The organism is Candidatus Liberibacter africanus PTSAPSY, from assembly GCF_001021085.1.
Lineage (GTDB): Bacteria > Pseudomonadota > Alphaproteobacteria > Rhizobiales > Rhizobiaceae > Liberibacter > Liberibacter africanus.
In genome coordinates, this window is record NZ_CP004021.1 from 580,001 (window position 1) to 810,686 (window position 230,686).

The following is a 230,686-nucleotide window of genomic DNA, read 5'->3' on the forward strand; positions in this document are numbered from 1 at the left end:
ATATAGCAGAACGATTGCATTCTTTGCGCTTGCAAGCTCAAGAAATAATACAAACTATGCCCAATATACGAAATGCCGTAGTTACGCTCACAGGCAATAAAAATCCCGACCAAGGCATAAAGAAAATAATACACACTAAATCAAATGTTAAGTCATTCATAGCTGTCGCTTCCGGTAAAGGAGGTGTTGGAAAATCAACTACTGCTGTTAATATCGCCTGTGCATTGAAAAGTAAAGGTTACAATGTTGCTATACTTGATGCAGATATTTATGGTCCATCCGTACCAAAACTTTTGAAGTTGTCTGGAAAAGCGGAAATATCAAAAAAAAAACCTTAAAACCTATGGAAAATAGGGGTGCGTTTTGTCATATATCTCTATAATCCTTTTGATATCAACATTCGTATAGATTTGTGTTGTTGAAAGTTTGGCATGGCCTAAAATACTTTGAATAGATCTCAAGTCTCCTCCATTAGAAAGAAGATGCGTCGCAAAAGAATGACGTAAGGTATGGGGAGTCGTGCTTAAGTTTTTTCTTATATCACATAAAATATTATGGGACTAAAAGTGTTCCAGAACCGTTTTTAGTCAGTATTTCCATGAGAATAGAATGTTTCTTTGTTCCATCAAGAATAGCAATGCTCTTTACACCATTTTCAATAGCTTTAATTGATGTTTCAATTTTAGGAATCATTCCTCCAGAAATAGTGCCGTCTTTAATGAGAAAACGAGCTTCCTCGATAGATAATTTACTGATTAATTTTTTATTTTTATCAAGAACTCCAGGAAACGTTTGTCAGGAATAGAAAGACGTATAGCATTTAATTTTCCTGCTATAGCTCCAGCAAAAGTATCAGCATTTACATTATAAGTAGCTCCATCATATCCAGGTGCTATAGGAGCTATCACGGGTATAATTTTTGATTTTGTTAAAATATCAAGAATAGTGCGATTCACTTCTGTTATTTTACCAACAAAACCTAAGTCTATTTTTTTATTAGTATTTGATGATGAATCCAATAAAGGAAGATATTTTTCAGCGAACACCATATTGCTATCTTTTCCGCATATACCGATAGCTTGAGCACCACTTTGATTGATTAAAGAAACAATATTTTTATTAATTGATCCTGCAAGAACCATTTCAACAACTTCTGCTGTTTTTTGATCTGTAATACGTAAACCATTCTTAAATTTGGATTTTATACCCATTTTTTCAAGAACTGCTCCTATTTGTGGACCACCTCCATGGACAATAATAGGTGTAATATTTGATTTTTGTAACAGAGCAATATCGGTAGCAAAATTATTACTTAGATCCGCACAATCCATTACATGTCCTCCATATTTGATGACAATGGTTTTATTCTCATAAAAATGTACGAATGGAATTGCTTGTTCTAAAATATTCGCTTGAAATTGATATATTTTTTCCGTCATTAATAAACACTCTGTTATCATTAATTATCATTATAAAGGTAAAGCAAGTTTTTATAAAAAGATATCGTTAAAAGATAAATAAATAGATGTTTATTTAGAAAATAATGTTATTTTCAAGTATTTATTATTTCAAGAATCGCCTTTCGCAATTCTTCTATCCCGTCTCTTTTAACGATAGAGGTGGAGATTACTTCTGGATGTGCTGCAGGGTGATTGCGTAGCAAGGATTTTGTTTTTTCCAACGTTTCTTGTTTTATGAGAGGAGAAATTTTGTCAATCTTTGTAAGAATTACTTGATAAGATACCGCTTTTTTGTCTAAAAAAGAAAAAACATCATGGTCTATTGGTTTTATTCCATGACGACAATCAATCAATAGATATACACATCTTAAGGTTGATCTATTAGATAGATATCTAATAATTAACTCTCCCCAAGAATCAACATTTTTTTTAGGTGCTCGAGCATAACCATATCCTGGCATATCAACTAAGACCATTGCTGGAAGATTATCTTTTATACCAAAATAATTATTTGGGACAAAAAAATTTAGATGCTGAGTACGTCCTGGTGCATTAGATGTTCTTGCTAAGTTTTTTCGATTAACTAAAATATTAATTAAGGATGATTTCCCAACATTTGAACGCCCAGAAAAAGCTATTTCAGGAGGGCCTTCTTCTGGTAAAAGTTCTATTTTTGGAATTCCTTTCAGAAACATCCACAGCGGTTTTGTAAATATTTTTTGATTTATCAATAGTTTTATCCATAATAATAAATTATTTCACAGGAAGACAGTAAAATAAAAATTATATTTATTAAGAATCAGAGGATTTCGAAAATATAGAACGTAATCTATCCATCAGGCCAATTTCGGCACCGTGCATTTTCATGATAATGATTTGTTGAATGATTGATATAACATTGCTCCAAGACCAGTATATAATCAGGCCAGCAGGAAAAGAAGATAAGACAAAAGCAAGCAGTAATGGCATCCATTTTATCACCATCGCCTGTCCTTTATCTGTAGGAGGTGGGCTCAATTGCATTTGAATAAACATAGATAGACTCATTATTATAGGCCATATGCCAAGGTGCAAGAATCCAGGAAGATGAAACGGTAATACTCCAAATAATGTAAAAACATTAGTTGGATCAGGCGCAGCGAGATCTTGAATCCATCCTAAAAAAGGAGCATGTCTCATTTCTAGAGATATAGAAATAACCTTATAAATAGCAAAGAATACAGGTATTTGAAGCAATATAGGCCAACATCCTGCTAGAGGGTTAACGTTATTTGCTTTGTATAATTCGAGTATTGATTTCTGTAATACTTGAGGAGGGGATTCTTTTAATTTTTCCCGTAATTCATCTATTTTTGGTTGAATGTTTTTCATATTAGCCGTAGAAACGTATTGCTTTTTTGCTAATGGAAAGAACATAAGTTTGACAAAAACTGTTGTCAGCATAATTGCAATTCCAAAATTTCCTACAAGATTATAAAAATAACTCATAAGCATAGACATGGGTTTTGTGATAAAATAAAATATGCCCCAGTCAATAAGCATTTCAAATTGTGGTATTTCCCATGTTTTTTCGTAATAATGAAGTGTAGAAAGTTTTTTAGCTCCTACAAATAGAAAATTAGTCGTTACTTTTGACTTTCCAGGAAGAATAGTAATTTCATCAGCTGTAAAATTTGCTTGGTAACGAGCGTGTCCATCAGGAAAATACTTAAATTGGCTCTGAAAAGATGTATCTTTAGATGGAATGAAAATAGATGCCCAATACTTATCGGATATTCCAAGCCAACTGTTAGATTTGTGATAATTAGAAGCGCTAGATTTTTCAATTTCGGAATATTTACCCTCTACAAGGGATTTGTTTTCTAAAATAGCTATAAATCCTTCTTGTACTCCTAAGGTATTGGTTTCTTTTCCTAGTTTGTAACGTACCATTCTTCCATATGGAGAGAGGACAACGTTAAGATTGCTATTATTTGTAATTGTATCCACTATTTTGAAGAGATAGTGTTCGTCTAAGGATATAACACGTTCAAATAGAATATTTTGTGCGTTTCTGAAAGATAATTTTATTGGAGTAGAAGGTGTGAGAGTTTTTTCAGATACCGCGCTCCAAACAGTATTCTCATTTGGTAATTCTACGTTGTTAGCTTTGGAAATATAATCCAATTGGGAAAAATAGGCATTTTTTGTATTTGATGGACTGAAAATGGTGACGATTGGGCTATCATTTGAAACATTTACTCGGTAGTTTCGCAAACTAAGATCATCAAATTGAGAGCCTTTTAGGTTAATTGATCCGACAAGATCATCGTTTTTAATTTCAATTCGAGGAGATCTGGATAAGGATTGCGCATGATCATCCATAGGAATGGCTGTATTAAGGGTATCAATTTGATCTGATTTTTTAATCTCTTGGGCATTTTTTTGCGCATTATTAATCTCCGCGATGCGGGGATAAACGTAAAAGGTTTGCCAAGCGTATAAAATGGCAACAGACAGAGCTATAGCCAAAAAATAGTTCCAATTTCTTTCCATCACGGTTTCCTAAAGAAATTTTTTCCTGAATAATATGCGTGCTTGTTGTGAAGAACACGTTTAACGAAATGGTTGCAAAGTTCTTTAAAAGGGGCAAAAAGAGCACTTCTTTTAGCAATTAAGACATAATCATGCCCATATTGTAAAATACTCTCTGATTCATAAATCCGAACAACTTCTTTCAATCGACGACGTATCCGATTGCGTTCAACTGCGCACCCCTGTTTTTTTGTGACAGTAAAACCTATGCGTGGTGACAAGCAGGGATTACGGTTGTTAAGTACTCCTAAAGAAAAAAAAGGACCATTGCGGAATTCTCCTTTTTTCACGAGGGTAAATTGCTTACGTTTTTTAAGTGTACAAATGTTGTTCATCTACAATTTTTAAGAATCACAGTTATTTTTTGACATGATAGCCAAGATCTCTAAGCAGATAAGCGTTTGCGTCCTTTGGATCTTCGACGATTAAGTGTTTTTATGCCATTGCGTGTAGACATGCGGGTAAGAAATCCACAACGTCTTTTTCTTACAATATTAGAAGGATTATACGTACGTTTCATTTTATCAACAACCCAAAGGGCCCTTCACGATTAATATACCACAGAACTTTCCACTGTAAATAAGAAATCCTCTGAAGTCAATTCAGTGTTTTGATTTCATTTGAATAGATATTTATGACTTTTGTATTTACAACAGATTAGATATTGTAAAATATGATATGTATTTTTTTATCAATGTTAGGTAGATCTCTAATCAATAATAGAAATGTTTTTAAGGAAGATAGATAGGGATAGAAGATGGAAAAAGGAGTTCTACCAGATAAAGCAATAGCTGCGTTAATTGAGAGTGGAAATATTCTTTCTGATTGTCCAGTAGATAAAGATCAGATTCAGCCTGCTAGTTTAGATTTGCGTCTTTCTTCAAAAGCATATCGAGTTAGTGCAAGTTTTTTGCCGAATGGAGAAGACCTTGTTTTAGATAAAATAGAGCGCTTTAAATTACACGAAATAGATCTTTCAAGAGGTGCGGTATTAGAAGCAAATTGCGTATATATAGTTCCATTGATGGAGCGCTTAGATCTTAAAAAAGGTATTTTTGCTTATGCTAACCCTAAAAGCTCTATTGGGAGAATAGATGTATTTGCTCGATTGATCGTCGATAGATGTCAAAAGTTTGATAGAATTCCTGCAAATTATAATGGGCCTCTTTATTTAGAAATTTCTCCGAGTAGTTTTCCTGTTTTTGTAAGGGCTGGCTCTCGTTTATCGCAAATTAGATTGGTGGATGAACAGAGATTTTGTTCTTCAAAGGAATTAAGGGAAATTCATAAAGACACCCCTTTGGTTCGAGGTGGATTATTGAATTTTTCAGAAGAAGGTATAGCATTGTCCATTGATCTTAAAGGAGAAAAAGATGGAAAGGGCGTGGTAGGATACAAGAGTAAGCGTCATACAACGAGGATAGATATTGACTCACAAAAAAAATACGAGATACGGGATTTCTGGGATCCTCTGTATGCTGAAAATGGGTCTAGCCTGGTTTTAGACCCTAATGAATTTTATATTTTTGCTTCACGAGAATTTTTGCAAATTCCACCTTTTCTAGCAGCTGAGATGAGTCCATACGATCCCTTGATAGGAGAATTTAGGGTTCATTATGCGGGGTTTTTTGATCCTGGATTTGGATATTCATTACAAAAGGATACAGGTACAGGTGCAAAGGCTGTTTTGGAAGTGCGTTCGTATCTCCCATTTGTTTTAGAACATGGTCAAATTATTGGGCGACTTAAGTATGAGCGTATGATGGAAGAGCCAGAAAATATTTATGGGGTAGAAAGGGGTTCTAATTATCAATTACAAGGATTAAAATTATCGAAGCATTTTCAAGATATTTAGGTAATTTCGTGATCATAATTTTTTATCGTTTTTTGATAACAAGAAGTAGGATTTATGGTAGAAAAATATCTATACATGATACGCTCAATGTTTGTGTCTACCACAACGGCAAATTGATTGAATGCAATGGCGACTATAGCAAGATACTGGATAGCCTTATATGCTAGGAAGTTTTTTTTAATATTTTAATTTTATTGAGGGGAAATTCCTCCATATTTTTGTAATATAATATTGGCACATTTTTTGATATTTCTTGCTCTTGTATATTATCTAATCCCTGCTCATGCAGATAAAATTTCCTCATTTTTAGTAGGGGGGGCAAAATTTTGTGGGACGTTTTTGCATAATTTTTTTTAAAATAGGGCTCTGCCGTTGTAACGGTTATTTGTTGTAACATTGTTTCGGGAATCCATATCCTATAAGGGATAGTTAGAATAGATCCCTTGGTTTTTAAAAAAGATCTCCAGGGAAGTGTACGGTGATTAGTATCGTGCCAATTGAGAATTTTGGATTGAATCATATATTCAGATGGAAGTATGTTTTATTGAACTCTATTTAATTTATGCATTAAGAATGTTGCTAAAGCATAATAATAGCTTTCATCAAATTGAAAAAATGGTAAAATGACATTACCTTTATTTAAGCAGGATCTTTTGTCTTTAACGGTGATATTTAAGGTGTCTACCCATAATAGAGACTTTCTGGATTGGTTTATGCAATGTTGTTATGTGAGAGGGGTTGGTTTAAATGATGATGCACTTTTCTAAAGTCATTGATGGTTTGCTTGACCCTTTTTTACATCGTAGAGCAGGAATTAGTATGTCTCTTATCAATGCGTGGAGTGAAATTGTAGGCAGGGATGTTGCCAAGTGTTGTAGGCCGGAAAAAATAATTTGGCAAAATAGAAACCCCGTTGAAAAAAAAGGTGTTTTAAACGATGTTGGTGGCACTTTAATTATTGCGTGTAAGGGCTCGCATGTTGTTTTTTTGATGCATGATCAATCGAAAATCATTCGGAATGTGAATGTTTTTTTTGGATTTTGTGCTATTAGAAGAGTTCGTTTTCTTCAAAGATCTATGGCTGTTGCAATTCGAGATACTTCTACTCCCCCTCCTGTTCCTGGAAAAGATGATTGTGAAAAAATTGACAAAATGACTGAGAAAATTAAGGATGAACCATTAAAACAGGCGTTAGTTCGCTTTGGTCGTGCTGTAGTTGGATGTTCCTATTGTAGTGGATAGGTATTAAATAGTTCATTGATATACACTAATACATTATACAAAGTACGTTCTGATGGAAAATAAATATTCAAATGGGAGTCAAAAGAATGATTAGTAAAACTAAAATAGGAGTTTGTGGAGGTATAGCGCTACTTTTCGCAACATCTTTCTTTTTGTATTTTCGTAAAGAAACCCCTCCTTTGAAGGAGTTGCCAGATCCCTATGGTATAGTAGATTTCCGTGCCTTGCTAGCAGCTTCTCCAAGAACTATGAAAGAAATGTCAATTGGACAAAAAGATGCGCCAGTTACAATGATTGAATATTATTCAATAACATGTTTTCATTGTGCAGAATTTCATAATGAAAAGTTCAGATTAATAGAAGATAAATACATAAAAACTGGTAAGTTACGGTATATCTTACGAGAATTTCCATTGGATTCTGTTTCTATGGCTGCATTTATGTTGGCGCGATGTGCAGAGAATCGTGTTCAAAATGGGTATTGGAATTTTGTATCCTTGCTATTTAACAAGCAGAATGATTGGATAAATTCGAAAAATTATCAAGATTCCTTGTTGAATATGGCTAAGTTTGCTGGTTTTTCTAAACAGGATTTTGATATGTGTTTGAAGGATCAAAGTATTTTAGATGACATTAAAGCCGGGAAAAAACGCGCTTCTGAGGATTTTTCAATTCATTCTACTCCTGCCTTTTTCCTTCAGGGAAATCTGTATTTGGGTGATATGCCGTGGGATATTTTCTCTAAAGTAATTGATAGAGAGATTCAGGATAATACAAGGAAGTAAAACTTTATTTCTTGTTTTCCGAATGCCCAATTTTTCGGTAAATAATTTTTTAGAGATGATAATTTAATGAGCAATTTATTTTTATTGTTTAGATATATATTTAGTATGACGATTTTTTGTGTAACGGGATTTAGATGTGTTTGTACAAAAGGTAGATCGGGCGTATGAAAAATATAGATGGGTACTTTCTTTCTGGTGTGTTGCTCTATTTTGCCACATTTGAAGGATTTATGGTCGGAATATTGAAATGCCTAAAAAAGTGATGATCGTAGAAGATAATGAGTTAAATATGAAGCTTTTTAGAGATTTGATTGAGACGTCTGGGTATACGTCTATTCAGACAAGAAATGGAATGGAGGCGCTAGATCTTGCCCGTCAGTACAAGCCTGATATTATTATAATGGACATACAGCTTCCAGAGATATCTGGATTAGAGATTACAAAAAAAATAAAAGAAGATCCTGAACTACAGAGAATCCCTGTGATAGCGGTAACAGCTTTTGCGATGAAGGGCGATGAGGAAAGGATCCGCAAGGGCGGATGTGAGGCGTATATTTCTAAGCCGATTTCTCTGTCTATTTTTATGGAAACGATTAAAAAGTATATAGGAGAAGCTTGATAATTAATATGTAGAGATGTTACTTATGAAATATAAAAAATGTTTTTTATTTCCAATATGTTATTAATATCCTTATTTGAAAGATAGGATTTAGAATAATATTTTTTATTCGCTTTCATTTGCTGATTCGAAAGATATCATTTTTGGTGGTTTGGATAAAACAGGATATTTATCACACGAAATGAGAGGGAAGAATTCCTCCTGTCTTGTCGTTCAATCAAAGATAATTTTTTTCAAAGGTGTTAGGTGTTCTAAAATAATTTCCAGATGACGTATACACAAATATTGCAATATTGTGTGATACTGAGCAATGCTGACAAAGTTGAAAGAGATATACTTCTTATAATCAAATCTCCATTACGAGCTATTCCCTGATTGTGGATAATTCCTAAAAATTTTTCTCAATTAACATAATACAAAGTCTATCGAATAAGTTTATTAAGAATATTGTTTGTAAGAAGACAAAATCACCTTATTTCTAAGAAGATACGGGATCGCTATAAATGAGAAGGAAAATCAATATAATCTCTTTTTGGATTCGAGATTACGATAACCAATTATTGATTTTAAGTCATTCCCATGTATTTGGGGAATAATGCCGTATTACCATGCATTTGGTTCGAAAAACACTAATCAAATGGCAATACTATAAATTGCAGATGATGCGACTTTGAGTTTTTACTTTATCTTGCTTTCTTTAAATTGTACATGTTTTCTGATGACGGGATCGTATTTGCTTTTGACCATTTTTCCAGACATAGTACGGGAGTTCTTTTTTGTAACATAAAAAGATCCAGTTTCTGCGGATGATATAAGTTTAATTTTTATAGTTGCTGCTTTTGCCATTTTTTGTTCCAGAACATTTCGCTTTACAATATACCACTAATACATAGTAAAAAATCGATAGTAAACCCGTATAACAGTGAAAGGAAAATCTACGATTCGTTCTTAGTAAAGTCAAGAAGAATTCTCGTTTTTAAGATGAATGACTATTCGATGAATAATATAGAAAATATTACAACTATATGGTATACGATTGGGGATATGTTGTTTTATATAGGATCTGATGCAAGAAGAGGTCTGCTTTCGATTCTTAATTGGCGATCTTCTTGGCTAGATGAGGATTGTTATGATTACTTATTTTAAGTCCATTGTTTTTTTTATTTCAAGTATAATGCTTTCTGGTTTTGATTTTATCGTCATGAATCCTTATGGGGATATCGCTTTGCAACAAGCAAGACTTATTCGTATAGCGGTTGTCTTGATGTTGTTGATAGTTGTTCCGGTTTTTTTTGCCATCTTGTTTTTTGCATGGCGATATCGCAATTGTAGCAAGACAGCGCGTTATGATCCTAAATGGTATCATTCTAATTTATTGGAATTTTTCATTTGGGTTGTCCCATTGGTTATTATAGTTTGTTTGGCTACAATCACATGGAATTCGACTCATCTTCTAGATCCTTATGCCCCCTTACAGAGAATCAGCGATGGCAAGCCTATCGAAAAGAATAGCAAGCCTCTCATCATAGAAGTCGTGGCTTTGGATTGGAAGTGGCTTTTTTTATTCCCAGAGTGGAATATTGCGACAATCAATGAATTAGTTGTTCCGATTGATCGTCATTTGGAATTTAGGATTACGGCTTCTTCTGTTATGAATTCTTTTTATATCCCCGGTTTGGCTGGACAGATTTATGCTATGGCTGGCATGGAAACCAAATTGCATGCAGTTATGAATAAAGAAGGGGTATATAATGGTTTTTCTGCTAATTATTCGGGAAGAGGTTTTTCTCAAATGCGGTTTAAATTTTACGGAAAATCAGCCAAGGGGTTCGAAGATTGGATTGCAAGAGTAAAGAGTCAAGGAGTAGCGCTTGATCGCAAAAGATACCTTCTGTTAGAAAAGCCTTCAGAACATGATCCAGTACTTTATTTTTCTTCTGTAGAGAGGGGGATATATCATGCTATCCTTAATTTTTGTGTTACCCCAGGTAAAATATGTATGGATGAAATGATGCGTATTGATTCTATGGGTGGGGGAGGCATAAAAGGTGTCAGTCGTCAATCTCTTGTACATGATGAAGGTTACAGATGGCAGTAAAAACAAAATATAAAATTGAAAAGAACAACCAATTCAACTGTGATCAATATATTGTCAAAAGGACGTCTGTATCCTGATTTTTATATTTTAGGTAATTGACGTTTATTGTGTAAGGAAGAAAGTATATGCTACAAAATATTGATTTCTTTAAGGTTATATTTGGACGTCTCACACTTGATTCTATCCCATATAATATCCCCATAGTATTAGGTACATTTTTTGTTGTGGCTTTGATAGGCATAGCTGTTGTTTGTGCCATTACGTATTATCGTCTTTGGGGGTATTTGTGGACAGAGTGGTTTACAAGTGTTGATCATAAAAAGATAGGTATTATGTATATAATCCTATCGTTGATAATGCTTTTCCGAGGTTTTGCTGATGCCATTATGATGCGTCTTCAACAAGCTATGGCTTCCGGAGGAGGGGCGGGGTATCTAGATGCGCATCACTATGATCAAATATTTACAGCGCATGGTGTGATTATGATTTTTTTCATGGCGATGCCCATGATTACTGGTCTTATGAATTTCGTAGTTCCGTTACAAATAGGAGCTAGAGACGTTTCTTTTCCCTTTTTAAATAATTTGTCTTTTTGGATGACTGCGGCAGGTGCGGTGATCATAATGTTCTCGTTATTCATAGGAGAATTTTCTTCTGTAGGTTGGTTAGCTTATCCTCCATTATCTGGGATAGCTTATTCTCCAGGGGTTGGAGTTGATTATTATATTTGGGGTCTTCAAATTGCAGGGATTGGAACAACTTTATCTGGAATTAATTTAGTCGTAACTATTATAAAAATGCGCTGTCCAGGAATGACAATGATGAAAATGCCAATATTCGTTTGGACAGCTTTTTGTTCTAATATCATGATTGTAGCGTCCTTCCCTATTTTAACAGCCACTCTTTTCTTGTTAACTCTTGATCGTTATATAGGGACCAATTTCTTCACCAATCATCTTGGTGGGAATCCGATGCTATATATTAATTGTATTTGGTTCTGGGGACATCCAGAGGTTTATATACTTGTATTGCCTGCTTTTGGTGTTTTTTCTGAAGTTGTTGCGACTTTTTCTCGTAAGAGACTTTTTGGATATAATTCCATGGTTTATGCTACGTTAGCTATAACGATTTTATCGTTTACCGTTTGGTTGCATCATTTCTTTACCATGGGTTCTGGCGCTAATGTAAACGCTTTTTTTGGAATAATGACAATGATTATTGCGGTGCCTACAGGAGCTAAAATTTTTAATTGGCTATTCACGATGCGTTTGGGGAAAGTGCATTTTGAAGTTCCAATGATGTGGACTTTGGGTTTTATGGTGACTTTCTTGTTAGGGGGAATGTCGGGGGTTTTGCTTTCTGTCCCTCCGGCGGATTTTACGTTGCACAATTCATTATTTCTAGTTGCTCACTTTCATAATACTATAATTGGAGGTGTTGTTTTTGGTGTGCTTGCGGGTGTTGTTTATTGGTTTCCTAAAGCTTTTGGTTATCGACTAGATCCTTTTTGGGGAAAGGTTTCTTTTTGGTGCTGGTTGATTGGTTTTTATCTTGCTTTTATGCCGCTTTATATCCTTGGGCTAAAAGGGGTGACTCGTCGTTTGAGTCAATATGAAGATACCACTTTGCAAATTTACTATGTTATAGCTTTCTTGGGGGCTATTTTGATAGGAGTAGGAATACTGTCTTTTGTTTTATCATTTATTGTCTCTTTTTTAAATAGATCTAAATTGCAGTGTACAAGTGGAGATACTTGGAATGGTCGCACTTTAGAATGGTCTATTCCATCTCCCGCACCGCATTATAATTTTGCTTTTATTCCTATAGTCCATAAAATAGATGCTTGGGAAGATATGAAGAATCGCGGGTATTGTCGTCCAATCGATGGGTTTATGCCGATTCACATGCCAAAAAACACTTCTACGGGAATTATTTTATCAGCATTAAGCGTTGTCTTTTCTTTTGCAATGGTATGGTATATGTGGTGGCTAGTGATTGTTTCTTTTATATCAATTGTTTCCTATACGATTTTGCATACATTTAATTATAATCATGGATACGAAATTTCTGCGAAAGACGTGGCATCTTCGGAAGAAGATTATATAAAAATTAACATGCAACAAATCAAGGAGCATTGTTAAATGAGAGAACTAACAAGTGATAAATCTTCAAATTTTCCGCTTTTTTACGTAAAAGATAAACAAGAAAATTGCGCTGACCATCATGATGGTACGTATCTAGGTTTCTGGATATATCTAATGAGTGATTGTTTAATTTTTGCGGTTTTTTTTGTAATATATGCGGTTCTAGGAAAAAATTATGCTGCAGGTCCAGCGCAGATAGATATTTTTGATATTAGCAGCATTTTTATTTCAACTATCGCCCTGTTGTTATCATCATTATCTTGTAGCTTTGCGACTTTAGTTGCTAAACAGTCTAATAAAGCAGTTGGTTGGTTGTTGATTACGGCATTTTTTGGAATTATTTTTATTATAATGGAGGTCCACGAATTTGTGCATTTGATTTCTATAGGAGCGGTGCCACAGCGTTCTGCTTTTCTATCGTCTTTCTTTGCATTGGTTGGCCTTCATGGATTGCATGTATTTTTTGGCCTTGTTTGGCTTTTTGTACTAGTTGTTCAGATTTTAAATAAAGGTCTTTTCCCGGATAATAGGCGCCGTTTGATGTGTTTTTCGATGTTCTGGCATTTCCTGGATTTAATCTGGATATGTGTTTTTTCTTTTGTATACCTTATGGGTGTCGTTTGATTTGTGGGATATAGAGAAGGAGTAATATAAATATGATAAGGTTTACGGTGTAAAAATGCATCATTTTGGAACAAGAAAACAATGTTTAACGGGATTCGTATTATCTTTAATGTTGACTGCCATTCCTTTTGGAATAGTAAAAAATGTTTTGTCAGTAGATAAAAATATGATTTTTTTAATAATTGTTCTATGTGCTCTTGCACAAATAATAGTTCAATTAGTTTTTTTTCTACACATGAATACGAAACTCGAAGATGGATGGAATGTTATGGCAATGATTTTTACTATTATCATCGTTGCTATTTGTTTTATTGGTTCAATCTGGGTAATGTATCATCTTAATAGTAACATGATGCCAATGGGTGATGATATGCGTAGTATTCACCAACAAAGAAATGGGTAATCTTTGTAATGTTATGCCTATTCCCTATTGTGTTAAGAATGTTTTTTTAATTGGTGACTCGCTTCATGATTACCGAATCAAGCGTATTTCTATATCTCTTCAAAAGGGAATATACATGCAATAATATTTTTTGATTGAATTTCACTTTTGTTAAATGGTTATGTTTTTCCCAAATTGGACATTTTTTAGTTGTTACGTTAATTTTTATGTGGTAATTGGGGATATCCTCTCTTTTTTTTGTAGATAGTGTAATCATAAGCATAAGAGGGAATTTTTTGCTTTTATATAGCTTAAAATCTATCAATTGTTGTTAATATAGGATTTTCTATAATAATATGCCTAAAGAAGAAACTCTTGAATTTTCCGGTATTGTATCTGAATTATTGCCAAATGCTAACTTCCGAGTAAAGTTGATTGTAAATGATGGTGAGTATTCTGCTGATAACAAGTCGTCCTCTCAAGTAGGATCTGAGTTGTCAAAATCAGATTCTGAGCTTATAGCTGATTCGATATCTTGTCTTGAGAATTCGGCTGTTATTGCCTATACTGCGGGCCGTATGCGTAAGCATAGGATTCGTATTTCAATTGGAGATAGGGTAAAATTAGAGATGAATCCATACGATATGACACGAGCTCGTATTACATATCGTTTTAAAGATTGAGGATAATTTGTTTTTCCTACTAGGTCTCCTTTTTAAATTTTTGTGCGGAGTATTAGGTATTTCAAATAAAAGGCGCTGTCATGAGAAGGTAATCGGTCTTTTTAATGGATTATAGTTGCGATTATAGGTAAAAAGGTGATAACCCTTGCAAACATTAGATTTTGGACCATTAAAGTCTATTTGTCCTGAGTGTAAAAAGAAATCTATGGATGATTTTTATCCTTTTTGCTCTATGAAGTGTCGTTCAATTGACCTTTCACGTTGGCTTTCTGACGGATATATAATTATGGGAAGAGAAGAAGAAGAATCTGAGGAAAATATAAAGGATATTTCATAGTTATGTGTTATAAAATATTTTCTCGTTGTAATGGTGTTGTTAGGCTAGTATAATTTAGATTGACATATAAAAGTTTAGAAGATTAATTTTTACTTTAATGCCCAGATAGCTCAGTTTGGTAGAGCAATGGACTGAAAATCCATGTGTCGCTGGTTCAAATCCTGCTCTGGGCACCATTAATAAAAATTTATTTAATTATATTTTTTAAAATATAAATATTATAATGGAAAGGTTATTGTTGGTTGATTGATAGTCCATAGATATATTGAAAACCTATATGCCTTTAAGAGACGGAATTTCATTGATATTTCCAAAAAAAATCAATAATAACACGATAAATATCTTAAAAAAGATAAAAACAGTCAACCTCGTAATAATACAAGATTACTTTAGAGAATAGAATATCCTAAGAATTACTTTTTTTTCAACAAAATATTTTAGATAATTAAAATTATTTTACTGCTTTTCTAGTTTTATAAAAACATCATCACATTTGCGAAAAGCATAAATACACATGTAGACAAGATACTTTTTTATCCCTTTTCAAAAGATAGTTTTTATGATTCCTGTTTAAGTGATTCGTTTTTTTAATATTTGCATATTTTATGATTCACAGCGTTGAAGTAATGATGTTTAAGATATTGCACGGTGGATACTTTCAAAAAACATTGCTGAATTTGTAGAAAATTTATTAAAAAATATGTAATACAATCAGATAGATGTTTCTGCGTTCTATCGATAAAGCGATTCTATTTGAGATCCGGTGCAAGTTTGTTGTGTAGATATGCGGTATGATATTGTTTCTTCGAAGCAATTCTTTGGGAAGTAGTTTTGAAAAATAATTTTTTGATTTTGATGCTGTTTATTTCACTAATGGTATCTCCATCTTTTGCAGTGGAGACGGTTCAGATTTCTTCTGAAGATAATGTTTTAGATTTGACTTATGTAACGGAAATTTATGCCTCTCAGGGAGAGGACATTCAGGTATCTACGGCAGCAGATATAGACGGTATAAGTAAACGCATTGAAGTTAGTTCCTCGAGTATTCACCATCGTGGGGATTGGGCTGTCTTTGCATTGGCAAACACATCTGATAGTCAGCTTGAGCGTTTAATTGTTGTTCCCCATTATCGTCTTGTAGGATCACATTTTTTTTTGCCAGATCTTGGATCTCGGAGAATTATTTCCATTACGCCTTCAGAAGGATTTTCGTTAGATCGTGTGCCTAATGCTGATTCAGATGTATTTCGCATCACTATTAATCCTAGGTCTATTGTTACTTTTATTATGGAGATAAGTTCTCCAAATTTGCCTAAAATCTATCTTTGGAAACCAAATGCTTATAAAGATACAGTCAATTCTTTTACATTATATCAAGGGATAATAATCGGTATTGCGGGTCTCTTAGCAGTTTTATTGACTACGTTTTATATGGTTAATAAAAGTTTTATTCTCATTCCTACCTTTGCAATGGCATGGATTGTTTTTGGATATATTTGTATTGATTTTGGTTTTCTTTCTAAACTTATCCACTCGCCATCAGGAGATCTGATAATTTGGCGAGCTTGTTCTGAAATAGCATTATCTTTTGTTTTTCTTGTTTTCCTTTTTATGTATCTTCAGATGAATAGATGGTACGCTAAAGAACGATACATTACGTTTTATGGTATTGTATGTTTAGCAATATTGTTACTTATGTCTTTCTATTATCCAAGGATAACGGCAGGTATTGCGCGCGTTTCTTTTGCAGCTATTTTTTTATATTACACATACTATATTGTGTGTTTTGGAATTAGAGGATATGAGCGCGCTATTTCATTGATTCCAGTATGGATTCTCATGGTTATATGGTCCATTGGATCATGGATGGCTATAACCAAGAGATTAGATAATGATGTTATACAGCCCGCTCTTGTCGGAGGATTAGTATTGATTGTGATACTAATAGGTTTTGCTGTTATTCAGCATGTCCTGATAAGAAAAAAAAAATCTCTAGGTATTTTTTCAGATGTAGAACATCAGTCTTTGGCGGTATTAGGATCAGGTGATATTGTATGGGATTGGAATGTAATATGCGATAAGGTGACAACTACACCAGATATTGCTGCCATATTGGGCCTATCTTCTGGTTCCATGCATGGGGCGGTACGTAATTGGTTGCCGCATGTACATGTAGACGATAGAGATAATTTTCGAATGGTATTGGATAGCTTTGTGGAGTATCGACAAGGAAGATTGCAGTATGAATTTAGAGTGCGTGCAGCAGATAATCAATTCCATTGGATGATTCTTCGTATTCGTCCTATATTAAATTCTGATGGTGATATTTTACGTTGTGTTGGAATTATAACTGATATAACTGAACAAAAAAAATCGATAGAAGGAATTCTATATAATGCCTTTCAGGATAATATGACTGGTATACCGAATAGACTGTCTTTTCTAAATTGTCTCACAACAATTCTTAATTTATCGGTAGAGGATGATAGATTACGTCCTACTATTATGGTCGTCGATATTGATAATTATAAGCACATTAATGACGTATTAGGTATGGCAATTGGCGATGATATTCTTGTTTCTTTAGCTAGGAGAATGCGTGAATTACTAAAATCGTCGGATATACTTGCACGTCTTTCTGGAAATCGATTTGGTATTATTCTTATATCTGAAAAGAATGCTATAAAAATAGCGGATTTTGCCAAGGCCTTAAGCACAGCCATATCTAAGCCGATTCATATCCTCAATCGCGAAATTATTGTTACGGCATCAATTGGGTTTAAAAGTTGGACAAGCCCTAAAATTACCTCAGGTGAAATGCTAAAAGAAGCTGAATTGGCTATGTATCATGCAAAGCATAGAGGGGGAAATCATATAGAGTCATTTCGAGAATCTTTTAAATCTTTTCATACGGATAAATTGACAATGAAAGAGGATTTATGTTTTGCAATAGAAAATTCTGAGCTGTATCTTGTTTATGTCCCTATAGTACGCCTAATAGATGAGGAAATTGTGGGGCTTGAAGCGCTTGTACAATGGGATCATCCTAAATTAGGTAATATTCCTTCTTCTGAATTTAGATTGATTGCTGAAGAGCTATGTATGATCAAAGCGATAAATTTGTTTATGTTAGAACGTATTTCAACGGATATTATAAATTGGTGTGACCAAGCAACGATGCCACCAATTTTTATATTGATTAACATTGGTAGTAAAGATCTTTTGGATAATGAGTTATGTGAAGATATCCAAGCTTTGATTTCCAAGACACAGTGTTCTCCTAGTAGTATTAAGCTATCATTTTCTGAGTCTATTGTGATGGATAATCCTGAAAAGAGTCGCCTGTTATTTGCTAAGCTACAAAAAATAGGGATTGGTTTAACTCTGGATGATTTTGGAACGAAATGTTCATTATTATCGTATCTCAGCTATATTCCATTTGATACTATAAAAATTAATGGGTCTTTAATGACTGGTTCTACAGCAAAGCGGATTGCTATGTTACGTTCGCTTATGTCAATGGCAAAAAACTTAGATACTAAAATAATCGCAAAAGACATTTATGGAGAGATAGATATAAAAGAGCTTACTAAGATGGGATGTGATTATATCCAAGGTGATCGCATTACTACGCCTTTAAGATTTAATCCTATATTGAAATTGCTGAAAGAGAGACTCCCTCTAGTCAAAAACATGTAAGTCCATGATCAAAATATTTTCCGTATTTTAAAATGATGTGTTTTGCCTTTTTAATTTTTATCATCGAAGGGTTTCAGGCTTTGTATCGTATTATCACGATTTAATTTTATTTGTTCTATTCTATTCTCTGCGGAACAAAGTAGGGATTCACAATGTAATTTTAGAGCTTCACCGCGTTCATAAATAGAGATGGACTCATCTAATGTTACATCGCCGCGTTCAAGTTTTACGATGATGTTTTCAAGTTCGGATACCGCTTCTTCGAAAGGCATCTTGGAAAGATTGTCTTTATTTATTGCATCACTCATAATTAGTTACTCCATGATTTTATTATTTTCCATAATGGATTTTAATATATTTGCTTATTTAAAGATACGCAAAAAATGTATTTGTACTTTTATAAATCACTTGAGTTGAAATCTCAAAATATTTAGAGAGGAATAATAATCAATGATTAAAAAGCATTAGGGAGATGTCGTGGTAATCGCCACGGGGCTACTGCAATGATGTCATATTGATATGAAAGCAATTGATAATTAGTCTGTTGTGCTATCCAAATTTTACTAGCTGCACGGATACGTTTGCAGTTTTTATTTGAGACAGCAAAAATAGCATTTTGAAAATTTTTTCTTGCTTTGACTTCTACAAAAATAACAAAATTATTACGACGTGCAATGATGTCAATTTCTCCACAGCGATTGCGATAACGTAAAGCTATAATTTTCCATCCTTTTATCATTAAAAATATAGCAGAGAGCACTTCAGCAAAAAAACCATATCTTAATGCTTGGCGACGCTTGTGTGACATTTGTAATTTTCTTACTAAAATATAATTCTCGAATGTATAAACAATCAAATTAATACTTGAATTTTTATGACCAAGTAAAATTAATAGTTTATGATCATCTGTATCTCATACGAGCAGTATGAACAAGATAGCATTTTTCTAAATTATAGATACTTATAATCTCAAGAAAATTTTGACAAATTATTGCTCGAAAGTAACAATTGTATCCCGAAAGTAACAATTGTATTACGTGAATACTAGAGCACAAGCATCAAAGAAGATAGTGATTATCGATGTATGATCTTGGGTCATTTCACACGCAAGCTTTGTATAATTCTTTGCGTACTAAAGAACGTAATGTATCGATAGAATGTAATTGTTTATGTTGTTCGAAATACCAAAATTTCCAACCGTTACAAGCTTCTAAACCACTTACTTTAGCGCCAACACGATGAATTGAGCCTGCTTCAATTCCAGAGGCTACAGTCCCATCAGCACGTACAATCGCATTGATATTACGTTGAGCATTGGTCAGAATTTGTCCCGGTTTCAGTAATCCTCTTTCTATAAGAAGATGAAAAGCAACACGTGGTTCATCTTTCTTTCCTTTTAGTACAGTCAATTCAACATCTTCTAAAGGTTGAACAGATGCGATGCGTTTGGTCGCAATATCAATATAATCCTGTTCCATTTCGATGCCTATAAAGGATCTTTTAAGTTTTTTTGCAACAGCGCCTGTTGTTCCAGATCCAAAAAAAGGATCTAAGATCAGATCGCCGGTTTTTGTAGAAGAGAGGATGATACGTGATAAGAGAAATTCAGGTTTTTGGGTATTGTGCAATTTTTCGCCATCTTTATTGCGCAAACGTTCTGATCCAGAACAAATGGGGAAAAGCCAGTCAGAACGCATTTGAACATCTTCATTGGCCGCTTTTAAAGCGTCGTAATTAAATGTGTAACCCTTTGATTTTGGAGAAGGTGATGCCCAAATAAGAGTTTCATGTGCATTTTGGAAACGACGACCTCTAAAATTGGGCATCGGATTAGATTTTCTCCATATAATATCATTCAATATCCAGAAATTGAGATTCTGTAACATTGATCCAATACGGAAAATATTATGGTATGACCCTATAACCCACAATGTTCCATTAGTTTTTAAAACACGCCGACAAGCTAAAAGCCATGCTCGTGTAAAAGCATCATAAGCTTCAAAAGAAGAAAATTTATCCCAAGAATCAGTTACAGCATTAACGATAGAATTATCAGGTCGATGTAATGTTTGATTTAGCTGGAGATTATAAGGAGGATCTGCGAAAATAAGATCAATGGATTTAGCGGGTAATTTTTCCAATACCGATATACTATTTCCTTTGAGTATTTTATCTTTCCAATAACAAATGGGATTTGTATTTTCATCTGTAGTAAGATATTTCTTCTTGTTCATGCAAAGAATACTTTTAATTTGGGGGTTAATGCTTTTTAATCTTGCCTAACATGGTTACTGAAGTTAGTTGATAAAGTATTAAATTAATTTATTTTTAGTAAATTTTATGTGATCAGAGTTTAATATTCTTTTAATTTATCGGTGGAATATCGTTAAAATATTGGAGTTAGTACGATATCTTGAGTGAGATTTACTTGTTTGTTTAATTGATTTATGAGCAGGCAATTTACTTGTACAGTTAAATGAAATATTAATAATTATATCGAAATACTTTTTTAATATCAGTATTGCATAACGATATATTGAGGATGAATGAGTTGCGCTTTGTTATACGTTAACGGAAGACTGTTTGCATCGTTGTAGAAGTTCGTTACTTTTTGGAAAAATATAGTGTTTGGTATTTTATGAAGTATATCTCCACCCGTAATGTTGATTTGAATCTTGGTTTCTGCGATGCAATTCTTTCTGGATTATCAGAGGATGGAGGATTATACGTTCCCAAAGAGATTCCTCATTTTTCAGAAAAATATATCAAGGACTTACGAGGCTGTAGTTACCAAGAAATTGCGTTTTTTATTTTTCGTCGTTTTATTGGGGAAGAAATTAGTTCTAGTAAACTACAGGAAATAGTGCACAGAGCATACAGTTGTTTCCGAAATTCAGCAGTTACACCGTTGGTCAAATTAAATGCAAACGAGTTCTTGTTGGAGTTATTCCATGGACCGACATTATCATTCAAAGATATAGCAATGCAATTACTCGCAGAATTGCTAGAGCATATTTTAGAAGAAAGAGATAGACATATAACAATAGTAGGTGCAACTTCTGGAGATACAGGGGCTGCCGCTATCAAAGCTTTTGCGGGTAAAAAAAGAATTAGTATGTACATTCTTTTCCCAAAAGGAAAAATTTCTCTCGTTCAGCAGAGGCAGATGACGACGTCAAAAGCATCTAATATTAACGTTATAGCTATCGAAGGTAGTTTTGATGATTGTCAAAAAATAGTTAAAAGTTTATTTGCGGATGTTTTTTTCCGTGATTCAGTAAATTTATCAGGAATTAACTCCATAAATTGGGCGCGTATTATGGCGCAAATTGTGTATTATTTTTCTTCGGCAGTTTCGCTAGGGAGTCCAGATCGTAAAATTTCTTTTAGTGTTCCAACCGGTAATTTCGGGGATATTTTTGCAGGATATATGGCAAAAATAATGGGACTTCCGATTGAAAGGTTAATTATAGCGACCAATGAAAATGATACACTTGTGCGTATGTTGGATACAGGTATATACAAACCAGAAAAAGTAAAGGAAACCACATCGCCTGCGATGGATATACAAATATCTTCTAATTTTGAAAGACTATTGTTCGAAATTAGTAAGAGGAATTCCCTGCTTGTCAAAGAGGCCTTTGATTCCCTTGAAAGCAAAAAGTACTTTCAAATTGATCCAGAAAATTTACGAGAAATATCCCGTGTTTTCTATGCTAAAAAATCTTCGATGAAAGATGTCGATTCTGTTATTAACTCTGTTTTAAAGCAGTTTAACTATCTTGTTGATCCTCATACCGCTGTTGGTATTCATGCTGCATTTGCATGTAGGAAGACTATTTCAACACCAATAGTAACACTTGCTACAGCGCATCCTTCAAAATTTCCAGATTTTGTTAAAAAGGCTTCGGGTATAGTTCCAGATTGTCCTATATCTATGGAACATATTATGGAAAGAACTGAAAGTTTTATCGTAATGAACAAGGATATAGGTAAAATTAAAGAGTTTATTAAAAAAAAAGCGGAGATTGAAATTGAACCTTAGAATTAGCAAAACTTCTTCCGGAATTACCGTTATAACCGAGGTAATTCCATATGTTAAAAGTGCGTTTGTAGGAATAAATATAAGCTCTGGTTCTCGCCATGAAAGAAAAGAAGAGCATGGGATGGCTCATTTCCTAGAGCATATGTTGTTCAGAGGAACGACTAAACGTACATCAAAAGAAATTGTAGAAGAGATTGAAAATGTGGGAGGAGATATCAATGCGTATACGTCGGTTGAACATACTTCTTATCATGCCCGGGTTTTAGAAGAGGATGTTCCTTTAGCGCTTGATATTATCGGAGATATGATAAGTAATTCTGTCTTTAATCCTTCTGACATAGCTCGTGAGAAAAATATTGTTTTAGAAGAAATTGGCATGTCTGAAGATAATCCGTGGAGTTTCCTTTATGATCGTTTTTTAGAAGTTTCTTGGAAAGACCAAATTATAGGAAGGTCAATTTTAGGGAAACCAGACACTGTTTCATCTTTCACATCAGAGCATATAGTTTCCTATATATCTCGTAATTATACAGCAGATCGCATGTACATAGTATGTGTTGGAGCGGTTGACCATGAATCTTGTGTGTCTCAAGTAGAGAAGTGTTTTAATGTATTACCGATGGACAAAACAAGAGAAAAATTGAAGAAAGCAGTATATACTGGTGGAGAATATATTCAACACAGAGATCTTGCAGAAGAACATATGGTTTTAGGATTCAATGGATGTGCATATCAATCTTCTGATTTTTACACAACGAAGATATTAGCGTCAATTCTTGGAGGTGGAATGTCTTCAAGGCTTTTTCAAGAAGTTAGAGAAAAACGTGGGTTGTGCTATTCGATATCAGCACATCATAACAATTTTTCTGATAATGGCGTTTTTTGTATTACTACAGCTACATCAAAAGAAAACGTTATGGAGTTAACATCTGCCATTGTTGAAGTATTACAGTCTTTACTAAAAAATATAGAACAAAAAGAAATAACTAATACATGCGCTAAAATACGTGCACAGTTAATAATGAATCAAGAAGATTCCGATTTTCGCGCGTCAGAAATTTCCAAACAGACGATGTTCCGTGGTAACGTTCTGTGCAACGAAGAAATAATGGACACAATATTAGCTATTACTTGCTCAGATATTATTAGGGTAGCAAAACGAATATTTAGTAGTATGCCGACGCTTGCAATTTTAGGATCGCCCATGGATCGTTCCCCGACTACTGCTGAATTAATGCATATATTTAAAAATATATAGCTTTAGCAGTTCTCTATAGGAATGAAGAAAATGAATAATCATGCTATAAATTGATTGTTAAAAAGATAGCTTAATATCCAAAGCTCTAGCTTTAAAAAACAAATGTAGATCTAATTAAAGCAGGAGATAACAACAAAGAAGAAACAAGCAATGCTATTGCTAACATTATAGAGGCATACCATCCTCTAGGAGTTATGCGTTTGATAAAATTCCATCTTTGTGTAGTGGATTTTTCGGTGTAAGTTGTTTTTTTAAGCATATCATTTCGCATAATTGATGCTGACGCCGCACGCCTTGCGGCAGAGATGTAATCAGGAATTTTATTGTCATCTTCTAATATTCCATGTTGTATCAAAGATACTCTTTCCAAGATCTGTTGTATATCATTAGTAATATTTAATTCTTTTTCTTTATCACACCCTGGATCGTTCTGTTCAGAGATGCCATGTAGTCCATTCTGCGTGCTATCTAAAGAATTATTTAAAGAAAAAGTTGGAGATTGCGTATCTTGTATAAATGATTGAGTTGAAAGTTTATCTGATTGTATTCCATTTTGGTTTGTTCCCGAAATTTTATCAAATTTCTTTACATGAAATGGATCTTGAAAGGATGCGGTAGATTCCTCTGGCCCATGATAGTCTGGAGATAGAGAAGAAGATATAGATGGATTCTGTGCTTCTATAGGATTTTCCAATTTTTGGAAAATTTTCACAAGCATGTCATAGAGTGTAGTAAAATTCTTGATTGTCTGTTCTGCATATACCTTTTGGATCTCTTTACAGTATTCCTGCATATTATTTTTTATAATTTGTTCTATATTTTGATTGCGATCGATAGAATTTAACATTGATCGAGCTGTTTTATAGGCAGTTTTAACTATATAGTCTTCTAGGCGGAAAACATGTTGATCAAATTCTTGAGATGTTTTCTGATCTTTTGAATTATTTGCTATAAGATCTTTGATATGAGAAATCTGACCCTCTAAATTACGTATAATAGTCTGGGATTCAGGGGTGTTTTGCTTTTTTTCTAGTTTTAGTATGATATTTTTAACATGAGCTTCCAAATTTTTGAGACGTTGATCTAATATTTCAACAGATTCTAATTTTTGTTTAGTAGGTTTTTTCTGATCTAAAACGTCTTTATGTATATTTTGAACTTTTGAACCAATATTATCTAAGCGATCTTCAAACTTTCTAACAAATTTTTTGGTATAATATTCTGTATATTTACCATTGTTTTCAACGGAGTTTTTAATTTCAGAAAGCTTTGTATCAAGCGACAATACTTCTTTCGTGGATATTTTTTCATTTAAGAGCTTCAGCAATGATAAAAGGTTGTGGGTATTATTCACGATAGACAACAGTTTTTGATCAACTGTAGGATTCGTGGATTCACTATTTTTTTTATCAAAAGTGCTTTGTATAACGTTCATTTGACATGAGAGAGTATTGATTTTTTCATGTAGATTTTGCAAATCCAACTTTTTAAAGTATTGGAGAGCATCTTCCCAGTTGTTTTTTACATTTTTTAGGGAATAATCTTTTGCAATATTTTCCATATTGGACAGTAATTTTTCAAGATGAAAATGAGATCTTTTCATTCCAGACGTAGACATAATTCGGCATAATTCAGCTATACTCTTTGATAGTTTAGCCATGTCAGAATAAAAAACATCTAAATCATTATCTTGGCTTATGACACCACTAGGGGGATGTGATTTTGAGGTGCTTTGCGGCACAAGAATGTCTTGTGTTTTTTTGTTTTTAATTTTTTGTGGGACATCATCATGTTTGGAAACATGTTGCTCCAAAAAATCAAATAATTTCTTACTATCATCATTTTCAGTATCACTAGTAGCGTTTTTTTGAGAAGAGCAATCTAAATTTAGATCACTTACTTCTGTATTACTTCCAGAATTCTCTTTTAGTGAAGACCATAAAAGATAAATTTTATCGCGTTTTTCTTTACTTAAAGATCTGTGTTTTTCTTCATTTAAAGTTTTTTTAATCCAATTTTTAACAAGTTGAACATCTGTCAGATTTGAGGTGTTCTCTAATCCTAATTTTTTAGATACCGTATCATTGAAATGTATTTTTTTGGATTGGAATACGCTCATCGTATTTTGTTTACTCTTAAATAATATTCGATGATAGTTATAACACGACTAATATACATTGTTGATCATCTCTCAGTCATAGTTAAAAAGTAGTTAATTTATGAAATATTTTTTTTAAATGATTATTTTTTCAAAGGGAATATTCATATTATTTTTATGTTAGTTTATCATTCATCTCGATGATATAAAGGCAACATCTTTTGTTAATTTGCAGTAGTATTAACTACACTAGCTTAAGATTGATTGTAACTTAAAAAGAAAGTATATTTCAATAATTTTAAGGAGTTATCGTTACTAAATGGGGATAATCTTTGATATTACTTAATTAACACTAAAGATTGTGAATAATAATTGTTATACAATAGCAAAAGTTATGTTTCAGGTTGTCGGTCTTTAGGGGGCTATATTTAACAATACCCAACGTTTATCTAATCTAGCGGGCATCTTATGCGTTCTATATGCTTGTAGGCATGGCAATGATATTATATCCGCAATCTACGTAATGAATTTCTCCTGTGACGCCATTAGATAGATGAGAGAGTAAATAAAGGGCAGAGTTGCCTATATCATCAAGTGATACTGAATTTTTAAGAGGGGAGTGCTCTTGACTCCAAGAAGCGATATCACGTCCATTGGAGATGCTGGCACCTGCCAAAGTGCGTACTGGTCCAGCAGAAATAGCATTAACTCGTATTTTCATAGATCCATAATCACATGCTAAATATTTAACGGAAGACTCAAGGGCAGCTTTAGCAACTCCCATGACATTGTAATTAGGAACTACCCTCGTAGATCCTCCATAAGTAAGCGTCACTAGGGATCCTCCGGAAGGCATTAATTTTGCTGCACGTTTTGCAATTTCAGTAAAAGAAAAGCAAGATATCAACATAGTCCGGACAAAATTATCACGGCTAGTATTGGAATAAGGTCCTTTCAGCTCACTCTTATCAGAAAAACCTATAGAGTGTACGACGAAATCTAATGATCCCCAGCGTTCTTCAATTTGTTTAAATAGCAAATCTACGGATGATGTATCTTCTACATTACAAGGAATAGTAAAGTCAGAATCTAACATTAGCGCAAGAGGTGCTAGTCTTTTCCCTATAGGAGCTCCTTGATAAGAAAAAGCAAGCTGTGCTCCTGCAGAATGCAGCACTTTGGCTATTCCCCATGCTATGGAATGATTGTTTGCAATTCCCATGATTAAACCACGTTTCCCTTTGAGAATTTCATTCATTCGGAGCTATCCTTTATATCGTTGAAAGACGAGGGTTGCATTTGTTCCGCCAAATCCAAAAGAATTAGATAAAACGGTATCAATCTTTGCATTATCAATGCGTTTTCGAACTATTGGGACACCTGCAAATTCAGGATCAATCTCTTCAATATTTTTACTTTCGCCAATGAACTTTTCTTGCATCATTATTAAGGAATATATTGCTTCTTGTGCTCCCGCTGCTCCCAACGAATGCCCAGTTAGAGACTTGGTTGATTGTATGTACGGAATATTATCTTTAAATACCTCTCTAATAGCTTCTATTTCTTTTGTATCTCCTATCAAAGTGGAAGTTCCATGAGTATTAATATAATCAACAGAGCCATTCACAGATTTTAAAGCTTGACGCATGCAACGCACAGCACCTTCTCCAGAAGGAGACACCATATCATAACCATCACACGTGCTACCATAGCCAGATAATTCAGCATAAATTTTTGCGCCACGAGCTTTGGCTCGTTCCATCTCTTCCATAACTATGATTGCTCCTCCGCCAGATATTACGAATCCATCACGTTTAGAGTCATATGGTCTGGAAGCAACGCAGGGATCATTATTGAAATTTGACGACATTGCGCCCATTGCATCAAAAAGGTTAGACATCGTCCAATCAAGGTCTTCTTGTCCCCCTGCGAACATTATATCCTGTTTCCCAGATTGGATTAATTCTGCAGCATTTCCGATACAATGTGCAGAAGTAGAGCAAGCTGAAGAGATTGAATAGCTGGTTCCACGGATCTTAAACCAAGTTGACAAAGCAGCAGATGCCGTAGATGACATTGCCTTAGGCACTGCAAACGGACCTATACGTCGAGTACTTTTATGTTCCTCGGTAATATAAGCAGAATCAACAATACATTTAGTAGAAGGGCCGCCTGATCCAGCGATTAATCCTGTTCGTTCATTGGTTATTTCGGAAGGTTGTAAGCCAGAATCAGAAATGGCCTGTTGCATAGCGATATGCCCCCACATTCCTCCCTGTGATAGAAAACGTATAGCTTTTCGATCAATTAATTCTTTGGCATCAAGACGAGGTTTCCCCCATACTTGGCAACGAAAACCAAATTTCGAAAAATCTTCTGAGAAAGTGATGCCAGATTTAGCTTCTCGCAGCGCGATAGCCACTTCAGAAACATTGTTTCCAATGGAAGATACAATCCCCATCCCTGTAACTGCTACCCGTTTCATAATAAAGACCTCTTCCTTATCATTTTCACTAAATTACGTCATCATTGACAGTAAGGCAAACGCGTAAATCTTCCGCTTTATAGATTTCTTTACCATCAACTTTTACCCATCCATCGGCAGATCCAAGAATAACTTGCCGTCGTATGAGTCTTTTGAAATCTACTCCGTATTCAATTAGTTTACAATCAGGTGTAACCATACCTCTAAATTTTATATTAGAAACGGATATAGCCCTTCCTTTGCCGAGTTCTCCTAACCATCCAAGAAAAAATCCTGTAAGCTGCCATAAAGCATCTAATCCAAGGCATCCGGGCATGACAGGATCATTTTTAAAATGGCATTTGAAGAACCATAAGTTTGGATCAACGTCCATTTCAGCGCGCACTAATCCTTGATTATAATTGCCTCCAGTTTCAGATATTTGTGTTATACGATTGAACATTAACATTGGAGGTGTAGGGAGTTGCGCATTTCCTTCTCCAAACATTTTTCCTTCGCCGCAGCTAAGGATTTCTTCGTAACTATAGCTAGATTTTCTATTTTCCATGATAAAACACTTACCTAAATTGCTCTTTCCCCTCAGGGGTTAGGGGGATCTAAATTTTGATCAACAAAGCGCGTATTGTTAAAATTTTTTATTCAATTAAGATTAGTATGTTGTACGTTATATCCTACTTTTTCCTAACAAGTTTGTATTTCTTCAATAAGCTAAAGCTTCGGCTAACTCAACAGAAAATATTTTTTCTCAGATCTGTTGTGTACAGTTACGGATATACGATCCGTCTTTGAATTGCAACGAGATGCAGTGGTTTTTTTGGTTGAGAAAGTATATGCTACGCATGCTGTCCTATAATTATAAGCATAAACCCAGTGTAAATTTACAAAGATGTCTTTTCAATTGAGTCGTATTTCGGGCTTTTAGGCATAAACTTATAGTTTTAGAATAAAGAAAAAATCCTATTTTTCAACTACATAACCTATTTTTCAACTACATAAAAGGGACATTGTGATTCAATTGAATGGTGGAGCTAAGCGGGATCGAACCGCTGACCTCTTGCATGCCATGCAAGCGCTCTTCCGACTGAGCTATAGCCCCTTTTGGCGCGCAGGCTATAAGATATAACTAGAACACCTCTGGGAAAAGACATATGAAAAAGCTTGTTCTTCGTTGCGCGCAATAAATTGAGAAATCTATAACGTCATAATCTGACGATTACGTTAAGCTGTCCTTAATGGTGTTAATTTGATTCTATATCTTCAGAGATGTCTATGGTATCAATGTCGACTATATCAGAATCGGAATCAGTATCGCTATCATTCGGCTCAAGAAAATCATCATCTTCTTCAAGATCGATTTCTTGTACATATTCCATATCAAGATCGCCATTGTCTTCTGTGTCGATTGTATTTGTATCTTCCTTAGATGAAGTATGTTTTACCTCTGTTTCTTCGTCAAGATTGCAAACCTCTTCTGCTACTACGGGAGTGGCAGGTGTTTCAAAATACGAGAGAGGCCAAGAATTGTTTGAATAAGGGGATACAATGACCTTTTTATTTAAATCATAAAACCGTTTTCCCGTATCGGGACAAGTTCTCTTGATTCCAAGCTCTGGTTTTGCCAAAATATAAGATCCTCAATGTTAATAGCTATTCCGAGTATAGAGTTATATTATAAATATTAAAAGAAAGCAAGAATTGCGTTTTTACAAAAATATCTTGTTACTTTTGGAATTGTAATTTAAGAGATGTTCTCATATTTCTTTCCTGAGATTGAGTCAAGTGGAACATTATGCCATTTTTTTGCAAAAAAAATCCGACGGAATCATCACAGTCTGTTGGTCTTCGAGGTATTATTGATATCCCAGGGGATAGATGTCTTTCGCATTTTTCGATGATATTAGGGGGTATCGCTTCAGGAAGAACTCAGATTAGAGGATTGCTTGAAAGTGATGATGTGCTCAATACAATGAGGATGATGAACTATTTAGGGGCGCATTTTACAAAAAAAAATAGTGAATGGATTGTGGATGGTGTTGGCAATGGATGTTTATTATCTCCCAAATATCCATTGAATTTCAAGAATTTCGACATGGGATATGAGCTCATGATGGGCCTTGTTGGTGTATATGACTTTGAAACTTTTTTTAAAGGAGGGAGAAAGGTTTCACAAGAGATAATCGAATATATTTTAACTCCTTTGCGTCAGATGGGGGTTCAAGTAATTCCTCACAGAGAAGGTTGCTTTTCAGTAGCTTTGCGCGGCCCAAGAACGCCCAATCCAATTTCGTATATATCTCCTTTGGCTTTACCACAAGTGAAATCAGCTGTTTTATTAGCAGGGCTTAATACTCCGGGTATAACCGAGGTTGTTGAGCCTGTGAAGACGCAGAATCATATGGAAATTCTCCTCAGGGAATTTGGGGTTGATTTAATGATCAACTCTAATACAAGCGAAGATTATTCAGTGAAAATAAAAGGAAGAGGAAGTATTTCAGGGTGTAATTTAAAAATACCGGGAGATCCTTCTTTGGCTTTATTTCCATTAGCCGCTGCTTTGTTGATTCCCGAATCTGATATAAAAATTTTAAATGTATTAATTAATCCATTGCGTATTGGATCAATTAATATCTTGCAAGAAATGGGGGCTGATATTAATTTTTCGAATCATCGCATTGAAAATGGTGAAAATGTTGCTGATATTCAAGTTCGCTTTTCCAACCTCAAAGGAATTACAATATCTGAGGATCGTGTGTCGTTTGCAATAGATGAATATCCTATTTTATTGGTGATTTCTGCTTTTGCTGAAGGGAAAACGATTATGAAGGGATTGGGGAAATTAATGAGATCAAAGCAATTTTCTTCGCTCCTTGAGTGCTTTAAAATTAACAATGTTCAATATGAAAAAGGCGAAGATTATTTAGTTGTTATGGGTATGCCTAAGGGAAAAGGGTTGGGATCTAGCGCGGGGCATGTGGTGCGATCTAATTTTGATTGTATAACTATGAGTTTTCTTATTATGGGACTTGCATCAGAACATTCGATTTTCGTTGATGATTGTAGTGATACGTCTGCCATTTTCCCAAATTTTATAAATTTAATGCAGGGACTGGGTGCTAGAATCGAATGGATAGATTAGAGCTAAGCAATAATGTGATTATTGCCGTTGATGGCACTGCTGCTGCAGGCAAAGGAGTGCTGTCTCGTTTTATTTCGCTTGAATATGGGTTTCATTATCTTGAAACTGGGTTAATTTATCGAGCTGTTGCGAAAAAAATTTTAGATGCTGGAATATCGTTGAATGATGCGGGGGCGGCAACAAAAATAGCGCAGAACATTGTTTTATCTGATTTGGATAAAAAACAACTTTCATCGCATGCTATTGCTAATGCGGCTTCGGACTTAGCTTCACTGGCATCTGTTCGTGATGCATTAATTAATTTTCAAAGGTCTTTTGCTCAGAAAAATCCGGGGGTAATTCTCGATGGAAGGGATATAGGGACTAATGTTTGTCCCAATGCTCAGGTAAAATTTTATGTAACAGCTTCTTTAGAAGTACGGGCACGGAGGCGTTATAATGAAATGATTTCCAATGGAGAAAAAATTAATTATACAAAGGTTCTTGAGGATTTACGAAAACGTGATAATCAAGATAAAAATCGGAATTATTGCCCGCTTATACGAGATAAAGACGCTTATTTTTTTGATACATCAGAGATGAATATAATTGCTATGTGTAAAGTTGCGAAAGGACTTATTGACACAAGGCTTTGCAACGGGTAAAAGTCGTTATCCTTTTTTTTCTTTTTTCTATTAGATGCTATTAATTTTTCTTGTGATCTGATATGAAGAATATTAAGAAAGATAGGTTGCAGTTTTTTTATTTCTATTAATGGAGTATCGATGTCTTTTACCAGTCCGTCCCGCGATGATTTTGCCACACTTCTTGAGGAGAGCTTTTCTAAGAAGGATCTTGCTGAGAATTGTGTAACTAAGGGTACGGTTGTAGCTCTAGAGAAAGATGTTGTAGTTGTCGATGTTGGGCTAAAATTTGAGGGGCGTATCCCTTTAAGAGAGTTCATGGGGAAAGGTCAGGAAGTTCCCGTAAAAGTTGGCGATGAAGTAGAAGTTTATGTTGAACGTACCGAGAATTCTTTTGGTGAGGCTGTCTTTTCGCGAGATAAAGCGTTGCGCGAAGGAGTATGGGAGAAGATAGAAGCGAAGTTTGCGGCGGGCGAGAGAATCGAAGGAGTGATATTCAATCAGGTTAAAGGCGGTTTGACGGTTGATCTTAACGGAGAAATTGCGTTCTTGCCTAGATCGCAGATAGATATGCGTCCTGTAAGGGATGTTACGCCTCTTATGCATGAGCCACAGCTTTTTGAAATTTTAAAGATGGATAAAAGACGTGGTAATATCGTTGTTTCACGCCGTGCTGTTTTGGAAGAATCTCGTGCTGAGCAACGTTCTGAAATAGTGCAGAAGCTTGAAGAAGGGCAGATTATTGAGGGTATAGTCAAGAATATTACGGATTACGGTGCATTTGTAGATTTGTGCGGCGTTGATGGTTTGTTGCATGTTACTGATATAGCATGGCATCGTATTCAGCACCCTTCAAAAGTTTTGAGCATAGGCCAACAAGTTAAAGTAAAGATCATACGGATAAATCAGGAGACGCATCGGATATCTCTTGGAATGAAACAACTAGAGAAAAATCCTTGGGACGATATCAAGGATCGTTACGTTGAAGAAAGTAAAGTTACGGGTACTGTTACAAACATTACAGATTATGGAGCATTCATTGAATTAGAGGCTGGTATTGAGGGATTAGCTCATATTTCTGAAATATCATGGACGAAGAAGAATATTCATCCTAGTAAGATTCTTTCTGTTGGACAGCAGGTTGAGGTTGTTATTTTAGAGGTTAATCCTGTTAGAAAAAGAATTTCTCTTGGATTAAAACAAGCGCTTGTGAATCCTTGGGAAGCGTTCTCTAAGAGTCATCCGGTTGGCACAGAGGTTGAAGGTGAAATTAAGAATAAGACTGAGTTTGGATTATTTATTGGTCTGGATGATAACTTAGATGGGATGGTGCATCTTTCTGATCTTGATTGGAATCGTCCAGGAGAAAAAGTGATCGGAGAGTATGCTAAAGGAGATGTGGTTAAAGCTGTTGTTCTAGATGTTGATATTGAGAAAGAGCGTATATCTTTAGGCATAAAACAACTTAATGGCTCTGCTCCAGACATTGTCGATTCTATGAGTAATTTGCGCAAGAATACAGTCGTATCGTGTGAAGTGATCGCCGTTAATGAAGGTGGTATAGAAGTTTCACTTATTGATTACAAGGGTGTTGATTCCTTTATACGTCGTTCTGATTTATCAAGAGATCGTGTAGATCAAGATACAGGTCGTTTTTCCAAAGGACAAATAGTAGATGCTCGTGTCGTAAATGTTTCTAAGAAAGACGGTAAAGTATCTTTATCTATAAAAGCTTTGGAAATAGCGGAAGAAAAGGGTGCTATTGCGCAGTTCGGCTCTTCAGATTCAGGCGCTTCGCTCGGTGATATATTAGGAATGGCCTTTAAAAATCGTGGTAATAATTCCGATGATTCCCAGGAAGATTAATGGGATTTTTCTTCGCACAGTCTTGTGTTGATTAAAATTTTTGTGGATTGTAACGGTGATATTTTTCGATGTATGAATTTAGGTCTCTTCAACAATAGGACAGATGGCCGAGTGGTCTAAGGCGCACGCCTGGAACGCGTGTATATGTGAAAGCGTATCGAGGGTTCGAATCCCTCTCTGTCCGCCATTGAATGATTTAAGTTACTACTAAATTAAAGTCATGAATGATTAGTTGCTTGTAAATCGTATAATATTACTTTTAACACATAAGTTTTTGCTATTTGAGCAGCTTTATGGGCAGTTTTTGCATATCTTCACCTTATATAGAATTTTGGTATATCTTTTTTTCGATATTTCCATAAATACTGTTGTAAGAATTAGCTATAACTGTTTATCTTTCTTTGTAATTTGTAATTTGTAATTTGTAATTTATCAGAATCATGATTCGTTTTTATTTTGCTTATTACAAGCGATTTTAGATAGATTAAAGAATAAGGATATAAGCGTTTTCCCTTGTTTTGGATAACAAATGGATATGATATTTTTTCTTCCTATTCGCGAATCAGATTTTCATAATGTTAGGGAAAACATTCATTTTAAGGATAATCTTGTCCTTTATTGCATTTATTCTGATGTTGATGCAGATGCATTGTCATTCTCATGCAGTTTGATTATGTCGCTTCTTTTACGAGAAACAGTGGTTGTTCTTTTATTTGAATAGTTCTGTATAGCGTTTAATTTCGGCGTTGTCCCCTGTTGTTTTATCTGGATCATCAGATAATTTGACGACATTTTTATTATTTGCCATTGTGACTTTGCACACAATTTGCAATTTTTCTATTTGTAAATTTTTATCAGGCATACAATCAAAATCATTTGTGAGATTTGTTCCCCATCCAAAGATCATTTGAACACGGTTTTCGAAGTGTTTATAAATATTAATGATTGAATTAACATCAAGATTGTCTGAGAAAACCAAGAGTTTATTTTGTGGATTACAATTCATCTTTTTCCACCAAGAAATGATTTTTTCTCCTCCCTCAATGGGAGATGCACTGTCATGACGAAATCCTTTCCATTTTGCTATCCAAGAAGGAGCGTGTTCTAAGAAGAAATCAGTCCCGAAAGAGTCAGGTAATGCTATAAGTAAATTGTCGTCATACAATTTATTCCATTGTTGCATCATTTGATAAGGAGCATTTTGGGTTTCTATATCTGTTGGGGCAATTGCGCTGGCTACCATAGGTAGTTCATGTGCACTAGTCCCAATGGCATTTATCTTATAATTCATTGCAAGCATAGTATTAGATGTGCCAAGAAATGAATCTTTCATACCTTCTTGTAAAGATTCTATGCACCATTTTTGCCATATGAGAGAGTGCCGTCGACGTGTTCCAAAATCAGCTATCTTCAATCCAGGACAATTTTTTAACTTTATAATCTTAGATAAAAGTTTGTCTTTTGCTTGGGCGTACATTCGATCTATAGAAAAAGGATTCATTGAGCGAATAGTTGCGCGTGCATAAAGTGTGTTTATTATAATTAAGGAAGGAATTTCCCATAAAGTAACATCTTTCCATAATCCATGAAACTCAAGAATATAATGTCCTTTTTTATGTGAAAGATCATATTCTGGCAGTTGAAAATTAGAAAGCCATGATAGAAATTTCGGTTCAAAAATTTGTTTTTTACCATAAAAAATATTATCAGTAAGCCATATTTTCTCTTTTTCGGTTATTCGTAAAGAGCGAGCATGATCCAATTGATCGCGTAACTCAGATTCGTCTATTTTATCTGATAAGTACAATTTTGGTTGGCGGTTAATTAGTGAAAATGTAACATTAATATTTGGATAGAACTTCCAAATTAATTGTAACATAAGCAATTTATAAAAATCTGTATCCAGCAAGCTATTGATTATAGGATTGTACTTTGATAAATATTCTTTCATAGGAGTGTTCCTCTTTTTAAGAAAGAGTTTGTTTTATTATCACGGTGTATCATTTCACACTAGATAGCTCATTAGAATTGTATTTGTTATTTGTTATTTGTTATTTGTTATTTGTTGCTTGATTCGTATTGTTGACTAGCAACTATAGGTACGACCAGTATCGTTTTATCAATAAGTAATTTATTAAAATAAATTGATGGATTATATTTTTTCAGATGATATAATCGCATTAAATTATTAGGATATTATGGATAAATGCTAGGTTTATAATGGATATCACTGTTGAGCGTTCTGATATACTTGAAAATTTAGGTCATGCTTGTAGGATTATCGAGCGCAAGAGTACTATACCTGTCTCTTGTCATGTTTCTCTGCAGGCAGATAATGGTCTTTTGAAGATGAAAGCCAGTGGCCCTGAAATTGAAATTACAGCAACAATACCTGCTAGCATTCATATTTCTGGTTTTACCACTGTTTCTGCGCATCTTTTGTATGAAATCGTGCGTAAGATGCCAGATGGTTCGCATATTTCTTTTTCTAAGAGTGATAAAAATGAAACGCAATTATTAGTTAGATCTGGAAGTTCAGAATTTTACTTGCAATCTTACTTAGAATCAGAATTATCGAGCCAAGAAGAAGAAGAATATGTGTATTCTTTTGATATTGTGTCCGATGTCTTAAAAAATCTTATAGATAATACACATTTTGCTATGGCCACTGAAGAAATTAGATATTACTTAAATGGTATTTTTTTTCATATTAATGAAGAGGATATGACGTTATGCGCTGTGGCAACGGATGGGCATCGTTTGGCAGTATCGAAGGTCGTCATTGAAGATAAAATTGTGAAGATGCCGAGTATTATTGTTCCTCGTAAGGCGGTAGGTGAAATCCAAAGGATTCTTTCTGCCAAAAATTTGACTGTGAAAGTTAGTATTTCTGAATCACGCATTCATCTAGATATAGGTTCTCTTTCCATGAATATAAGGCTGATAGATGGAGAATTCCCTAATTATCAGAATGTCATCCCCCATAATAATGATAAAGAATTACGAGTTAATTGTAGTAATTTGAGACAAGCTGTTGATCGCGTGTCGACAATATCGTCTGTGCGGAGTCAAGCGGTCAAATTATCTCTATCTTCTGATAAATTATGTATGACGGTTGATAATCCTGATATGGGAAAAGCAATAGAGAATATGAATGTAAATTATAATAGTTGTCCTATGGATATTTGTTTTAATTATAAATATTTATTGGAAATAATTAATAATATTTCAGACGAGGAGGTTGTTTTTCAATTAGATAGTTCTAATTCTTCTGCGTTTATAAAAGGCATGCAGACAACTAATGCCTTTTATGTTTTGATGCCTATGAGGATATAGTGAGTAAAATTTAAAATAGATGCGACAAATAATATACGGTATGGATTGTAATTTTCGGGTTATGAATTATCTTATCCTTGATTGAATATGTTTTGTACGTTAGATGGAAACTCTAGATTAATAAAACTAGATTAATAAATAAGACATTGGTGAATAGGTCTTTGAGTAAATGAATACTGCGTTAAGTATTAAAGATTTCGCAAGAATGAATCATCTTATCGTTGGACTTGATCTTCCAACGATAAAGGACGCGGAAAGAATCGTATCAGTTTTAGGTGATACGGTGACCTTTTATAAAATAGGATATCATTTAGCTTTTGCAGGAGGATTAGAATTAGCGCGTGATTTAGTTTCAGATGGCAAAAATATTTTTTTGGATATGAAATTATTTGATATACAAAGTTCTGTAGTCGCGGCTATTGAGCATATAGCAAACATGGGGATTACGATGTTAACAGTACACGCATATCCTCAAATTATGCGCATAGCTGCGGATGTTGCTCGTGATAGAGGTATTTGCTTGCTTGCTGTGACTGTGTTAACTTCAATGGATGATTCTGATCTCAGAGAATCTGGTTATGAAAAGAATATATCTACCATGGTGAGAATGCGTGCAGTCCAAGCAAGTGAGATGGGAATGGGAGGCGTAGTATGTTCTCCTCAAGAAGCTCAGATGGTACGAAAAGTAGTAGGCAATAATATGGTGGTTGTGACTCCAGGTATTAGGATGTTAGGTAGTGCGACAGATGGTCAAAAAAGATTTGCAACTCCAGAAACAGCATTAAAATATGGTGCTTCCCATATAGTTGTTTCTCGTCCTATTGTTAAGGCTTCGAACCCGTTATTTGTAGCTCAACAATTTCAGCGAGCTATTAGTATGGCTTTGTCATAGTATGTTAGGGTTATAGTTGGATTTTTTGAGAATAATTTTTATTTGCAAAAATCGGATTATAATTTATAATTGGCGTTGTGTTTGGTTTATGTGGTGTGAATTTAAAGTATTTCTTTGCTTAGATTGGAGATTAAGGTCGTTAGGTGATGGGTGCTTTAAGAATATTGTTCTTTATTTTGTTCTATTAGAGGTATTTCTTTTTTAAGGAGTCAAAATGTCTGATATTGGTAATTATCAAAGAGTTGTAAATTCGAAAGGTAGATTTGATACTACTGTTGATGAGGGTTTACGTTTGTATATGATTAAGGTTTACAACCTTATGGCTTTAGGACTTATCATCACAGGTGTTATGGCATTTTTGATTAGTAGTTTTGCAACTACTTTAGACCCAGCGGAATCAGTTGCACGTTTCCATGGTCTTATGTTGACGAGATTTGGAGTTATGATGTGTCAATCCCCATTATCTTGGATAATTATGTTTGCGCCTTTGGGAGCAGTTCTTTTTATACAGTTGCGGTTGAATTCTTTAAGTAGTTCAGCACTGATGACATCCTTTCTTGTTTATTCTGCTCTCGTTGGGTTGTCTCTTTCCTATATATTTTTGATTTATACAAGTAAAAGTATTGTACAAACGTTTTTTATTACTTCTGCTTCTTTTGGTTGTTTATCTCTTTATGGTTATACAACAAAAAGGGATTTAGGTCCTATTGGATCTTTCCTCATAATGGGGCTTTTTGGAATTTGTTTAATAGGTTTAGTTAATATTTTTATGCGTTCTTCTTCAGTTGAATTGGCTTTAAGTGTTCTTGGTTTATTCATTTTCTCTGGTCTTACAGCCTATGATACCCAGAGGATCAAAGAAGGTTATTCAGAACATTGTGGTGCGAGTTATTTAGAGCGTCAATCTGTGATGGGAGCTTTGGTCCTTTATATGGATTTCATCAATATTTTCCTTTATCTCCTTAAGTTCACGGGAGGTAAAAGAGATTAGCATAAAATAAGTTGCTAAATGAAAAGCGACCTAAGATTCATAGGTCGCTTTTTTATTATCTCGCTAAATCAATAATTTATAGGTTTATAAATTTAAATGAAATTTAATGATGTTGTGATTGAAAAGATAAGTAATCCGATTTAATTTTTTTTTAGCGTATTCAAGTGTGATATTTTTAATTTTTATGTTCCTTTTAAATATTCTACGATAGAGGTGTGAATAGATGTCTCAATCCTTAAACAGTTTTAATTGTCGTTCTATACTATCAGTTGGAGGGATTGATTATGTTTATTATAGTTTGCCGAAAGCTGAAGCTAATGGATTGCAGGGGATATCTCGTCTTCCATGCTCAATGAAGATTTTGCTTGAAAATTTACTGAGATTTGAAGATGGTTGTACTGTTACTAAAGAACAAATTCATGCATTTGTAAAATGGTTAGACAACAAAGGAACTATTGATAATGAAGTTTCCTATCGTTTTGCTCGTGTATTAATGCAAGATTTTACAGGCGTTCCTGCTTTAGTTGATTTGGCTGCTATGCGTGACGCAATTCGTGTTTTAGGGGGGGATCCTCAAAATATTAATCCTCTTGTTCCTGTTGATCTTGTTATAGATCACTCTCTTATAGTGGATCATTTTGGAAGTAAAGATTCTATAAATCGTAATAAAGATTTAGAATATCAGCGTAATGAAGAGCGTTATCGTTTTTTAAAATGGGGACAGAAATCTTTTAAGAATTTTCGAGTTGTTCCTCCTGGCACTGGTATTTGTCATCAGATCAACCTTGAATATCTTGGTCAATCAGTTTGGGTTAAAGAGGAAAAAGGAGAGAATATAGCGTATCCCGATACCTGTGTTGGTACTGATAGTCATACTACTATGATTAATGCGTTGGGTGTTTTGGGTTGGGGAGTAGGCGGAATTGAGGCTGAGGCCACAATGCTGGGATGTCCTATTTCAATGCTACTTCCAGAAGTAGTTGGTTTTGAGATAACTGGTCATCTTAAAGAAGGGGTTACAGCAACTGATCTTGTGTTGACGATTGTGCAAATATTGCGCAAAGAAGGTGTTGTGTCAAAATTTATTGAGTTTTTTGGTGCTGGACTTGAAAACATGGTGCTCGCAGATCGTGCTACTATAGCAAATATGGCGCCAGAATATGGTGCTACATGTGGGTTTTTCCCAGTGGATCAGGTAACAATTGATTATTTAAAGTTATCGGGACGCTCTGGAAATCGTGTTTCCCTTGTAGAAGAATATACTAAAGCTCAAGGTATGTGGAGTGGAAACATCGATTATGAAAAAGTTGTATTTACAAAGAGAATGAAATTGGATTTAGGAGATGTTTATCCTTCTGTCGCGGGTCCTAGGCGTCCAGAATCCCGGATTTGTCTGGGTGACGTTCCTTCCAATTTTTTAAGTGCTATGGATCAATATTATAAAAAATATGATAGATTAGACGAAAAATATCCTGTTAAAGGATGCGATTTTTATTTAAAACATGGAGATATAGCTATTGCTTCTATAACTTCTTGTACAAATACTTTTAATCCATCTGTCATGATTGGAGCAGGTTTATTGGCTCGCAATGCGGTTCGTGCAGGCTTGAAATCTAAGCCATGGATTAAAACCTCTTGTGCTCCAGGGTCGCAAGTTGCATATGAGTATCTCGTCCAAGCAGGGCTTACAAAATATTTAGATGCATTAGGATTTAATCTTATCGGTTTTGGATGTACAACGTGTATTGGAAATTCTGGATCATTGAATAAAGAAATTTCCGAAGTTATCAATCAAAATAAATTAGTAGTAGCTGGAGTATTATCTGGAAATCGTAATTTTGAAGGTCGTATTTCTCCAGATGTGGAGGCAAATTATCTTTTATCACCTCCTTTAGTAGTTGCTTATGCTCTTGCAGGGAGTGTAAGGAAGAATCTCACGAAAGATCCGATAGGGGAAGATCAAGAAGGTAAACTAGTATATCTAAAAGATATTTGGCCGACAGATAGTGAGATTCAAAGTTTTGTTAATAAGTATGTGACGTGTGATCTATATAAGAAGAAATATTCTGATGTATTTAAGGGTGACCGGAATTGGTGGGATATTCAAGTGCCCGAAAGTGAAACTTATATGTGGGATGAAGAATCAACTTACGTGCGTAATCCGCCTTATTTTGAAAAAATTAGTGATAATGTTCAAGAAATTTCAGATATCTGTGGAGCTCGAATTTTATGTTTGCTGGGAGATAAAATAACGACGGATCATATTTCTCCGGCTGGATCTATTTCGTTAGATTCTTCTGCTGCGAATTATTTGCGTCAACGAGGTGTTAAAGAAAGAGATTTTAATCAGTTTGGCACGCGGCGAGGCAATCATGAAGTCATGATGCGAGGTACTTTTTCTAACATCCGGATTCGCAATTATATGCTAGGCAGTGAAGGGAGGCAGGGAGGTTATACAATCCATTATCCTTCTAAAGAAGAATTATTTATTTACGATGCTGCGATGAGATATAAGGCGGATAAAGTGCCTTTAGTGGTATTCGCTGGCGTTGAATATGGTAATGGTTCTTCACGTGATTGGGCTGCTAAAGGTACTAATTTATTAGGCGTGCAATCTGTAATTGCGGAATCTTTTGAACGTATACACCGATCAAATTTGATAGGCATGGGAATAATTCCATTTGCTTTCGAAAAAGGATTGTCTTGGAAAAGTTTGAACATTAAAGGTGATGAAATCATCAACATCAGAAACTTAAAAACAATTTCTCCTCGACAAGAATGTACTTTAGAAATTTACAATTCCGATGGTAGCTCTAAGTTTATTCCTATTATTTGCTGTATTGATACTCTTGATGAGGTTAATTATCTTAAAAATGGTGGTATTTTGCAGACAGTTTTGAGAAGTATTTCTTGATCAAGACCATTTTTTGAAAATATTATTTTATTAATTATGATAGTTCTCGATAGATGGAATATGACATATTCAAAATATTTCTTTTTTAGTAGTAAGTTTAATAAAATATAGATATATAAATATTTTTTTATGCGATTTATTATTATATGGATATTATTTTTTTATTATAGGATCTTTTCTACCTCGCATTTGTATTTTAAATCGTACTATAAGTGATCCAATATTTTCTTATTGAATATCATGGAGATCAGGGTACTTTTTAGTATTATTTTATAAAAGTCATTGTCTTAATAAACATCTGAATAATCATTACAAAATAAACTTCTAGAACTATCACATAACTTTTCTAATTATTCTTCAAAAGTGATGATGCGAGATAATTTTTTGATATTTATAAAAAACACGAATTGTATGTGCATATTCCACGGTTTACTGAAAACAAGTGAAATATTTTTAAAGTACTATTTATTACAATAATAAATCATTTACGATTTATCAAGTACATAGGATCAAAAATATTAAACTTTTATTTGAAATATATTAAGGATCTGCTTGGAGGAGATCATGAACAGATGTAGCTAATTGTTTTAGAGAAAACGGTTTTGATAAAAAGCTAAATTTAGCATCTTTAGGTAAATTCTTGGAAAATGCATCTTCTGCATATCCTGAAATAAAGATAAATTTTAAACTAGGATATTTTTTTCTCAATTCGCGAAGTAGTGTAGGGCCATCCATCTCAGGCATCACTACATCAGAAACAACAATATCAATGCGACCTTGCAGTTCTTCTACAATCTTCAGCGCATCTGTTCCAGAGCACGCTTCGTAAACGGTATATCCGCGTGTTTCTAACATTCTTTTGCTACCACGTCGTACAGAATCTTCATCCTCGACAAGCAAGACTATAGCTGAGTTTCCTGTTAGATCAGCAGGTTTTTCTTGTGGTATAACAGCTATATCATGGGAATGAGAGGTTTCTTGAATATTCTCTTTAACATGTCGTGGTAAAAATATGCGGAATATAGTCCCTTTCCCCACTTCAGATTCTGGTAATATATATCCTCCAGATTGCCGTATTATTCCATACACCACTGAAAGTCCCAGTCCGGTTCCTTTACCTACTTCTTTAGTTGTAAAGAATGGTTCAAATATTTTTTCCATAACATCAGGAGGCATTCCTATTCCGGTATCTTCTACTTCTATTAATACCATGTCTTTTGTTGGAAGATCCGAATAATTAAAGGTATGTATTTCTGTCGATGGGATATTGCGGGTGCGTACAATTAAAGATCCACTTTCTTTAAGCATTATAGCATGATGAGCATTGACGCATAGGTTGACTAATACTTGTTCAAATTGAGATAAGTCGGTTTTAACATCCCATAAATCACGTTCATAATCTACAGTGAATTTTACTTGTGGGGGCTCGGAAATCAATTTTTGAATCATCATACGTAAATTACCGATCACCTCAGTAAGGTTGAGCACTGTAAGTTTCATAGTTTGTTTTCTAGAAAAAGCAAGCAGTTGCCGCACTAATATTGCAGCACGGTTGGCATTATGTTTTATCGCCATAAGATCGGCAAAGCGAGCATCAGAAGAGCGTGATTGTAATAACAAATGATCAGAAGATAAAAGAATTGCGGTGAGCACATTATTAAAATCATGTGCTATTCCCCCTGCTAATGTACCAACAGCATTTAATTTTTGAGTTTGCGCCATACGAGCTTCTAGGGCTTTTTGTTCTGTTATCTCGACGGTATACAGAATAGCTTGTTCTTCAGGAGCTTCTGTACTACGGTCAAGTGTGGCATTTATATAAAAGCGAAAGTGGCGATTTTCATCTTTAGGATGAGGAGAATCAATGGGGGGAATATCACTTTTTTGATCATTTGCATCAGCAAGGGCGGAGATAATCTTGCGTTTTTCATTTTTATGAACGATAGAAAAGACATCATCAGATGTGCCGTCGCTTTTTATAGCATTGGGAAAAATCTTAAGAAAATACGCGTTAGTGCGTAAAATTCTTCCTTTTCGATCAATAGAAGCAATAGCCATAGGTATATTGTTAAAAAAGCGGTTAAAACGCATATTTGCTATTGTTTCAGATGAATCGCTAGAATCACAGTTTTTGCGAGACACAACAACGGTGCGACTTTCTCCAGGCTTTCCATCGCAGGAAGCTAAAATACGGTGTACAAGTTTTACAGGAATACCATGACCATTATCTGCTCTACGTAGATCTAGATCTAATGTCACGGTTTTTTGATGATTCATTTCTGTGCGGATGGCTTTAATAAGGGCTAGTCCTTCTCCTGCTATAATATCTCCTAGAGACATTGATCTTGAGGTGAATGTAGTAAGATCAATGCCAATCCATTCTGCAAGGGTAGCATTAATATACAAAATTTTCCCTTGATGATCAGTTGACATAAATCCAACAGGAGAATGATCAAGATAATCGATAGCATTTTGTAATTCTCGAAAAAATATTTCTTGTTCTTTGCGTTCGGAGGTAATATCGGTTATACGCCATGCATATAGAAACTTTTCTTTATGTAGTTCAATGGATAGGATGCGTGCTTTAAGGCGATACCAATGTGGTCCAGAACCTTGAAAATTGTTGTTTAGTGGCTGCATTAAACGAAATTCTTCACTTCCTTCTCGATGCACGCGCAATCTATTGATAAGCCGATAAAGTGCTTCGCTAGCTTCTTGATTGCGGGCGAGAAGGCTCTCTAATGTTTTAATTCTTTTATTCCAAACAACATTAGTAAGTTTATTATATGCATTATTTGCATATATTACGTTTCCACGTTCATTTGTAATGAGTATCCCTTCTGGTTCACTATCCATAAAGGCCGTTTCAAGAGGAATAGTTGGTTTTATTGCCATATCAATTGAGCTAATTACGAGCAGTAATAATAATAATACGCCAATGATAACAAGAAGGCTCAATAACCCGAAGATCATGCTGTTATCGAGAGAATCTCTTAAAATAATGAATATTATGGATAGAAATAAGAAAATAACACTCAAAAACATTATAGGCATGTTTATGATTGAATAGCGTATATAATTGGCAAAAGGAAATGCATTATCGAATTGTCGCATCTTGCTACTCATATCACCAGCCTGACAATGCTCTATTATTGTAAAATTTCATATTTAATATCGCTGGAAGAAAGGTTGGAAAAACCTTTCTTCTACAATTATATTTATATGTGATACAGGTTCTTTCCATTTTTTCGTAGTATACTTTAATGTTTTAGATGTATATCACAGATACTTATTTAATCCTGCCTCTATCTTGTATTACGCCATAATTAAATGTTTTATCCTTTGTTCAGGGAACATTCAACTAAAAGATATAAAATTTAGTACAAAAACTTTAGATTGTTAGATATTGTAAATCAACAGAATGTTAACATGGATAAATCGGATCTAACAATTTTTAATTTTGTAATAGAAATAAATTTTTGAATCACTAATTAAATTATTGATAGGTATATTTTTCTTTGGGTTAATTTTTCGTTATTAACAACAATCCATATTCAAAATTGAATATGGATTGTTTATTTTTATTTTAGATAATAATTATAGCTTAAAGATGTTGCTTTGTCTGGAGAAAGTATTCCAGATATTTTTAGTCCAAATTCTTTAAATGCTGGACCTGCAATTTCCGCAGGTTTTTTTAGGTTAGCGCTATGCGTAGCAGTAAACTCTACTGTTCCGTTTTTTAACATATTAGCAACATAACGGGACGCGGCATTGCTCGATCCATGAAATTTAAATTCAGGTATTGAAGCCGTTAAGTGTATTATGGATTCAGAGAAAATAGATTGAGTTGCATAACTGCTAATAAGTTGAAGTTTTTGATAACTATTAGGAAATAAAGAAATCAACTTTTTTACTGCTTTCGAGGAATTGTCTCTTGCTAATTCTTTTCCGTTAATAATATATGAAGAGCGGGGGAGATCAATTAAAAATTGATGATCGAGATTTTTCGCAGGGAGAGATTTGAATGATTTAAATAGTACTTCATCAGATAATGGAACCATTTTAAAATTCTTGTCAGCTGAATTCAATGTCCTCCATTTTACGCCTGATTTCTCGCCTGCAAAAGGAATTTTTTGATCAATTTTTTTTGTAGAATGCGTTATTTTTTTTGTAATTTTATTGATAGTTTTCTTCCCGCTTAGATAGATATTATCCAGTTTAGACTCTGATTTTGCTACGCTTATTTTTGCGCTATTCTTCGACGGCAATAATGTTTTCGTTTCAGAAGGTAATGCGTTGGCACCCACATTTCTTTTTGATACAGCGATTGATTCTTCTGTAATCGTAGTGTTGCTTATAGATATAGTAGCGGTTGTGGCGCTAGTTTCTCCTGCTTTGGCAACGGACGCAGCACTAGTTTCTCCTGCTTTAGCCGCAGTTACAATGCTAGATTCTCCTGCTTTAGCGACAGTTGCAATGCTAGCTTCTCCTGCTCTAGCGGCAGTTGCAATGCTAGCTTCTCCTGCTCTAACTGCAGTTACAACTCCAGCTTCTCCTATTCTAGCAGCAATGCTGCCTCCACGGATTAAGCCATATGTGGCTTTTATGCCATACCCGACAAAAGGTATTAGCAGGGTGGCATCGCTTATAATGCCGAATATACCCCATCCATAATTACCTTTTTTAAATTCTTGAATAGTTCCATAAACAGGAATTTAAATTCTTGAATAGTTCCATAAACAGGAATCATGGATATTGCTGCTTCTTTTGTACACTCTTTCGCTTTTTCCAAAAAAGTTTTTTGTTGGACAGAATCTGGTGAGGAATTTTCTGTTTGTGGAAGTATTCCTTGCTTCTGTGTAGCGTTAGTAGGATTTTCTGTTTTTGGATAATTTCCAAGTGGGTAATTGTTATTAGTCTCTGAAACAAGCATAGTAATAATTCCTTTAAATATAAAATAATTTTAAATAAATTATATTTACATTATAAAAGAATTTTAAACTATATATTTTTATAAGTATAGTTTATATATTGTATATATGATATTTACTTTTTGTAAATATATAGTATTACTTTCTTGGGACAAAGAAGTAATTCGCTCGTATTATAAATATATAATATGGTAATAATACATTTGTTATTTTGCTTTAAATATCCATTTTTATTTTAATCATCAAGTTACATAAGATGAAAAACAAAATTCCATAGAATTTTTGTGAAAGAAGTACAGGGGAAAATTTATGATATTCTTGAAGATATTGTATAGCTTAGATCCCTCACTATGGTAATAGCGAAGGATCGTATTCTCTTTCAACGGAGTACTGCCGATAGCAATTGAATATTTTAACTTTTAGGATATCCCAATTCATGCAACGAAAGTGCATCACGAGCAGATACGTCTGGATATGATGGATCCAACCCAACATCTTTGGTAATGCGCCATGATCGGGCACATTTTTCCCCTTCTGCTTTAGAGCATTGGACACTAATATTTGGAATGTCAGGAAGGCTAAATGCATCAGTAGGGCCTTGATCATGAATGATTGTTGTGCCCGAGGTTATGCATATTTCAGCAATATCTATCCCTTCGAGGCTAGATATAAGAGATGAATCAGTGATGTATATAGTGGGGGATGTTTCTAAAGGTGATCCAATATTTTTTGATTTTCTTTCTATTTCTAAAGCGCTTATAACCACTTTACGTAATAGTAGGATTTTCCCCCACTTTTGAGAAAGTTGAACATTCTGCCATTCCATCGGTATTACAGGAAAGTTTTCAAGATGTACTGAGACGGCGTTTAAATCTAGGGAAAGCCATGCTTCTTCTGCTGTAAATGGCAAGATAGGAGCGATCCAAAGTATCAGGCATTTACATAACTTTCGTATCACCGCAATACTGGATAGGCGTTTTAAACTAGAAGGAGGATCGCAATAAAGCACATCCTTGCGGATATCAAAATAAAAAGCAGAAAGCTCTATATTAGAAAAATTGATAAGGTGACGAATGACTGCCTTAAAGTTAAAGGTATTATAAGATTCGCGTATGGTTTTATCAAGTTCGGTTATGCGATGCAACATAAACTGTTCGAGTAAAGGCATGCTAGCAAGGGATGGTTCCTCATCTGTATCGTGTGCAAGCATTCCAAGCATCCAGCGAATTGTATTGCGTACCTTTCGGTATGCATCAACATTGGTTTGAATGATATTTTTCCCGAGGCGCTGATCATCATGATAATCAGAATTTACAGCCCAAAATCGTAATATGTCAGCGCCTGATTCTGAAATTATTTCTTCAGGAAACATGACATTGCCTTTTGACTTTGACATTTTTTCGCCATTTTCGTCGACAGAAAAGCCGTGGGTAATGAGTGATGAAAAAGGTGAAGATCCACGTGTCGCACAGCTCTCCAATAATGAGTGCTGAAACCATCCCCGATGTTGATCTGATCCTTCCAAATATACGTCCGCTGGCCACGATAATTTCGGATTTTTTTCAAGAACCATGGCATGTGTGCAGGCAGAATCAAACCATACATCTAAGATATCTTTTGATTGTATCCAAGGTTCGCTAGCTCTTTCCCCGAGGAATAAATCGCGCATATTTTCATCAAACCATACATCTGATCCACGATCTTTAAAGGTTTTTATAATCCGCTCGTTGACAGATTTATCTAAAAGGATTTCACCTTTCTCATTATAAAACAAACAAATAGGGACTCCCCAATGTCTCTGTCGTGATAGTAGCCAATCAGGTCGTTTTTCAATCATAGACCGCAAACGGTTTTTCCCTGTACATGGGAAAAACTGTATTTTTTCTATTTCTGAAAGTGCACGAGAACGGAGGGTCGTTCCATCTTCAAAATTTTTATCCATGTGCATAAACCATTGAGATATAGTTCTGAATATTATAGGTTTTTTTGATCTCCACGAATGAGGATATGAATGTCTTATAATACTGCGGTTGAGGAGTGCGCGAGAATTGATCAAGGCGCGAATGATTTCTTCATTCGCATTTCCCTGTGCTCCCGTATCATCTAAAACACGTGCTCCGTCAAATCCTGGGGCTTCTTTTGTATAAAATCCATTTTCATCCACAGGAGAAGGGATTCTTGTATTTATCGAGCGATCTTGAAGCATTTTTTTTGCTTTATTCCATGCGGAAAAATCTTCAACTCCATGACTAGGAGCAACATGGACAAATCCTGTCCCAGAATTGTTGCTAACGTATTCAGCATCAATGATAGGCACTGGGAAAGTATAGCCTAGTTTTTCTAATGGATGTGAGCAAATGATTTGAGATAAATCTTTAGCTTTTACATCGCAAACTAATTCAATCTGTACATGAATTTGATCTGCTATTTTCTGCGCAAGATTCTTAGAAAAAACCAGGTTATTTCCCGTGTCAAAAGTCTGTTGTTTGTTGGAGGAGATTACTCTATAGAGTCCATATTGATGGTTTGAAGAAAACGCAATAGCTCTATTGCCTGGGATTGTCCATGGTGTTGTCGTCCATATCACAACTTGTGCTTCACGTAAATAATCAGCGGATGATTTTATAGGAAACCCTACTACGATAGAATCACTATCCACGTCATGATATTCAATTTCGGCTTCTGCTAGGGTTGTCTGTTCTACGATTGACCACATAATCGGCTTGATTCCACGATATATTTGATTGGATTCAGCGATTTTTAGAATTTCAAATGCTATTTGCGCTTCAGCTTCTTTGGTCATGGTAGTATAAGGGTTTTTGAAATCTCCTATGACACCTAATCGTTCAAACTCTTTTGATTGAATTTCAATCCAAGCGTTGGCAGAATCGCGACATGCTTGGCGGAACTCATTCACGGGAATTTCTTCCTTGCGTTTCCCTTTTTCGAGGTACTCATTTTCTACTTTCCACTCAATGGGGAGTCCATGGCAATCCCATCCTGGGACGAAGGAAGCATTAAAATCTCTCATTTGAAATGAGCGCACTGTTACGTCTTTTAAAATCTTATTTAACGCGTGTCCTATGTGAATATGTCCATTAGCATAAGGAGGCCCATCGTGTAATGTAAAATTTTTACGACCGACTCTACTTTCACGTAGTTTGTCGAACAAGTTGATTTTTTGCCAATAAGCGAGTAATTCTTGCTCTTTCTGGGGCAATGTTGCTTTCATAGGGAAATTGGTTTTAGGTAAGTACAACGTGCTGGAATAATTTTTTTTTGATTCAGTATTCATTATTTTTTTATCCCTTTTCATCAAGGATTAATACTACAATACCTAAAACAAGTTATGGTATTGAATATCTTTATAATTTTGTGGATTATTAATGTAGATGATCCAAGCTAGACTAGAGTGGATTTACTGCTTTTATTAGATGTAAGTATATTCATATTTTTCTTACAATCTATGGAAGATTCTATCTCTAATGTGGAATAAAAAAACTTATTGGCTTGCCCATAATATTTTAGCGATCCACTCTATATCTGACATATCAATGGTATCTACAGGATAATAGCAATTCAAAGACATAAGATCTATTGATCTGCCTCTTCTATTTATCAATACTTTTGCAGCTATATCACCAACACGAGGCTTTATCAATATTCTATCACCACAATTTACTTGCATGGTAGCATTAAGAATTAATATATCTCCTTTCCTATACAAAGGCAACATACTAGTATCTTGTATTTGAATCGCATAGATCCCATTGTGTGGAGATCTAATTTCCGGAATACCCACAGTGTTCCATTTTCCCCCAGCGGGAAATCCTCCGCTATCAAAAAAGCCACTTGATCCATTTGATGGAAAATTTAAGAGAGGAATTTCTTTTTCATGTTCATTAGTATTTGCATCACTAGAAAATGGTAGATCAAGAAATTGGAAAATTGTTTCGTTAGTAGCTTCTAGTATCTTAAAAATAGATTCTGTTGAAGGCCATCGGCTACGCCCACCAAGGCTTAATCGTTTGGATTTATTAAAGGAAGTCGGATCCAATCCTGCTTTTCGAGCAAGACCTGAGGGAGTAAGGTGATGGCGTTTAGCCATCCGATCTATCGCTTCCCATATCTTTTCGTGTGAAAACGTTGTCATGATGATATATAATCGATGAACAAAATATTCGTACAGAACAATCGGGTCATTAAAAGTATCTTTTCCATGATGATGAAACTTGGGATTTATAGTATCTTTGAATAAAGAGTACAATTCAGAGGATAGAAATGTGCAAACATTGTATTCAATAATCCTAAATATAGTAATTGAAAGAACTGGGCTAGTTAATCGAAGAGAGCATACTTTTGTAACAAATGAAAAATTTGATTTGTTAATGTATTAATATTTATACTGCTGAATATCAATGCGATTTCGAGATAATATTTCTTTCAAATAGCATTTTCAATGCTTTCTTCTTTAATATTTTTGAGCATTTTTCATTCTACTATAAAATAGACGCTTATGATATATGAATTTTTATATCTTGTTTCCAAAAAAGTATGAGAAAATTATAATGTTTTGATAAGTAGAAAATTCATAAGTTACGGGACAGGGATAAAGATGATGAAAAATACTCTGTATTGTTGACATCTATTCGTAAATTCTGCGATATCTTGAAATACGATGAACAAATTAATGTATAGCATAGGTGTTTTTTAGATGCTGCGTGGTTTTTCTATTTTTGTATTTTTTGGGGTTATGATTCTTTTGTCAAGTAATTCTTTTGCTGGGTTCCGAGTTTGTAATGGCACGAAAAATTTGATCGGTGTTGCTATAGGATATCCTTCTGAAAATGGTGGATGGGTTACAAATGGATGGTGGCATATTCCTGGGAATGCTTGTGAGACTATTGTAAAAGGTGTTTTGGATTCGCGATACTATTATTTATATGCCGAGGGAGTAGCGCATGGTGAACGGTGGCTTGGAAATGTTCAAATGTGTGTAGGACAAGATGAATTTAATATTGTGGGTATCAAAGATTGTTATGCACGTGGTTATTTGAGAGTCGGTTTCACCGAATATGATACAGGACAACATGAAAATTGGACAGTGCAACTAACTGATCCTTCAGAATAAGGAGATAGAGATGCCAATTCTCCGTAGAATTAAAATAATTTCCACATTAGGACCGTCTTCTTTTTCAGCAGATGTAATTAGTCGTTTGCATGAAGAAGGGACAGATGTATTCCGCATCAATATGAGTCATACGAGTCATGAGAAGATGCGGGAGCTTATAAAAAAGATTCGGGCAGTAGAGTCGAAGTCGCAACGTCCTATTGGTATTTTAATAGATTTACAGGGCCCTAAATTTCGTATTGGAGAATTTGAGGGTTCTAGAGCTTCTTTAAAAGAGGGGCAGGTTTTCACTTTAGATAATAAAAATGCTCTTGGAAATTCTGAACGTGTTACTTTTCCATATCCAGAGACCTTTGAATCTATCAAAATAGGTGATCGATTGCTGATTGATGATGGAAAAGTAAAGCTATGTGTGCAAGAAAGAACCTCAGATTATATAAGATGTAAAGTAATTGCGGGAACTGCTATCTCTGACCGCAAGGGCATTTCATTCCCAGATACTTTCTTAAAAACTCAGGCTTTGACTCAAAAAGATAGAGAAGATCTTCATGCAGCACTGCAAACTTCTGAAGTAGATTGGATAGCTCTTTCTTTTATTCAATCTGCCGATGATTTGGTGGAGATTAGAAATATTCTTTCTAATAAGAAAATAGGTTTGATGTCAAAGATAGAGAAACCTCGTGCTATTGAATGTGCTGCGGAAATCATTAAGCTATCAGATGCAGTTATGGTCGCACGTGGAGATCTTGGGGTAGAAATGGCGCTGGAATTAATTCCAGGCATCCAGAAGAAACTAATTCGGATTGCTCGAAAATTAGGAAAGCCAGTTGTGATAGCGACTCAGATGCTTGAATCGATGGTAACATCTCCCGTTCCAACGCGTGCGGAGGTTTCTGATGTGGCCACTGCTGTATTTGAAGAGGCTGATGCCATTATGTTGTCAGCAGAAACGGCTTCGGGATCTTATCCTGTTGATTCTGTAAAGACAATGTCATTGGTTGCGTCTTCTGCTGAAAGAGATCCAAGTTGGCAGGAAATGAGATCTCTTTGTCGTATTGAGCCTAATAAAACAGGGGCGGATGTTATATCTTCAGCTGCACGTCAAATAGCAGAAACGTTACGTTTATCTGCTATTGTTTGTTATACCGCTTCTGGAGATACTGGGTTACGAGCTGCACGTGAACGTCCAAAACAGGAGATAATAGCGTTGTCTCCAGTTATTCAGACGGCACGCAGATTATCTCTTGTATGGGGAATTCATTGTGTAGTCACTGAAGATGCTTCTGATCTTGATGATATGGTTAATCGTGCTTGCCGTATTGTCGTAGAACAAGGATTCGGGGATCCAGGGGATCGTATAATAATTTCTGCAGGATTACCTTTAGGAACGCCGGGTTCAACTAATATGTTGCGCATTGTTTATATAGGGGCGGATGGACTAAGCGGTACGTAAATTTTTCTGAGACATTGCAATCAGTATTCAAAAATGAATACTTGCTTATTCTTTAGAAAGAATATCGTATATTTCCCCCTTGCTGTATTGTCGTAGAACAAGGATTCAGGGGGCCAGGGGATCGTGTAATCATTTCTGCAGGATTACCTTTAGGAACGCCGAGTTCAACTAATATGTTGCGCATTGTTTATATAGAGGCGGATGGACTAAGCGGTACGTAAATTTTTCTGAGACATCGCAATCAGTATTCAAAAATGAATACTTGCTTATTTTTTAGAAATAATATCGTATATTTCCCCTATTGCAGTAGCTTCTTTGGTAAGTTGAAAGTGTTTAACAGCGCGTTCTCTTCCTCTGTTACCGGTATCGGACATTATTTTTTCTGAATTCATAAAGTGTAAAACTGCTTTTTCAAGTGCATGGACATCTCCAGCTGGGAAGATAATGCCAGCCTTCTCATTTTCTGGATCTAATAATTCCGAGAATACACCCACATTAGCTGCTACCACTGGAATGCCACTTGCCATGGCTTCTAAAGCAGTTAATCCAAATCCTTCATGCAATTGTGGGGCTATAAAAATATTCAATGCACGATACCAATCATCTATAGAATACTTTTCATCTATAAATAGTATACGTTTTTCTAATCCAGCTTTCTGTATGCTCTTTTGGATTTTTCTTTTGAAAAAATAATGTTTAAAAGTTGTTTTCCCGACAACCACAGCTATCCACTCTGGATGAGAAGGGAGTATATTTATCATACAATTAACGAATAATTCCGTTCCTTTGATTTTACGGATACGTCCAAAACAACCAATGATCTTTTTATGTTCTGGCATTTTGACATGGCGTCGCGCTTCTTTTTTATCGCTAGTAGGATAAAATCGTTCTGTATTAATACCATGCATGATGATAGTGTTGGGACGTTTGATAAAGAGAGCTGATTTTTTGCTGGTAGTGATAACTGCGTCCATGCGAGAAATGAGGTATCGACTCCATTTCGTATGATTCCGTTGCGAAGATGAAGTGAATATAAGCTTTAAAGGCATTTTTAAAACATCACGCATTAGAACGCCTACTAGCATTTCATTATTACGACGTGCATGCCAAATACGATTATTTTTATTTCTTGGCTTTTCCCAACAAGATAGAAGAGATAATATGCCAATACTAATGATTTTATTGGGTAAAAAATACCCAAAAACAACCAAGCGTTGTCCAAGTTTACGTTGTTCTGGACAAAGAGCAAATATGGTTGAAGTAACGCCTGAATGTCTTATTTTAAGATTTGGAGCAATAATATCAATTTCTCTCATATCAACCAATTGATGCGAAGATTGTATTTGACTTTTATCAGACCCATAAAACTTTAAGAATTTCATAATTCTTTTGTCCCCCAGGAGCATTAACTGAAATGGTGTCTCCTAATTCTTTCCCAATGAGAGCTCTCGCAATTGGAGATGATATTGAGACGAGGCCAGATTTTACATCGGCTTCTTGGTCTCCAACAATTTGATAGTTCTTTTGATCTCCTGAATCTTCATCTACAAGATATACAGTAGCTCCAAATGCAATTTTAGATCCAGACATTTGCGAAATATCGATTACTTCTGCGCATGTTGTGATGTTTTCAAGATCTACTATTCTCCTTTCATTTAAGTTTTGTAATTCCTTAGATGCTTGATACTCTGCATTTTCTGAAAGGTCTCCATATGCACGAGCCTCTGATATAGCTTTGATAATCCTAGGACGTTCTTCTTGTTGTCTCCAACGTAATTCTTTTTGAATTTTATCAAAACCCTGAGATGTTATAGGAATTTTATTTACCATGGTTACGCATCCTTGCAATTAAAATGTCGCTTATAATAAAAGGGACATATGGGACTTTTCATACTAAAAATTTCCTATTTTTTCTTATAAGAAATAACGTGCGAAACGACATTTTATATTATTTTCAGTGAAAAGTACAATTTATGATTAATATTATAATTGGTTTAACGATAGCTTTGCAAACTGTAAACTTCAAGACTTCCTGCTTTGAGCGCTTGAATCGCTTGAGATACTGCTTCTGCTCCCGCAATAGTCGTATAATAAGGTATTTTCCTAATCAAAGTTGATCTTCGTAATGATTTGGAATCTTCAATAGCCTTTTTCCCTTCAGTGGTATTAATCACTAAGTGTACTTGGCGATTGCTGATCACATCTTCAATATGTGGTCTTCCTTCTAAGACTTTATTGATTTTTTGTGTCGTTAAGCCATTGGACTCCAAAAATCGTGCTGTTCCTTCAGTTGCCATGATTTTAAAGCCCATATTCTTAAATTTTTGTATGATGGGCACAATGCGTTTTTTGTCTGCATCGCGAACAGAAACAAAAACAGTTCCTTCATGAGGAAGGTCAACTCCAGCTCCTAGTTGTGATTTTGCAAACGCTAGAGGAAAATCTTTATCCATTCCTATTACTTCTCCGGTTGAGCGCATCTCAGGGCCAAGTAGGATGTCAACTCCTAGAAATTTATTGAAAGGAAAAACAGATTCTTTTACGGCGAAGTGTTTAATTTTGGATAGATCAGGTCTCTTTCCATAAGCTTCTATAGAAGATTCAAGGCTTTCGCCTGCTATAATACGGGCAGCGACTTTTGCAACAGGGAATCCAATCGTTTTTGCAACAAAAGGTACTGTACGCGATGCTCTGGGATTAACTTCTAGAATGTAAATTATTCCATCTTTAATTGCATATTGGATATTAATTAATCCTACAACATTTAGTGCGCGAGCTAAATCTTTAGTCTGAGAACGTAATTCCTCCTTGAGATTTTCTGAGAGCGAGCGAGGTGGCAATGAACAAGCGGAATCGCCAGAATGAATTCCGGCTTCTTCGATATGCTCCATAATTCCTACTATAATAACTTGGTCGTTTTGGCATAAAGCATCTACGTCGACTTCTATAGCATCGGATAAATAGCTGTCAAATAACAGAGGATGTTTTCCTAATAAGGTATTAATCTGTCCTGTCTTGTCATTTGGATACTGCCGTTTAATTTCTTCTGAAACGAGCTCTGGAAGAGTGTCAAGAAGGTAATCCTGCAACATACTTTCAGAGTATATAATTTGCATAGCGCGACCACCTAAAACATAGGACGGGCGAATTAAAAAGGGAAATCCAATTTCATTTGCGATCAATCGTGCCTGTTCTACGGAGTGAGAAATGCCATTTTTAGGCTGATTCAGTCCTAATTTTATTAATAATTTTTGAAAACGATCACGATCTTCAGCGAGATCTATAGAATCAGGTTGTGTTCCGAGAATAGGAATTTGATTCTTTTCAAGGATTTTAGCGAGTTTTAACGGTGTCTGCCCTCCAAATTGTACTATTACGCCTATTAACTGACCTTTTTGTTTTTCTACACGTAAAATTTCAAGAACATCTTCTTCGGTCAGGGATTCAAAATACAATTTTTCTGCAACATCATAATCTGTTGATACAGTTTCAGGGTTGCAGTTGACCATTATTGTTTCAAATCCTGCTTCGTTTAAAGAGAAAGCAGCGTGACAACAACAATAGTCAAATTCAATCCCCTGTCCAATGCGATTAGGGCCCCCTCCAAGAATAACAATTTTCTTTCTATCAGAGACCTTATCTTCAGATACCATTTGATCAATAAAATTTGTTTCATAAGTAGAGTACATGTAAGAGGTGGGAGATGAAAATTCTCCAGCACAAGTATCGATGCACTTGAAGACGGGATGTACATTCAATTTATTCCGTATTTTTCGTATTTCGTAAGTAGGAATACCGGATAAGATTGATAATCTAGCATCAGAAAATCCCATGGCCTTGATAGCATGAAGATTCTGAAAATCTTGTGGAAGACCATGTTCACAAATACGATGTTCCATATCAACAATCATCTTGATTTGTTGAATGAACCAAGGGTCGATACTACAACTTTGGTGTGTCTCTTCTACGCTCATTCCTAAGCGTAATGCTTGTGCTACCATACGCAATCTATCTGGGCAAGGTATGTTGATAGCAGCACGAATTACATCTTGATCTTTTGCAGATTCCATTGAAGGTATATGAATTTCATCTAACCCAGTAAGGCCAGTTTCGAGACCGCGTAACGCTTTTTGTAAAGATTCTGCAAAACTACGGCCTATTGCCATTACTTCTCCAACGGATTTCATGGAAGTTGTTAAGGTCGTGTCTGAACCAGGGAATTTTTCAAAGGCAAATCGTGGAATTTTTGTGACGATATAGTCGATTGATGGCTCAAAAGCGGCAGAGGTTTTCCCTCCCGTAATGTCATTGCTAAGTTCATCTAAAGTATAACCAACAGCTAGTTTTGCTGCAATTTTTGCAATTGGAAAGCCTGTGGCTTTAGATGCTAAGGCGGATGAACGTGATACTCTTGGGTTCATTTCAATTACGACCATTTGTCCATTTTTTGGATTTACGGCAAATTGTACATTTGCTCCTCCAGTCTCCACGCCGATTTCTTTTAGTACTGCAATTGCAGCATTGCGCATTGATTGATACTCTTTATCCGTTAAAGTCATAGCAGGTGCAACTGTGATTGAATCTCCAGTATGAACGCCCATAGGATCAATATTTTCGATTGAACAAACAACGATACAATTATCGTTTGTATCGCGGATCATTTCAAACTCGTATTCTTTCCAGCCTAAGACGGATTCTTCTATTAATACCTCAGTAGTGGGAGAAGCACGAAGGCCATTTTCAACGATTTCAAAGAATTCTGATTGATTATAGGCTATGCCACCTCCTGTTCCTCCAAGGGTAAAAGATGGACGGACAATAATGGGGAGACCAATTTCATCAAGAGCTTGCACAGCGACAGCCATCGCATGGCAAATATATCGATTTTTTCTATCGTTTTCTTCCAAATTCCACTTTATTTCTAGGGCGTATAATGCAGCATCAAGTTCTTCTTTTGAAAGGTTTTTCTTTAGATTATCTCGTTCTTCTTCGTGCATTTTACGATCATGATCTTTGATATCTGTAGCATTTGCAAGAATGGATTTTGGAGTTGTAAGCGAAATATTTTGCATTGCTTTGCGGAAAAGAGCTCTGTCTTCAGCTTTGTCTATGGTATCTGGTTTGGCGCCAATCATTTCAACGCCATAACGATCAAGCACTCCCATGCGTTTTAATGAAAGTGCCGTATTAAGGGCTGTTTGTCCTCCCGTTGTTGGTAGGATTGCGTCAGGACGTTCCTTCTCTATAATTTTTGTCACAACTTCTGGTGTGATCGGTTCGGTGTAGGTAGCGTCTGCCAGATCTGGATCTGTCATAATAGTAGCGGGATTGGAGTTTATGAGGATAACTCTGTATCCTTCTTCTTTAAGTGCTCTACAAGCTTGAGTTCCAGAATAGTCAAATTCACACGCTTGTCCGATTATAATTGGGCCTGCCCCGATGATAAGAATTGATTTCAGATCTTGACGTTTCGGCATTTTATTTATCCTATACAATTCATGTGGTTTTTTGTATATATTTTGCGATTCTGATTGGAACTAAGTAGTCTTTTATTACATGAGATGTGATCTGTAAGCAACTTTAATTGATCGCTATGTTTATGATAGAAAGATAAATAGATGAACGTGGTTAGATAATCAGGTAGAGATTTCTCGTTGAGATTATTGTCGTGCATCAAAAACTTTAAATACAGATTGGAAAATCTATAGCTATGTTTCAGTTTTAAAACAAGTTTACTAGATTTTGTAAAATATAGTTATTATTCAATTTTAATGGGTTAGATGTGTTGTATTGTTTAATTTTTGCCCGCAAGCATGACGAAAACGCAATACCGCTTCCTTTGTTCCGTACTCTAAAGCGGTTGATGTAAATGCATGGCCTACCGAAATTTCAGAAATATATGGAATTGCTTTTATTAAATTTGGTATATTTTGTATTGTGAGATCATGTCCTGCATTAATTTTCAAATGCATTTCCTGTGCAATGCGAGCTGTGGTAATTAGATGTTTTAGCAAAACACTTTCTTGTTGAGGATCATTATAGCATGCTCCATAGGGGCCGGTGTAGAGTTCAATGCGATCAGCTCCTGTTAATTTAGCTGCTTGGATACACTTTTCTTCTCCATTTCCATCAGCGAAGAGAGATACTCTAGATCCTATGTCATGTAACTCAGCAACAGCTTCCGTGAGAATTTTCTGATTTTTTATAAAATCCCATCCATGATCAGAGGTCAGTTGGTGAGGATCGTCTGGGACAAGAGTAACTTGTTCAGGTTTATAATTCTTGCATAAATTGAGGAATATCTCTGTAGGATATCCTTCAAGGTTTAATTCTGCATTTGGAAATTCTTCATCAATCAATCGGCGAATTTCAGGCAAATCTTTATAACGAATATGACGTTGATCTGGGCGCGGATGTACTGTCAATCCAGAGGATCCAGATTGCAGAGCTATCCTACCAATATGTACTAAGCTTGGCCATGGGAGATTGCGACGATTGCGAAGCATAGCTACTGCATTAAGATTAATAGATATATTGGTAGACATTTTTAAATATCCAGAATTATGCGATTAGGGAAAACATAACAATAATTAACTTCTGCCACAGAACATTTTATTAATTTATTAATTTTTTTAATAAAATAATAGACAGACATTTTTAATTGGAAAGTTATTAAAGATCATTCAGGTACTAGACAGATTTTTGATGCTCTGATAGAGTCGTCTAAAAAAAATCTTGAGTAGTATTTTATTTTATTACCTTTGGGTAATTTTTCAGAAGAAGAGAGATATCTATAGTGTTTGTACTTGTGCGTGACAATAATGTTGAGCAGGCTCTGCGTGTTTTAAAAAAGAAAATGCAAGGAGAAGGGGTATTGCGTGAAGTGAAAATGCGTGATCACTATGAAAAACCTTCTCAGAAGCGTGTAAGGTTGAAAGCTGAGGCGATTCGTCGGGGTAGGAAATTAGTACGTAAGCAAGCTCAGCGTGAATGTTCTGGCGCATCTAGATTTCGAAAGCATAAATGACAGTTCTTTAATTAGTAAGAGGGAGAACGTTCATTGTATCTTCTTAATTGGATTATTGATAAGTACGGCTATAGATTAAAAAGATTGGCACGTTGTTTTATTAGGTCTTTTTTGGTATTTAATCTAGCACTATCAGCGGAAGGGTGTTTGTCTCCATTCCAAATCAGCAACAGGCGCGTGAACATTGCGTCTCTTACTTCCGTAGTTCAAACTAATCCTAGAGATCCTGAGGTATACAATGTACGAGGGGTTGTTTATGGGGGAAATGGAGATTTTCAGAAAGCACTGCTAGATTTCCAAAGTGCTTTGGATTTGAACCCCCGTTATTACAAAGCGTATGCAAATCGTGCTCTGATTCGATATAAAATGGGGGATATCTCGGGGGCGATAAGAGATTATGATGCTGCTTTAAAAATCAATCCAGATTATGATATAGCTTATATAGGACGCGGTGAAATTTATCGTGATGAGAAATATAGTGATTTGCAAAAAGCATTTGTCGATTTTGATCATGCGATAAAGTTAAAAACCTCTGATGGGCGTGCATGGTATGGCCGTGGCCTTGTATATCAAATGCGTGGAGAGCATGAGAGAGCAATTGAAGACTTTTCTAAGGCAATATATCTATCTCATACAGTCGCAGATTATTACAATGGGCGTGGTATTTCTTATATGGCCGTAAAGAATTATGAAAGTGCTTTAGATGATTTTGAATTCGCTATTCACCTTGATGCTAAAAAAGCTAGATTTTGGTTCAATGCAGGAATGGTATATGAAATGCAGAATTCTGATGTGAATGCAATCAATTGTTATAAACATGCATTATCGATTGATTCGAATTATTATAAAGCGAAAGATCGAATTTTGGGGATTCGTAAAAAAGAAGATTTGATTCCCAGATAGTGGATTTGATGAGTAAAAGATTTTAAATAACGATATTTTTTTTAGAACCTTTTTAATGACATATATGCTAAAAATATTCGGGATAATCTATATTTATTTCTTTTGATGGCTTTTTATATGCATTTATTCGGTAATATTTATTGTGCGTATATGTGCGTATTCTGGTGAATATTAGGTTTTTCCCATGCCTATTACTTCCATGCCTATTACTAAGTACAATTTCCTATTTTCTTTGGGGATGTATTCGACAAGATACATTGATTTCTATGTTTTACTTTACATGTATCGTAATTTATAAATTATAGCGTCAAAAGTATTTGTATTGATTCTGAGTAGTGCCTATTTTGATATTATGGAATATTTGAGTTAGATATCCTTAAATTATATTTATTTTTGGTAATGATATGAATTAAGACTTATAAAGTTACTTTTTGCGTTTCAAAGTATTTTTGGCAGAATTTGTCGTAATAAGGGATTTTTTGTTGTTTATTAGGGTTATTTTTTCAAACTTCATAAAGTGGGGTTTTTTATTCTTTGCTTCTTGCATTTGGGTTTTATAGTTCGCAATTTCTCTTTGTGTAGAACATACTTCGTCTGAAATATCAGGGACTTCATTAGATAAGTTTTGTTTGTCAAAGTTCTTTGCTATATAGTTTATTTTCTTTTTGTCGGTTTTAGTGGAAAATCCTACGGATAGCAGTTCTTCAGATATTTTATTGCGTGTATCCCGATCTATAGCTCCTAAAATAACTGCAATTAGCGATCTATTCCCTTGAATAGCCGAAGTAACAATGTTGAATCCAGAAGCACATGTAAAACCGGTTTTCATTCCATCTGCCCCTTGGAATATGCCGACTGCCCAATTGGTATTAGGATATTTTTTCCCTTTTATTTCGAGGCCTTTTATTTGAAAATAATATGCATATTGAGAAAAATCAGTTTTTATTCTCCAAGATAATATGCTCATATCACGTGCTGTTGTATAATGATCATATTGTACTGCTCCATGAGTATTCATAAAATGAGTTGAAGATAATCCCAATTGTTCAGCATAAGCATTCATATGTTTTACAAAATTTTCTTCTGTTTTACACAGAGATTCAGCTATTGCGGTGGCAATATCATTTGCTGATTTTACGATGAGAAGCTTTAAGGCATTATCAAGGGTCATAACACTTCCTTGTCCAAAGGTACTATTTGCAGGAGGGTGTTTGGATGCATTTTTGCTAATAGTTATGGGTGTTTCCAAAGTGATTTTTTTTCCTTCGAGAAAAGAGAAAATAACATAAGCGGTCATTAACTTTGTTAGGGATGCAGGATTCCAAGGGTGGTCAGGATAGTTTTCTGCTATTACATGACCAGTATTGCTATCTATTAATGTATAATAAGGAAGGTTATTCATTCCTGCGATATACTGGGAGGGGAAAATGCTATTTAATAAAACTGCTGTAGCTATGTTTACAAGAAAGTATCTTATAACCGAATCCTTCTTGATCATGTTTTTATTAATCCTTTTATGGAATTTTATATTATGTGGTGTTTATTAGTGCTATCTAATTATCAATATAGTCCATAATCTATATTACAAAAATAAAAAAGTAGTGTTTGTCGTATACTTTGATAGTAATAAATAAATTCAATAGACATAATTTTATAGTTCTTTTTTTGCCCAATATTCAGTACGAGATCCTCGTATATTTTCAAAGTTTACTTCATTTTCCTTTGTCAAAAAGTCAGACAATCCTTTGATAATGCGTTTTGGTAGGGATGCCCCTTCGTATATCATGGCCGAATAAAGTTGGATGAGATTTGCTCCTGCCATTATTTTCTCAAGAGCATCTTTCGTAGAAGATATTCCTCCAGTTCCAATTATAGCTGTTTTAGGGCCAATACGCTGTCTTATTTTTGCAAGGATTATAGTGGATTTTTGAAAAAGAGGAGGGCCAGATAATCCTCCACCTTTTTCTTGGAGGTGTGAATCTTGCAATCCTTTGCGATCGAGTGTGGTATTGGAGACAACAATTCCTTCTACTTTATGAGAAATAACTGCGCTAGCGATATCGTCTAACTCTTTTTCTGATAGATCAGGTGATATTTTCAGAAAGATAGGAACGGATTTACCTGTTTTTATTTTTTCTTCTTTTCTGGCTTGCATAACATGGGTAAGCAACATTTCAATATTTTGCTTTTTTTGCATATCGCGTAAACCTGGTGTATTAGGGGATGAAATATTAATAGTGAAATAAGAGGCAATTGTAGAAAAAAGACGGATACCAGAGACATAATCTAGAATAAAGTTTTTGCTATCTTTATTGGCTCCGAGATTTATTCCAATAGGGAAGGTGGGCTTTATTGTAGAAAGACGTGAAAATACAGCATGGTACCCTTCGTTATTGAAACCGAGTTTGTTGATTATAGCTCGATCCTTAGCTAATCGAAAAACTCTTGGACATTGATTGCCCTTTTGGGGATTAGGAGTAATGGTTCCGATTTCTACAAAGCCAAATCCAAGTTTAAATAATTCTATGGGAACTTCAGCGTTTTTATCATATCCTGCCGCCATTCCTAAAGGATTGGGGAATGATATGTTGGCAACTTTTGTATTGAGGCGGAAGTCATTTTGTAGAGGGAAAAATGATAAAATCCCTGATTTTAACGCAATAATTGATAAACGATGCGCTATCTCAGGGTCTACATTTAATAAACCTCGTAGTGCTAATTTATGAATGACGCTAAGCAAGGTTGAATTTATCCTATAAAAATATAAATCATAGAAAGGGTGGATATGACTTTTATTGAGGTTATGAAAGGAATCACTTTATATCAAAACACCATAATAGAATTGCTTTTTGCGTATGAAGACGATTTTCCGCTTCATCAAAAACTACTGATTGATGTCCGTCTAAAACTTCAGTTGTAACTTCTTTTCCCCGACGTGCAGGTAGACAGTGCATAAATAATGCATCAGGGTGAGCTTCAGACATGAGGGCAGAGTTGACCTGAAATGGCAGAAAGACATGTTCTTCTCTGGCTTTAAACTCTTGGTTCATCGATATCCATGTATCTGTTAACACACAATGAGAGCCTTTGATTGCCTGTAAAGCGTCATGGGACGATACAACAGAAGCCCCTTGATTTGTTGCCCAATTCAAGTATTTGCTTTGAGGCTCTGATCCTATAGGGGTCGCTATATTTAGGTGGTAGTTAAAGCGTACGGCTCCTTCTATGAGGGAATGTAGTATATTGTTCCCATCTCCGACCCAAGAAAAAGTTTTTCCTTTTACTGATCCACGATGTTCTTCAAATGTCATAACATCAGCTATAATTTGACAAGGATGAGTATCGTCAGTTAAAGCGTTGATTACTGGTACAGTTGCATTTTCTTCTAATTCCAGAAGGCGTGAATGGTCAGTTGTGCGCATTACAATCGCATCTACATACCGAGAAAGAACTTTTGCTGTATCTGCGATGGTTTCGGCATTTCCAAGTTGCATTTCTGAGCCTGACAAAAAGATTGTTTCTCCCCCGAGATGTTTCATTGCGACCTCAAAAGAAACGCGGGTACGCGTGGATGGTTTCTCGAAAATCATCGCCAACACTTTTCCAGACAAAGGTTGGTTTTTAGAGGGGTTATCCGAAGAATTTTTGATTTTTTTTGCGTTTTCTACGATTAAGGAAAGATCTGATGATGAGATATTTGATAAGTCTGTAAAGTGTTTCAGATAAGTCATTATATGGAAAATCCTCTTGTTGAATCGTTGTTAGACCTATGATCATAGCCCGTTGATATATTTTATTGGCGTGATAGCTTGAAAGCAGCGCGTTCTATGCGATCTAACCCATCGTTAATTTCCTTTGTAGTGACTATCAGAGGTGGGAGGATGCGTACCACATTATTGCTCGCTGGAGCGGTCAAAAGACACTCGTCTCTGAATTTTTCTGCGAGTATTGCGGGTGGAAATACAGTTTCCAATCCTATTAATAGCCCTTGTCCTCGCACATCTAAAAAAATATTGGGGAAACGATTTTTAATTGCAATTAAGCCGTTAAATAATATTTTAGAAGTATTCATTACGTTTTCAAGAAAGCCATCGGATTTGATGATATCGAGAACTTTTTCTCCTAATACCATTGCTAATATATTTCCTCCATATGTAGATCCATGAGAGCCCTTATTCATACAAGAGGATGCTTTTTCTGTTGCCAAGCATGCTCCAAGAGGAAAGCCTCCGCCCATTCCTTTAGCAATTGCCATAATGTCAGGTGTGATATTAGTCCATTCATAAGCGAATAATTTGCCGGTACGCCCATATCCTGTTTGCACTTCGTCAAATATGAGCAAGGCATCAATATCATCGCAAATTTTACGTAGTTCTTGTAAAAACTCTGGAGGTGCTTTTTGAGCGCCGTTTTCGCCCTGGATTGGCTCTATTAAAATAGCAGCAGTGTCATCGCTAATTTGATTTTTAAGAGATTGGAGATCGCAAAATTTAGCTTGATTAAATCCTTCTATTTTTGGTCCAAATCCTTCTAAATATTGTGATTTACCTCCTGCAGATATTGTTGCTAAGGTGCGTCCGTGAAAAGCCCCTTCAAATGTAATGATGCGAAACTTATTAGTTTTACCTTTCGTATAATGATAGCGACGTGCTGTTTTAATGGCGCACTCTACTGATTCAGTGCCTGAATTAGTAAAAAAAACCTTGTCGGCAAAAGTACTGCGTGTTAGATGATTGGCAAAAATATCTTGCTGTGTTGATTGATAGAGGTTAGAAACATGCCATAGTTTTTCAGATTGTGATTTAAGTGTCTTGACTAATTCTGGATGTGAATGACCAAGAGAATTGACTGCAATGCCAGATGCAAAATCTAAAAAAGGAGTTTTATTTTCAGAAAAGAGCCACGCGCCTTCTCCTTTTTCAAAACGAATATTTGCGCGATCATAAGTGTTAAATAAATGACTATTTTTATTCATTCGATTATTCCTATTGATGAGGCACTTAAAAATTAGGAATAGATGATTCCTAATTTAAGATATTATCTCTTGGGATCAAGGGTAGTAAATCATACTTTTGGTGAAAAGAAAATTGCAGAATAGGACTCTTATCCAAATATGTTAAGAGGAATAAATTTCAGTTATTAATAGGTATATTATTTTAATTCACAACCTTTTTTCTACTTGTTGACGCTTACATAAGATCGGAATAAGGTTTAAAGTCAATAAATAGTTATCAGATGATTCGTTGAGCATTTGTTCTTTCTAGCTAGTTTGGTGCTAGAAATTTGAGAAGGTGGATAGATCAATGGTCTGGACTGATGAAAGAATTGATAAACTTAAGAAATTTTGGTCAGAAGGGTTAAGTGCTAGCCAAATTGCTGTGCAATTAGGAGGCGTGACCCGTAATGCTGTTATTGGCAAATTGCATAGATTATTGTTGCCCAGCCGCGTTAAAGTGAATGAAAATAAGCAATCTGGAAATGATCGGAAGAATAGAGCTCTAGAGTATAATTCTTCTAAGATGAGACAAGATTCTGATGTTGGTGTTAGTGCGCCTGTTCTCAAAGAGCGGATTCCGAATTCAGCTCCTAAACGAAAAGCAAAGCCTGTCTCAGAAAAAGATAATGCGATTACTTCCGGGGTTGTGTTGCCTATGTCGCGTTGTCTAAGATTAATGGAGCTAACGGAAAATACTTGTAAATGGCCTTTAGGAGATCCTTTTGGAAAAGATTTTTCTTTTTGTGGAAGTGATGTACACAATGATTCTCCATATTGTGATTATCATAAAAAGCTTGCATACCAACAAGTGCATGATCGTCGTAAAATCCAAGCAAATTCGCAGTAAATTTAATGACACATAATCCAAATGGATTTAGTTATAAGTCAGAAGGATGACAAACTATTGTTTTGCAGAGATAATTATTGTACTCTGTAGGGATAATTTGACGTTAATGGCTTATAATTACTAATTACGAATTTTTTGATATTTGATAGGTGATTATGTTTATACAAACTGAGGATACTCCTAATCCTGAAACTCTTAAATTTATTCCAGGACAAGTGGTTCTTGAGCATGGTACGATCCATTTTTATAATGCAAAAGAGGCTGAGATATCTCCTTTGGCATCGCGAATTTTTTCTATTCCAGGGATTAAGTCTGTTTATTTAGGATATGATTTTATCACGGTTGCGAAAGATAAGTATGATTGGGAACATCTTAAGCCTCCTGTTTTGGGTATGATTATGGAGCATTTTATTTCAGGACATCCGATTATTGATGGTGGAGAATTAGGAGAGGTAGAATCAGATGGCATGGAGGATGGAGATTTTATAGAAAGTGACCGCGCTATTGTTCAAAGAATAAAGGAGGTTTTGGATAATCGTGTGCGTCCTGCTGTAGCTCGAGATGGAGGGGATATAGTTTTTAAAGGATATCGAGATGGAATTGTATTTCTAAGGATGATGGGGGCTTGTTCAGGATGTCCTTCTGCTAGCGAAACGTTAAAACATGGCGTAGTAAACCTTTTGAATCATTTCGTTCCTGAGGTAAAAGATATTCGTGCAGTTTAGAAATAGGTGTGTTTTGTGATAGTTTTAGCGCTAGACACGACAGGCGGGAACTGTTCTGTCGCTGTTTATGATAGTAATGTCGGTTGTATTTTAGGATCTTATTTTAAGCATTTAGGACGTGGTCATGCCGAACACTTGATGCCAGCGATAGATTATGTGTTAAAGGATTCTCACTTAGATATTTCTCAGATTGATCGTGTTGTTACCGCATTGGGCCCGGGGTCTTTTACCGGGGTGCGAGTGTCTATAGCTGTGGCACGGGGAATTTCTTTGGTTTTAGGAAAGCCAGCTTTGGGGGTGGGGAATATAGAAGTTTTAGCATATTCGCATCTTGCCACTCATGATGGGCCTATAATGGTTTTGATTAGTCTCTTGCGCCAGAGAATTTATTGTCAGAAATTTTCTTCAGAGGGTATTTCTTTATCTTCCCCTGTTATCCTTGATTATGAGCAAGCGCGTTTTGAGGTTGATAGTTTTGAAGGGGGAATAGTAGGTTCTGGATTAGCTGCTATAAGAGGAATTGAAAGTGAGGGGGATCATCTCCCTATGGATGTTTTGTCACAATTGGGACTTTCGAGAACTTGTGTTTCTCCTTCTCCTATTTACGTATAAGTTCCATATGCTTTTCTTTAGCGGGATGTATTTTTTAGTATTTTAAAACAGAAATTTAAGGTAAGGATGAGTTATTGGTGACGTCTTGGAATGAGGACTGATTTAATGTTTTTTATCAAATGGAGAAGATATTTTCCTTTGATAGTATTGTGGGGATGTTACTGATAAGTGATGATTTCGGTTTATTTATCAAACTAATAGGTGTTATCGGATGGTTTTGCAGGTTGTCAATCAGGGTGTTTCTCCACAAAAATTTTTTGTTAAGAATTATGGTTGTCAAATGAATGTGTATGATTCTTTGCGTATAGAGGATATATTTTTTTCTAAAGGATATGAGAAAGCCGATTGTATAGATGACGCTAATCTTATTGTTTTGAACACGTGTCATATAAGAGAAAGGGCAGCTGAAAAAGTTTATTCATCTTTAGGAAGAATACGTAATTTAAAAGCCTCTCAGACAAAAGAAGGAAGAGATACAATAGTTATAGTGGCAGGATGTGTGGCTCAAGCTGAAGGAGAAGAGATTTTGCGACGTTCTCCTGTAGTCAATGTAGTTGTTGGTCCACAAAAGTATTATCGTTTGCCAGAGTTATTAGAGCACGCTAGATTGGGGAAAAGAGTCGTAGATACTGATTATTCTATAGAAGACAAATTTGAGCGTCTTTCTGTCGTTGATGGTGGTTATCAGCGGAAGCGAGGAGTTGCGGCTTTTCTCACAATACAAGAAGGTTGTGATAAGTTTTGTACATTTTGTGTTGTTCCATATACTCGTGGAGCTGAGATTTCGCGATCATTATCTCAGGTCGTTGATGAAGCTCGCAAACTTGTAGACAATGGTGTTCGTGAAATCACTTTATTAGGGCAAAATGTTAATGCTTGGCGTGGAAAAGGCTTGAATGGCCAGAGGTGTGCTTTTAGTGATTTGCTTTATTCTCTTTCTGACATCAAGGGTTTGATAAGATTAAGATATACAACTAGTCATCCACGGGATATGAGCGATTGTTTAATCAAAGCGCATGGTGATTTAGATATTCTTATGCCGTATCTGCATTTGCCGGTGCAATCTGGTTCAGATAGAATATTAAAATCTATGAATAGACGGCATACAGTGGATGAATATCGGCAAATAATTGACAGGATTAGGTCTATACGTGCAAAAATAGCAATTTCAAGTGATTTTATTGTTGGATTCCCTGGAGAGACCGATGATGACTTTGCTGCGACTATGGATCTAGTTGATGAAATAGGTTATTCGCAGGCTTATTCATTTAAATATTCACCTCGTCCCGGGACTCCTGGTTCAAATATGTTAGGGCAGATAGAAGAGAATATCAAAACAGAGAGGTTATTGTGCCTTCAAGAGAAACTTCGTGAACAACAAGTTTCTTTTAATAATGCTTGTGTCGGTCAAATAGTAGAAGTTCTAATAGAAAAAAAGGGAAGAGAAAAGGGGCAATTAGTGGGAAGATCTCCATGGTTGCAATCTGTGGTTTTTGATTCAAGAAATCATAAAATTGGAGATGTTATTAAAGTTCGTATCACGGATGTTAAAATTAGTACTTTATATGGTGAGTTATTAGTTAAAGATTAAAAAATATCGCTCTATGTATGAGATTGTTCCTGACTAATGGAGTCTTATGATATCATGCGTAGAATGATTTCATAAGATAATATAGGTATGGTAATTTCTCTTTTTTAAGAAAAACGTTTTTTCTCATATGAGGCAGAAAAGGTAATGGCTTGATATTTATGTTATGTATTCATTTTTAGATTTTTTATCGGGAATTATTGTTGTTTTGTTGCGATATCTAGGGAAAGGATTTGTTTTTTGTTCATAAAAAAAATAAATCGTTCTAAGTTAGATCTGCAAATAGCTGTGGAAAGTGAACTATGGAGTGATAATGTTTATTTGTATACGTTGTGTGAGGTAGTTTTTACCAAGGCAATTTCTTTTTTAATATCTAAGAGATGTTTAGGAAAAGAAGATGTAATTGAAATATCACTTGTGTTCACTGATTCTCGTCGTAGTAAAGAACTTAATCGGGAATATATTGGGATAGATAAGCCAACTAATGTGCTGTCTTTTCCATTATCTGCTGAATATTCGCATTTAATGTTAGGAGATATTATTCTTGCTTATGAGGTGATAAAATTAGAATCTAATGTGTTAGAAAAAAAATTCGAAGATCATTTAGTACATTTGATGGTGCACGGTTTTTTGCATCTTTTAGGCTATGATCATGTTAGTGATGATGATGCGTGTTTAATGGAAGGGTTAGAGCGATCTATTTTGGGAAATCTTGGTATAGATGATCCTTACGAGATGGATTAAGTTATAAAAAACTTTGAACTATGGGCGACTTTAAAATAAATTCATCTGAATGTCCGAAAGAAAAGAGTGGAGATATAGATTTATCAGATTCTGTATCGAGGATGTCTTTTATTGATTTTTGTAAAAATTGCATGGTGTCATTGTGTAAAACATTGAAGAAACTTATGGGGTTAGGATGTCATAGGGACATTAGATCTTTATGGATAGATGAAAATTTAGACAGCATGTTTTCTGAGACAGAAAAAGAGATTTTTAATAATGTTTTACGTTTTCGTGAAATGCGAGTTGGCGATATCATGGTTCCGCGTATTGCTATTGATGCAGTAGAAGATAAAGCGACGATTCGTGAAGTAATGATGTGGTTTGAGAAGTATGGCCGGTCATGGATGCTAGTGTATAAGAATAGTTTAGATAACCCAAGGGGAATGATTCATATACGTGATTTAATACCGTATGTCGCGCGGATTCATAATATTAATTGGGATACGAAGCTATTTGAATCAAACTTAATAAAAGATATTCTTTTTATACCATCTTCAATGTTGGTATCCGAACTATTAAGAAAAATTAAAGAAAGCGGAATACGTATAGCTCTAGTAATCGATGAGCATGGTGGTACAGATGGTCTTGTATCTTATGGAGATATAATATCTTCTTTAATAGGATATTTGACGTTTGATCACCAAAAATCGATGGTTTCAGCTGTATCTGATAATACTTTTATAGTCGATGCTCGAGCTGATTTAGAAGAATTGGCTAAGATTATAGGTGCTGATTGGGATTTGCTTACTAAAGAGCAGGATGTTGATAGTTTAGGAGGGCTTATTTTTTCAGTTTTAGATCGTATACCAGCAAAGGGTGAAGTTATTTTAGAAATTCCTGGATTTGAGATTGTAGTTATAGAGGCAGATGTTCGTTGTGTCCGTTATGTTCGTATTCGGCGTCTTCTTGAAAATTAATCTGGGGAGCATTTTATGCTCTACGTATTTTAGGTGATTTTAGACAAATATTTGAATGTGCAATTGATGCAAAGGAGATCTTTAAATTGGGTAATATAGCTGGAAAGGTGATGCTTTTATCGGGAATAAGGCGATATTTTCTTGCAATATTAGCTGGTGTTATAGGAAGTTTTTCTATGCTACCAAGCGATTTATTTTTTGCTTCTTTTGTATCTTTTACATTGTTAATATGGTTGTTAGATGGAATTTCGTCGACCCAAGGCATGAAAAGACTTGGGTCGTCTTTTTTTTTAGGATGGCTATTTGGTGTCGGATATTTTTTAATAGGATTCTGCTGGATAAGAGAAGGCATAATAGAGAAGATCAATCCCTTACTCTCTTTTTTGAGGGGAGGGATGTTTTTTATGATTATTCCTTTTATTCTAGCTATATTTTATGGACTGGCTACTTCTATAGCGTCGTTATTATGGTCTACAGGTGTGGGACGTATATGCATTTTTGCATGCGCTGTTGGATTTTGTGAATGGTTACGTAGTTACCTTGGGATGGGAGTATGGAATGCTATAGGATATGCTGCCATGCCTATACCTGTAATGATGCAGTCTGTGCATTGGATAGGGTTGTTTGGAATGAATGCATTGAGCGTTTTTTGTTTTGCATCTCCTGCATTATTTGGGACATGTAAGGATGTAAAAATAGGGATGGCTCTATCTAGTATTCTTTTGATTTCGCATGTCACATATGGCTTTTGGAGATTAACAGGAGATACGGAATCCTCGTTGAATTTTGAAAAAACATCTCCAGTTATACGCGTAGTACAGCCTGGCATCAATTCGGAAATAAAAGAGGATTATGCAAATATTTTAGAGCGATATTTATCTATAACAGCATTGCCAGTATCTGTAGGAGAAGTCGAGCCCTCTATTATTATTTGGGCAGGATTGCCTTTCCCTTTCTCAATTGTAGATCAACCAGATATACTAAAGCGTGTATCAGGTGTTCTTAAGAAAAAACAATTGTTGATTTTCGGTTCTATGCACAGAGAATTGTTGAATGGAAAAGGTTATTTTCATAAATCAGTTTATGTTATAGACAGCAAAGGTAAAATTTTAGCCACTTCAAATGCAAAACACTTAATCCCGTTTTCTGAATCTTTGCCTTATAGAAATATTTTTAAGAAACTTCACTATGATGTTTCTATGTTTCCATTCAATGTTTCTTCTTATGACGAATCTTCGTTATTAAGAGTATCTGAAGAATTGATATTATCCCCGCTTTTCTTTTCAGATGTATTATTTTATCAAGACGTTGACAATGAATTAGAAACCGCTCATGCGATCCTAAACGTAACGGATCATTCTGGCTTTATAAATGATAATAGTTTTAGATATGCACAAGTTCGAGCTGTAGAAATTGGATTGCCATTAATTCGTGTTACGAACAATGGAGTTTCTGCTTTTCTTGATGAAAAAGGTCGAATTATCTCATCGATGCATTTTGATAGGAGTGGGTCTATTGACATGCAGTTCCAACCTAAAGTAAGAAATAGTCTATATTCTAAATTTCAAATAGTATCTTTTTGGATTATTGAATTCGTTTTACTAATTGTATCTGTTATAGCTTGGATATAAGAGTGATTAATTAGATTGATACCTATGCGATAATTCAATGTTATATTTTTACGTATATTAAATAATTATTTTTTTAAAATATATTTTATAGTCAAGGTTATAGTTTTATGATTGGAAAGAAAAAATACCCTAATCCGGTTGATATTAGTGTTGGTAAGCGCGTTCGGTTATTAGGAATGAGCCAAGGGAAGCTTGGTGATAGTTTGGGAATAACATTTCAGTAAGTACAAATATAGCTTAGATATAAGAGTGATTAATTAGGTTGATACCTATGCGATAATTCAATGTTATATTTTTACATATATTTAAGTAATTTTTTAAAAAATATATTTTATAGTCAAGGTTATAGTTTTATGATTGGAAATAAAAAACACCCTAACCCGGTTGATATTAGTGTTGGTAAGCGCATTCGGTTGCGTAGGATGGTATTAGGAATGAGCCAAGGGAAGCTTGGTGATAGTTTGGGAATAACATTTCAGCAAGTACAAAAGTATGAAAAAGGCGTGAATCGGGTATGTGCTAGTCGTCTGTTGCATATTTCTGAAGTTTTGAAGAGCCCTGTTACTTTTTTCTTGGGCATCGAATCTAAGACTAATTCTGATACACAATCTGAAGAAAACGATGTTATGGACTTTATTTTTAGTTCTGATGGGCTGCAGTTGAATCGATATTTTGTTAAAATAAGCGATACTAAAGTTCGGCAAAAAATCATAGAATTAGTAAAATCTATGGTGTCATCAGAAAATGAATGTGAACATATGACAGAATAATGTATATTAAAACAGTATACGGATTAGTGTAGACAATGTTCGAGTATTACTTTAGGATCTAAGGGGGTATATTTAGTATGGTTATTTAAAAGGTGGAACATGAGTACAGATTTTCTTTTTACAAGCGAGTCCGTTTCGGAGGGGCATCCTGATAAAATATGTGATCGTATATCTGATGAGATTGTAGATTTTGTATATCGTGAGGCTATCGAAAATAAAGTAGACGTAAATAGTGTCCGTGTTGCATGTGAAGTGCTTGTTACAAAAAATAGGGTAATAGTTGCAGGGGAGGTTCGTCTTCCTCAAAGTCTATTGAGAGCAGATTCTGTAACAGGTAAATATGTCGTAGATAAAGAAAAATTTGAAAAAGTTGTACGATCGGTCATTAGATTTATCGGGTATGAACAAGAAGGCTTCCACTGGGAAACAGTGGAAATAGAAATATTGTTGCATCCCCAATCCGTTGAGATTGCAAGCGGAGTAGATCATGCTAGTGACGATTATAGTAATTTAGGTGCTGGTGATCAGGGCATTATGTTCGGATATGCTTGTCGAGAAACAGTGGATTTTATGCCTGCGCCGATTTATTACGCTCATCGGATTCTTCGTATTCTCGCAGATGCTCGTAAGAATGATATTGGTGATATATCTAAGTTAGGCCCTGATTCTAAGAGTCAAATTACTATCCGGTATGTAGACAATAAGGTATGTGAGGTTAAATCAATTGTTTTATCTACACAACATTTTGATCCTACGTGGGATAGGGATAAGGTGCGTTCAGTCGTAGAGCCTTATATCTTTAAAGCTTTAGAGGGTATAAAAATATCTCCTGATTGTAATTGGTATATAAATCCTGCAGGGAAATTCGTTATAGGGGGGCCATGTAGTGATGCAGGTTTAACGGGTAGGAAAATTATTGTAGATACTTATGGGGGAGCTGCTCCGCATGGAGGGGGAGCTTTTTCTGGCAAGGATGTTACAAAGGTTGACCGTGCGGCTGCTTATGCAGCACGATACTTGGCTAAAAATATTGTTGCTGCGGGTTTAGCGGATTGTTGTACTATACAGCTTTCGTATGCCATCGGTATATCAAAACCATTATCAATTTTTGTTAATCTTCATAATTCTGGAAAGGTCAGTGAGGTTTGTGTTTCTAATGCAATTAGTAAAGTAATGGACCTTTCTGTTTCAGGGATACGAGATCATCTTAATCTCAGTCGTCCTATATACGCTAAAACCTCTTCTTATGGTCATTTTGGACGTAGCACAACTCAAGACGGTTTTTTCCCTTGGGAAGAATTAAATTTAGTCAAGCCTTTGAAACAAGCGATTGGTTTTTGAATAATTGAAAAATTATCTGCAAAATATTATTCCTATTGGTGGTTGATAATACGAACATATAAATGAGTTATTCTTAATAACAGAATTTTTCTAGATTTTTCATTTTATGTTCGTATTTCATTTAGTTAATATTCTTATTTTTTTTAATGATATTATCAAATGGAATCCATATTCTATAGATGAAATATTTTTGTTTTATATCGCAAGCGCTATGGGTTATTTTATTTTTAAAATGATTTTAATATTTACATTTTGTATGCGTGGAAGATCGATAAAATAAATTTGATTTCCGCATTAAGGATGCAAGAGAAGATTATATTATTTTTTAATATACGGATTTTTAGATGATTGAAAACGTATTCTAATTGGAATTCCTGATAAAGAAAAATTAGCACGTAATTTATTTATTAAATATCTTTTATAAGATTCGGGTATTTTACTGGGGAAATTACAAAATACCAGAAAAGAAGGAGGAGATGATTGTATCTGTGTAATATATTTTAAACGGTTATAACGATGTATGATCGTTGGAGGAGGATTTTGCAATTGGGTTTCTTCCAACCAAGAATTCAATCTGCTAGTTGTAATATGAGTTTTCCATAATTTATTTATATCCAATACATTTTCCATAAGATCATCGAGACCTTCTCCTGTATATCCAGAAATAGTGTTTATGCGAATATTGCCGACTTGTGGTAAATTTTTTAAGGATTTTTCGCGTAAATCTTGTAATAGTTCTACTGTATTACTAACTATATCCCATTTATTAAAAGCAAGTACAGCTGCATGTCCTGTATTAATAACGGAATCAACTATACGCAAGTCTTGTTTTTCAAAAGGTATGTTAGCATCTAAAAGAACAATTGTTGTTTCACAAGTTCGTACAGACTGCATGCTTTTTTTTACTGTTTTTTTTTCGATTTGTTCGGTAATACGGGATGGTTTTCTCATTCCTGCTGTATCGAATATTTCTATTGGGTGATTTTTCCAATTCCAACTTGTGGCAACTGAATCGCGGGTAATCCCAGATTGAGATCCTGTTATAAGGCGGTTATATCCAAGCAATCGATTGATAAGAGTTGATTTTCCAACGTTGGGTCTTCCTATTACTGCGATGCGTAAAGGTTTAGAACAATTATCTCCTTTGGTGATGGATTCGGTTTTTTTTGTATCATTTTCTGCAGGATTAAGCTGATAATTAGGATACTTATTTGCAAAAACTTTTAAAATAATACTGCATAATTCGGATATTCCGAGATCATGCTCAGCAGAAATTTTTACAATGTTTTTAAAGCCAAAAGAATAGATATCATAAAATTTTTCTTGAGAGATACGTGTGTCCATCTTATTGGATACTACAATAATGGGAATATTCTTTTTGCGCAACAAATTCGCTATGCTATGATCATAAGGAGAGACGCCTTTTTTAGAATCGATTAAAAAAAGGACTAAATTAGCTTCATCAATTGCAAACTCTGTTTGACCATTAGTTTTCTGGGAAATGTAGTGATTTTTTCTATCTTCTATTCCAGCAGTGTCGATAACATTAAATTTAAATCCATTGATTATCGCTTTTCCATACAAACGATCACGCGTTATCCCGGGATTGTTTCCAACAAGAGCCATTTTCTTTTTAATAAGTCGATTAAAAAGTGTTGATTTCCCTACATTAGGAGATCCAACAATGGCAATTGTATAGATCATGAATATATCACTTCAGTATCTTTTTATCTTCTTGTTCGGAAGTAGCGGTAATATTTGCAAGAATTATTTGACTGCGATTTACAATTCCAGTGGGTGCATTTTTATCTTTAACTATTTCTTCAAAAATACTCTTTGCCAGGCTAATATTACCAGATTTCAATGCAGCTATTCCAAGCACTTCGTTGGCAGCCTGGTGCATTGGGTTAGAAGGGTTTTTTAATTTTTGTAATATCTTTGAAATCTCGTTATATGGCATAGTGTCGACTAGTATCCATGCTGCATGGATAGTGGCTGTATAACGGATAACAGTGGGAGATGATTCGTCATTCGCGATCTTTAAAAATCTTTCAGCTGCATTTTTTTTATCACCATTGGCTTCCAATATCAATGTGATATACATGTTGGCTAAAGGAGAAAAATGTTTGTCTTTTAGAGATACTATTTTTTCGAAGGAAGCGCGAGCATCATCTAACTTATTGTTATCAAAAAAATCAACAGCTTGAGCAAATTGTTCTCTTGTAATATTTTCCTCCTGATCAGCTGAGCTGTTATTGAATAGGCAAAACCATATTGCTAAAGAACAGGTAATAAAAATAACGAGTAAAGCTATTGGTTTATAACAACATTTCCCCATCGAATGTTTCCCTCTACAGGAACTCGCATCGTTATTAGGTTCCATTATATTCTCCTAAGTTATGTCGATCTATCACAAAAGCACCAGCATATTATAAAAGATACTCATGCAGTATTCAAATCAAAACAGAAATATGCGGGTATTAATTTTCAGTAACGTTCATTTTTTATTTGAAAAACTAACTTTTTACATATCCTTTAAAAGATGAAATTGACTTGAGGGTGTGAAAATTATATCTGTTCATACGGCAACGATTCACTAAGTTAGACTGTTGGCAATCTATCGATAATAAGGCTGTATAGTTAAATAATCAAGAAATAATTTCTATTTGTTTATGAGGCTATCGATCATTAAAAGGAATCAACTTTATGACTGTAACAATTCCGTGGACAATTAAAAAACCTACTGCAGTTTTGGTTCTTCAAGATGGTAGTGTTATTGAAGGCATGGGATGTGGGGCAACAGGTTCTATTCAATCTGAAATTTGTTTCAATACATCTTTTACCGGATATCAGGAGATTTTAACAGATCCGTCTTATTTAGGGCAAATAGTTAATTTTACTTTCCCTCATATTGGGAACGTGGGCGTGAATGAGGAAGATTTCGAATCTATCTCTGAAAAGAATTTTAAGGGGGCGGCAGGTCTTATTATCAAATCTGAGATTACCGATCCCTCCAATTATCGTTCGAATATGCATTTTGATGCTTGGTTAAAATCTTGTGGAATTATTGGCTTATCGGGAGTAGATACAAGGGCTTTGACAGTTTGGATACGTGATAATGGGGTGTCTAATTCGGTTATTGCCCATCATCCAGATGCTGATTTTGATCTTGAAGCCCTTAGAGAGCGTGCGAAGAATTGGGGTGGTTTAAAAGGTTCTGAATTAGCAAAGCATGTTACAATATCTCAAAAAAGAGATTGGTCGGAAAATGTTTGGAAGTGGGGGAAAGAGGCTTGTCCCTTAAAATCAAGTGATGTTAAACATCATGTTGTTTGCATTGATTATGGTATTAAAAGAAATATCTTAAGAATTTTATCTTCCTTAAATTGTAGAGTGACGATAATGAGAGCAGATTCTTCATATGAAGATATTATATCTCTACAACCAGATGGAATTTTGCTTTCTAATGGCCCCGGAGATCCTGTCGCAACTTCTATTTATTCTACTCCTATTATTTGTAAGCTTGTAGATTCAGGGATACCTATTTTTGGAATATGTTTGGGGCATCAGTTATTGGGATTAGCTCTTGGCGCTAAAACTGTCAAAATGTATCATGGACATCATGGCGTAAATCATCCTGTAAAAAATCTTATGAATGGAAAAGTGGAAATAGTATCTATGAATCACGGTTTTGCAATAGATGCTAGTACCTTACCAGCGGGACTTGAAGAAACTCATATTTCTTTATTTGATAGTAGTAATTGTGGTTTGCGCTTTGTTGATCGCCCGGTTTTCTCTGTTCAATATCATCCTGAATCTTCTCCAGGTCCGCAAGATAGTTATTATCTTTTTTCTTCTTTTTTGGATTTTATGTGCAAGAAAAAATAATTGTATTGATATAGTTCTAGATGCTTAAATGTAACAAAAACAAAAAATAAATTATATGATTTAGGTGATAAAATTATTTTTTAATGAAGAGTTTTCGCGCTATATGTGTAAAAGAATGATATTCTTTTTTTAAATTGTTATATGAAGAGTAATTGCTTTTAGGCAATTTTTTATTTGCTGAAGTATTGTAAAAATTGTATTACAGTCTATAGGTAGAATTTTGTTTAACAGATATTATTGATTGTCATGATCTTAAAGAGATATCTAGAATTATGAGGGTTTTAGTATATTATGCACCGTTATCGCACACATACCTGTGGGGATCTTGGGGTTTCTGATGTTGGCTCCTTTGTTCGTCTTTCGGGATGGGTACATCGTGTACGTCCCCACGGAGGGATTATTTTTCTAGATATTCGTGATCATTATGGTATTACGCAAATAGTCGTTAATCCGGATTGTTCTTTTTTTGATATTGCGAAATCTGTGCGTAGCGAATGGGTTTTACGTATTGATGGATTGGTTATGGCCAGAAGTGAAGATACCGTTAATGCTAATATTATAACTGGTCAGATAGAATTATTTGCAAGAGAAATAGAGGTTCTTTCTGTTGCAGAGGAAGTTCCTCTCCCGGTGTTTGGAGAGAGAGAATATCCTGAAACGATTCGTTTTAAATATCGTTTCCTTGATTTACGTCGAGATACTTTGCATAAGAATATTGTAAAGAGATCTCATATTATTGCGTCTATGCGACGTCGGATGACTGCAGAGAGCTTTATTGAGTATGCTACTCCTATTTTGACCGCATCCTCTCCAGAAGGGGCGAGAGATTTTCTTGTTCCGAGTAGAGTAAATAAAGGTCGTTTTTATGCTCTTCCTCAAGCGCCGCAACAGTATAAGCAGTTGTTGATGGCGTCTGGATTTGATCGTTATTTTCAGATTGCACCTTGTTTTCGAGATGAAGATCCTAGGGCTGATAGGCTTCCGGGGGAATTTTATCAGCTTGATGTGGAAATGAGTTTTGTAGAGCAAGAAGATATCTTGAATACTATGGAAAATGTTGTACGTGGTCTTTTCGAAGAGTTTTCTGGGGAAAATACTCTGAACAATAATTTCCCGAGGATTAGCTATGATGATGCTATTCGTAAATATGGTACAGATAAACCTGATTTGCGTAATCCTATCGTTATGAGTAATGTTACGGAATACTTTGTCAATTCTGATTTTCAGATGTTTTCTAAGATGTTATCTGCTAATCCGGGGTATGAAGTATGGGCAATTCCTGCTAAAAAAGCTGGGAAACGCGCTTTTTGTGATAGGATGAATGAGTGGGCAAAGTCACAAAAGCAACCTGGTCTTGCTTATATTTTTTGGCGTTTGGATGAAAATGGTAATGTAAGAGGGGCAGGTCCTGTTGCAAAGAATCTAAATATTGAAAAAACAGAGTCTATGCGTGTGTTCCTTGATATGCAAGATGGAGATGCATGTTTCTTGATTGCAGGAGATCCTTTAAAATTTCGTGGGTTTGCTGCGGATTCTCGCAATTACATTGCACAAGAACTAGCAATAATTGATTATAACCGTTTTGAATTATGTTGGATTGTAAATTTCCCTTTCTATGAGTGGAATGAAGAAGAGAAGAAAATAGATTTTGCTCACAATCCATTTTCCATGCCTCAAGGAGGGATAGAAGCTCTTAAAGGAGATGATCTTTTATCTGTTAAAGCGTTTCAATATGATTTAGTTTGCAATGGCTTTGAAATTGCTTCAGGAGGAATTCGCAATCATATGTTTGATACGATGATTCAGGCTTTTTCTAATGTTGGAATAAGCAAAGAGACTGTTGAAAGTCGTTTTGGAGGATTATATCGTGCGTTTCAATGTGGAATGCCTCCACATGGAGGGATGGCTGCGGGGATTGATCGTATAGTGATGCTTCTCTTAAAGGCGGAGAGTGTGCGAGATGTATCCTTATTCCCGATGAACCAAAGTTTTTGCGATCTTCTTATGGGGTCTCCATCAGATGCAACCGCTAAGCAGTTGCGTGAATTGGGATTGCGTATAGTAGAAGATCCTAACAAAAACCTTAAATAATATTACCGGGTAATTTTGCCTTCTCCTATTTGATATTTTGAAAATTGCTCAGTGCCATTTCTCTCCTTCATGTGGTCTAAGTTATATGATTTGGGATAGAAAAATTTTATCCTCAAAGTGAAAAACCACTATTTTATACTAGTAAGTTAAGTACAGATGAAGTGGCTTTTCTCAAGAACAATCAGGAATTTAAAGCTATGAGGAGCTTGATGTAGGAGCGGTGATTGTAGCTATCGTAAAATTCAGATGTGACACAGGTGAAATATTTTCAGGAAGGATTATATCTTTCATGTGAATGCTATCGCCAATCTTCAGGCCATCAAGATCAACTGTGATTGAATCAGGAATCATATTCGCTGGGCAAAGTAAGGAGGCTTCATGGCAAATTATATTCAGGTTTCCTCCTTGTTTTAGTCCGACTGATTTATTTTCATTAATAAAACGAACGGGAACATGCACAGAAACAATAGAGTCTTCGGATACCCGTAAAAAATCCATATGGATAAGGGTATCACTCACAGGATTAAGCTGATATTCTTTTGGAATGACTTGGATTGCTTCTTTCCCAATGTTAAGAGTGAGTACATTTGTCATAAAATTTTTTCTATGTAGCTTCTGGGATATGTCTTTTATTGATAATGCAATTGGTTGAGGATCGGACTTATTGCCATAGATGATGGCAGGGATCTGACCGTTTCTACGCAATAAACGAGAGCTTCCTTTGCCAAAATTTTCACGAATTACCGCGTTCATTTTGCATTCTTCTTGATCCATGAATCCTTACTTTCTTTACAATACAGTCTGCTTTATCATATCAAATATCACAATATCGGAAATTTACATACTTCCTATTAGAAGATATTTTTAGCTATCAAATGCCTTATAGTACGATGGCCTTTCAAAATCAACGATGTAATGTCTTTTTTATTTGCATGCTATTTGTGCTAATTTACTTAACTTGATTTTTCTATATTTAGCTAAACAAGAGCATAAAGTTAAACAAGCCACATTCTATATCTTGTTAACAAAAAGCAATAGAAAAGACACGGCAAAATTATAATTATTTATGAAAGGAGCAATAACATTAATTAAAAATACTAAGCTGCTTTAACTTGATCCTCGCTGGTTGATTTTTCTGTTTTAGAGCTTTTCGAAGAAAGGTTAATTTCAATGAGATTAATAGCTTCTGGCTCAGATATACTGTTTACAGCGGCTACTTCTCTAACCATGCGATTGAGAGCAGACTCATATAATTGGCGCTCAGAATATGATTTTTCGGGCTGGCTATCTGTCCGGTATAGGTCACGAACAACTTCTGCAATAGCGATTAGATCCCCGGAGTTAATTTTAGCATCGTACTCTTGTGCACGACGAGACCACATTGCACGTTTGACTCTAGCTTTCCCGCGTACCAGTTTTAGTGCTCTTTCTACAAAGTGTGCTTCTGATAGCTTTCGCATACCAATATTAATTGCTTTTTCTACTGGAACTTTAAGGCACATTTTATCCTTATCAAATGCAATCACAAAAAATTCCAGCTTCATGCCAGCTACTTCTTGTTCTTTTATCTCTGTGATGGTTCCCACTCCATGGGCAGGATAAACAATGTTTTCTCCAGTTTTAAATCCCTGGCGCATCGCATCTCTTTTTTTTTGGACTGTCATTAAACCCCCTTATTCATATTCATACACAAAAAATATTCAACAAGGATTAACGAGCTATAAAAAAAACAATAACCTGATTAAGGATGTCTTTAGATATGCTCGACAATCCATCGTGAATCTAATGACTGATGCCATTATTTTTTTTCAATTAAACACACCCCATAAGAATCAGAAAAATCTTACGCATATTATAAAAGATCTGAAGATGCGGCCATTATATCAGAAAATATATCCTAATCAAGAATTAACTTTTCTCAATATACAAAATAATGTACGAATAGTTAAATTTTTTGATTTTACTTGATGGTGGCAGTTGATTTTCCAGGGTTAGGAGAGAAATACTTTTCGTATTTTTGGGGGATTCCATCCATTTCTGTTGCGTTAGGGAGACTTTCTTTTTTCTCTGTGATATTGGGCCATTGAGTAGAATACTCTGAATTTATTTTTAACCACATTTCTATCCCCGGTTCGGTATCAGACTTAATAGCATTGACGGGGCATTCAGGTTCGCATACTCCACAATCTATACACTCATCTGGATGGATTACTAAGAAATTTTCTCCTTCGTAGAAACAGTCAACTGGGCAAACTTCTACGCAATCTGTATGTTTACACGAGATGCAATTTTCAGTGACGACGTATGTCATATATTGCCTTTCTATGGATTTAAATTTTTTGTGACAATTAAGCTGATTCTTAAATAAAAGAATAATGAGGGTACCATAATTATAAAAAATTTATGTCGTTTTGTTACCGATAAAATAAGGGATGTTGCATTTTTTTGAGTTTAAAAGTATATATATTCATGGTTTATGTCTTGAGGATTTAAATCTTATTATAATTTTGAATACTTTCCTAAGCATGATTTCTGTGAAGTTTATTTTTTGTTTCAAGCATTTAAGGGGGGTTAAATTGGATGACATACGTTTTTTTTGTATTGTCGTCTAATACTTATTAGTTTATCACGATGTTTTTTGGTTGGATATACGATTATTACGTATGGATTGGTCTTGCTACTCTGATAGCTCTTGAGCTTGTTCTTGGAGTAGACAATCTTATATTTATTACTCTATTAACGGAGAAGTTGCCTCTTGCGCAAAGGGGAAAGGCACTGGTATTTGGTCTGAGCTTTGCGATGATATCTCGGATTGCTATTCTTGCGTCTATATCTTATTGGATAGGGATATTCCAAACGCCGTTGTTTTTTTTTAGAGAGTTATCGTTTTCTGGACGTGATATTATATTGATTTTTGGTGGTTTTTTTTTGTTATTCAAGGGGACCATAGAGCTACATGAAAGATTAGAAGGAGATGGATTTGACAAAAAACATAAATTTGTCAGCCCAGTTTCTTGGCAGATAATTGTTTTACAAATCGTTGTTCTAGATTTTATTTTTTCGCTAGATAGCGTAGTGACTGCGATCGGTATAGTACAAGATTTTTCTGTCATGGCTATTGCTGTAGTTGTATCTGCGTTAATGATGATGGCAGTATCTAAGCCAATGATAAATTATATTTCACGACATACTACTGTCGTTATACTTTGTCTTGGTTTTTTGTTGATGATTGGTTTCTTGCTCATTATAGAGGGATTGCATTTTGATATCCCTAAAGGATACCTTTACGCTTCTATCGGTTTTTCTGGTATTATTGAATTTTTTAATCAGTTAGCGAAACGCAATCGTGAACGTCTTATGTCTACTTCACGTTTGAGGGCGCGTACTGCTGATGCTGTGTTGCGTTTATTGGGAGGGAACCCTAGGCAATCGCAATGTATCAATCCTCATTCTGATAATTTTGCATTGTCACAAAATAAAAAACATATCATATCAGATCAGGAAAAAGATATGGTTCAAAGTGTTTTAACTCTTGCAGATCGCCCAGCAAAGTCCATCATGACACCTCGTACGGATATTGTATGGCTTGATGTAAATTGTCTTGATGAGGATTGTCAAGGGAAAGTCCTTGAATTAGGGCATTCACGATTCCCGATTGCTAAAGGAAGTTTGGATAATTTTATTGGAATAGTGTCTGCACGCAATTTATTGAGAGATTTTCTTGAAGAGGGTCCTATAGATTTGAAAAGGTCTATTAGAAAACCATTGGTTGTTCATGAAAATATCAGTGTTTTGAAATTAATGGAGCGTTTGCGTAAGTCTTCGCAAACGTTCGTGATGGTTTTAGATGAATATGGTGTTTTAGAAGGTATGATCACACCTGCTAATATTTTGGAAGCTATTGCAGGAGATTTCCCAGATGAAGATGATAAAAAACTTGATATTACCGTAGGAGAAGATGGTTCTTTGACGGTTGATGGTTGGATTGATGTACGATATGCATCAAAATTATTTGGTGTTGATTTAGTAGATCAAGACGATCGATATTCTACATTAGCTGGATTCATTCTTTGGAAGCTTGGGCACTTACCTCAAGAAAAAGAGGTTTTCATGGAAATGAATCTCAAATTTGAAATTATACGACTAGAAGGTCACAATATTGATCGTGTAAAAATTAGTGGGCTGCAAAAATTAGATGGTTGAATTGAAATAAATTCTTACTAATATTTTCCATTATATTTATATATGAATCAATCTTGATATTAAATAATTTCCGAAATTAATTTTGTCTAAATTACGCTTTTAAGTAGCTAAATTACTTGGTGTATGTATTGGGGTTCAGGAACAAATGAAAGGCTATGATGCGCGAGAGAAAAAAACAAGCAAAGTTCTCATTATTGATTTTGGAAGTCAATTCACTCAATTGATTGCACGACGTGTACGTGAAAATAAAGTTTATTGCGAAGTAATAGCATTTAAAAATGCTCTTACTTATTTCAGAGAGCAAAAGCCTCAAGCTATTATTTTATCGGGGAGTCCAGCTTCATCGTTGGATATCGGTAGTCCTCAGATTCCGCAAGAAATTTTAGAATCAAACATTCCTTTGTTGGGCATTTGTTACGGACAACAAATTATATGCAACTCTCTGGGAGGAAAGACAAAAAATTCTCAGAATCGAGAGTTTGGTCGTGCTTTTATTGAAATACAAAAAGACTGTTCACTGTTAAGAGGAATGTGGAAGAAAGGTTCTAAACAACAGGTTTGGATGAGTCATGGTGATCAAGTAGAGCGTATGCCAAAAGGATTTGAGGTAATCGCATCATCGGATAGTACGCCGTTTGCTTTTATCGCAGATGAGAAAAGGAAATATTATGCTGTACAGTTTCATCCAGAAGTTATCCACACAGAAAACGGATCTCAGTTAATAGCTAATTTTGTGCATCACGTTGCTGATATCAAAAATGATTGGATTATGTCTTCTTATCGCAAGGATATGGTATCGCGTATTAAAAAACAAGTGGGGGATGGACGTGTAATTTGTGCTGTGTCAGGAGGAGTTGATTCTACTGTAGCTGCTTGTCTTATTTATGAAGCAATTGGAGAAAATCTTACATGTGTACTCGTTGACCATGGGTTTATGCGTAAAAACGAAGTAGATCATATCTCTGGTTTATTCAAAGCTTACCCGAATCTTTCTTTGAGAATTATAGATTCTTCAGAGATGTTTATAAAAAAATTAAAAAATATTATTGATCCAGAAGTTAAAAGGAAAATTATAGGAAAATTATTTATAGAGGTTTTTGAGGAAGAGGCAAAAAAAATAGGTGGTGTTCAATTTCTTGGACAAGGAACTTTATATCCAGATGTTATTGAAAGTATTTCTTTTTTTGGAGGTCCTTCATCTGTTATTAAATCACATCATAATGTAGGCGGATTGCCTGAACGCATGAATATGCAACTTGTGGAACCACTAAAAGAGCTTTTTAAAGATGAGGTGCGCCTTCTTGGAAAAGAGTTAGGATTGCCTGATATTTTTATAGGACGTCATCCGTGTCCAGGGCCAGGGCTTGCTATTCGTTGTATTGGAGAGGTTACAAAGGAAAAGATAAAAATTTTGCGTGAATCTGATGATATCTATCTTGAGGAGATTCGTAAGGCGGGTATTTATCATAATATTTGGCAAGCGTTTACTGTTTTGCTGCCTGTCCAAACGGTAGGAGTTATGGGGGATGAGCGTACATATGAATATGTGTGTTCTTTGAGAGCGGTAACCTCAATAGATGGTATGACAGCTGATTTTTATCATCACGATATGAAGTTTTTGAGTCAAGTTTCTACAAGAATAGTAAATGAAGTGAAGGGGATTAATAGAGTTGTATATGATATTACCTCCAAACCGCCTGCAACTATTGAATGGGAATAATCTATCATTTCAGCGATGGTAGATCCATAGTAATGATCTAGTCTATTACGTAATAAATATAATAACCATGGGTAATAATAATCTATATACGATCGTTATTAATGGGCTAAGACATTTGAAATTACTGGATTCTAAAATAGTATCTTTTAATTACGGTCATATAGTTTATGTGGAAGAAAAATAATCTCTATTAAAGTTCCCTTCGTGGGGATGGAAGAAACATAAAATTTCCCCATATTAGCATCTACCATCGCTTTAGCAAGAGGTAGTCCTAAACCAGTTCCTTCTCCTCGTATCTGTTGAGAATTAGGTATTTGTCCAAAAGGTTCTAGAGCTTGTTCTAATTCGTAATTTGACATTCCTACCCCAGTATCTCTAACGCGTAAAACAACCTCTTCTTTTCTTGTATATGTAGTAGAAATGATTATTTGTCCTCCTGAAGGAGTAAAACGAATCGCGTTTGATAATATGTTAAGCGCTATTTGTTTTACGGAACGTAGGTCAGCAAATATTTGAGGAATATTGTCGGAAAAAGAAGTTCGTATGAGAATACGTTTTTCATTCGCATATAGTTGTACCAAAGAAATGATTTCAGAAACTGTTTCGTTTAAAGACACCGATTCAAAGTGCAAGTTCATTTTACCAGATTCAATTTTTGATATGTCAAGGAGATCATTGACAATGTCAAGAACAAGGTTTCCTGATCTATCTATGTAATTAGCATATTCTATATAACGGGGGCTTCCCAATGGTCCAAATTTTTGATTTTTGATAACTTCAGAAAAACCGATGATAGCAGTTAGAGGAGTACGAATTTCATGGCTCACACGTGCTAGGAAATCACTTTTATGCAAACTTTCTGTTTTTGCTTTCTTGATAGCATGGGACAAATCATTTTCCTCGGATATATCGTGTATTATGAGAGAATAGCAATTAGAGAAAGGAAGTTTTTTGATTATGATGCGAATCGATAGAATGTTTCCTTCCCTGGTGCGACCAATGGTTGTTTTTTCTAGTATTTGTTCTTGATTAAGTGACAAAATATCAACAAGATAATGGTGCATAACATTTTGAGTATTGTTCTCGAAAAACATTGTAAATGGTTTTTTGAGCATATCTTCTGTAGGGTAGTCAAACAACTTGCTTATTTTGCGATTAGTAGAAATAATTAGCCCATCTTCATTGATAATGGCAACACCATCAGAAGTTGCTTCCAAGATGGAGAATAATTGCACTGCTTCAATTTCCATTTTGTGCATATTTGGGTTATTTGTCTCTTCATGAGATACATTTTCTGAAAAAGTATTATTTATTTCAAGGGGCACAAAAGTCATAGCAAGTGAATTTTCTCCATTCCATTGAATAGTGTGTAAATGAGCTGATACAGCGATGCGCGTTCCATCAGACCGACATAACATGACTGATCCTGCTGTATTATTTTTTGATAATTTTTGAGCGTTCAATAACGTAGATAAGCCTCCGGATTTTTCGATATCTGCGATGCTTTTATATTTTGTGAGAAGGAGGAAAGAGGAATTCGCGTAGAATAGGTTGCCATATGAATATACACAAAAAGGGATCGGGCATTTTTCAATGGTTTCCGGTACTATATTTTCTCCCTCGGCAAAATATTCAGATAAAGATGGGTGGTTACAGTGAAATAAATTTTCAGATTTTTGGTTATTGTTTTTAGGTGTGTTGAAATGTTTTTTATTTATATACTGATTTAAATTAATAGTATGGAAATTTTCTTGATTAAAGATGCGGTTTTCCTCATCCTTGAACAAAGGATATTTCGTAATTTTTAAAGCATCATCTTTGTCATAATAGTGTTGAGGAGGAAATGATACTTTGTTTTTCTTGCTAAGATGGATTTGAGAAGATGATTTAGATAAGAGGTCAAAACATTCTTGTCCGACAAAAGAAAGATCCTTTTTGACCTCGCTGGAGGAAGATAATTTTTCCTCTAAGATTTTTCCCAATGCATGTGAATCTTTTGATACTCGATTCACGTGAACAATCCCAAATCCTTTGAAGCCAGTAAATTCTCGATCTCGTGAGTATATTGGTAGAGCGGCGAGATCAATGGGGACATGTAGCTCTGTTCCTTCTATAGGCCATATAGTGTTCTTGCCGTACCAAGTATTTTGTTTTTGTAAAAGATCAACAATATGATTATCAGGATCAATTCTAAGTATATGATTAATATCACATAAACGCACACCTATCATTTTAAAAGTATAAGGTCCAATAGCTTTGGATAGCTCTTCTGAAATTTCTCTTATATATCCGGAGGCATCTAGTTTCCATGTAAACCGTACTGTACGAGGCATTGAATCAAATACAAACGCGTTTGTTGAACCCGGATTTTTATTATTGTCATGTAATAGTACATTTCCTAAGTCTCTTCTTTGGTTTGTAAAATTTGATTTTTCTAAAGAATCATGACAGGGGTTGGTTTTTTTTGAGCTTTTTACTGCACGATCATCTTTCGTGTTATCTTTACAGTTGCTTATAATATTTTTAGAATCCGATATAATAGAATCAATACTCATTTTTTGAACCTTTGGTACTTTCTAGTGTAGATTAGAAATTTTTTAGTTCGAATGGCACTCAGATGATTTTTTTAGCATTATCTCCCAAGAGAGATATCCAAAAAATCATTTATGCCTTTTTGTTGTGGGGGAGGTTTACAATATGATATTGTAAAAAAATTGTAACTTCCTTGCTTCATAATGGGCAATAGGGTTGTCAATGTTTTTTTACAGTATGATGTTGCTATATGTAAAACTTGTAAAGTATTTCTAGATGTACACGTGTTTTTGTTTTCTAAAACAAGTAGATGATTTGGTTTTTTATATGTGATAATGGGAAATATTATAAACATAAGCACCCTTTTTTCTATTCGATCCCTAAATTGTGAGCAAGAAAGGGAATGCTTTGTAAAGATTATTCTATAAAGAAATTGATTCAAATTTTTGATGTGATAGACCATCCCATGGTGGGAAACCGTAATATATTCCAATAATTTTGTACAAAGGCATAGTTTTGATAACAATAGAGTTTTGCCTTGTATCAAATTTTTGTATATATGTGCAATTTTGTCCTTATTGGGATATTGCGTTATCAACATTTTGTGTCCAGTGTATGCTAAATTGTAACAAGGGATTGACGCTTGCGAAACATCTGTCTAAGAATACTGAACTGGTTTATGATCTGGAAGTATAAATTTGTATTCATTAACGTTAATTTATTATTAAGGTTAATATTGCGATTGCAAGGGTTTGTCTTGTTTTTTAGGGGAATGAGAGTATAGGTTATAAAAATCAAATCTTTTTTTTAAAAGAGGATGATTGTCAGATTAATGCGGTTGTAGCTCAGTTGGTTAGAGCGCAGGTTTGTGGCACCTGAGGTCGGTGGTTCGAATCCACTCAACCGTACCAGATTCATTCGTTGAATCGATAATATTTTTTACTTGTGATTAGTTAGTTTTGCACGTTACGATTACGTCTGTTGTGTGTAATTTTAATTCGCTTGAGTGATGGTAACCATATATACTGCATATTTTGTTGAATTGCTGTGGTTTGCAATATCTAGAAATATAAGATTATGGAAACCGCGTCAGGGATAGATTCCCAATAAATTAAGTATTCTTTTTCTGCGATGTATAAAGATTATTTAAATGTGTTTCATTGTTTGGTGCTATTCTCGGAGAAAGCAATCAATAGCTATAGGGTTTTACGGTTTAGTTTGATTCGATATAAATATTAGTTTTCGTCTTTTTTGTTTACCAACAATTCAAGTTTGACAAGTTGTTTTTCTATTTTTTTTAATCGCTTGTCAATTGATGTTATCTCCTTGCGAAGATGAGATGTTGCACTCTGAATGTTTTCGATTTCTTCTGCGCGCACGACTCCCATTGAGTTTAAGGTTTTTTGAATTTTTACTTGAGTGAAAGTTTCTGCTTCTTTGGATATGTCCTTGATTGCATCGGATGCACATTCAGCTAAACGAAAAGCTTGCTCGAAAATTTGGTTTGATTTAAATGACATGATATTGTCCTGTACGATAAATAAATAATCAAGAAAATCATATAATATTATACTTCTCATCACAAGGTAGCAGTTTTATTATGTTAAAATGTGATTTTTCAGTTTAAAAATGTATTTTTGGGGATGATTTTTTAGAATAAGTAAAGAGTAATAAATGGGAGAAAAATACATGCTCTGGTCAGCTTTAACATATCCGAATATTAATCCTATAGCAATGTCAATAGGCCCCTTTTCCATTCGTTGGTATGGATTAGCTTACTTAATAGGAATGTTATTTAGTATTTGGTATATAAGATATTTATTGGATAAGCCTTCGTTATGGACAGAGAAGCAAAATAGCGAGAATCTTGTTTATAAGAGCGGAGATTGCCAAGAGAGCTGTTTTTTTTGGTTGGCGATAAGTATGATTGTCGGCGGACGTATTATATATGTTGTTTTTTATAACTGGCAGCTATTTTGGAATTCCCCATCACATATCTTTTATATTTGGGAAGGAGGAATGTCTTTCCATGGTGGATTAATAGGTATTTTTACATCACTTTTTGTATTATCTCGTATTTATCGGTTTTCTTTTTTGGGTTTCTTAGATCTTATAGCATCTTCTGCGCCAGTCGGAATATTTTTAGGGCGTATTGCTAATTTCATCAATGGTGAATTATGGGGAAGAGTTTCTGATGTTCCGTGGGCTATGATTTTCCCTCATGGGGGCGATTTGCCACGTCATCCGAGTCAGTTGTATGAAGCGATTGCTGAGGGATTGGTGATTTTCTTGATTATGCAGTTGATGGTTTATCGTGGTTCTTTCAAAAAGCCGGGAATGACAGCTGGTGCTTTTGCGATTTGCTATGCTGTTATGAGGTTTTTTATGGAATTTTTTCGCGAACCAGACTATCAAATAGGATATTTATTTGGTGGCTGGATGACAATGGGAATGGTCTTATCAATCTTGCCTCTCATTGGTGGGGCGGTTTTTTTGTTTCAATCTTTGCGAGCAAAATAGAGAGATTCCTTTGGCAGATGGATTGATTAAAAAAATAGCTAATCTCATTAAAAGAGATGGTCCAATGACTGTTGACCAATATTTTGCATTGTGTCTTTCGGACCATGAGTTTGGCTATTACAAAACATGTAGTAATCCTTTTGGTTCTTTGGGTGACTTTGTTACTTCTCCAGAAATAAGTCAGATTTTTGGGGAGATGTTAGCAATATTTCTGATTTGTGCTTGGGAGAAGCATGGATTTCCAAAGTGTGTCAGATTAATAGAGCTGGGGCCAGGTAAAGGCACAATGATGGTGGATATTCTGCGTGTTATTTGCAAATTAAGGCCTGATTTTTTTTCGGCTCTATCGGTTTATATGGTCGAAAATAGTGAAAACCTTACCTTGATTCAAAAGGAACAGCTTTCATCTTATAAAGATAAGATAAGTTGGTGTGTATGTCTTGCTGATGTTCCCCGAGGATTTACTTTTCTTGTGGCAAATGAATTTTTTGATAGTTTACCAATCAAACAATTTGTTATGACAGAAAATGGCATTCGTGAACGTATGATTGATATAGATTGTCATGGTTCTCTTTTTTTTAGTGTAGGGAATGACTCAGCGGAGTTAGATTTTATTTCGTGTAGCGATTATTGTGTCGGGACGATATTTGAAACTTCTCCATATCGAGACCATGAGATGTGGTCTATTTCTAATAGGTTGGCACGTGATGGCGGAACGGTGATAATTATAGATTATGGTCATTTACATTCTGGTGCAGGTGATACATTGCAAGCGGTGCAGGAACATCGTTATGTTTCTCCGTTAATAAATTCAGGCAAATCGGATCTTAGTAGTCATGTTGATTTTCAACGATTATCTTCTATTGCTGTTCTGCATAAGTTATATGTAAATGGGTTGATGACCCAGGGAAGATTTTTGGATGGACTTGGAATTTGGCAAAGAGCATTCTCTCTCATGAAGAGAGCAACGAGAAAAGATATGCTATTAGATTCGGTTAGACGTTTAGTGGGCACACCTTCCGATAAAAAAAGTATGGGAGAATTATTTAAGATTTTAGCAGTGTCTCGTGGAGAAATAGAGTTATCGCCTTTTGTGAATCACAATTGTCTTTAAGAATTTTTATTAGCACGTAATTTGGTTTTTTAAAGAATCAATCAAGCATTGTTGTTTTTAAATGAGCTAGATGTTTTTATATGTTGTGCATTTTTAATTTTTTTTGCAGAAATCAGGATTTTTTCCACTATTAGGTCGATTTATATACTATTTCCTTGATTGGACGAGAAATATGTATATGACTGTTGGTAGAGGCTTGATCAATTATGTAATGAAAATTGATTGTAAGAGGTCGTTTCACGATTTAAATAGGGTGTATCCCGTATGAAAATTTTTTCAGGAAATTCTAATAGGAATCTTACGCAGGAAATTTGTGATTATTTAGATATTTCTCCGGGGCAAGCTTCTGTTACGTACTTTTCTGATAGGGAAGTGTTCGTTGAAATTAAAGAAAATGTGCGAGGAGAAGATGTTTTCATAGTTCAATCTACTTCTTGTCCTGCTAATGATCATTTAATGGAATTGCTTATTATGATCGATGCGATACGTCGATCTTCAGCAAAGCGTATTACAGCAGTAATTCCTTATTTTGGATACTGTCGTCAAGATCGCAAGCCAAGTCCTCGGACGCCTATATCTGCTAAATTAGTAGCTAATTTGATTACAAAAGCTGGCGTTGATCGTGTTATGACGTTGGATTTGCATGCAGGACAAGTCCAAGGATTCTTTGATATTCCAGCTGATAATCTATATGCATTGCCAATTTTAAACCGTGATATTCAAAAATGTAATGATATCTCAAATCTTATGGTTGTTTCTCCTGATGTTGGAGGGGTGGTGAGGGCTCGTTTGCTTGCTAAAAGATTGGGATGTTTATTGGCTATTGTTGATAAAAGAAGGGATCATCCAGGACAGATTGAAGTTATGAATATTATAGGAAAGGTAAAAGGAAAAGATTGTATTCTAATTGATGATATCGTTGATACTGGAGGAACGCTTTGTGGTGCTGCTGATGCTTTATATGCTCAGGGAACTTCAAGTGTGACAGCTTATATTACGCATGGTGTATTGTCGGGTTCTTCTATTAAGCGGATAGAAGCATCAAAAATGAAAGAGTTGGTGATTACCAATTCCATACAGCCTACAGCTTTGGTCGAATCTTCTTCTAAAATACGTATTCTGAGTATTGCTAATTTACTTGGAGAGGCTATCAGCCGAACTTTCGAAGAGCGGTCTGTCTCTAGTTTGTTTGATTAAATATTTGGGATCACGGAAGAATTGGATGTTGTTTTCATAGATAATAGTTCTAAAAATCTACAGATATTCCGTTTTTTTCCCAATCGCCAAATCGAGTAGGATCTAGTCTATTTCCTCCTCCTATTTCTATTGGAAGTTTTGCATTTTGGTTTGTGGTAGATCTGCGCTGTTTGGCTTCTTCTAGAGCACGTTTCGCAATAGAAGAAAGAGGTTTAGTAGGTGTTGTTTTTGTAGAATTCATAGAAACGTTCTTTCGATGTGCGGTCTGTGAGGTATCAACTGCATTGTATAACATCTATAATTTAATTATATACGTCGTACGATCAATCATATACCATAATATAAAGGTAATAGATATGTTTTTTTGATCATGTTATAGATTGATAGGTATATCAGTTATGTTTATTTATATTAGCTGTTTGTTCTTTGCGTATTGGGGAAATGTTGTTTTTGATACAATGAAAACTTGAGAAAAACGTGGTATTTATGGGTTGCTTGTATTGTTGAAATCTGGAATGAATGCACGATTGGTGTCGTCTCATTTATTGTCTTGTGTGATGAATAGGCGTATTTCTTTGGATTATCTATTAGATTTAGCGCATGGAGATAATTCGTTTCGTCGTCTTTCACATAGAGATCAGATGTTAGTACGCTCTATTGTAATGACAACATTGCGTTTTTTGCCTCGTATTGATGCTGTTATTGACTTTGTTGTTTCATCTTCTTTGCCAAAGAAAAAAAAATCTTTAAAGCAATTATTGCGTCTTTCGATTGCTCAAATTCTTTATTTGGATGTTGCGGATTATGCTGTTGTCGATTTGGCGGTAGAGCAAGCTAAGTGTGATAAAGAAAATCGTTATTTTGCGAAGCTAGTCAATTTCATCTTGCGGCGAATATCTAGGGAAAAAATAGAGTTATTAGAACATGTTTCAGGGATATCCTGCATTCCGCTATGGTTTAAAGAGCGTTTAGAAAATTTCTATGGAAAGGAAAAAACTCTGGACATTTCTGAATCGTATATTTCTCCTTCTTACATTGATTTAAGGGTAAAATGCGATATTGAAGAATGGGTTCATAAGCTCAATGCTGTTATGTTGCCCACTGGAGGAATACGTCTCAAGGAGTTTAAGGGATCTGTTTCATCCCTTCCTGGATTTGCGGAAGGTGTTTGGTGGGTACAGGATGCTTCGTCTTCAATTCCTGTTCAATTATTTGGAGAAATAAATAACCTCTCTGTTCTTGATTTATGCGCTGCTCCTGGAGGAAAAACAGCACAGCTTATTATATCTGGAGCAAAAGTAACTGCTCTTGATATTTCAAAAAAGCGATTAGAAAAGTTACGAAATAATCTTGATAGATTGTGTTTATGTGCCGACATCATTGAAGCCGATGCTTTCGATTATTATCCTCAAAAATTATTTGATGCTGTCCTCGTAGATGCTCCTTGTTCGTCTACGGGTACAATAAGACGTAATCCAGACGTATTGTGGACAAGAGATACCAGTGATATAGTAAGGTTAGCACTTTTACAGGAAAGGCTTCTTTTACGTGGGATAACTTTTGTTAAACCTGGTGAAATGGTTGTTTTTTCTAATTGTTCTTTAGATAAACAAGATAGTGAAGAAGTTATTCAAAAAGTTCTTCAATCTTCTCCGATTCCGATTGAACTTGTCCCTTTAAAAACTGATTATTTGGAAAATATAAATCTAGGAACAGCGATTTCTGCTGAAGGATGGATTCGTATCACCCCAGATATGTTGGGGGACATTGATGGTGCGCCGTCAGGAATAAATGGTTTTTTTGCAGTGGCGTTACGACGGTTAACATAACCAGTCAAAGAATTATATTGGTTTCTTGCTGATTATTGTGAAATAGTGGTTTATATATATAATAAGAAAAAATATTTCCCCAGAAATTGATATTGTATTGATGAATATACGAATTAATTGATGGTTTTTTTAAAATTTTTATATCAAATAGGGGATGAGATGGATTGTTCTCATAGAAAAGATAGTTGTCCTGATGAAGTTTCGGTCAAAACTGCGTTAATATCTGTCCACAATAAAACGGGGATTGTTGAATTTGCTAGGAGGTTGCTTTCATGGGGAATTCGAATCATATCAACAGGTGGCACTTGTCAATTGTTAGAAGAGGCTAATATTCCTGTTGTTAATGTTGCTGATGTTACCAAATTTCCTGAAATAATGGGTGGTCGGGTCAAGACTCTGCATCCCAAAATATATGGGGGTATTTTAGGAGTTCGTGATAATCCACAGCATATGATGGATATGCGGGATCATGGGATGGGGGCGATTGATCTCGTGGTAGCTAATTTATACCCGTTTGAAGAATCTTGTTATAAAAAAGACGATTACTGTGCTATAGTAGAAAATATTGATATTGGTGGTCCGTCTATGATCAGAGCTGCGGCTAAGAATCATGACTATGTTACCGTTTTGACGAATCCAAGGGACTATTCGTTATTTCTTGATGAAATGGATTCAAATAATGGTAAGGTATTGCGTGGCTTTCGAAAGAAAATGGCGCAACAAGCTTTTTCGAGGACTGCTTCGTATGATACTGCAATTTGTCAATGGTTATCAAATTCAGATGATGAAGTATTCCCTGATTATCTCAATATAACAGCTGTTAAAAAGCAGGAGATGCGTTATGGAGAAAACCCGCATCAGAAAGCAGCTCTATACTCTACTGGTGAGCAAACATGTGGAATAGTTGGTGCGCAATTAGTGCAAGGAAAGCAACTTTCGTATAATAATATCAATGACCTTGATGCTGCATTTGAACTTGTGTCAGAATTTAATTCACAAGATTGCGCCGCTTGCGTGATAGTAAAGCATATGAATCCATGTGGCGTAGCAATTTCTGATACGCTTGTTGAAGCGTATCGTCAAGCATTAGCATGTGATACAACTTCTGCATACGGAGGCATTGTTGCATTTAATCGGGAAGTAGATCAAGAAGTGGCACGAGAAGTAATAAAAATTTTTACTGAGGCTATTATTGCTCCAAAAATTTCTCAGGAAGCTGGCGTTGTTATTTCTGAAAAACCGAAAATGCGATTTTTAAAGACGTCTGGCTTGCTTGATCCTTATAGTGGAAGTGTCGTATTAAGGAAGGTTGCCGGCGGTCTTCTTTTGCAAACACGTGATAATATGATGGGTGATCAGGAATTACATGTAGTCACTAAAAGAAGTCCAACTGATCAGGAATTAAGTGACATGAAATTTGCTTTTAAGGTAGTAAAACATGTCAAATCCAATGCCGTTGTTTACGCTAAAGAGGGACGTACTGTTGGGATTGGTTCTGGGCAAACTAGTAGAGTCGATGCAACCCGTTTCGCGGCAATAAAAGCTCATAATCTTTCCACTCAAATAGGTGTTCAATCTGTGACGAGAGGTTCGGTTATTGCTTCAGAAGCATTTTATCCTTTCCCCGATGGTGTGCTGGAAGCAGTTAAAGCAGGCGTAACTGCGATTATACAACCTGGGGGATCTATGCGAGATTCGGAGGTTGTTGCAGCCGCAGATCAACATGATATAGCAATGGTCTTTACAGGTGTAAGACACTTTCGCCATTAGTATTTTTTTATGAGGAAATAAATTCTAATTAGTTATTTCGGATTGCAGATAAATTCGTTGCTTTTAGGATCTAGAATCCACAATTCTCCTGAGATAATGTTAAACCAAGCTCCGTGGATTTTAAGTATATTTTCTTGTTCTAATTTTTTAACAAAAGGGAATTGTCGTATATTTTTTAAGGAATTGCGGATTGAGAGTTGTTCTAGAGCAGTTTGTTTTTCGATAGGATTATTTGCTACTATTTCTTTAATAAGAGGGCGTACGATGCCTATCCATTTTTCGATAAAGTCTCCATTAGATAAAGGGGGGTCGTTTGGATTTAAGGCAGCTTGTATTCCCCCGCAACGGCCATGTCCCATGATTACTATATGTTCTACGTTAAGTCCTTGAACCGCAAACTCAATTGCAGCAGAAGTTGCGTGATGGTGTCCATCTGGTTCATAAGGTGGCACAACATTTGCAACGTTGCGTACTACGAACAGTTCTCCTGGCTTAGCGTTGAATATTGTTTCAGGTGCAACACGTGAATCACAACAGGAGATAATCATTATTTTAGGTTTTTGTTGGTTTGCAAGTTTTTGAAACAATTCTTTATCGTACTGATTTTCAATGAATTCACGATGACGTTTAATTAGGATATTTGGAAATTCACTCATATGGTATATCCTTTTTTTTATTTTACTAAAAAATCAAGCGAGATATTGTATATTGATAAAGACAACGATTATCTTATTAAATAGTATATTGCCATAAAATAAAATGATTAAAAATTGAGAGTGAATTAAGTTTTGATCAATATGATTAAAATGATTCGTTTGAATTAAAGAATATTGTATATACTTATTAAGATTATATAGCTTGAAAAATCTTCATAATATTAATTGTGGATGTGTTTCTTGATTATAGGAAATGATGGTTAAAGGATAATTGCAGTGCTTGTGAGAGAGTTAAAACGAAACAAAATCATCGACGAAGTCGATGCAGCAATAGATGTTTTAGGGTTGCCAGCATTCAATGCTGCCACGATTTTTGGAAAAGCCAGTATCGATGATCTTGAGAAGTATACACCACAAATGCTTGCTCTTACCTCTAATATTGCCCATGATATTTTTATGGGTTGGCACAATTCTAGTGCATATTGTATAGACATAAGGGGGGTCGAAGGTATTACCCCTTCGGGGATGTCTACTAGCATTATTACGGTTATTGTAGATGACATTCCTTTCTTATACCAATCTATTATAGGGGAAATAGTAGCGAATCGTCGCAATCTAACGATGGCGATTCATCCAGTTTTTACAAAATATCAAGATGGCAGTTGGCAGTTATATTCTCCTGATAGTTCTGACATTATACAACAAAAAATTAGCTTAATACAAATTCACTGTCCTCAGGTTACGGTAAAAGAAGCTGAAGAGATTAAAAAACAACTGATTTTTATTATTGAACAACTCAAGTTAGTTTCGCAAGACTCACAGGCAATGCTTGCATCTCTTAATAAGATACAACAATCTTTTTCTGATTTAAAGAATATTAAGAATAATTCTCAGGAGTATATAGTTGAATCTTTGACTTTTCTCAATTGGTTAAAAGAAGATAATTTCCAATTTATGGGTATGCGGTATCATTCTCTTATAGCGGGACAAGAAAAAATAAAATTAGATCATGGTATTGCATTAGGATTAGGGGTTTTGAGGGATCCTGATATTTCCATTTTGAGTTTTGATCAAGGTGATACGCGTGTAACACCGGAAATATGTCATTTTGTAGAAGGGCATGATTTCGTTATTATTACTAAGTCCGATATCATATCTGTTATATATCGTCGCGCATGTATGGACTATATCGGGATTAGACATTTCGACGAAAATGGAAATGTTATTGGAGAATTACATGTTGTTGGATTTTTCACGCATTTAGTATATTCGCAGAGAGCTTCCAAGATTCCATTATTGCGCGAGAAAATTGTTAAGGTTCAAAATTTACTTAATTTTCATCCTAACAGTCACTCAAGTCGTATGTTGCAGAATACGTTGGAATTCTATCCAAGAGATGAGTTTTTTCAAATTGATCCAATTCTTTTAGCTTCTTTCTGTGAACAAATCATTGATATTATGGATAGACCGTGTACACGCGTTCTTCCTCGAATTGATCGTTTTAATCGATTTATTTCATTACTTATTTATATACCACGGGAATATTATGATTCTTTCGTCCGTGAAAAGATTGGCAATTACTTGTCCGAAGTTTATGTGGGTCGTGTATCAGCTTATTATTCTAGTGTTCTTGAAGAAGGATTAGTAAGGATTCATTTTGTGATAGGGCGTTCAGTTGGAGAAATGATTAATCTATCTAAAGAATCTCTTGAAGAAGGCGTTCGTTCTATTGTTGCGTGTTGGGAAGAGAGATTTTACAAAAGCGCTGGCAATGGAGTTCCCCGCTTTATTTTTTCCCAGACGTTTCAAGATGTCTTTTCTCCTGAAAAAGCAGTAGAAAATTTATGCTATATCAAAAATTGTGCTGAAGGAAAAGAGCAGTTATGTATATGCTTTTCAAGCAAGGACAATGGTGATGTGCAGATCAGGATTTTCCATGCTAATGGTCCTTTTTCGTTATCAAAACGTGTGCCGCTTCTTGAAAATCTAGGTTTTACGGTCATAAGTGAGGATACATTTGAAATCAAGATGTTGACTAATGATGAAGAGCATCTTGTAGTCTTGTATCAGATGGATTTAAAGGCTGCTACTGGGCAATTTGATCTTTCAAATCGTATAGATGCTCTTGTAGAGGCTTTTAAATATATTTTCCAAGATAGAGTCGACAACGATTCTTTCAATCATTTAATTATGCTGACGGATTTACGTGTATATGAGATAAGTGTTTTACGTTCCTATGCTCGGTATCTCCGCCAGGCGGCTGTTACATGGTCACAAGACTTGATTGCGTATATTTTAAGTAAAAATCCTGCAATTAGTCAGTTACTTTTTAGTCTTTTTCGAAATCGTTTTGATCCAATTTTATCCGAGCAGGAGAGAGAGAAATCCACTAATGAAATTTTAAAAGAGATAGATTCTGCTTTATTAAAAGTTCCTAGTTTAGATGATGATACTGTATTGCGTCTTTATGTTAACTTAATTCTAGGTACCTTGCGTACTAATTACTTCCAAAAACATCAAGGTGATGTTCCGCTCGTATTTAAATTTGATTCTTCTAAAATCAATAGTATTGGGACAGATGAACTGCATAGGGAGATTTTTGTATATGGTGTTGAGGTTGAAGGTGTTCATTTAAGATATGGGAAAATAGCGCGGGGTGGTTTACGCTGGTCTGATAGGGCTGCAGATTATCGTACAGAAGTTCTCGGGTTGGTGAGGGCGCAAAAAGTTAAGAATGCGGTCATTGTTCCTGTAGGTGCCAAAGGGGGTTTTTATCCTAAAAGATTGCCATCTGAAGGATCTAGAAATGAAGTGATTAAAATAGGTAGTGACGCTTATAAGACCTATGTTCGTGCGTTGCTGTCTATAACTGATAACTTTGAAGGGAAAGAGATTGTTAATCCAGATAATACTGTTTGTATAGATGGGTACGATCCTTATTTTGTTGTTGCCGCAGATAAGGGAACGGCAACTTTTTCAGATACGGCAAATAGCTTAGCTCAAGAAACAAAATTTTGGTTAGATGATGCTTTTGCTTCTGGTGGATCAATGGGTTATGATCATAAAAAAATGGGCATTACGGCACGTGGCGCTTGGGAAACGGTAAAGAGGCATTTTCGTGAGATGGATATCGATATCCAATCTATGCCTTTTACTGTGGCAGGTGTTGGCGATATGTCAGGAGATGTATTTGGAAATGGCATGCTTTTATCTAGAAATATTAAGCTTGTCGCTGCCTTTGATCGTAGTGATATATTTATTGACCCAGATCCAGATTTGGAAACCACTTTTGATGAACGTAAGAGGCTTTTTGATTCTCCGTCTTCAAGTTGGCAGGATTTTGATAGAAAAGTCTTGTCTAAGGGTGGAATGATTATTTCGCGAAGAGAGAAAGCGGTGCAGTTGAATCCAGAAGCTGCTGCTGTCATAGGGATATCGAAAAAAATAGCTACGCCTTCTGAAATAGTGTCAGCAATTTTGATGGCTCCCGTTGATCTTTTATGGTTCGGAGGTATTGGAACTTATGTTTGTGCACCTAAAGAAAATAATGCTGATATAGGGGATAAAGCGAACAATCTTGTGCGTGTAACTGCTGATAAAGTGCGGGCAAAGGTTATAGGAGAAGGAGCTAATCTTGGGCTTACGCAGCAAGCTCGGATTGTTTATGCGTTAAATGGCGGACGTATTAATTCTGATTCTATTGATAATTCAGGTGGAGTTAATTGTTCTGATTTAGAAGTAAATATAAAGATTGCCTTAGCTTCAGCTATGCGTGATGGAAGGCTTACTTTAAAGGATCGTAATAAGCTGTTAATCTCAATGACTTCTGAAGTAGTTGAGCTTGTTTTGCGTAATAACTATTTACAATCGTTAGCTATTTCGTTGGAATCACGTAAAAGTATGGCGATGATGTGGAATTTTGCGCAGTTGATGAAGTTTTTGGAGAAGGAAGGGTCTCTGAATAGAGAAGTCGAACATTTATCAAGTGTTACGTCTTTCGAAGAGCGTGTTCGAGATGAGATTCCTTTTAGTCGTCCTGAAATTGGTATTTTACTTTCGTATGCTAAGTTGAAATTATCGGAGCAATTATTGGAATCTAATCTCATAGATGATCCATTTTTCTCTAATTTATTGTTGAGTTATTTCCCGCGACAATTGAGTCAACTGTATCCTAAAGATGTTATGAATCATCAGCTACGTAGAGCGATTATTGCAACAGTTCTAGCTAATGGAATTATCAATAAAGGTGGTTCTTGTTTTGTTGTGAGCCTAGTTAAGGAAACCAGTTCCTCCATCGAAGATGTTGTGCGTTCCGCTATCATAGCAGATGCTGGATATGAATTAGAATCCCTTTGGAAAGAAGTGGATAAGTTAGATAACCAGATTAGTGGAGAGCTCCAGAATAAGATATATGAAGAGATTAGGTTGATTTTTATTAATCTTACACGTCTTCTTATCAAAAATGGAAAGTTTATTGGAGACATTGGTAATGCAGTCAAGCGTATTGTAACGGCATTTCATCAATTGAATAGTTTGTTGCAGAAAAAGATACCTGCAGAATGGTCAGAACGCTTTAATAATAGGGTGATGAATCTCACAAACAAAGGTTTCCCAGTAGATCTTGCGAACAAGATTGTTCGTATGCAATTTTTAATGGTAGTTCCGGATTTAATTGATATATCAGAAACTTGTGATACGAGTTTATTGGTAGTTCTAGATATGTGGTCAGCTATTTCGGAAGGATTAGGAGTTGATAGATTACTATCTGTTGCTAATAATGTTAAGGTAGATGATCATTATGAGGGTCTTGCATTGTCGGCGGGTTTGGATTGGATGTATTCTGCGCGACGTGAGATGATTGCAAAAGCCATTACTACTAGCAGTTCTGTTGACACTATTATGCGAAATGAGAAATGGAAGGAAGTCAAAGATCAAGTTTTTGACATTCTTTCTTCCGAAGACGAAGTAACTGTTGCACATATAACAGTAGCAACGCATCTTTTGTCTGGTTTTCTTTTAAAAATATAATTAAGATATAATAAGTAAGTCAACAATTTCTCATCGATGTTTCAGTTATTTAAACCGCAAAGATTATTCGTTTATTGCATATTATTTTTAGAATTTTTTGTTTTTTAGGTACATATTGCCTGTGTTTTATGCGTACTTTTCCTCAAGATATACATTAAACAAACATCTTGCATATGGTGTTAGTGGGATAATCCTGTCTGAATAAAAATGATGGATGCATTGATATATATATGGAGTTATGATTTTTAATAACTGCTTTGTAATATATGATTATGAAACATTTGGCAAAAATCCTGCATTGGATCGTCCTGCGCAGTTTGCTGGTGTGCGCGTTGATCACCAATGGGAAAAGATAGAGAGTAAAGAATCATTTTTTTGCAAACCTACTGATGATTATTTGGTGGATCCAGAATCAGTGTTGATTACGGGAATTACGCCACAAAAAGCATTGCGTGATGGTATTTTAGAAGCTGAGTTTGCTCAGCGCATTCATCAATTTTTTAGTGAACCTAATACTTGTATTGTGGGTTACAACAATATTCGATTTGATGATGAATATAGTCGTAATATTTTCTATCGTAATTTTTATGACCCATATGGTTGGAGTTGGAAAAATGGAAATTCTCGATGGGATTTATTGGATGTTATACGTGCCATTCATGATTTTTCTCCGGCGGGTATTAAATGGCCTTGTAGAAATGATGGTGCTCCTAGTTTTAAGCTTCAAGATTTGGTGCTTGCAAATGGCATTGAATATGTAAATGCACATGATGCAGAGGCAGATGTTTATGCTACTCTTGCGCTTGCTAAATTAGTACGTCGCAAAAAGCCTAAATTATTTCAGTATTTGTATGATCATCGTGATAAAAATATTCTGAGAAAATTGGTTGACATTCAGAACATGGTTCCATTAGTACATGTTTCAGGGATGTTTGGAAATCTTTTGGGAAATACTGCCTTGATTGCCCCTATAGCATGGCACCCTAATTATAAGGATCAATTAATCAGCTGTAACTTAAGTGGTGATATGAGAGTATTCCAGAATTATGATAGCGATAATCTGGCAAAAAAATTATTTACAAGCCGTGATAAATCAAATAGTTCAGTTTCTATTCCTATCAAATTAGTACATCTTAATAGATGTCCGATTCTTGTTTCTGTGGATTATTTCAGTGAAAAACATTTTAAGCGTTGGGGTATTGATTATAATCGCTGTTTAGACAATTTAGAATTATTGCGGCAACAAACTGATCTGCGAGATAAAGTCAGGTCGATATTTTCCACACCTTTTTCAACATCGCAAGACGTAGATGCTCAATTATACGATGGTTTTTTTGGAGATAAAGACCGAGCAATAATGAATCGTATCCTAGACACTAAACCAAGAGAATTATCGACATTAGATGTTCAATTTATGGATCAGCGATTACATGAATTATTCTTTCGCTATAAAGCTCGTAATTACCCCGATACATTAAATAATCAAGAGAAAAAAAAATGGTTAAAGCATCGTAAAAATATTTTTACTCAGTCTCGAATTGAAGAGTATAAACATAAAATACATGATCTCAAGATCATATATAAAGGAGATGGACAAAAAGAACAATTGATGAGCTCGTTGTTAGAATACCTCCAATGGATTATTTCAAAGGATTAAATATTGATGTATGTTACTGGAAGGATATAATTTTAAAAAGTGATAAGTTGATGCCGATAATAGGGTAAAAAATCAATTTTTTGTAATTAGATGAAAGAAGATGTGTTAGGGTAGGATTAATTATTATGGGGGCAAGTATTAGATTGTAATCTTTTGATGAAAATCTTCAGGGTGTATTATTGACATACTAGAACATGATATTTACTTTAGGATTGGTATGATGATTATTAAAATTTTTATCGTATAATTGAGATGATTGTTTTGTGTCAGAAAAAGAATAAAACACTTGATTGTTCGGTGAAATATTAGCATATCTTTTTGATGGAGAGGTGGCCGAGTGGTTGAAGGCGCACCCCTGCTAAGGGTGTATATGGAAACGTATCGAGGGTTCGAATCCCTTCCTCTCCTCCAGGAATGAAACCTTCATGTATTTTTGCTTCTACAGGAATAATTTTATCCTTTGACCTAATTTTGTATACGTTGAGTCCATGGTATTATGTGTCGAAGGCTATTTTCAGGTTATAGGATAACCGTTGCTTAAGTAAAAGATGAACTGTTTTTGATTATCTTGCGCGTTTAATAGGATATTTGTTCGTGTAGACTTTAAACGGTGAATACATTTGATGTGATAAACGATACTTTTAATGACTATGGTAGTTAAGATCTTCTAATCATAATAGCTAAAACCAAAGAGGTGGGTGCGATTGCCAAACATTTTTGGGCCATTATTATGGCTATTACCACGACTGTAGTGACTATTGTGTATCACTTTCAAGTTATCAAAGAGTGGTTTAAATCGTGATACAGTCTTTATATCGCCGGAGGGAATTTAGGTTTTTACTCCGCTTTATCCCATACGTGTTTGAAACAGTAACGGAACATGTCAAGTCCAAGAAATCAATAAAACATGATAGAATGAGGATTGAATTGGCGAAAATCAATGCCAAGAGCCTAATTGCTGTTGAAGGTATTAAAGCTGACAAGCCAGTAAGATTAGCAAGGATTAAGGGGTACAACCACAAAAGTGGTGTTAAGTGGATAGATGGCTTTAACGCTCTTGTTCGACTTTTAACAACTTTGTTTTGGATTATGGATTATCCGTTATTGGTAATTTATTTAGTGAAAGAGAACTTCATTATTCAAAGTCCTCTTGCTGTCCTTACTCTACTCTTTTTGAACAAGAGATAATAGCTTGTATCCTTTTCTTCTGGTACACCGATAAAATAGTGCAAAAAAGGGGCTAATAAAAGCTCCCATTTCTGCATTACCTTTTTATTTACTTTTACTAGGAATTTTTAACACCATCACCTGCTGTATTTGTTTGGGTAGTACTATTACCTTCTGTAGTTTTATCTGCAGGATTTTCTTTATCTTCTGTAGTTTTATCTGCAGGATTTTCTTTATCTTCTGTAGTTTTATCTGCAGGATCTTTATTTTCTTCTGCAGCGTTAATTACATTATTCTCAGAATTCTTAACAATTTCTTTTACCCCCTCAAGTAATTTCTTATTAGGATCTTCCGCTTTTTTGCATGAAGTTAACCCACCAGCAATTACTAGAGCAGGTCAAATAGTTATATATTTCAATTTTGTCATTATTCGATTCCTATGTACTAATACAATAAAAAAATTGTAATAAATTGTACTAATATATTTACGGTTGTGTCAATACATTAATAGTGCAGAAGAGCCTGGGTAGCTAATCATCTTATAAATAAATATATTTTTCTCTATTCTCACGTCGGATTTTAGGTGTGAATGATAGGCGCAAAAAGCATCGTATTATCAGATATTTAAATGCTAGCGATATATATGGTAAATTGTTAGCTTGTAGGTGTGATTGATCGGGTAAAAAATAGATTTAGATCTTCTTTTTTTAAGCATACATCTGTTCAAGCGGATTAAGATCTATTCGTTCTTGTATCGGATTGTTGCAATTAGATAGTTGATTGTTCTTTGTTCGGTTCTTTTTAGAAAGAGCTGTTTTTCATTGCCTCATCTGCGATTTCAAGATTAGAGTAAACACTTTGGATATCGTCATCTTCTTCAAGGCTGTCAATCATTTTTATGATAGACTTTACTTTATCTGCATTTGATATTCGTATAAAATTTAAGGGTTTCCATATAACGTTGATGCTCTGTGCTTCACCTATTTTTTCTTCTAATTTATTAGAAGTCGATCCTATATCGTGAAAATCACAGTAAAAGATGTACTCTTGATTTTCTAGTATTACTTCGGAAGCATCCGCTTCAATGGCCGCATCCATGGCTGTATTATAATCTCCAATTGTTGAGTGGTAAATAATTTCTCCGACTTGTTCAAAGAAGCGGGTTGCAGATCCTGTAGACCCAAGAGAGCCATTGGCTTTAGTAAAAATAGATCGTATGTTAGATGCTGTACGATTGCGATTATCAGTTAAGGCCTCAATAATGATAGCAACGCCTTCAGGTCCATATCCTTCGTATCGAATATTAGTATAATTATCTAGATCGTCGCTCCCGGCTTTTTTAATGGCACGGTCGATGTTTTCTTTGGGCATTGATTGATTTTTAGCATTTTGAATAGCTAATCTTAGGCGTGGATTTTCTAATGGATTTTGTCCAGACAATTTAGCTGATACTGTTATTTCACGAGATAACTTAGAAAATATTTTTGATCGGAGAGCGTCTTTTCGTTCTTTGCGATGCATAATGTTTTTGAATTGAGAATGTCCAGCCATCAATATAATCCCTTTTTAGCCGTTTAGTTATTAAGTATGGGATGAATATTATTTGATTTATTTTTTGCTATGTCCAAAAGTTTGGACGTATTTCCTGCAGTCTAGGGCCAATGCGTATAGGGCAAATTTTTGTAGTAAGCCCAGTTACATTGGAAATATCAGCACAAATGCCACATAATGTTGAGGGTCCATTTGCAACCACAAAACGATTACGTGGAATTTGTGTGACAAAACGATTAATAGGCTCTTCTTTATCCAAGCCAATGGATGAATTATAGTCTCCACACATTCCGAGATCGGATATATAACCAGTTCCTCCATCAAGAATCTGTGCGTCGGCAGTAGGAATGTGTGTGTGAGTGCCCACTACAAGGCTAGCACGACCATCGACAAAATGTGCAAAACATTGTTTTTCACTCGTTGTTTCGGCATGAAAATCAAAAACTATAACATCTGCTTGTTCTTTTAAGGGGCACGTTTCTAAAATTTTATCAGAGGTTTTAAATGGGTCATCCAATAGAGGATTCATAAAAACTCTTCCCATGATATTAGCGACTAAGATATTTGCTCCATTTTTAGTTTGATACAATCCTGATCCATTCCCTGGAGTGTCAAGAGGATAATTTGCCGGTCGTAGTAATTGAGGGTGACGTTGAGAAAATACAAGTGCCTCTTTTTTATCCCAAGTATGGTTTCCTGTGGTTACTACATCTATTCCAATTTCCATCATTTCAAAAAATATTTTTTCTGTAATGCCAAAGCCGCCAGCGCTGTTTTCTCCATTAGCTATTACGAAATCAAGTTTAAAATCTTTAATTAAGCGTGGTAGTGTTTCGTATACAATTGATCTACCTGTTTTCCCAACTATGTCACCAAGGAATAAAAGTCTCATGCTTTCTCCGTATACTCCGCACTAAATTGATGAAATCTACTTTCTGTCAAGATTGCATGTAGACGGATATCGGTAGATTCCGCTCTAATGCATGGGGTTTCCTGAATATTGAATGCAACGCCCACGAGATAAGAATTTTTCCCTTCAAGTCGTGCACCAGCTATAGCACGATCATAATATCCTCTTCCATATCCTATACGATTTCCCTGAGAATCAAACGCAAGGAGTGGCATTAGTATGATATCAGGATTAATTTCACGATAATATGATGGTGGTGATAGAGTGCCAAAGGACGATTTTACAAGATTTTTGGGATTTTCATATTGGCGAAAAACCATTTTATTCCCCGTAATTGCTGGGAGACAAAACGAGAATTCCCTGTCCTTTATTTTGTCGATTAGGATATTTACATTAACTTCTGAGTGAATAGGATAAAAAAATGCGATTTTCATGCCTTTTTTAAACGGAATTTCTTTCGCGCCGATATTAGCTAGAGCGACGCTTTTCTCGTGACGGGATTCGTAAGAAAGATTATCGCGCATGGTTTTTTTTTCTTTGCGGATCAAGTTCTTCTGTTCTTGTAAGGTCATGTAACATCCTTATTGATACATGGCTATTATTTTAGATAACAAAAAATGTAGATTTTCATCGTTTTTTCTATCAAGATAAACGATTTGGATGAGAAGTTAAAGTATCTGGATGAATATTTTGTTATATGAGAAAAACTGTTTAGTTTATATAATATAGTAAATTATACCTTATTCACATGATGCGATTAGCACTTCATTGATTTGAGTTTTTTAAATGTTTCCCTATTTCAAATATTGCAAAAAATAGCAGGGCATATTTCAGTGAATAAGTTTAAGGGCATTAATCATCTTGGTAATAATTACATTATTTTTTTGCTGTTTTTATTGAGCAAAGTATTTTATTGAGTTAGTGTGGATTTTGAATATTCAGTGAAGCGAGAGAGGTATATCTTTTCTCATATCAGTGATTGGATAGTTGAACAGTTTCAAGAGATCAAAGTATTTCATCATGGAGAAATGTTGTATTGATAAAGTATGATTATGACTATAAAAGGATGGCAAATGCTGTTAGATTCTTATCAATAGATGCTATAGAGAATGTCAATTCTGGACATCCTGGTTTGCCGATGGGAATGGCAGATGTTATCACTGTTCTTTTTACAGAATTTATGACTTTTGATCCTAAACATCCGTTTTGGCCAAATCGGGATCGTTTTGTTTTGTCAGCAGGGCATGGATCTATACTATACTACTCTTTACTCTATCTTCTAGGTTATCAAGATATAACAATTGATGATATAAAAAGATTTCGAACAATTGGCTCTAAAGCAGCAGGTCATCCCGAATATGGTTTTTTTTCTGGTGTCGAAGCAACGACTGGTCCTTTGGGGCAAGGAATTGCCAATGCTGTTGGGATGGCTATTGCAGAGCGTAAATTAAGGGATGAATTTGGTGGTTTGTTAATCGATCATCACACCTATGTATTGGTTGGTGATGGTTGTTTAATGGAAGGTATAAGCCAAGAAGCAATTTCGTTAGCAGGACATCTTGGATTAAGTAAATTAATTGTGCTTTGGGATAATAATGGTATTTCGATAGATGGTTCTATTTCTTTTGCAGACTCTACGGATCAACATGCTAGATTTCGTGCTTCTGGATGGAATACGATTTCTGTTAATGGACATGATCATCAAGCTGTAATATCTGCTCTTAGAGAATCTCAGAAATCCGACAAACCAACGATGATTGCTTGTGAAACAATTATTGGTTTTGGATCTCCTGGTAAAGCAGGGACAAATAAAGTACATGGCTCTGCGTTGGGCCCAGAAGAAACAAAAGCTACTCGTAAAGCATTGAATTGGGATTTAGATCCCTTTTGTATTCCTGATGATATAATGCAAAAATGGCGCTTAGCCGGATTACGTTCTTCTAAATCAAGAGAAGATTGGCAAGGACGATTTTATTCCGTTGATCGTAGTGTTCAGAAAGAGTTTGAACGACGATTTTCAGATGAACTCCCTGATTGTTTTGATAATACCTTTATGAATTTGAAGAAAAAAATTGAACATTCTAAGCCTGCAATTGCTACTAGAAAATCTTCTGAACTTGTTTTAGAGGAGGTGAATGATTGTTTGCCAGAACTCATAGGAGGATCAGCAGATCTTACTGGTTCTAATGGCACGAAAACTAGTCAAATGAAATCCATTTCGAGTAGTGATTTTTCAGGCCGTTATTTGCATTATGGTATTCGTGAGCACGCAATGGCTGCTATGATGAATGGGATAGCATTGCACAAGGGATTGATCCCATATTCAGGAACATTCATGGTATTTTCTGATTATAGTCGTCCTGCAATAAGATTAGCATCTTTGATGGGGATTAGGGTAATTCATGTTTTGACGCATGATTCTATAGGGGTAGGAGAAGATGGTCCTACACATCAACCTGTAGAACATTTAGCAGCATTAAGAGCTATTCCTAATCTTTTAGTCTTTAGACCCGCAGATTCAGTAGAGACACTGGAATGTTGGCAAAAAGCTCTTAAGGAAAAGAGTCGTCCATCTGTGATATCGTTGTCCAGACAAAATTTGCCGTTTCTTCGTGAAAAATCTGAAGAAGAAAATTTATGTTCTTTCGGGGCGTATAACTATATAAATTGTCCTAATGCACAGGTTACCATTTTTTCTTCAGGTTCTGAATTAAAAATTGCCGCAGAAGCATGTAAATTATTGTCAAATCGTAATATTTCTACTCGTGTGGTATCAGTTTCTTGTTTTGAATTGTTTTTTGAGCAATCAGATAGGTATCGTGAGCAGATTATAGGATCATCTCCGATTAAGATCGCAGTTGAGGCAGGCATACGTCAAGGGTGGGATGCTTTTATCGGATCTGATGGTTTTTTCGTTGGGATGAAGGGTTTTGGAGCATCAGGATCTTGTGATATGCTTTATCAACATTTTGGCATCGATGCTGTCACAATTGTTGATATAGTAGAAAAAAAAATATCAAGGTAATTTTTTAATTTTTCTAGATGTTTCTTTATATTATGGGGAAGGGAAGAATGGTTCGTAAAGTTGCTATAAATGGTTTTGGTCGTATTGGACGATGTATTCTTCGTTCCGCAGTTGAATCAGGACGAGATGATATTAGGATTACGGCGATTAATGATCTTAATCCTATAGAGAAGATTGCTCATTTGTTGCGATATGATTCGGTGCATGGAAGATTTCCAAGAGAGGTAAAAGTTATAGGTGATGTCATAGATGTTGGTTTAGGGCCTATAAAGGTAACTAACATTCGTGATCCACATGATTTACCATGGGATGATGTTGATGTGGCTATGGAGTGTACTGGTTTTTTTGTAACTAAAGATCAAGCTTCTATACATTTATCGAATGGTTCTAAGCGTGTTTTGGTATCTGCGCCATGTAAAGGAATAGAAAAAACTATTGTTTATGGTGTAAATCACCAATCATTAAATAAAGATGATTTTGTTGTTTCAAACGCTTCTTGTACCACTAATTGTTTAGTGCCACTGGTTCATGTTATAGATAAAAAATTTGGGATTGAAAAAGGTTATATGACGACTGTTCATTCCTATACAGGTGATCAGCATATTTTAGATGCAGGACATAGTGATCTTTATCGTGCACGATCAGCAGCTATATCAATGATCCCCACATCTACTGGCGCGGCTAAAGCGGTAGAGTTAGTTTTGCCAAATCTTAAAGGTAAGTTAGATGGTTCATCTATTCGAGTTCCTACGCCTAATGTATCTCTAGTGGATTTAACATGTGTAGTAAGTCGTAGTGTGAGTGTTGATGAAATTAATGTAGCGATGAAATCTTTCTCCGAAGGAGAGTTAAAAAATATTTTAGGCTATGTTTCTCAGCCATTGGTGTCTATAGATTTTAATCATACTACCTATTCATCTATATTTGCTGCTGATCAGACGAAGGTGGTTTCTAATAATCTTCTTCGTGTTATGTCTTGGTACGATAATGAATGGGGTTTTTCTAATCGCATGTTGGATACATCGTCTGTAATGGCGAATCTTTCGTAGAAGGTAGTTGTTATCGGAGTTATACTTTTTGTATTTAAAAGAAAGATATGGGAGGATTATGTTCTATCGCCTCAGTGATTATGTGGATTCGGTTTTGAGTGGAAAGGTAGAATGATGATTCGTCTTAGAACCATGGATGATCTTGGGGATATAAGGGGACTTTGTTGTTTATTACGTGTTGATTGGAATGTTCCATTTATAGGATCAAAGGTTGCAGATACTACGCGTATCGAGCGTGTAATCCCTACGATTCTTGAGCTTATAGAAAAGAAAGCAAAAATTGTTATTCTTTCTCATTTAGGGCGTCCGCGGAATAAATTAGATCAAGAGTTTTCTTTATCTCGCGTGATTTCTACAGCAGAATCAATCCTTAATAAAAAGATACTTTTTGTGCAGGATTGCATAGGTACTTCATTATCTCAATCAATTGCTTCTCTATCAGAAGGAAGTATTATTCTTGCAGAAAATGTTCGTTTTTATTCAGAAGAGGAGAAAAATGATCCTGATTTTGTCAGGATGTTATCCCGAAATGGAGATTTTTACATAAACGATGCTTTTTCTGTTTCTCACAGAGCGCATGCTTCTGTTGAAGGTCTCTCTCGTGTATTGCCTTCATATATTGGGCGTGCCATGCAAAAAGAGTTGAGCACACTAGAGAATTGTTTTACTACGTGTTGCAAGCCTTTAACAGCAATTATTGGGGGGTCGAAGGTTTCTACCAAGATTACTTTGCTCAGTAATCTTGTAAAAAAAGTTAACAAGCTAGTGATTGGCGGTGGCATGGCTAATAGCTTTTTAGCGGCAGAAGGTATAGGAGTTGGAAAATCATTGTGTCAAAATGATTTTTCTGAAAATGTGCATCAGATAATGTGTGAAGCGAAGAAATGTGGTTGTGAAATTATTATTCCACAAGATGTTGTCGTCGCTAAAGAATTGAAAGAAGGAATTGCCACACAAGTTGTTCCCACGGAATATGTTCCGCCAGATTCTATGATCTTAGATATTGGGTTTAAAACGGTAGAATATATTAAACACGTTATTGCTCAATCCAGAACTGTAATATGGAATGGTCCTCTTGGTGTTTTTGAAACAAAACCATTCGATTTGGCTACTATTGAGATAGCGCGCTATGTAGCTAAACTAACCAAAGAAGGCAGCATTATTTCTATTGCAGGGGGAGGAGACACTATAGCTGCGCTTGCTCATGCAGGAATTTCCCAGGAATTAACATATGTTTCTACAGCTGGAGGGGCATTTTTTGAATGGTTAGAAGGGAAGGATTTGCCTGGGATCTCTGTATTGTCTTGTAATAATTAGAGGTTTACCAGTGAAAAAAATAATTGTTTGGTATTTAAAAAATACACAAGTTGCCATTGAATAATTATTGTATTTCAACGGATGAGCTATTTTAAAAAATATTTTTATGGAGATAATGGGAGATGATAGAAGATCTTGAAAGTAATGTTGCTAAGATAGTTCAAGAGGGAAAAGGGATTCTTGCTGCGGATGAGTCTAATGCTACGATACAAAAACGTTTTAATGCAATAAATTTGGAATCTACAGAAAATTCAAGACGTGATTATCGAGAAATGCTATTCCGAGCAAAAGATGCTATGCAATATATTTCTAGTATCCTTCTTTATGAAGAAACGCTTTATCAGAATGCGCAAGATGGGACGCCATTTGTAGATCTTATTTCTTCTTCTGGTGTATTAGTTGGGATTAAAGTTGATCGTGGATTAAGATCTTTTCCTTTATATCCAGAAGAGTCTATTACTATTGGTTTAGATGATCTAGATACAAGATTACAAAAATATAAAGATTCTGAAGCCAAAGTTGCTAAGTGGCGAGTTGTTTTATCTGTTTCAGATGTGCTGCCGAGTATAGCTGTTGTTAAAGCCAACATGCACATACTAGCGCGCTACGCGGCTCTTTGTCAGAGTGCTGGCATTGTTCCTATAGTTGAGCCTGAAGTTCTTATGGATGGAGATCATACGATTGAACGTTGTGCTGAAGTTACAGAATTTGTATTACGCACATTATTTAATGAATTATATGCTATGAGGGTTCGTTTTGAGGGATTGGTTTTGAAATCAAATATGATCCTTCCAGGGAAAGATGCTCCTCAAGTATCAGATGAAGAGATTGCGATTAAAAATATACAAATATTTAAACGTGTAGTTCCATGTTCTGTTCAGGGTATAGCTTTTCTTTCTGGGGGACAGTCTGAACAAGATGCTACCGCGCGCTTGTCGGCAATGAATTCTATCGGAAATCATCCTTGGAAATTAAGTTTTTCCTATGGTCGTGCTTTGCAGGAATCAGCATTACGTGTATGGAATGGCAAAAAAGATAATGTAGTCGTTGCACAACGCACTTTATCCCATCGTGCTTGTATGAACAGTTTAGCAACAAGAGGATGTTGGCAAAGACATCTGGAGAATAATAATTGTCAATAATTTTGGAAAAAACATAAAAATCTATTTCAAAATAGTACAAATTGGTTTTCTATTGCGGAAGGGCTCTTTTGCTTTTTGTGTCCATTATGAGTTTTATTCTAAATCTTGAGTGAATATTTGCTCTTTTTGGAATTGGCGGATTTGGGAAATTTTAGATAAGGATTGATCTATGTCTAATCGTATTTCGGGTTCAATTAGTTTTATAAATAGAACGGTTTCTTCTATTCGATTAAAAGTTCTTTATGAAGAGAGTGTTCACCTTATAGAAGAGACTTCTTTGTATTTTGACCGAGAAGGAAAGGTACTATCTAAGACGTTGCCTCCTGTTGTTGTAAATCTATATACTTCCGAATCTATTCTTTTAACAACGCGTTTAATGCAAATGGTTTCTTGGTTATTGTTACAGCGTGCGTTGGAAGATGGTGATATGAGCCTTGAACAGGTCATCTCAGAAAAAGATAAAATTAAATTTGATTATTCTCATTTAGATTATACTGTTACTGGGTGGAACGATCTTCCATGCTTTTTTAGAAATCTGGTAGAACGCTCTTTACAATTGCAAAAGCGGATAGTGTTGTTAGATCAAGAAATTTATAATACAAATCTCAATGATCTATCGTTGTATCGATCGAATCACGTTCAAACGCAGATGAAATTACTGGAAGCATGTTTTGAAAATTTTTAAGCACTGCTTAAATATTATTTACTTTGGGATCAATAAAGTTATTGGGATCTTAATTTAGTATATCGGGATCATATTTCTTCATTGGTTTTATGATTCATGTTTATTCAGAAGTTAAAATAAATAACATTAGAAGTAATAGAGGAGATTAGTAGAATTTTTAAAAATTTAAGATAGGTGGATAGATATTGTGATTTATTGCTACATGGAATTATAAATTGCGTATAGATGACTTTCATTAAATACTCTTCTTATTGGGTACAATTTTTTATTTTTTTGAAAAATTGCTATATTTTTGGGATGCTCTCCTTGTAATTTTTTTCGTATCGCTTTAAAAAAGATATACATACTATAAGCGCCCGTAGCTCAGCTGGATAGAGTACCAGACTACGAATCTGGGGGTCAGGAGTTCGAATCTCTTCGGGCGCACCAAGCATACGTAAAATAAATAACTAACTCCACATGCTATTAAGTGCGAAAAATTAATAGTAAATTACTTATAATCCGTTTTAATTTGGAATTTTTGTACGCTATTTTTTAGTTTTGACTTCTCTTGATAGGTACTATGTCCATTAAAATATTTTTATGTTCTATCAAGCTATTATTGAAATTTTTTTTCGAGGCATTTGATTTGTGTCTTTCAGCTATATGTTTATTAGAATCTTAAAGGATTTTTTAGAAACTGATTTAGTCTTTAGATGTTGGTATTTTGCTCTATTTTTTTCTTTCGAATATCTGTAGAGCTTATTATATGATGTTTATCATGAATAAATATCCAAGAGGGTGGAGGTGTGTTGCATAATCTGTGACTGAGTGATTCATCAAGTCGAGCATGTTCAAATGTTTTGGCCATTGGAGATGATATGTAGTTAAATGTGACATCAAGTCTATCAATTATTGCGACAGGAACTGTCATAACAATTTTTTTCCAGTGATGCCAGTGGTGGAAACTTTTTATATTATCTGCTCCCATAATCCAGATAAAATTGACATGTTTATTATGTTTTTTAACTTCAAGTATTGTATGGAATGTTTCTTTTTGATTAAAAGATTCCTCAAAAGCAGTAATACGGATACGTGGATTTTTGATAAGTGATTTGCTTAAAGCGATGCGTTTTTCCAAAGAAGAGGGGATGTTATAATGTTTTATAGGATTATATGGAGTAATTATCCACCATAATTGATCTAAATTGAGTTTTTTAAGAGCGATATTGGCGATTTCTATATGTCCGTAGTGTGGGGGATTAAAGTTTCCACCAAATAGACCTATATTCATACCACTTTCAACTTTTGGCATGCGCATAATATCTTGCAAATGTTTAGATTGTTGCATCGCTATGACTCTAATTTTATAGATTGATTATGTGTAAAAAATATTTTAGTAGAAAAATTGTTTTTTATTGGTAAATAAATTAGGCAATGAGCATTTAAAAAAATATTTCGATCAATTATCTTATGTTAATTATACCTTGTCTTTAGAATATATCTTCTCCTCTTATAGAAATAATTTTCTTATGAAGACATTCCAATATCTTTGGTATTCCATGTCCTGTCATAGATGAAAATTCAAGTGGAATCTGCCCGCATACAGTGGTCAGTTCATTCTTTTTTCTATCGAGAGTTTCTTTATCTACTGTATCTATTTGAGAAAGTCCTACTATTTCTATTTTTTGTTGTAATTGGCTATTATAAGCGGATAGTTCATCTGATACACATTGATATGCTTCTTGAACATTCTCTTCAAGTACAGAGATGATATGGAACAGGATGTAAGTGCGTTCAGTATGTTTTAGGAAACGATCTCCAATACCTGCTCCTTGATGGGCATTTTTAATTATTCCAGGGATATCAGCTAATATTAATTCTTCATACCCTGCTTTTACTATTCCTAAGTTAGGATATAAAGTGGTAAATGGATAGTCGGCAATTTTAGGCTTTGCTCTTGTCACTGAGGCTAAAAAAGTAGATTTACCTGCGTTAGGAAGGCCAATGATACCAACATCAGCAATCAACTTTAATTTAAGACAAATGATCTTTCCATGTCCAGGAATGCCAGGATTAGCATAATAAGGTGTTTGATTAGTGGATGATTTAAAATGAAGATTTCCAAAACCACCGTTGCCACCAGGTAATAATAAAATGCGGTGTCCTTCTTGATTGAGATCACAAATGAGGCTGACTCCGTCTTCCTCAAATACCTGTGTCCCAACAGGAACTGTGAGAATTACATCCGATCCCTTAGCTCCGCTTCGGTTTCTTTTCATTCCCTTTTCACCATTTTGGGCTTTAAAATGCTGTTGATAGCGAAAATCTATCAAAGTATTGAGATTATTGACAGCCTTAATCCATACGTTTCCACCATTTCCGCCTGATCCACCATCTGGTCCTCCAAACTCAATAAATTTTTCACGCCGAAAAGATATTCCTCCATCTCCTCCATCGCCTGATTTAATATAAACTTTTGCTTCGTCTAGAAATTTCATTGAATTCCGTTAGAATTATAATAATTGTATTTAATAATTCAGAAATGTTTTTTGAAATATAGATTTTCAAATTAATAATAAATATACCTCCTAGTTTTTTTTGGTTATAGTCAAAAATATATGCAAAAAACCAAGTAAAAGGTATAGTTTTAATAACAGAAAATCGTGAAAGTAACGGCTGTTCAAGTAAAAATAGAAGAGTATCTTGATTTATTTAACATCTTCTATCCGTGGGATTACAGATACACGTGGTCTTCTTTTTGCAACGGTTTTAAAATGTACATTTCCATCAACAAGTGCAAAAATAGTGTGATCTTTACCCATGCCTACATTAGATCCTGGGTGGTAACGTGTTCCACGTTGACGTACAATTATATTCCCCGCTATTACTGCTTGCCCGCCGAATTTTTTTAAACCGAGACGTCTTCCCGCAGAGTCTCTTCCGTTTTGCGTTGAACCACCAGATTTTTTATGTGCCATTATATTTTCCTATATAATTTTAATATTTTTTCAAAACACAATACTTTAAGTAACAATACCAGTAATTCGTACGACTGTCATTTCTTGGCGATGCCCGCGGGTACGCCTATAATTCTGTCGACGGCGCTTTTTGAAAACAATTACTTTTTTCGTACGAATTTGTTTTATAACTTCTGCTTCAACATAAGCTCCTTCTACACAAGGACTTCCTATTGAAATATTGTTATCTTCCCCGATTGCGAGGACATTATCAAATCGTATATTATCACCATCTTTAGCGACAATTTTTTCTACCGTAATAGTATCAGTAGAAGATACAATACTTTGTTTCCCCCCATGTTTTATCACTGCAAACATAATGCATTTCCTTTCATCGGCAAATAAAATTGACTATTGCGCAATTTTTGCATCAACACAATCAACAAATACTAAAGAAGACTAAATTATCCGTTGCAGTAAAGCAATAATCATGACATCCTATTTTTATATGCCCGTTTATACTAATATATTAGCTAATCAAACTTGCATCTTATGTCAAGAAAAGTATGGGATTAAAGGGATATTTATTTATTTAATAGGAAATTTATAAGATATTTAGTGGAGAGATGGCAGAGTGGTTGAATGTACCGCACTCGAAATGCGGAGTACCCAAGGGTATCGGGGGTTCGAATCCCCCTCTCTCCTCCACTATTTGAGGTATAAATCAGTTCCTGTATGACTTACGTAATAGTGTCTTTTCAAGCGTTATGTTGATCATTGCGCTGTTTTTTCGTCAATATACTTTTTCATAGTTTTGTTTTACTGCGCTATTTAACATTAACAAGTAATGCTTGTATGATCTTTTCAGTGGAGATTTTTGTAGATTATACTATCATTTATATTTTTTATATTTTTTATATTTTTTATATTTTTTATTGTAAATCAATATTATATTGATATCAAATATAAAGGATGTTATACAGAAAATACATTTGAATTTGTTATTAAATCTACTTTTAATATTATAATCTTGCAAATAAAATTAAATAGAAAGGATCTTAATATGAGTAATTCATTTGAATCTATAATTAAGCCTGCTTTTAATCTTACTCTCTTGAAAAATCGATCACTTGCATGGAAATTCGCAACGCTCATTTTTGGCAATTTATTTCTAATATTATCATCGTATATCGTTGTGCCAATGATTCCTGTTCCAATGACAATGCAGACATTTGCTGTTACTCTTATAGGTGCAGTTTATGGCTGGCGTTTCGGTGGCATGATGGTCATAATATGGTTAATTGAAGGCGCTTTGGGTTTGCCTGTTTTAGCTGGAGGTGCTGGTGGAATTCATTGTTTCGTTGGCGCAACAGCGGGATATATTTTTTCTTTTCCCATTGCTGCGTTTCTTATGGGATGGTTGTCGGAGCGAGGATGGAATGGTAATCGCGTCTTTCTTGCCTTTAGTGGGATGCTAATAAGTAATACTCTTGTTATCTTATTCGGGGCAGGATGGCTTGCTACACTCATTGGATATAAGCCGGCTATAATTCTAGGTTTAAAGCCTTTCTTAACAGGCGCAGTAATCAGATCATTTGTAGGGGCTTTAACGATGAAGTTTCTCATGAGAACTGAGAAAACATGACTATCAGGCTGCGTCCTCATCATTTGCTTTGTATCCTGACCTATGCTGGAGAGGGATATAGTGATGTATTTGTTGCTAACTTTAATGCAGTTATTAGTCGTTTGAAGTTAGGAGAAGATATCCTTATTGTTTCTGGGCCCGATGACATATGTGCGCCACTTCTTGGAGCTAATGAAGTAGATAAACCACATTGTGTTAACAAAAGTATCAGCGAAAGAGATCATATGGCCGAAAGTGATGTAGGAACATTCCTAGGATACCAGATTTCAGAGGGTGCAATTATTAGCCTTGATTTTACATTTTTACACCGAATGCGAAAAGCATTTACGAGTGGCCAAACTCGCCGTGCTTGTGTTGGATGTGAATGGAACGAGCTGTGCAGTTCAATCTCTTTGAATGGATATACTAACACATTAATTCACAAATAATAGAAATCGTTTCGCAGATTTAAGATACGATTCATTATTTATAGTTGAATATTAATGGTGTTTTATTGTCGTATTGTATAGCTGTTTGCTTTGCGCACATAATGCGAGGAATGTGGCGTTAACCATATGAAGATCATATAATATTTGCTAGATTAAATTCATAATTTGCCTTTCGGACAAGTATAAGTTTTAAGCTGTTAAACATTTTATGTTTTCATATAACTTTATAGAGATATATCCTGTTAATTAGATTTTCGCTCTGGTTTGCGTTTCCCAAAATATATCCAGGCAAGTATCTTAATATTGGTTTTTTGCAGATAGTTTTAATCCAGTATAACAATAGATCAATAGGAGCGTGGATTCTGAAATCAGCTCCAAAAGCAATATTGGCGCATGACAATATTGGCGCATGAAGAGTCATCATTTATTAGGAGCTCATAGTGAATTTACTTAGGGCAAAAGATAGACTCACTTCTATATGAATAATATTCCTAATATAAAATCGCGGACTTTAGGATAAACAGCATATCCACAGTGCAGTTGTCGTTTTTATTATAAGAGAAAAGATGTTTTCTATGTATACTTGATCATTTAAACGTTTATTTTTTGAAATATATAAATCAATAGATCACTTTTGCTGGAGCTTATTCAACTTCATGGATATTAAAATACTACTATTGCGATAGCTTTTTATTTGCAAAATTGGTTTTTGATTTATACAATTTTATTGAACAAATGGTATGATTAACTTCCAAGGGAATCGAAAAAATCCTTCATTCGGGAGAAAAAACCTGTAGATTGAGGGTTGTTATCTTTTGAGGATATGCGCTCGAATTCTTCTAATAATTCACGTTGACGCTTGTTCAATTTCTGCGGTGTTTCTACCTGAACCTGCACATATAAATCTCCTTTACGACTGGAATTGACTATTGGCATTCCCTTTCCTTTTAGGCGAAATTGTTTTCCTGTTTGGGTTCCTTCGGGAATAGTAACACGGGAGTGTGTAGCGTCGAGTGTTGCTACGTCAAAAGTTCCTCCCATGGCAGCAGTGATTATGGAAATAGGGACTGCACAATATAAATCAGCTCCATCTCTTTTGAAAAACTGATGTTTGTTAACGGATATAAAAATATATAAGTCTCCTGGAGAACCGCCACAAATACCTGCCTCACCTTTACCAGATAATCTAATGCGTGTCCCGTCATCAACACCTTGAGGAATGTTGACAGACAATATTTTCTCTTCTGGTACACGACCTTGACCACGGCATTTAGTACAAGGATGTGAGATGATTTGTCCAGATCCTTGGCAAGTAACGCATGCACGTTCAATAGAGAAAAAGCTTTGAGCTGTGGTATAAACACGTCCAGATCCGTTACAAACATTGCAATGTACTGGATTTGTTCCTGGTTTAGCTCCAGATCCAGAACAAGTACTGCATTTGGTAGCAGTAGGGAGACGAATTTGTACTGTTTTCCCAGTGAATGCTTCTTCAAGAGATATTTCTAAATTATAACGAAGGTCTGCGCCAGGTTCTCCTGTCGATGAGCTACGTTTTTGATTGCGTCCAGATCCCCCCATCATCCCGCCGAAAATATCCTCGAAAATTTCGGAAAAGACACTGTTCCCATGCATGCCTGATCCAAATCCTCCAGATCCGTAAGACTGTCCGCCATATTCAAGAGCTTCGTGGCCTCCTTGGTCATACAGAGCGCGCTTTTGAGAATCGCGGAGAACGTCATAGGCTTCGCTTATTTGTCTGAATTTTTCTTTTGCGTCAGGATCACCCTGATTTCGATCAGGATGATATTTCTTTGCTAGAGTTCTGAACGCAGTTTTAAGTTCTTGATCATTAGCATTGCGATCTACACCCAGTACTTGATAGAAATCAGCTTTTTTCATGCTAAATTTATCCTTCGATGATGGAAATCCGGTCGTTTGAAAACAACCGGATTTCTTCCTATAATGTTACCTGTTATTTAGAAGGACTAAGTGTTCTTCTTGTCATTTTTATCGTCTTTGATTTCTTCATAATCAGCATCTACGACATCATCTTTTACTTCATTCTTCTGGGTAGTGCTTTCTTCTGCTTCTTTTGCATCTTTTTTCGCTTGTGCTTCATAAATAGCTTTGCCAAGGTTCATAGATACTTCCATCAGCTTTTGAGTAGATTCTTTGATTTTGGCTTCATCAGAATCTGGATCATTAAGAAGTGCCTGTAGTGCCTCAATCGATTCTCGAATAGATTTTTGCTCCTCTTCAGAAATTTTATCACTGTGTTCTCTTAAAGATTGTTGTGTTGCGTATAACAAACTTTCTGCATGATTTTTTGTTTCAACGGTTTCACGACGCTTCTTATCCATTTCAGCATGGATTTCTGCATCCTTGACCATCTTCTCGATATCATCAGGAGATAATCCGCCAGAAGCTTGAATGCTGATTTGCTGCTCTTTACCTGTCCCTTTATCTTTCGCAGATACTTGGACTATTCCATTCGCATCAATATCAAATGTAACTTCTATTTGCGGAGTTCCTTTAGGAGCAGGGGGAATTCCCACAAGATCAAATGTAGCTAATAATTTATTATCAGCAAACATCTTTCTTTCGCCTTGGCAAATACGGATGCTAACTGCCGATTGATTATCAGCTGCTGTTGAGAATACTTGGGATTTCGTAGTTGGAATTGTACTATTACGGTCAATAATAGGGGTAAATATTCCTCCTAAAGTTTCAATTCCGAGAGAAAGAGGGGTGACATCCAATAGAAGAACGTCTTTTACATCTCCTTGAAGAACTCCTGCTTGTATTGCTGCCCCCATTGCCACGACTTCGTCTGGGTTAACACCCTTACTTGGAGATTTGTTGAAAAAATCCTGAACAGATTGTTGAATCTTTGGCATGCGTGTCATACCACCAACTAATACAACCTCATCGATATCGCTAGTAGATAATCCTGCATCTTGTAAACATTTTTTACATGGTTCAATAGTTTTTTGGATTAGATGATCTACTAAACGTTCAAAATGAGAACGAGTCAATTTCATATTGAGGTGCTGTGCGCCAGAGCTATTTGCTGAAATAAATGGAAGATTAATTTCCGTTTGTTGTGTTGAGGATAATTCAACTTTGGCTTTTTCTGCGGCTTCTTTTAAGCGTTGTAGTGCAAGAGTATCGTTCTTTAGGTCTATGCCATTTTCTTTTTTAAATGTATCACAAATATGCTCTACAAGGCATGAGTCAAAATCTTCTCCACCAAGGAATGTATCGCCGTTTGTTGCTTTTACCTCGAATACACCATCTCCCATTTCTAAGAGAGAAACGTCGAAAGTTCCACCACCAAAATCAAAAACAATGACGGTTTTTCCGTCTTTTTTATCTAATCCATATGCTAGAGCTGCTGCTGTAGGTTCGTTTATAATGCGCAATACATCAAGTCCAGCTATGCGTCCTGCATCTTTGGTGGCTTGTCTTTGAGCATCATTAAAGTATGCTGGTACAGTAATTACAGCTTTGCTAACTGTTTCTCCAAGAAAACTTTCAGCGGTTTCTTTCATTTTTTGTAAAACAATTGCCGATATCTGAGAAGGGGAATACTGTTTTCCATGTGCTTCAATCCAAGCATCTCCTCCTTTTCCCTCGACAATTTTAAAAGGTACTAGGGTTGCATCCTTTGTCACAGTGGGATCGCTAAAACGTCTTCCTATGAGACGTTTTGCTGCAAATATTGTGTTGCAGGGATTAGTCACAGCCTGACGTTTTGCGGGTTGTCCTACGAGCCTTTCTCCCTCATTAGTAAACGCTACCATGGAAGGGGTGGTGCGAGCTCCTTCAGCATTCTCAATTACTCTTACATTTTTTCCATCCATAATAGCGATACATGAATTAGTTGTACCAAGGTCAATACCTATGACTTTTGACATGTTTCTTTATCTCCTTTAAGCAAGCTGTTTTGGACCTCTTCAAGAGCGTTCCACTGACAGCTCCTAATAACAATAACAGCGAACGATCGCAAAATAAACACGACTATTTAAATACATATAAGGAGGTAGTTTCATAACTACAAGAAGCATTTTGAATAAGAATTCAGGAAAAGATGGCATAATAGAAATTTTTTCATGTTTATTGAGGATATAAAATGTTATTTTGAGATAATTTTTTATCAATATTCATTGATAAGCATTATTGAAAGGAAAGCGTTCATTATGATGAGAGATTGTGCTTTATATGAATGAATAATTTCAATATGGGGCTTGGTAGATATCATTTGAGAAAGGAATGAATCATATTATGATAACTATACGTGTGCATAAAGGGGATATTCCTGTTGAATGTGCCGCAAAATATTCTGGTGCTATTGCAGTTGATACGGAAACGCTTGGTTTGGTTTTGCGACGAGATCGTCTGTGTGTTGTTCAGCTATCTCCAGGGGATGGAACTGCTGATATTATTCAGATTACAGCTGGACAAAAAACTGCCCCTAATCTCGTGGCAATGCTTGCTGATAAAAAAAGAGAAAAAATTTTTCATTATGGCCGTTTTGATCTTGCTGTATTGTTCTACACTTTTGGTGTGGAAGTAAAACCTATTTTTTGCACAAAAATTGCTTCACGATTGACGAGAACTTATGCAAACCATCATGGTCTCAAAGATAATTTAAAAGAATTGCTGGGAATCGATATATCAAAAGAGCAACAATCATCTGACTGGAGCGCAGACAATTTGTCCGAAGAACAACTTCAATACGCTGCTTCAGATGTAGTGTATTTGCATTCATTACGAGAGAAATTTACGGAAAAACTTCAGAATCTAGGGCGTCTGGATCTGGCTTCTTCTTGTTTTAATTTTTTAACAAATAGAGTCGAATTAGATTTACTGGGCTGGGAAAATATCGATATTTTTTCACACCGCTCACAGTAATAAATTTCGTCAATAAGGTCAATTTTCCCCTGATTTATTTAAAAATACGAGCTATACATCTAAAATTATTTCTATATTTCAAGATAACATTTTATTCTGGAGCGGGCGAAGGGATTCGAACCCTCGACCCCAACCTTGGCAAGGTTGTGCTCTACCACTGAGCTACACCCGCTCAAAATAATTTTATCTGATATAAAGAAACTAAGAGAGTATATTGCCTAAAAAATATTTGGAAGCAATAGCAAAAGTAATAATTTTCAATATTTTCAAATAATCAACATTGTAGTAAGTGAGTTTTTCGTAACAATCAGACATGAAGTTTAACTTAAGCAGGCTCAATAGTCGTTAATAAATGATATAATCGCTTAATAACGATATTTTTTCTATTACATGTTGGTTTGTTTTAAATCTAATGCTATGCGTAGTTTTTTCAAAGATTCCGTTTGTGTAATAAGGTCATCGATGATATTACGCACTATTTTATTCCCTTCAGGATTATTGTCGCTGATCATTTGATCATAATTCTCAAGATACTCTGCTCGATTTTTTAGGATATAAAAATCTTTTATAGTATTAGAGAACTTATCGCGTATTTCCTGAGATAAATTCTTGTTACTATGACTTATCAGATCGGCTATTGATGGTCCACGAATTTTTTCTCCACTCATGCGGATATATTCTCCTGTATAACTAGAGATTATGCCGATAACATTATTTATATAAGATGCATGTGTATTATCTGAAAAACCATCAATTTCTTGTTTAGGATCATGTAATATGAGACTTAGATTCATACGTTCTCCTGCTAATTCATTATAAGAAAGAGATGTCATGCCAGTGATGATAGAATTTAATCCTGCATCAATATCTTGCATTAGATTTTTAGTAGCTTCTCCATTAGGTTCCCAAGCTTTCATCATTTCTTCTAGATCTGATACAAGCATCTTTGAAACAACTTTTAGATATTCTATGCGTCTTTGACAATGACCGCCTGTACAATTTTTTATATCAAAGTCTGTATAGGGTCTTGTACCTGATTCGCGCACATTTGTTTTTAAATCTTGTCCCCACAAAAGAAATTCTATAACATGGTAACCAGTGGTAATATTGGTATCTATGCCATTGGCTCTGTGTAATTTGCGAAGTAGATCAGGGGAAATAGTTGATACGTTGATTTCTGTCCCTTTCGTGAAAATTTTTGAATTAGCTATAATATTAGCAGTAGACAGGTCATTATCATCGTTTTCTTTTGGATATGAACTATTAACATAATCTATCAATCCTTCATCAAGAGGCCAGGAATTGACCTTTTTATCCAACATATCGATGTTTTGATTGCCAAAGCGATATACTTCGGATTGCTGATATGGGATTCGTGCTTTAATCCATTGAAGACGGGCATTTTCAAGATTTTTCTTATTAGGATTAGAAATAAGGGTTTCAATAGCACTATCTAATATACGGGCGTAAATAACAGAATCTTCGTATTTGGCGTGCGCGATAGTAGCATAATTATGCAATACATCTGCTGGATTAGTAGTTTGTAAAGCTCCTAATATATGTGATGGAATAATTAATATCGTAGTAATGGTTGTAAAAAAATACGTAAGTAAATTTTTTTTCATTATTTTCTCCAAAAGATATCCGATAAATTGATGATGTGACTATTAATTTACATATTAATTATATCGCATATGACCTGCGTAGATATTGCGTATCTATTTGGAAATTATGGAGAATATTTCTATTTTTTGATCGGTGTTTTTTGTTGATTACTCCTAGGGTTATTCCAGAAAATTGGACTTCTAAGAGATATTTAATTGTTGAGTAGATAAAGAGGTCGTGTTGTTTCTACTTAAGGGTGGCGTTTTAGTCTACAAAAGAAGAATCCATCTGTATGCGTCAGAAAAGGTGTAAAAACACCACAACCTTTTTCAACAAAAAGTGATGGATGATTTTTAAAATCATATAGTTGGTTCCAATCATCAATGATAGGATCCATACTGAAATGAATGTTCTTGGATAAGAAATTATTGATTTGCTGAATATTTTCTTCGGGTAGAATAGAGCAGGTAATATAGACAAGATAACCGCCAGGTCGTACGAATTGTGCGGCCTCCTGTAAAATTTGTTTCTGTTCTTCGATCCTTTCATTAAGGCTTTTTTGTGATAATCGCCATTTTATATCTGGACGTCTTCGCCATGTCCCTGTCCCAGAACATGGCGCATCAACTAGAACTGTTGAAAAATGGTTTTGTAGATTGCGCAATGATTCCAAATTACTGTGTAATTGCACGTTGCGGGCGCCAGCACGTTTAATGCGGGCTACAATAGGAGCTATTCTACTTTTGTTTTTATCCCACGCATGAATTTGGCCTTTATTGTTTAATAACATTGATAATGCAAGAGTCTTTCCTCCACCTCCAGCACAAAAATCTAAAATCTGGGAACTTTTCGTAGCCGTTGTTAAATTTGAAACAATCTGTGATCCTTCATCTTGTATTTCAAACCATCCTCGTTGAAAGGAAATTTCATTTGTAACATTAGGAAAGCGTGTTTTTTCTTTTGTTGCGGGTATTCGCAGACCGAAACTAGATATAGGGGAGCATTGTGTGCCATAATGGCACAGATTCTTTAATAGTTTTTTACGGGTAACTTTCAGGGTGTTGGTGCGTAAATCTAAAGGAGGGCGCATAGATAAAGCTTTGGCTTCTTCGAGCCAATTATCTTTGAAAGATAACTGAATAGATGATTGTAACCATTGAGGAATATCTCCTTGAACATATAAAGGCGCGTTTTCTAATTGACGAGAATGAAAGGATTTAATGATTGATTCTTTTGGGGGAGCAGGAGAATAACGATCTTCTTTCAATAGGACTAATATTTTTTCCAATGGAATACCCCAGTCTTTAACTATCACTGCATATACCAAAGAATCAGGAGTATCATCATTCATGATATAGGCACTAGAAAGATATTTTCTTAATACATCATGAACAATATTGCTAATTGATGTACGGTCATTAGATCCAGCAAAACGATGAGATGTCCCCCAGTCTTTTAAAGCATTTACGAGGGGTTTTTTGTGAACGTTAATATCATTTAGAATCTCAATAGCTGCGGCAATTTGTCCACCTAAACGCATATAAGATATCCTTTTTTAGAGCGAATGAGAGTATTAAAGAACATAAAGTAAAACTTATTATAAAATTCAGTACAAGAGTATTGAAAAGTACATTCTATGCGGAATAGTGAAAGAAAAGAATGTAACATTTTAAAAATACTATTGGCTAGTAAAATATTTTTAAATTAGAAAGGATCGTTCAGGCGATGAACCCTTTAATTAGATTTGCAGATAATTCTCCATCTTTAAACATTGATAAACGTAAAGATTGGATAGTGGTATTGCCCTTAGGAGCATATGAACAACATGGTCCACATTTGCCGATGGATACCGATACCATTATTGCAGAAGGATTAGTGGAGCGTATAATGTCTGCTCTTCCTACGAGACTTCCTGTTACACGTATGCCAGTAGAGCCAATTGGTTATTCAATTGAACATGTTTATGATGAAGGAACAAAAACACTCACTTATGCTCAAGCTATAGAACGCTGGTTGGGAATAATAAATAAAATACAGAAAATGGGAATACGTAAGGTTGTGATATTGAATGCACACGGAGGAAATTCCCCTTTGATATCTATTGTTGCTACAGAAGCACGAATTCGTTTTTCGATATTAGTGGTATCTACTAGTTGGTCGAGATTTGCTATTCCCCATAATATTATTTCATATCCAGAAACTGAAATTGGGATACATGGTGGGGAAATAGAAACGAGCCTTATGTTAGCGCTTGCTCCTCATTTGGTAAAAATGGATTTAGCTAAAAATTTTTCTTCGCGACAATCGGAATTTTTACGTGATTTTACATATCTACGTGCGTATGGATCGCATAGTTTTGGGTGGAGTATGCAGGATTTAAATTCTGAAGGAGTTGTAGGTAATGCTCTAGATGCTACCTGCGAAAAAGGAGAGAGTTTGTTATCTTATTTCACAACTTGTTTCATTCAACTTTTTGATGAGGTAAATTCTTTCGATGTCAGCCTATTTGATAAGCATGTTCACAAATAATTTCTAGGTATACAATATGTATTATATTCAATTTTTTGAAATAGCATATTAAGTTTCCTGTCATGAACAGGAAGTGTGCATTCATCCATTGCTGTTTAAAATAGAATATTTCCCTCGATCTAATTTTCCAATAAGGTTTTTACAATCTGGCAAAATATCCCTTAATTATATCATCAAGCGAAAAAATAACTCATATTTGCATGCTTTTATGTACTTTAATTATCTCTTCTAAGGAATTTATTGGGATAGGAGATCAATTTACTGTATTTATTATTTGTTTTACAGGTGTTTTTTGTTTTTTATAGCAACCTGTGGAAGAAATTGAGATTGCTGAGGAGAAGATGATGCGCATATCGGGTAGAAAAGAAAATCAGATGCGAGAAGTATCATTGAAAAGGAATGTTTCTAAATATGCTGAAGGATCTTGTTTGGTAAAGTTTGGCGATACGCATGTGCTAACGACTGCTACACTTGAAGAAAAAGTTCCCATGTGGATCCGTAATTCAAAGCGTGGATGGATAACAGCAGAATATGGAATGTTTCCTCGTTCTACGGGGAGTCGTATGAAACGTGAAGCCGTTAGTGGAAGACAAGGGGGAAGGACCCAAGAAATACAGCGTTTGATAGGTCGCTCTTTGCGTTCAGTCGTCGATCTTGTGGCTTTAGGATCGCATCAAATTATTGTAGACTGTGATGTCATCCAAGCTGATGGAGGAACGCGTACCGCTGCAATTACTGGCGCTTGGATTGCTTTACATGATTGTTTGAAATATATGGAAATACGTGATAGAAAGTTTCGATTATCACAAGTTTTGAAGGGTCATGTGGCCGCGATATCTTGTGGAATATTGTCAGGATATCCTATAGTAGATCTTGATTATGAAGAAGATTCTACGATTGATGTAGATGCCAATTTCGTCATGACCGATTCAGGCAACATAGTAGAAGTGCAAGGTTCTGCAGAAAGGGCTACGTTTTCTCAGGATATTTTTTTTTCTATGATGAATTTGGCAAAGAATAAGATTGACGACCTTATAAATTTACAAAAAGACGTGATATCTAAATGAGGTGTAGTAATCTAAGTGCGTAAATTGATTGAAAAAAAACTTGTCATTGCAAGTCATAATGCAAATAAAATACATGAGATGTACAATCTTATTATGCCTTTGGGTATTATGACGACATCTTCTCTTGAATTGAATTTAATTATTCCAGAAGAAACAGGAAAATCTTTTGAGGAAAATGCGATGATTAAATCATTAAGTGCAGCTATAAATACAGGTATTCCGGCCCTTGCTGATGATTCTGGTCTTGTAGTTGATGCACTTGATGGTGATCCAGGAATCTATAGTGCCAGATGGGCTGAACGCAATAATGGTGAGCGTGATTTTGAGATGGCTATGCAAAAAATAGAGAATGCTCTTATATCTAAATCTGCCAATGATTCCGCCTCGCGTTCTGCGCATTTCATTTCTGTTTTGTCTCTTGCTTGGCCTGATGGTCATGTAGAGAATTTTATTGGAAAAGTGCAGGGAATCATTGTGTGGCCTCCACGTGGTCAATTAGGTTTTGGATATGATCCTATTTTTCAGCCAAATGGTTATGATCGTACTTTTGGCGAGATGACAGAAAAAGAAAAAAATGGAAGTATAGGCGGTATGACACACCCCATATTAAGCGATGACATGCTTTCTCATAGAGCGCGAGCATTCAAGTGTTTTGTCAACAGTTGTTTGTGCTCATAGAAGAAATGAAACATCTCGATTCATATGAAAATGATACAAAAAATCAATCCCCGAGTACTTTAGGGGTTTATATTCATTGGCCGTTCTGCACAAAAAAATGTCCTTACTGTGATTTTAATAGTCATGTTCGGCGGTATAAAGTTGATCAAAGACATTTCGTTCAATCTTTCCTTATAGAAATGCAGTGGATGAGGGAATTGATTGAATCTCGAGTGGTTTCCAGTATTTTTTTTGGTGGAGGAACTCCTTCTCTTATAGATCCTCAAAACATTGCTATTATTATTGATGGTATTGCAAAGCATTGGAATCTGCCCTCAAATGTTGAAATTACTATTGAGGCTAATCCATCTAGTGTAGAGGCGAATAATTTTCGAGGATATAGAAAGGCAGGGGTAAATCGTATTTCTCTAGGTGTACAATCTTTAGAGGAAAAATCCTTAAAGTTTTTAGGTCGTAATCATAACGTTTCTGATGCTATCTCCGCAATATATTTGGCACGTGATATTTTCCCGCGAATATCATTCGATTTAATATATGCCCTCCCAGGACAAACTATGAAACAATGGGAAGTGGAATTGCAAAAAGCTCTTTCTTATGCGGTGGATCATCTTTCTCTTTATCAATTAACAATAGAAAAAAAAACATTGTTTTATCAAATGCATAAAGATGGACACCTCGTTCTTCCTAGTGATAATCTCGCAGCAGATCTTTATAATTTGACTCAAAGCATTACTAGTGAACATGGATTGCATGCATATGAAATATCTAATCATGCTCTTCCGGGGGCTGAAAGTTTGCATAATCTAAATTATTGGCGATATGGTGATTATATTGGAATCGGTCCAGGGGCGCATAGTCGAGTTAAAATTGGTTCTCATCGAATAGCGATGTCTATAGAAAAAAACCCTGAAAATTGGTTAAAAACAGTGAAAGAAAGAGGGCATGCTGTTGTTGAAAAAGAATTTCTGAGCTTTGAACAGCAGGCTGATGAATTATTAATGATGGGTATGAGATTAAGAGAAGGAATAAGTATTAAGGACTGGGAAATGTTAGCAGAGCGTAATCTAGATATTGAATGTGCGAAAGAACTTCAAAGACAAGGTTTTATTGAGAAGATTGAATCTTCAAGGTTACGATGTACACCAAAAGGTATGATGATGCTGGATTCAGTAGTAACACATCTTTCGATGTGAATCTCTTGTTATTTTATATGAATAATTCAAAAGGTAATTTCCTGATAAAAGAAAAAATAAATTTTGATTAACACACGCTCATATTACCTTTCAGTAGTAGCATCTCTTGCTAGTACATTAATATTACTAGCACCTCCTTTTTTAAGGAAAATCGCAAGATGCCATAGAGCGTGTCTCAACCAGTTATTATATCATCAAAAACAAATACCATAAGATATTGTATACAAATAAATTAAGAGTTGAGACGTTTTCTACAAGATGATGCCTATTCTGATATTAACCTTTTAAGCAATTCTACTTCTTTTTTAAGAGTAATATCGGTTTCCAACATCTTTTCCACTTTTCGAACAGCATGGAGAACAGTTGTATGATCTCTATCTCCAAAACGACGGCCTATTTCAGGGAAAGAACGTGGAGTCATGATTTTTGATAGATACATAGCAATTTGACGTGGTCTTACAACAGTGCGGACGCGACGGTTAGATAATAAGTCATTGCGTGATATATTATAATGCTTTGATACCATGCGCTGTATATCCTCAATTCTCATTTTTTTAGTTTCACCGGTATTAACGAGATGTGACAATAATTCATCTACGATTTCTACCGTCAGAACAGGTTCAAAGGAATGTCGGAAAACAATTTGATTAAATGCTCCATCTAATTCGCGTCCACTGGTTGTTACAGTGCGAGCAACGTGCATAAGAACTTCATCATTAATGATAAGCTTAGGATCTTCTTTTTGGGATATTGAAAGGCGATTTTTAAGGATAGAAAAGCGCATTTCATAATCATGAGAGCCTAACGGTACAGCTACACCTCCTTGGAGACGAGAGCGGATACGTGGATCGAGAGATTCTAGTTCAGAAGGGGGGCGATCAGCCGCCGCTACGACTTGTTTAGCGCTATCTAAAAGGGAATTGAGTAAGTGACAGAACTCATGTTGAATGAGTTTCCCTTGTAAGAATTGCATGTCGTCAATTAATAGTAAATCTATGTTGCGCAGACTATCCTTAAGATTGAGAGCGTAGTTATCACGTATAGCGCTAGCAAACCTCCACATGAAATATTCAGCTGTTAAATAGACTACGCGAAGATTTGGTTGTTTTTTGATAGCTGCATTGGCCACAGCTTGTAAAAGATGTGTTTTGCCAAGTCCTACAGAAGCATGAATAAATAGAGGGTTTATCCTGACTGTAGTGTAACCGTTAGAATCGAGTTCTGCGATGTTCTTAGCTGCTGTGAGTGCAACACGATTAGATGGTCCTTCTATGAAAGTAGAAAACACAAATCGATTATCTAAAGGTGATCCAAATATAGGATTGGTAGTTTGTTTCCCTGTTGGGAAGTTGCCTTTCCCTGTATTTGGATTGATTGAAGATGGTTTGGTGGAAGCATGAGAATGAGAGGCGACAAGCTGTTCTGTGGGGACTAATGCAACAGATCTTACAAGAATCTCCACTCCTTGGATGTTGCTGCTCTCTTCCTGAAAAAGTCTTGTGATAGTTTCAAGGTAACGATTTTTGATCCAAGCTTTCAAAAAATTAGTCGGGACAGACAAGTGTACGATATTATGAGAAACCGAGTGAAATTTAAGTCTCTGAAACCAGCTAGCGTATACATCTGGACCCACCTGATTCTTGAGACGAGATGATACGGTTGTAAAAAAAGATTCGCACTTTATTGCGAGGCATCTCGTATCATTATCCGTTTGTGGAATTTTTGCGGCCATTTCATCATTTTCTTGAATACAAGCAGATATTCCTCTTAATTGCATTTTTATGCCTTCCATCCCAATATAATTCCAACAGAAAATAAAGTGTCTTTTAGACTAATATCTCCAACTTTTCTGATCTCGATTGTTTACTATTTAGGCAGGAACGGGCGACAAGATCAATAAGCATTTTTTCGGCAACGAGATTTTCGGGGATTGACTTTTAAAGAGATATTTTATGAGTGCTGATGTCAAAGAAAGAATCGCTTTTGAATCAATGAGATTCGAAAATTTGATTCTTTGTATTTTTTTAAAATAAATTTTATATTCATTCAAATGAAAGGGCTTGGTTCTTAATTTACTTATCATGATTCGTATTTTAAAAAATAATCTTATCGTGAAGGGTTATATTGGAGATAATTTTACGAATCGATTGCTGTTATCTGTTTGTTTTTTATGTTGTTGATTAGCACCAATATTAGAGTAATTTTTGACACAATAAAGCGAAAAATTTTTATACTAGATAAAAAAAAAGGATCACCAATCAACTTATTGGGGATCCTTTGGTATAACTTTACGATATGTAGGATACTACAATCTCATATCATGCAGATGTCATCAAATTCTTCAAACGTTTAGATAATCGAGAAACTGTGCGAGAGGCTGTATTTCCGTGGAATACTCCCTTACTTTTAGCCTTTTGTATAACAGATTCTGCTTTTCTACACGCCTCCGTCGCTGCCCCAATTTCTCCAAAAGAAATTGCTTCATTTGCACGACGCATGAAGGAGCGGACAGAAGAACGTCTACTCTTATTAACTAACGTGCGACGAGCAATTTTGCGAACCATCTTTTTAGCAGATTCCTTATTAGCCATTAAGTACCTTTCGTCAGAAATATCATACCCTATAGGAGTATGGAACAACAATATACAGAATACAAATTCACTCTAAACAGCTGTAAATCAAACAAGTAAACAGTCAATTTACAATAACTATAGAATTCTTTGTCGTCAATATTAAAAACAAGTGGTTACATGGATATCTATTCATTTTTGACAATATGTACAGTAGAAAGTGGATCTTCCTGCTTGGACGATGCGATTTATTGTCTGTCCGCAGTTTGATAGACAGGGTTCCCCAGCTTTGCCGTATACGGATAATGCATTTTGGAAAGAACCTGTTGAACCGTCTACGTGTACATAGTCACGTAGAGAAGAGCCTCCAGCATTGATAGCATCAATAAGAACTGTTTTAATTTCTTGAATTAGTATAGAAATTAGATCTTTGGAATCCTCATGTTTTTGTACAAGGCTTTTGGTACTTCGTATAGGAGAGAGTTTAGCGCGCCATAATGCTTCGCATACATAAATATTCCCCAGTCCAGCGACTATTTTTTGGTTAAGGAGAGCATTTTTGAGATTGTTATTTCTTTTATGAAAATGATAGGCTAAATATGAAGCATTGAATTTTTTATCTGTTGGCTCTGGACCGAGTTCTCTTAAATAAGGATGTTGGTGTTTGAGACTCGTTTCTACTAGATCCATAAATCCAAAACGACGAGGATCGTTATAAATGATACGATATTTTTTTGTTTTCGTATCGTCTGTGAGATCAATAGTAACATGATTATGTCGAGGATCTTTGGTTGGTTTTGTACAAGAGCTTATTGACTCAGAGCGTTCAATGGTAAAAGATCCTGTCATTCCTAGATGTACAATTATTGATAGATTGTCTTCAAGCTCAAAGAGCAAATATTTTGCACGTCGGGAAATGTTGATGATTTTTTTTCCTAGTACGGTCGAAGAAAAATTAGGGGGAAAATCAAAGCGTAGATTTTTTCGATGTAAACATACGTTCGTTAATATCATGTTGTTCATGATCGGTGTAAGGTTGCGTCGAATGATTTCTACTTCTGGTAATTCAGGCATAATGTAATTCTTTAATTTGTATTTTTCATAGGATCAATATCCTAGACTTGATTATAAGAAGAATTTGTGACAATTGGTATTAAATTCATGGCGATAAGAAGTAATTATGTTGATTTCTTCTTTTAGAAAGGTCTTGAGCAGGGATTAATAGGTATGATAAAAGGCCGTTTTGATTCTGATAAAAATATGAAAACTTCTTATGGATTTCGCGAGGTTCCAGAAGAAGAAAAACAAAACATGGTGAATCATGTTTTTTCTAGAGTGTCGCATCGGTATGATGTCATGAATGACTTTATGTCTTTTGGATTACATAGGTTTTGGAAGGACGCAATGGTGACCGCTCTCAACCCTAAAAAGTCTAAGGATTATCGTGTTTTAGATGTTGCTGGTGGTACAGGCGATGTTGCCTTTCGTATCGCCGAGGCTTCAAAGAATAAAGCTCAGATTGTAGTAGCAGATATTAATAGCGAAATGCTATCTGTTGGAAAAGAGCGTGCTTTTAAAGAAAACTTACAGGATTCTATTACTTTTGTTGAGGCTAACGCCGAAAGTCTGCCTTTTAAGACGGGAAGTTTTGATGCGTGTACGTTGGCTTTTGGTATTCGTAATATGCCACATATCGCATTAGTTCTTCAAGAAGTATATCGTATATTAAAATATGGGGGACGACTTCTTATATTGGAGTTCTCTGAAGTACAAGGTCCAATTTTCAAGAAGTTGTATGATATGTGGTCGTTCAATGTTATTCCTCAATTAGGCAAATTAATAGCAGGTGATGAAGAGCCATATCAATACTTGGTCGAATCCATTCGAAGATTTCCGAATCAAAAAGATTTTTCTACAATCATTTCTGCGGAGGGCTTTTCTAATGTGTCATTTACAAACTATACCAATGGTATTGTAGCGCTCCATTCTGGGTGGAAATTGGAGAATGCAGGGAGTGTTATTTGAGAGAATATTGTGAACTTTTTCGCGTAGGATGGATACTTATACGAGAGGGCGTGATTGCATCTTTCCCCTCTGAAAGATTGCCCTCTATAATCGTTTTCTGGAAAAAAATAACATCCATATTTGTGCCTCGAAATATCAGAAAATGTCAGAGAAGTGATCGTTTAGCGCGTGCTATGGATCGTCTTGGGCCTTCATATGTTAAAATGGGGCAGTTTTTAGCGACGCGACCGGATCTTATTGGGAAAAAATTATCCGAAGATCTTTCTCTTTTACAGGATAAGATGGTTTTTTTTTCTACAGATACTGCTAGACTTTGTGTGTCCAGCGCTTTGAAGTCTCCAATTGAAACATTGTACAGCGAATTTCATGATCCTGTTGCCGCAGCTTCTATCGCGCAGGTTCATCCAGCGATTGTCCATGATATTAATGGATATCGAAAAGTGGCCGTAAAAGTTATACGCCCTGGTATAAGACAGCGTTTTTATCGTGATATCCAAGTTATGTATTTGATTGCACGTATACAAGAAAAATTATTTCCTTCAATGCGGAGATTGCGTTTTTCAGCAGTAGTACATACTTTGGAACAAGTGGTGAAAATGGAGATGGATTTACGACTTGAAGCAGCAGCTTTTTCGGAAATGGCTGATAATATAGGTAAAGACCATGGATTCCGTGTTCCAAAGATTGATTGGGATCGAACAGAACGTGATGTAGTCACTATGGAATGGATTGATGGAATAAAAATATCAGATACGGAGAAATTACGTTCTTGTGGGCATGATTTAGAGCGTTTGTCTGTCATGCTTGTACAATCTTTTCTATTGCATACATTGCGGGATGGTTTTTTCCACGCTGATTTACATCCTGGAAATTTATTCGTTGATTCGAAGGGTTGTATTGTAGCCGTGGACATGGGGATTACAGGGAGATTAAGCAAGAGGGAACGGCGTTTTCTTGCTGAAATATTATATGGTTTTATTTCGCGTGATTATCAGCGTGTAGCAGATGTGCATTTTGAGGCAGGTTATGTGCCAAGTCATCACAATCCTGCTTCTTTTGCGCAGGCAATACGGGCTATAGGTGAGCCAATTCATGGACAGTCCTCTCATGTGATTTCTATGGGGAAATTACTGACCATGCTTTTTGAGATAACAGAGTTGTTTGATATGATGACGCGTCCTGAATTGGTTATGCTTCAGAAAACTATGGTTGTTGTTGAAGGAGTAGCACGTATGCTTAATCCATATTTCAATATGTGGACATCGTCTGAGCCTATTGTTGAAGAATGGATTCGGGATAATATTGGGCCTAAGCGTTACATGACTGATTTTCAAGATGGCCTTAAAAATGCTTTTCGGTTTGTGCAGGCAGTTCCTCAACTCTCTGCTCCAGTGGAAAATATTTTTAAATCAATGATAGAATCATCAAAAAGAGATAGTTCTCCGGACTTTTCGAAAAAAGAATTCTCCCGTTATGCGTATGGCTTTCTAGAAAAATTAGTTTTATGGAGTATTCTCGGATCCTTGATTTATATTATTTATATCATGGGATAGGATTTGTTCGTGAATATTATTGGAAAAAGAATTGTTTTAATTATGTGTGGCAGCGTTGCGATTTATAAAAGCTTAGATCTCATTCGGCGGCTGCAGGAAAAGGGAGCTATTGTGATCCCTGTTATGACCAATTCAGCAAAAAAATTTATAACTCCATTGATGGTGGGTGCTGTATCTAATAGCCGTGTGTGCATGGATTTATTCTCTGATGAAGAGGGTAATGATAGAAATCATATTAAAGTAGCAAGTGATTGCGATCTATTTATAGTGGCGCCTGCATCTGCTAATTTCATTGCTCGTATAGCGCATGGAATGGTATCTGATATGGCATCTGCCATTTTATTGGCTAGAGGAGATCAGCCGGTTATTTTAGCTTCTGCTATGAATTTTATGATGTGGGATAAGGCTGTTACAAAGCGTAATGTCAAAATTTTACAGAAAGATGGATATTATTTTGTAGGCCCTGAGAATGGTGCAATGGCTGAAAGTAATGGTTGCGGAATAGGTAGGATGTCGGAACCATGTGATATCATTAGGTTTATAATATCGTTGTTGTGTAGAGACAAAAAACTTCCTTTGAGAGGGAAACGTGCTGTAGTCACTTCAGGTCCGACATATGAACCACTAGATCCCATGCGCTATATTGCAAATCGTTCTTCAGGGCGACAAGGGCATGCAATTGCTGAATCTCTTGCATGTTTAGGGGCGGAAGTAATATTGATATCTGGTCCTGTTTCGCTTGATGATCCTTCAAATGTTACAACCATTCATGTTGAGCAAGCAGGTGATATGTTGCAAGAGGTTTTGAAAACGCTACCTGTGGATATAGCGGTGATGGTGTCTGCGGTGTCAGATTGGAGATTTTCTGAGATTTTAGAGGAAAAAATAAAACGAAAAGATATCGGAGGAAGGGGTATGAGAATAGACCTTAAAGAGAATCCCGATATACTTAAAGTTATAGGACATCATAAATGTCGTCCGTCTATTGTTATAGGATTTGCTGCTGAGACAAAAAGTGTTATAGATAATGCTCGGGAAAAGCTTTTATACAAAGGTGCGGATTTTATTGTATCAAATTGTATTTCTCCACAAACTGGATTTGTGGGGAAAGATCGTAATAAAGTAACTATTGTATCACCAGATAAAATAGATGAATGGCCTGAACTATTAAAAACAGAAGTGGCAGATAAATTATGCCATTTGATTATCGAGCATTTTGCTATGGTTTAAGAGAGAATTTTAGGGTGTTGTATAAATCGTCTTTCTATGGCAATTTATTGCGTGGTATATTTTTCTCTATGATGAGCGGATATCATTATAATTTTTTTATTCTTTCCTTATTTATGTTATATCTTGAAAATTTTGGATGCTGTTACTATATTAGAGTTGTGGATGCCTTATAGGATCTACGTCTCTTATCCTTGATAATTTAAGAGGGATAAGATGATATTTAGTAATATTGTCGCTTCATAAGGAGGACGTTATGCGTTTAGATGTTTCCCGTATTTATAATTCTGCAGTTGGATATGATGCTGTTCTTTCGATGTTAGGTGATTTAGGTTCTCCTAGCCAGTCTTCTGCTTATCCCCCTTACGATATAGAGCGTACGAGTGATAATGCATATAGAATAACAGTCGCTGTGGCTGGATTTGATTTTTCTGAACTCACTATAGAGGTTGATTCCGGAATTTTAATGGTTAGAGGAGAAAAGAAATCAGAAGAAAAAGAAACAGTGGAATATTTGCATCGCGGCATAGCAAAGCGTGCTTTTGAACACCGTTTTAAGCTCGCAGATTTCGTGGAAGTGGTATCTGCGTCCTTGGAAAATGGACTTTTATATCTAGGGTTATTGCGTAGTGTTCCAGAAAAAATGAAACCGCGTCGTATTGAAATTTCGCAGCCTTCTAAAGAATCTGCAAAAATGATCGAAGGTAAAAAACAATCAGTCGCCGCATGATTTTTCAGTAATTTATTTGTGGCTAAAATATACAAGAAGAAATGATGATTTCGGTCATCGTTTCTTCTTATTAGTTTCTAAAATGCGAAATTTCGATCACTTTTAGCACGGTTGAAGTATTCAATAATGTATTTATAGTCAGAAGATAGTAAGGGTAGAGGAATGCATCTGACAAAGCGAACTGATTATGGAATACGTGTTTTGATGTATTGTGCTGTTCATAAGAATTCTCCTAACCGGATATCTCATATTGCTGAATCTTGTGGTATATCGGAGCTCTTTTTATTTAAGGTTTTGCAGCCTCTTACAAAAGCGGGAATCATTGATACTGTGCGAGGAAGAAATGGAGGAGTGCGTCTTTGTCGACCGGCAGATCAAATCACTATTTTAGATGTTGTGAAAGCGACAGAAGAATCTTTTCGTATAGCAGAGTGTTTTGAAGGTCGTAATGTTGATTGTCCTTTGATTGGAAATTGTGAGTTGAATGTTGTTCTCCAGAAAGCGCTTGATGCTTTTTTTAATGTATTATCTCAATATTCTATCGAGTGTTTAATAGATGGGCGTTTTCATTTTGAAAAATTTTTTAATGCAGGTGCTGCTATCTGAAGTGAAAAATGTAGGCTATGGTTTTTTAGTTTAATTCTTTAAATTATTTTAAAATCTACTCGAGCATAAATTATTTTTTTCATAAGATCTCAAAGGATTTTCAAAGAGATCAAAAGATTATACGCTTCATAGAAAGTTTTATAAATTTATAGATAATACATATAAGTTATTGATTATAAGATTTTTTTATAATTATATTGTGATAATTAAATTTTTTTTAGGATATATTGGGGAACGTTTGAACGTTACTTTTACACTATAAAAGTTTGATATTTACATGATTAAATTTCAAATTTAGAATATAAAATTCTGTTTTATTCATGTCGTATTATTTGACTTGAATGTTAAAGTCATTGTTTATTTTTGTACAAAACAAGCTCATCCAAGCTATTGTGGGAGATTAAACTTTGGTTTCATTGGAATCCTCTTTAGAGGAAGTAGTGCGTTCTCGTGTTGTTGTCCTGCTATTACAGTCAGTTTCTGGCCCATATGTGTATTCGGTTCCTTGTGGAATGGGGTTAGAATTAGGGTCTATCGTACGGGTTCCTCTTAGATCGCGGACTGTTCTCGGAATAGTGTGGCATGATTCAGAACAAGAACAAAATATTGCTCATTTGAAATTACGTCCTGTCGAATATGTTTTTGATTGTCCTCCATTGTCGGGACAGATATGTGAATTTATAAAATGGGTTGCAAAATATACATTTTCTTCGGTAGGATTAGTTGCACGCATGGTTGTTTCTGCTCTTTCGGAAACAGAAAAAATGGAAGAAAAAATTCAGTTCACCGGAGTTCTTCCCCGAATTAATACGGAAAAGCGTCTCCGAGTATTGAACGAAATAAAAGATGGATCAATCTGGCGGACAAAGGATTTAATATGCGTTGCTCAGGTATCTTATCACGTGATTAATGGATTGAAGGAACAGGGCGTTATCAAACAAATGTTTGATGTTATTTCTCCTGTTGTTGATCCGCCAAATATACATTTTTCTGCGCCGCGATTAGAAAAAAATCAAAAAGATGCGCTTGAGCAGATTATACCTTTGTGTGCGAATGGTTTTTCTGTTTCACTGATTAGTGGAGTCACAGGTTCTGGGAAAACAGAGGTTTATTTAGAGATTGTCGCTGCTACCTTACGCCTAGGGAAGCAGGTGTTGATTTTATTGCCGGAGATTTCTCTCACATCAGCTATTTTAGAGCGTTTTCACAAGCGTTTTGGTGTCAAACCTGCTGAATGGCGCTCTTCTCTTTCTTCCAGTATGCGTGAAAAAATTTGGAGGCAAATAGCGCGAGGAACTATATCTGTAGTCGTTGGGGTGAGATCTGCTTTATTTCTCCCATTTAAAAAATTAGGTCTCATTGTAATAGATGAGGAGCATGATGTTTCGTATAAGCAGGAAGAAGGGGTTTTGTATAATGCACGCGATATGTCGATTGTGCGTGGGAAGATTGAATCTTTCCCTGTAGTTCTTGTGTCAGCGACTCCATCTATAGAGAGTCGAGTCAACGGTATGAATGGGCGGTATCGTTTTGTTCATTTGTCTACGAGATATCGTAACAGTTCTTTGCCTCATTTGCGAGTAATTGACATGAGGAGTCAGGCAGTAGAGCAAGGAAGATTTCTTTCGGTAGAAATGATTGATCATATAAAGAATACTTTAGAAAGGGATGAACAAACATTACTTTTTTTAAATCGTAGGGGGTATGCGCCCTTGACGTTATGTCGTGTATGTGGTCATAGGATCAAATGTCCTTATTGTTCTTGCTGGCTGGTAGAGCATCGTTCTAAGAAAAAATTATATTGTCATCAATGTGGTTACGTTGCGATTTGTTCGCAATCCTGTGTTGCTTGTGGCTCTTCTGGGCAAATGATCTCTTGTGGTCCTGGGGTAGAGCGCATTGCTGAGGAAGTTCATGATTATTTCCCTATGGCGAGAATTTCTATTCTATCTTCGGATGTAGAGGGAGGAGTTGATAAATTGCGATTGCAGTTAGAAGCGATTGCTAAAGGAGAAATCGACATTGTTATTGGGACACAATTAGTTGCTAAAGGTCATAATTTCCCGCGTATGTCTTTAGTCGGGGTGGTCGATGGTGATTTAGGTCTTGCTAATGCGGATTTGCGATCTTCTGAAAGAACTTTTCAATTATTATCACAGGTGACAGGTCGCGCTGGTCGTTTCGGTCTTAAGAGTACTGGGCTAATTCAGGTTTATCAACCCGAGCATCCAGTTATAAAAGCATTAGTTTCGGGAGATGCCGATTCTTTTTATGAGTCTGAAATTCTTTCAAGGAAAGAAGTAAGCTTACCTCCATTTGGACGTTTAGCTGCGGTGATTGTTTTTGGGAAGAAATGCCAAGAAGTAGAGAAATATGCATATATTTTAAAAGAAAATGCCCCGATATCATCTGATATTATGATTTTTGGGCCTGCAGAATCTCCATTGTTTATGGTGCGAGGTAATTATCGTTTCCGCCTTTTAATTCATGGTAAGCGTAATTCTAATTTGCAAAGTTTTTTTGCCTATATGTGTGCTAATGCCCCTAAAAGATCACATTCGTTGCGTGTACAATTTGATATGGATCCACAAAATTTTTTGTAACTTTTTGCGTGAATTAGGTGCTCAATAAAAAAATATGATAATTTGATGCTGTATTATATAGAGTATCGTTTAGTGTTTATGAGCGTAAACTTATCATGGATTTTTATTGTTTATATGCTATAGAGGTAGAGGTATTTCGATCGTATTATTTAAATTTGATGTGGTCGGTAATACAAATAAGATAGACTATTTCTGATATTTCGTATAATAGTGTAGTCGTAAGATGTGTTTATGTATTTTTTTGTTGTTTTTATTCGTAAGAGGAATAGTTTATATCGGTGTTATTTAAGTTAGTATTTTAGTTTTATATTATTATTGAGTTGGGTTTTTTGTTTCCCAGGTAGAATTTAGATTTATTAAGTTATTGAATCCTATGTTTTGTAAGGGATTAGATTAGGTGTCTCATTCATTTGATATTTTTGCTGATATTTCTGGTAGGTATTCCCATTCCTTGTATGGTGTGTCTAGTGAAGCGGGTGTTTTAGATGTTGTATCAGATGATATATCGCGTTTAGATGCGTTGCTTGCGGAATCTTCGGATTTTAGCTTTTTCATTCACAATCCTGTTTTTTCTATGAAAGATCGGCAACTTGTTGTAGATGATTTGGTAAAAACAACCAATTTTTGTGTTGTTACGGAAAATTTTCTGCGTGTTTTAATATCTAATGGAAGGTTGTCAATTTTACCTGCGATCATAAAATCTTTTCGTGTGGTTTGTATGTATTATCGCAATCAAGTAATGGCTTATGTCAGGACGTTTAGTTGTTTATCTTTGCAGCAACAGAATCAGTTAAGGGATTGTTTGGAAAAGATGGTTGGGCAAAGTGTTATACTGGATATAGTAAAAGATTTTAGGCTTATGGGTGGTTTTATTGTGGAGATTGGTTCATATCAAATTGATGCATCTTTGCATACGAAATTAGTAAAGCTTGGTTTTATGTTGAAAGAGGTTGATTAATGGATATCCATGCTGCAGAAATTTCTGATATTCTAAGAAAAAGAATTAAAGATTTTAGCAATGATTCTGAATTTTCTGAGATAGGGAATGTCATTTCTATTGGAGATGGTATTGCGCGCGTTTATGGCCTAAATAATATTAAGGCTGGGGAAATGGTGCAGTTTTCCCATGGGGTTTATGGGATGGCATTGAATTTGGAAGTCGATAACGTTGGTGTTGTAATCTTAGGTTCTTACAAAGAAATTTCCGAAGGAGATATTGTAAAGCGTACCGGTCGTGTTGTTGACGTTCCAGTTGGTTCGGAATTACTGGGTCGTGTTGTAGATGCCCTTGGTAATCCGATTGATGGTAAAGGTCCGATTGAGTGCAAAAAAAGATCATGTATTGAGGCAAATGCACCAGGGATTATACAACGTCAGTCTGTTTGTGAGCCGTTATCAACGGGGATTAAAGCAATTGATGCTCTCATCCCTATAGGTCGTGGTCAGCGTGAATTAATAATTGGTGACCGAAAAACTGGGAAAACATCAATTATTTTGGATGCTTTTTTAAATCAACAGTCTGCGCATGAAAAAGGATCAAATAAGGACCAAGTCTATTGTATTTATGTTGCGATTGGACAGAAGTGTTCTTCAGTTGCTCGTTTTGTTAAAGAATTGGAAGAGCGAGGTGCACTAAGTTATTCTATTGTAGTTGTGGCATCTGCTTCTGATCCAGTCCCAATGCAGTTTTTAGCGCCTTTTACGGGCTGTACCATGGGTGAATATTTTCGTGATAATGGTAAGCATGCTTTGATTGCATATGATGATTTATACAAACACGCAATTGCTTATCGTCAAATATCTCTTCTATTGAGGCGTCCACCTGGTAGAGAGGCTTATCCAGGGGATGTTTTTTATTTGCACTCTCGTTTATTAGAAAGAGCGGCAAAAATGTCAGACGCAATGGGAGCAGGTTCTTTGACGGCATTACCTGTGATAGAGACACAAGTTAATGATGTCTCCGCTTATATTCCAACTAATGTTATATCTATTACAGATGGGCAAATTTTTCTAGAAACGGAACTATTTCATAGGGGTATTCGGCCTGCTATTAATATTGGATTATCAGTTTCGCGTGTTGGATCTTCTGCTCAGGTTAAAGCTATGAAGCAAGTATCAGGTGCCGTGAAAGGAAATTTAGCTCAATATCGTGAAATGTTGTCTTTTGCCAAATTCGCTTCTGACCTTGATGCTTCTACCCAAAAATTTTTGAGTAAAGGGGAAAGATTAGCAGAAATGTTAAAACAACCACAGTTTTCTCCATTAGCGATGGAAGAGCAGGTGGTTATGATATTTGCTGCTATAAATGGATACCTTGATGAGATTGAGGTATCGCAGATAAGTAAGTTTGAGAAAGAGTTTTTATCTCAGATACGAGCTTCATCTAAAGGTATTTTGGAAGATATCAGACAACAAAAAGTCTTAACTGATGAGATCCGGAATAATCTAATAAATGAAATAGAAGCATTCTTAAAATATTTTAACTGAAATTTGGATAAAATCAGATAATGGCCTCGCTAAAAGAGTTAAAAAATCGCATACACTCTGTGAAAGAGACACAGAAAATAACTGAGTCTATGCAATTGATTTCAGTCAATAAGTTGCGTCGGGTGCAAGAATCTATAAATAATGCTTCTTTATATCAATCCCGGATAAAAGAATTTTTTATGCAATGCATTGCTGACCATCCTGATCAGGGATTTTTTTCTCCATTTATAAAAGGAACAGGGCGGGATAATGTATATCTTCTCGTTGTTTGTACATCAGAAAAAGGGTTGTGTGGAGGTTTTAACTCTCAGATTATTCGTTTTGCTCGAGATCGTATTAGAGAATTTATTCAAGACAATAAGAAGATCAAGATCTTTATCATAGGTCGAAAAGGATATGAGGGATTGTATGCAGAATTTTCCTCTATGATCATTGATAATATAGAATTGTCGTCTAAAAAAGAAATAGATTTTGTTAAAGCGGGTGGTATTGCGCATCAGATTATGTCTCTTTTTACAAGTGATGTCTTTGATCAGTGTTTTTTTATACATTCGGAATTTAAATCAATTATGCAGCAGATTCCGAGAATGTCGAAGATAATTCCATTAAGTTTAGATCAGAGATCAAAAGATCAACAAGAAGAAAATATGTTGGTTTATCGTTATGAACCTACGCACCATTCAGTGATTGAAAAAATTGTATTGCAGAGTATTTCATCGCAGATATTTTGGATTATTTTAGAGAATAAAGCGAGTGAATTAGGTGCGAGGGTTACTGCTATGGATAATGCTACTCGTAATGCTGGTCAGATGGTTGATACTTTGGTTTTATCATATAATCGTCAGCGTCAAATGCGGATCACTACTGAGCTTATTGAGATAATTGCAGGCGCGGAAGCGGTGTAAGAAATGGGGGAAAGAGAGAATAGTTTTATGATTACTGAAGCCAAGACTCAGAATGTTGGGAAAATACAACAGATTATGGGAGCTGTTGTGGATGTTGTTTTTGTGGATTCCTTGCCGCCAATTTTTGGATCTTTGGAAACAAGCAAAAAAGATTCTCGTGTTGTATTTGAAGTAGTTCAACATTTGGGAGAAAAGACAGTTCGATGTATTGCTATGAATAGAACTGATGGTTTGAGTAGAGGGGATCTTATCATTGATATTGGCACGCAAATTACAGTTCCTGTTGGAGAGGCTACTTTGGGTCGTATTATGAATGTAATTGGAGAGCCTGTTGATAATCAAGGCGCTATTTTATCTTCAGAGAAGCGTGCTATCCACCAGCCGTCTCCTCTTTATACAGAGCAATCTACAGATGCTAGTATTCTTACAACAGGTATTAAAGTTATAGATCTCATTTCTCCTTATCAAAAAGGGGGAAAAATAGGGCTATTTGGTGGTGCAGGTGTTGGAAAAACAGTTTTAATTATGGAATTAATCAATAATGTTGCGAAAGCGCATGGTGGTTATTCGGTTTTTGCTGGTGTAGGTGAGCGTACTCGTGAAGGAAATGATTTGTATCACGAGATGATTGATTCCAACGTAAATATTGATCCAAGCAAGAATAATGGCTCTGCGGTAGGATCTAAGTGTTCTTTAGTTTATGGTCAGATGAATGAGCCTCCGGGTGCCCGTGCTCGAGTTGCTTTGACGGGATTGACGGTTGCTGAGCATTTTCGGGATCAAGGACAGGATGTTCTTTTTTTTGTAGATAATATTTTTCGATTTACGCAGGCAAATTCAGAGATTTCAGTTTTGTTAGGGCGTATACCTTCAGCAGTAGGATACCAGTCTACTCTTGCTGCAGAAATGGGAGAATTGCAAGAGCGTATTACAACGACTTTGACGGGCTCTATTACTTCTGTGCAAGCTATTTATGTTCCTGCAGATGATTTAACAGATCCAGCTCCTGCCGCGTCCTTTACACACCTTGATGCTACAACTGTTTTATCACGTCAGATATCGGAAAAAGGAATTTATCCAGCTATTGATCCACTTGATTCAAATTCGAGTATTTTAGAAATAGATATTGTGGGAGAAGAGCATTATACGGTCGCACGTAGGGTTCAAGAGATCTTACAACGTTATAAATCCTTACAAGATATTATTGCAATTCTTGGTATGGATGAACTGTCAGAAGAAGATAAATTAGTTGTTTCTCGTGCACGTAAGATAGAACGCTTTATGTCACAACCATTTCATGTCGCTGAGTCTTTTACAGGTTTGCCAGGTAAATTTGTTTCGTTAGAAGAGACAATTAGAGGATTTAAAGGATTACTACAAGGTGATTATGATCATTTACCAGAACTTGCATTTTATATGGTAGGATCAATAGATGAGGCTGTACAAAAGGCTAAGGAAATTTAATTTTTTAGATTTTATATAGGATATTATGTCTTTAAACGCTTTGCATTTTGAATTAGCTTCGCCAGAAAAATGTTTTTTTTCTGGCGAGGTTGAGTCTGTTATACTTCCTGCTGAATCTGGTGAGATGACAGTTTTCGTCAATCACGATTCTGTTTTGACTACAATAAAACCTGGAATTATTACGGTGGGTCTTTCCTTTGAAGATGTTCATCGTTATGTCGTACTAGGAGGAGTTTGTGGTATTGTGTCATCGCGCTGCACGGTTTTAAGTGAGACTATCTTGTTGATAGATGGATCTTGTCTTACAATATTAGAGGGTCGGATAGACGAGGTTCGTTCTTCTCTTGATAATATCTATGATGTAGATCAAAGATCTCAAATGGAACAGTTTTTAACAGATTTATCTTATTTGCATGGTAAACTTCAGTGAAGTTTATCTTTGTATAATTTGAAATACGTTTAATTTTACGTATTCTACCAAATTTTTTTCAATATAGAGTATTCCATTTTTGTGTTATTATTTTGATATGTTTGTGGTTTCCCGGGAAAGTGCTTTTTAATCGAGAGGACGTTCTTGAGATGATATCGCAATTTTTTTGATGTATAATTTTAATATTTTTTTTCTATAATATTAAAAGTGTTTTTCAAATTATAAATTGACCCGATCTTTCTATAAAAATGATCTTAAACATATTTGTTTTCACGGGGAAAATAAATTCACTCAATGGTACGGATGGTCGGAGTCGAACCGACACTTTGTCACCAAAAACGGATTTTGAATCCGTCGCGTCTACCAATTCCGCCACACCCGCAGATACTTTATACATTATCCGACATAATTGAATTTTTTCAAAGCAATAAATTTCATCTATATGTATTTCCCAGTACTTTTTCAGTGTAGATCATTTTTGCTATCTTTACAATCATTTGTATATCTTTATTAAATTAATTATACTGGGAGAGCGGATAAGGTAATTTATTTCTCAGGGAAACGAGTATGTATGTGAATTGAAATTAAAGCATTGACTTTCATATTTTATATCGCGATTTTTTTGAGCAAATGAGGTTTTGGAAATGATCTTTATTATTCGGACTTTTGTTTTAGATCAGATAATAGAAGAAAGAGATTCTTAATGACAAATGTAGTGGTAGTCGGCTTGCAATGGGGTGATGAGGGAAAAGGCAAGATTGTTGACTGGCTTTCAGAAAAATCTGATGTAATTGTGAGATTTCAAGGAGGCAACAATGCTGGTCATACTTTAAAAATTAATGGTGTTATTTATAAGTTATCTCTTCTTCCTTCGGGGATAGTGCGTCCAGATAAGATGTCTATTATAGGCAGTGGTGTGGTGATAGATCCGCATTCTTTTGTATCTGAAATTTCAAATTTAGCAAATCAAGGAATTTGTGTTACCCCTAATAATTTACGTATCGCTAACAATGCATCTCTCATATTATCTGTTCATCGAGATCTTGATATGTTGCGAGAAGGTGTTGTTTCCTGTTATGGCACTCGTATTGGAACTACACAAAGAGGTATCGGACCAGCTTATGAGGATAGAGTTGGACGACGTGCTATTCGTGTGATGGATCTCACTGATATGGAGAATGTTTCAGGAAAAATTGAACGATTATTATTGCACCATAATGCATTGAGACGTTATTTCGGTGAAAAAGAAGTTTTGTGTGAAACTATATTAAAAGAGTTGATGTACGCAAGAGAAAAAATTCTTCCTTTTATGGATATTATATGGTCTTTTCTTGCGCGTGAATGTCGTAAAGGAGCGCGTATTCTTTTTGAAGGAGCGCAAGGTTTTTTGTTGGATAATGATTATGGAACCTATCCTTTTGTTACATCCTCCAATACAATAGCTGCACAGGCGGCTATTGGATCTGGAATAGCTCCGGATTCTTTAGGGTATATTCTTGGAGTAGTTAAAGCTTATACAACACGTGTTGGCGAAGGACCTTTCCCTACTGAATTAAAAAATGAAACTGGTTGTTTTTTAAAAGAAGTTGGCAAAGAATTTGGGACAGTAACCAACCGACAACGTCGTTGTGGTTGGTTAGATTTGGTGTCAGTACGTCGATCTGTTATTATTAACGGGATTAAAGGGATAGCATTAACAAAACTTGACGTTCTTGATGGCCTTGATGAATTGAAAATTTGTGTGGGATATCAGATAGATGGTTGTAAAGTAGATTGTTTGTCGGAAGATTATTTATTTCATGATCGTTTTGAGCCTATATATATAGTATTAGATGGATGGAAGAAATCTACTGTTGGTATGCGTGTATTTTCTGATCTTCCTAAAGAAGCAAAGGATTATATACGTAAAATAGAGGAATTATTGGGAGTGCCTGTAGCTTTGTTATCTGTTGGTCCAGAAAGAGAAAATACTCTGATTATCTCTAACCCATTTGATAATTAGAATTTTTAGTATTGATTTATTTTGTAGTTGATACATTGAGATAGTAGAAATGTGATAAATGGTGGATTTTGTATTAGTAATTCAACGTGCTGTAGATAATTTGTCTGAGAATACTCCCGAAATGCGTTCTCATATATATGAACACGCTCGGCATGCGGTTTCTCGACGTTTAGAAGCTATGACACCGCGTCCTCCTAAAGAAATATTAGAACGTCAACTTAGTAAGTTAGAGCAAGCGATTCTGCAGGTAGAAAAGAACAATAAAAAGTGTCCTAGTTCTTTACATGAGAATAAAGGTTTAGTCATTTCAAAAAACAATAATGATGATGTAGCTGTGAAGAAGAATGTTTTTCTTAAATCTCGAGTAAGATCTATTCCTCTCGGTGTGAATAATACGGATGAGAAAACAGTGACTATTTTATCTTCTCTAGCAAGGAATAATGTAGGCGAAAATGTTTCAGAAAAAAATTTTTCCTATAGATTAAGGGATATCTTGAGTTTTCCAGTTGATGCACAAGAAAGCTATGATCCATCTACTTTCCCGGTTGCTGCTATTGAACATGATAAAAATCGCTTGAGAAGGGCTAGATTATTAGGAAAGTTTTCTCCTCCATCTGGTTCAATATTCTTTTCAGTACACAACTATTTTCTTAATAAAACACGTAGGTTGCTATATTATTATTCGGTATTATCAGAACGGAATTTTTTTAGATATTTTGTTTTCTTGATTGTATTATTAGGCGTAACAATAGGATTATCTTATTCTTTAAGGAAAAATAAAGTTAATATTGTAAGTTCTTTATCAATAAAAACATTAAATAAAGATAATGTAGATAAGGGAAATACTGGATTAAATATTCGTCATAAAATTACGCGTAGATTGTTAGAGGACGGATCTGAAGTTGATATGGGGCCTTCTGCTGTTTCGGTGTCTAATTCATCGAATATCAGTAATATTTTATTTAAAAACCATACAGATATGGACAAGAGTGTTGTCCATCCTTTAGAGAAAAAAAACAGAGAAAAAGAAAATTCTCTTATAGGGGAAAGTAAGGTTTTTATAAATAAAGGTAAAGGAAGGTCTTCAATCGTATCGGGTAAGATATTGTGGTCTTTGCAACAAGAAAAATCTCAAGGATTAAAAGGATTGGTCATCAAGGGCGATATTCCTATGATCGACAATGAATTTTCGGCATCCATTATTCTAAAATGTAATGCTGATATAGCTTTATCTGTTACGCATGTGATGGAGATAATGTTTTCTTTCTCTCCAGAAAGCAAAGACGCTATCATAGATTTGCGACAAATATCTATGAGAAAAACAGAGAACAGCCCAAGCATTTTTATGGATTATAATATTTTTATGATTTCCAAGAATTCTTATTTGATTTCTTTAAAGGATTTCGAAGAAGATTCTTTCAGAAATTCGAAAATTCTAGAAGAATCCCGATTAATAGATATTCCTATTACATATCGTAGTGGTAAAAAAATAATATTGACTATAGACAAGGGGAAGGCAGGCACAGAGATTTTTAAATCTGCTATTATGCAATGGGAAAATCGTTCTAAACAATAATTATTTTTTATTTTGGATATGTCATTGCTAAAATGTCTTTGTATTAAATTATTATTTTTTGCTTCGTTTGTTTTCTAGTATTTCGTTTTATGTGTAGCTGGAGAGAAGAAGAAGATAGAGATGTTTGTCTTTGTATTTCTACTTGGATTTTCTCAAAAGCACGCGCTTCTATTTGTCGTACGCGCTCGCGGCTGACTTCAAATTCGGAAGATAAATTCTCAAGTGTTACAGGATTTTCCCTTAAACGTCTTGCCTCAAAAATTCTTCTTTCACGGGGATTTAATACAGACATAGAGCGCATTAGCATATTGTGTCTATTTTTGAATTCTTCTTTTTCGATAAGAACTTGTTCTTGACTATCATGATCATATACAAGCCAATCTTGCCATTGGCTTGAATCTTTATCGGAAGAATTGATAAGTACATTCAAAGATTCGTCTCCAGATAAACGACAGTTCATGGCAATTACTTCTGATTCTGAAACATGAAGTTTATTAGCAATAGCAACGACTTGCTCTTGCTTTAAGTTAGTATCAGTGATGGCTTGTAGATGTCCTTTTAAACGTCTTAAATTAAAGAAAAGACGTTTTTGATTGGCTGTAGTACCTATTTTCACTAGAGACCATGAACGCAAAATATATTCTTGCATTGCGGCTTTAATCCACCACATACTATATGTCGCGAGACGAAAGCCACGTTCTGGATCAAATTTTTTAACCGCTTGCATCAACCCGACATTGCCCTCAGATATTACTTCGCTGATAGGCAAGCCATAGCCACGATAACCCATGGCAATTTTTACTACAAGTCTAAGATGGCTTGTCACTAATCTATGAGCAGCGCTCAAATCATTATGTTCACGATATCTTTTGGCCAGCATATATTCTTCTGTTTTTTCTAACATAGGAATTTTTTGTATTTCGCGGATATAGCGACTGAGTCCAATTTCACCATTTACTATTGTCGGCATGTTTCTACGGGCCATGAGATTATTCGCCTTTTTGGGTCAAGTACTTTATGTTTTTTTATAAAAGTTAATATCTACATATACACAATATACTTTTGATTGAATAATCGTCTTTTCGTTTTACTAATTGCATACGAGAAGACGATTATAGATAAAATATTTTACTTTTCGTTTAATTTGCGGATCACATTTAACATATCGTCGGGAATAGGGACTTTAAAGCTCATAACTTTATTTTTACAAGGATGATTAAATGATAGAGAATAAGCGTGTAGTGCTTGTCTTGCAAGTGATAAAATAGCATTTTTTGCATTGTTATTAAGGAGATTTTCTTTTGTTTTAAATCCTTTCCCATATAAAGGGTCACCGATGAGTGGATTTCCTTTGTGCGCCATATGTACACGAATTTGATGCGTTCTACCTGTCTCTAAACGACATTCTATTAAAGATACTGAACAATTAGGTTTTTTATTATAGATTTCGACTGTTTGATAATGTGTGATAGCTTGATCTGCTGTTTTATCATCTATTTTTTTTACAGAACGTCTCAATCGATTTGATTTGCAGCGTCCTAGAGGGGCATTGATTATTCCAGAATCTGGAAAGGGTATTCCCCATACTATTGCATAATAAGAACGTTTTAAGCCCAGGGTCTTTCCATGATCAGCAAATTGTTCTGAAAGTTTTTGATGTGCGATATCATTTTTAGCAATTACCATTACTCCAGTTGTATCTTTATCTAGTCTATGGACAATCCCGGGGCGCTTTATGCCATTGATGCTAGATAAGTTGTTTTTACAGTGATACAGAAGGGCATTGACTAAAGTTCCCGTCCAATTACCGGGTGCAGGATGTGAAACAAGACCTGCTGGTTTATTGATTACAATTATATCATTATCTTCATATAGGATATGAAGGGGGATATTTTCTTGATCCATATTCAATGGTTGTGCTGGAGGGATATTAACATAAAAACTCTCTCCAGGGACAACCTTTCGACTTGGATCTGTGAAAACTGTTCCATTAATGCTGATAAAGCCATTGAGTATTAGCGTTTTAACATAAGATCTTGAAAATTGTTCTTTTAAATTAATGGATAACCATCTATCTATTCTTCCTTCTGCTGTACTATTGGCTAATAGTGAAATTTTCATGGGGAAATTATTGTTTAATGTTGTTGGCATCTTTTTATGTTTGATTGAATGTACTACGAATCAGTTGATATATAAAGAGACAGACTAATACCACTTTTGTTATTTGAATATATAAGCAGATGATCTGTTTAAGACTCTCTAATATTTGAGGCAACGACTATTAATATTTCTTTATTATACATATGCATATAAGATCGTAATTTTAAGTTATTTTTTTACTATATTGCTTTTACGATGTCTATAACTGCATGTTAAGGATAAATTTTATAGATACGACATTGGCTTATAAGCGTATCATAAAAAAGTTTCTGAACACTCTTTGTGCACACTAAGAGAATCTGGCGAGATAGTATATCGATCTCTTATTAATGTCCAATTATCGTTCTTTTTTTCGATATAAAAAAGGTTATAAGATGCTTGTGGTTTGTGATAATTTATTTTTTGAGAAGCTGATGCTATTCCTACGACCGGTATCAATTTTTTAGTGTTTTCCATCCAGTGAAGACTGTTTAGATGTGTATGCCCGTGAAGGATTAATTCTGCCCCTTCATGCCAAATCATTTTTTTAAATCGTTTAATACCAAACATACGATTGTATACAGAGCTTGTGTCTAAAATAGGTGGATGGTGCATCATAATGACACGAAAGAGCCCTTCTTTATTGGTTTTGCGTAAAAGGTTAGATGTATCATGAGCTTGTTTTTGTCCAAAGTACCCATTGGCAGTAAAAGGAGGGGTTGCTATTGCTGTTGAACATCCAATTAAAGCAATGTTGTCACGTATACGTAAATAAGGGAATAAATTTTTCTTTGTTGAATCTATGGGATAACTATCACTAGTGATATATTGTTCCCATGCAAGTAGGGATTTTGCTTTCGCTTTTCTGGTGTAAGCATCATGATTCCCTGGAACAATTGATATATTGTAAGGGTTGCCAAGGCTTTTCAGCCAATGGGTAGCAGCAGATATTTCTCTTTTAGATGTAAAATTGATAAGATCGCCTGTAATAGAAAGATGATCAACGTTATGTGAGAAAATATCGTTGATTAACAAGTTAGCAGTTGCGTGCGAAAAGTATTTCTTCCTATTGAAGTGCCAATTTGCCAGTCCTATAAGTCTTTTTGGAGATAATTCGAAAAAAGACGGAGGGTAGCTAAGATGAATATCTGATATATGTGCTAATATGAACATAGTGGTAATATAACGTTTTATGATCTTTGGTAAACAGTTATAACTTATAAAATAAGTTATATTATTCTGTTATTTTTTGATGATTATCCATATTGTATTGATTTTAAAATAACAGATGTAGGTAACAATGAAATTTCATTATATAATATGTATGTAATAATATTTCCTGACAGGAAGTAGATAAATATTTATTTTCATTCGATGGAGTAATGTCTTTTATGACATCTGTTAAGTATATAGCGGTTGAAAAAGATGAAGAAAATATGCGTTTTGATCGTTGGTTTAAGAATCATTATCCGCAAATTAACTTTGTAAATCTCCAAAGGATATTACGATCTGGTCAGATAAGATTGGATAAAAAGCGCGTTAAATCTAATGATCGAATCCAATCTGGACAAGTAGTACGTATTCCTCCGATTGTGAATGCTTTAAATAATATGATAAAGGACGAAAAAAAATCTGATTTTTCTGTAGCAAAACATTCGGAATTTTTAAAAAGCATTTTACTGTACGCAGATAGTCATATTTATGTTTTCAATAAGCCTGCAGGAATATCTGTCCAAGGTGGATCCGGTATTACAAATCATATTGATGGTTTTTTGCAATCTTGGGCAGATTCTAAATTACAAAAGCCACGTCTTATTCATAGATTAGATCAGGATACTTCTGGTTTATTAGTCGTAGCACGTACACGTATTGCAGCTCAAAATCTTACGGAATCTTTTAGAATGCGTAGGATTAAAAAAATATATTGGTCACTGGTATGGGGTGTTCCTCAAAATAAAAAGAAATGTATTTCCAATTGGTTATTAAAAAAAAATCAAGCTGGAGGTGATTATGTCCGCGTGGTAAATCCAGGAGAGAAGGGGGCTAACCATGCAATTTCTTATTTTAAGATCATTGATAGTTTTGCACAAAAATTTTGCTGGCTGGAAATGCAGCCTTATACAGGACGAACACACCAATTGCGTGTTCATGCTCTTCATATGGGTTATCCAATTGTAGGAGATAAAAAATATTTCATCAATTCTAAGGGCAATTTTGCTGATTGTATCCAAAAGAAGTTATATCTTCATGCGCGTTATATAGATTTGCCTCATCCTGAAGGAGGTAGATTGCAAATAACAGCTCCTTTGCCTGAACATATGGTTGAAACATGGAAATCTTTTGGCTTTCAATATAAGCAAGATTTATGTTTTCAACGTTTATGATCTAGATGGTTATAGAGTGTTTTTCGGGACATGGTTTAATGAGTAAATGATATTTCAATTTAACATTAAGACGACCAGTACAATATTTTACACTTGATATTTTTCGTATTCAGCACCCCTCCTTTCTCGATCTTCTAGAAAAGAGAAGGTGCTATTTTTTAACCACACTACAATTATTATTAAATAGGAATGCTACATTTTCTTTAAAAAAGTACACATGATAAGAGAAATTTTCGCTATCATTCATTATTTATAAATGGGCAGCTTAAATCACCTTCCGGACATGTCAGATAAGACGTTAGTTTTTCATTTCTTTGTATGGTATGATCTTGTAGACAATTTGTATAAATCATTGTTTTCGCAGAACCTCCTTCTAATCCAGAAGAAGTAAAATCACACTCAGAATCCCGGTATTTTTCCCATGAATCATGTGATTTTTCAAATAATTGTTTTTGATGACCTTCAATTTTATTTAAAACTTTTTTATATGTTTCGTTTAATTCTTCTTGTACACTTTGTAAAGTTTTTGTTTCATTATCATTCATGTTGTTTTGATCTAAATATGTTTCGTCAGTGAGAGCCATTGATTGCAATGCTATAATAATAGTCAGTAAAAATATATTTTTTTTAAACATTTGTATCCCTTATATAATCGAGATGAAAAACTCTCTCATTCTTGAATGTTTTGGATCGTAGAAAATTTTTTTTTAAAAATTTTTATGGATGATAATGTATACTCACCTTATTAATCAATTGTCAGGGAAATATTATTTATTATTTTTTAATAAATTCTTTTTTTTAAATTCAGAGATTTTCTCATTACAAATAGACTATTTTTATGGCTGATCTATAAATATTTGATGCCTTTTACTTAAGAATTTTAAGAATCTGGATTTGAATCATAGTGTTTTTACCTTTGAGGTGGTTTTTGATTGCTAAAACCTGGAATTAACGGATTTGAGAAAGTCTTGATAAATCGATAGATCTACATTTGGTTGTAAATATTCTCTGTTTAAAAAGGGGGAATTACCTGAAAATAAAGTTAAAAGTAGATTTTTTATTATTCTATTAAACTGATTTTATATGTGATGCAGTCCATTTGATATTTTAATCAAACAATCCTTGTATCTTTATATCTGATGTTTTTACAATAATATTTATATCATTACCATTCAAGTATATAAAATAGCATGTAGAACGCTTATATCATGATGAGCTGAATTTTTCAGAAAAAATATGCCTTTTCCCAACATGATCTGCCTCACTTACTAGCCCTTCTTGTTCCATGCGCTCAACTAAAAGTGCAGCGCGGTTATATCCAATTTGTAATCGACGTTGGATGAAAGAAGTTGAGCAACGTTGGTTTTCCATTACTAGATCTACTGCTTTAGCATAGAGATCGGAACGTTCTTTTGTCCCCTCAGGATTTAAATTATTCTCGTCCTTATCAGCGTCGGAAGTAACAGCATTAAGATATTCAGGGAGACCTTGTTTTTTCAGATGTTGAACAATTTTTTCAATTTCAATTTCAGATACAAGAGGACCGTGTACACGTTGGATTCGTCCTCCTCCTGACATGTAAAGCATATCCCCTTGTCCAAGAAGTTGTTCAGCACCATGCTCGCCTAAGATTGTGCGACTATCAATTTTTGAAGTTACTTGAAAAGAAATTCGGATGGGGAAATTTGCTTTAATTGTGCCAGTAATAACATCTACGGAAGGCCTTTGCGTTGCCATAATTAAGTGGATTCCTGCTGCGCGCGCCATCTGTGCTAACCGTTGAATAGCTCCTTCAATTTCCTTCCCAGCAACCATCATCAAGTCTGCCATCTCATCAACTACAATGACAATATAAGGCATAGGTCGCAGATCTTCATCAGATTCGTTTACATTCATTGAAGCGACACGTTCATTATAGTTTTTGATATTGCGTACAGAAATACGGGACATTTTACGATACCGCTCTTCCATCTCACGTACTGCCCATTTCAATGCCATGACAGCTTTTTTAGGATCTGTGACGACAGGGGTAAGAAGATGGGGAATGCCGTCGTAAACTGATAACTCTAACATTTTGGGATCTACCATGATCATGCGGCATTGATCAGGAGATAGGCGATAGAGCAAAGAAACAATCATCGTATTGATAGCAACGGATTTTCCAGACCCAGTAGTTCCTGCAACAAGGATGTGGGGCATGTTTGCTAGATCAGCTATAACAGATTCTCCGCCGATTGTTTTCCCAAGACATAAAGCTAGATTAGCTTTAGAATGCAAGAAAGGTTGTGATTCGATTATTTGACGAAGGTAAACAATTTCTCGAATATCATTTGGAAGTTCAATGCCGATGGCATTACGTTTAGGAATGACTGCGACACGAGCCGATAAAGAGGACATAGAGCGAGCGATATCATCGGCTAATCCTATAATTCTTGATGATTTTATTCCTGGTGCTGGCTCAAATTCATATAGGGTTACTACAGGGCCAGGCTTCACATCGATCATTTCTCCTTTAATACCAAATTCTTCTAAAATGGTTTCTAACAATCCGGCATTTTTTTCTAGAGATTCGTGGGTTATTTTCTGTAAATGCATATTTGACTTTGTCTGCAGAAAAGATGAACATGGTCTGTCATATTGTCCTGGATCATGAGAAGTTTCTGTTATAATATTTTGAAACATATTTCCCGTGGTTTTTTTACAATATGTAGGTCGTTGATAAACAGAATCGATGGAAGGTTCTGTTTTCTTAAGGGTGTGATTAGACTTTACTTTTGGATTATCCGAGCATTCTTTCTTTTTCAACACATGTGGAACAAGATCTATTTGAAGATCATTTGTTGATTTTACGGGATAGTATTCATTTTTTGAATTATCATTGAAGGATACAAGAGAATGAGGCATGGATAATCCTTCAAAAAAAGCACAATCTGACAACCAAGACAGTGTGTCAGGATTCTGATTTATTGTATTTGGGATATCACTTGCCGGCTTCTCTGTTTTTACATCTTCCGAAGAAGATTTAATATTTTCTTTTTGCAAGTCTTGTTCGGAACAAGAGCCATTTTGTTGTACAACGTGCAATTTATACGGTGTCTTTTGTGAGTGCAATGGATCAGAAAGTAAATTCCGATTCATCATAAATTGGCTCTTTAAATGAGCAAGAGAACTGGTGAATCTTAGAGATTCCGTATTTGATCTTGCATGAAGATAATCGCCAATAGAATCTGTTTTATTGGATCTTTGTGATGCAGCACTATTACGATATCGAGTGAGATCTTTTTCAGGTGTGCGTGTGAACCGCACGTTAGGACTTAGCAGAAATGCCTCGTGCCATGGTGGAAGGAAAGATTTAAGATCCGCTTGCTGTTGTATAGTATCAAGCCAATGCGATTTATTGTTTTTTGAAAATTTCATATTTTGCCACTACGGTTAATTTTCTCTTATCGGATACAATAGTAAAAATCGGTTAATAATTTACTTCTGGAATTCAATATAATTGGTTAAATATTTAAACCACTATGTTTTCTATAATTTTGGCAAGTAAATTTAATAAATGTAAAAATGTGAATATATTCCTGTGTATATTTTTAGATCAGAGGGTTTTATGGAGTAGAACATTAAGTCCTTTTTCTACATATTTTTACTATTCGTAACGCAGTTTTAGTGGATATTAGAAAACTAGAATCATTTGAAGTAAGAAAAATAATATATAATGGATTGATACAGGGGGATCGTGTTAAAACATCTTGATAACATATCTATGATTTAAAGAACTTTATTAAATTACCATCGAGGTGATTCCCAATTTGATTAGGGCATAGTTGTGTATATCAGTTTTAAATTGAAGTTATGAACGATGGTTTTTACGAATTTTTTTAAAGATTATCAAATCAATTCGGAAGGAAAAATATGTTTCAGTCTTTTGAAGTGAAATCATCTCCCCAAAAAACATTGGAAAAAGTACATAATCTGCGATCGTGCTTTGATTCATTGGAAATAGATGCGTTTCTTATTCCTCGTGCAGATGAATTTAGGGGAGAGTTTGTAGATGAAGGTTCTGAAAGGCTTGCTTGGATTTCTGGTTTCACGGGATCAGCTGGTATAGCAATTGTATTGCGCAATAAAGCGGTTATTTTTGTGGATGGACGGTATATTGTTCAAGTGGAACAAGAAGTGGATACGGCGCTATTTACGATAAAGAATATTGCAACTCAACCGCTTGATACCTGGATAGCAAAACATGGTTCATCAGGACTTCGTTTAGGGCTGGATTCACGTTTGCATTCACCTTTTGAAGTGAGTTTGCTACAAAAATCGTTAGATAAAATAGGGGGGAGTATAGTTGATTTGCCATATAACCCCATTGATCTTTTATGGAAAGATCGTCCGCAGCTATTGTATCGTAAGGTTGCAATGCAAGGGATAGAGTATACAGGGATGGATTCTCGAGAAAAGATTCGAGAGATTTGTAAGATTCTTCATACAAAGGAAGTTACGGCAGTTGTAATATGTGATCCTTCTTCTATTGCTTGGATTTTTAATATTCGTGGTTTTGATATTCCATGTTCACCATATCCGTTGTCGCGAGCGATTATTTATGCTGATGGTAAAGCTGAAATTTTCTTCTATAAAAAGCATATTGATGAAGAATTGAGAACATCGTTATCTGTTGTAGCTGTGGTATTAGACATGGATATGTTTGATTCACATCTTGTTTCTTTGGCTAGAACAAATATGCCTATTTTGATTGATCCTAAGTGGATTCCTTATCGATTTTTCAAGATTATTGTCAAAGAAAATGGTTTGATAGTTAAGGATTCAGACCCATCTTGTTTATTACGCGCCATCAAAAATAAAGTTGAAATTGAAGGTATGAAATCGGCGCATATACAAGATAGTGTTGCGATGGTTCATTTTCTCTTTTGGCTTGATAGTCATAGCTTGAATAAAATCACTGAAATTGATGTGGTCAAAAAATTAGAAATGTGTCGTGAAGAAGTGGGTCGTCAGATGGACAATCCTCTTCGTGATATTTCTTTTAATACGATAGCGGCTTCTGGTTTACATTCTGCGATTATCCATTATCATGTCACTACTAAAAGCAATCGCTTGTTACAAAAAAATGAATTGTTATTATTGGATTCCGGTGCGCAATACGTAAATGGTACGACGGATATTACAAGAACAATAGCGATTGGTAATGTAGATTATGAAAAGAAATACTATTTTACATTAGTCTTGAAAGGGATGATATCTGTTTCTGTTGCGAGGTTCCCTCAAGGAACACGTGGGTGTGATCTTGATAGTATAGCGCGTCTTCCCCTATGGAAGGTTGGTGTAGACTTTGCACATGGCGTCGGACATGGTATTGGCTCTTTTTTACCTGTCCATGAAGGGCCGCAAGGAATTTCTAAAATGAATCAAGAGCCTCTTCAAGCTGGTATGATTCTTTCGAATGAGCCTGGTTATTATAGGCGTGACAATTTTGGTATTCGCATTGAGAATGTTCTTTGTGTTTCTGGGCCAGAAAAAATCAATGGTGGTGAATGTTTGATGCTTGGATTCGATACGCTTACTTTGTGTCCGATCAGTAGAAATCTTATACTTGTTGAAGTTCTCACCGGCGAAGAGAAGAAATGGTTGAACGATTATCATAAACGTGTTTACACCGTCCTTGAGCCACTGATAGATGATCAAGAAATTTTATCTTGGTTGTTTTCTGCTACTTTACCAATTTGATGAAAATTTCATTAATTTACATACAGCATATTTTTTTATTCGTTCATTTTTAAGGAATAAATTTTCTCTTTGGAGAGGGTGAATTTTATTTTTAGATTTCCATTGATGATGGTGCGCCTATTTTCATCCTTCCCCAAATCTTTTCAAGACTTGTAATCAAATGCTCTATGTCAGAATCAGTATGTAAAGGAGTGAGTGTTATACGTAATCTTTCTTTTTTTTTGGCTACAGTTGGGTAGTTGATTGGTTGTATATAAATTCCAAATTTTTCAAGTAAAATATCAGATATTCTTGTGCATTTTTGAGAATCACCAACCATGATCGGAATAATATGGCTTTCATTAGGGATGCAAGGTATGGATTTTTCCTCAAGAGATTGGCGGAGTTTTTTTACACGTTCTAGATAATGGTTTCGTTTGCCATAATTCTTTTTAAGATATTGAATTGAGGTGATAGCTGCGCTCGCAATAGCTGGTGGTAAGGATGTGCTAAAAATAAAACCAGAAGCGAAAGAGCGTATGAAATCACATAAACTTGCAGAAGCTGCGATATATCCACCAAATGCTCCAAATCCTTTAGCAAGAGTTCCTGATATTACGGTAATTCGATCCATAATTCCTTCGCGTTCAGATATTCCAGCACCGCGTGGTCCATGTATTCCAACGGCGTGTACTTCATCTATATAGGTTATAGCGTTATATTTATCAGCGAGATCGCATATTTTTTTAATGGGAGCTATATCTCCATCCATGGAGTAAATAGACTCAAATATAATAATTTTCGGTGTAGAAAGTTTCATGGTGACAAGCTTTTTTTCTAGATCTTCAAGATCATTGTGATTCCATATAACTTTTTTACACCGTGCTTTATTAATGCCTTCAATGATAGAAGCATGATTGTGGGAATCGGAAAAGCATACGATATCGTCAATTTGAGAACAAAGTGTTCCTATAGTGGCCCAATTAGCAATATAGCCGGAGTTAAATATAAGGGCAGCTTTTTTGCCATGAAGCTCAGCTAATTCTTTCTCGAGCATAACATGATAGTAATTTGTCCCTGCGATATTTCGTGTTCCTCCAGCGCCTATGCCATAATTTTCACAAGTTTTTTGAGCATTTTCGATGATTTTTGGATGTTTCCCCATTCCAAGATAATCATTAGAACACCATATTGTGACTTTTCGTGGTCCTTCGGATGAATTATACATTGCATAAGGAAATCGACACTGCTCATATGAAAGTTCTTTAAAAACACGATATCGTTTTTCATGATGTAAATAGTTAATTTGATCTTTGAAAAATTTTTCGAAATCCATATAATTATTTCTTTCTGTTGTACTGCGTGTTGATTTGCGAGCGAAATTATTTCATTGCGAACTTTATATTTTATATGATTGTAAATAACGCTCTTTTGATCAAAATACGTAAAATCTAATATAGACTAACGTCTTATTATGGATATATCCAAATCTTTTTATTGTGCAAAAGTTTTTTGGATTTTTATATCATGTCTTTTATGATATGAAATACGTCTTTTATTGGGATAAGTATTTTTGCGTTATATAGAGGGAAACGGCTGCAGCATTTGAGACGTTGAGGGATTTAATTGTGCCCGGCATATGGAGATGAGCCATAGAATTAACCGTTTCTTGAGTTTTTTGGCGCAACCCTTTCCCTTCTGATCCTAAGATAAGGGCAATTTTTTCATTCTTTATTTCTTGTTCTAGAGGTTGTGGGCTATTGGAAGAGAGTCCTATTGTTTGGAAGCCCCAAGAGTGAATTTTTTGTAAAGCATCAGTGATATTGCCGATTCTAATATATGGAATATGCTCAAAAGCACCTGAGGCAGACTTTGCAAGGACAGCTGATTCAGGAGGGCTATGTAGTTTTGTAGTGATAACAGCACTACAGCCAAAGGCTACAGATGATCGTAATATGGCGCCTACATTATGAGGGTCTTTAACATGATCTAGTATGATGATTAGTTGGTTATTTTGTATTGTGTCCAGTGTTGGAGAAGGTAAATAAGCTGTTTCTAATGCGACTCCTTGATGAGCAGCTTCTTTTCCAACAAATTGGTCAATTGTTTTGGGTAGCACGGTTTTAATAGGGAAAGAATGAGATAAACTTTTATCCCAATCTAAGCGCGCCAGAGCATTTTCTGTTGCTAGTAATTGAAATATTTCTCTTTTAGGATTATTAATTGCTGCGCTTACGGTATGAATGCCATACAGGAATAGAGTGTCTTTTTGGGATGTGTGTTGATCTTTTTTATTGGATGAGTGCATCTTTTTTCGATCACGGTAATTCCGACGCAGTTTTGCATAGTGTGAATCTTTCGGCGAAAAGGTTTTTGCAAAATTTTTTTTTGATATTAAATGCATAATTGTATTGTCCTCTCGAGGAATTTGTACTAAGGCTAGCACGTGCTGTGTTATTAATGTGTTTTAAAACACTAATTAGCGGATATTCGCATATTGTAAATAAGAATTTAGTCGTTTTATATGTTGTATTGACAAGGATGCGCTTAGAAGTCATAAAGATTGCGTTATTGCGATAAGTTTCGTATAGGAGGGATGCCCGAGTGGTTAAAGGGGGCGGACTGTAAATCCGTTGGTTTATCCTACGTCGGTTCAAATCCGACTCCCTCCACCATTGTGTCTTTGATTTTATGTGCGGGTATAACTCAATGGTAGAGTAGCAGCCTTCCAAGCTGAGTATGCGGGTTCGATTCCCGCTACCCGCTCCATTTTTTGTTATCGGATGGCGGTTGTGCATTTTATTTTGTGAATAATGTTAATTTCTCTATCCGTGGTCTTTTTAAGAGTTTCAATAGGGATGCAATGGTATGGTATTTATTTCTCATATTCTCCGTCGTGTAAAACCTTCTGCTACAATTGTCGCTGCTCAAAAAGCACGAGAGTTGCGTTCCCAAGGTATTAAGGTACTAGGACTTACGGCAGGAGAGCCAGATTTTGATATGCCTGAAAACGTTAAGCATGCTGTTGTGCGTGCTATGGAAAGAGGCGAAACAAAGTATACCGCTGTTGCGGGGATATCTCCTCTTAGAGAAGCAATCGTTGAGAAATTCAAAAGAGATAATAACCTTGACTATACTCCAGATCAGATTCTGGTGGGATCTGGAGCGAAGCATGTTATTTTTAATGCTTTGATGGCCACGATTAATCCGGGTGATGAAGTATTAATACCCAAGCCTTATTGGGTTTCATATCCTGATATGGTAGAGCTTTGTGGCGGTACACCTGTTTTTGTTGATACTCAACAAGATGATAATTTTCAAATTTCTCCAGAAAAACTTGAAAAAGTTATTACACCGAAAACAAAGTGGTTGATTTTAAATTCTCCTTCAAATCCCTCTGGTGCAGTCTATTCTAAGAGTAGGTTAAGGATTTTGGCAGATGTTTTAATTAGGAATCCGCACGTTCATATTATATCAGACGATATTTACGAGCATATTGTTTATAGCGGTTGTCAGTTTAACAATATTGTTAATATTGAGCCAAATTTGTATGAGCGTACTCTTGTTGTTAATGGTGTGTCTAAGGCATATGCGATGACTGGTTTGCGCATTGGTTATGCCGCTGGTGCGTTAGATTTGATTAAGGCAATGATTGTTCTACAAGGGCAGCAGACATCTGGAGTTTGTTCCATAGCTCAATGGGCTGCTGTTGAGGCGCTTAATAGTTCACAAGACTTTGTTTTAAATAATAGAAAAATTTTTGAATGTCGGCGTGATTTGTGTGTGTCCGAATTAAAAGGTGTTCCTGGCATGGAGTATGTTGTCCCCGAAGGAGCTTTTTATTTATATCCATCTTTACGGGGTATTATTGGGGAAAAGACGCCATCTGGAAATATTATAAGTAATGATTTAATTTTTGTGAATGAACTATTGGAGGCAGAACGAGTTGCTGTTGTTCAGGGTTCTGCTTTCGGTTATGGGCCAAGTATTCGCATTTCTTATGCTGCATCAGATTCTGTTTTAAAAGAAGCGTGCATGCGGATTAAGAGATTTTGTTGTTCTTTGCGATAAGGATTTTTGCGTTTATGGTTCTTAATTACAGATAATTCCGGGAAAAGTGTATGTCATTAAATGAAGCCTATGTTTTTTAATATGTAATAATATTGACAAGATAAGTATATCTAAGCATAATCGTTGATGATAAGCGGTGCTTTTTTCGTAGGTTTTTGTGTGGTTAAATTATTTTGATGATAGCAAATTAATTTTTTCTGTTAAATATCCTTTAAATTTGGTAATTTGCGCGAATATAGGTGGGATGTTGATTTATTTCAATCTCGGATCTTCGGGTTATCGGTTTATCTGTTTTTGTGGTTTGTAGTATTGGAATAAACGATGCGTTGGTGTTTGTTCCTTTTTTGTTTTGTTGAAGTGCGATCATTGAGTGTTCGATGGCGATATATATCGGTTATATTGTGATTTTTTGAATGATATAAAAGTATCATTGATCCTGGATATTTGTTATCTTTGGGATCTTTGTTTGTATTTTCTATTAAAATTCTAAATAACTGTTATTGTGTATTTGCGTTACATATTGATCATTATAATATCGTGATATCATGTCTGGAAAATTGCTGTATGAAGATTTTTGAAAATATTCCTCGAGTTATAGGCGATGCGCTTTCTGAGAGAGGTTATGTTAATTTAACGTCAGTTCAAGAAGCCGTTTTGAATCCTGATCTCAGAGAAAAAGATGTTTTGGTTTCCGCCCAAACTGGCTCAGGGAAGACCGTGGCTTTTGGATTGTCTTTAGCTCCAGATCTTCTCGCAGGGAAGGATCGTTTTGGTCCAGCGGGAGCTCCTCTTGCTCTCGCAATTGCTCCTACTAGGGAATTAGCGGCGCAAGTAGGACGTGAATTAGAGTGGCTTTATGCAAAAACCGGAGTTGTTGTTGCGGTATGTATTGGAGGGGTTAATCTCCATCATGAACGTCGGGATTTGCAAAAAGGAGCGCATATTGTAGTCGGGACACCAGGGAGATTATGTGATCATATTCGAGGCAAGAGTTTAAATATGTCCCATCTCAGAGCTGTAGTAATCGATGAAGCAGATGAGATGCTTGATTTAGGTTTTCGAGACGATATAGAATTTATTTTGAATTCCTCTCCTAAGAAAAAACGTATGTTAATGTTTTCTGCTACGATTTCTCCTGCTATTACAGTATTAGCTAAGAACTATCAAAAGGATGCTGTACGTGTTAATATTATTTCTGAAAATCGTCAGCATAGCGATATAGATTATCGTGCAGTTTTGGTAGCATCTAGTGATCGTGATAATGCGGTTGTTAATATATTGAGATATTATGACGCAAAAAATGCTATAGTATTTTGTTCCACGCGTGCGTCTGTAGCGCGTTTTACCAAGGTTTTGGCGGAACACTTATTTCAGGTTGTGGCTTTGTCGGGAGAATTAAGTCAACAAGAGCGTAGTAATGCCCTTCAGGTAATGCGTGATGGAAGGGCGCGTGTATGTATAGCGACAGATGTTGCTGCGCGTGGTATTGATTTGCCAGATCTTGAACTAGTGATTCACGCTGAATTGTCTTCTAATCCTGATAATTTATTGCATCGCAGTGGTCGTACAGGGCGAGCTGGGCGCAAAGGAATAAGTATTTTTGTTATTCCTCAAAATATGCAACGTCGTGCTGAACGTTTGTTTAAAGAAGCGAATGTTTCTGTTGTGTGGGGATCAACGCCTTCAGTGGAATCAATAGTAGAGCGTGATTATACAAGAGTTCTCCAAAGTCCAGTTCTTCTAGATCCTATTCAAGGGGATGAAAAGAAGATGATTGATGCTTTATTAGAAAAGCATGATGCCCAAACAATAGCGGCTGGTTTTTTGCGTATTCACCGTGCAGGACTCTGTGCTCCAGAAGAAGTAAGGTCTATATCGTTAAATTCTTATAAGGATCATGGTGATTATAAGAATTCAAAATTTGGAAGAAATTCAAGGGATAATTTTAAAAATTCGTCTTGGTTCTCTTTGTCTATAGGAAGTAAGCAGAAAGCAGAAGCTAGGTGGTTGATACCTATGCTATGTCGTAGTAGTGGAATTAGTCGGCAAAGTATAGGGGCTATTCGTGTACAGCCGGATCAGACTTTTATTGAAATTTCTACGGAAGGGGCAGATCTTTTACGTCGTTCTGTGAAATTAGAAAAGGGTATTAATGTAAAATATTTAGATGGGGAAAAGCCAGATTTTAAAAACTACAGATCGCCTGGTTTTAAAGCTAGAAATTTTTCGGATAATAAGCCAATTAAGAGGTTTAAGAAGTTCAAAAGTTCAAAGAATTAGATCGTATAATTGTATAGCATTTTCCTATATCAAGGTTATTTTCTATTTTAATAGATTGTCTAAAAACATAAAGGCGTTTCTGTTTTAATTCAATGTTCTTTGTCCCCTGTAAGTCTTAGATATTTGACTGTAGATACGTTAATTATGATTCGTCTTCAGAATCAATGTGTTTTATTCCTACTCTAAAATAATCGTATCCGCTATAAATAGTCATGAGTGCTGAAATCCAAAGCAATATAGTGCCAGTTTCGGTAATATAGGGGATCCAATCTTTACACGCAGGTCCTGTTAGCAAAAATCCAATAGATATCATTTGAATGGCTGTTTTAATTCTTGCGATTCGTGTAACAGGAACGCTTACTTGGAGTTCTGCAAGATATTCGCGTAATCCAGATACTAGAATCTCGCGACACAAGATTGTTATGGCTGCCCATGTTGAGTAGCTGTTAATTGTTCCATCTGCCGTCATCAATAGGAGGACAGAGGATATGAGGAGCTTGTCAGCTATAGGATCAAGCATTCGACCTATATTAGAAGTTTGATTCCATATTCGCGCAAGATAACCGTCAAAAAAATCGGTAATTGAAGCAATGGTAAATAGAGATAGCGCTATCCATCGCATTAGATATGGTGTTGCAAAGATTTCCATCTCTTGAACAAAAAAACACAAGACTATAAGTGGCACGACTAAAATACGGCCATAAGTCAGCATATTAGGAATGTTATAGGAACGGGAAGCCATTTATTTATCTTAAGGAATCCTGATGAAAGTTATGGGAATGATTATAAAAAGTATAATTATTTCATTTTGACTTATACGGTGTATTTTTATGAAAATGACTATAAATTTTACAAGCTATTTTTTTTGAAATTCCCTTGATTGATGCTAATGTTTCCGGAGAAGATCGAGATATCATTTTTACCGTCCCAAATGATTGGAGTAGTACACGTTTACGCAAAGGTCCGATACCATTAATTACGTCAAGTGGATTATAAGCGGCTTTTTTACGACGTCTCCGATGAGTAGTGATAGCAAAGCGATGGGCCTCATCACGAAGTCGTTGAACAAAGTAAAGAACAGGATCACGTGTATGCAACATAAGTTCCTTTCCATTTTCTATAAAAAACTTTTCCATTCCAGCATTGCGTTCTTCTCCTTTAGCAATGCTTATAACTGTTACACGATTTTCAATATTTAATTTTTTGAATACGTTCTGTGCAGCAGAAAATTGTCCTTTCCCTCCATCAAGGATAACTACATCGGGCCAAGAAGGAAAGGAATATTCGTTTTTTTTAGAGCAAAAAGATAAACTTTTTTCATTTTTAATCAATAGGGAGAATCTCTTTTCTAATACCATATGCATCATAGCACAATCATCTTGTGTTTTTATATCATCTGGGGAAAAATTAAACTTCCGGTATTGATTTTTTATAAATCCATTTTCCCCAACCACAACCATACATCCAACAGCACTGTGTCCCATAATATGAGAGTTATCATAGATTTCAATGCGTTTTGGAATGTGCGGCAATGCAAATTTTTGTGCAAAATCTTTCATGATTGTAATATGAGATATCTCTGAAGAAAGTTTTTGTGAATGAGATTTGCGTGCGTTGATGAAGGCTTGTTCAATAATTTTCCTTTTTTCCCCTCGTTTAGGAACCGTAATTTTGACCTTATGTCCATATTTTTTGAAAAAAGACATTTCCAGTAATTGCGACTCTTCCACTTCTTCTGACAGTAAGATATTTTCTGGGCAAGGCTTATCTTCGTAAAATTGTCTAAGAAAATGGCTCAAAATATTTGCGTTTGTTGATTGAGGATCTGTTTTTAAAAAGAAAGTACAGGTTCCTCTATTTTGTCCAAAGCGAAAAAAGAAAGTTTGGATACAAGCAATATTTTTATCATGATAAATCGAAAAGAAGTCCATTGTTTTATAATCAAAATCGCTATGGTTTTGGATATGAGAAAGTGCTACTAGCCTATCACGATATATAATTGCAGATTCATAGTCTTCATGTATTGTTGCCTGATTCATTTGGGAGGAAATTTTTTCTTTTAGATCATGATTTCGTCCAGAGAGAAATTCTTTCGTTTCATTGACAAATTCCATGTATTTTTCTGCGCTTATTTCTCCTGTACATGGTCCAGAACAACGTTTTATTTGAAAAAGAAGGCAAGGTCTTGATCTACATCCAAATATACTATCAGGACAACTGCGAAGAAAAAAAGCACGTTGGAGAGAATCAATGGTTTTTTCTACGGCGTCGACAGATGCGAAGGGACCAAAATAACTCCCTTTTATGATAGGTGGGAATCGGTGTTTATACAAGGCTGGGATTTTTTGTTTGTCTGTTATGAGAATATAGGGGAAAGATTTATCATCGCGTAATAATATATTAAAACGAGGTTTCAAGCGTTTGATCATGCTCGCTTCTAGAAGTAGCGCTTCTGATTCTGTTCGGGTGATAGTAACCTGTATGTTTTTTATTTTACTAATCATATGCATGATTCGATTCGTATGATTTTTACGTTGTGCATAATTTTTAATACGTTTTTGCAGATTATAAGCTTTGCCTACATATAAAACTTTTCCAGCAGCATCTAACATCTGATACACTCCTGGGCATTTTGGAATTTGTTTGCTAATTGTTTGTATAATATCCATGTTTTTTGTTTTATTGATATTTTGATTAATCATACTGATAAGAAGCATTTTTTAATTTAAAATAGAAATTTAAATATATATTATAAGGTACCAATTCTTATTTATATATATCACTAGTATTGTTATATTGTTTTTTATAGTAAGCAAGAACATTAAGGTTATTTATTCATTAGTATAATAGATATATACAATATATAACTTAGTTTAAAACTGTGGATTAAATATGAGTTGCATTTTGGGGATTTACATTCTTACAATGTTTCGTTAAGTTTTATATCGTAATGTGAAAATGGAGTGATCCTTTACGTTATAGAATTATAGTGGTGATCACGCGGTGGTAAGTTTCAGTTACTATGAATCTATTCATTAAGGGCGGTTTTCTTATAATGGATAAAATGGATGTTGTTTTTGCAACTTATTATTTTTGATATTTGGGAAAATATAATAAAGATCAAAAACTCTTTTTATTATGCCCGTTTTTGATGTATAACAGGATCAATAGTTTCCATCGTTACTTTCCTTTTGTATGATTGGAGATGATGATGGGAGTTGCAATAGTCTTGATTTTTTGAGGCTTTTAGGGTATATCAACTTCCTTTTGGGATGTACTTTTTATGGAGATAATATAATGCAAAAATTCTTTTTAGCTATTGGGGTTTCTAGTATTACACTTGCCTCGTTCTGTGCTGTTCAGGCTGCTGATCCTGTGCATCATCGCCGTAATCCTTCTCGGGATCCTTCTCGTGGATCGGTTCCAACAATTTTCTCTAATCGGTATGTTTCTTCCTTACAGAATTTTGTTGGTCCATATGCAGGTGTAAGTGGATTGTATGAATCAGATTTTACCACTATAGATCACGATCACAATCTTGCAGGGGTAAATATTTTTGGCGGATACAACGTCGAAGATTATGGCGTGGTTTACGGTATTGAAGGCAATATCCGTTATACTTTTGATCTTGAGAATTTGGTTTCACGTGGATATAAATTGCATGGCTTAGGGGGATCATTGCGTGCCCGTTTAGGATATGAAGTTGTAGATTCTGTATTATTATACGGTACTGGTGGTGTATCTACTATTGAAAGATCTTATAAGAGTCCTGTCGCCAACAAAGATGTCATTGCTTTCCCTATAGGAGGAGTATTGGGTGTTGGTGCTGAGACCATATTAGTTGATAATATTATAGGTCGTTTAGAGTATACTGCAACTAAGTATAAATCTAGCACCATTAAAAATTGGAGACATTCAGCCTCTATTGGTATAGGAATGAAATTTTAATATTTATTCTTATTATAGTATTTAAGCCGGGCTTTAGCCCGGCTTTCCTTTTATAATTTTTGTCAATTTTTCATTTTTTTAGGGAATGATGATTCTATTCTATTTTTTAGGATAGCAGTGTGCGTTTTTGCTATCATATAACTTTTATATGATAGTTTTTATTTGTTGTACTAAATGATAAAAATTTTATTTTCTTGCTCAACAAATCTATTAATCGTGTGATATTTATGATCGCTAAGTTTAAAAGATATGATTGATACAAATTCGGGGGAGGAATAATTTTTTGTATAATATCTTACCATTATTTGTATCGCGAAGAGCTTTCCCCAATATTTTTGATATTTTAGCATTTATCTTGGTGGTTGGGATAATCATTGTTCTTTTCCATGGGATACAAGAAACTACAGTATCGCGTGATATTGTAAATATTGTTCCTATTACTCTTGATGTACATGTTTTGCCTAAATACGCATCTCGCACGACCTTGCGTATGCTAATTGCGATAGTCATTTCTTTGTTGTTCACTTTCATTTATGCTACTGTTGCGGCTAAGAGTCGTCGATTAGGTATGGTTCTTGTTCCTATTTTAGATGTTATGCAATCTGTTCCGATTCTTGGATTTTTAACATTTACAGTGATTTATTTTATGAATTTATATCCTGGAAGAGTTATAGGCGCTGAAATAGCAGCTATTTTTGCTATTTTTACGAGTCAAGTATGGAATATGACTTTTAGTATGTATCAATCTCTTTGTAGTATTCCAAAAGATTTGGAAGAAGTATCACATAGCTTTAGGCTTTCTGGTTGGCAAAAATTTTGGCATTTAGATGTTCCTTTCAGCATTCCAGGATTAGTATGGAATATGATGATGTCAATGTCAGGGGGGTGGTTTTTCGTCGTAGCTTCTGAAATGATTGTAGTTGGAGATGTCGTTATACCTCTTCCAGGAATTGGTTCTTATATATCATTGGCAATTAAAGAACGAAATTTATTGGCTGTTTTATACGCAATGTTAACAATGTTAGGGGTTATCTTTTTATACGATCAGTTATTATTTCGCCCTATGATTGCGTGGTCAAATAAATTTATTCTTGATAGAACTGTACCAATGCATTCATCTGATTCTTGGGTTTTATATTTATTTCGTAAAACAAATTTTTTGTGTTTTATACGATGTAGTTCTTGGAATTTTCGCTTTCCACTATCTAGTAATATTAAAAAATTATTTCTTATATTTAAAAAAATACAATTTAATTTTCCAAAAAATTTTCTCCAACTTTATTATAACGAGAAAATATCATATGTATTAGATATTATTTGGTTTTGTGTTGTATATAGTGTTATCATTGGGATAGCTTGGAAATCTATCGGATATATCTCTGATCATTTTACTTATCTTGACTTCTTGCATGTATTTTGGCTTGGATGTATTACAATGTTACGCGTGCTTGTTTTGATTATTGTCGCAACAATTATTTGGGTTCCTATTGGTGTGTGGATCGGTCTTCGTCCATGTATTTCTAGTAAAATACAGCCCTTTGCTCAATTCCTAGCTGCATTTCCCGCCAATGTTTTTTTCCCTTTCGTAGTTTCTGTTGTTTCTTACTATCATTTGAATCCAAATATATGGTTATCATTGTTAATGATATTTGGGACTCAGTGGTATATTTTGTTCAATGTTATTGCTGGTGCTAGTGCTTTTTCTAATGATTTTAAAGAGGTTGTGAGAAGTTTCCATATTACTGGTTGGCGTTGGTGGAGATATATCATTCTTCCAGGAATTTTCCCTTACTACATTACGGGGGTTATTACGGCATGTGGAGGTGCGTGGAATGCTAGTATTGTGTCAGAAGTAGTTAGCTGGGGGAATATTTATCTTAGAACTACAGGTTTAGGCGCTTATATTGCAGAAGCTACAGAAAAAGGAATCTTTCCAGAAGTATCTCTTGGTGTGTTTGTTATGTGTTTTTTTGTTTTATCGTTGAATCGTTTCTTATGGCATCCTCTTTATTTGTATGGTACACGTCACGTGCGTCTTAATTAATATTTATGATTTTGGAGTTGAACATGGTAAATATTACTACTAAGGCTGATTGTCTTTTAGAAATCCAAAATATTTGCCAAAGCTTTTTTCTTAAGAAGATGTCCAGTAATCTTCTTGTATTGGATAAAGTTAATTTTAATGTTTCTTCAGGAGAAATTGTTGGATTATTAGGTCGTTCTGGTTCTGGAAAATCTACTTTATTGCGTATTATAGCAGGTTTGGTTTCTCCATCTTCAGGTCAAGTTCTCTTCAAAGGGGAAAAAGTTAAATCTCCTCCAAAAGATATTAGTGTAGTATTTCAATCCTTTGCCTTGTTTCCATGGTTGACTGTATTGGAAAATGTTGAATTGGGTTTAAAGGCAAGAGGGATAGATCAAGAAGAACGTCGTAAAAGAGTATTGTCAGCGATAGATCTCATTGGATTAGATGGTTTTGAATCTGCTCATATCACAGAGATTTCAGGTGGTATGCGTCAGCGTGTCGGTTTTGCGCGTGCGTTTGTTGTTTTCCCTAGTTTGCTATTAATGGATGAACCATTTTCTGCTTTGGATGTTTTGACTGCTGAAAATTTACGTACTGATCTTATAGATCTTTGGATGGAAGGTCGACTTCCTATTAAATCTATGTTGATGGTAACTCATAATATAGAAGAAGCTGTGTTGATGTGTGATCGTGTGTTAGTTTTTTCTTCTAATCCTGGTCGAATAGCGGAAGAAGTTTTAATTTCTATTCCGCATCCACGCAATCGTCTTTCTCCGGAATTCCGACAAATTGTTGAAAAAATATATGCTCTTATGACGAAAAAAGAGGAGAAACGTTTTAATACTTTAGAAAATGCTCCAGGTTCAGGGATAGGAATGTTTTTGAGGCATGTGTCAACAAATTTATTATCAGGTCTTGTTGAAGCCATTATGGCACCTCCATATAATGGCAAAGCTGATTTGCCGGATTTGGCAAATAGTTTTCAACTTGAAGCAGATAGACTCTTTCATATTGGAGAATCGCTTCAATTATTACAGTTAGTTAATCTTAGTGAAGGGGATATTACACTAACAGAATCAGGAAGAAGATTTGCTAATCTGGGTACAGACGCTCGTAAAAGACTTTTTGCAAAACAGCTTTTGCAACATGTTCCTTTGGTCAATCTTATTCGACGTGTTCTTGATGAGCGTAGATTGCATAGTGCTCCTGTTGCACGATTTAGAAATGAACTTGAAGATTATATGTCTGAAGAATATGCGCAAGAAACTATTGAGACTGTTGTGTCGTGGGGAAGATATGCAGAACTTTTCTCTTATGATGAACAGAGCGAGCTTTTTAGTTTTGATAATCCGCAGTAATATTGAGAAATAGAGTATATTTTTATACGTTTTTCATTTGTTCCCATAATTGTTTGAGTGATATGCGATAATTGGGATAAAGAAAATGAAATCCGAGTGACTTAATTTTTGCATTGGATATTCTTTTATTATCTGCATAAAAGAATCTTGTGATAGGCGATATATCGGTTATATTAAAATATTTTTCTGGTGGAGGAGAGATTTCCATAAGAGAAGCTGCTTCCATTATTATATTTTGTGGAGGAGCAGGTTCGTCATCACTGATATTGAAAATACCTCCTAGATGATTATTTATCAGAAAAATAACGGATCGAGCGATGTCTTCTACACGAATTCTGTTAAATACTTGATTTTGTTTGATTAATCGTAGTGATTTTTTTTGTTTTATTGTGATAAAAGGATTACGTTGAGGGCCGTAAATTCCAGATAATCTTAAAATTGCGACTTTAATATTAAGTTTTTTTGTTATTGATAGCCACATTTTTTCTGCATTAACTCGTTGAGTAGCGATGCAAGAAATTGGATGTATAAAAGAATTTTCATTCACCCATTGTCCTTCACGATTACCATAGACACTTGTGCTAGAAAGGTATCCAATCCATTTGAGATGCGGTACTAATCTATGAAAATCTTCGCCCATGGATATGATACATGGATCTCCTGCATTCCCAGGCTTAATACACTGTACGATGTGTGTAGTATAATATAGCTTTTCCCGTAATGCGGTATCTATTTTTTGATTAGCAAATACAAAGGATGATATTCCCTTATTTTGTAATTCTGGGAAATTGGATACTGATCTTGTAGTTCCTGATGTGTGTATTCCTGCTTGTAATGCTTCATCTGCGATGAACTTTCCAGTATAACCAGCACCAAATATCATGAGATGCATCGTTAGATCCTAATCCATAAATAAGTTTTAAAAAACATTCGGGGGAGATTGTGTTTTTCACATGTAATTAACAATACACCATGTTTAGAAATCAAGATTAGTATAATGAGAAGAAGGAAGTAATCCTCTGATACGTTCTGACAGAAGAGGACGGAATGAAGGGCGGGATTTCATACGTTGATACCATTCTTTGACAATAGGAGCATTATCCCAGTCGATTTCTCCTAGATAATCAAGTGTCGAAATAGTTGCAGAGGCTGCAAAATCGGCATAGCTCATATGATTCCCAGCAATCCATGAGCGTGATTTGATGAGCCATGAGATATATTTTAGATGTTCTCGGATATTATTCCGTGCTATGCGTAACGCTTTAGAATCAGGAGATCCTCCTCCTTGTTCAGTGGTCATGTGTAATTTATAAACGCGTTCATGCACCAAAGGTCGTGTAGCATCTTGTTCCATTTGATGCATAAACCATTCGATCATTCTACGGGTTTCTGCTCTTTGTAATGGATCAGTAGAAAGAAGTCGATTCCTCTGTGTTACATCACCATATGTTTCATCAAGATATTCAGAAATAACGGTAAAACCACACAATGCTTGCATATGCTCGTCTACATAAACAGGCAGTGTACCAGATGGATTAAGCTCCAAAAATTCACGGCGTTTTCCCCAAGGGTATTCTTCTATCATATCAGGTTTAAATTCATATTCACTAAGAATTAATCTTATGAATCGTGAGCTGGATGATATAGGATAATGATAAAGTCTGGACATTGTACTAAGGATTTACCTTGATCTTTAAGAGTGAATATAATTAAGATTAAGTTGAACCTTTCTTTCTTATTGTATTATGTAGAGTTAATGGATGCAAGATACCGCTAAACACTCAAGCGAAATATTTGAGATATGATGTTGAGATATTCTATAATTATCGCACTTATTTTGGGAATAGTAGAGGGCATGACAGAATTCATGCCTGTTTCTTCAACAGCTCATTTATTGCTTGTAAGTCGTTTATTAGGCGTCGATTTAAGTGTTTTGACCGTTTTAGTTCAACTAGGAGCTGTTTCTGCATTATTATATGTGTATTTTAATAGAATTGTTTCTATTTTTTTTTTCTTCCCATTTAGTGCCGCTACACGGTATTTTTCACTAACTCTATTCTTTGGGTTTTTCCCTGCAGCAGTTGTTGGTTTTTTTGCGTATAACTTTATTAAATCAATACTATTTAAAGAAACGATAATTGCATATGTCGCTCTGATTATAGGAGGGGTTATATTATTATTGGTTGATCGTTTGAAGTTTCAATCAAAGTATTTTTGTATTGAAAAATATCCTATACTATTATCTATTAAAATAGGTCTTTTTCAATGTATTGCGATGATTCCAGGCGTATCCCGTTCCGGAGCTACTATTGTTGGTGCATTAATTTTAGGGGCTGATAAACGTTCCGCAGCAGAATTTTCTTTTTTTATAGCAATTCCAACAATTATAGGTGCTTGTGCGCTAGATTTTTATAAAAATTATAGCATTATAGTTAATGATATGGGAACAGAGATAATAATTGGTTGTATATCTTCTTTTATAACAAGTTTGATTGTTATACGATATTCGCTAAGATTTATAGCAAAGAAGGGATATACTCCATTTGCCTTATGGAGAATATTAATTGGTTTTATAGGATTGTCTGTAGAGATATTTTTTTAAATAAGCGTATTTTTTTATTACGCATTACTTACAATCATTATTTCAATCATTATTTTGAAAATAAATATCGTCCTTGATTTCTATTTCTATTTCTATGAGGATGAGTAAGAGAACAATTAGGTTTTGTATATCTTATATTGTAAATAGTTGTAAAAACAACAACTAAATAGTTGTGAATAAAAGATTGGGTAATATAAAAAAATAAGTAATTAGCAGAGTTTTTTGCCTATATCGCAATTATTTGAAAAATCACGGTATTGAGTTTCAATTTGATTTTTATGGGATATAAGGCGTTTCTTGATTTTAAATAAAAATGCATTGTAGTGCGTCACGCATTAAAAAACATTAGATGCAATTAAAGACATTTTTAGAAGTTATTTTTACTATTTTATTTGTTTGAATGAAAAGATCTTTCTTTTTTATTACGACTATTCTCTTTTTTAGCTATTCTTTTCCAAGGATCTTTTTGAGAAAGAATTGACCGGAGATATTCCATATTTCTCTTAGCTTCCTCAGGAGGTAGCTCATTCGATGCTATGGAATATGCCTCTTGGATACGTCCTTGCAAGCCAACTACTAGCGCCAAGTTTTGTCGTACACGGCTATCAGATCCTACCATTTTGGAAGCATACCATAGTTTTTCTTCTGCTGTTTTTAAATCTCCTATGAGGAGATAGGACATAGCCATATTGGAAACAATAGATGATTCATTAGGAGATAATTCTAGAGCTTTTTCATATTCTACGAGTGCTTCCGAATGTTTCCCCATTTGAGCGAGAATAGATGCTTTAGCAGAGACTAGCTTCCAATCAGGAATATCTGGTCTTTGTGCGCGAGAAACAGCATCGAGTGCTTCATCTAGATGTCCTGCATTTGCTAAAGCTTTTGCATAAGCGGCAAGTACGTCTTGATCTCTTGGATAAAGTATAGCCATTTGTTGCATTACAGCAAGAGCTTGAGAATTGTTTCCTACTCTTCTTAGTACATCTGCATACACAATTCCTACCATTTTGTTTTTAGTGTTTCTTTTGTATTGCGCGCCTATTGCATCTTTAACTTCTAATAGTTGGTCGTGATTCATATTTTCCAAGTATTCAGAATTGTCAAGATATGCTCTAGGCTTTAATAAGAAGCAGCTAGATACTAAAAATAGTGGAATTAAAATAATTGTGCGTTTTACTGTTTTTAAAAAAAAATTAAAAAAGGCAAATAAGGTAACCATATATTATATTTCCTTGAAATCACCTAGAAAAGAATATTGCTGACTGTTACTTAAATTTCCTCAAATACACTTTATTCAAAAATAATACAGTGTATTCACTTAGAAAAATAAAAAAGTTCTTCAATCTACAGCAATTATACTACAGTTATTTTTACTATCCACGTAATATAATAACCCTACGGTGTCATTATATTCTTTCATTATCTCTCCTGCAAGGGTAATTTATAAGTGATACGGGTAATAGTTATCATTTAATTATTATTAATGTCTCAGTATTTATGGTTAAAATTGTCATTTTAACATAAGATCACTCTATTTTAACCATTGGGGGAAAGTAGATCTCACCTTGATTCCATTAATGGTTAGCTCCATAGATTTTACCATAGCGTTATTGATTTTATCTATTCTGGCTATTGCTAGAGCTTTTTTCCCTACAACGACTCCAAGTGTTCCAATTTTTATATTATCAGCGATGAGAGAGGATCCTCTAGGGGGGAGTGCATCACTTCCTGTGATAATTGTTGGACGTCTGCGTATTATATTACGGTGTTGCATGCGTGATACGACTTCTTGCCCAATATAGCAACCTTTCGTAAAGGAAATTCCTTTTATAAGGTCCATCGAGGCATCGTGGGGAAATATTGTAGATGATAAAAAATCAGTGTCAGGATCCACAATCCCATAAGTAATTCTAAGTTCATTATATGTTTTGATATCAGAAGTAGCGTTGTTATTATGCCCCAATGTTCTATGAAGCAATACATTGGCTATTGAAAATCTTTCATCAACAAAGGAAAGATTATTGGAATTATGTTCCTGATTCCAAAATAATGTGACTCCATCTGTCGATTGAGTTTCTATAGTAACATTTGAGCGTAATTTATAGAAAAGAAGCCTTTCCATCAAAGAATCACATTGATTCATGTCTGTTTCTAGCATGAAAACGTTTTCTTCAACTTTGCTAATTAAAAAATAAAATAAAATTTTTCCTTGAGGAGTAAGAAGTGCACTACCACGTGAGATTTTCAAAGGCAGTGAGGTTATATCGGCTGTGATAATACCTTGTAAAAAAGATACAGAAGAGTTACCGCTAACTTTAACAAAGGATCGCTCAGATAGGTAAACAGATGTCATTCATTTTCTCAAAAAGATCGTATTGCATGTATTACTAATAGCTTTTAGATATGATAAACCTCCTTTACGGTTATGCTATCTCTTCTAAGAATTATAAGGATTAAGTTACATTGTTCAGTAAAATTATTTTTTTTACTGAACAACTCTTTCAGGTGAAAATTCTCCTGATAACATGCGGGAAATGAGTGAATTGAGTAATAACTCTACTTTGTCTTCACCTTGGATACGTACTGTTTCGCGAATTGCTTGAGTAATAGCAGCATTAGCAATAATTTCTGGCTCTATGCCATCTGCTATACCGCCTGCCCAAGCTTCATTCTGATACTCAATCGCAACTTGCATTTTTTCATGAAAGAGTAGAGCATCAAAATCTTGTTTTTTCTCTTCTGCGCTACGTATACTTGCCATAGTTTTTACTCCTAGCTAATAGACTACCACTGGTTCTTTGGTAATATATAGATCTCAGCACAATAGCATTATCAAAGATGAATCTTTACTACAGTTGAGAAGATCAATTTTATACACAAGATATTGTATAACTATCAAATAGTACAGCTATTTCAGACTAAAAAATGATGTTTCAATATTAAATAATTATACAAATAGAACGTAATTGAGATAATTATGTTTATTTCTATCTTATAATGATAACCAAATATAGTGAGAAAGATGTATCTGTTATACACAAGCCTTTAGAAATTTTTATGCGATTTTACACAGAAAAAAGGATAATTTTTTATAAAATATAACAGTAGATTACTGATATAAAGTATTATTTCAAAATATTTGACACATACATGGCAAAAGGCGCTGATACTCTTTTTTTATTGCTTTTTGGTGGTTTATGTTCAATTTTTTATAATGGATAAAAACATTTTTATCTTTAAGTGACACGTTGGATAGTTGTCGCGTTTTTCGCATTAAGTTGTTCAACTTTTTAGTGGTATGACCTTTTATTATGGCCTATTTTCTGGGGAGGTCTCCTCTTTTTGCGCGAATATTTATAAAGATGCAGAAATATAAGAATGTTTTTTGACGGTGATTCGCTCTATTTAATATTCCAAACAATCTATGGGAAACATGTAATAGACATATAATTTGTACTATCTAAAATTTGAAAATTTTTAAAAACAATTATGTGGTGTAAAATATTTTATCATTGACTTCCCCAACAAACCAAACTGGAATTTATGATACACACAATTATAAAGGCGCACAGATAAAAGTATTTTCGTCTTTTTGACACGTATTATTTTGGGAAAAAATAAGCGAATAACTGCTGTAAAAAAAGAATATTTTTTCAAACTATTTCAATTTTTCATTAGGCTAAGGATGTGAACATATAAGATATGTTGTTTAGAGATATAATGATGAATAAAAAATGTTTAATAAAAATGGCATCTCGATATTTTTATTACGATTCTTTGAAAAAGATATATTTTTTATTGAGTGTTTGTACAACGGGTTCTTGATGAGTTGCTTCAAAATAATCATAGCCTATTTTAATCATATTCCAGAAAGGATAACTTGGATGATTGCGATAGCGTCGCATATTTTTTGATGTCATTCGGAAAGGAAATGCTTGTATTTGTATGTACGGCTGGATTTCTCCTCTGAGTGTATCCCGTACAATGGCATATATTTCTTTCATTTGTTTGTTATTCATTGCGTAGCAACCTGCAGAAATACAGTCGCCGTGAATCATGATGTCATTTCCTGTTCTGTTATGTTCTTTATCAAAATCGTTGGGGAATCCGATGTTGATTGATAGGAAGTATTTTGAATTAGGATTTAAGTTATTCAACCCAATATAGTAGAATCCTTCAGGGGCTTGTCTATCTCCTATTTCCATCTTAGGGCCGATTATGCCTGACCATGCGCATATTTTATATGCCTTCAACATAACATATTTTGCATCATCATTACGTTTCCATATTTCAAGGATATTCTCCTTTTTAAAGATTCGTATCAAAGTAGGCTGATAAGCAGTAGTTTTGTTTTTTATCATAGATAAAATGAGGCTATTTGGTAGGGGATACTCTGCTTTATCAATTAATGGCTGGTGATGATGGCATCCATTGAGAAATATCAATAATGAGAATAGTAAAAAATTATATAAATTTTTCATTTTTTGATTATCTGGTTAAGAAACAACATTACAACTGATAACTACTTATAAGTTTCGTCCAATATTTAAATATTTTTCATGGCGGTGCTTGCGAATATCTTCGCCGGAATATGTTGCCGTTTCTGATAAAAATTGGTTTATTACTTTGCCAACAGAATAAATAGCTTGTGCAGGATTTCTATGAGCTCCTCCTACAGGCTCTGGAATGATTTCATCAATTACGGACATAGATTTTAAGTCGGATGCTATTATTTTCATAGCCATGGCTGCTTGTGCTGCACGAGAAGAATCTCTCCAGAGGATTGAAGCAGCACCTTCTGGAGAAATAACACTGTAAATAGAATGTTCTAACATATAAACAAAATTAGCTGCAGCGATTCCCATTGCTCCACCAGAGCCACCTTCGCCAATAATAATAGAAACCATTGGTACTTGCAATTTCAAACACATTTCAGTTGAACGGGCAATTGCTTCTCCTTGTCCACGCGCTTCTGCGTCTACTCCAGGATATGCTCCTGCTGTATCTACGAATGATATGACTGGTATTTTAAATCGATCAGCTAATTGCATAAGACGTATAGCTTTACGATATCCTTCTGGTCGTGGACTACCGAAGTTATGTTTGATCCTTGACTTTGTATCAGATCCTTTTTCTTGTCCTACAATCGCGACAGGCTGTCCATGAAACCTTGCAAGACCAATTTGCATTGCTGGATCATCTCCAAACAGGCGATCTCCTGACAGGGGAATAAAATGGGTAAAAAGGGCAGTTACATAATCAATATAATGGGGTCTATTAGGATGTCTAGCAACTTGAGTTTTCTGCCAAGGGGTGAGTTTTGAATAAATCTCACATAGGTTTTTACGAACATTTTCTTCTAATTCATGAATTTTGTCGGAGTAATCACTACACTCATCCTCGTGAGATAGTTTTTTAAGTTCATGAATATTCGCTTCTAGATCAGATATTGGCTTTTCAAAATCAAGATAATGATGCATCGCAGGAACGTACTCTCACTGTAAAAAATATTTGATGGATGCTTAATTCTAGTATTTCTTTTTCTTCTTAGCAAGAGGATGATGATCTTGAACTAATTTTTGCAGTTTATAAGGTAAAAGGTGAGTGTATATTTGCGTCGTTGATATGTCTGTATGTCCTAAAAGTATCTGTATAGTTCGTAAATCAGCTCCGCCTTCCAGAAGATGACTTGCGAATGCATGGCGTATTACATGGGGAGAAATGCTTTCATTTTGTATACCTGCACGAGAAGCTAATCCTTTTAATTCTCTTGCAAATACTTGACGTGATAGATGTCCTAACTTTGCAGATGATGGGAATAACCAAGGACTATCTTTCATCTTTTTAGTAGAAGAATGGGCTTTTTTGTACATTTGTAGTGCATGTAATGCAGAAGGAGAAAGGATAACCAAGCGCTCTTTATTCCCTTTCCCTCGAATGATCATTGTACGTTCTTTTAAGTTTATAGTATGGTAGGGAAGCGTTACTAATTCACTTACACGCATACCAGTAGCATACAATAGTTCTATCAATAAAAATGTACGGATACGTTGCCACTGACCTGGAGAAGGATTGTTCGCTTCTATTTGAGCTTGTTCTAAAAGATTAGCTATGGTTTTTTTGTGTAATATTTTAGGAAGCGTATGGTTTTTTTTTGGAAGTGTGAGGGTGTCAGCGGGATTATCTTTGCGAAGTTTTTCACAACAAAGAAAACTATAGAATTGCCGTATTACAGATATTTTTCTTCTTTGAGAACTCGCTACTAATTGTCTTTGAAAAAGATCATGTAAATAGGCAATAAGATGATCTGTAGAAACTTCTAATAGTGATATTTTATGATTATAGAAGAATAATTGCATTTCTTCTAAGTCTCTTTTATAAGCAGATAGTGTATTAATGCCAGATCCTCGTTCACAGCTCATCATTTCTAAAAAAAGGCTGATAACGTTTTGATTTCGTAATTTTTTTTGTTCTATTTTTTCCAAGACGTTTCAAAACCGATTCTTGTTATCTACTTATCTACAAAAATTTATGATTTATTTTATTCATCAACATCAACTTCATCAATCAAATTGATTGATGATTTCATAGTGGTATTTTGGTGATTCTGTCAAATTATTTTGGTTGATTTAGGAGATTGATGATGTATAGAAAAGGTGAGGGTGGTAAAACATCCCTCGGTAAGTGGAGCGAATATACTATCCTAGTTATTGATATGGTTTTATTACTTTTAAGGGATTCAAATAGATTCGGGGAAAAATATTTTATCCCATGATGTAGAGCAAAAAAACTAATAGCAAAAGCTAAGGACAAAAATTAATATCAGATTGCAAGAGCTGTAGAAATATTTTTTAAATATAATTGTTGAATTTGGTGTTTATCCTAAAAAATGCAATATAAGATATACAACTCAATAAGTGCAGTAAATTTCTTAAAGAATAGATGTTCTGGAAAGTGATGTGGATGTAATGTTGGGAAAATACGAATAAAAATATTCTTAAGACGAAAATATTTTGGGAAAATGACGTAAAAATTTGAACAATACACAGTATTATAAGAAAAGTAGTTATTGAGCAATTGTGTAAAGAAAATGGCAAGGTTAATGCGCTAATGTTCCTCAAGAGTATTTTTTTCATCGGGAGAAAAAGCTTCTATAGATAGTGCATGTAATTCTTTTTTGATTTCGGGATGTAGTAGTTCATATATTTTCCTATGTCTTAAAATTCTACTCATTCCTGTAAATTGTGTAGATATAATCTTTATACGGATGTGTGTTGTTCCAAGTCCATTAAATTGTGGTTGATGTCCGATATGAAGATGGCTTTCGTTTATTACTTGTAAATCATCTGGAGATAATCCAATACGGATTTTGTCTGTTATTCTGTGGATAAGTGATATGTGATAGGTTTGCATTTTTTTTCCTATTTATTGTATATGGTGATCATAATGGTTATTTTTTGGAACTTTTCTTGTTTTATCTTGTATAGTCAGTTACAATAGTCATCATGAAACTTGATTCAAAGTATTTCGATCGTATTCGAACTCGTAAAAAAAGAAAAAAGAACGCTCCAAGCCGTAAATCTTCCATATGTCAATGGGATGATTGCAAGGCTATAGGAGAATATCGTGCTCCAGTTGGTAGTGGTGCCGAAGATAATTTTTTTGTTTTTTGTCTTGATCACGTAAAAAAATATAATAAGGGATATAATTATTTTGTAGGTCTTTCTGATAGTGAAGTTGGACGTTACCAAAAGGAAGCAATAACTGGGGATCGTTTTACTTGGACATCTCATTTATATGCAGCACGTTATCCCGCAGACGACTCCTTTTTCAATGATTGTAAAAGTTCCTATGGCCATTTTGCCGATAAATCAGATAGCCGTGTAAATTCTATACAGTATAATGCGTTTGAAATATTGGGTTTGTCATATGATTCTTCTTCCGAAGAGATAAGAGGAAGGTATAAATATTTGGTAAAAAAACATCATCCCGATGCAAATGGTGGATACAGTGGATCGAGAGAAAATTTTCAAGCTGTTGTCCAAGCATATCAGGTATTAAAGAAATCTGGGTTTTGTTAGATAAAATATCTAATCCTTTCAGGATATATGCTCTTCTTTCCAATATCTTGTATAATTCTATCGCATCCTCTGCGTTCAAGAAATAGAATAAAAAATCCCCGTGAAGTTTTTAAAACGTAAAAATCATCGCTAATTTGTAACTTTTTACTTACTTAATAGTGTGAATAAAAAAATACGTTCGCAATTTTTTTTCAAGAAGACTTTTCGGACGTTTCGGACGTTTTTTCGAGTATTTGACGACGTAAAATACGCATGCGAGCAGAGAGGTTTTCTTCTTTAGATTTCAAGAGAAATAGATCTAATCCTCCTTGGCGTTCAACGGAACGTAAGGCGTATTTCGAAATACGTAGCTGATATTTTTGTCCTATAACGTCTGAAATTAGTGTAATTTTGCAAAGATTTGGAAGAAAACGTCGTCTGGTTTTATTATTAGCATGGCTTACTTTATTCCCTGACATGACAGTTTTTTTCGTTAACTCACAAACTCGCGACACAGTTTTGCTCCTTTTATTTGAATAGGGGAAAAAATCTTTTATTTTTGATCTATAGAAGCACTTTCAGATAAGCAATACATAGAAACTATACTATCAAATATAACTTTCATTATACAATCGTACTGATATCGTTTCATACATCTATAATTTTATAATTTCTAGTCCCATTTTACCACATTTCTCCGTGAGATCATAATATATTCTCAATAAGGAAGATGCAATGACAATAAAAAAAATATGATTTTATCTGATATTCTTTCCATGCATATATAAGATGGAAATTTTCAAATTTTCATGATGAAATCGGGTAATGATTTCATCAAACCAAAATATAACATGCTTTAGGAAATACGTATATTTTTTGTCGATGACATTATAATTTTACGGGAACATCTATCATTTTTATTATATTTCATCATTATGTTTCTTTATGCAAGAGTATTTTATTTAAATTGATCTTTGCGCATGCGCAGTTCGGTAAAAACCGCAAGATTGCTTGCACCTATCATGTTTAAATTTTTGCGCAAAGAGGTATTTTTTGTTCGCAAGAAGGGATTAACTTTCTTTTCAATAGATAGAGTAGTGGGGTTGGTATAAAGATTTTGAGAACGTAGAAATTTTATTTTGGAATAGTATTTTTTTAAATCTAGATTGTTAGGATCGCAAGACAAGGCGAATTTAGCATTGTTTTCTGTATACTCGTGTCCGAAATAAATATGGGTTTTATCCTCGCAAGATTTTATTTTTTCCAATGATTCAAACATTTCGGCATAACTTCCTTCAAATATTTTTCCGCATCCTAAGGAAAACAAGGTATCTCCTACGCAAAGGATATGATCTTTTGCAAAATGATAACATATATGACCGATAGTATGTCCTGGAGTAGCTATAATTTTTACTGGATGGGATCCAAAGTCAAAGGTATCTCCATCAGCTAATCCATGATCTATCCCTGGGATATTAGTTAATTCTTGTAGAGGTCCAAATATTGTGCAATTAAAGATTTTTTTGAGTTCTAAATTAGCGCATGTATGATCTTTATGGTGATGTGTATTTAAGATGTGAGTTAGAGACCATCTTTTTTTTTCGAGCATTTTTAGAATAGTATGCGTATCAGGGGCATCAATGGCAGCTGTTAATTGATGTTCTTGATTATGCATAAGCATGCAAAAATTATCATAATAGAGGGATATAGTGATATTGAGTGGTGCCATATTTTTTCTTTTAAAGTATTGTTTTGTATAACGGTTTATACTGAGGTAAAAAAAAGACTATTATTATCATTAATCTATTGAATAGAGTATTGTAAATGCGAATTGATCTCATTGGAGTACAACAGTTTTATAATTCTTCCCTTGGCAAATGTACTACAGATTCTATATCAAAAGTTTTGTCAAAAACATGGAACGATGTTACAGGATGTCGCTTATTAGGATTAGGCTATGCGATTCCTTTTCTTTCCTGTTTTAATGGAAAAGCAGAATGCAAATTAGCGTTTATACCTGCGGAACAGGGGATAACAAAATATACATATCAAAATTTTTCTTCAACTGTATTGGTATATGAGGAAAGATTGCCACTCTTAGATTCTTCGGTTGATTGTGTTTTAATAGTTCATTACTTAGAATTTGTAGAAGATCCTCTTGTAATGTTGTGTGAAGTTTGGAGAGTATTATCATCAGGTGGTCGTATGATCATTATTATTCCTAATAAGCGTGGTTTTTGGGCACATATGGACCATACTCCGTTTGGTTTAGGGAAGTCTTACTCGTGGTATCAGCTTGTTTCTCTATTAAAAGAAGCTAATTTTACTGTATCGCAAACTTCAGGATCACTTTTCCCCCCCCCTACGAATAAGAATTTCGTTTTAAAATTATGGTCTTTTTTTGAAAAAATTGGTAGTAATTTTGGGCCAGGATTTGCTGGAGTTTATGTGATAGAAGCAAGAAAAATTTTATATCAAGGGATTCCAGTAATAGAATCTAAAACTAAGCATATGCCTGTGCCAATTTTGGTTCCACACACTGCTTCAACTTTAGACAATCAATTTACTGCCACTAGTCCAGACAAAAAGTAGTCTTTACTTCTATCAAAAAAATAAATTTCATGTATCAGGTGATTATGACATATTTTTTTGTAAGTGTTTCAAAGCGTTTTTCGTTGTTTCTGGAAGATATAATTGAGGATTATCGCGAACGGTCTCAAGCAAAAGATTATTGCTCTCATGTTCCATTTTTTCTTGAAGTTCTGCAAAAAAAATTTTTCTTGGCATGCAAGGAGGTATTGGTTTCAAAACTCTTACTTTAAAATTTCCTGGATAACGCATAAATTTTCCGCGTGGCCAAAACAATCCAGCATGTACGACAATTGGGATAACTGGAACTGAAAGAGAATCATAGATATGTGCAATACCTCTTTTATAAAGAGGCTTTGCACCTGGAGGGCGACGTGTTCCTTCGGGGTAGATGATCAATTGGCGATTATTTGCAATTGCTTTTTTAGCACGATTGATAATACTATTAATATTAATATATTTGGAATTACGTTTAACGCCAATCATTCCTTGTTTAAGAAAATAAAATCCTAGGATTGGTATATAAAAAACAGTATGTTTTAATATAAAAATGGGATCTTGTATGCAGGTTAAAAAGTAAAATGTATCCCAAGATGATTGATGTTTGATTGATATAATACATCCTGTAGTTGGAATATTTTCTATCCCTTCTATTTGAATATTGGTTTTCGTAATATATTTTAATAATATTTGGTTTATATGTGCTGATTTTTTGGCGAGAGACAAGGACTGTTTTCGCGTGATAAAGCAACATAGTAACAAAAAAATTATTGATGCTATAAAAGTATGCATGAAAAAGACTATATTAAAAATCAAAGATCGAATAAAAATCATAGTCATATAACCCATTTGTATCTTTTTTTTAAAGTAGCGTTATAAAAAATTGTGACGCAACTCATCTTGTGCTGATAACAGTAAAATCTTTACATATTCTACGAAAATTACCGTTAGCATTTTCATATTTAAGATTAAATTGTTCTTTTGTAAATAATGGCTTATTACGGGATACGGAATAAACTGGATTGTATTATTTATTTTATTTAATTCAAGGAATGTTCTCGGCATATGATAGTCGTGAGTAACGACGAGAATACGATAAAAATTATTTTTTTTAGCCCACTCATATGCTTCTAGAGCATTTCCTTCTGTATTTATTGCTTCATATCCTATATCGATGCAACATTTTGCTAAATTTTGTCGTATAGGGATTTTTTTGAGCAAAATATCTTTGCTAACAGAATGATGAACTCCTGATATAAAAACTTTGGATCCAATGTTTTTTTCAAGTAATTCAAAAGCTTTTTCTATTCTAATATTTTCTCCTGTTAATACAATAATAGCATTGACAAATGGATTTTCAGGTATGCGAATGTTATGAATATATTGTGCAAATGAGATAAATCCTACGATAAGACAAATTAAAAACATAACAAGACTATACCAATAATAGCGCAAACTTTTCCCTTACACGTTTTATAGCATTTCATTGCTTGGAATAGATTTCTATTTTATTTTTTAATATTCCTACATTATAGGTTTTTCATAATATTACCTAATTTATAAAAAATATTGAGTACTATCAATATCATGTATAGTTTATTTAGCGTGGTATTTATATAATTTAAAATAATGCGTGGAAATTATTTTTTTATGCTTGTACATAAGGATATATAAAAAATAATTGAGAATATAATCTATTATGTTTGTTCCCTAAAAATGATGATAGAATGATGTAAGTGATTGTTATATGCAATATTTTAAATAAATTTTTCTTTCATATTCTTTTTCGCGTATTTTTCATTCCATAGCGCTTGTACCAGGAATAAAATGAAATAGGTAGAAAAATGATGTAGCATAATGTGCTAAAGATGATCATCTTCCATAAGAAATGTATCATGAATGCAACATAAACTACAGAACACAATACAATAGGTAGCACAAATTTTACATTAATCTTTTTCCCAGACCAAACTGGTAATCGTGAACATAATAAAAAGCTGATAACTATTGCATAAATTGCTGATCCATACCCATACATTACACTAATTTTAACGCCCAAAAAACTTAAATACAATGGTAGCATGAGCAATATTGCTCCTAGCGGAGCTGGTATACCAACAAAATACTCGTTTTGCCAAGATTCTTTGTAATCGCATTCATTCATAATATTAAAGCGTGCTAAACGCAAACAGACTGCAATTGTATACATAAGAGCTATGCTCCATCCAAAAGCATTAGCTTTCTGTAAAACAGCAATATAAGTTACTAGGGAAGGGGCAACACCAAAATTAATGACATCTGCCAGTGAATCCAGCTGCGCACCAAATCTTGAAGTCGCTTTCATTAATCGAGCAATACGACCATCAATTCCATCAAGAAAAGCGGCCACAAGTACCATACATACCGCCGTCTCATAATTTCCTTCTATAGCTGATCCGATTCCACTAAATCCTGCGCATATCGCCAGAATCGTTGCTAAGTTAGGAAATAAAAACTTTAAAGGAGGAGTTTCTTTTCCTCGTAAATTCTGTGTCTTATCCTCATAAGTAAAGGTTTTTTTTTCATCATTTTCATAAAATGCGAACTCATTTAGAAAATTTTCATGATCCTTGTTGTCCATGGGGTATTTCTTTCACCTATACCTATTACATAAATTTTTTCCTGTCAGTTACGACATACTAATAAGGGTGGCCTATTTGAATTGAATTCAGCTATTACAGTTTCGCCGGCCACAGTTTTTTGACCAATTTCAACTCGTATATTGGCACTTTTAGGTAAGAAAACATCTACTCTTGATCCGAATCGGATGATTCCAAAACGCATACCTGCTTCAACTTTCGTAGGCGGTTTAACCCAGCAAACGATTCTGCGGGCTATAAACCCTGCAATTTGCACCACACCAACATTACCATGAACTGTTTTAATAGCTAAACTATGTCTTTCATTTTTTTCACTTGCTTTATCGAGAGAAGCATTCACAAATTGTCCATTACGATGAACACTTTTAAGTACTTCCCCACTAATAGGTATGCGATTTACATGACAATCAAAAATATTCATGAATATGGAAATGCGGTACATAACCTCATCATCTATTTCCAGTTCTGGGGGTGGAGCTATTTCATAGATTGCAGATACATGACCGTCTGCAGGACTAATGAACAAATCAGGATCTACAGGCGTAACTCTTTCTGGATCCCGGAAAAAATAAGCGCACCAAACAGTCAGCATGCTCCCTAACCATAATAAAGAACTAGACCACATCCCGAAAATTATTGTTATCGCCATAAAGAATATTATAAAAGGCCAACCATGAAAGTGAATGGGCACTATAAAGTTGCGAATCGCTTTGATGAGATTCATGGATATAAGTTCTCCTTTATAATATTGGGGGGATATTTAGATACCAAGATGCGAGTTTTATCAGAATACACCATTAATGTAAATGTTTAATTATAGCATAGTTAGCTTCTTGTTGATATATTATGTAGATGAAAAAACATTTAAGTTTATTTTAATTTTTCTGTTGTTTTTTCCACATAGTGGCGTAAATACACCCTTGTGATATCAGGTCTTCATGGGAACCATATTCTACTATCTTTCCTTTATCTAAGACAAGGATGTTGTCGGCATCAGTAATAGTAGACAACCTATGAGCGATCACCAAAGTAGTTCGATTTTTGGATAGGATAGATAATGCTGTTTGAATATGCCTTTCTGTAATTACATCAAGAGATGAAGTGGCTTCGTCAAAAATCATGATGGGTGGATTTTTAAGAATGGCACGTGCTATAGAGATACGCTGTTTTTCTCCTCCGGATAGTTTTAATCCGCGCTCTCCTACTATGGTATCGTATCCATTTGGTAATTTCATTATAAATGACTTGATTTGTGCAGTTTCGACTGCATTATCTAGATCTTGTTCGGATGCATCAGGGTTTCCATAGAGAATATTATAGCGTAAGGTATCATTAAACAAAATGGTATCTTGAGGGATAATACCAATGGTTTGACGCAAAGATTCTTGTGTGACTGTTTTGATATCTTGTCCATCAATTTCAATGAAACCGTTTTGTATATCATATAATCTATAAATAAGTTTTGAAATAGTTGATTTTCCAGCTCCAGATTTTCCAACCAATGCTGTTTTCTTGCCAGGGGCAACTTCAAAAGAGATTCCCTCAAAAATGCAGTTATCGTGATTATATGAGAAAAAGACGTTATTGAAAGTGATGTGAGCATCTTTTATTTTCAAATCTTTTGAATTTGGCGCATCTTGAATTTCTATTTTTTCGTTTAAGATATTAAAGAGTTCCTCTATTTCTATAAAACTCTGGCGAGAATCACGGTAGATTGTCCCGAGAATATTTAGAGGCATAGATAGCTGATTGAGTAAGGCGTTGATGAGAACAAAATCTCCAATGGTTTGTTCTCCTATATACACAGCATGGGAAGATATAAGCATTATTATAATCATCCCTATGCTAAAAATCACTCCTTGTCCGAAATTTAACCATCCCAAAGAGGTTGAAATAGATATTGCTGCATTTTTGTATCGTGATATACTTTTTTCTAATATCTGTATTTCTCTTTTTGCAGAATTGAAATATTGGACTGTTTCAAAATTAATTAGAGAATCAAATACTTTAGCATGGCACTCATGTAGCAATTGATTCATTTTTTTAAAAAGACCCATACGCCAATTGCTGGCTATTATAGTAAACCAAACATAAGATAAAACTGTCATTGCTACGACACCAACATAAACACTACCATAGCTACGCCATAGGAAAGCTATGGAAATAATAAATTCTAAAACTGTTGGTATAAAATGGATAACGATGATGCGAATAATTGTTTCGATAGATCTCGTACCATTACTTATGACAGAAGATAATTTGCCAACTTTATAGTTAATGTGAAAACGTTGCGATAGTTTATAAACATGTGATATTACTTGATGATATAAGGTACATGTGGCTCCTTGACCTACTTCTGCAAATAAAAAATCACGTATCTGGTTTGAGATCAGACTTACAACACGCATTGTTCCATAGGAGATTATTAAGATAACTATTCCCACAGATAGATAATGTGTGGTTTTACTAATTGTTGATTGTTCAAGTAAAGTGTCTGTAATCCACTTAAATAAGAAAGGAATGCCGAGTATAACCAGTTTAGACGCTAGAAGAAAAAGCATCGCTCCTATAATTCGCGCCTTCAGATCCCACCTATTTACAGGCCACATATATGGCCAAATTTTTTTCACAATTTTTAGTAAAGGAAAACGTGAAATGTCCATTTGAAAGATCTTCGTCAATATGTCAGTACAGATAGATCTGTACCTTACTTATTAATAGTAATCAAGGGTACGATGAGTTTTTACCTCAGGGAGAGATCTAGTTTCTTAATTAATATAAAGAAAGTAATTAGTTTTACTAGATTATTTACAAATAGAGATTGCATCACATAAATATACTGAGAATATTTGAATAAAAGAACATGAATATGCCGAAAAAATGAATTTTTCGGCATATTATCGACTTAATTGTTTGTTTTTCTACTATTTTTCCCATCTAAAAGGGTTGGGGACAAATAGATGATTATAGCTACAACAACTATAGAAAAGACAATGACACGTACTGTATCAATAGGTTGCTTCAATATGAAAGTGCCAATCAGAGCCATCAAAAGTGGTGCAATGTACTCCATGATTCCCAAAGTTGCCAGTTTAGTTCTTTGAATACCATATGCAAATATACAGAAAATGAGGGAATTAATTAATCCGTATCCCATTAAAAGTAAGGTGTCTGATGTTGTTTTGAGAAAGAAATGTTCTCCACCTGAAAATGCTACCCATAAAACATACAAGGATGCGGGAATAGCTAGAATACACATTTCCACAAAGAATCCCTCGCTAGAATTAACTGGAATCGTTTTACGTGCAAAGCAATAAGCGCTCCAAGTTACAGCTATAGACAAAGACAAAAGTGGTATTCCACTATGAAAAGTCATGATCAACAAGGATAAAATAATGAGTAATGCGGCAATAATTTGCAGAAAATTCAAACGTTCTTTCAAAAAAACTGCTCCTAAAAATACGGAAATAACAGGAGTAACGAAAAAACTGAAAGACGTTAAAAATACTTCTCCTGATAAGAGTGCATAAACGAAAAAACCCCAATGAGTGGCAAGGCAGGCTGTGCTGAATATAAGCATGGCAAGCAATTTTGGATTTGTGAGAGTAGATTTTAATGCAGAGGATCCACCAGAAAAACAATAAAATGCACAAAAAGCTCCAGGCAAGGACCATAAGACGCGATGAGAGATCACCTCAGCTACACCGATGTGTTCTAAGAATTGTGTATATAAAGGAACTATTCCCCAGCTTATGTATGCACAAAGCGCGTATAGAGTTCCCATTATTGTTGGCTGAAAATTGTTTTTTTGTTTCGAACTTTTGGGATATTCTTTCTTATTTTTTTCTTTACCATAGTTTTCCCCCTATCATCTCATCATAGTAGTAACACTACTATTCCATGATATAATAGGTTGTAAAGAGATTAACTATAACTATACGATTATGATATACAAGTTCTTCGCAATTTATTTGTTGTAAATTTAATATTTTTGTTTCCATCGAGTCATGCGTTTTCCAGTTTTAGGATCTTTATAGTCTTCTAAAATAAACCCCTTATTTTCTAGTTGTTCCCTGATATGATCTGCTGAAGAAAAATTTTTCAGCTTTAGAAGAGTGAGACGTTCTTCTACTAACTTTTCAATGGCTGTTGAGACATTTTTATTAAGAGGTTCTTCGAAAACTTCGATTCCTAGAATATGAGCGCTAGCGTTAAATACAGGAAGTAAATGAGGATTTTTTGTACTTTTACGGGCTAATTTATGAAGTGCTTGTATTGCTGATACAGTATTAAGATCATTACATAAAGCAGAAATAACATCAGGATCAACTGTACCTTTAGGTGTCGTAGTTTTAGGCCACTTAGATAATAGTGTTTCAGCTTCTATTAAGCGTTGAACAGTAAAATCAATTGGTTCTCGATAATGAGTCATGAGCATAGCAAGGCGTATGACTGAAGAGGGCCAAGTTCGTCCTCCGAATTTTTTCGTTTCAAGGAGTTCATTGATTGTAATAAAATTTCCATTTGATTTGGACATTTTATGGCCCTCTAAATTGAGGAAACCATTATGAATCCAGAAATTAGATGTTTTTTCTATGCGATAAGCACAACAAGATTGCGCTATTTCATTTTCGTGATGTGGAAAAATTAAGTCAAGTCCTCCTCCGTGGATATCAAATACTTTTCCAAGATAATGAGAAGACATAGCTGAACATTCGATATGCCATCCAGGTCTACCTCTATTCCAAGGGGATTCCCATCCTGGTTCTGAAGGAGTAGATTTTTTCCAAAGAACAAAATCAGAAGGATGTTTCTTATGAGATTTTTTTGGAACACGTGTTCCTATTTTTTGATCATCTATTATACGTCTAGAAAATGATCCGTAATCTGGGATAGAATTTGTGTCAAATAGAATTTCATTATTCGCTTGGTAAGCGTGTCCATGTGATATTATTTCTTGAATTAAGCATATCATTTGAGGAATATGGTCGGTAGCACGTGGTTGATGTGTCGGGGGAAGGCATGCCAGACGAGTTGTATCTTTTATGAATTGTTTTGTATTTTTTTCCGTGATGATATGTATGGCATCATCGATCGATATAGATGGATATTCCTGACGCGCACGTTCAATTATTTTATCGTCGATATCAGTGATATTGCGGACATAAGTTATGTTTTTTTCTCCATAACAATGCCGTAACAGGCGATATAATACGTCAAAGACGATTGTGGGTCTAGCGTTGCCAATATGGGCAAAGTCATAGACGGTTGGACCACAAACATACATCCTAATATTCGAAGGATTGATAGCTTGGAATTGCATTATTTTGCGTTCCAGAGTATTATAAATCATTATTCTTTGATGCATCAGAAAAGCCTTGTAGATGAGTTGACGTTGCCACATGTTATTCTATTTGGAACGTGAACTGTTTTTTCGCAACTTTAGTTTATATATGGTTAGGGGAATTGTTTAAAAGGATTCAGTGGTTTTTCTCTGCGAAATGTAATATATTTTTTTTTGAAAGTATTTAAGTTTTTTCTGTAATTTTTGCAACATTAGAGATTATATGTGTATATGAATCAGTTATAAATATTAGAATGTTTTTTTAGAGTTTGCACGCGGGTTTATTATGAGAAGAAAATTGTTACAGGGGTTAAGACGTTCTCTATTGATTCGTGAAGGATCTGTAGCCATTGAATTTGCAATATTGTCTTTCCCGTATTTTATGATTGTATTTTCTATATTGGAGATGTTTATCTCTTTTACTGCTGGACAACTTTTTGAAAGTGCAGCATATGACATAGCACGTAAAATTCGTATAGGGGAATTAAATAAGAAAAAAGTTTCATCCCTCGTGGATTTTAGGCGGATTTTTTGTCAGGAAATAGGAGTGCTATTTCGTTGTTCAGAGGGAGAAATACGAACTCCATATGATTTTTATGTAGATGTTCATAAAATTAATTCATTACAATTTTTGATCAATAAAATACCTCGTAAGAATGGTAATGATTACAGTTCTGAAATAGATGATAGAGGTTTTGATTTTGACCCTGGTGGTCCTAAAACTTATAATGTATTGAGAGCATATTACCATTGGCCATTATTTACAGATTTTCTACATCGGTATATTACTGCAGTAAAGCATCCAGGAAAAGGTACTGATTTTCTAATTACGTCGATTGTGGTATTTAAAAATGAACCTTTTTAGTAGGTGTTAATTTTATGTTTTTGGTAGGTTCTATAAAGATTGATTTTTTAGTTGTCGCATCTATGCCACTTATAAAAAGTGATCGCTGTTTAATACAAAGGATATGACATGAGACGCATTGAAAACTATATTCTACGGTTTTTATCCAGAAAGAATGGTGTTGCCGCAATAGAAATGGCATTTATTTTCCCTGTGTTATTGTTGATATACTTTTCTGTATTTGAGATCACTATGCTTTATTCTTTGTCGAAACGTTTAACTCGCGTTGCAAGTAACATCGGAGATATGATCGCGCAAGAGTCTTCAATTGATAAAAGTTATTTAGAAGATTTTGAAAAATTGTTAACTTCTACTATGTATCCGTATATATTTAATGATTGTTCTATTATGATAACCGGTTATTGGGTTGATAGTGATAAAAAGGTTACGAAAAAGTGGAGTTGGTCTTCTCCCAATATAGGTATTACAGTTAAAGAGGATGTTCCAAATTCTATAAAGGACTATTCTTCATTTGTCGTACGTACTGAAGTTACTATGAAATATCAGACATTTTTAATGTCACGAATTTTTCCAAACTCCTTAAATGGAATTATTCCTCTAGACAAGGTTTTTTATTATCGTCAGCGTTTAGGTGGTGAGGTAATTTGTAGAGACTGCCAGACCTGAAATCTTGGGGGAAGAATAATCGAATATCATCTCAAAAAATAATATACATTTCACTGTCTAAACATCACTCTTTCTTGGATAAATATTTTATTTCTCTGGATATTTATGTTTATGATCATTGAAACATGTATTTTTTCAAATTATTTATCCTATTCCAATGATATGATGATTATTGAATGTATATTTTTCTCCTGTAATCATAGATTTAATCGCTAGAGGGTATAGGATGTGTTCAACAGATAAAACTTTTTGAGATAGGCTTTCTTCGGTATCGTTTGAGGATACAGGCACGGCTGCTTGAGCAATAATTGGTCCTTCATCCATATTTTGAGTAACCATGTGTACTGTGCATCCAGTTATTTTGATGCCAGATTGCAAGATACGACGGTGCGTATGTAGTCCTGGAAAGAGCGGGAGTAAAGATGGATGAATATTAATAATTTTATCTTTATAGGATTCTACAAAATTTTTACTTAGAAGGCGCATATATCCAGCAAGGCATATGAAATCTGGCTGTATAGAAGAAAGATGCGTGAGAATTTTTTTTTCATGTTCTTGTCGAGAAATACAATCTTTATAAGGAATAGAATAAGTTTGTATCTTCTCTTGTCGTGCTTTTACAAGCCCTTGTGCATGAGGATTATCAGAAAAAACGCCTATAATTTTAGCAGGATAATCATTTTTTTTTGTTTCTTGAATAAGAGAGAGCATATTTGTGCCTTCTCCGGATATAAATATCACAATGTTTTTACGAATCATAGCATTAGTGATCCTTGATAGATAATAGGGTTTTTTGTTTTATTGCGTGGTATCACTTCTCCACAATGGATTACTTTTTCATTTTTCTCTTCAAAATTTTTTATAATAAGATCTTTGTTTTCTGGATTGGTAATAATAACCATTCCGATTCCACAATTAAAAGTACGCAGTATTTCATTAGAATCCACATGTGCTTTTTTAGATAACCACGAGATAATTTTAGGAATTTCAATAGAATTTAAGTCAATTATAGCCGTTAGATGAGATGGAATGGCTCTTGGAATATTTTCTGTTAATCCTCCGCCAGTAATATGTGCTAATGCTTTGATTTTTTTTGTTTTTTTGATGATTTCGAGTAGTGGATTGACATAAATACGTGTTGGTGTCAAAAGGGTTTCCCCTAAGGTTTGTTCTAAAGAAATAGGGGAGGGATCGTTCCACGATAATTGGGATAATGAAATAATTTTTCGTACTAACGAAAAACCATTTGAATGTAATCCCGAAGAAGGTAGTCCTAAGATGATATCTCCTTCGCAGACGTTTTCAGGGGAAAGTAGATCTTGTCTTTCTGCTGCTCCTACAGCAAATCCAGCAAGATCATAATCTCTTCCATGATATAATCCGGGCATTTCCGCGGTTTCTCCGCCAATTAAGGAACATCCAGCTTGCTGACATCCTGTTGCAATCCCTTTTATGATATCGGTTGCTTGATCGGGATTTAATTTGCTGCTTGCTAAGTAATCAAGGAAAAACAACGGTTCAGCTCCATGTGTTAAGATATCATTGACACACATTGCTACCAGATCTATGCCGATGGTATCGTTTTTACCCATTTCTGCTGCAATTTTAATTTTGGTTCCGACTCCATCGCTGGAAGACACTAAGATTGGATCTATAAAACCTGCTTTTTTAAGATCAAACAGACCTCCAAAACCACCAATTTCTCCAATAGTTCCTGTACGTTTTGTGGATTTTAAGGTTGATTTAATTTGCGCAACAGTACGGTTACCTGCCTCTATATCGACGCCGGATTGTTTGTATGTAAGTGCACCCTTTTCTTCATGATTCAAATTTATTCTCCTACATCTTAAAGATTCTTATTTTTTATTTAGAGCTTATGAGGAAAAATTGTATGGTATGTTTTGTTAATATGCTATGCTACAATGATTTTGTTTTTCTCACTATTGTACCCGGAACATGATTATTATATTGGCCATTGCTCTTGTACAATATCTGAGAGGATCTTTTTTCAAATAATTAGTATTTTTATGGGGAATTATAGATCATGAATTCCACGATGGATGACTATAGTTTTTGTATTTCTAATCAAGGAAAAGATGATCAGTGCAAGGATAAGAAGGAAGAGCAGCTTTTTTTGTCTTTTCCTAGGTATTGTGGAATGAGCCGCGATGATCTTTTGACACATAACTCTATTGATCCAGCGATACGTCTCATAGATTCTTGGCCGTTTTGGCCATCTCCTGTTGTAATTCTTGTTGGCCCTAGTGGTTCCGGAAAATCTTTTCTGGCTAGTGTGTGGTCTGCTAAAAGCAAATCTACAAGGCTTGATAATATTTCTAAAAGCTTGGATTCTATTTTAATAGACACGCCAAAACCAGTTCTCTTAGAGGATGTTGATCGCTTAGATTTTAGTGATACCAAATTATTTCATATTATTAACAATGTATATCAATATGATTCAAGCTTGCTAATGACAGCTCGGACTCTTCCTGTTTCATGGGAAGTACGCTTGCCGGATTTATGTTCTCGTTTGCAAGCTGCAACAGTAGTCAAGATTAGTGTGCCGGATGATGATTTTTTAGAAAAAGTAATAGTTAAAATGTTTGCAGATCGACAGATTTTTATTGATAAAAGACTTGCTACTTACATTGTGCAACGCATGGAAAGATCTTTGGTTTTTGCAGAAAAAATCGTCGATAGAATGGATGACTTAGCATTATCTCGTGGCGCTGGTATAACGCGTTCCCTGGCTGCTGAAGTGCTAAAAGAAGTACAACAATGTGATTAATACAATAATTACTGGTAATTTGCCTTAAATTATCAATGACTACTTTATTCTTCATGATATCGCCCATTAATTTGTATAATCAAATGATTCGATACCTTTTAAACAAGGTAATAATTATTGATAATCTACGTCATAAAAAATCCGAACAATGATCTACATTATTCGGAAATTCTAATAAACCTGGTGCGGATGGCGGGACTCGAACCCGCACTCTCATATAAAGAAGCAGATTTTCTTACCACTGCAATTTTCATTGCCACTGCTTTTTATTCGCAGTGTTTGTGGTCTGGACTGTCCCTTCACCATAACATTATAAATGTTTTAGGTGCTGCCCGTCCAGTCTCTACACCTTCCTTTTAAAAAAAAAGGTTTGGCTCGGGATTGGCTTGCTAAGAGCTTTCCCCGAATTTGAGCAGTTCTACTCCACAGATTTCTCTATGGGCACTCAATAAATTAAGTCTGCTGCGTCTACCGATTCCGCCACATCCACAATATTAACCCGTCTTATACACGGTTTTACAAATAGAAGCTATATCTGAAATCATAATATTTTTCATTGTATACGATTTTTTAAAATAGTGGAGTAATTTTTTCATTCACAGTCTTTTAGAGATACTGTAAATAGCTTTAGAAATCACGGGTTAAGAAATGAGTTCCGCACTGTCGCTAATTTAACAGCGATGGATTATCCCTTTCTATCGCAAGGCAGTCCTTACTCTGATCCATATGTATCTTCTCCTGACAGTGTAGCTCAAACCTTATGGAAAGGTACAAAGATGCGACATAAGCGTGGGGAGCATACAACTCTTTTAGATGTCAGTCCTGAATTTGACACATATATTTTATAGTTTATTAAATTTATAATTTAAACTATTGATTGTTTTTTATATTACAGGATATAGTTAAATTGCTTTTAACTTAAAGGTTGATTCGGCAATTTGGAGGGGAATAAATTGAGTCAAACGCGTTTTTCAATTCCTAAGTCTCGGATGAATATGGCTGTTCAAGATAAGGAAAAGAGATGGTTGTATCGTCGATATTGGAAAGAATAAAACGAACCATGTCGTAATTTGGTTGATAAAAAAGAAAGCTCTTTGGGTTTTTATGTTGTAATATTTCTGTCTTTTTTTTCAGGCGTATTACTTTCTTTTTTTGGATTTATTTAATCTCAATTGTGGATAGAAAATGCTAAGATAGATGGTGAGGGGGTAAAAATCACTTATTGTTCTTAGTTATGTATAAGCAATAGATCTCAAATCATAGAGGTATAATGCTCTATTTATTGAGATCAGGTTGTTTTGAAGTCATATTGGTTTTGTTTGTTTATTATGATTTGTATAAGAGGATAGAGCCTCTTATGCATTGGATTAACCTGTATTTTTTATAAAACTACGATTAATCAATAATTGACGTACTGCTTTGATATCATATGGTAATTTCTGATTATATTCAGAGTGTATGTTATTTAAATAAATTTGGTTGTTAAATTTCTGGTCAGTGATTATTTCTTTTATAACTGGGTATTCGCCGGTTGCTGTGGTTATGTATTGTTGTACGCTATTAGATAGAAGAAAACGGAGAAATTTCGTTGCTATTCTTTTATTTGGTGTTGATTTCACCATTCCAGCAACCGTAGAGCAAAATACGTTTCCAATGTCATTCGCAGCAAAAGAAGTTTGGGAAACAGTTGTTTTGTCATGGTATTTTTTAAAAAAAACAAGAGAAGAAGAATTAATCAAAGCAATGTCAACTTCTCCGTTTTCTATCGCTTGTATCTGATCAATATCCCGCTGGTATTTTTTCGTTTCATTGGCAATAAGGCTATCTATGAAATTGGGAACTATGGAATCAGTCGATGTTTGTTGCATTGTATTGATAAATTTTTGAAAAGATATGTTATTAGGGGCAATTGAGAGTTTCTTTTTCCATTTTTTATTTGTCAGATCTAGAGCACTTTTAGGTAAATCAGAAGTTTTAATTCGTTCAGTAGAATACGCAAGTACTTGAGTATCATAAGATATTCTCATCAATTTTTTATGTTCATTTGTAAGGTGTAAAGAATCTTTTTTAATGAGGCCATAAGGAATTTTATTTAGTAAATCTGCATTTAAAGCAAGAGATTTTGCGTCTTTTGTTATCACAATATCTGGTGTATGATTATTAGGTATCCCTTGAATTATATGGGTTCTTTGTATTGAAGAGTTATATACTAGATGGATTTTCGTTCCTGTGTTTTCTTCAAAAGTATGAAAGATAGGAAGCAAAATATTTGAATTGTAATCAGTATATATTGTCAAAGATTGGGAGGTATTATCTATAGGGAAAACTGCTTTAAAACAGAGGAAAAATAAAAAAAATGTGTATTTGATAGATTTAAACATGGTAACCTCAGAAAAAAATATAATGAAAAATTGATCATAAAAATTTCCCGTATGTAATCATATTTGTCTAAAAACATAAAGATGCATATTAAGTTTTATAAACTATTTTATGATAGTTTTTATATAAATTAATTATAAGCGTTGATACAACTCTAGGTAATTAAAGTGTCGAGAAAATTCTTATAGCATAAGAATACTGTTTAATTGAGATAATTAGAGGGGGGGAATAAAGTGTTATTTTTTTCATATGCTATTGAATAGTATAAGATAGAGAAAGGAAGAAACATGTTAATAAACATAAAAGAAAAAGAGCAACAAACATCAGATCAGTCGGATTCTTGTGTTACAACGGTCGTAGAATGTTTAAAAGAATTAAAGGCTGAGGATATATGCCATATAGAAAACATGTCTTCACGCCCTTTAATATGTGATAACATGGTCATCGTTTCAGGTAGATCTACTAAACATGTGGCTTCTATGGCGGATAATTTGATTTCCTATCTCAAAAAGAAAAAAATTAAAGTTTTTGGTGTTGAAGGTTTGCTAACAGCTAACTGGATTTTGATTGATATTGGGCATGTCATGGTTCATATATTTCATCCAGAATCTCGAAAACTATATGATTTAGAGAGTATGTGGGTATAAGATTTTTAATAAAAATATAGTGATTTTTCAAGGCATCAATTCTAATTGATGCCTTGATCTTATTTTAAATGTGGAATGAAAAGATAGATTATATTTTACTAGTATTTGATTGATCAGAGAACTATAGGGGCATAATATGCGCTCATGTAAATGGTTTCTACGTTGTTTTTTAAAGTAAGAATAAAAACATCAAGATTTTTTTTTTAGAAATATCTTGTTTTATTTCCCTTGTATACATTGAAGATTATTGAATTTTTTATAAATGGTAGGTGATTTAAATATATTTTGTATTTTCGAAAATATTCATCGGGCGTAACGCATTTAAATATTATTTTATGTTTTAGAAAAGGATAAATTATTATTATTAATATATCTTTCGAATAGTCCTATGTATTTGAATGCATGTAATTTGAAATTTTTAATAGGTCATAAGAATTTTTGCTTATTTTCCGGGTTTTTGTTCATCTAATGAGTATTACTAGAAATTTAAGAGGAATCTATCTCATGTCCCGTTGGCTAAAAATATGAAAGTAATTTATTGTAATAGCCCCTTTTGATTTGAGGTGGATGAAAGGAAAATTGGAATTGAAAATTTTCGTTCAAATGGTAGTGGGTGCGACGATCATTGCTTTAACATCTTATTATACTTTTGATGGTTTGCAGGCAAAGCCTATATTGACTGTTTATACATATAATTCTTTTTTTGCACATGGAGGAATGGGCTCTAAAATCAAGTTAGCCTTTGAGGAAACATGTGGTTGTGAACTTAGATTAATTGGTTTTAATGGTGGAGTAGATTTATTAAATAGACTGAGAATCGAAAGAGAGAATAGTCCTGCAGATCTTGTGCTCGGATTAGATTATAATCTCATAGATTTAGCCAAGAAAACTGGTTTATTTGATAAAAGTTACATTGATATCAGTCAATTGAAATTACCAATAAAATGGAATGATGATGTATTTGTTCCTTATGATTATGGGTATTTAGCTTTTATTTATGACAAGAGACACATAACTCAACCTCCTAAAAGCTTCGATGAATTCATTAACAGCACAGAGCCATGGAAAATTATTTATCAAGATCCGCGTACGAGCACATTAGGTTTGGGTTTATTGCTCTGGATACAAAAAATTTATGGAGATAAAAGTGCTGCAATTTGGAAAAAAATAGCTACAAAAACGGCAATTATTACCAAGGGGTGGAGTGAAGCATATGGATTGTTTCTAAAAGGTGAAAGTGATTTCGTGCTTAGTTATAGTTCATCTCCAGCTTTTCATATTTTTAATGATGGACAAGATAATTACGGTGCTGTACTCTTTAATGAAGGTCACTATTTACAAGTTGAAGTGGTCGCTCAATTGAGGAGTGGTCGGAATCCTCAATTGGCACAAAAGTTTATGCAATTTATAATTTCTCCATTTTCGCAGAAATTTTTGTCAACAACTAATTGGATGTATCCCGTTATTGATGTTTCTATGCCTGAAGTTTATCGAAAAATAAAGAAGCCGACAAAATCTCTTCAACTTAAGGAAAAAGATATTATTAAATATCGCAATCAATGGATTTATTCATGGCAAAATGCTATCAGTTATCCATAGGAAAAGATCTCTGGCCTGGTATGGTCGTATTTGGTTTTTTGAGCTCTATTATTTTTCTTGTTTTATATTCTATATGGTTATACATGCCTTCAGTAAATTGGCAAGAATTTATTGAGGATAGTTATTTATGGCATGTCATCGGTTTTACGTTTTGGCAGGCATTACTTTCTACTTTATTATCAGTTATTCCAGCGATTTTCATAGCAAAATCCCTTTTCAGACGTCATTTTCTAGGGCGTATGTTGTTATTGCGGCTGTATGATATGATTTTCGTATTGCCTGTATTAGTGGTGATTATGGGCTTATTTACCGTATATGGGCGGATGGGATGGATTTCTCAATTATGTAGATTTTTAAATATTTCTTACGAGTTTAATCTTTATGGTCTCAAGGGTATTGTGTTGGTACATATGTTTTTTAATATGCCGTTAGCTATTCGTATGTTGCTACAATCTCTGGCAAGTATTTCTGTCGAGCAACGTCAACTTGCAGCACAATTAAGCATGAATCAGTGGAATTTTTTTCGTTTTGTTGAATGGCCCTATATAAGAAGACAAATTTTACCAACATTCTCTTTGATTTTCACGATATGTTTTACAAGTTTTGCGACAGTGCTTACGCTTGGAGGGGGGGCAGCTTCAACCACTATTGAATTAGCGATATATCAATCATTAAGTTATGATTTTGATCTCAATAAGGCTGCTTTCCTTTCCCTAATACAACTTTTTTGTTGTTTAAGTTTGGCGGTAGTAAATCAAAAATTTAATTTTTCTTTTTCTTCAGGTTATAGTTTACAGTTACTATGGAAAAATATAGACGATAATCTATGGAGAAAATTATGGGATTTTTTGCTTATTAGTTGCTCAACTTTTTTCTTCATTATTCCTTTAATGGCCATTATTACTGATGGTATAAATTCAATGTTATTGCAAGTATTACAACAATCTAGATTGTGGAGTGCTATTTTTAATTCGATTTATATTGCTATAAATGCTGGTGTATTGTGTATGATTTTTACTGTCACTTTACTTTGGACTAAGCGCGAATTGCGTTTGCGTCGCTTAAATTTTTTCCATCATATTTTTGAATTAAATGAGTTATTAATTCTAGCTATTCCAAGTATTGTGTTGGCAATCGGATTTTTTTTGTTACTCAATAATACTATTAATTTAACGTCTTCGTCATACAGTTTGATAATTTTTACTAATGCTTTAATGTCCATTCCTTATGCGATAAAAATATTAGAGAATCCGATGTACGATTTAGCAGATCGATATAATGCATTGTGTGATGCGTTGCAAATCAAAGGAATAACTCGACTATATATTATCGAATTCAAGGCTTTAAATCGCCTTTTGGCACAAACTTTTGCTTTTTCTTGTTTGCTTTCAATAGGGGATTTTAGCATTATCATGCTTTTTGGAAATGAAAATTTTTGTACTTTACCGTACTATCTTTATCAACAATTAGGTTCTTACCATCATAGTGATGCTGCTGTTACCACACTATTATTGCTATTACTTTGTTTGAGCTTGTTCAGTATACTAGAATATTTTTCAAGGAAAGAGTATGATTGAAGTAAATCAATTGATTTATTCCTATGATAATATGAAGATGCACTTTGATTTTAAGGCGGATCAAAACGAAAGGATTCTAATATTAGGTCCTAGTGGTGCAGGGAAAAGCACTATGCTTTCTTTGATAGCAGGGTTTCTATATGCAACACAAGGGAATCTGTACTTAAACAAACAAAATCATACGTTTAGTCCACCCGCTAAGCGTCCTCTTTCCATCTTGTTTCAAGAAAACAATCTTTTTTCTCATTTAACTGTTTGGCAAAATATTGCTTTGGGTATTACACCTAATTTGCGTTTAGATAATTATCAGCATGCTCAAGTTAAACAGATTATAGAAAAATTTTTTCTTGAGGATTGTTGTAATAGATTCCCTTCGCAAATATCAGGAGGACAACGTCAACGTGCTGCTTTGGCACGTTGTTTTATTCGTCAAAGACCTATTTTATTACTAGATGAACCTTTTTCATCTCTTGATCCTGCACTGCGTAATGAAATACTAGGGTTGTTGAAAAAAATATGTGATGAACGCCAATTGACCTTACTTATGGTCTCTCATAACTTGGAAGATGCTGTACAAATAGCAACACGGTTTATTGTTGTCGCTGAAGGAAAAATTGTTTATGATGGACATCCAGATTGTTTGATGAACGGATTAATAGAAGAGAGTGCATTATTAGGTATATCATCCCGTTATTGATATTTCTGAAAAACTTTTAATCACGAATTCATTTTATTAAATAAATTTCGATTATATTTTTTCATAATTTAAATCATAGGAGTATTGGGTTATTGTTTTTAATATACTTCAAAAAACAGTGAATTATTTTATTATATGATAGGTGAATAGATAGCGTTGTTTAACAAAATATTTTTTTAGCAATGGTTTTTGTTATGTGTATGACAGTGCAAGCGCAATAGGGAATTTTAGGGTATTGTAAAATTATCAAAAAATGTATTATTTACTGATTAAAATAATTGCAAAAAAAATTTTTTAACCAGAAAAAAAATATTTTAGTATTATAATCCAGATGATTTGCAGGGGTTGAAGAGTGGACAATATATTTTTTTATTAGTGAATATTTTTAATTTTATTTGAGCATTGGTTACAATAAATTATCTATAGATTTAGTAAGTTTTTTATTTTTTTAAATATCTTGTTTTCTGGAAAAACAGGAATGGGTATTTTTTATCATATTCTTACTAATCCCATGATATGATCAAGATGATGTAGCTTTCATTTTGGATGTTTCCAATGAAGAAAAGTTAAGTTTTGTAATTTATAGCATTTTCGTAATTATTAATAACTCTTTGCATGAAGTAAAAAGTTTGTGGGTATCGATTTAAACCATCCTTTAAGAAAGAAAACGTCTAAGAAACACTCTTTTTATTCAAAGATTGTTTTTCAGAGGATCTTTTTTTTGTTTTTTTGTACATTCATTATTGGTTTTTCAATTTATATTTTTGTTTCTAACCATTTTGTTGATATGGCAGAAGTGAGTCCATATTCTGTTATTAGAGATATTATTCCTATTTCATCGAAAAATTCTCTTGAGATTGATGATAAGAAAGATAACATACCTGTGAATGATCAAGTTAAGATTGATCTATTGGATACTACTATTCCTGACAAGAAAATTCCTGACAAGAAAATCGTTGATAAACCGAAAAGATCTACTTTGTTAGATTCTTTGCCAACGATAGAAGAGAGATTATTGCCTTCTGTACCTATAGACGCATCAGCAACGAATAAGATGGGAAACAAAGAGAGTAAAGGTTCTATTAGAGACACGCGAGTTTGTCCTGATATTAGCGGTGCGCGTATTGCTATTGTCGTTTCTGGTTTAGGTATCAGTCAGACTGGAACACAACGGGCTATTAATTTATTGCCTTCAAACGTCACATTGGCTTTCGCCTCCAATGGTAATAGTTTGAATCGTTGGATGACAGAAGCTAAGAAAAAGGGACAAGAGGCTATTTTACAAATTCCTATGCAGGCTTTTAATGAAGCAGATAATGCGGATGATGTTTATACTTTAAAAGTAACGCAAACACCTCAGCAATTGTTGGATCGATTAAGATATTCTTTGAATCGTGGCATGGATTATTTCGGTATTATGAATTATCGTGGAGCAATGTTATTATCGCATAAAGATTCTGTAGAAGTTATGTTCAAAGAATTTTCTAAGCGTGGATTGTTGTTTTTTGATGATGGTAGTTCAGGTCGCAGTCTTACTAGGGTATTAGCTTCGAAATTCAATCTTCCTTATATGGTGGCTGATTTGTATTTAGATGATCAGATAGATCGTGATAAAATTGGGCAAAAATTAAAAGAATTAGAGGAAATTGCTCGTACTTCAGGGCAAGCTATTGGTGTAGCTGTTGCTTTTGATGAGAGCATTGAAGTAATTTCGCAATGGTTACAACAAAAATATGGAAGCGATATATCAGTTGTTCCTTTATCGTGTTTAGTTAAATCATCGCGTCCTTCTTCATAAATAAATGAAATAGATGAATAAAGTAAATAAATTTTTTTTTGAAAGAAAAGTTAGATTTGTATAGGCGTGGTGTAGGAATTTTAATTTTAGGTCCAAATAATCATGTGTGGGTTGGACGTCGTATTTGCCATCATAATGATAAAAACAAATCCTCATGCTCGTGGCAAATGCCACAAGGGGGTATAAATCCTCAAGAATCTTCCCTTGACGCTGCATATCGTGAATTATATGAGGAAACAGGTATCAAATCTGTTTCTTTGTTGGGAGAATCCGATTCATATGTAAAGTATGATTTTCCAAAATCTTATATACGAAAAAATGGATATATTGGGCAAATACAAAAATGGTTTGCGTTTCGATTTCACGGATCAACAAGTGAGATTTGTGTTGATCGGACATCATTTGGATATGAATCGGAATTTGATGCTTGGGCTTGGGTTTCTTTATTGGATACGCCTAATATAGTTGTTGATTTTAAGAAAAAATCTTATCAACAAATAGTTCCCGATTTTGTATATCTTATTAAATAGGAATAAGAATATTGGTGATTAGAGCATGTATTTTGGAGTTTTATTTTAGTAATAACATAGGTGATTTTTATATAACTGTTATGAGAAGATATGGTAAAATTAATACTAAATTGTAAATCAGTATAATCAAACACTTAAAATAATCTTCTTAACCTTTTGGTTAAAGTTAATGCTAGCTGTTTTATATATTCGTTTTTAGCCTTTATTTTTTGTATAAAGATCAACTGTTCTAATTTTTTAAAATACGTATAAAACTGGCCCATAGTTAATGGAGCTATCACTATAATTATCCGTTATTAGTTGATGGTGCGTGGAAGAGAATCTCATTGTTCAAAGTCCTATCGCTGTTCTCACTCCGTTTGAACAAGAGATTATTGCGTGTATCCTTGGCTTTTGGTATACCGATAAAATCGTGCAGAAGAAGAGAGTTGAAGGTTGAAAGAGGCGTGCAAAAGTAAAACGTTGTTGTTCTCTTTTTAAGGATAAGATCAAATAATAAAAAAATATAGTAAAATCAACAATTTAAATTTTTAATGGTGATTCCGGCGCGATTCGAACGCGCGACAACCAGATTAGGAATCTGGTGCTCTATCCTGCTGAGCTACGGAACCTTTATACTGTAATACAAAATAAATTAATTTTTTTCAATGAGGTGAATTGCAGTTAATTGTGTAACAAATATTTTTCTTGTTTTTTAGAATTGTTCAATGTCAAATATGCTCATATAAGAATTTATCTTATCTTGATTAAAACATAAATTTTCTGCTTATTTGCAATTTCTTGAGGAAATTTTTAAAGTGACACGTAAATCAACTCGGATTATAGGGATCGATCCTGGTCTTCGGAGGACAGGATGGGGAATTGTTGATGCTGCAGGGGATAATCTAAGTTTTATTTCTTCTGGAACAATTGTTTCATGTTCGAAAAAATCACTTGCATCTCGTTTGTGCCAATTATACGAGGGTTTGACTGATGTTATTCATAATTGGAAACCCGAAGAAGCGGCTGTGGAACAAGTTTTTGTAAACAAAGATGCGGTGGCGACACTTAAGCTCGGTCAAGCTCGGGCAATAGCCATGTTGTCACCTGCCCTCATTGGAATACCTGTTTCTGAGTATGCTCCTAATACCATTAAAAAAGCGGTAATAGGCGTTGGTCATGGGGATAAAAAACAAATCCATATGATGTTAAAGATATTGATGCCGGGAAGCGTATTTAAGGGGAAAGACGCTGCTGATGCATTAGCAATCGCTGTATGTCATGCACATCATGCTAATTCTGGTTATTATAAAATTGCATTACACAATTGATTCGTTTTAGATGAAGTGATGGGTGTAAGTAGAAAGTAGAAAACTATGATAGGTAAAATCAAAGGCAATATTGAAGGCTTGTATGAGGATTATGTATTGGTTGACGTACAAGGTGTTTGTTATATGATCTACTGTCCAGTTCGTACATTATCTTGTCTTGGCAATATAGGAGATTTTTGTACTTTATTTGTTGAGACGCACGTACGACAGGATCAAATTCGACTTTTTGGATTTCTATCTGAAATAGAGCGGAAATGGTTTTTGTTATTGCAAAGTGTGCAAGGAGTAGGGGCAAGGGTTGCTATGGGTGTGTTATCTCATATTACAACAACAGAGTTGATAGAATCTATAATATTGCAAAATAGTAAAGTTCTAGATCGAATTCCGGGTATTGGGACAAAAGTAGCCAATCGCATTATGGTAGAGCTAAAGGGCAAGGCGGTTTCTATAGATAAGAAAGATGTTTCTTGCTTGAATAAAGAAAAATCACAAGAAAATTATATGTCTGCAGTTGCGATTGATGCTATATCTGCATTAGTTAATTTAGGTTATAGTCAAGACAAAGCATCGGAGGCTGTGATATTAGTCCTTAAAAAGGATCACGATATTACTGATGCAAGTCAAATTATTCGATTGGCTTTAAAAGAAATATCATGTTAAATCATTCCCATTATACATTAAAGTTATGAAGATTAGCAAAAATGATGGATCGTGAAGGGTTGCTGTCAGGTAAGATTTTTCAGGAAGATGCTGATATTCCCTTATTGCGCCCAAGAACTTTAGGTGAATTTACAGGTCAAGTTGAAGCATGTTACAACCTCAAAGTTTTTATAGAAGCAGCTAAAGCACGTTCTGAAGCGTTAGATCATGTGTTGTTTGTAGGTCCTCCGGGGCTTGGAAAAACTACTTTAGCGCATGTTGTTGCGAGAGAATTAGGTGTTAATTTTCGCTCTACGTCAGGGCCTGTTATTGCAAAGGCAGGAGATCTTGCGGCGCTTCTTACCAATTTAGAAGATCGTGATGTCTTGTTTATTGATGAGATTCATAGGCTTAGTATTGTTGTGGAAGAAATTCTTTATCCGGCTATGGAAGATTTTCAACTGGATCTTATGGTTGGAGAGGGGCCTTCGGCACGTTCTGTAAAAATCAACCTATCACGTTTTACACTCATAGCGGCTACGACAAGAGTTGGTTTGCTTAGCAATCCTTTGCAGGATCGTTTCGGCATTCCTGTTAGATTAAATTTCTACAAGATAGAAGATTTAAAAGTAATAGTGCATAGAGGTGCTAAATTAACAGGATTGGCTATTACAGATGATGCGGCATATGAGATTGCCATGCGTTCTAGAGGAACTCCACGTATTGCTGGAAGACTATTGCGTCGTATACGAGATTTTGCTGAGGTTGCGCATGCTAAAACTATTACGAAGGAAATAGCAGATGCAGCGTTAATTCGTTTATCAGTAGATAAAATGGGGTTTGACCAACTTGATTTGCGTTATTTGACAATGATTGCTCATAATTTTAAAGGTGGTCCAGTTGGTATAGATACTATTGCTGCTGGTCTTTCTGAACCTCGGGATGCTATAGAGGATTTGATAGAGCCTTATATGATACAACAGGGATTTATTCAGCGTACACCACGAGGAAGGATTTTAATGCCCAGTGCTTGGAAACATCTTGGTATTAATATTCCTCATGACATGGTGGGATTTCCTTGTGGAAAGAAAAAGTAAACTACGTTATTTTTTGTGTCTTTTACGTGTGCGATCGACTTTTTGTATTATAAAATATATTATAATTTTATTTGACGGTGATTTTCTATTTTTGGGCAGAAAGTGATGTTACAAAAACTTGGAAAATAACAATATATTTTGATTAATATAGAGGAATTTTGATTAAATCTATATGGATGCATTGGTAGAAAATGATTTATATGATAAGCAAATATTGAGAAGCGGTATTAGGTTCTATTGTTATAAATTCGATTTCAGTACTTGCAGGAAAAATTCGTTAATAATTTTGGATTTTCTATTATGGATATAAATATTTTTTCTTTTTTTATGCAAATAGGATTTGCGGTTAAGTGTATTATAATTTTATTGCTTATTTTTTCTATTTATAGCTGGAGCATTATTGTGCAAAAAAGTGTAAATTTTATTATGATTCGTCGTAATTTTAGAGAATTTGAAAAACTTTTTTGGTCGGGACAATCGTTGGAAGCATTGTGTAAATTATTAAAAGATCGTCAAAATATTGGGCTGGCTGCAATATTTATGTCTGCTATGGGAGAATGGAAGAAAAGTTATGAAAAAGGAGCACGTTCTCCTATTGGAATGCAAGATCGTATAGATCGTATGATGGATGTAGCTATCGCTCGCGAATTGGAAGATATAACAGAACGATTGAGTTTTCTTGGGAATATATCTTCAAGCAGTTTGCTTATAGGTATTTTAGGGGCGGTTTTAGGCATGATGGGTTTTTTTGAAAGTATTGCAGGATATCATCCCAATATAGCCGTTGCTGTTCCGAGAATAATAGAATCTTTAATATGTATTCTTTTCGGTCTTTGTGTGTCTATACCGTCTTCTATAGCGTATAATAAGTTCATGGCAGATTCAAGAAAGTGTTCAGTGCAAATGGAAGGATTCGCTGATGAGTTTTCGGCAATCCTCTCTCGACAAACTGAAAACAATATAATTTCCTAAGCGCACTGTAGTTATTTTTGAGAAATGGGTTGATGATAAATACACAAAACCAAGTCAGCATGAGAAAAATACGCAGTAGAAGAAAAGGAAATCGTAATTCCGTAGTGCCTGGCGGAATAATGAACAGCCAATTGCAATATATCTCTTTAATAGGATTGGCTCTGATTTTATTTATGATTTTAATTGGAAATATTATGATTCTTATTCCAAGGTCAGGGTTTATTCTAGATCTTGATATCGATAGATATACTATTATAATAGATGTGAATAAAAATGGAGAGATTCGTATACAAGGAAAGCAGGTTTCCTTGAATGAAATCGCCCAAAAAATAGAATTTTTGCAGAATGGTAAATTCAACGAATGCATCTTGATTAAAGGAGAAAGTGATGCATCTTATGGGACAATAATGCATGTCTTGTTGAATGTCCAGAAAAGTGGATATAGAAACGTTAGTTTCCTTGTTCGAAATTAAAAGGATGATAAGCTGTGCGTTTAGAGAATGGTCTTGCTATATCGCTGATATTGCACGTTGTATTCTTATTATTACTGTATTTTAGTTTTAATATTAAGTTATTCATTCCGGTTTCGCAAAATGAGATGTTTGCTGTGCGCAATATTTATAATGAAGATTTTCATTCTGGTAAATACAACGACGATACGAGAAAAAGAGAAAAAAAGCAAACTCCTTCCTTAAAAGAGGAAAGTAAGAAGAATATTGTTGAAGAAAATGGTGTTATATTGCCCGATCAGAGGAATATTGACGCTGTTGAAGATGGGATGAAGAATTTTCCTAATAAAGGAGGACAAGAATCTAAAGAAGTATCAGAAGTTATTACATCGCCTCGTTTTGAGAAACCACAAGATATCAAAATGACGAATAAGGCAGGAACACCTTCTGCAAAAAAGAAAAGTATCGAGAGTGTTATAAGATCTGACAAGAAAGGAAAAGGAGCATTACCCAGATCTGGGATAAGGCAAAGTAATAAAATTTTTTCTCAGAATGCAATAAGTGTTGTGCGCAATAGAATTATAGAGAATTGGAATATTCCTTCTGATTTCAAGAAATTTAAAACATTGCAGGTTAAGATGCGATTTCAGTTGAATAAAAAAGGTTTAGTGATTGGGAATATTCATGTTGACGTAATAGGTGGAACAGAATTAGTTCGTAGAATATTAAGAGAAAATGCAAGAAAAGCTGTTATGAAATCGCAAGCCTTTCTTCTTTCTCCAAATTATTACAAGGATTGGCGCAATATTGTTCTTAATTTTGTGCCTTCAAGAATGTAGTATAAGTATCTATCTTTTTTATGTATATGCTTTGTTTTATGAAAGTGGAAGGGAATTTGTTTTTGAGATTTTCTATAATTTAAGGAACTGAATATGAAGATCAATCTTTGTTTATTATTAGTATTGCTTGTCGGGTGTTTTGCTACTCCAGCACATGCTTTAGTACGAGTTAATACCAATATTTCTGATTATTCGCCGGCATCTATTGCGGTGACTAAATTCGTGTCTGTTGATGATTTAGGAGGTAAATTATCAGAAATTATAACAAAGGATTTGCAAGGGTCTGATGTGTTTAATCTTATTTCCCAAAGTTCTTTCAAACAAAAAATCACTAATCCAGATAGTGTCCTGCGTTTTCAGGATTGGCAAAGCATAGATGCTCAAGTTGTTATAACAGGTCGGGTTATTAAAGAAGGTAAAGATCGTTTGCGTACAGAATTTCGATTATGGGATATTAAAGATCGCAAACAAATCATAGGAAGGAAATTTTTTTCTTCGCCTGCTAATTGGAGAAAAATTGCTCATGTCATTGCTGATGAGATATATCAGAATATTACAGGTGAAAAGAGTGATTTTAATACGCGTGTTTTATTCGTTTCTGAGGATATCGTTCGTGGCACTATAAAAGATAGTTTATGTGTCATGGATCGAGATGGTGCTAATGTACGCTATTTAATGCCTAAAAAGGATCAGATTCTTTTGTCTCCACACTTTTCCCCTAAACTGCAGAAAGTGGCATATACGTCTTATGACGACGAAGATATCCTAAAAGTTTATTTAATGGATGTTAGAATTGACAGAGCTCATAAGAGGATAGGAAACTTCCGGGGTATGGTTCTTTCTCCTTCTTTTTTCCCAAAGGGTAATCGCATGATTGTGAGTGTGCAAAAAGAAGGTGCAATTGATATTTATAGTGTGGATTTGTATTCTAATGCTGCTAAGCGTTTAACAAATACTTTGTTTGTTAATATATCTGCTTCTGCCTCGCCAGATTCTGCACAAATCGTTTTTGAAAGTGATATGAGCGGCACACAACAAATCTATGTAATGCAGTCAGATGGATCAAATCAACAACGTATTTCGCAAGATGGTGAGGCATCATACTTTGATCCTTCTTGGTCTCCGCGAGGTGATTTGATAGCTTTTACCAAATTTCATCAAGGGAAATTTGCAATTGGGGTGATGAAAAAAGATGGATCACAAGAGCGTATATTAGTGGAGGATTCTAATTTACAATATCCTACATGGTCTCCTAGTGGTCGTTCGTTGATGTTTTCCCGTAAAAAGAACGATGATATAGGCGCAAAGCTATATTCAATTGATTTAAATGGTCGTAATGAGATATTAATCAATACGCCTAAATATGCTTTAGATCCACATTGGGTAGCATCTGCAGACTAGGTGGATTTACTATTAGTTTATTCTTTATTGTCAAAGCTTAATATTTTTGTTCAACAATCGATTTATATTGAACAGGATAAGGATAAGGATAAGGATAAGAAAGGGTTTATATGCAATATATTGCTATTTTCAGTATTTTGTCGGCAATGACTGTCATAGGTTCGTCGGAAAACAATAATGGTTTTGATATGAAGACATCTTCTGATAGTGTAGTATCATATAGCGATCCTTTACAGAAGACATTTCCCATGTCTGGTGATCGTATTTTATTCGATATCAATTCATATTCCGTTCGTCCATCAGATATTCAAGTATTATCTAGTTTAGGATCTTGGCTTGAGAAATATGATTGTGATTTTATTATAGAGGGCCATACAGATGAACAAGGTTCTCGTAATAGCAGTATTGCGTTGGGACTTAACCGTGCGTATGCAGTTTTTAATTATTTTTTAGCTAGAGGAATTAGTGTATCTCGTATGAAGGTTACTTCATACGGAAAAGAAATGCCTGATGTATCTGGTCATGATGAGAATGCTTATGAGAAAAATCGTCGTGCGGTCATTGTTCTAAAAGAATGTCGTTCTAATGGTTGAGAACAATCTTTATTGCATTGTTCTACCTGCATATTTTGCAATTGAGATATTGTTAATGGGAGGTTTGATCTATTTCTTGGATATTTTTTTATTATAAAATATCCTATGGATGAAGATAGATAACTGTTGTTTTTTAAACTATTTTTTCAATACAACGATTAAGATATGAGTATAGATCTATCGTAGTAGCCGATTTATAGGGACATTTCTTTGTTTTTATCTCCTATACAAAGTATAAGATCTTTTGTTTGCAGTCTTGCACCTCCTGCACATATTCTTGTAGCTGTTTCTGGTGGATCAGATTCTATGGGGCTTCTTATCGCGTTGCATTCTATCCTGTCAGACAGTTCTTTTAGACAAATTAAATTTTCTGCTATTTCTGTCGATCATGACCTTAGGAAGGAATCTCAAGATGAAGTGAAATATGTTTCGGATATATGTTTTAAATTGGGAATTTCTCATACAATAGTTTTGTGGAAAGACCCCAAACCCCGCGCGGGATTAATGGTTGCTGCTCGAGAGGCGCGTTATGATTTGATTGCTGAGCATGCTAAGAAAATTGGCGCTAATTTAGCTGTAACAGCACATACTTTTGATGATCAGTTGGAAACAGTTTATATGCGTTCTCAACGTGATTATGCTGAAAAAGGTATTGGGCTTTCCGGTATATGTGGTACTATTTTATATGATTTTCGTTTGTGGATTATTCGTCCATTTTTACGATGTCGCAGAGAAGATATACGTTCTTTTTTATTGCAAAGGAATATTGGTTGGTGTGAAGATCCTAGTAATAATGATGATAGGTTTGAGCGTGTTCGTGTGAGACGCTTTATTAGAGATATTGATCTTCATGCGTTATATCACAAGATAGAAAAATTTCAGGATTTGCGTGTAACAATTAATAATGCTGTAGCTACGTTGATTCCCAAATATTTGACAGTTCATTTGAGATCAATTATTGCAATTTCACAAGATATCTTAAATATTGATTCAGCTCTTTTATCTTATTTATTAAAAGTTTCTATCGCAGTTTGTGGAGGGCAATTTTTTTTCCCAGGACATAGTTCTATAGAGAGAGTCATGTCTTTCCTCAAAGACGGGGGAAAAGGGTGTATTAGTATTGGACGAGTTGTAATAGATCGACGTGAAAATTTTTTGTGGATAACACGTGCAGTACGAGATCTTCCTACTTTGAATATTCATCCAAAAGAAACTGCTGTTTGGGACGGAAGATATCAATTTCAAAATTCATCCGATTCACTTATTCAGATTAGTCCTCAATTGTATAAAAAAAGTGATGTTCCTTCTGGTATTCCTCCCATTGTTGCACAACGTGCCATTTTGAGCATGCCCTATGAACAGGGGGGGAGGGCTGTGTTAACACCTTTTTCTCGTTTTATGACAGGGTTTGATTTTCCTGTTGTGAGCGCGTTCTCTGTGTTATTTGGACAAGTATTTATTCCGCGATTACCGTTTTTTGAGAAAAAAATATATTTTCATTGATTTTATTGAATTATTGTTATTATCATAGCGGTTCTGTTTAGATGATTGGTGTTTTTGATTGGTCGAGAGTTGATTTTAATATTCTGAGGTGTCTTCAATGAATTTTAACATTAGGAATTTCGTTTTATGGATTATGATAGCATTATGTTTAATAGCGTCTTTTTCTATATTTCAAGCTCCTTCTTCTATGCAAGATGGTATGAAAGATATTTCTTATTCTCGATTTATAAAGGATGTAGAAGATGGGCGTGTTCGTAAAATATCTATTATAGGACGTCACATAACGGGATTTTATGTTCAAGGTGATTCGTCTTTTCAGACTTATATGCCATTAGTCAGTGATAAGTTTTTGGATAAACTACAATCAAAAGACATAGAAATATCTTCAAAGCAAAGTGATAACTCATCTGGATTAATAGGTTATTTGAGCAGTTGGTTCCCATTAGCATTAGTAGTGCTTGTATGGATATTTTTTATGAGACAAATACAAGGAGGTGGAGCACGTGGTGCTATGGGTTTCGGAAAATCCAAAGCTAAGTTGCTTTCAGGGAATTCTGTTCGTGTGACATTTGAAGATGTGGCTGGAGTTGATGAAGCAAAAGAAGATTTGCAAGAAATAGTAGATTTTCTCTGTGATCCTCAAAAATTTAAACGTTTAGGTGGGCGTATTCCTCATGGAGTACTTCTTGTAGGCCCTCCAGGAACTGGTAAAACGTTGTTAGCTCGTGCTGTAGCCGGTGAAGCTAAAGTTCCATTCTTTACCATATCTGGTTCTGATTTTGTGGAGTTATTTGTTGGTGTTGGTGCTTCTCGTGTTCGTGACATGTTTGAACAAGCTAAGAATAATTCGCCTTGTATTATTTTTGTTGATGAGATTGATGCGGTTGGTCGACATCGCGGTATAGGTTTAGGTGGAGGCAATGATGAGCGTGAACAGACATTAAATCAACTATTAGTTGAGATGGATGGGTTTGAATCTAGTGAAGGTGTAATTATTATAGCAGCGACTAATCGTCCTGATGTTTTGGATTCTGCTTTATTACGTCCGGGTCGTTTCGATCGCCAGATCACAGTTCCAAACCCTGATATTGTCGGTAGAGAGCAGATACTTGTGGTGCATAGTCGTGATGTTCCATTGGCTACCAATGTTGTTCTAAAAACTATAGCTAGAGGAACTCCTGGTTTTTCTGGAGCAGATTTGAGGAATCTTGTTAATGAAGCTGCTTTGATGGCGGCTCGTCGTAACAGGCGTTTGGTTACAATGCAAGAGTTTGAAGATGCAAAAGATAAGATTATTATGGGGGCAGAGCGTCGTTCTACAGCGATGACAGAAGAAGAAAAGAAAATAACTGCTTATCATGAAGCTGGACATGCAGTTGTTGCGTGTCATGTTCCACAAGCAGATCCTCTTCATAAAGCTACTATAATTCCACGTGGAAGAGCGTTGGGTATGGTGATGCAGTTACCTGAAGCAGATCGTCATTCTACGAGTTATTTATGGATGGTATCCCGTTTAGCTATTTTAATGGGTGGACGAGTTGCTGAAGAAATTATTTTTGGAAAAGATAATGCGACATCAGGTGCTATGTCGGATATTGAATATGCAACAAAATTAGCACGCGTTATGGTAACCCAATTCGGTTTTTCTGATTTATTGGGTAAAGTTTTTTATGGAGAAAGTCAGCAAGAGGCTCTTCCAGGGCATGCGGGTTCTCGTTCTAAAGGCGTTTCAGACGATACTGCTCAAAAAATAGATAAGGAAGTATTGCGTCTGATAGAGGAAGCATATCAAAAGGCAAAATCAATTATACAAGATAAACATGATAATTTTATTGCGATTGCTGAAGGATTATTAGAATATGAAACGTTATCTGGAAAGGAAATTGCTTCTTTAATTAGAGGGGAAAAAATAAGAGTATCTTCAGAAGAAAATAAACCTTCAAGATGTGTATCTGTTCCACAAGCAGGGATTCAAACAGTAGATATTCCTTGTTATGAAGAAAAGACGAAAAAACTTGATTTTTCTAATGATGATTCAAAAGAAGATTCTATTGATGATTCAAAAAAACATTCTAGTGATGATTCAAAAGAAGATTCTAAGGATGTTAAGTAATAATGAAGTAAATTGTCTTACGATGTTGTTCGAATATTAGTTGTAATTTTGAGGAATTAAATATTGTTATACGAAAGAAAATTTTTTAATACTTAGATATATTATTAGTAAGGTATTTTTATTTTTTGATTTCAATCCTCAGAGGAGTAGATGTGAAGCGACGGTATTTTGGAACGGATGGTATTCGTGGTGAGTCTAATACCTTTCCTATTACACCCGATTTTATGATGCGTGTTGGTATTGCTGTCGGCTATTTGTTTAGAGGTAAAAAAAATCACCGTAGAGTTGTTATTGGTAAGGACACTCGCTTATCTGGTTATATGCTTGAAAATGCACTGGTAGCTGGTTTTACGGCTGCAGGCATGAATTCTTTTATTCTTGGTCCTATTCCTTCTCCTGCTGTCGCAATGCTTACAAGATCTCTGCGTGCTGATGTTGGTATTATGATTTCTGCTTCTCATAATCCGTATCAAGATAATGGTATAAAACTTTTTGGTCCGGATGGTTATAAAGTTTCTACTGATATTGAAGATCGTATTGAAAAACTTCTTGAAGATGATTTAACATCATATTTGTCTTCTTATGACAGTATTGGCCATGCAAAACGCGTAGATGGTGTACATGATCGTTATATTGAACATGTAAAGCGTACTTTACCACGGGATGTTACTTTGCAAGGTTTACGGATTGTTGTAGATTGTGCGAATGGGGCGTCTTATAGAGTTGCTCCAGAGGTATTTGGGGAATTAGGGGCAGATGTTGTCGTTATTGGGAATAAGCCCAATGGGATTAATATAAATCTTAATTGCGGCTCTACAAATGTATCCTCTTTGCAGAGGAAAGTGCATGAAGTACGCGCTGATATCGGTATTGCCTTGGATGGAGATGGTGATCGGGTTATCATCGTTGATGAAAAAGGTACTGTAGTCAATGGAGATCAGATTATGGCTCTTATTGCGCGGGAATGGATGAGTCATTCTTTGTTAAAGGGTAATGGTATCGTTACTACGGTAATGTCTAATATTGGTCTTGAGAGATTTATTTCAGGTCTTGGATTATCTTTAAAGCGCACTAAAGTTGGCGATCGTCATGTGATGGAATACATGAAAAATAACGGATTTAACGTTGGTGGTGAACAATCTGGCCATATTATTTTATCTGACTATGGTTCTACGGGTGATGGTCTTGTAGCTGCTTTACAAGTTTTGCGTTATGTTAAGCAATATGATAAACCTGTTAGTATGATTTGTCATTGTTTCGAAGAATATCCGCAGTTTTTGCGCAGTGTTCCAGTAAAAGATACTTCTGTTTTAAATAGTTCGTTGGTTATACAAGCTATTGCTGATGCAGAATCTGAGTTACAGGGAATGGGTCGATTAATTGTTCGAGCTTCAGGGACGGAACCTCTCATTCGTATTATGGCTGAAGGAGATAGTTTTCCTAGAGTTAAGCGCATTGTTGATGATCTGGCTGGCGTTATTCCTATGATCAATTCATGATTACGTAATTAATAGTTATTTGTTTTTTATTATTTTTCTCTATTACTGAGTTAATATCTACTTGTTAGTTATGGTGTTACTTTGCGTTTTTTCTTATACAATTATGCTTTGGTGATTTGTATTCTTTTAAAATTTGCATGGTGTTATGGGAAGGAATCTATATGAAAAACTTTTTATTGCAATTTTTTACTTGGTGGAATGGTCAAACATTGGGTACAAGATTTTTTACTTGGCGTTTTGGTCGTATCGTTGGCAAAGATGAATTTGGCAATACATATTATGAATATCGAAAAAAATCATATGGTTTGCCACGGCGTTGGGTTATATATAAAGGGTATACAGATCCTTCTTCTATTCCTCCTATGTGGCATGGTTGGATTCATCATCGTAGAGTAGATTCCCCTAAACATGAAGAAGGGTATGTTTTTGATTGGCAGAAGCCTCACCGCGCCAATGTTACTGGTTCATTAGATTCTTATTGTCCTGGGTTTAGTAAAAATATTACGGATAGTAGTACTAAAAGAAAATATAGCGCTTGGTCTCCTGATTGTTAATTTATATTGATTGTTTCTTTGGAAATACGATTATGTTGGATGGTTTATTTTTAAAACACAGGGTTTTACTATTATGTTTGTTGTTTGTATCAAGTAGTGCTACGACTGCAAATTCTGCTAGATTTTCAAATAAGACAGCTGAGTTTGCTGGTATGGATAAGATAACGGGTCGTGTTTTGACTTTTGATATTGATATTAATAAAAGTGTGCAGTTTGGATCTTTGACGATTAAACCAATGGTTTGTTATTCAAGAGATGACTATGAAGCTCAACGTGTTGATGTTTTTGTGTCAATTTCTGAATCTTCTGTAGATGACCATGTGGTGCATTCAATTTTTTCTGGTTGGATGTTTTCAGATAGTCCAGCAATGAATGCTATTGATCATTCGATATATGACGTTTGGTTAATACGATGTAAAAATCCCATTACAAAATCTAGCAGTAATTCTTCACTTGATACGAAGAAAGAATCAAATGAAAATTCTCCTGCGGATCTTAGTTCTCAAAAATCGGAATCAGATTCTCAGAATAGTCCAAATAATATTTCTAGTAATTCTTTAGAAGGAGAAAAATCTAAAGAATTAGATAATAAAAATAAATATACGGATTTAAAGGATAATCCTATGAAAGAACCAATAGAAAAATAATTTGATTCTAATTTCAATAAAAAAATATCATCATACTGTTCAAGCCATAATCATACTGTTCAAGCCATAAATTGATTTATATTGTATATTCACTAACATAACCGTATGAAATTTGTCTTCTATTATCAATTTTAAATTTACAGATATAGATGTCTATAATAGATTATCTTTTCACGTTTGCATAATAATTTTACGTTCTCTTATTTTGTAAGATCTTTTGATCCTTACCAAAGATGATTTTGAAAAAAACTATTATCAAAAATACACACGACATCATCACTACGATTGTAGGTGCGGCTGCGCTATTTATGAAAAAACTTAGATATATTCCTATAACAGTACATGTCACAGAAATGATAATCGAAAGTAATATCATCTTTGTATGATGTTTAGATAAAAGAAAAGCAATTGATCCAGGAAGCACTAAAAGAGCCGGAGGAAGAATCAATCCAACTGATTTTAAAGAAATAACAATAATGAGAGATAGAACAATTAAAAAAGCATAATGCAATAATTTTATAGGAATTTGCATGGAACGAGCATGTATAGGATCAAATATCATGAGAAGAAGGTCATTTTTTTTAAGGATGAGAAAAGATACAGAAATCAACGCTAAAACAGCCGTTTTTATAATATCTGATTTAGATATTCCCAACATATCTCCTAGTAGTATATGGCTAAAATGAAGAGAGCTATGCACTTTCAGCATTATAACGATTCCAATAGCGAACATGGTAGAAAATACCATACTTAACAAGATGTCTTCTTGAAAATAGCTATTTTCCTTCAGATATCCAGCAGATAATGTACAAAGCATCCCTGCAATAAAAGCTCCTATTTCTAATGGTATCCCTATTATATTAGATAAAACGATTCCGGGGAGCACTGCATGTGAAATAGCTTCTCCTACGAAAGATTGATTTTTTAAAATTATAAAACAAGATAGAATAGCCATAGGAATCACTACTATGATAGAGATAATAAAACTATTTTGGATAGCAGAAAAGTGTAAAGGGGAAAAAATGCAATATAAGATATTATTCATAAGAATCCCTCTTTTATAGATTATTTATAATTTTATATTTTTTGGAAAAAAAGAACAGACATAGTAAAAAAATAGAGGTTTCTATTATCACAATGATTCCTCCAGGACTGCAATCTAAAAAATAACTGATATATGATCCTAGGAAGCTACTAACAGCTCCTAGAAAAGAACTAGCAAAAAGAAATTTTCCAAATGATTTAGTCATTAATTTAGCAGTAGCGCCGGGTGTAATGACTGTTGCTATAACAAGTAATATACCTACTGTTTGGAATCCAATAACTATTGTTATTGTTAACAAGCTAAAAAATAATATTTTTAAAAATTTTACATTTAATCCGATTGAATAGGCGTGTCCTTCATCAAAAAATAAAAGTGTAAAATCTTTCCATTTCATGCATACAATTGATATGACACTCAGACTTATAACCAAGACTTGAATAGCATCAAAATTGCTCATAGAAAGAATATTCCCTAAAAAAATATTTTCTATATACACAGCAGATGGCGATAGAGATAACATGAACATAGCAAAAGAATAAAAAGTTATATAAACCACTGCGATAGCGGCATCTTCTCGTAATTTTGTTTTCTCATTTACTTTTAGCATCATGCCAGTAGCTAGCATTCCTGAAATAGTAGCGCCAATAGATAGAGGAATATTCAATCGATAGCATGCAACTATTCCGGGGAAAATTGCATGTGATATTCCGTTGCCGATAGAAGACCATCCTCGTAAAATTAGATATGCCGATAACAATCCACAGACACATCCTATGATGGTACTAATCCAAATAGCTGTATTCATGTAGCTGTATGTAAAAGGTTCTAAAATATTATTTATCAATGGATATATCATATGCAAGCTCTACTCTAGGATTTGTTTGATAATAAACTTCATCCCCAAAGGTTTTGCCAATATTATCTGCGTTGAAGATATCTGCTGTCAATCCAGATGATATTACTTTATTTCTAAGAAAAATAGTTCGATCACAAAAAGAAGGGATGGAGTTAATGTTATGCGTAGAAATCAAGATCATCCTATCTTCATTGCGCAATGATTTTAAAAGAGAAATAATTTCTCTTTCCGTTCTAAAATCAATTGCTGCAAAAGGTTCATCTAAGATGATAACCTTGCTTCTTTTAGCGAGTGCTCGGGCAAGAAAAACGCGTTTTTGCTGTCCTATAGATAGTTCACCAATTTGTCTTTTGCGCATAAAAGACATTCCTACATTTTCTAATGCTTCTGTTACTATATAACGGTCATTATCTGATGGTATACGCATCCAATTCATATGTTTATAACGACCCATCATGACAACATCTTCTACTAGAATGGGAAAAGTCCAATCTATCGTTTCCATTTGGGGTATATAAGAAATAAGATCTGCTTTTAAGGCATTTTCTACAGTTTTATTAAAGATAGATATTGATCCCTTATCTAGCGGGATAAATCCCATAATGGATTGAAATAAAGTAGATTTACCAGCCCCATTTACTCCAATTAAAGCCGTTATTGTATTTTCGGGAATAAAAAGGCTTACGTCTTTCAAAGCGCAATAACCATTACGATATGTTACCGATATATTGTCTAATTCTATACCACACTCTGTGGGATTGGCATGTATTGTCATTGTGAAAGATTATCCGTTATTTTTGTTACAGAAAATTTGAGTAGATCTAAATAAGTAGAAGCAGGTCCATTTGATTTGCTAAGGCTATCTACGTATAATACTCCACCATAGGAAGCGTTTGTCTCATAAGCGACTTGTTTAGCGGGTTGATCAGAGTTTGTGCTTTCTGAATATATGAATTTTATTTTATGAAAGCGCATCTTATTGATTACATCGCGAATTTTCAACGGGCTTCTTTCGGAATCGGAATTAATTGGCCAGAGATATAACGAGTTAAAACCAAAATCTTTTGCCAGGTACACCAGACATCCTTCGCTAGTAACGAACCAACGATTCTCAGGACTAATCATATCAATTCTGTTTTTTAAAGGCAACAATGCTGTTTGTATTTTTTCTGCATACTCTCGCGCATTACGTGCATATTCTTCAGCGTTGCTAGGATCCAACGATTCCAACGCTTTTCTAATATTTTCAATATAGATCATTGCATTTGTTAGAGACATCCAAGCATGGGGATTGGGATTGTCATCTACATTAGGATCCTCTGATACACTAATAGGCTTTATTCCATCTGTTACTGTGACGATTTTAGTGTCTTTTTTTAAATTGGTAAAATACTTCATGAAAGTTTCTTCAAGATGCAAACCATTACACAGGATAAGATCTGCGCTTTGTATCTTAATTGCATCTGCAGAGGTGATTTGATAGCTATGGGAGTCCTGGTCTGTTTGCACTAAAGTAACCACTTTCACCAAATTTTTAGCAATATTTTTCGTCATATCTCCGATAATAGAAAAACTGGATAATACTACCTTCTTTTGTTGTTCAGCAGAAATAGATACAGGCATTATTGAAAAAAAAACGAAAAGAAAATATGAAAAATAACGTAATATCATATATATATTCCTTAAAACACAACCCTTATACTCATGATTAATCATTAACATCGTTTTGTGTAGATCGTCAAGCAACGTAAGGTATTATTTATAATGCAATGTGTTTTTTAAAGTTGTAAATAAGCGTAATCATCTAATAAATAATATAGTATAAACAATCTAAGATAGTCGTATTTCGTTATCTTCAATAAACAAAGATTATTGTAATCAGGGATTATTTATGAAAATGTGAATGTAAAAGAGATTATTTGAAAAATATTGATTTAGAATGTATATTCTTTACTGAAAAATCATCAATTAAAATATAATTCGGGATGATCATATTCAAAGAATATTTATTATGTAAGTTAGATGATCATCGGATAATCTATAACAAGCGTAGCTCGTTTTTCTTGATTTTTGGATGAAATAAGGCTCAATAGTGAAAGGAGCGATGTATTTTAGCATGTCTATAGTGTTGACTTTTCCAGGACAAGGTAGTCAGGTAGTAGGAATGGGTCGTGATCTTTGTGAAGCTTTTCCCGAAGCACGTCTTGTATTTGAAGAGGTTGACAATACTTTAAATGAAAACCTTTCAGATTTGATATGGCATGGACCTCAAGAATCATTAACTGCTACGTATAATGCTCAACCTGCTTTAACAGCTGTATCTATGGCATTTATTCGTGTGATGGAAAAAAATGGACTGTGCGTTGAGAGAGATATAAGTTATGTTGCAGGACATTCTTTGGGGGAGTATACGGCTCTTTGTGTA

Annotated in this window: 194 protein-coding genes, 12 tRNA genes and 4 pseudogenes (2 of these 210 cut by a window edge); 119 read left to right on the forward strand and 91 right to left on the reverse strand. The window is 34.8% G+C overall.

Translation table 11 applies throughout. From position 1 onward, the window contains the following. A protein-coding gene (locus tag G293_RS06010) for a P-loop NTPase (RefSeq protein WP_052775018.1) crosses the window boundary here: on the forward strand, positions 1-338 show its 3' portion. Its footprint begins 148 nt before the window's first position; only the last 338 of its 486 coding nucleotides appear in the window; its start codon lies beyond the left edge, outside the window; it ends in the stop codon at positions 336-338. 3 nt (positions 339-341) lie between these two features. Here G293_RS06010 and G293_RS05530 read toward each other — a convergent pair. The 6 genes and pseudogenes from G293_RS05530 to rpmH form a co-directional block, all read right to left on the reverse strand. Then, positions 342-524: pseudogene (locus G293_RS05530) on the reverse strand (tyrosine-type recombinase/integrase); the annotation flags it as partial. Between the two features lie 28 nt (positions 525-552). Further along, positions 553-1,439: pseudogene (gene argB, locus G293_RS02675) on the reverse strand (acetylglutamate kinase). Positions 1,440-1,552: 113 nt separating this feature from the next. Next, positions 1,553-2,155 (reverse strand): ribosome biogenesis GTP-binding protein YihA/YsxC, encoded by a 603-nt coding sequence (gene yihA / locus G293_RS02680; RefSeq protein ID WP_244464469.1) that lies wholly within the window; start codon positions 2,153-2,155, stop codon positions 1,553-1,555. A 97-nt stretch (positions 2,156-2,252) separates the two neighbouring features. Then, on the reverse strand, positions 2,253-3,995 hold the full coding sequence (yidC, locus tag G293_RS02685) for a membrane protein insertase YidC (protein WP_047264196.1): 1,743 nt from the start codon (positions 3,993-3,995) through the stop codon (positions 2,253-2,255). Then, positions 3,995-4,369, reverse strand: coding sequence for a ribonuclease P protein component (gene rnpA, locus G293_RS02690; protein ID WP_047264197.1), 375 nt, complete (start codon positions 4,367-4,369; stop codon positions 3,995-3,997). Before rnpA ends, yidC begins: the two co-directional genes overlap by 1 nt. A gap of 50 nt (positions 4,370-4,419) precedes the next feature. Then, positions 4,420-4,554 carry a 50S ribosomal protein L34 gene (gene rpmH / locus G293_RS02695; RefSeq protein ID WP_047264198.1) on the reverse strand — a complete coding sequence of 45 codons (135 nt, stop codon included), beginning with the start codon at positions 4,552-4,554 and terminating at the stop codon, positions 4,420-4,422. A gap of 237 nt (positions 4,555-4,791) precedes the next feature. Between rpmH and G293_RS02700 the strand changes: the two genes are divergently transcribed. Further along, complete coding sequence (locus G293_RS02700; protein ID WP_047264199.1) at positions 4,792-5,889, forward strand: 2'-deoxycytidine 5'-triphosphate deaminase; 1,098 nt, start codon at positions 4,792-4,794, stop codon at positions 5,887-5,889. Positions 5,890-6,052: 163 nt separating this feature from the next. Here G293_RS02700 and G293_RS02705 read toward each other — a convergent pair whose 3' ends face one another. Then, the gene (locus tag G293_RS02705) at positions 6,053-6,286 is read right to left on the reverse strand and encodes a hypothetical protein (RefSeq protein ID WP_148407339.1); all 234 of its coding nucleotides are present in this window, start codon (positions 6,284-6,286) and stop codon (positions 6,053-6,055) included. 350 nt (positions 6,287-6,636) lie between these two features. Between G293_RS02705 and G293_RS02710 the strand changes: the two genes are divergently transcribed. The 3 genes from G293_RS02710 (at position 6,637) to G293_RS02720 (ending at position 8,535) form a co-directional block, all read left to right on the forward strand. Continuing rightward, positions 6,637-7,131 carry a DUF721 domain-containing protein gene (locus G293_RS02710; RefSeq protein WP_244464459.1) on the forward strand — a complete coding sequence of 165 codons (495 nt, stop codon included), beginning with the start codon at positions 6,637-6,639 and terminating at the stop codon, positions 7,129-7,131. 86 nt (positions 7,132-7,217) lie between these two features. Beyond that, a complete protein-coding gene (locus G293_RS02715) occupies positions 7,218-7,916 on the forward strand; it encodes a thioredoxin domain-containing protein (RefSeq protein ID WP_047264200.1) in 699 nt (232 codons plus the stop codon). Positions 7,917-8,163: 247 nt separating this feature from the next. Further along, positions 8,164-8,535 carry a response regulator gene (locus G293_RS02720; protein WP_047264201.1) on the forward strand — a complete coding sequence of 124 codons (372 nt, stop codon included), beginning with the start codon at positions 8,164-8,166 and terminating at the stop codon, positions 8,533-8,535. 678 nt (positions 8,536-9,213) lie between these two features. On the opposite strand, the gene rpmG is transcribed toward G293_RS02720, so the two are convergent. Continuing rightward, entirely contained in the window at positions 9,214-9,381 is a 168-nt protein-coding gene (gene rpmG / locus G293_RS02725) for a 50S ribosomal protein L33 (protein ID WP_047264202.1), read from the reverse strand. A gap of 150 nt (positions 9,382-9,531) precedes the next feature. Here rpmG and G293_RS05725 point away from each other — a divergent pair, with 150 nt between their 5' ends. The 10 genes and pseudogenes from G293_RS05725 to G293_RS02765 all read left to right on the forward strand — a co-directional run bounded on the left by G293_RS05725 (position 9,532) and on the right by G293_RS02765 (position 18,502). Beyond that, positions 9,532-9,681, forward strand: a complete 150-nt coding sequence (locus tag G293_RS05725) for a hypothetical protein (protein ID WP_158402218.1) — start codon at positions 9,532-9,534, stop codon at positions 9,679-9,681. Continuing rightward, positions 9,665-10,633 (forward strand): ubiquinol oxidase subunit II, encoded by a 969-nt coding sequence (gene cyoA / locus G293_RS02730; protein ID WP_102030482.1) that lies wholly within the window; start codon positions 9,665-9,667, stop codon positions 10,631-10,633. Before G293_RS05725 ends, cyoA begins: the two co-directional genes overlap by 17 nt. 125 nt (positions 10,634-10,758) lie before the next feature. After that, the gene (cyoB, locus tag G293_RS02735; protein ID WP_047264204.1) at positions 10,759-12,774 is read left to right on the forward strand and encodes a cytochrome o ubiquinol oxidase subunit I; all 2,016 of its coding nucleotides are present in this window, start codon (positions 10,759-10,761) and stop codon (positions 12,772-12,774) included. After that, positions 12,775-13,401 carry a cytochrome o ubiquinol oxidase subunit III gene (cyoC, locus tag G293_RS02740; RefSeq protein ID WP_047264205.1) on the forward strand — a complete coding sequence of 209 codons (627 nt, stop codon included), beginning with the start codon at positions 12,775-12,777 and terminating at the stop codon, positions 13,399-13,401. A 55-nt stretch (positions 13,402-13,456) separates the two neighbouring features. Next, on the forward strand, positions 13,457-13,804 hold the full coding sequence (gene cyoD / locus G293_RS02745) for a cytochrome o ubiquinol oxidase subunit IV (protein ID WP_047264206.1): 348 nt from the start codon (positions 13,457-13,459) through the stop codon (positions 13,802-13,804). Positions 13,805-14,139: 335 nt separating this feature from the next. After that, positions 14,140-14,217, forward strand: a pseudogene (locus G293_RS05940) (translation initiation factor IF-1); the annotation flags it as partial. A 60-nt stretch (positions 14,218-14,277) separates the two neighbouring features. Further along, positions 14,278-14,466, forward strand: coding sequence for a S1 domain-containing protein (locus tag G293_RS05945; RefSeq protein WP_244464470.1), 189 nt, complete (start codon positions 14,278-14,280; stop codon positions 14,464-14,466). Between the two features lie 145 nt (positions 14,467-14,611). After that, positions 14,612-14,803: a DNA gyrase inhibitor YacG gene (gene yacG / locus G293_RS02755; protein WP_047264208.1), complete on the forward strand. Its 192-nt coding sequence runs from the start codon at positions 14,612-14,614 to the stop codon at positions 14,801-14,803. Between the two features lie 99 nt (positions 14,804-14,902). Beyond that, a tRNA-Phe gene (locus G293_RS02760) sits at positions 14,903-14,979 on the forward strand. A gap of 679 nt (positions 14,980-15,658) precedes the next feature. Next, positions 15,659-18,502, forward strand: coding sequence for an EAL domain-containing protein (locus G293_RS02765; RefSeq protein ID WP_047264695.1), 2,844 nt, complete (start codon positions 15,659-15,661; stop codon positions 18,500-18,502). A gap of 50 nt (positions 18,503-18,552) precedes the next feature. Here the strand turns inward: G293_RS02765 and G293_RS02770 are convergent, their stop codons facing one another. From G293_RS02770 to G293_RS02780, 3 genes are all read right to left on the reverse strand, one after another. Continuing rightward, a complete protein-coding gene (locus G293_RS02770) occupies positions 18,553-18,810 on the reverse strand; it encodes an exodeoxyribonuclease VII small subunit (RefSeq protein ID WP_047264209.1) in 258 nt (85 codons plus the stop codon). A gap of 146 nt (positions 18,811-18,956) precedes the next feature. Continuing rightward, positions 18,957-19,310 (reverse strand): YraN family protein, encoded by a 354-nt coding sequence (locus G293_RS02775; RefSeq protein WP_047264210.1) that lies wholly within the window; start codon positions 19,308-19,310, stop codon positions 18,957-18,959. A gap of 292 nt (positions 19,311-19,602) precedes the next feature. After that, positions 19,603-20,736, reverse strand: a complete 1,134-nt coding sequence (locus G293_RS02780) for a site-specific DNA-methyltransferase (protein ID WP_047264211.1) — start codon at positions 20,734-20,736, stop codon at positions 19,603-19,605. Positions 20,737-21,140: 404 nt separating this feature from the next. Here G293_RS02780 and thrC point away from each other — a divergent pair, with 404 nt between their 5' ends. Then, positions 21,141-22,547, forward strand: coding sequence for a threonine synthase (thrC, locus tag G293_RS02785; protein ID WP_047264212.1), 1,407 nt, complete (start codon positions 21,141-21,143; stop codon positions 22,545-22,547). Beyond that, on the forward strand, positions 22,537-23,805 hold the full coding sequence (locus G293_RS02790) for a M16 family metallopeptidase (RefSeq protein ID WP_047264696.1): 1,269 nt from the start codon (positions 22,537-22,539) through the stop codon (positions 23,803-23,805). The genes thrC and G293_RS02790 overlap by 11 nt, the downstream gene beginning before the upstream one ends. Before the next feature lie 91 nt (positions 23,806-23,896). Here G293_RS02790 and G293_RS02795 read toward each other — a convergent pair whose 3' ends face one another. The 6 genes from G293_RS02795 to G293_RS02820 all read right to left on the reverse strand — a co-directional run bounded on the left by G293_RS02795 (position 23,897) and on the right by G293_RS02820 (position 30,010). Then, complete coding sequence (locus tag G293_RS02795) at positions 23,897-25,924, reverse strand: hypothetical protein (RefSeq protein WP_047264213.1); 2,028 nt, start codon at positions 25,922-25,924, stop codon at positions 23,897-23,899. Positions 25,925-26,378: 454 nt separating this feature from the next. Further along, entirely contained in the window at positions 26,379-27,161 is a 783-nt protein-coding gene (fabI, locus tag G293_RS02800; RefSeq protein ID WP_047264214.1) for an enoyl-ACP reductase FabI, read from the reverse strand. Positions 27,162-27,167: 6 nt separating this feature from the next. Next, the gene (fabB, locus tag G293_RS02805; protein ID WP_047264215.1) at positions 27,168-28,388 is read right to left on the reverse strand and encodes a beta-ketoacyl-ACP synthase I; all 1,221 of its coding nucleotides are present in this window, start codon (positions 28,386-28,388) and stop codon (positions 27,168-27,170) included. A gap of 28 nt (positions 28,389-28,416) precedes the next feature. Continuing rightward, positions 28,417-28,935: a bifunctional 3-hydroxydecanoyl-ACP dehydratase/trans-2-decenoyl-ACP isomerase gene (gene fabA / locus G293_RS02810; RefSeq protein WP_047264216.1), complete on the reverse strand. Its 519-nt coding sequence runs from the start codon at positions 28,933-28,935 to the stop codon at positions 28,417-28,419. 473 nt (positions 28,936-29,408) lie between these two features. Beyond that, positions 29,409-29,484: transfer RNA gene (locus tag G293_RS02815), tRNA-Ala, on the reverse strand. Between the two features lie 142 nt (positions 29,485-29,626). Further along, the gene (locus G293_RS02820; RefSeq protein WP_047264217.1) at positions 29,627-30,010 is read right to left on the reverse strand and encodes a TIGR02300 family protein; all 384 of its coding nucleotides are present in this window, start codon (positions 30,008-30,010) and stop codon (positions 29,627-29,629) included. Positions 30,011-30,177: 167 nt separating this feature from the next. Between G293_RS02820 and G293_RS02825 the strand changes: the two genes are divergently transcribed. The 5 genes from G293_RS02825 to G293_RS02845 all read left to right on the forward strand — a co-directional run bounded on the left by G293_RS02825 (position 30,178) and on the right by G293_RS02845 (position 34,734). Continuing rightward, positions 30,178-31,524 carry a 3-phosphoshikimate 1-carboxyvinyltransferase gene (locus G293_RS02825; protein ID WP_047264218.1) on the forward strand — a complete coding sequence of 449 codons (1,347 nt, stop codon included), beginning with the start codon at positions 30,178-30,180 and terminating at the stop codon, positions 31,522-31,524. Continuing rightward, the gene (cmk, locus tag G293_RS02830) at positions 31,512-32,168 is read left to right on the forward strand and encodes a (d)CMP kinase (protein WP_047264219.1); all 657 of its coding nucleotides are present in this window, start codon (positions 31,512-31,514) and stop codon (positions 32,166-32,168) included. The genes G293_RS02825 and cmk overlap by 13 nt, the downstream gene beginning before the upstream one ends. Positions 32,169-32,288: 120 nt before the next feature. Further along, on the forward strand, positions 32,289-34,013 hold the full coding sequence (rpsA, locus tag G293_RS02835; RefSeq protein WP_047264220.1) for a 30S ribosomal protein S1: 1,725 nt from the start codon (positions 32,289-32,291) through the stop codon (positions 34,011-34,013). Between the two features lie 97 nt (positions 34,014-34,110). Then, a tRNA-Ser gene (locus G293_RS02840) sits at positions 34,111-34,200 on the forward strand. A gap of 348 nt (positions 34,201-34,548) precedes the next feature. Beyond that, complete coding sequence (locus G293_RS02845; RefSeq protein WP_148407340.1) at positions 34,549-34,734, forward strand: hypothetical protein; 186 nt, start codon at positions 34,549-34,551, stop codon at positions 34,732-34,734. Here G293_RS02845 and pncB read toward each other — a convergent pair. After that, positions 34,723-35,964: a nicotinate phosphoribosyltransferase gene (gene pncB / locus G293_RS02850; RefSeq protein ID WP_047264222.1), complete on the reverse strand. Its 1,242-nt coding sequence runs from the start codon at positions 35,962-35,964 to the stop codon at positions 34,723-34,725. The genes G293_RS02845 and pncB overlap by 12 nt on opposite strands. 269 nt (positions 35,965-36,233) lie before the next feature. Here pncB and dnaN point away from each other — a divergent pair, with 269 nt between their 5' ends. The 4 genes from dnaN (at position 36,234) to acnA (ending at position 42,146) form a co-directional block, all read left to right on the forward strand. Then, positions 36,234-37,349, forward strand: coding sequence for a DNA polymerase III subunit beta (dnaN, locus tag G293_RS02855; RefSeq protein WP_047264223.1), 1,116 nt, complete (start codon positions 36,234-36,236; stop codon positions 37,347-37,349). A 169-nt stretch (positions 37,350-37,518) separates the two neighbouring features. Then, positions 37,519-38,241: an orotidine-5'-phosphate decarboxylase gene (gene pyrF, locus G293_RS02860; RefSeq protein WP_047264224.1), complete on the forward strand. Its 723-nt coding sequence runs from the start codon at positions 37,519-37,521 to the stop codon at positions 38,239-38,241. A 214-nt stretch (positions 38,242-38,455) separates the two neighbouring features. Then, complete coding sequence (locus G293_RS02865; RefSeq protein ID WP_047264225.1) at positions 38,456-39,232, forward strand: Bax inhibitor-1/YccA family protein; 777 nt, start codon at positions 38,456-38,458, stop codon at positions 39,230-39,232. A gap of 223 nt (positions 39,233-39,455) precedes the next feature. After that, entirely contained in the window at positions 39,456-42,146 is a 2,691-nt protein-coding gene (gene acnA / locus G293_RS02870) for an aconitate hydratase AcnA (RefSeq protein WP_047264226.1), read from the forward strand. A 540-nt stretch (positions 42,147-42,686) separates the two neighbouring features. Here acnA and cckA read toward each other — a convergent pair. Continuing rightward, entirely contained in the window at positions 42,687-45,272 is a 2,586-nt protein-coding gene (gene cckA, locus G293_RS02875; RefSeq protein WP_052775020.1) for a cell cycle histidine kinase CckA, read from the reverse strand. Between the two features lie 455 nt (positions 45,273-45,727). Continuing rightward, positions 45,728-46,453: a hypothetical protein gene (locus G293_RS05435; RefSeq protein ID WP_148407341.1), complete on the reverse strand. Its 726-nt coding sequence runs from the start codon at positions 46,451-46,453 to the stop codon at positions 45,728-45,730. On the opposite strand from G293_RS05435, the gene G293_RS05440 reads away from it, so the two are divergent. After that, positions 46,443-46,820 (forward strand): hypothetical protein, encoded by a 378-nt coding sequence (locus tag G293_RS05440; RefSeq protein ID WP_052775022.1) that lies wholly within the window; start codon positions 46,443-46,445, stop codon positions 46,818-46,820. The two genes, G293_RS05435 and G293_RS05440, sit on opposite strands and share 11 nt — an antisense overlap. Here the strand turns inward: G293_RS05440 and G293_RS05445 are convergent. The 3 genes from G293_RS05445 to G293_RS02890 all read right to left on the reverse strand — a co-directional run bounded on the left by G293_RS05445 (position 46,792) and on the right by G293_RS02890 (position 51,230). Continuing rightward, the gene (locus tag G293_RS05445; protein ID WP_052775023.1) at positions 46,792-47,079 is read right to left on the reverse strand and encodes a hypothetical protein; all 288 of its coding nucleotides are present in this window, start codon (positions 47,077-47,079) and stop codon (positions 46,792-46,794) included. The genes G293_RS05440 and G293_RS05445 overlap by 29 nt on opposite strands. Before the next feature lie 410 nt (positions 47,080-47,489). Beyond that, positions 47,490-50,372, reverse strand: a complete 2,883-nt coding sequence (gene ileS / locus G293_RS02885; RefSeq protein WP_102030484.1) for an isoleucine--tRNA ligase — start codon at positions 50,370-50,372, stop codon at positions 47,490-47,492. Between the two features lie 207 nt (positions 50,373-50,579). Further along, positions 50,580-51,230: a S24 family peptidase gene (locus G293_RS02890; RefSeq protein WP_047264698.1), complete on the reverse strand. Its 651-nt coding sequence runs from the start codon at positions 51,228-51,230 to the stop codon at positions 50,580-50,582. Between the two features lie 561 nt (positions 51,231-51,791). Here G293_RS02890 and G293_RS02895 point away from each other — a divergent pair. Next, on the forward strand, positions 51,792-52,208 hold the full coding sequence (locus G293_RS02895; protein WP_047264228.1) for a DUF1036 domain-containing protein: 417 nt from the start codon (positions 51,792-51,794) through the stop codon (positions 52,206-52,208). Between the two features lie 10 nt (positions 52,209-52,218). Beyond that, complete coding sequence (gene pyk / locus G293_RS02900; RefSeq protein WP_047264229.1) at positions 52,219-53,661, forward strand: pyruvate kinase; 1,443 nt, start codon at positions 52,219-52,221, stop codon at positions 53,659-53,661. A gap of 266 nt (positions 53,662-53,927) precedes the next feature. Here the strand turns inward: pyk and G293_RS02905 are convergent, their stop codons facing one another. The 4 genes from G293_RS02905 to G293_RS02920 all read right to left on the reverse strand — a co-directional run bounded on the left by G293_RS02905 (position 53,928) and on the right by G293_RS02920 (position 60,206). Then, entirely contained in the window at positions 53,928-55,043 is a 1,116-nt protein-coding gene (locus G293_RS02905) for a glycosyltransferase family 4 protein (protein ID WP_052775024.1), read from the reverse strand. After that, positions 55,015-55,491: a transcription elongation factor GreA gene (gene greA / locus G293_RS02910; protein ID WP_047264230.1), complete on the reverse strand. Its 477-nt coding sequence runs from the start codon at positions 55,489-55,491 to the stop codon at positions 55,015-55,017. The genes G293_RS02905 and greA overlap by 29 nt, the downstream gene beginning before the upstream one ends. Positions 55,492-55,655: 164 nt before the next feature. Beyond that, a complete protein-coding gene (gene carB / locus G293_RS02915) occupies positions 55,656-59,138 on the reverse strand; it encodes a carbamoyl-phosphate synthase large subunit (protein WP_047264231.1) in 3,483 nt (1,160 codons plus the stop codon). Between the two features lie 291 nt (positions 59,139-59,429). After that, on the reverse strand, positions 59,430-60,206 hold the full coding sequence (locus G293_RS02920) for a pyridoxine 5'-phosphate synthase (RefSeq protein WP_047264232.1): 777 nt from the start codon (positions 60,204-60,206) through the stop codon (positions 59,430-59,432). A gap of 251 nt (positions 60,207-60,457) precedes the next feature. Between G293_RS02920 and rpsU the strand changes: the two genes are divergently transcribed. Next, complete coding sequence (gene rpsU, locus G293_RS02925) at positions 60,458-60,688, forward strand: 30S ribosomal protein S21 (RefSeq protein ID WP_047264233.1); 231 nt, start codon at positions 60,458-60,460, stop codon at positions 60,686-60,688. A 33-nt stretch (positions 60,689-60,721) separates the two neighbouring features. Then, on the forward strand, positions 60,722-61,591 hold the full coding sequence (locus G293_RS02930) for a tetratricopeptide repeat protein (protein ID WP_047264234.1): 870 nt from the start codon (positions 60,722-60,724) through the stop codon (positions 61,589-61,591). A gap of 424 nt (positions 61,592-62,015) precedes the next feature. On the opposite strand, the gene G293_RS02935 is transcribed toward G293_RS02930, so the two are convergent. From G293_RS02935 to G293_RS02950, 4 genes are all read right to left on the reverse strand, one after another. Next, positions 62,016-63,089, reverse strand: a complete 1,074-nt coding sequence (locus tag G293_RS02935; protein ID WP_200897304.1) for a D-alanyl-D-alanine carboxypeptidase family protein — start codon at positions 63,087-63,089, stop codon at positions 62,016-62,018. Between the two features lie 153 nt (positions 63,090-63,242). After that, on the reverse strand, positions 63,243-64,331 hold the full coding sequence (locus tag G293_RS02940; protein ID WP_047264235.1) for a quinone-dependent dihydroorotate dehydrogenase: 1,089 nt from the start codon (positions 64,329-64,331) through the stop codon (positions 63,243-63,245). A gap of 73 nt (positions 64,332-64,404) precedes the next feature. Next, positions 64,405-65,322, reverse strand: a complete 918-nt coding sequence (gene argF / locus G293_RS02945; protein WP_047264236.1) for an ornithine carbamoyltransferase — start codon at positions 65,320-65,322, stop codon at positions 64,405-64,407. A 62-nt stretch (positions 65,323-65,384) separates the two neighbouring features. Beyond that, complete coding sequence (locus tag G293_RS02950) at positions 65,385-66,566, reverse strand: aspartate aminotransferase family protein (protein WP_047264237.1); 1,182 nt, start codon at positions 66,564-66,566, stop codon at positions 65,385-65,387. Positions 66,567-66,894: 328 nt separating this feature from the next. Between G293_RS02950 and G293_RS02955 the strand changes: the two genes are divergently transcribed. The 9 genes from G293_RS02955 (at position 66,895) to metK (ending at position 75,804) form a co-directional block, all read left to right on the forward strand. Further along, positions 66,895-67,434 carry a GcrA family cell cycle regulator gene (locus G293_RS02955; protein ID WP_047264238.1) on the forward strand — a complete coding sequence of 180 codons (540 nt, stop codon included), beginning with the start codon at positions 66,895-66,897 and terminating at the stop codon, positions 67,432-67,434. A 155-nt stretch (positions 67,435-67,589) separates the two neighbouring features. After that, positions 67,590-68,159, forward strand: coding sequence for a NifU family protein (locus tag G293_RS02960; RefSeq protein ID WP_047264239.1), 570 nt, complete (start codon positions 67,590-67,592; stop codon positions 68,157-68,159). Between the two features lie 15 nt (positions 68,160-68,174). Beyond that, positions 68,175-68,771 (forward strand): tRNA (adenosine(37)-N6)-threonylcarbamoyltransferase complex dimerization subunit type 1 TsaB, encoded by a 597-nt coding sequence (tsaB, locus tag G293_RS02965; protein ID WP_047264240.1) that lies wholly within the window; start codon positions 68,175-68,177, stop codon positions 68,769-68,771. 211 nt (positions 68,772-68,982) lie between these two features. Continuing rightward, on the forward strand, positions 68,983-70,362 hold the full coding sequence (miaB, locus tag G293_RS02970) for a tRNA (N6-isopentenyl adenosine(37)-C2)-methylthiotransferase MiaB (protein WP_047264241.1): 1,380 nt from the start codon (positions 68,983-68,985) through the stop codon (positions 70,360-70,362). 237 nt (positions 70,363-70,599) lie between these two features. Further along, positions 70,600-71,103 (forward strand): rRNA maturation RNase YbeY, encoded by a 504-nt coding sequence (gene ybeY / locus G293_RS02975; RefSeq protein WP_244464358.1) that lies wholly within the window; start codon positions 70,600-70,602, stop codon positions 71,101-71,103. A 20-nt stretch (positions 71,104-71,123) separates the two neighbouring features. Further along, positions 71,124-72,062 carry a transporter associated domain-containing protein gene (locus G293_RS02980; RefSeq protein WP_047264242.1) on the forward strand — a complete coding sequence of 313 codons (939 nt, stop codon included), beginning with the start codon at positions 71,124-71,126 and terminating at the stop codon, positions 72,060-72,062. 86 nt (positions 72,063-72,148) lie between these two features. Then, positions 72,149-73,693 (forward strand): apolipoprotein N-acyltransferase, encoded by a 1,545-nt coding sequence (gene lnt / locus G293_RS02985; protein WP_047264243.1) that lies wholly within the window; start codon positions 72,149-72,151, stop codon positions 73,691-73,693. A gap of 353 nt (positions 73,694-74,046) precedes the next feature. Continuing rightward, a complete protein-coding gene (locus tag G293_RS02990; protein WP_047264244.1) occupies positions 74,047-74,463 on the forward strand; it encodes a helix-turn-helix domain-containing protein in 417 nt (138 codons plus the stop codon). A 99-nt stretch (positions 74,464-74,562) separates the two neighbouring features. Beyond that, positions 74,563-75,804 carry a methionine adenosyltransferase gene (gene metK / locus G293_RS02995; protein WP_047264245.1) on the forward strand — a complete coding sequence of 414 codons (1,242 nt, stop codon included), beginning with the start codon at positions 74,563-74,565 and terminating at the stop codon, positions 75,802-75,804. Positions 75,805-76,122: 318 nt separating this feature from the next. Here the strand turns inward: metK and der are convergent, their stop codons facing one another. Further along, a complete protein-coding gene (gene der, locus G293_RS03000) occupies positions 76,123-77,508 on the reverse strand; it encodes a ribosome biogenesis GTPase Der (RefSeq protein ID WP_047264246.1) in 1,386 nt (461 codons plus the stop codon). A gap of 7 nt (positions 77,509-77,515) precedes the next feature. Beyond that, positions 77,516-78,187: a hypothetical protein gene (locus G293_RS03005; protein WP_047264247.1), complete on the reverse strand. Its 672-nt coding sequence runs from the start codon at positions 78,185-78,187 to the stop codon at positions 77,516-77,518. Positions 78,188-78,510: 323 nt separating this feature from the next. On the opposite strand from G293_RS03005, the gene carA reads away from it, so the two are divergent. Beyond that, positions 78,511-79,692, forward strand: coding sequence for a glutamine-hydrolyzing carbamoyl-phosphate synthase small subunit (carA, locus tag G293_RS03010; RefSeq protein ID WP_047264248.1), 1,182 nt, complete (start codon positions 78,511-78,513; stop codon positions 79,690-79,692). 291 nt (positions 79,693-79,983) lie between these two features. Further along, on the forward strand, positions 79,984-81,783 hold the full coding sequence (aspS, locus tag G293_RS03015) for an aspartate--tRNA ligase (protein ID WP_047264249.1): 1,800 nt from the start codon (positions 79,984-79,986) through the stop codon (positions 81,781-81,783). A 195-nt stretch (positions 81,784-81,978) separates the two neighbouring features. Here aspS and G293_RS03020 read toward each other — a convergent pair whose 3' ends face one another. The 3 genes from G293_RS03020 to fdxA form a co-directional block, all read right to left on the reverse strand. Next, positions 81,979-82,557, reverse strand: coding sequence for a 50S ribosomal protein L25/general stress protein Ctc (locus G293_RS03020; RefSeq protein ID WP_047264250.1), 579 nt, complete (start codon positions 82,555-82,557; stop codon positions 81,979-81,981). Positions 82,558-82,880: 323 nt separating this feature from the next. Further along, entirely contained in the window at positions 82,881-83,447 is a 567-nt protein-coding gene (locus G293_RS03025) for a CarD family transcriptional regulator (protein WP_047264251.1), read from the reverse strand. Between the two features lie 296 nt (positions 83,448-83,743). Then, complete coding sequence (gene fdxA, locus G293_RS03035) at positions 83,744-84,094, reverse strand: ferredoxin FdxA (protein WP_047264253.1); 351 nt, start codon at positions 84,092-84,094, stop codon at positions 83,744-83,746. Positions 84,095-84,414: 320 nt separating this feature from the next. Between fdxA and G293_RS03040 the strand changes: the two genes are divergently transcribed. After that, positions 84,415-85,986, forward strand: coding sequence for a TerC family protein (locus G293_RS03040; RefSeq protein WP_047264254.1), 1,572 nt, complete (start codon positions 84,415-84,417; stop codon positions 85,984-85,986). A 145-nt stretch (positions 85,987-86,131) separates the two neighbouring features. Continuing rightward, positions 86,132-87,706, forward strand: a complete 1,575-nt coding sequence (gene guaA / locus G293_RS03045) for a glutamine-hydrolyzing GMP synthase (protein ID WP_047264255.1) — start codon at positions 86,132-86,134, stop codon at positions 87,704-87,706. Positions 87,707-87,852: 146 nt separating this feature from the next. Here guaA and G293_RS03050 read toward each other — a convergent pair whose 3' ends face one another. Then, a complete protein-coding gene (locus G293_RS03050; RefSeq protein WP_047264256.1) occupies positions 87,853-90,261 on the reverse strand; it encodes a PAS domain-containing sensor histidine kinase in 2,409 nt (802 codons plus the stop codon). An 811-nt stretch (positions 90,262-91,072) separates the two neighbouring features. On the opposite strand from G293_RS03050, the gene G293_RS03060 reads away from it, so the two are divergent. After that, positions 91,073-91,149 (forward strand) — tRNA-His (locus G293_RS03060). A 324-nt stretch (positions 91,150-91,473) separates the two neighbouring features. Here G293_RS03060 and G293_RS03065 read toward each other — a convergent pair. Further along, positions 91,474-91,758 (reverse strand): accessory factor UbiK family protein, encoded by a 285-nt coding sequence (locus G293_RS03065; protein ID WP_047264258.1) that lies wholly within the window; start codon positions 91,756-91,758, stop codon positions 91,474-91,476. A gap of 169 nt (positions 91,759-91,927) precedes the next feature. Between G293_RS03065 and lgt the strand changes: the two genes are divergently transcribed. From lgt to G293_RS03080, 3 genes are all read left to right on the forward strand, one after another. Beyond that, positions 91,928-92,758, forward strand: a complete 831-nt coding sequence (lgt, locus tag G293_RS03070; protein ID WP_244464359.1) for a prolipoprotein diacylglyceryl transferase — start codon at positions 91,928-91,930, stop codon at positions 92,756-92,758. Positions 92,759-92,768: 10 nt separating this feature from the next. Then, positions 92,769-93,872, forward strand: coding sequence for a class I SAM-dependent methyltransferase (locus tag G293_RS03075; RefSeq protein WP_047264260.1), 1,104 nt, complete (start codon positions 92,769-92,771; stop codon positions 93,870-93,872). Between the two features lie 264 nt (positions 93,873-94,136). Beyond that, complete coding sequence (locus G293_RS03080; RefSeq protein WP_047264261.1) at positions 94,137-95,069, forward strand: ribose-phosphate pyrophosphokinase; 933 nt, start codon at positions 94,137-94,139, stop codon at positions 95,067-95,069. A 49-nt stretch (positions 95,070-95,118) separates the two neighbouring features. On the opposite strand, the gene G293_RS03085 is transcribed toward G293_RS03080, so the two are convergent. Beyond that, positions 95,119-95,310 (reverse strand): DUF1674 domain-containing protein, encoded by a 192-nt coding sequence (locus G293_RS03085; RefSeq protein WP_047264262.1) that lies wholly within the window; start codon positions 95,308-95,310, stop codon positions 95,119-95,121. Between the two features lie 259 nt (positions 95,311-95,569). Between G293_RS03085 and G293_RS03090 the strand changes: the two genes are divergently transcribed. Both G293_RS03090 and purH read left to right on the forward strand, forming a co-directional pair. Then, positions 95,570-96,898 (forward strand): RsmB/NOP family class I SAM-dependent RNA methyltransferase, encoded by a 1,329-nt coding sequence (locus tag G293_RS03090; RefSeq protein ID WP_244464360.1) that lies wholly within the window; start codon positions 95,570-95,572, stop codon positions 96,896-96,898. A gap of 159 nt (positions 96,899-97,057) precedes the next feature. After that, entirely contained in the window at positions 97,058-98,668 is a 1,611-nt protein-coding gene (gene purH / locus G293_RS03095) for a bifunctional phosphoribosylaminoimidazolecarboxamide formyltransferase/IMP cyclohydrolase (RefSeq protein WP_047264264.1), read from the forward strand. A gap of 32 nt (positions 98,669-98,700) precedes the next feature. Here purH and G293_RS03100 read toward each other — a convergent pair whose 3' ends face one another. After that, entirely contained in the window at positions 98,701-99,324 is a 624-nt protein-coding gene (locus tag G293_RS03100; RefSeq protein WP_047264265.1) for a carbonic anhydrase, read from the reverse strand. 276 nt (positions 99,325-99,600) lie between these two features. Here G293_RS03100 and G293_RS03105 point away from each other — a divergent pair, with 276 nt between their 5' ends. The 4 genes and pseudogenes from G293_RS03105 (at position 99,601) to G293_RS03120 (ending at position 107,253) form a co-directional block, all read left to right on the forward strand. Next, positions 99,601-104,352: an NAD-glutamate dehydrogenase gene (locus tag G293_RS03105; protein ID WP_052775025.1), complete on the forward strand. Its 4,752-nt coding sequence runs from the start codon at positions 99,601-99,603 to the stop codon at positions 104,350-104,352. A gap of 238 nt (positions 104,353-104,590) precedes the next feature. Continuing rightward, positions 104,591-106,009, forward strand: a complete 1,419-nt coding sequence (sbcB, locus tag G293_RS03110; RefSeq protein ID WP_047264266.1) for an exodeoxyribonuclease I — start codon at positions 104,591-104,593, stop codon at positions 106,007-106,009. Positions 106,010-106,332: 323 nt separating this feature from the next. Then, positions 106,333-106,420 (forward strand) — tRNA-Ser (locus tag G293_RS03115). A 387-nt stretch (positions 106,421-106,807) separates the two neighbouring features. Next, positions 106,808-107,253, forward strand: a pseudogene (locus tag G293_RS03120) (hypothetical protein). Positions 107,254-107,977: 724 nt separating this feature from the next. On the opposite strand, the gene G293_RS03125 reads toward G293_RS03120, so the two are convergent. From G293_RS03125 to G293_RS03135, 3 genes are all read right to left on the reverse strand, one after another. Beyond that, entirely contained in the window at positions 107,978-108,727 is a 750-nt protein-coding gene (locus G293_RS03125; protein WP_047264267.1) for a YebC/PmpR family DNA-binding transcriptional regulator, read from the reverse strand. 67 nt (positions 108,728-108,794) lie between these two features. Further along, positions 108,795-109,619 carry a TIGR00282 family metallophosphoesterase gene (locus G293_RS03130; RefSeq protein WP_047264268.1) on the reverse strand — a complete coding sequence of 275 codons (825 nt, stop codon included), beginning with the start codon at positions 109,617-109,619 and terminating at the stop codon, positions 108,795-108,797. After that, positions 109,616-110,209, reverse strand: a complete 594-nt coding sequence (locus G293_RS03135; protein WP_047264269.1) for a 5-formyltetrahydrofolate cyclo-ligase — start codon at positions 110,207-110,209, stop codon at positions 109,616-109,618. The genes G293_RS03130 and G293_RS03135 overlap by 4 nt, the downstream gene beginning before the upstream one ends. 494 nt (positions 110,210-110,703) lie before the next feature. Between G293_RS03135 and tkt the strand changes: the two genes are divergently transcribed. The 6 genes from tkt to G293_RS03165 all read left to right on the forward strand — a co-directional run bounded on the left by tkt (position 110,704) and on the right by G293_RS03165 (position 117,284). Then, positions 110,704-112,662, forward strand: coding sequence for a transketolase (gene tkt, locus G293_RS03140; RefSeq protein WP_047264703.1), 1,959 nt, complete (start codon positions 110,704-110,706; stop codon positions 112,660-112,662). A 47-nt stretch (positions 112,663-112,709) separates the two neighbouring features. After that, a complete protein-coding gene (gene gap / locus G293_RS03145; protein WP_047264270.1) occupies positions 112,710-113,711 on the forward strand; it encodes a type I glyceraldehyde-3-phosphate dehydrogenase in 1,002 nt (333 codons plus the stop codon). Positions 113,712-113,825: 114 nt separating this feature from the next. Next, a complete protein-coding gene (locus G293_RS03150) occupies positions 113,826-115,028 on the forward strand; it encodes a phosphoglycerate kinase (protein ID WP_047264704.1) in 1,203 nt (400 codons plus the stop codon). 122 nt (positions 115,029-115,150) lie between these two features. Next, a complete protein-coding gene (locus G293_RS03155; RefSeq protein WP_047264271.1) occupies positions 115,151-116,170 on the forward strand; it encodes a class I fructose-bisphosphate aldolase in 1,020 nt (339 codons plus the stop codon). A gap of 169 nt (positions 116,171-116,339) precedes the next feature. Further along, positions 116,340-116,855, forward strand: coding sequence for a DUF1465 family protein (locus G293_RS03160; RefSeq protein ID WP_047264272.1), 516 nt, complete (start codon positions 116,340-116,342; stop codon positions 116,853-116,855). Between the two features lie 352 nt (positions 116,856-117,207). Then, positions 117,208-117,284, forward strand: a tRNA-Arg gene (locus G293_RS03165). A gap of 262 nt (positions 117,285-117,546) precedes the next feature. Here the strand turns inward: G293_RS03165 and G293_RS03170 are convergent. The 4 genes from G293_RS03170 to rplU form a co-directional block, all read right to left on the reverse strand. Further along, the gene (locus G293_RS03170) at positions 117,547-118,185 is read right to left on the reverse strand and encodes a nicotinate-nucleotide adenylyltransferase (RefSeq protein WP_047264273.1); all 639 of its coding nucleotides are present in this window, start codon (positions 118,183-118,185) and stop codon (positions 117,547-117,549) included. 142 nt (positions 118,186-118,327) lie between these two features. Next, a complete protein-coding gene (gene obgE, locus G293_RS03175) occupies positions 118,328-119,335 on the reverse strand; it encodes a GTPase ObgE (protein WP_047264274.1) in 1,008 nt (335 codons plus the stop codon). Positions 119,336-119,545: 210 nt separating this feature from the next. Beyond that, the gene (gene rpmA, locus G293_RS03180) at positions 119,546-119,815 is read right to left on the reverse strand and encodes a 50S ribosomal protein L27 (protein ID WP_047264275.1); all 270 of its coding nucleotides are present in this window, start codon (positions 119,813-119,815) and stop codon (positions 119,546-119,548) included. 45 nt (positions 119,816-119,860) lie between these two features. Beyond that, positions 119,861-120,172 carry a 50S ribosomal protein L21 gene (rplU, locus tag G293_RS03185; protein WP_047264276.1) on the reverse strand — a complete coding sequence of 104 codons (312 nt, stop codon included), beginning with the start codon at positions 120,170-120,172 and terminating at the stop codon, positions 119,861-119,863. Positions 120,173-120,414: 242 nt separating this feature from the next. Here rplU and G293_RS03190 point away from each other — a divergent pair. The 3 genes from G293_RS03190 to G293_RS03200 all read left to right on the forward strand — a co-directional run bounded on the left by G293_RS03190 (position 120,415) and on the right by G293_RS03200 (position 121,867). Then, a tRNA-Ser gene (locus G293_RS03190) sits at positions 120,415-120,502 on the forward strand. 355 nt (positions 120,503-120,857) lie between these two features. Continuing rightward, positions 120,858-121,439, forward strand: a complete 582-nt coding sequence (locus tag G293_RS03195) for a biotin transporter BioY (RefSeq protein ID WP_047264277.1) — start codon at positions 120,858-120,860, stop codon at positions 121,437-121,439. Continuing rightward, a complete protein-coding gene (locus tag G293_RS03200) occupies positions 121,436-121,867 on the forward strand; it encodes a DUF1284 domain-containing protein (RefSeq protein ID WP_047264278.1) in 432 nt (143 codons plus the stop codon). The genes G293_RS03195 and G293_RS03200 overlap by 4 nt, the downstream gene beginning before the upstream one ends. 744 nt (positions 121,868-122,611) lie before the next feature. On the opposite strand, the gene dnaJ is transcribed toward G293_RS03200, so the two are convergent. Beyond that, complete coding sequence (dnaJ, locus tag G293_RS03205; RefSeq protein WP_047264279.1) at positions 122,612-123,769, reverse strand: molecular chaperone DnaJ; 1,158 nt, start codon at positions 123,767-123,769, stop codon at positions 122,612-122,614. A gap of 86 nt (positions 123,770-123,855) precedes the next feature. After that, positions 123,856-125,787, reverse strand: a complete 1,932-nt coding sequence (gene dnaK, locus G293_RS03210) for a molecular chaperone DnaK (protein WP_047264280.1) — start codon at positions 125,785-125,787, stop codon at positions 123,856-123,858. 364 nt (positions 125,788-126,151) lie between these two features. On the opposite strand from dnaK, the gene G293_RS03215 reads away from it, so the two are divergent. After that, positions 126,152-126,784, forward strand: a complete 633-nt coding sequence (locus G293_RS03215) for a ribonuclease D (RefSeq protein WP_162488569.1) — start codon at positions 126,152-126,154, stop codon at positions 126,782-126,784. Between the two features lie 97 nt (positions 126,785-126,881). Here the strand turns inward: G293_RS03215 and G293_RS03220 are convergent. From G293_RS03220 to G293_RS03230, 3 genes are all read right to left on the reverse strand, one after another. Further along, positions 126,882-126,956, reverse strand: a tRNA-Gly gene (locus G293_RS03220). A 214-nt stretch (positions 126,957-127,170) separates the two neighbouring features. Continuing rightward, a complete protein-coding gene (locus G293_RS03225; protein WP_047264705.1) occupies positions 127,171-128,412 on the reverse strand; it encodes an imelysin family protein in 1,242 nt (413 codons plus the stop codon). A gap of 227 nt (positions 128,413-128,639) precedes the next feature. Continuing rightward, positions 128,640-129,929: an RsmB/NOP family class I SAM-dependent RNA methyltransferase gene (locus G293_RS03230; RefSeq protein ID WP_047264282.1), complete on the reverse strand. Its 1,290-nt coding sequence runs from the start codon at positions 129,927-129,929 to the stop codon at positions 128,640-128,642. Between the two features lie 185 nt (positions 129,930-130,114). Here G293_RS03230 and G293_RS03235 point away from each other — a divergent pair, with 185 nt between their 5' ends. From G293_RS03235 to hemW, 4 genes are all read left to right on the forward strand, one after another. Further along, positions 130,115-130,918: a creatininase family protein gene (locus G293_RS03235; protein ID WP_047264283.1), complete on the forward strand. Its 804-nt coding sequence runs from the start codon at positions 130,115-130,117 to the stop codon at positions 130,916-130,918. 344 nt (positions 130,919-131,262) lie between these two features. Then, positions 131,263-131,985: a ribonuclease PH gene (gene rph / locus G293_RS03240; protein ID WP_047264284.1), complete on the forward strand. Its 723-nt coding sequence runs from the start codon at positions 131,263-131,265 to the stop codon at positions 131,983-131,985. Between the two features lie 15 nt (positions 131,986-132,000). Further along, positions 132,001-132,663, forward strand: coding sequence for an RdgB/HAM1 family non-canonical purine NTP pyrophosphatase (rdgB, locus tag G293_RS03245; protein ID WP_047264285.1), 663 nt, complete (start codon positions 132,001-132,003; stop codon positions 132,661-132,663). A gap of 5 nt (positions 132,664-132,668) precedes the next feature. Then, a complete protein-coding gene (gene hemW, locus G293_RS03250; RefSeq protein WP_047264706.1) occupies positions 132,669-133,856 on the forward strand; it encodes a radical SAM family heme chaperone HemW in 1,188 nt (395 codons plus the stop codon). A 265-nt stretch (positions 133,857-134,121) separates the two neighbouring features. On the opposite strand, the gene dnaA is transcribed toward hemW, so the two are convergent. The 3 genes from dnaA to mutM form a co-directional block, all read right to left on the reverse strand. Further along, positions 134,122-135,633, reverse strand: coding sequence for a chromosomal replication initiator protein DnaA (gene dnaA / locus G293_RS03255; RefSeq protein ID WP_047264707.1), 1,512 nt, complete (start codon positions 135,631-135,633; stop codon positions 134,122-134,124). 541 nt (positions 135,634-136,174) lie between these two features. Continuing rightward, positions 136,175-136,447: a 30S ribosomal protein S20 gene (gene rpsT, locus G293_RS03260; protein WP_047264286.1), complete on the reverse strand. Its 273-nt coding sequence runs from the start codon at positions 136,445-136,447 to the stop codon at positions 136,175-136,177. A 171-nt stretch (positions 136,448-136,618) separates the two neighbouring features. Beyond that, positions 136,619-137,500, reverse strand: coding sequence for a bifunctional DNA-formamidopyrimidine glycosylase/DNA-(apurinic or apyrimidinic site) lyase (gene mutM / locus G293_RS03265; RefSeq protein WP_047264287.1), 882 nt, complete (start codon positions 137,498-137,500; stop codon positions 136,619-136,621). Between the two features lie 153 nt (positions 137,501-137,653). On the opposite strand from mutM, the gene ubiE reads away from it, so the two are divergent. The 11 genes from ubiE to G293_RS03320 all read left to right on the forward strand — a co-directional run bounded on the left by ubiE (position 137,654) and on the right by G293_RS03320 (position 150,456). Beyond that, positions 137,654-138,451 carry a bifunctional demethylmenaquinone methyltransferase/2-methoxy-6-polyprenyl-1,4-benzoquinol methylase UbiE gene (gene ubiE, locus G293_RS03270; RefSeq protein ID WP_047264288.1) on the forward strand — a complete coding sequence of 266 codons (798 nt, stop codon included), beginning with the start codon at positions 137,654-137,656 and terminating at the stop codon, positions 138,449-138,451. Further along, entirely contained in the window at positions 138,448-140,004 is a 1,557-nt protein-coding gene (ubiB, locus tag G293_RS03275) for a 2-polyprenylphenol 6-hydroxylase (RefSeq protein WP_047264289.1), read from the forward strand. Before ubiE ends, ubiB begins: the two co-directional genes overlap by 4 nt. Positions 140,005-140,013: 9 nt before the next feature. Continuing rightward, the gene (coaBC, locus tag G293_RS03280; RefSeq protein WP_047264290.1) at positions 140,014-141,234 is read left to right on the forward strand and encodes a bifunctional phosphopantothenoylcysteine decarboxylase/phosphopantothenate--cysteine ligase CoaBC; all 1,221 of its coding nucleotides are present in this window, start codon (positions 140,014-140,016) and stop codon (positions 141,232-141,234) included. A 253-nt stretch (positions 141,235-141,487) separates the two neighbouring features. Continuing rightward, positions 141,488-141,961 carry an Hsp20 family protein gene (locus G293_RS03285; RefSeq protein WP_047264291.1) on the forward strand — a complete coding sequence of 158 codons (474 nt, stop codon included), beginning with the start codon at positions 141,488-141,490 and terminating at the stop codon, positions 141,959-141,961. 162 nt (positions 141,962-142,123) lie between these two features. After that, positions 142,124-142,567 carry an iron-responsive transcriptional regulator RirA gene (gene rirA / locus G293_RS03290; protein ID WP_047264292.1) on the forward strand — a complete coding sequence of 148 codons (444 nt, stop codon included), beginning with the start codon at positions 142,124-142,126 and terminating at the stop codon, positions 142,565-142,567. Positions 142,568-142,974: 407 nt separating this feature from the next. After that, positions 142,975-145,170 (forward strand): primosomal protein N', encoded by a 2,196-nt coding sequence (locus G293_RS03295; protein WP_047264293.1) that lies wholly within the window; start codon positions 142,975-142,977, stop codon positions 145,168-145,170. 397 nt (positions 145,171-145,567) lie between these two features. Next, on the forward strand, positions 145,568-146,128 hold the full coding sequence (atpH, locus tag G293_RS03300; RefSeq protein ID WP_047264294.1) for an ATP synthase F1 subunit delta: 561 nt from the start codon (positions 145,568-145,570) through the stop codon (positions 146,126-146,128). Then, positions 146,128-147,657, forward strand: coding sequence for a F0F1 ATP synthase subunit alpha (atpA, locus tag G293_RS03305; RefSeq protein WP_047264295.1), 1,530 nt, complete (start codon positions 146,128-146,130; stop codon positions 147,655-147,657). Before atpH ends, atpA begins: the two co-directional genes overlap by 1 nt. Positions 147,658-147,677: 20 nt before the next feature. Further along, a complete protein-coding gene (locus tag G293_RS03310; RefSeq protein WP_047264296.1) occupies positions 147,678-148,562 on the forward strand; it encodes a F0F1 ATP synthase subunit gamma in 885 nt (294 codons plus the stop codon). Positions 148,563-148,589: 27 nt separating this feature from the next. After that, entirely contained in the window at positions 148,590-150,026 is a 1,437-nt protein-coding gene (gene atpD / locus G293_RS03315; RefSeq protein WP_047264297.1) for a F0F1 ATP synthase subunit beta, read from the forward strand. Positions 150,027-150,051: 25 nt separating this feature from the next. Then, entirely contained in the window at positions 150,052-150,456 is a 405-nt protein-coding gene (locus G293_RS03320; protein WP_047264298.1) for a F0F1 ATP synthase subunit delta/epsilon, read from the forward strand. 295 nt (positions 150,457-150,751) lie between these two features. Here the strand turns inward: G293_RS03320 and G293_RS03325 are convergent. Further along, a tRNA-Leu gene (locus G293_RS03325) sits at positions 150,752-150,838 on the reverse strand. A 321-nt stretch (positions 150,839-151,159) separates the two neighbouring features. Between G293_RS03325 and G293_RS03330 the strand changes: the two genes are divergently transcribed. Together G293_RS03330 and G293_RS06060 are read left to right on the forward strand one after the other, a co-directional pair. After that, the gene (locus G293_RS03330; protein WP_047264299.1) at positions 151,160-152,458 is read left to right on the forward strand and encodes an adenylosuccinate synthase; all 1,299 of its coding nucleotides are present in this window, start codon (positions 151,160-151,162) and stop codon (positions 152,456-152,458) included. Between the two features lie 58 nt (positions 152,459-152,516). Then, complete coding sequence (locus G293_RS06060) at positions 152,517-154,034, forward strand: hypothetical protein (protein WP_047264300.1); 1,518 nt, start codon at positions 152,517-152,519, stop codon at positions 154,032-154,034. A 43-nt stretch (positions 154,035-154,077) separates the two neighbouring features. On the opposite strand, the gene rpoH is transcribed toward G293_RS06060, so the two are convergent. The 3 genes from rpoH to G293_RS03350 form a co-directional block, all read right to left on the reverse strand. Next, on the reverse strand, positions 154,078-155,019 hold the full coding sequence (gene rpoH, locus G293_RS03340; RefSeq protein ID WP_047264301.1) for an RNA polymerase sigma factor RpoH: 942 nt from the start codon (positions 155,017-155,019) through the stop codon (positions 154,078-154,080). 143 nt (positions 155,020-155,162) lie between these two features. After that, complete coding sequence (locus tag G293_RS03345) at positions 155,163-156,185, reverse strand: RluA family pseudouridine synthase (RefSeq protein ID WP_047264302.1); 1,023 nt, start codon at positions 156,183-156,185, stop codon at positions 155,163-155,165. A 264-nt stretch (positions 156,186-156,449) separates the two neighbouring features. Further along, the gene (locus tag G293_RS03350; RefSeq protein WP_047264303.1) at positions 156,450-157,346 is read right to left on the reverse strand and encodes a metallophosphoesterase family protein; all 897 of its coding nucleotides are present in this window, start codon (positions 157,344-157,346) and stop codon (positions 156,450-156,452) included. Between the two features lie 218 nt (positions 157,347-157,564). Here G293_RS03350 and G293_RS03355 point away from each other — a divergent pair, with 218 nt between their 5' ends. Beyond that, positions 157,565-158,557 carry an RluA family pseudouridine synthase gene (locus G293_RS03355; RefSeq protein WP_047264304.1) on the forward strand — a complete coding sequence of 331 codons (993 nt, stop codon included), beginning with the start codon at positions 157,565-157,567 and terminating at the stop codon, positions 158,555-158,557. Positions 158,558-158,796: 239 nt separating this feature from the next. Here G293_RS03355 and G293_RS03360 read toward each other — a convergent pair whose 3' ends face one another. After that, the gene (locus G293_RS03360; RefSeq protein WP_047264305.1) at positions 158,797-159,192 is read right to left on the reverse strand and encodes a lysozyme inhibitor LprI family protein; all 396 of its coding nucleotides are present in this window, start codon (positions 159,190-159,192) and stop codon (positions 158,797-158,799) included. Between the two features lie 571 nt (positions 159,193-159,763). Beyond that, complete coding sequence (locus tag G293_RS03365; RefSeq protein WP_047264306.1) at positions 159,764-161,974, reverse strand: DNA translocase FtsK; 2,211 nt, start codon at positions 161,972-161,974, stop codon at positions 159,764-159,766. Between the two features lie 495 nt (positions 161,975-162,469). Here G293_RS03365 and G293_RS03370 point away from each other — a divergent pair, with 495 nt between their 5' ends. Next, positions 162,470-164,299, forward strand: coding sequence for an aminopeptidase P family protein (locus tag G293_RS03370; RefSeq protein WP_047264307.1), 1,830 nt, complete (start codon positions 162,470-162,472; stop codon positions 164,297-164,299). Between the two features lie 91 nt (positions 164,300-164,390). Here G293_RS03370 and hemA read toward each other — a convergent pair whose 3' ends face one another. Next, positions 164,391-165,614, reverse strand: coding sequence for a 5-aminolevulinate synthase (gene hemA / locus G293_RS03375; protein WP_047264308.1), 1,224 nt, complete (start codon positions 165,612-165,614; stop codon positions 164,391-164,393). Between the two features lie 219 nt (positions 165,615-165,833). After that, on the reverse strand, positions 165,834-166,682 hold the full coding sequence (locus G293_RS03380) for a TrmH family RNA methyltransferase (RefSeq protein WP_047264309.1): 849 nt from the start codon (positions 166,680-166,682) through the stop codon (positions 165,834-165,836). Between the two features lie 186 nt (positions 166,683-166,868). Between G293_RS03380 and G293_RS03385 the strand changes: the two genes are divergently transcribed. The 4 genes from G293_RS03385 (at position 166,869) to G293_RS03400 (ending at position 170,629) form a co-directional block, all read left to right on the forward strand. Further along, a tRNA-Tyr gene (locus tag G293_RS03385) sits at positions 166,869-166,953 on the forward strand. Positions 166,954-166,973: 20 nt separating this feature from the next. After that, positions 166,974-167,047: transfer RNA gene (locus tag G293_RS03390), tRNA-Gly, on the forward strand. Positions 167,048-167,146: 99 nt separating this feature from the next. Further along, complete coding sequence (locus tag G293_RS03395; RefSeq protein WP_047264310.1) at positions 167,147-168,349, forward strand: pyridoxal phosphate-dependent aminotransferase; 1,203 nt, start codon at positions 167,147-167,149, stop codon at positions 168,347-168,349. 564 nt (positions 168,350-168,913) lie between these two features. Next, positions 168,914-170,629 carry a DEAD/DEAH box helicase gene (locus G293_RS03400; RefSeq protein ID WP_047264311.1) on the forward strand — a complete coding sequence of 572 codons (1,716 nt, stop codon included), beginning with the start codon at positions 168,914-168,916 and terminating at the stop codon, positions 170,627-170,629. Between the two features lie 142 nt (positions 170,630-170,771). Here the strand turns inward: G293_RS03400 and pgsA are convergent, their stop codons facing one another. Next, positions 170,772-171,371: a CDP-diacylglycerol--glycerol-3-phosphate 3-phosphatidyltransferase gene (gene pgsA, locus G293_RS03405; RefSeq protein ID WP_047264312.1), complete on the reverse strand. Its 600-nt coding sequence runs from the start codon at positions 171,369-171,371 to the stop codon at positions 170,772-170,774. Positions 171,372-171,432: 61 nt separating this feature from the next. Continuing rightward, positions 171,433-173,331: an excinuclease ABC subunit UvrC gene (gene uvrC / locus G293_RS03410; RefSeq protein WP_052775027.1), complete on the reverse strand. Its 1,899-nt coding sequence runs from the start codon at positions 173,329-173,331 to the stop codon at positions 171,433-171,435. A gap of 595 nt (positions 173,332-173,926) precedes the next feature. Between uvrC and G293_RS03415 the strand changes: the two genes are divergently transcribed. From G293_RS03415 to G293_RS03425, 3 genes are all read left to right on the forward strand, one after another. Beyond that, the gene (locus tag G293_RS03415; protein ID WP_047264709.1) at positions 173,927-174,577 is read left to right on the forward strand and encodes an outer membrane protein; all 651 of its coding nucleotides are present in this window, start codon (positions 173,927-173,929) and stop codon (positions 174,575-174,577) included. Positions 174,578-175,067: 490 nt separating this feature from the next. Further along, positions 175,068-176,621: an ABC transporter permease gene (locus G293_RS03420; RefSeq protein ID WP_244464471.1), complete on the forward strand. Its 1,554-nt coding sequence runs from the start codon at positions 175,068-175,070 to the stop codon at positions 176,619-176,621. Positions 176,622-176,644: 23 nt separating this feature from the next. Continuing rightward, the gene (locus G293_RS03425; RefSeq protein WP_047264314.1) at positions 176,645-177,961 is read left to right on the forward strand and encodes an ABC transporter ATP-binding protein; all 1,317 of its coding nucleotides are present in this window, start codon (positions 176,645-176,647) and stop codon (positions 177,959-177,961) included. A 22-nt stretch (positions 177,962-177,983) separates the two neighbouring features. Here G293_RS03425 and G293_RS03430 read toward each other — a convergent pair whose 3' ends face one another. Next, positions 177,984-178,853, reverse strand: a complete 870-nt coding sequence (locus tag G293_RS03430; protein WP_047264315.1) for an NAD-dependent epimerase/dehydratase family protein — start codon at positions 178,851-178,853, stop codon at positions 177,984-177,986. An 84-nt stretch (positions 178,854-178,937) separates the two neighbouring features. Beyond that, a complete protein-coding gene (locus G293_RS03435) occupies positions 178,938-179,630 on the reverse strand; it encodes a glutathione S-transferase family protein (protein ID WP_047264316.1) in 693 nt (230 codons plus the stop codon). 135 nt (positions 179,631-179,765) lie between these two features. On the opposite strand from G293_RS03435, the gene G293_RS03440 reads away from it, so the two are divergent. Further along, the gene (locus G293_RS03440; RefSeq protein WP_047264317.1) at positions 179,766-180,563 is read left to right on the forward strand and encodes an undecaprenyl-diphosphate phosphatase; all 798 of its coding nucleotides are present in this window, start codon (positions 179,766-179,768) and stop codon (positions 180,561-180,563) included. Positions 180,564-180,951: 388 nt separating this feature from the next. Here the strand turns inward: G293_RS03440 and G293_RS03445 are convergent, their stop codons facing one another. The 7 genes from G293_RS03445 to G293_RS03475 all read right to left on the reverse strand — a co-directional run bounded on the left by G293_RS03445 (position 180,952) and on the right by G293_RS03475 (position 187,979). Beyond that, positions 180,952-181,785, reverse strand: coding sequence for a tetratricopeptide repeat protein (locus G293_RS03445; protein ID WP_047264318.1), 834 nt, complete (start codon positions 181,783-181,785; stop codon positions 180,952-180,954). A gap of 312 nt (positions 181,786-182,097) precedes the next feature. Further along, positions 182,098-182,919: a CAF17-like 4Fe-4S cluster assembly/insertion protein YgfZ gene (ygfZ, locus tag G293_RS03450; RefSeq protein WP_047264319.1), complete on the reverse strand. Its 822-nt coding sequence runs from the start codon at positions 182,917-182,919 to the stop codon at positions 182,098-182,100. A 132-nt stretch (positions 182,920-183,051) separates the two neighbouring features. Then, on the reverse strand, positions 183,052-183,327 hold the full coding sequence (locus G293_RS03455) for a hypothetical protein (RefSeq protein ID WP_047264320.1): 276 nt from the start codon (positions 183,325-183,327) through the stop codon (positions 183,052-183,054). Positions 183,328-184,333: 1,006 nt separating this feature from the next. Then, positions 184,334-184,927, reverse strand: a complete 594-nt coding sequence (locus G293_RS03460) for a L,D-transpeptidase family protein (protein ID WP_244464363.1) — start codon at positions 184,925-184,927, stop codon at positions 184,334-184,336. A 165-nt stretch (positions 184,928-185,092) separates the two neighbouring features. Then, on the reverse strand, positions 185,093-186,046 hold the full coding sequence (locus G293_RS03465; protein ID WP_047264322.1) for an acetyl-CoA carboxylase carboxyltransferase subunit alpha: 954 nt from the start codon (positions 186,044-186,046) through the stop codon (positions 185,093-185,095). A 48-nt stretch (positions 186,047-186,094) separates the two neighbouring features. Beyond that, positions 186,095-187,051 (reverse strand): site-specific tyrosine recombinase XerD, encoded by a 957-nt coding sequence (locus G293_RS03470; RefSeq protein ID WP_083965950.1) that lies wholly within the window; start codon positions 187,049-187,051, stop codon positions 186,095-186,097. A gap of 622 nt (positions 187,052-187,673) precedes the next feature. Further along, on the reverse strand, positions 187,674-187,979 hold the full coding sequence (locus G293_RS03475; protein ID WP_047264323.1) for a BolA family protein: 306 nt from the start codon (positions 187,977-187,979) through the stop codon (positions 187,674-187,676). A gap of 92 nt (positions 187,980-188,071) precedes the next feature. Here G293_RS03475 and G293_RS03480 point away from each other — a divergent pair, with 92 nt between their 5' ends. Continuing rightward, positions 188,072-188,647, forward strand: a complete 576-nt coding sequence (locus G293_RS03480; RefSeq protein WP_047264324.1) for a J domain-containing protein — start codon at positions 188,072-188,074, stop codon at positions 188,645-188,647. A gap of 191 nt (positions 188,648-188,838) precedes the next feature. Here G293_RS03480 and rpmB read toward each other — a convergent pair whose 3' ends face one another. Both rpmB and gloB read right to left on the reverse strand, forming a co-directional pair. Next, on the reverse strand, positions 188,839-189,141 hold the full coding sequence (rpmB, locus tag G293_RS03485) for a 50S ribosomal protein L28 (protein WP_047264325.1): 303 nt from the start codon (positions 189,139-189,141) through the stop codon (positions 188,839-188,841). Between the two features lie 443 nt (positions 189,142-189,584). Then, positions 189,585-190,355, reverse strand: coding sequence for a hydroxyacylglutathione hydrolase (gloB, locus tag G293_RS03490; protein ID WP_047264326.1), 771 nt, complete (start codon positions 190,353-190,355; stop codon positions 189,585-189,587). 95 nt (positions 190,356-190,450) lie between these two features. Between gloB and G293_RS03495 the strand changes: the two genes are divergently transcribed. Beyond that, positions 190,451-191,218, forward strand: coding sequence for a class I SAM-dependent methyltransferase (locus G293_RS03495; RefSeq protein WP_047264327.1), 768 nt, complete (start codon positions 190,451-190,453; stop codon positions 191,216-191,218). Between the two features lie 42 nt (positions 191,219-191,260). Here G293_RS03495 and G293_RS03500 read toward each other — a convergent pair whose 3' ends face one another. The 7 genes from G293_RS03500 to cysS all read right to left on the reverse strand — a co-directional run bounded on the left by G293_RS03500 (position 191,261) and on the right by cysS (position 199,222). Then, the gene (locus G293_RS03500) at positions 191,261-191,941 is read right to left on the reverse strand and encodes a lysophospholipid acyltransferase family protein (RefSeq protein WP_244464364.1); all 681 of its coding nucleotides are present in this window, start codon (positions 191,939-191,941) and stop codon (positions 191,261-191,263) included. Positions 191,942-192,088: 147 nt separating this feature from the next. Beyond that, a complete protein-coding gene (locus G293_RS03505) occupies positions 192,089-192,643 on the reverse strand; it encodes a YdcF family protein (protein ID WP_244464365.1) in 555 nt (184 codons plus the stop codon). 346 nt (positions 192,644-192,989) lie between these two features. Then, positions 192,990-193,835, reverse strand: coding sequence for a CDP-diacylglycerol--serine O-phosphatidyltransferase (pssA, locus tag G293_RS03510; RefSeq protein WP_047264329.1), 846 nt, complete (start codon positions 193,833-193,835; stop codon positions 192,990-192,992). Between the two features lie 44 nt (positions 193,836-193,879). Next, entirely contained in the window at positions 193,880-194,578 is a 699-nt protein-coding gene (locus G293_RS03515; protein ID WP_047264330.1) for a phosphatidylserine decarboxylase, read from the reverse strand. 151 nt (positions 194,579-194,729) lie between these two features. Beyond that, entirely contained in the window at positions 194,730-196,517 is a 1,788-nt protein-coding gene (locus tag G293_RS03520) for an ABCB family ABC transporter ATP-binding protein/permease (RefSeq protein WP_047264331.1), read from the reverse strand. Between the two features lie 242 nt (positions 196,518-196,759). Next, on the reverse strand, positions 196,760-197,638 hold the full coding sequence (locus tag G293_RS03525) for an EamA family transporter (protein WP_052775029.1): 879 nt from the start codon (positions 197,636-197,638) through the stop codon (positions 196,760-196,762). Positions 197,639-197,836: 198 nt separating this feature from the next. Then, the gene (gene cysS / locus G293_RS03530) at positions 197,837-199,222 is read right to left on the reverse strand and encodes a cysteine--tRNA ligase (RefSeq protein WP_047264332.1); all 1,386 of its coding nucleotides are present in this window, start codon (positions 199,220-199,222) and stop codon (positions 197,837-197,839) included. Between the two features lie 262 nt (positions 199,223-199,484). Between cysS and G293_RS03535 the strand changes: the two genes are divergently transcribed. Continuing rightward, positions 199,485-200,063 carry a TadE/TadG family type IV pilus assembly protein gene (locus tag G293_RS03535; RefSeq protein WP_047264333.1) on the forward strand — a complete coding sequence of 193 codons (579 nt, stop codon included), beginning with the start codon at positions 199,485-199,487 and terminating at the stop codon, positions 200,061-200,063. 108 nt (positions 200,064-200,171) lie between these two features. Continuing rightward, on the forward strand, positions 200,172-200,729 hold the full coding sequence (locus tag G293_RS03540) for a TadE/TadG family type IV pilus assembly protein (RefSeq protein WP_047264334.1): 558 nt from the start codon (positions 200,172-200,174) through the stop codon (positions 200,727-200,729). Positions 200,730-200,873: 144 nt separating this feature from the next. Here G293_RS03540 and purN read toward each other — a convergent pair whose 3' ends face one another. Both purN and purM read right to left on the reverse strand, forming a co-directional pair. Next, positions 200,874-201,488 carry a phosphoribosylglycinamide formyltransferase gene (gene purN / locus G293_RS03545; protein ID WP_047264335.1) on the reverse strand — a complete coding sequence of 205 codons (615 nt, stop codon included), beginning with the start codon at positions 201,486-201,488 and terminating at the stop codon, positions 200,874-200,876. Continuing rightward, positions 201,485-202,558, reverse strand: coding sequence for a phosphoribosylformylglycinamidine cyclo-ligase (gene purM / locus G293_RS03550; RefSeq protein WP_047264336.1), 1,074 nt, complete (start codon positions 202,556-202,558; stop codon positions 201,485-201,487). Before purM ends, purN begins: the two co-directional genes overlap by 4 nt. 215 nt (positions 202,559-202,773) lie before the next feature. Here purM and G293_RS03555 point away from each other — a divergent pair, with 215 nt between their 5' ends. The 3 genes from G293_RS03555 to G293_RS05735 all read left to right on the forward strand — a co-directional run bounded on the left by G293_RS03555 (position 202,774) and on the right by G293_RS05735 (position 204,365). Next, complete coding sequence (locus G293_RS03555) at positions 202,774-203,517, forward strand: P-loop NTPase family protein (RefSeq protein WP_047264337.1); 744 nt, start codon at positions 202,774-202,776, stop codon at positions 203,515-203,517. 189 nt (positions 203,518-203,706) lie between these two features. Beyond that, positions 203,707-203,877 carry a hypothetical protein gene (locus tag G293_RS05730; RefSeq protein WP_158402221.1) on the forward strand — a complete coding sequence of 57 codons (171 nt, stop codon included), beginning with the start codon at positions 203,707-203,709 and terminating at the stop codon, positions 203,875-203,877. A 320-nt stretch (positions 203,878-204,197) separates the two neighbouring features. Beyond that, positions 204,198-204,365 carry a hypothetical protein gene (locus G293_RS05735; RefSeq protein ID WP_158402223.1) on the forward strand — a complete coding sequence of 56 codons (168 nt, stop codon included), beginning with the start codon at positions 204,198-204,200 and terminating at the stop codon, positions 204,363-204,365. A gap of 519 nt (positions 204,366-204,884) precedes the next feature. Here the strand turns inward: G293_RS05735 and G293_RS05545 are convergent. Then, positions 204,885-205,898, reverse strand: coding sequence for an extracellular solute-binding protein (locus G293_RS05545; RefSeq protein WP_083965951.1), 1,014 nt, complete (start codon positions 205,896-205,898; stop codon positions 204,885-204,887). A gap of 285 nt (positions 205,899-206,183) precedes the next feature. Between G293_RS05545 and rsfS the strand changes: the two genes are divergently transcribed. The 7 genes from rsfS (at position 206,184) to G293_RS06015 (ending at position 213,183) form a co-directional block, all read left to right on the forward strand. Beyond that, positions 206,184-206,543, forward strand: coding sequence for a ribosome silencing factor (gene rsfS, locus G293_RS03565; protein ID WP_047264338.1), 360 nt, complete (start codon positions 206,184-206,186; stop codon positions 206,541-206,543). A gap of 585 nt (positions 206,544-207,128) precedes the next feature. Then, positions 207,129-208,142, forward strand: coding sequence for a thiamine ABC transporter substrate binding subunit (gene thiB / locus G293_RS03570; RefSeq protein ID WP_052775050.1), 1,014 nt, complete (start codon positions 207,129-207,131; stop codon positions 208,140-208,142). Beyond that, positions 208,115-209,719, forward strand: coding sequence for a thiamine/thiamine pyrophosphate ABC transporter permease ThiP (thiP, locus tag G293_RS03575; protein WP_047264339.1), 1,605 nt, complete (start codon positions 208,115-208,117; stop codon positions 209,717-209,719). The genes thiB and thiP overlap by 28 nt, the downstream gene beginning before the upstream one ends. Beyond that, entirely contained in the window at positions 209,712-210,416 is a 705-nt protein-coding gene (gene thiQ / locus G293_RS03580) for a thiamine ABC transporter ATP-binding protein ThiQ (protein WP_047264340.1), read from the forward strand. The genes thiP and thiQ overlap by 8 nt, the downstream gene beginning before the upstream one ends. A gap of 721 nt (positions 210,417-211,137) precedes the next feature. Next, complete coding sequence (locus tag G293_RS03585) at positions 211,138-212,214, forward strand: divergent polysaccharide deacetylase family protein (RefSeq protein ID WP_244464366.1); 1,077 nt, start codon at positions 211,138-211,140, stop codon at positions 212,212-212,214. 56 nt (positions 212,215-212,270) lie between these two features. Beyond that, positions 212,271-212,744: an RNA pyrophosphohydrolase gene (locus G293_RS03590; RefSeq protein WP_047264715.1), complete on the forward strand. Its 474-nt coding sequence runs from the start codon at positions 212,271-212,273 to the stop codon at positions 212,742-212,744. Between the two features lie 310 nt (positions 212,745-213,054). Then, complete coding sequence (locus tag G293_RS06015; RefSeq protein ID WP_280136114.1) at positions 213,055-213,183, forward strand: hypothetical protein; 129 nt, start codon at positions 213,055-213,057, stop codon at positions 213,181-213,183. A gap of 95 nt (positions 213,184-213,278) precedes the next feature. On the opposite strand, the gene G293_RS03595 is transcribed toward G293_RS06015, so the two are convergent. After that, positions 213,279-213,355, reverse strand: a tRNA-Arg gene (locus G293_RS03595). Positions 213,356-213,541: 186 nt separating this feature from the next. Between G293_RS03595 and ruvC the strand changes: the two genes are divergently transcribed. The 13 genes from ruvC to G293_RS05550 all read left to right on the forward strand — a co-directional run bounded on the left by ruvC (position 213,542) and on the right by G293_RS05550 (position 226,360). After that, a complete protein-coding gene (gene ruvC, locus G293_RS03600; protein WP_047264342.1) occupies positions 213,542-214,054 on the forward strand; it encodes a crossover junction endodeoxyribonuclease RuvC in 513 nt (170 codons plus the stop codon). Positions 214,055-214,099: 45 nt separating this feature from the next. After that, positions 214,100-214,714, forward strand: a complete 615-nt coding sequence (gene ruvA / locus G293_RS03605) for a Holliday junction branch migration protein RuvA (protein WP_047264343.1) — start codon at positions 214,100-214,102, stop codon at positions 214,712-214,714. Positions 214,715-214,755: 41 nt separating this feature from the next. Beyond that, positions 214,756-215,790 (forward strand): Holliday junction branch migration DNA helicase RuvB, encoded by a 1,035-nt coding sequence (ruvB, locus tag G293_RS03610; RefSeq protein ID WP_047264344.1) that lies wholly within the window; start codon positions 214,756-214,758, stop codon positions 215,788-215,790. Between the two features lie 300 nt (positions 215,791-216,090). Continuing rightward, positions 216,091-216,762, forward strand: a complete 672-nt coding sequence (locus G293_RS03615) for a MotA/TolQ/ExbB proton channel family protein (RefSeq protein WP_047264345.1) — start codon at positions 216,091-216,093, stop codon at positions 216,760-216,762. Positions 216,763-216,794: 32 nt separating this feature from the next. Then, a complete protein-coding gene (locus G293_RS03620) occupies positions 216,795-217,235 on the forward strand; it encodes an ExbD/TolR family protein (protein WP_083965952.1) in 441 nt (146 codons plus the stop codon). A gap of 14 nt (positions 217,236-217,249) precedes the next feature. Then, positions 217,250-218,050, forward strand: coding sequence for a hypothetical protein (locus G293_RS03625; protein ID WP_047264346.1), 801 nt, complete (start codon positions 217,250-217,252; stop codon positions 218,048-218,050). Between the two features lie 93 nt (positions 218,051-218,143). After that, entirely contained in the window at positions 218,144-219,451 is a 1,308-nt protein-coding gene (gene tolB / locus G293_RS03630; protein ID WP_047264347.1) for a Tol-Pal system beta propeller repeat protein TolB, read from the forward strand. 110 nt (positions 219,452-219,561) lie between these two features. Then, positions 219,562-220,044, forward strand: a complete 483-nt coding sequence (locus G293_RS03635) for an OmpA family protein (RefSeq protein WP_047264348.1) — start codon at positions 219,562-219,564, stop codon at positions 220,042-220,044. Positions 220,045-220,254: 210 nt separating this feature from the next. After that, a complete protein-coding gene (gene tilS, locus G293_RS03640) occupies positions 220,255-221,547 on the forward strand; it encodes a tRNA lysidine(34) synthetase TilS (protein ID WP_047264349.1) in 1,293 nt (430 codons plus the stop codon). A 97-nt stretch (positions 221,548-221,644) separates the two neighbouring features. Beyond that, the gene (gene ftsH / locus G293_RS03645; protein WP_047264350.1) at positions 221,645-223,660 is read left to right on the forward strand and encodes an ATP-dependent zinc metalloprotease FtsH; all 2,016 of its coding nucleotides are present in this window, start codon (positions 221,645-221,647) and stop codon (positions 223,658-223,660) included. A gap of 152 nt (positions 223,661-223,812) precedes the next feature. Further along, positions 223,813-225,159 carry a phosphoglucosamine mutase gene (glmM, locus tag G293_RS03650; RefSeq protein WP_047264351.1) on the forward strand — a complete coding sequence of 449 codons (1,347 nt, stop codon included), beginning with the start codon at positions 223,813-223,815 and terminating at the stop codon, positions 225,157-225,159. Between the two features lie 161 nt (positions 225,160-225,320). Then, positions 225,321-225,713 (forward strand): NADH:ubiquinone oxidoreductase subunit NDUFA12, encoded by a 393-nt coding sequence (locus G293_RS03655; RefSeq protein ID WP_047264352.1) that lies wholly within the window; start codon positions 225,321-225,323, stop codon positions 225,711-225,713. A gap of 32 nt (positions 225,714-225,745) precedes the next feature. Beyond that, positions 225,746-226,360, forward strand: coding sequence for a DUF2155 domain-containing protein (locus G293_RS05550; protein WP_047264353.1), 615 nt, complete (start codon positions 225,746-225,748; stop codon positions 226,358-226,360). A 190-nt stretch (positions 226,361-226,550) separates the two neighbouring features. Here the strand turns inward: G293_RS05550 and G293_RS03665 are convergent, their stop codons facing one another. Genes G293_RS03665 through G293_RS03680 form a run of 4 tightly spaced genes read right to left on the reverse strand, consistent with a single transcriptional unit; the run spans position 226,551 to position 229,932 of the window. Next, positions 226,551-227,405, reverse strand: coding sequence for a metal ABC transporter permease (locus G293_RS03665; RefSeq protein WP_047264354.1), 855 nt, complete (start codon positions 227,403-227,405; stop codon positions 226,551-226,553). Between the two features lie 13 nt (positions 227,406-227,418). Continuing rightward, positions 227,419-228,261: a metal ABC transporter permease gene (locus G293_RS03670; protein WP_244464367.1), complete on the reverse strand. Its 843-nt coding sequence runs from the start codon at positions 228,259-228,261 to the stop codon at positions 227,419-227,421. Continuing rightward, complete coding sequence (locus G293_RS03675; RefSeq protein ID WP_047264355.1) at positions 228,239-229,036, reverse strand: metal ABC transporter ATP-binding protein; 798 nt, start codon at positions 229,034-229,036, stop codon at positions 228,239-228,241. Before G293_RS03675 ends, G293_RS03670 begins: the two co-directional genes overlap by 23 nt. Further along, a complete protein-coding gene (locus G293_RS03680; RefSeq protein ID WP_047264356.1) occupies positions 229,033-229,932 on the reverse strand; it encodes a metal ABC transporter solute-binding protein, Zn/Mn family in 900 nt (299 codons plus the stop codon). The genes G293_RS03675 and G293_RS03680 overlap by 4 nt, the downstream gene beginning before the upstream one ends. A gap of 445 nt (positions 229,933-230,377) precedes the next feature. Here G293_RS03680 and fabD point away from each other — a divergent pair, with 445 nt between their 5' ends. Further along, a protein-coding gene (fabD, locus tag G293_RS03685) for an ACP S-malonyltransferase (RefSeq protein WP_047264357.1) crosses the window boundary here: on the forward strand, positions 230,378-230,686 show its start. The gene runs 636 nt beyond the window's last position; the window shows 309 of its 945 coding nt (coding positions 1-309); it begins with the start codon at positions 230,378-230,380; its stop codon lies beyond the right edge, outside the window.

Bases quoted from the DNA above. Each gene is read 5' to 3' on its own strand.
- G293_RS03620 (WP_083965952.1), top strand. From the start codon at position 216,795: ATGATAAATACACAAAACCAAGTCAGCATGAGAAAAATACGCAGTAGA.
- G293_RS03670 (WP_244464367.1), bottom strand. From the start codon at position 228,261: ATGATATATCCATTGATAAATAATATTTTAGAACCTTTTACATACAGC.
- thrC (WP_047264212.1), top strand. From the start codon at position 21,141: ATGAAGTATATCTCCACCCGTAATGTTGATTTGAATCTTGGTTTCTGC.
- rirA (WP_047264292.1), top strand. From the start codon at position 142,124: ATGCATCTGACAAAGCGAACTGATTATGGAATACGTGTTTTGATGTAT.
- G293_RS02770 (WP_047264209.1), bottom strand. From the start codon at position 18,810: ATGAGTGATGCAATAAATAAAGACAATCTTTCCAAGATGCCTTTCGAA.
- G293_RS02715 (WP_047264200.1), top strand. From the start codon at position 7,218: ATGATTAGTAAAACTAAAATAGGAGTTTGTGGAGGTATAGCGCTACTT.
- G293_RS02990 (WP_047264244.1), top strand. From the start codon at position 74,047: ATGATTGGAAATAAAAAACACCCTAACCCGGTTGATATTAGTGTTGGT.
- cyoA (WP_102030482.1), top strand. From the start codon at position 9,665: ATGATTACTTATTTTAAGTCCATTGTTTTTTTTATTTCAAGTATAATG.
- G293_RS03515 (WP_047264330.1), bottom strand. From the start codon at position 194,578: ATGAATCTCATCAAAGCGATTCGCAACTTTATAGTGCCCATTCACTTT.
- G293_RS02780 (WP_047264211.1), bottom strand. From the start codon at position 20,736: ATGAACAAGAAGAAATATCTTACTACAGATGAAAATACAAATCCCATT.
- G293_RS02960 (WP_047264239.1), top strand. From the start codon at position 67,590: ATGTTTATACAAACTGAGGATACTCCTAATCCTGAAACTCTTAAATTT.
- G293_RS03525 (WP_052775029.1), bottom strand. From the start codon at position 197,638: ATGGGAACTCTATACGCGCTTTGTGCATACATAAGCTGGGGAATAGTT.
- G293_RS03380 (WP_047264309.1), bottom strand. From the start codon at position 166,682: ATGCATTTAATATCAAAAAAAAATTTTGCAAAAACCTTTTCGCCGAAA.
- G293_RS03355 (WP_047264304.1), top strand. From the start codon at position 157,565: ATGACATCTGTTAAGTATATAGCGGTTGAAAAAGATGAAGAAAATATG.
- G293_RS02795 (WP_047264213.1), bottom strand. From the start codon at position 25,924: ATGAGCGTATTCCAATCCAAAAAAATACATTTCAATGATACGGTATCT.
- G293_RS03235 (WP_047264283.1), top strand. From the start codon at position 130,115: ATGAACCCTTTAATTAGATTTGCAGATAATTCTCCATCTTTAAACATT.
- atpD (WP_047264297.1), top strand. From the start codon at position 148,590: ATGATTACTGAAGCCAAGACTCAGAATGTTGGGAAAATACAACAGATT.
- G293_RS03080 (WP_047264261.1), top strand. From the start codon at position 94,137: ATGAAAATTTTTTCAGGAAATTCTAATAGGAATCTTACGCAGGAAATT.
- G293_RS05725 (WP_158402218.1), top strand. From the start codon at position 9,532: ATGAATAATATAGAAAATATTACAACTATATGGTATACGATTGGGGAT.
- G293_RS05445 (WP_052775023.1), bottom strand. From the start codon at position 47,079: ATGCTTGTTTCAGAGACTAATAACAATTACCCACTTGGAAATTATCCA.
- yidC (WP_047264196.1), bottom strand. From the start codon at position 3,995: ATGGAAAGAAATTGGAACTATTTTTTGGCTATAGCTCTGTCTGTTGCC.
- G293_RS03065 (WP_047264258.1), bottom strand. From the start codon at position 91,758: ATGTCATTTAAATCAAACCAAATTTTCGAGCAAGCTTTTCGTTTAGCT.
- G293_RS03005 (WP_047264247.1), bottom strand. From the start codon at position 78,187: ATGGAACCTAATAACGATGCGAGTTCCTGTAGAGGGAAACATTCGATG.
- fabB (WP_047264215.1), bottom strand. From the start codon at position 28,388: ATGAAACGGGTAGCAGTTACAGGGATGGGGATTGTATCTTCCATTGGA.
- rplU (WP_047264276.1), bottom strand. From the start codon at position 120,172: ATGTTTGCAGTGATAAAACATGGGGGGAAACAAAGTATTGTATCTTCT.
- rpmG (WP_047264202.1), bottom strand. From the start codon at position 9,381: ATGGCAAAAGCAGCAACTATAAAAATTAAACTTATATCATCCGCAGAA.
- dnaA (WP_047264707.1), bottom strand. From the start codon at position 135,633: ATGCAATTAAGAGGAATATCTGCTTGTATTCAAGAAAATGATGAAATG.
- G293_RS03680 (WP_047264356.1), bottom strand. From the start codon at position 229,932: ATGATATTACGTTATTTTTCATATTTTCTTTTCGTTTTTTTTTCAATA.
- G293_RS03555 (WP_047264337.1), top strand. From the start codon at position 202,774: ATGAATTCCACGATGGATGACTATAGTTTTTGTATTTCTAATCAAGGA.
- sbcB (WP_047264266.1), top strand. From the start codon at position 104,591: ATGATTTTTAATAACTGCTTTGTAATATATGATTATGAAACATTTGGC.
- G293_RS03495 (WP_047264327.1), top strand. From the start codon at position 190,451: ATGCGAATTGATCTCATTGGAGTACAACAGTTTTATAATTCTTCCCTT.
- G293_RS02705 (WP_148407339.1), bottom strand. From the start codon at position 6,286: ATGTTACAACAAATAACCGTTACAACGGCAGAGCCCTATTTTAAAAAA.
- G293_RS02710 (WP_244464459.1), top strand. From the start codon at position 6,637: ATGATGATGCACTTTTCTAAAGTCATTGATGGTTTGCTTGACCCTTTT.
- rpsA (WP_047264220.1), top strand. From the start codon at position 32,289: ATGTCTTTTACCAGTCCGTCCCGCGATGATTTTGCCACACTTCTTGAG.
- fdxA (WP_047264253.1), bottom strand. From the start codon at position 84,094: ATGACATACGTCGTCACTGAAAATTGCATCTCGTGTAAACATACAGAT.
- cyoD (WP_047264206.1), top strand. From the start codon at position 13,457: ATGCATCATTTTGGAACAAGAAAACAATGTTTAACGGGATTCGTATTA.
- G293_RS03020 (WP_047264250.1), bottom strand. From the start codon at position 82,557: ATGGATCAAGAAGAATGCAAAATGAACGCGGTAATTCGTGAAAATTTT.
- purN (WP_047264335.1), bottom strand. From the start codon at position 201,488: ATGATTCGTAAAAACATTGTGATATTTATATCCGGAGAAGGCACAAAT.
- G293_RS03040 (WP_047264254.1), top strand. From the start codon at position 84,415: ATGTTTTTTGGTTGGATATACGATTATTACGTATGGATTGGTCTTGCT.
- rnpA (WP_047264197.1), bottom strand. From the start codon at position 4,369: ATGAACAACATTTGTACACTTAAAAAACGTAAGCAATTTACCCTCGTG.
- purH (WP_047264264.1), top strand. From the start codon at position 97,058: ATGGATTGTTCTCATAGAAAAGATAGTTGTCCTGATGAAGTTTCGGTC.
- dnaN (WP_047264223.1), top strand. From the start codon at position 36,234: ATGGATATCACTGTTGAGCGTTCTGATATACTTGAAAATTTAGGTCAT.
- G293_RS03365 (WP_047264306.1), bottom strand. From the start codon at position 161,974: ATGAAATTTTCAAAAAACAATAAATCGCATTGGCTTGATACTATACAA.
- G293_RS03085 (WP_047264262.1), bottom strand. From the start codon at position 95,310: ATGAATTCTACAAAAACAACACCTACTAAACCTCTTTCTTCTATTGCG.
- G293_RS03445 (WP_047264318.1), bottom strand. From the start codon at position 181,785: ATGGTTACCTTATTTGCCTTTTTTAATTTTTTTTTAAAAACAGTAAAA.
- pgsA (WP_047264312.1), bottom strand. From the start codon at position 171,371: ATGGCTTCCCGTTCCTATAACATTCCTAATATGCTGACTTATGGCCGT.
- G293_RS03520 (WP_047264331.1), bottom strand. From the start codon at position 196,517: ATGGACATTTCACGTTTTCCTTTACTAAAAATTGTGAAAAAAATTTGG.
- G293_RS03655 (WP_047264352.1), top strand. From the start codon at position 225,321: ATGAAAAACTTTTTATTGCAATTTTTTACTTGGTGGAATGGTCAAACA.
- obgE (WP_047264274.1), bottom strand. From the start codon at position 119,335: ATGAAATTTCTAGACGAAGCAAAAGTTTATATTAAATCAGGCGATGGA.
- der (WP_047264246.1), bottom strand. From the start codon at position 77,508: ATGATCTATACAATTGCCATTGTTGGATCTCCTAATGTAGGGAAATCA.
- thiQ (WP_047264340.1), top strand. From the start codon at position 209,712: ATGATTGAAGTAAATCAATTGATTTATTCCTATGATAATATGAAGATG.
- G293_RS03540 (WP_047264334.1), top strand. From the start codon at position 200,172: ATGAGACGCATTGAAAACTATATTCTACGGTTTTTATCCAGAAAGAAT.
- G293_RS03665 (WP_047264354.1), bottom strand. From the start codon at position 227,405: ATGAATAATATCTTATATTGCATTTTTTCCCCTTTACACTTTTCTGCT.
- G293_RS02905 (WP_052775024.1), bottom strand. From the start codon at position 55,043: ATGAAATTCTTAAAGTTTTATGGGTCTGATAAAAGTCAAATACAATCT.
- G293_RS03230 (WP_047264282.1), bottom strand. From the start codon at position 129,929: ATGCGTTTAGGTGGACAAATTGCCGCAGCTATTGAGATTCTAAATGAT.
- miaB (WP_047264241.1), top strand. From the start codon at position 68,983: ATGGTTTTGCAGGTTGTCAATCAGGGTGTTTCTCCACAAAAATTTTTT.
- G293_RS02955 (WP_047264238.1), top strand. From the start codon at position 66,895: ATGGTCTGGACTGATGAAAGAATTGATAAACTTAAGAAATTTTGGTCA.
- G293_RS02865 (WP_047264225.1), top strand. From the start codon at position 38,456: ATGTCTGATATTGGTAATTATCAAAGAGTTGTAAATTCGAAAGGTAGA.
- pyk (WP_047264229.1), top strand. From the start codon at position 52,219: ATGCCAATTCTCCGTAGAATTAAAATAATTTCCACATTAGGACCGTCT.
- G293_RS02765 (WP_047264695.1), top strand. From the start codon at position 15,659: ATGCTGTTTATTTCACTAATGGTATCTCCATCTTTTGCAGTGGAGACG.
- ruvA (WP_047264343.1), top strand. From the start codon at position 214,100: ATGATAGGTAAAATCAAAGGCAATATTGAAGGCTTGTATGAGGATTAT.
- cyoB (WP_047264204.1), top strand. From the start codon at position 10,759: ATGCTACAAAATATTGATTTCTTTAAGGTTATATTTGGACGTCTCACA.
- ftsH (WP_047264350.1), top strand. From the start codon at position 221,645: ATGAATTTTAACATTAGGAATTTCGTTTTATGGATTATGATAGCATTA.
- pyrF (WP_047264224.1), top strand. From the start codon at position 37,519: ATGAATACTGCGTTAAGTATTAAAGATTTCGCAAGAATGAATCATCTT.
- G293_RS03395 (WP_047264310.1), top strand. From the start codon at position 167,147: ATGGTATTTATTTCTCATATTCTCCGTCGTGTAAAACCTTCTGCTACA.
- G293_RS03415 (WP_047264709.1), top strand. From the start codon at position 173,927: ATGCAAAAATTCTTTTTAGCTATTGGGGTTTCTAGTATTACACTTGCC.
- G293_RS03135 (WP_047264269.1), bottom strand. From the start codon at position 110,209: ATGACCTTACAAGAACAGAAGAACTTGATCCGCAAAGAAAAAAAAACC.
- atpA (WP_047264295.1), top strand. From the start codon at position 146,128: ATGGATATCCATGCTGCAGAAATTTCTGATATTCTAAGAAAAAGAATT.
- G293_RS03345 (WP_047264302.1), bottom strand. From the start codon at position 156,185: ATGCCAACAACATTAAACAATAATTTCCCCATGAAAATTTCACTATTA.
- G293_RS03505 (WP_244464365.1), bottom strand. From the start codon at position 192,643: ATGTTTTTAATTTGTCTTATCGTAGGATTTATCTCATTTGCACAATAT.
- G293_RS03350 (WP_047264303.1), bottom strand. From the start codon at position 157,346: ATGTTCATATTAGCACATATATCAGATATTCATCTTAGCTACCCTCCG.
- G293_RS03285 (WP_047264291.1), top strand. From the start codon at position 141,488: ATGCGTTTAGATGTTTCCCGTATTTATAATTCTGCAGTTGGATATGAT.
- ygfZ (WP_047264319.1), bottom strand. From the start codon at position 182,919: ATGACATCTGTTTACCTATCTGAGCGATCCTTTGTTAAAGTTAGCGGT.
- G293_RS03480 (WP_047264324.1), top strand. From the start codon at position 188,072: ATGAAACTTGATTCAAAGTATTTCGATCGTATTCGAACTCGTAAAAAA.
- G293_RS03460 (WP_244464363.1), bottom strand. From the start codon at position 184,927: ATGATAAAAAACAAAACTACTGCTTATCAGCCTACTTTGATACGAATC.
- cmk (WP_047264219.1), top strand. From the start codon at position 31,512: ATGGATAGATTAGAGCTAAGCAATAATGTGATTATTGCCGTTGATGGC.
- G293_RS02700 (WP_047264199.1), top strand. From the start codon at position 4,792: ATGGAAAAAGGAGTTCTACCAGATAAAGCAATAGCTGCGTTAATTGAG.
- rpmA (WP_047264275.1), bottom strand. From the start codon at position 119,815: ATGGCACATAAAAAATCTGGTGGTTCAACGCAAAACGGAAGAGACTCT.
- rpmH (WP_047264198.1), bottom strand. From the start codon at position 4,554: ATGAAACGTACGTATAATCCTTCTAATATTGTAAGAAAAAGACGTTGT.
- rpoH (WP_047264301.1), bottom strand. From the start codon at position 155,019: ATGGCCCGTAGAAACATGCCGACAATAGTAAATGGTGAAATTGGACTC.
- G293_RS03195 (WP_047264277.1), top strand. From the start codon at position 120,858: ATGAGTAATTCATTTGAATCTATAATTAAGCCTGCTTTTAATCTTACT.
- cysS (WP_047264332.1), bottom strand. From the start codon at position 199,222: ATGCATCAAAGAATAATGATTTATAATACTCTGGAACGCAAAATAATG.
- G293_RS03310 (WP_047264296.1), top strand. From the start codon at position 147,678: ATGGCCTCGCTAAAAGAGTTAAAAAATCGCATACACTCTGTGAAAGAG.
- thiP (WP_047264339.1), top strand. From the start codon at position 208,115: ATGGCAAAATGCTATCAGTTATCCATAGGAAAAGATCTCTGGCCTGGT.
- carB (WP_047264231.1), bottom strand. From the start codon at position 59,138: ATGCCGAAACGTCAAGATCTGAAATCAATTCTTATCATCGGGGCAGGC.
- G293_RS03130 (WP_047264268.1), bottom strand. From the start codon at position 109,619: ATGAGACTTTTATTCCTTGGTGACATAGTTGGGAAAACAGGTAGATCA.
- gap (WP_047264270.1), top strand. From the start codon at position 112,710: ATGGTTCGTAAAGTTGCTATAAATGGTTTTGGTCGTATTGGACGATGT.
- tkt (WP_047264703.1), top strand. From the start codon at position 110,704: ATGGCAAATGCTGTTAGATTCTTATCAATAGATGCTATAGAGAATGTC.
- G293_RS06060 (WP_047264300.1), top strand. From the start codon at position 152,517: ATGGTGGATTTTGTATTAGTAATTCAACGTGCTGTAGATAATTTGTCT.
- yihA (WP_244464469.1), bottom strand. From the start codon at position 2,155: ATGTTTCTGAAAGGAATTCCAAAAATAGAACTTTTACCAGAAGAAGGC.
- ubiE (WP_047264288.1), top strand. From the start codon at position 137,654: ATGATAAAAGGCCGTTTTGATTCTGATAAAAATATGAAAACTTCTTAT.
- G293_RS03125 (WP_047264267.1), bottom strand. From the start codon at position 108,727: ATGGCTGGACATTCTCAATTCAAAAACATTATGCATCGCAAAGAACGA.
- G293_RS03155 (WP_047264271.1), top strand. From the start codon at position 115,151: ATGATAGAAGATCTTGAAAGTAATGTTGCTAAGATAGTTCAAGAGGGA.
- G293_RS03435 (WP_047264316.1), bottom strand. From the start codon at position 179,630: ATGTCCAGACTTTATCATTATCCTATATCATCCAGCTCACGATTCATA.
- G293_RS03330 (WP_047264299.1), top strand. From the start codon at position 151,160: ATGACAAATGTAGTGGTAGTCGGCTTGCAATGGGGTGATGAGGGAAAA.
- G293_RS03535 (WP_047264333.1), top strand. From the start codon at position 199,485: ATGAGAAGAAAATTGTTACAGGGGTTAAGACGTTCTCTATTGATTCGT.
- G293_RS03320 (WP_047264298.1), top strand. From the start codon at position 150,052: ATGTCTTTAAACGCTTTGCATTTTGAATTAGCTTCGCCAGAAAAATGT.
- G293_RS02845 (WP_148407340.1), top strand. From the start codon at position 34,549: ATGATATTTTTTCTTCCTATTCGCGAATCAGATTTTCATAATGTTAGG.
- G293_RS03425 (WP_047264314.1), top strand. From the start codon at position 176,645: ATGGTAAATATTACTACTAAGGCTGATTGTCTTTTAGAAATCCAAAAT.
- G293_RS03465 (WP_047264322.1), bottom strand. From the start codon at position 186,046: ATGCATCATTATCTTGATTTTGAAAAGCCAATATCTGATCTAGAAGCG.
- G293_RS02890 (WP_047264698.1), bottom strand. From the start codon at position 51,230: ATGACAACGTTTTCACACGAAAAGATATGGGAAGCGATAGATCGGATG.
- pncB (WP_047264222.1), bottom strand. From the start codon at position 35,964: ATGAAAGAATATTTATCAAAGTACAATCCTATAATCAATAGCTTGCTG.
- metK (WP_047264245.1), top strand. From the start codon at position 74,563: ATGAGTACAGATTTTCTTTTTACAAGCGAGTCCGTTTCGGAGGGGCAT.
- G293_RS05735 (WP_158402223.1), top strand. From the start codon at position 204,198: ATGGATTATCCCTTTCTATCGCAAGGCAGTCCTTACTCTGATCCATAT.
- G293_RS02895 (WP_047264228.1), top strand. From the start codon at position 51,792: ATGCTGCGTGGTTTTTCTATTTTTGTATTTTTTGGGGTTATGATTCTT.
- G293_RS02935 (WP_200897304.1), bottom strand. From the start codon at position 63,089: ATGATCAAGAAGGATTCGGTTATAAGATACTTTCTTGTAAACATAGCT.
- G293_RS03615 (WP_047264345.1), top strand. From the start codon at position 216,091: ATGGATATAAATATTTTTTCTTTTTTTATGCAAATAGGATTTGCGGTT.
- G293_RS02825 (WP_047264218.1), top strand. From the start codon at position 30,178: ATGCCATTTTTTTGCAAAAAAAATCCGACGGAATCATCACAGTCTGTT.
- G293_RS03475 (WP_047264323.1), bottom strand. From the start codon at position 187,979: ATGCAAACCTATCACATATCACTTATCCACAGAATAACAGACAAAATC.
- tolB (WP_047264347.1), top strand. From the start codon at position 218,144: ATGAAGATCAATCTTTGTTTATTATTAGTATTGCTTGTCGGGTGTTTT.
- aspS (WP_047264249.1), top strand. From the start codon at position 79,984: ATGCACCGTTATCGCACACATACCTGTGGGGATCTTGGGGTTTCTGAT.
- G293_RS03360 (WP_047264305.1), bottom strand. From the start codon at position 159,192: ATGTTTAAAAAAAATATATTTTTACTGACTATTATTATAGCATTGCAA.
- G293_RS03635 (WP_047264348.1), top strand. From the start codon at position 219,562: ATGCAATATATTGCTATTTTCAGTATTTTGTCGGCAATGACTGTCATA.
- G293_RS03675 (WP_047264355.1), bottom strand. From the start codon at position 229,036: ATGACAATACATGCCAATCCCACAGAGTGTGGTATAGAATTAGACAAT.
- rsfS (WP_047264338.1), top strand. From the start codon at position 206,184: ATGTTAATAAACATAAAAGAAAAAGAGCAACAAACATCAGATCAGTCG.
- G293_RS02980 (WP_047264242.1), top strand. From the start codon at position 71,124: ATGGGCGACTTTAAAATAAATTCATCTGAATGTCCGAAAGAAAAGAGT.
- G293_RS05730 (WP_158402221.1), top strand. From the start codon at position 203,707: ATGGCGGGACTCGAACCCGCACTCTCATATAAAGAAGCAGATTTTCTT.
- G293_RS03400 (WP_047264311.1), top strand. From the start codon at position 168,914: ATGAAGATTTTTGAAAATATTCCTCGAGTTATAGGCGATGCGCTTTCT.
- argF (WP_047264236.1), bottom strand. From the start codon at position 65,322: ATGACTTATCTGAAACACTTTACAGACTTATCAAATATCTCATCATCA.
- G293_RS03025 (WP_047264251.1), bottom strand. From the start codon at position 83,447: ATGACAGTCCAAAAAAAAAGAGATGCGATGCGCCAGGGATTTAAAACT.
- lgt (WP_244464359.1), top strand. From the start codon at position 91,928: ATGCTCTGGTCAGCTTTAACATATCCGAATATTAATCCTATAGCAATG.
- G293_RS02775 (WP_047264210.1), bottom strand. From the start codon at position 19,310: ATGTCACACAAGCGTCGCCAAGCATTAAGATATGGTTTTTTTGCTGAA.
- ileS (WP_102030484.1), bottom strand. From the start codon at position 50,372: ATGAATACTGAATCAAAAAAAAATTATTCCAGCACGTTGTACTTACCT.
- cyoC (WP_047264205.1), top strand. From the start codon at position 12,775: ATGAGAGAACTAACAAGTGATAAATCTTCAAATTTTCCGCTTTTTTAC.
- fabI (WP_047264214.1), bottom strand. From the start codon at position 27,161: ATGAATGAAATTCTCAAAGGGAAACGTGGTTTAATCATGGGAATTGCA.
- guaA (WP_047264255.1), top strand. From the start codon at position 86,132: ATGAAAGGCTATGATGCGCGAGAGAAAAAAACAAGCAAAGTTCTCATT.
- gloB (WP_047264326.1), bottom strand. From the start codon at position 190,355: ATGGCACCACTCAATATCACTATATCCCTCTATTATGATAATTTTTGC.
- dnaJ (WP_047264279.1), bottom strand. From the start codon at position 123,769: ATGAAAAAAGCTGATTTCTATCAAGTACTGGGTGTAGATCGCAATGCT.
- G293_RS03455 (WP_047264320.1), bottom strand. From the start codon at position 183,327: ATGGCAAGTATACGTAGCGCAGAAGAGAAAAAACAAGATTTTGATGCT.
- G293_RS03370 (WP_047264307.1), top strand. From the start codon at position 162,470: ATGTTTCAGTCTTTTGAAGTGAAATCATCTCCCCAAAAAACATTGGAA.
- G293_RS03170 (WP_047264273.1), bottom strand. From the start codon at position 118,185: ATGCAACAATCTAAACATTTGCAAGATATTATGCGCATGCCAAAAGTT.
- dnaK (WP_047264280.1), bottom strand. From the start codon at position 125,787: ATGTCAAAAGTCATAGGTATTGACCTTGGTACAACTAATTCATGTATC.
- G293_RS03050 (WP_047264256.1), bottom strand. From the start codon at position 90,261: ATGAGTATTGATTCTATTATATCGGATTCTAAAAATATTATAAGCAAC.
- greA (WP_047264230.1), bottom strand. From the start codon at position 55,491: ATGGTAAATAAAATTCCTATAACATCTCAGGGTTTTGATAAAATTCAA.
- G293_RS03420 (WP_244464471.1), top strand. From the start codon at position 175,068: ATGCTAATTGCGATAGTCATTTCTTTGTTGTTCACTTTCATTTATGCT.
- G293_RS03160 (WP_047264272.1), top strand. From the start codon at position 116,340: ATGTCTAATCGTATTTCGGGTTCAATTAGTTTTATAAATAGAACGGTT.
- rph (WP_047264284.1), top strand. From the start codon at position 131,263: ATGCGCATATCGGGTAGAAAAGAAAATCAGATGCGAGAAGTATCATTG.
- G293_RS02720 (WP_047264201.1), top strand. From the start codon at position 8,164: ATGCCTAAAAAAGTGATGATCGTAGAAGATAATGAGTTAAATATGAAG.
- pssA (WP_047264329.1), bottom strand. From the start codon at position 193,835: ATGGACAACAAGGATCATGAAAATTTTCTAAATGAGTTCGCATTTTAT.
- G293_RS03100 (WP_047264265.1), bottom strand. From the start codon at position 99,324: ATGAGTGAATTTCCAAATATCCTAATTAAACGTCATCGTGAATTCATT.
- acnA (WP_047264226.1), top strand. From the start codon at position 39,456: ATGTCTCAATCCTTAAACAGTTTTAATTGTCGTTCTATACTATCAGTT.
- G293_RS03440 (WP_047264317.1), top strand. From the start codon at position 179,766: ATGTTGAGATATTCTATAATTATCGCACTTATTTTGGGAATAGTAGAG.
- hemW (WP_047264706.1), top strand. From the start codon at position 132,669: ATGAAACATCTCGATTCATATGAAAATGATACAAAAAATCAATCCCCG.
- ruvB (WP_047264344.1), top strand. From the start codon at position 214,756: ATGATGGATCGTGAAGGGTTGCTGTCAGGTAAGATTTTTCAGGAAGAT.
- G293_RS05545 (WP_083965951.1), bottom strand. From the start codon at position 205,898: ATGTTTAAATCTATCAAATACACATTTTTTTTATTTTTCCTCTGTTTT.
- G293_RS03200 (WP_047264278.1), top strand. From the start codon at position 121,436: ATGACTATCAGGCTGCGTCCTCATCATTTGCTTTGTATCCTGACCTAT.
- uvrC (WP_052775027.1), bottom strand. From the start codon at position 173,331: ATGATTAATCAAAATATCAATAAAACAAAAAACATGGATATTATACAA.
- hemA (WP_047264308.1), bottom strand. From the start codon at position 165,614: ATGGATTTCGAAAAATTTTTCAAAGATCAAATTAACTATTTACATCAT.
- G293_RS05550 (WP_047264353.1), top strand. From the start codon at position 225,746: ATGTTGGATGGTTTATTTTTAAAACACAGGGTTTTACTATTATGTTTG.
- mutM (WP_047264287.1), bottom strand. From the start codon at position 137,500: ATGCCTGAATTACCAGAAGTAGAAATCATTCGACGCAACCTTACACCG.
- carA (WP_047264248.1), top strand. From the start codon at position 78,511: ATGACTGTAACAATTCCGTGGACAATTAAAAAACCTACTGCAGTTTTG.
- G293_RS02920 (WP_047264232.1), bottom strand. From the start codon at position 60,206: ATGTCTACCAATATATCTATTAATCTTAATGCAGTAGCTATGCTTCGC.
- G293_RS03430 (WP_047264315.1), bottom strand. From the start codon at position 178,853: ATGCATCTCATGATATTTGGTGCTGGTTATACTGGAAAGTTCATCGCA.
- fabA (WP_047264216.1), bottom strand. From the start codon at position 28,935: ATGGAAAATAGAAAATCTAGCTATAGTTACGAAGAAATCCTTAGCTGC.
- G293_RS02950 (WP_047264237.1), bottom strand. From the start codon at position 66,566: ATGAATAAAAATAGTCATTTATTTAACACTTATGATCGCGCAAATATT.
- G293_RS03150 (WP_047264704.1), top strand. From the start codon at position 113,826: ATGATTCGTCTTAGAACCATGGATGATCTTGGGGATATAAGGGGACTT.
- cckA (WP_052775020.1), bottom strand. From the start codon at position 45,272: ATGAGTAGCAAGATGCGACAATTCGATAATGCATTTCCTTTTGCCAAT.
- rpsT (WP_047264286.1), bottom strand. From the start codon at position 136,447: ATGGCTAATAAGGAATCTGCTAAAAAGATGGTTCGCAAAATTGCTCGT.